At 63.8% G+C, this 230,686-nt stretch carries 177 protein-coding genes, 1 tRNA gene and 5 pseudogenes (1 of these 183 cut by a window edge); 79 read left to right on the top strand and 104 right to left on the bottom strand.

The window, feature by feature from the left end; all coding sequences use genetic code 11:
• Positions 1-829, bottom strand: the 5' portion of a protein-coding gene (locus ACQR2C_RS14725; protein WP_434881469.1) for an acyl-CoA dehydrogenase family protein. 311 nt of this gene lie to the left of the window's left edge; 829 of the gene's 1,140 nt are visible here — the first part of the coding sequence; its start codon is at positions 827-829; its stop codon lies off the left edge, out of view.
• A gap of 269 nt (positions 830-1,098) precedes the next feature.
• Here ACQR2C_RS14725 and ACQR2C_RS14720 point away from each other — a divergent pair, with 269 nt between their 5' ends.
• Complete coding sequence (locus ACQR2C_RS14720) at positions 1,099-2,331, top strand: ABC transporter substrate-binding protein (RefSeq protein ID WP_316179363.1); 1,233 nt, start codon at positions 1,099-1,101, stop codon at positions 2,329-2,331.
• Positions 2,332-3,322: 991 nt separating this feature from the next.
• On the opposite strand, the gene ACQR2C_RS14715 is transcribed toward ACQR2C_RS14720, so the two are convergent.
• On the bottom strand, positions 3,323-4,096 hold the full coding sequence (locus ACQR2C_RS14715) for a helix-turn-helix domain-containing protein (RefSeq protein WP_434881468.1): 774 nt from the start codon (positions 4,094-4,096) through the stop codon (positions 3,323-3,325).
• Between the two features lie 200 nt (positions 4,097-4,296).
• Between ACQR2C_RS14715 and ACQR2C_RS14710 the strand changes: the two genes are divergently transcribed.
• The 4 genes from ACQR2C_RS14710 (at position 4,297) to ACQR2C_RS14695 (ending at position 8,944) form a co-directional block, all read left to right on the top strand.
• Positions 4,297-6,564, top strand: a complete 2,268-nt coding sequence (locus tag ACQR2C_RS14710) for a marine proteobacterial sortase target protein (RefSeq protein ID WP_434881467.1) — start codon at positions 4,297-4,299, stop codon at positions 6,562-6,564.
• A gap of 100 nt (positions 6,565-6,664) precedes the next feature.
• Positions 6,665-7,234, top strand: coding sequence for a class GN sortase (locus ACQR2C_RS14705; RefSeq protein WP_434881466.1), 570 nt, complete (start codon positions 6,665-6,667; stop codon positions 7,232-7,234).
• 114 nt (positions 7,235-7,348) lie between these two features.
• Positions 7,349-8,065 (top strand): DUF1614 domain-containing protein, encoded by a 717-nt coding sequence (locus ACQR2C_RS14700; protein ID WP_434881465.1) that lies wholly within the window; start codon positions 7,349-7,351, stop codon positions 8,063-8,065.
• Between the two features lie 57 nt (positions 8,066-8,122).
• Positions 8,123-8,944: an MlaD family protein gene (locus tag ACQR2C_RS14695; RefSeq protein ID WP_434881464.1), complete on the top strand. Its 822-nt coding sequence runs from the start codon at positions 8,123-8,125 to the stop codon at positions 8,942-8,944.
• Positions 8,945-8,973: 29 nt separating this feature from the next.
• Here the strand turns inward: ACQR2C_RS14695 and ACQR2C_RS14690 are convergent, their stop codons facing one another.
• The 7 genes from ACQR2C_RS14690 to urtA all read right to left on the bottom strand — a co-directional run bounded on the left by ACQR2C_RS14690 (position 8,974) and on the right by urtA (position 15,953).
• A complete protein-coding gene (locus ACQR2C_RS14690) occupies positions 8,974-9,315 on the bottom strand; it encodes an FmdB family zinc ribbon protein (protein ID WP_434881463.1) in 342 nt (113 codons plus the stop codon).
• A 99-nt stretch (positions 9,316-9,414) separates the two neighbouring features.
• The gene (fmdA, locus tag ACQR2C_RS14685; RefSeq protein ID WP_035648524.1) at positions 9,415-10,644 is read right to left on the bottom strand and encodes a formamidase; all 1,230 of its coding nucleotides are present in this window, start codon (positions 10,642-10,644) and stop codon (positions 9,415-9,417) included.
• A 36-nt stretch (positions 10,645-10,680) separates the two neighbouring features.
• Positions 10,681-11,370 carry an urea ABC transporter ATP-binding subunit UrtE gene (gene urtE, locus ACQR2C_RS14680; protein WP_316179352.1) on the bottom strand — a complete coding sequence of 230 codons (690 nt, stop codon included), beginning with the start codon at positions 11,368-11,370 and terminating at the stop codon, positions 10,681-10,683.
• Between the two features lie 200 nt (positions 11,371-11,570).
• The gene (urtD, locus tag ACQR2C_RS14675; RefSeq protein ID WP_315801683.1) at positions 11,571-12,326 is read right to left on the bottom strand and encodes an urea ABC transporter ATP-binding protein UrtD; all 756 of its coding nucleotides are present in this window, start codon (positions 12,324-12,326) and stop codon (positions 11,571-11,573) included.
• 10 nt (positions 12,327-12,336) lie between these two features.
• Positions 12,337-13,476: an urea ABC transporter permease subunit UrtC gene (gene urtC, locus ACQR2C_RS14670; protein ID WP_315801684.1), complete on the bottom strand. Its 1,140-nt coding sequence runs from the start codon at positions 13,474-13,476 to the stop codon at positions 12,337-12,339.
• Between the two features lie 38 nt (positions 13,477-13,514).
• Complete coding sequence (urtB, locus tag ACQR2C_RS14665; protein ID WP_315801685.1) at positions 13,515-14,441, bottom strand: urea ABC transporter permease subunit UrtB; 927 nt, start codon at positions 14,439-14,441, stop codon at positions 13,515-13,517.
• Between the two features lie 249 nt (positions 14,442-14,690).
• Positions 14,691-15,953 (bottom strand): urea ABC transporter substrate-binding protein, encoded by a 1,263-nt coding sequence (urtA, locus tag ACQR2C_RS14660; RefSeq protein WP_315801686.1) that lies wholly within the window; start codon positions 15,951-15,953, stop codon positions 14,691-14,693.
• Positions 15,954-16,136: 183 nt separating this feature from the next.
• On the opposite strand from urtA, the gene ACQR2C_RS14655 reads away from it, so the two are divergent.
• A complete protein-coding gene (locus ACQR2C_RS14655; protein WP_434881462.1) occupies positions 16,137-19,511 on the top strand; it encodes a hybrid sensor histidine kinase/response regulator in 3,375 nt (1,124 codons plus the stop codon).
• Positions 19,501-20,412 carry a response regulator transcription factor gene (locus ACQR2C_RS14650; RefSeq protein ID WP_315801777.1) on the top strand — a complete coding sequence of 304 codons (912 nt, stop codon included), beginning with the start codon at positions 19,501-19,503 and terminating at the stop codon, positions 20,410-20,412. Before ACQR2C_RS14655 ends, ACQR2C_RS14650 begins: the two co-directional genes overlap by 11 nt.
• Before the next feature lie 230 nt (positions 20,413-20,642).
• On the opposite strand, the gene ACQR2C_RS14645 is transcribed toward ACQR2C_RS14650, so the two are convergent.
• Positions 20,643-22,145, bottom strand: a complete 1,503-nt coding sequence (locus ACQR2C_RS14645; RefSeq protein WP_315801688.1) for a flavin-containing monooxygenase — start codon at positions 22,143-22,145, stop codon at positions 20,643-20,645.
• A gap of 108 nt (positions 22,146-22,253) precedes the next feature.
• Positions 22,254-23,024 (bottom strand): S1 family peptidase, encoded by a 771-nt coding sequence (locus ACQR2C_RS14640; RefSeq protein ID WP_434881461.1) that lies wholly within the window; start codon positions 23,022-23,024, stop codon positions 22,254-22,256.
• Between the two features lie 109 nt (positions 23,025-23,133).
• Between ACQR2C_RS14640 and ACQR2C_RS14635 the strand changes: the two genes are divergently transcribed.
• On the top strand, positions 23,134-23,769 hold the full coding sequence (locus ACQR2C_RS14635) for an HAD-IA family hydrolase (RefSeq protein ID WP_434881460.1): 636 nt from the start codon (positions 23,134-23,136) through the stop codon (positions 23,767-23,769).
• A gap of 89 nt (positions 23,770-23,858) precedes the next feature.
• On the opposite strand, the gene mtnA is transcribed toward ACQR2C_RS14635, so the two are convergent.
• The 3 genes from mtnA to ACQR2C_RS14620 form a co-directional block, all read right to left on the bottom strand.
• Positions 23,859-24,965, bottom strand: a complete 1,107-nt coding sequence (gene mtnA / locus ACQR2C_RS14630; RefSeq protein ID WP_434881459.1) for an S-methyl-5-thioribose-1-phosphate isomerase — start codon at positions 24,963-24,965, stop codon at positions 23,859-23,861.
• A 13-nt stretch (positions 24,966-24,978) separates the two neighbouring features.
• Positions 24,979-25,854 carry an S-methyl-5'-thioadenosine phosphorylase gene (locus ACQR2C_RS14625; RefSeq protein WP_434874059.1) on the bottom strand — a complete coding sequence of 292 codons (876 nt, stop codon included), beginning with the start codon at positions 25,852-25,854 and terminating at the stop codon, positions 24,979-24,981.
• Positions 25,855-25,943: 89 nt separating this feature from the next.
• Positions 25,944-26,216 carry a phosphopantetheine-binding protein gene (locus ACQR2C_RS14620; protein WP_315801779.1) on the bottom strand — a complete coding sequence of 91 codons (273 nt, stop codon included), beginning with the start codon at positions 26,214-26,216 and terminating at the stop codon, positions 25,944-25,946.
• 346 nt (positions 26,217-26,562) lie between these two features.
• On the opposite strand from ACQR2C_RS14620, the gene ACQR2C_RS14615 reads away from it, so the two are divergent.
• The 3 genes from ACQR2C_RS14615 to ACQR2C_RS14605 are packed head-to-tail and all read left to right on the top strand — an operon-like array spanning position 26,563 to position 29,715.
• Positions 26,563-27,789 carry an acyl-CoA dehydrogenase family protein gene (locus ACQR2C_RS14615; RefSeq protein WP_315801692.1) on the top strand — a complete coding sequence of 409 codons (1,227 nt, stop codon included), beginning with the start codon at positions 26,563-26,565 and terminating at the stop codon, positions 27,787-27,789.
• A gap of 42 nt (positions 27,790-27,831) precedes the next feature.
• On the top strand, positions 27,832-28,794 hold the full coding sequence (locus ACQR2C_RS14610) for an amino acid--[acyl-carrier-protein] ligase (protein ID WP_316179339.1): 963 nt from the start codon (positions 27,832-27,834) through the stop codon (positions 28,792-28,794).
• Positions 28,795-28,833: 39 nt separating this feature from the next.
• Entirely contained in the window at positions 28,834-29,715 is an 882-nt protein-coding gene (locus ACQR2C_RS14605; protein ID WP_434874060.1) for an acyl-CoA acyltransferase, read from the top strand.
• 1 nt (position 29,716) lies between these two features.
• Here ACQR2C_RS14605 and ACQR2C_RS14600 read toward each other — a convergent pair whose 3' ends face one another.
• Positions 29,717-30,604, bottom strand: coding sequence for a branched-chain amino acid aminotransferase (locus ACQR2C_RS14600; RefSeq protein ID WP_316179334.1), 888 nt, complete (start codon positions 30,602-30,604; stop codon positions 29,717-29,719).
• A gap of 142 nt (positions 30,605-30,746) precedes the next feature.
• Between ACQR2C_RS14600 and ACQR2C_RS14595 the strand changes: the two genes are divergently transcribed.
• The 5 genes from ACQR2C_RS14595 to ACQR2C_RS14575 all read left to right on the top strand — a co-directional run bounded on the left by ACQR2C_RS14595 (position 30,747) and on the right by ACQR2C_RS14575 (position 35,946).
• Complete coding sequence (locus ACQR2C_RS14595) at positions 30,747-31,703, top strand: alpha/beta hydrolase (protein WP_315801696.1); 957 nt, start codon at positions 30,747-30,749, stop codon at positions 31,701-31,703.
• 150 nt (positions 31,704-31,853) lie between these two features.
• Positions 31,854-33,158 (top strand): O-acetylhomoserine aminocarboxypropyltransferase/cysteine synthase family protein, encoded by a 1,305-nt coding sequence (locus ACQR2C_RS14590; RefSeq protein ID WP_315801697.1) that lies wholly within the window; start codon positions 31,854-31,856, stop codon positions 33,156-33,158.
• 12 nt (positions 33,159-33,170) lie between these two features.
• Positions 33,171-34,151 carry a homoserine O-succinyltransferase MetA gene (gene metA, locus ACQR2C_RS14585; RefSeq protein ID WP_434881458.1) on the top strand — a complete coding sequence of 327 codons (981 nt, stop codon included), beginning with the start codon at positions 33,171-33,173 and terminating at the stop codon, positions 34,149-34,151.
• 87 nt (positions 34,152-34,238) lie between these two features.
• The gene (locus ACQR2C_RS14580; protein WP_434881457.1) at positions 34,239-35,480 is read left to right on the top strand and encodes a DUF763 domain-containing protein; all 1,242 of its coding nucleotides are present in this window, start codon (positions 34,239-34,241) and stop codon (positions 35,478-35,480) included.
• Positions 35,481-35,484: 4 nt separating this feature from the next.
• On the top strand, positions 35,485-35,946 hold the full coding sequence (locus ACQR2C_RS14575; RefSeq protein ID WP_316179326.1) for an NUDIX domain-containing protein: 462 nt from the start codon (positions 35,485-35,487) through the stop codon (positions 35,944-35,946).
• A gap of 23 nt (positions 35,947-35,969) precedes the next feature.
• On the opposite strand, the gene ACQR2C_RS14570 is transcribed toward ACQR2C_RS14575, so the two are convergent.
• Together ACQR2C_RS14570 and ACQR2C_RS14565 are read right to left on the bottom strand one after the other, a co-directional pair.
• On the bottom strand, positions 35,970-37,667 hold the full coding sequence (locus ACQR2C_RS14570) for a methyl-accepting chemotaxis protein (RefSeq protein ID WP_434881456.1): 1,698 nt from the start codon (positions 37,665-37,667) through the stop codon (positions 35,970-35,972).
• A gap of 842 nt (positions 37,668-38,509) precedes the next feature.
• On the bottom strand, positions 38,510-39,715 hold the full coding sequence (locus ACQR2C_RS14565) for an MFS transporter (RefSeq protein ID WP_434881455.1): 1,206 nt from the start codon (positions 39,713-39,715) through the stop codon (positions 38,510-38,512).
• Positions 39,716-39,953: 238 nt separating this feature from the next.
• Here ACQR2C_RS14565 and ACQR2C_RS14560 point away from each other — a divergent pair, with 238 nt between their 5' ends.
• The 3 genes from ACQR2C_RS14560 to ACQR2C_RS14550 all read left to right on the top strand — a co-directional run bounded on the left by ACQR2C_RS14560 (position 39,954) and on the right by ACQR2C_RS14550 (position 44,163).
• Positions 39,954-40,196 carry an HGGxSTG domain-containing protein gene (locus tag ACQR2C_RS14560; protein ID WP_434881454.1) on the top strand — a complete coding sequence of 81 codons (243 nt, stop codon included), beginning with the start codon at positions 39,954-39,956 and terminating at the stop codon, positions 40,194-40,196.
• Positions 40,197-40,649: 453 nt separating this feature from the next.
• Entirely contained in the window at positions 40,650-41,708 is a 1,059-nt protein-coding gene (locus tag ACQR2C_RS14555; protein WP_434881453.1) for an AAA family ATPase, read from the top strand.
• Positions 41,709-41,775: 67 nt separating this feature from the next.
• Entirely contained in the window at positions 41,776-44,163 is a 2,388-nt protein-coding gene (locus tag ACQR2C_RS14550) for a S8 family peptidase (RefSeq protein WP_434881452.1), read from the top strand.
• 447 nt (positions 44,164-44,610) lie between these two features.
• Here the strand turns inward: ACQR2C_RS14550 and ACQR2C_RS14545 are convergent, their stop codons facing one another.
• Genes ACQR2C_RS14545 through ACQR2C_RS14520 form a run of 6 tightly spaced genes read right to left on the bottom strand, consistent with a single transcriptional unit; the run spans position 44,611 to position 53,649 of the window.
• Positions 44,611-45,435 (bottom strand): phytanoyl-CoA dioxygenase family protein, encoded by an 825-nt coding sequence (locus ACQR2C_RS14545; protein ID WP_434881451.1) that lies wholly within the window; start codon positions 45,433-45,435, stop codon positions 44,611-44,613.
• Positions 45,428-47,260, bottom strand: a complete 1,833-nt coding sequence (locus ACQR2C_RS14540) for a RiPP maturation radical SAM C-methyltransferase (protein WP_434881450.1) — start codon at positions 47,258-47,260, stop codon at positions 45,428-45,430. Before ACQR2C_RS14540 ends, ACQR2C_RS14545 begins: the two co-directional genes overlap by 8 nt.
• 35 nt (positions 47,261-47,295) lie before the next feature.
• A complete protein-coding gene (locus ACQR2C_RS14535; RefSeq protein WP_434881449.1) occupies positions 47,296-49,170 on the bottom strand; it encodes a RiPP maturation radical SAM C-methyltransferase in 1,875 nt (624 codons plus the stop codon).
• Entirely contained in the window at positions 49,163-51,103 is a 1,941-nt protein-coding gene (locus ACQR2C_RS14530) for a RiPP maturation radical SAM C-methyltransferase (protein ID WP_434881448.1), read from the bottom strand. The genes ACQR2C_RS14535 and ACQR2C_RS14530 overlap by 8 nt, the downstream gene beginning before the upstream one ends.
• Positions 51,096-53,084, bottom strand: a complete 1,989-nt coding sequence (locus tag ACQR2C_RS14525) for a RiPP maturation radical SAM C-methyltransferase (RefSeq protein ID WP_434881447.1) — start codon at positions 53,082-53,084, stop codon at positions 51,096-51,098. Before ACQR2C_RS14525 ends, ACQR2C_RS14530 begins: the two co-directional genes overlap by 8 nt.
• Complete coding sequence (locus ACQR2C_RS14520; RefSeq protein WP_434881446.1) at positions 53,077-53,649, bottom strand: hypothetical protein; 573 nt, start codon at positions 53,647-53,649, stop codon at positions 53,077-53,079. The genes ACQR2C_RS14525 and ACQR2C_RS14520 overlap by 8 nt, the downstream gene beginning before the upstream one ends.
• 177 nt (positions 53,650-53,826) lie before the next feature.
• Here ACQR2C_RS14520 and ACQR2C_RS14515 point away from each other — a divergent pair, with 177 nt between their 5' ends.
• Complete coding sequence (locus ACQR2C_RS14515) at positions 53,827-54,711, top strand: GNAT family N-acetyltransferase (RefSeq protein WP_434881445.1); 885 nt, start codon at positions 53,827-53,829, stop codon at positions 54,709-54,711.
• Positions 54,712-54,776: 65 nt separating this feature from the next.
• On the opposite strand, the gene ACQR2C_RS14510 is transcribed toward ACQR2C_RS14515, so the two are convergent.
• Genes ACQR2C_RS14510 through ACQR2C_RS14495 form a run of 4 tightly spaced genes read right to left on the bottom strand, consistent with a single transcriptional unit; the run spans position 54,777 to position 68,397 of the window.
• Positions 54,777-60,569, bottom strand: coding sequence for a hypothetical protein (locus ACQR2C_RS14510; RefSeq protein WP_434881444.1), 5,793 nt, complete (start codon positions 60,567-60,569; stop codon positions 54,777-54,779).
• Positions 60,570-60,575: 6 nt separating this feature from the next.
• Positions 60,576-65,792, bottom strand: coding sequence for a hypothetical protein (locus tag ACQR2C_RS14505; RefSeq protein WP_434881443.1), 5,217 nt, complete (start codon positions 65,790-65,792; stop codon positions 60,576-60,578).
• 17 nt (positions 65,793-65,809) lie between these two features.
• Entirely contained in the window at positions 65,810-66,910 is a 1,101-nt protein-coding gene (locus ACQR2C_RS14500; protein ID WP_434881442.1) for a hypothetical protein, read from the bottom strand.
• Positions 66,907-68,397 carry a hypothetical protein gene (locus tag ACQR2C_RS14495; RefSeq protein ID WP_434881441.1) on the bottom strand — a complete coding sequence of 497 codons (1,491 nt, stop codon included), beginning with the start codon at positions 68,395-68,397 and terminating at the stop codon, positions 66,907-66,909. Before ACQR2C_RS14495 ends, ACQR2C_RS14500 begins: the two co-directional genes overlap by 4 nt.
• A gap of 440 nt (positions 68,398-68,837) precedes the next feature.
• Here ACQR2C_RS14495 and ACQR2C_RS14490 point away from each other — a divergent pair, with 440 nt between their 5' ends.
• From ACQR2C_RS14490 to ACQR2C_RS14460, 7 genes and pseudogenes are all read left to right on the top strand, one after another.
• Complete coding sequence (locus ACQR2C_RS14490) at positions 68,838-69,443, top strand: hypothetical protein (protein WP_434881440.1); 606 nt, start codon at positions 68,838-68,840, stop codon at positions 69,441-69,443.
• A gap of 428 nt (positions 69,444-69,871) precedes the next feature.
• Complete coding sequence (tnpA, locus tag ACQR2C_RS14485; RefSeq protein ID WP_434881439.1) at positions 69,872-70,267, top strand: IS66-like element accessory protein TnpA; 396 nt, start codon at positions 69,872-69,874, stop codon at positions 70,265-70,267.
• On the top strand, positions 70,264-70,611 hold the full coding sequence (tnpB, locus tag ACQR2C_RS14480) for an IS66 family insertion sequence element accessory protein TnpB (protein ID WP_434881438.1): 348 nt from the start codon (positions 70,264-70,266) through the stop codon (positions 70,609-70,611). Before tnpA (ACQR2C_RS14485) ends, tnpB (ACQR2C_RS14480) begins: the two co-directional genes overlap by 4 nt.
• Before the next feature lie 93 nt (positions 70,612-70,704).
• Positions 70,705-72,216: pseudogene (gene tnpC, locus ACQR2C_RS14475) on the top strand (IS66 family transposase); the annotation flags it as partial.
• A gap of 152 nt (positions 72,217-72,368) precedes the next feature.
• Entirely contained in the window at positions 72,369-73,610 is a 1,242-nt protein-coding gene (locus ACQR2C_RS14470; RefSeq protein ID WP_434881437.1) for a tyrosine-type recombinase/integrase, read from the top strand.
• Positions 73,607-74,533 (top strand): tyrosine-type recombinase/integrase, encoded by a 927-nt coding sequence (locus ACQR2C_RS14465; RefSeq protein ID WP_434881436.1) that lies wholly within the window; start codon positions 73,607-73,609, stop codon positions 74,531-74,533. The genes ACQR2C_RS14470 and ACQR2C_RS14465 overlap by 4 nt, the downstream gene beginning before the upstream one ends.
• Positions 74,530-75,531 carry a tyrosine-type recombinase/integrase gene (locus ACQR2C_RS14460; protein ID WP_434881435.1) on the top strand — a complete coding sequence of 334 codons (1,002 nt, stop codon included), beginning with the start codon at positions 74,530-74,532 and terminating at the stop codon, positions 75,529-75,531. Before ACQR2C_RS14465 ends, ACQR2C_RS14460 begins: the two co-directional genes overlap by 4 nt.
• Before the next feature lie 103 nt (positions 75,532-75,634).
• Here the strand turns inward: ACQR2C_RS14460 and tnpC (ACQR2C_RS14455) are convergent.
• The 5 genes and pseudogenes from tnpC (ACQR2C_RS14455) to ACQR2C_RS14435 form a co-directional block, all read right to left on the bottom strand.
• Positions 75,635-77,182 (bottom strand): annotated as a pseudogene (tnpC, locus tag ACQR2C_RS14455) (IS66 family transposase); the annotation flags it as partial.
• Positions 77,183-77,251: 69 nt separating this feature from the next.
• Complete coding sequence (gene tnpB, locus ACQR2C_RS14450; RefSeq protein ID WP_434881434.1) at positions 77,252-77,599, bottom strand: IS66 family insertion sequence element accessory protein TnpB; 348 nt, start codon at positions 77,597-77,599, stop codon at positions 77,252-77,254.
• Complete coding sequence (gene tnpA, locus ACQR2C_RS14445) at positions 77,596-77,988, bottom strand: IS66-like element accessory protein TnpA (RefSeq protein ID WP_434881500.1); 393 nt, start codon at positions 77,986-77,988, stop codon at positions 77,596-77,598. The genes tnpB (ACQR2C_RS14450) and tnpA (ACQR2C_RS14445) overlap by 4 nt, the downstream gene beginning before the upstream one ends.
• 332 nt (positions 77,989-78,320) lie before the next feature.
• Positions 78,321-79,067, bottom strand: a complete 747-nt coding sequence (locus tag ACQR2C_RS14440; RefSeq protein ID WP_434881433.1) for an alanine--tRNA ligase-related protein — start codon at positions 79,065-79,067, stop codon at positions 78,321-78,323.
• Positions 79,068-79,118: 51 nt separating this feature from the next.
• Positions 79,119-80,339 (bottom strand): hypothetical protein, encoded by a 1,221-nt coding sequence (locus ACQR2C_RS14435; RefSeq protein ID WP_434881432.1) that lies wholly within the window; start codon positions 80,337-80,339, stop codon positions 79,119-79,121.
• A gap of 488 nt (positions 80,340-80,827) precedes the next feature.
• Here ACQR2C_RS14435 and ACQR2C_RS14430 point away from each other — a divergent pair, with 488 nt between their 5' ends.
• Positions 80,828-81,781 (top strand): hypothetical protein, encoded by a 954-nt coding sequence (locus ACQR2C_RS14430; protein ID WP_434881431.1) that lies wholly within the window; start codon positions 80,828-80,830, stop codon positions 81,779-81,781.
• Between the two features lie 95 nt (positions 81,782-81,876).
• On the top strand, positions 81,877-82,785 hold the full coding sequence (locus ACQR2C_RS14425; protein ID WP_434881430.1) for a polyprenyl synthetase family protein: 909 nt from the start codon (positions 81,877-81,879) through the stop codon (positions 82,783-82,785).
• 320 nt (positions 82,786-83,105) lie between these two features.
• Here the strand turns inward: ACQR2C_RS14425 and ACQR2C_RS14420 are convergent, their stop codons facing one another.
• The 21 genes and pseudogenes from ACQR2C_RS14420 to ACQR2C_RS14320 all read right to left on the bottom strand — a co-directional run bounded on the left by ACQR2C_RS14420 (position 83,106) and on the right by ACQR2C_RS14320 (position 105,865).
• Positions 83,106-85,058 (bottom strand): MFS transporter, encoded by a 1,953-nt coding sequence (locus ACQR2C_RS14420; protein WP_434881429.1) that lies wholly within the window; start codon positions 85,056-85,058, stop codon positions 83,106-83,108.
• Positions 85,059-85,093: 35 nt separating this feature from the next.
• A complete protein-coding gene (locus ACQR2C_RS14415) occupies positions 85,094-86,140 on the bottom strand; it encodes an alpha/beta fold hydrolase (RefSeq protein ID WP_434881428.1) in 1,047 nt (348 codons plus the stop codon).
• A gap of 75 nt (positions 86,141-86,215) precedes the next feature.
• Positions 86,216-87,967 (bottom strand): relaxase/mobilization nuclease domain-containing protein, encoded by a 1,752-nt coding sequence (locus tag ACQR2C_RS14410; protein ID WP_434881427.1) that lies wholly within the window; start codon positions 87,965-87,967, stop codon positions 86,216-86,218.
• Positions 87,968-88,214: 247 nt separating this feature from the next.
• Complete coding sequence (locus tag ACQR2C_RS14405) at positions 88,215-89,114, bottom strand: lytic transglycosylase domain-containing protein (RefSeq protein WP_434881426.1); 900 nt, start codon at positions 89,112-89,114, stop codon at positions 88,215-88,217.
• On the bottom strand, positions 89,111-89,626 hold the full coding sequence (locus tag ACQR2C_RS14400) for a S26 family signal peptidase (protein ID WP_434881425.1): 516 nt from the start codon (positions 89,624-89,626) through the stop codon (positions 89,111-89,113). Before ACQR2C_RS14400 ends, ACQR2C_RS14405 begins: the two co-directional genes overlap by 4 nt.
• Positions 89,623-90,087, bottom strand: a complete 465-nt coding sequence (locus ACQR2C_RS14395; protein WP_434881424.1) for a DUF2840 domain-containing protein — start codon at positions 90,085-90,087, stop codon at positions 89,623-89,625. The genes ACQR2C_RS14400 and ACQR2C_RS14395 overlap by 4 nt, the downstream gene beginning before the upstream one ends.
• Positions 90,088-90,399: 312 nt before the next feature.
• Positions 90,400-91,281, bottom strand: a complete 882-nt coding sequence (locus tag ACQR2C_RS14390; protein ID WP_434881499.1) for a replication initiator protein A — start codon at positions 91,279-91,281, stop codon at positions 90,400-90,402.
• A gap of 23 nt (positions 91,282-91,304) precedes the next feature.
• A complete protein-coding gene (locus ACQR2C_RS14385; protein WP_316234514.1) occupies positions 91,305-91,586 on the bottom strand; it encodes a helix-turn-helix transcriptional regulator in 282 nt (93 codons plus the stop codon).
• 135 nt (positions 91,587-91,721) lie between these two features.
• Positions 91,722-92,273 (bottom strand): DUF2285 domain-containing protein, encoded by a 552-nt coding sequence (locus tag ACQR2C_RS14380; protein WP_434881423.1) that lies wholly within the window; start codon positions 92,271-92,273, stop codon positions 91,722-91,724.
• A 28-nt stretch (positions 92,274-92,301) separates the two neighbouring features.
• A complete protein-coding gene (locus tag ACQR2C_RS14375; protein WP_434881422.1) occupies positions 92,302-92,493 on the bottom strand; it encodes a transcriptional regulator domain-containing protein in 192 nt (63 codons plus the stop codon).
• A 153-nt stretch (positions 92,494-92,646) separates the two neighbouring features.
• Positions 92,647-92,925 carry a DNA -binding domain-containing protein gene (locus tag ACQR2C_RS14370; protein WP_434881421.1) on the bottom strand — a complete coding sequence of 93 codons (279 nt, stop codon included), beginning with the start codon at positions 92,923-92,925 and terminating at the stop codon, positions 92,647-92,649.
• Between the two features lie 71 nt (positions 92,926-92,996).
• Positions 92,997-93,287: an XRE family transcriptional regulator gene (locus tag ACQR2C_RS14365; protein WP_316227985.1), complete on the bottom strand. Its 291-nt coding sequence runs from the start codon at positions 93,285-93,287 to the stop codon at positions 92,997-92,999.
• Between the two features lie 329 nt (positions 93,288-93,616).
• The gene (locus tag ACQR2C_RS14360; RefSeq protein ID WP_316234518.1) at positions 93,617-93,940 is read right to left on the bottom strand and encodes a DUF736 domain-containing protein; all 324 of its coding nucleotides are present in this window, start codon (positions 93,938-93,940) and stop codon (positions 93,617-93,619) included.
• Between the two features lie 484 nt (positions 93,941-94,424).
• Complete coding sequence (locus tag ACQR2C_RS14355; RefSeq protein ID WP_434881420.1) at positions 94,425-94,946, bottom strand: hypothetical protein; 522 nt, start codon at positions 94,944-94,946, stop codon at positions 94,425-94,427.
• A gap of 103 nt (positions 94,947-95,049) precedes the next feature.
• Positions 95,050-95,184, bottom strand: coding sequence for a hypothetical protein (locus ACQR2C_RS14350; RefSeq protein WP_434881419.1), 135 nt, complete (start codon positions 95,182-95,184; stop codon positions 95,050-95,052).
• A 5-nt stretch (positions 95,185-95,189) separates the two neighbouring features.
• Complete coding sequence (locus ACQR2C_RS14345; RefSeq protein WP_434881418.1) at positions 95,190-95,642, bottom strand: ester cyclase; 453 nt, start codon at positions 95,640-95,642, stop codon at positions 95,190-95,192.
• A 213-nt stretch (positions 95,643-95,855) separates the two neighbouring features.
• Complete coding sequence (locus tag ACQR2C_RS14340; protein ID WP_434881417.1) at positions 95,856-96,794, bottom strand: DUF2493 domain-containing protein; 939 nt, start codon at positions 96,792-96,794, stop codon at positions 95,856-95,858.
• Positions 96,795-97,094: 300 nt separating this feature from the next.
• Positions 97,095-98,171: a DUF7146 domain-containing protein gene (locus ACQR2C_RS14335; protein WP_434881416.1), complete on the bottom strand. Its 1,077-nt coding sequence runs from the start codon at positions 98,169-98,171 to the stop codon at positions 97,095-97,097.
• 1 nt (position 98,172) lies between these two features.
• A complete protein-coding gene (locus ACQR2C_RS14330) occupies positions 98,173-102,498 on the bottom strand; it encodes a strawberry notch-like NTP hydrolase domain-containing protein (RefSeq protein WP_434881415.1) in 4,326 nt (1,441 codons plus the stop codon).
• A gap of 181 nt (positions 102,499-102,679) precedes the next feature.
• Positions 102,680-104,797, bottom strand: a pseudogene (locus tag ACQR2C_RS14325) (ParB/RepB/Spo0J family partition protein).
• Positions 104,798-104,902: 105 nt separating this feature from the next.
• Positions 104,903-105,865, bottom strand: a complete 963-nt coding sequence (locus ACQR2C_RS14320) for an ArdC family protein (protein ID WP_434881414.1) — start codon at positions 105,863-105,865, stop codon at positions 104,903-104,905.
• Between the two features lie 829 nt (positions 105,866-106,694).
• Here ACQR2C_RS14320 and ACQR2C_RS14315 point away from each other — a divergent pair.
• A complete protein-coding gene (locus ACQR2C_RS14315) occupies positions 106,695-106,952 on the top strand; it encodes a hypothetical protein (RefSeq protein ID WP_434881413.1) in 258 nt (85 codons plus the stop codon).
• A gap of 16 nt (positions 106,953-106,968) precedes the next feature.
• Here ACQR2C_RS14315 and ACQR2C_RS14310 read toward each other — a convergent pair whose 3' ends face one another.
• Positions 106,969-107,646, bottom strand: coding sequence for a hypothetical protein (locus tag ACQR2C_RS14310; protein ID WP_434881412.1), 678 nt, complete (start codon positions 107,644-107,646; stop codon positions 106,969-106,971).
• Positions 107,647-107,733: 87 nt separating this feature from the next.
• Positions 107,734-108,657: a Ku protein gene (locus ACQR2C_RS14305; protein ID WP_434881411.1), complete on the bottom strand. Its 924-nt coding sequence runs from the start codon at positions 108,655-108,657 to the stop codon at positions 107,734-107,736.
• 147 nt (positions 108,658-108,804) lie between these two features.
• Here ACQR2C_RS14305 and ACQR2C_RS14300 point away from each other — a divergent pair, with 147 nt between their 5' ends.
• The 7 genes and pseudogenes from ACQR2C_RS14300 to ACQR2C_RS14270 all read left to right on the top strand — a co-directional run.
• On the top strand, positions 108,805-109,200 hold the full coding sequence (locus tag ACQR2C_RS14300; protein WP_434881410.1) for a hypothetical protein: 396 nt from the start codon (positions 108,805-108,807) through the stop codon (positions 109,198-109,200).
• Between the two features lie 46 nt (positions 109,201-109,246).
• The gene (locus tag ACQR2C_RS14295; protein ID WP_434881498.1) at positions 109,247-109,696 is read left to right on the top strand and encodes a hypothetical protein; all 450 of its coding nucleotides are present in this window, start codon (positions 109,247-109,249) and stop codon (positions 109,694-109,696) included.
• A 3-nt stretch (positions 109,697-109,699) separates the two neighbouring features.
• Entirely contained in the window at positions 109,700-110,434 is a 735-nt protein-coding gene (locus ACQR2C_RS14290; protein ID WP_434881409.1) for an SOS response-associated peptidase, read from the top strand.
• Entirely contained in the window at positions 110,435-111,322 is an 888-nt protein-coding gene (locus ACQR2C_RS14285; protein ID WP_434881408.1) for a hypothetical protein, read from the top strand.
• Between the two features lie 60 nt (positions 111,323-111,382).
• Entirely contained in the window at positions 111,383-112,381 is a 999-nt protein-coding gene (locus ACQR2C_RS14280) for a hypothetical protein (protein ID WP_434881407.1), read from the top strand.
• Positions 112,382-112,442: 61 nt separating this feature from the next.
• Positions 112,443-113,069: pseudogene (locus tag ACQR2C_RS14275) on the top strand (DNA-directed RNA polymerase subunit alpha C-terminal domain-containing protein); the annotation flags it as partial.
• A gap of 93 nt (positions 113,070-113,162) precedes the next feature.
• A pseudogene (locus ACQR2C_RS14270) lies at positions 113,163-113,384 on the top strand (DNA-directed RNA polymerase subunit alpha C-terminal domain-containing protein); the annotation flags it as partial.
• Here the strand turns inward: ACQR2C_RS14270 and ACQR2C_RS14265 are convergent.
• Entirely contained in the window at positions 113,314-114,477 is a 1,164-nt protein-coding gene (locus ACQR2C_RS14265) for a metallophosphoesterase (protein ID WP_434881497.1), read from the bottom strand. The pseudogene ACQR2C_RS14270 and the gene ACQR2C_RS14265 overlap by 71 nt on opposite strands.
• An 88-nt stretch (positions 114,478-114,565) precedes the next feature.
• A complete protein-coding gene (locus tag ACQR2C_RS14260) occupies positions 114,566-116,725 on the bottom strand; it encodes an exonuclease domain-containing protein (protein ID WP_434881406.1) in 2,160 nt (719 codons plus the stop codon).
• Positions 116,726-116,879: 154 nt separating this feature from the next.
• Here ACQR2C_RS14260 and dinB point away from each other — a divergent pair, with 154 nt between their 5' ends.
• Positions 116,880-117,956: a DNA polymerase IV gene (dinB, locus tag ACQR2C_RS14255; protein WP_434881405.1), complete on the top strand. Its 1,077-nt coding sequence runs from the start codon at positions 116,880-116,882 to the stop codon at positions 117,954-117,956.
• 5 nt (positions 117,957-117,961) lie between these two features.
• Here the strand turns inward: dinB and ACQR2C_RS14250 are convergent, their stop codons facing one another.
• Together ACQR2C_RS14250 and ACQR2C_RS14245 are read right to left on the bottom strand one after the other, a co-directional pair.
• The gene (locus ACQR2C_RS14250) at positions 117,962-118,447 is read right to left on the bottom strand and encodes an NUDIX domain-containing protein (protein ID WP_434881404.1); all 486 of its coding nucleotides are present in this window, start codon (positions 118,445-118,447) and stop codon (positions 117,962-117,964) included.
• A 467-nt stretch (positions 118,448-118,914) separates the two neighbouring features.
• Positions 118,915-119,796 (bottom strand): hypothetical protein, encoded by an 882-nt coding sequence (locus ACQR2C_RS14245; protein WP_434881403.1) that lies wholly within the window; start codon positions 119,794-119,796, stop codon positions 118,915-118,917.
• Positions 119,797-121,187: 1,391 nt separating this feature from the next.
• On the opposite strand from ACQR2C_RS14245, the gene dbpB (ACQR2C_RS14240) reads away from it, so the two are divergent.
• From dbpB (ACQR2C_RS14240) to queD, 7 genes are all read left to right on the top strand, one after another.
• A complete protein-coding gene (gene dbpB, locus ACQR2C_RS14240; protein ID WP_434881402.1) occupies positions 121,188-122,327 on the top strand; it encodes a DGQHR domain-containing protein DpdB in 1,140 nt (379 codons plus the stop codon).
• Complete coding sequence (dpdA, locus tag ACQR2C_RS14235; protein WP_434881401.1) at positions 122,327-123,616, top strand: tRNA-guanine transglycosylase DpdA; 1,290 nt, start codon at positions 122,327-122,329, stop codon at positions 123,614-123,616. Before dbpB (ACQR2C_RS14240) ends, dpdA begins: the two co-directional genes overlap by 1 nt.
• The gene (gene dbpB / locus ACQR2C_RS14230) at positions 123,613-124,701 is read left to right on the top strand and encodes a DGQHR domain-containing protein DpdB (protein WP_434881400.1); all 1,089 of its coding nucleotides are present in this window, start codon (positions 123,613-123,615) and stop codon (positions 124,699-124,701) included. The genes dpdA and dbpB (ACQR2C_RS14230) overlap by 4 nt, the downstream gene beginning before the upstream one ends.
• 3 nt (positions 124,702-124,704) lie before the next feature.
• Positions 124,705-125,337 carry a 7-carboxy-7-deazaguanine synthase gene (queE, locus tag ACQR2C_RS14225; protein WP_434881399.1) on the top strand — a complete coding sequence of 211 codons (633 nt, stop codon included), beginning with the start codon at positions 124,705-124,707 and terminating at the stop codon, positions 125,335-125,337.
• Entirely contained in the window at positions 125,334-125,708 is a 375-nt protein-coding gene (locus ACQR2C_RS14220) for a 6-carboxytetrahydropterin synthase (RefSeq protein ID WP_434881398.1), read from the top strand. Before queE ends, ACQR2C_RS14220 begins: the two co-directional genes overlap by 4 nt.
• Positions 125,708-126,412 carry a 7-cyano-7-deazaguanine synthase QueC gene (gene queC / locus ACQR2C_RS14215; RefSeq protein ID WP_434881397.1) on the top strand — a complete coding sequence of 235 codons (705 nt, stop codon included), beginning with the start codon at positions 125,708-125,710 and terminating at the stop codon, positions 126,410-126,412. The genes ACQR2C_RS14220 and queC overlap by 1 nt, the downstream gene beginning before the upstream one ends.
• Positions 126,413-126,497: 85 nt before the next feature.
• The gene (gene queD / locus ACQR2C_RS14210; RefSeq protein WP_434881396.1) at positions 126,498-126,920 is read left to right on the top strand and encodes a 6-carboxytetrahydropterin synthase QueD; all 423 of its coding nucleotides are present in this window, start codon (positions 126,498-126,500) and stop codon (positions 126,918-126,920) included.
• A gap of 345 nt (positions 126,921-127,265) precedes the next feature.
• Here the strand turns inward: queD and dpdD are convergent, their stop codons facing one another.
• From dpdD to ACQR2C_RS14155, 11 genes are all read right to left on the bottom strand, one after another.
• Positions 127,266-129,407 carry a protein DpdD gene (gene dpdD, locus ACQR2C_RS14205; protein ID WP_434881395.1) on the bottom strand — a complete coding sequence of 714 codons (2,142 nt, stop codon included), beginning with the start codon at positions 129,405-129,407 and terminating at the stop codon, positions 127,266-127,268.
• Positions 129,404-129,931, bottom strand: a complete 528-nt coding sequence (gene dpdK / locus ACQR2C_RS14200; protein WP_434881394.1) for a phospholipase D-like domain-containing protein DpdK — start codon at positions 129,929-129,931, stop codon at positions 129,404-129,406. The genes dpdD and dpdK overlap by 4 nt, the downstream gene beginning before the upstream one ends.
• Complete coding sequence (gene dpdJ, locus ACQR2C_RS14195; protein WP_434881393.1) at positions 129,931-134,484, bottom strand: protein DpdJ; 4,554 nt, start codon at positions 134,482-134,484, stop codon at positions 129,931-129,933. The genes dpdK and dpdJ overlap by 1 nt, the downstream gene beginning before the upstream one ends.
• A 9-nt stretch (positions 134,485-134,493) precedes the next feature.
• Complete coding sequence (locus ACQR2C_RS14190) at positions 134,494-135,207, bottom strand: hypothetical protein (protein WP_434881392.1); 714 nt, start codon at positions 135,205-135,207, stop codon at positions 134,494-134,496.
• Positions 135,197-138,247: a protein DpdH gene (gene dpdH, locus ACQR2C_RS14185; protein WP_434881391.1), complete on the bottom strand. Its 3,051-nt coding sequence runs from the start codon at positions 138,245-138,247 to the stop codon at positions 135,197-135,199. The genes ACQR2C_RS14190 and dpdH overlap by 11 nt, the downstream gene beginning before the upstream one ends.
• A complete protein-coding gene (dpdG, locus tag ACQR2C_RS14180; RefSeq protein WP_434881390.1) occupies positions 138,244-139,143 on the bottom strand; it encodes a protein DpdG in 900 nt (299 codons plus the stop codon). Before dpdG ends, dpdH begins: the two co-directional genes overlap by 4 nt.
• Positions 139,140-141,638 carry a protein DpdF gene (gene dpdF, locus ACQR2C_RS14175; protein WP_434881389.1) on the bottom strand — a complete coding sequence of 833 codons (2,499 nt, stop codon included), beginning with the start codon at positions 141,636-141,638 and terminating at the stop codon, positions 139,140-139,142. Before dpdF ends, dpdG begins: the two co-directional genes overlap by 4 nt.
• Positions 141,625-144,768 (bottom strand): protein DpdE, encoded by a 3,144-nt coding sequence (dpdE, locus tag ACQR2C_RS14170; RefSeq protein WP_434881388.1) that lies wholly within the window; start codon positions 144,766-144,768, stop codon positions 141,625-141,627. Before dpdE ends, dpdF begins: the two co-directional genes overlap by 14 nt.
• A 14-nt stretch (positions 144,769-144,782) precedes the next feature.
• On the bottom strand, positions 144,783-145,409 hold the full coding sequence (locus tag ACQR2C_RS14165; protein WP_434881496.1) for a UvrD-helicase domain-containing protein: 627 nt from the start codon (positions 145,407-145,409) through the stop codon (positions 144,783-144,785).
• Positions 145,410-146,282: 873 nt separating this feature from the next.
• On the bottom strand, positions 146,283-147,125 hold the full coding sequence (locus tag ACQR2C_RS14160; protein WP_434881387.1) for a PD-(D/E)XK nuclease family protein: 843 nt from the start codon (positions 147,123-147,125) through the stop codon (positions 146,283-146,285).
• Positions 147,126-147,219: 94 nt separating this feature from the next.
• Positions 147,220-149,460 (bottom strand): UvrD-helicase domain-containing protein, encoded by a 2,241-nt coding sequence (locus ACQR2C_RS14155; protein WP_434881386.1) that lies wholly within the window; start codon positions 149,458-149,460, stop codon positions 147,220-147,222.
• A 309-nt stretch (positions 149,461-149,769) separates the two neighbouring features.
• On the opposite strand from ACQR2C_RS14155, the gene ACQR2C_RS14150 reads away from it, so the two are divergent.
• Positions 149,770-150,213 carry a hypothetical protein gene (locus ACQR2C_RS14150; RefSeq protein ID WP_434881385.1) on the top strand — a complete coding sequence of 148 codons (444 nt, stop codon included), beginning with the start codon at positions 149,770-149,772 and terminating at the stop codon, positions 150,211-150,213.
• 240 nt (positions 150,214-150,453) lie between these two features.
• Here ACQR2C_RS14150 and ACQR2C_RS14145 read toward each other — a convergent pair whose 3' ends face one another.
• Positions 150,454-150,837: a hypothetical protein gene (locus ACQR2C_RS14145; protein ID WP_434881384.1), complete on the bottom strand. Its 384-nt coding sequence runs from the start codon at positions 150,835-150,837 to the stop codon at positions 150,454-150,456.
• 536 nt (positions 150,838-151,373) lie between these two features.
• Between ACQR2C_RS14145 and ACQR2C_RS14140 the strand changes: the two genes are divergently transcribed.
• Positions 151,374-151,595 carry a helix-turn-helix transcriptional regulator gene (locus ACQR2C_RS14140; RefSeq protein ID WP_434881383.1) on the top strand — a complete coding sequence of 74 codons (222 nt, stop codon included), beginning with the start codon at positions 151,374-151,376 and terminating at the stop codon, positions 151,593-151,595.
• Here the strand turns inward: ACQR2C_RS14140 and ACQR2C_RS14135 are convergent.
• Together ACQR2C_RS14135 and ACQR2C_RS14130 are read right to left on the bottom strand one after the other, a co-directional pair.
• Positions 151,543-152,820, bottom strand: a complete 1,278-nt coding sequence (locus ACQR2C_RS14135) for a tyrosine-type recombinase/integrase (protein ID WP_434881382.1) — start codon at positions 152,818-152,820, stop codon at positions 151,543-151,545. The genes ACQR2C_RS14140 and ACQR2C_RS14135 overlap by 53 nt on opposite strands.
• A 166-nt stretch (positions 152,821-152,986) precedes the next feature.
• Positions 152,987-153,076, bottom strand: a tRNA-Ser gene (locus ACQR2C_RS14130).
• A 220-nt stretch (positions 153,077-153,296) separates the two neighbouring features.
• Between ACQR2C_RS14130 and ACQR2C_RS14125 the strand changes: the two genes are divergently transcribed.
• Complete coding sequence (locus ACQR2C_RS14125; RefSeq protein WP_316215259.1) at positions 153,297-153,641, top strand: hypothetical protein; 345 nt, start codon at positions 153,297-153,299, stop codon at positions 153,639-153,641.
• 42 nt (positions 153,642-153,683) lie between these two features.
• Here ACQR2C_RS14125 and ACQR2C_RS14120 read toward each other — a convergent pair whose 3' ends face one another.
• From ACQR2C_RS14120 to ACQR2C_RS14105, 4 genes are all read right to left on the bottom strand, one after another.
• A complete protein-coding gene (locus ACQR2C_RS14120; protein ID WP_434881381.1) occupies positions 153,684-155,144 on the bottom strand; it encodes a trehalose-6-phosphate synthase in 1,461 nt (486 codons plus the stop codon).
• Positions 155,145-155,360: 216 nt separating this feature from the next.
• On the bottom strand, positions 155,361-156,182 hold the full coding sequence (gene otsB / locus ACQR2C_RS14115; protein WP_434881380.1) for a trehalose-phosphatase: 822 nt from the start codon (positions 156,180-156,182) through the stop codon (positions 155,361-155,363).
• Positions 156,183-157,697, bottom strand: a complete 1,515-nt coding sequence (locus tag ACQR2C_RS14110) for an MFS transporter (protein ID WP_434881379.1) — start codon at positions 157,695-157,697, stop codon at positions 156,183-156,185. It abuts the gene before it with no gap.
• 417 nt (positions 157,698-158,114) lie between these two features.
• The gene (locus ACQR2C_RS14105; RefSeq protein WP_434881378.1) at positions 158,115-160,151 is read right to left on the bottom strand and encodes a methyl-accepting chemotaxis protein; all 2,037 of its coding nucleotides are present in this window, start codon (positions 160,149-160,151) and stop codon (positions 158,115-158,117) included.
• Between the two features lie 300 nt (positions 160,152-160,451).
• Here ACQR2C_RS14105 and ACQR2C_RS14100 point away from each other — a divergent pair, with 300 nt between their 5' ends.
• The 4 genes from ACQR2C_RS14100 (at position 160,452) to ACQR2C_RS14085 (ending at position 165,487) form a co-directional block, all read left to right on the top strand.
• The gene (locus ACQR2C_RS14100; protein ID WP_315717018.1) at positions 160,452-160,937 is read left to right on the top strand and encodes a (2Fe-2S)-binding protein; all 486 of its coding nucleotides are present in this window, start codon (positions 160,452-160,454) and stop codon (positions 160,935-160,937) included.
• Between the two features lie 99 nt (positions 160,938-161,036).
• Positions 161,037-163,382 carry a xanthine dehydrogenase family protein molybdopterin-binding subunit gene (locus ACQR2C_RS14095; RefSeq protein ID WP_316179263.1) on the top strand — a complete coding sequence of 782 codons (2,346 nt, stop codon included), beginning with the start codon at positions 161,037-161,039 and terminating at the stop codon, positions 163,380-163,382.
• Positions 163,383-163,400: 18 nt separating this feature from the next.
• Positions 163,401-164,201, top strand: a complete 801-nt coding sequence (locus tag ACQR2C_RS14090) for an FAD binding domain-containing protein (RefSeq protein WP_434881377.1) — start codon at positions 163,401-163,403, stop codon at positions 164,199-164,201.
• A gap of 173 nt (positions 164,202-164,374) precedes the next feature.
• On the top strand, positions 164,375-165,487 hold the full coding sequence (locus ACQR2C_RS14085; RefSeq protein ID WP_434838216.1) for a CaiB/BaiF CoA transferase family protein: 1,113 nt from the start codon (positions 164,375-164,377) through the stop codon (positions 165,485-165,487).
• Between the two features lie 359 nt (positions 165,488-165,846).
• Here the strand turns inward: ACQR2C_RS14085 and hppD are convergent, their stop codons facing one another.
• Entirely contained in the window at positions 165,847-166,965 is a 1,119-nt protein-coding gene (hppD, locus tag ACQR2C_RS14080) for a 4-hydroxyphenylpyruvate dioxygenase (RefSeq protein WP_434881376.1), read from the bottom strand.
• A gap of 118 nt (positions 166,966-167,083) precedes the next feature.
• On the opposite strand from hppD, the gene ACQR2C_RS14075 reads away from it, so the two are divergent.
• Together ACQR2C_RS14075 and ACQR2C_RS14070 are read left to right on the top strand one after the other, a co-directional pair.
• On the top strand, positions 167,084-167,563 hold the full coding sequence (locus ACQR2C_RS14075; protein WP_315801713.1) for an Lrp/AsnC family transcriptional regulator: 480 nt from the start codon (positions 167,084-167,086) through the stop codon (positions 167,561-167,563).
• A 90-nt stretch (positions 167,564-167,653) separates the two neighbouring features.
• Entirely contained in the window at positions 167,654-167,965 is a 312-nt protein-coding gene (locus ACQR2C_RS14070; protein WP_315801714.1) for a DUF1272 domain-containing protein, read from the top strand.
• Between the two features lie 75 nt (positions 167,966-168,040).
• Here ACQR2C_RS14070 and fahA read toward each other — a convergent pair whose 3' ends face one another.
• From fahA to ACQR2C_RS14045, 5 genes are all read right to left on the bottom strand, one after another.
• Positions 168,041-169,315, bottom strand: a complete 1,275-nt coding sequence (gene fahA / locus ACQR2C_RS14065; RefSeq protein WP_434881375.1) for a fumarylacetoacetase — start codon at positions 169,313-169,315, stop codon at positions 168,041-168,043.
• Between the two features lie 161 nt (positions 169,316-169,476).
• A complete protein-coding gene (gene hmgA / locus ACQR2C_RS14060) occupies positions 169,477-170,823 on the bottom strand; it encodes a homogentisate 1,2-dioxygenase (RefSeq protein ID WP_434881374.1) in 1,347 nt (448 codons plus the stop codon).
• The gene (locus ACQR2C_RS14055) at positions 170,823-171,779 is read right to left on the bottom strand and encodes an MBL fold metallo-hydrolase (RefSeq protein WP_316179254.1); all 957 of its coding nucleotides are present in this window, start codon (positions 171,777-171,779) and stop codon (positions 170,823-170,825) included. The genes hmgA and ACQR2C_RS14055 overlap by 1 nt, the downstream gene beginning before the upstream one ends.
• Before the next feature lie 27 nt (positions 171,780-171,806).
• A complete protein-coding gene (locus ACQR2C_RS14050) occupies positions 171,807-172,037 on the bottom strand; it encodes a DUF2783 domain-containing protein (RefSeq protein ID WP_434881373.1) in 231 nt (76 codons plus the stop codon).
• Between the two features lie 13 nt (positions 172,038-172,050).
• Positions 172,051-173,685 carry an FAD-dependent oxidoreductase gene (locus ACQR2C_RS14045; protein WP_434874074.1) on the bottom strand — a complete coding sequence of 545 codons (1,635 nt, stop codon included), beginning with the start codon at positions 173,683-173,685 and terminating at the stop codon, positions 172,051-172,053.
• A 167-nt stretch (positions 173,686-173,852) separates the two neighbouring features.
• Between ACQR2C_RS14045 and ACQR2C_RS14040 the strand changes: the two genes are divergently transcribed.
• The gene (locus tag ACQR2C_RS14040) at positions 173,853-174,410 is read left to right on the top strand and encodes a MarR family winged helix-turn-helix transcriptional regulator (RefSeq protein WP_434881372.1); all 558 of its coding nucleotides are present in this window, start codon (positions 173,853-173,855) and stop codon (positions 174,408-174,410) included.
• 135 nt (positions 174,411-174,545) lie between these two features.
• Here ACQR2C_RS14040 and ACQR2C_RS14035 read toward each other — a convergent pair whose 3' ends face one another.
• Both ACQR2C_RS14035 and ACQR2C_RS14030 read right to left on the bottom strand, forming a co-directional pair.
• On the bottom strand, positions 174,546-177,002 hold the full coding sequence (locus ACQR2C_RS14035) for an adenylate/guanylate cyclase domain-containing protein (RefSeq protein WP_316179249.1): 2,457 nt from the start codon (positions 177,000-177,002) through the stop codon (positions 174,546-174,548).
• A 261-nt stretch (positions 177,003-177,263) separates the two neighbouring features.
• Positions 177,264-179,345 carry an AsmA family protein gene (locus ACQR2C_RS14030; RefSeq protein ID WP_434881371.1) on the bottom strand — a complete coding sequence of 694 codons (2,082 nt, stop codon included), beginning with the start codon at positions 179,343-179,345 and terminating at the stop codon, positions 177,264-177,266.
• Positions 179,346-179,557: 212 nt separating this feature from the next.
• Here ACQR2C_RS14030 and ACQR2C_RS14025 point away from each other — a divergent pair, with 212 nt between their 5' ends.
• Both ACQR2C_RS14025 and ACQR2C_RS14020 read left to right on the top strand, forming a co-directional pair.
• Entirely contained in the window at positions 179,558-180,232 is a 675-nt protein-coding gene (locus tag ACQR2C_RS14025) for a Crp/Fnr family transcriptional regulator (protein WP_434881370.1), read from the top strand.
• Positions 180,233-180,508: 276 nt separating this feature from the next.
• Positions 180,509-182,143 carry a glycosyltransferase family 39 protein gene (locus ACQR2C_RS14020; protein ID WP_434881369.1) on the top strand — a complete coding sequence of 545 codons (1,635 nt, stop codon included), beginning with the start codon at positions 180,509-180,511 and terminating at the stop codon, positions 182,141-182,143.
• Positions 182,144-182,167: 24 nt separating this feature from the next.
• Here ACQR2C_RS14020 and ACQR2C_RS14015 read toward each other — a convergent pair whose 3' ends face one another.
• From ACQR2C_RS14015 to ACQR2C_RS14000, 4 genes are all read right to left on the bottom strand, one after another.
• The gene (locus ACQR2C_RS14015) at positions 182,168-185,320 is read right to left on the bottom strand and encodes an efflux RND transporter permease subunit (protein ID WP_315801725.1); all 3,153 of its coding nucleotides are present in this window, start codon (positions 185,318-185,320) and stop codon (positions 182,168-182,170) included.
• Positions 185,320-186,246, bottom strand: coding sequence for an efflux RND transporter periplasmic adaptor subunit (locus ACQR2C_RS14010; RefSeq protein ID WP_434881368.1), 927 nt, complete (start codon positions 186,244-186,246; stop codon positions 185,320-185,322). The genes ACQR2C_RS14015 and ACQR2C_RS14010 overlap by 1 nt, the downstream gene beginning before the upstream one ends.
• Before the next feature lie 160 nt (positions 186,247-186,406).
• Positions 186,407-187,084 carry an OmpA family protein gene (locus tag ACQR2C_RS14005; RefSeq protein ID WP_315801727.1) on the bottom strand — a complete coding sequence of 226 codons (678 nt, stop codon included), beginning with the start codon at positions 187,082-187,084 and terminating at the stop codon, positions 186,407-186,409.
• 131 nt (positions 187,085-187,215) lie between these two features.
• Positions 187,216-188,760, bottom strand: a complete 1,545-nt coding sequence (locus ACQR2C_RS14000) for a caspase family protein (protein ID WP_434881495.1) — start codon at positions 188,758-188,760, stop codon at positions 187,216-187,218.
• Positions 188,761-189,111: 351 nt separating this feature from the next.
• Between ACQR2C_RS14000 and ACQR2C_RS13995 the strand changes: the two genes are divergently transcribed.
• Positions 189,112-189,918 (top strand): N-acyl homoserine lactonase family protein, encoded by an 807-nt coding sequence (locus ACQR2C_RS13995; RefSeq protein WP_434881367.1) that lies wholly within the window; start codon positions 189,112-189,114, stop codon positions 189,916-189,918.
• Between the two features lie 945 nt (positions 189,919-190,863).
• Here ACQR2C_RS13995 and ACQR2C_RS13990 read toward each other — a convergent pair.
• The gene (locus ACQR2C_RS13990; RefSeq protein ID WP_434881366.1) at positions 190,864-191,841 is read right to left on the bottom strand and encodes a L,D-transpeptidase family protein; all 978 of its coding nucleotides are present in this window, start codon (positions 191,839-191,841) and stop codon (positions 190,864-190,866) included.
• Between the two features lie 202 nt (positions 191,842-192,043).
• On the opposite strand from ACQR2C_RS13990, the gene ACQR2C_RS13985 reads away from it, so the two are divergent.
• Positions 192,044-192,922, top strand: coding sequence for an efflux RND transporter periplasmic adaptor subunit (locus ACQR2C_RS13985; protein WP_434881365.1), 879 nt, complete (start codon positions 192,044-192,046; stop codon positions 192,920-192,922).
• A 375-nt stretch (positions 192,923-193,297) separates the two neighbouring features.
• Here ACQR2C_RS13985 and ACQR2C_RS13980 read toward each other — a convergent pair whose 3' ends face one another.
• Complete coding sequence (locus tag ACQR2C_RS13980; protein WP_316179233.1) at positions 193,298-194,158, bottom strand: caspase family protein; 861 nt, start codon at positions 194,156-194,158, stop codon at positions 193,298-193,300.
• Positions 194,159-194,588: 430 nt separating this feature from the next.
• On the opposite strand from ACQR2C_RS13980, the gene ACQR2C_RS13975 reads away from it, so the two are divergent.
• The 4 genes from ACQR2C_RS13975 to ACQR2C_RS13960 all read left to right on the top strand — a co-directional run bounded on the left by ACQR2C_RS13975 (position 194,589) and on the right by ACQR2C_RS13960 (position 200,699).
• Positions 194,589-196,313, top strand: a complete 1,725-nt coding sequence (locus ACQR2C_RS13975; RefSeq protein WP_434881364.1) for a hypothetical protein — start codon at positions 194,589-194,591, stop codon at positions 196,311-196,313.
• 210 nt (positions 196,314-196,523) lie between these two features.
• On the top strand, positions 196,524-197,249 hold the full coding sequence (locus ACQR2C_RS13970; protein WP_434874080.1) for a thermonuclease family protein: 726 nt from the start codon (positions 196,524-196,526) through the stop codon (positions 197,247-197,249).
• A 154-nt stretch (positions 197,250-197,403) separates the two neighbouring features.
• A complete protein-coding gene (locus ACQR2C_RS13965; protein ID WP_434847380.1) occupies positions 197,404-198,591 on the top strand; it encodes a pyridoxal-phosphate-dependent aminotransferase family protein in 1,188 nt (395 codons plus the stop codon).
• 8 nt (positions 198,592-198,599) lie between these two features.
• The gene (locus ACQR2C_RS13960; protein WP_434881363.1) at positions 198,600-200,699 is read left to right on the top strand and encodes a S9 family peptidase; all 2,100 of its coding nucleotides are present in this window, start codon (positions 198,600-198,602) and stop codon (positions 200,697-200,699) included.
• 91 nt (positions 200,700-200,790) lie between these two features.
• Here the strand turns inward: ACQR2C_RS13960 and ubiG are convergent, their stop codons facing one another.
• Both ubiG and ACQR2C_RS13950 read right to left on the bottom strand, forming a co-directional pair.
• Positions 200,791-201,555: a bifunctional 2-polyprenyl-6-hydroxyphenol methylase/3-demethylubiquinol 3-O-methyltransferase UbiG gene (gene ubiG / locus ACQR2C_RS13955; protein ID WP_434881494.1), complete on the bottom strand. Its 765-nt coding sequence runs from the start codon at positions 201,553-201,555 to the stop codon at positions 200,791-200,793.
• 47 nt (positions 201,556-201,602) lie between these two features.
• A complete protein-coding gene (locus ACQR2C_RS13950) occupies positions 201,603-202,070 on the bottom strand; it encodes a PH domain-containing protein (protein ID WP_315801735.1) in 468 nt (155 codons plus the stop codon).
• Between the two features lie 160 nt (positions 202,071-202,230).
• Here ACQR2C_RS13950 and ACQR2C_RS13945 point away from each other — a divergent pair, with 160 nt between their 5' ends.
• The 5 genes from ACQR2C_RS13945 to ACQR2C_RS13925 all read left to right on the top strand — a co-directional run bounded on the left by ACQR2C_RS13945 (position 202,231) and on the right by ACQR2C_RS13925 (position 209,675).
• On the top strand, positions 202,231-203,487 hold the full coding sequence (locus ACQR2C_RS13945; RefSeq protein WP_315801736.1) for an aspartate kinase: 1,257 nt from the start codon (positions 202,231-202,233) through the stop codon (positions 203,485-203,487).
• A 302-nt stretch (positions 203,488-203,789) separates the two neighbouring features.
• Entirely contained in the window at positions 203,790-206,057 is a 2,268-nt protein-coding gene (gene ptsP, locus ACQR2C_RS13940) for a phosphoenolpyruvate--protein phosphotransferase (protein WP_315715187.1), read from the top strand.
• Between the two features lie 60 nt (positions 206,058-206,117).
• Positions 206,118-207,203: a peptide chain release factor 1 gene (prfA, locus tag ACQR2C_RS13935; protein WP_316179225.1), complete on the top strand. Its 1,086-nt coding sequence runs from the start codon at positions 206,118-206,120 to the stop codon at positions 207,201-207,203.
• A 193-nt stretch (positions 207,204-207,396) separates the two neighbouring features.
• Complete coding sequence (prmC, locus tag ACQR2C_RS13930; protein ID WP_434881362.1) at positions 207,397-208,284, top strand: peptide chain release factor N(5)-glutamine methyltransferase; 888 nt, start codon at positions 207,397-207,399, stop codon at positions 208,282-208,284.
• 563 nt (positions 208,285-208,847) lie between these two features.
• A complete protein-coding gene (locus ACQR2C_RS13925; protein ID WP_315801739.1) occupies positions 208,848-209,675 on the top strand; it encodes a DUF4167 domain-containing protein in 828 nt (275 codons plus the stop codon).
• 86 nt (positions 209,676-209,761) lie between these two features.
• Here ACQR2C_RS13925 and ACQR2C_RS13920 read toward each other — a convergent pair whose 3' ends face one another.
• On the bottom strand, positions 209,762-210,538 hold the full coding sequence (locus tag ACQR2C_RS13920; RefSeq protein WP_315801740.1) for a class I SAM-dependent methyltransferase: 777 nt from the start codon (positions 210,536-210,538) through the stop codon (positions 209,762-209,764).
• Positions 210,539-210,730: 192 nt separating this feature from the next.
• Between ACQR2C_RS13920 and gloB the strand changes: the two genes are divergently transcribed.
• Positions 210,731-211,498: a hydroxyacylglutathione hydrolase gene (gloB, locus tag ACQR2C_RS13915; protein WP_315801741.1), complete on the top strand. Its 768-nt coding sequence runs from the start codon at positions 210,731-210,733 to the stop codon at positions 211,496-211,498.
• A gap of 11 nt (positions 211,499-211,509) precedes the next feature.
• The gene (locus ACQR2C_RS13910; protein WP_315801742.1) at positions 211,510-211,944 is read left to right on the top strand and encodes a cupin domain-containing protein; all 435 of its coding nucleotides are present in this window, start codon (positions 211,510-211,512) and stop codon (positions 211,942-211,944) included.
• A gap of 1 nt (position 211,945) precedes the next feature.
• Here the strand turns inward: ACQR2C_RS13910 and ACQR2C_RS13905 are convergent, their stop codons facing one another.
• The 4 genes from ACQR2C_RS13905 to ACQR2C_RS13890 all read right to left on the bottom strand — a co-directional run bounded on the left by ACQR2C_RS13905 (position 211,946) and on the right by ACQR2C_RS13890 (position 217,381).
• On the bottom strand, positions 211,946-213,955 hold the full coding sequence (locus ACQR2C_RS13905; RefSeq protein ID WP_315801743.1) for a putative bifunctional diguanylate cyclase/phosphodiesterase: 2,010 nt from the start codon (positions 213,953-213,955) through the stop codon (positions 211,946-211,948).
• A 224-nt stretch (positions 213,956-214,179) separates the two neighbouring features.
• Positions 214,180-215,052 (bottom strand): aromatic amino acid exporter YddG, encoded by an 873-nt coding sequence (gene yddG / locus ACQR2C_RS13900; protein WP_434881361.1) that lies wholly within the window; start codon positions 215,050-215,052, stop codon positions 214,180-214,182.
• A gap of 153 nt (positions 215,053-215,205) precedes the next feature.
• Positions 215,206-215,931 carry a beta-ketoacyl-ACP reductase gene (locus ACQR2C_RS13895; RefSeq protein ID WP_315801745.1) on the bottom strand — a complete coding sequence of 242 codons (726 nt, stop codon included), beginning with the start codon at positions 215,929-215,931 and terminating at the stop codon, positions 215,206-215,208.
• A 271-nt stretch (positions 215,932-216,202) separates the two neighbouring features.
• Positions 216,203-217,381 carry an acetyl-CoA C-acetyltransferase gene (locus ACQR2C_RS13890; protein ID WP_315801746.1) on the bottom strand — a complete coding sequence of 393 codons (1,179 nt, stop codon included), beginning with the start codon at positions 217,379-217,381 and terminating at the stop codon, positions 216,203-216,205.
• A gap of 383 nt (positions 217,382-217,764) precedes the next feature.
• Here ACQR2C_RS13890 and phaR point away from each other — a divergent pair, with 383 nt between their 5' ends.
• Positions 217,765-218,364, top strand: coding sequence for a polyhydroxyalkanoate synthesis repressor PhaR (gene phaR / locus ACQR2C_RS13885; RefSeq protein ID WP_257167926.1), 600 nt, complete (start codon positions 217,765-217,767; stop codon positions 218,362-218,364).
• Between the two features lie 39 nt (positions 218,365-218,403).
• Here phaR and ACQR2C_RS13880 read toward each other — a convergent pair whose 3' ends face one another.
• Positions 218,404-220,071 (bottom strand): EAL domain-containing protein, encoded by a 1,668-nt coding sequence (locus tag ACQR2C_RS13880; protein WP_434881493.1) that lies wholly within the window; start codon positions 220,069-220,071, stop codon positions 218,404-218,406.
• A 367-nt stretch (positions 220,072-220,438) separates the two neighbouring features.
• Here ACQR2C_RS13880 and ACQR2C_RS13875 point away from each other — a divergent pair, with 367 nt between their 5' ends.
• Positions 220,439-220,660 carry a hypothetical protein gene (locus ACQR2C_RS13875; RefSeq protein ID WP_315801747.1) on the top strand — a complete coding sequence of 74 codons (222 nt, stop codon included), beginning with the start codon at positions 220,439-220,441 and terminating at the stop codon, positions 220,658-220,660.
• 15 nt (positions 220,661-220,675) lie between these two features.
• On the opposite strand, the gene ACQR2C_RS13870 is transcribed toward ACQR2C_RS13875, so the two are convergent.
• The 3 genes from ACQR2C_RS13870 to mtgA form a co-directional block, all read right to left on the bottom strand.
• Entirely contained in the window at positions 220,676-221,404 is a 729-nt protein-coding gene (locus tag ACQR2C_RS13870; RefSeq protein WP_434881360.1) for a hypothetical protein, read from the bottom strand.
• A 188-nt stretch (positions 221,405-221,592) separates the two neighbouring features.
• On the bottom strand, positions 221,593-221,775 hold the full coding sequence (rpmF, locus tag ACQR2C_RS13865; protein WP_006610266.1) for a 50S ribosomal protein L32: 183 nt from the start codon (positions 221,773-221,775) through the stop codon (positions 221,593-221,595).
• Between the two features lie 167 nt (positions 221,776-221,942).
• Positions 221,943-222,614, bottom strand: coding sequence for a monofunctional biosynthetic peptidoglycan transglycosylase (mtgA, locus tag ACQR2C_RS13860; RefSeq protein ID WP_434881492.1), 672 nt, complete (start codon positions 222,612-222,614; stop codon positions 221,943-221,945).
• Between the two features lie 186 nt (positions 222,615-222,800).
• On the opposite strand from mtgA, the gene ACQR2C_RS13855 reads away from it, so the two are divergent.
• Together ACQR2C_RS13855 and ACQR2C_RS13850 are read left to right on the top strand one after the other, a co-directional pair.
• A complete protein-coding gene (locus tag ACQR2C_RS13855) occupies positions 222,801-223,721 on the top strand; it encodes a polyprenyl synthetase family protein (RefSeq protein ID WP_315801749.1) in 921 nt (306 codons plus the stop codon).
• A 9-nt stretch (positions 223,722-223,730) separates the two neighbouring features.
• Complete coding sequence (locus ACQR2C_RS13850) at positions 223,731-224,423, top strand: DUF1345 domain-containing protein (RefSeq protein ID WP_315801750.1); 693 nt, start codon at positions 223,731-223,733, stop codon at positions 224,421-224,423.
• Here ACQR2C_RS13850 and ACQR2C_RS13845 read toward each other — a convergent pair whose 3' ends face one another.
• Positions 224,424-226,328 (bottom strand): caspase family protein, encoded by a 1,905-nt coding sequence (locus tag ACQR2C_RS13845; RefSeq protein WP_434881359.1) that lies wholly within the window; start codon positions 226,326-226,328, stop codon positions 224,424-224,426.
• A 219-nt stretch (positions 226,329-226,547) separates the two neighbouring features.
• Between ACQR2C_RS13845 and ACQR2C_RS13840 the strand changes: the two genes are divergently transcribed.
• The 4 genes from ACQR2C_RS13840 to ACQR2C_RS13825 all read left to right on the top strand — a co-directional run bounded on the left by ACQR2C_RS13840 (position 226,548) and on the right by ACQR2C_RS13825 (position 229,749).
• Positions 226,548-226,922, top strand: coding sequence for a nuclear transport factor 2 family protein (locus ACQR2C_RS13840; RefSeq protein WP_315801752.1), 375 nt, complete (start codon positions 226,548-226,550; stop codon positions 226,920-226,922).
• A gap of 30 nt (positions 226,923-226,952) precedes the next feature.
• On the top strand, positions 226,953-228,560 hold the full coding sequence (locus tag ACQR2C_RS13835) for a Na+/H+ antiporter (protein WP_434881358.1): 1,608 nt from the start codon (positions 226,953-226,955) through the stop codon (positions 228,558-228,560).
• 617 nt (positions 228,561-229,177) lie between these two features.
• Positions 229,178-229,468 carry a hypothetical protein gene (locus ACQR2C_RS13830; protein WP_434874270.1) on the top strand — a complete coding sequence of 97 codons (291 nt, stop codon included), beginning with the start codon at positions 229,178-229,180 and terminating at the stop codon, positions 229,466-229,468.
• Entirely contained in the window at positions 229,465-229,749 is a 285-nt protein-coding gene (locus tag ACQR2C_RS13825; protein WP_434874269.1) for a type II toxin-antitoxin system RelE/ParE family toxin, read from the top strand. Before ACQR2C_RS13830 ends, ACQR2C_RS13825 begins: the two co-directional genes overlap by 4 nt.
• Positions 229,750-229,786: 37 nt before the next feature.
• Here the strand turns inward: ACQR2C_RS13825 and ACQR2C_RS13820 are convergent, their stop codons facing one another.
• On the bottom strand, positions 229,787-230,299 hold the full coding sequence (locus ACQR2C_RS13820; protein WP_434881357.1) for a GNAT family N-acetyltransferase: 513 nt from the start codon (positions 230,297-230,299) through the stop codon (positions 229,787-229,789).
• A 155-nt stretch (positions 230,300-230,454) separates the two neighbouring features.
• Here ACQR2C_RS13820 and ACQR2C_RS13815 point away from each other — a divergent pair.
• A partial coding sequence (locus ACQR2C_RS13815; protein WP_434881356.1) for a hypothetical protein occupies positions 230,455-230,686 on the top strand: 232 nt, incomplete at its 3' end.

Genomic DNA, 230,686 nt, shown 5'->3' with positions numbered 1-230,686 from the left:
GGGCGAGCGGCTTGCCGAAGGTGTGGCGCTCCCGGGCGTAGGCGATCGCATCGTCGAGGCAGACACGGGCGTAGGCCGTGCAGCTCGCCGCCATGCCCATCCGCTCGCTGTTGAAATTGTGCATGATCAGCTTGAAGCCCTGCCCTTCCTCTCCGATCAGGTTCTCGACCGGCACGCGGCAGCCGTCGAAATGCAGGGTCGCCGTGTCCGACGCCCACCAGCCCATCTTGTCGAGCCTGGTGCGCGTCAGCCCCGGCGTGTCGCCGGGCACGAGCAGCAGACTGACGCCCGCCGGCCCCGGTCCGCCGGTGCGCACCGCGACGGTGATGTAGTCGGCCCGCATCCCGGAGGTGATGAATGTCTTCTCGCCGCTGACGATATAGTGATCGCCGTCGCGGACGGCCCTGGTCCTGAGATTGGCAACGTCAGAGCCACCGCTCGGCTCGGTGATCGCCAGCGCCGAGATCTTGCGCCCCGCAAGAATCTCCGGCAGCACGCGCGCCCTCACCTGCGGCTGCGCGGCGCGCGCGATCGGCGGCGCGCCGATCGTATGGCTCATCAGGCTGGCACTGATGCCGCCGGCCCCCGCACGCGCCAATTCCTGCGACGATACGATCTTCATGAACTGGTCGGCCGGCACGCCGCCGAATTCCTCCGGGAAGCCGAGCCCAAGCAGGCCGATCTCCGCCGCCTTCAGATACAGCGCGCGCGGAAATTCGCCGGCCTCGTCCCACGCGCTCGCGAACGGCGCGATCTCCTTGTCGACGAAGCGCTTGATGACGTCGCGGAAGGCCTCGTGCTCGGCCGTATAGAACGGGCTTTTCGTCATGGCGGTGCCGGGAGGATCCTGCTTCGTGCGCCTCAGAAGATGCGCCGGAAACGCCCGTATCAACTTGCGTGGAGTGGCTGGCTGGCAAAATCACCTGCGGCGCGCCCGGTCGGCCCGGCCGGCTTCCCAGGGCCAGCGCCTGGACGCAAGACAGTGCATTGCACACATCTGCCCACTCGTTGTGGTGAGCGGCCTTGCACGGTCGCCATCGCCGCAGGCCAAGAGCAAGAACGACAATCACGAAAATTCAACCAGAGGAAGCCCAGGGAATGTTGCCGATGACGACCAGGACTCTGCTCTCATTCGCGGCCGCGGCCGCCTTTTCCGTACTGGCGAGCCAGAGCGCCCTTGCGCAAAAGAAATACGACACCGGCGCCACCGACACCGAGATCAAGATCGGCAATGTCGAGGCCTATAGCGGCCCGGCCTCGGCCTACGGCATCATCGGCAAGACCGAGGAAGCCTATTTCAAGATGATCAACGACCAGGGCGGCATCAACGGTCGCCGGATCAACTTCATCTCCTATGACGACGGCTACAGCCCGCCGAAGACGGTCGAGCAGGTGCGCAAGCTGATCGAGAGCGACGAGGTGTTCCTGGTGTTCAACGCGCTGGGCACGCCGACGCAGACCGCCGTGCAGAAATATCACAACGCCAAGAAGGTGCCGCAGCTGTTCCTCGCCACCGGCGCCAGCAAGTGGAACGACCCGAAGGAATTTCCGTGGACGATGGGTTTCCAGCCCAGCTACCGCGTCGAGGCGCGGATCTTCGCCAAGTATATCTTGAAGGAAAAGCCGAACGCGAAGATCGCGATCTTCTATGCCAATGACGATTTCGGCAAGGACTACGTCCTCGGCATCAAGGAGGTACTGGGCGACAAGGCCAAGACCATGATCGTGGCCGAGGAGAGCTACGAGACCTCCGAGCCGTCGATCGATGCTCATATCGTCAAGCTGAAGGGCACCGGCGCCGACGTGTTCGTCAACATCGCGACGCCGAAATTCGCAGCCCAGGCGATCAAGAAGATCGCCGAGCTCGAGTGGAAGCCGATGCACCTGATGACCGACGTCTCGATCTCGATCGGCGCCGTGATGAAGCCGGCCGGCCTCGAAGCCTCCGAGGGCGTGCTCTCCGCCGGCTATCTCAAGGACCCGTCGGATCCGCAGTGGAAGGACGACGAGGGCATGAAGAAGTTCATGGCCTTCATCGACAAGTACATGCCCGGCGCCAACATCTCCGACGCCAACCTCGCCTATGGCTATGCCGCGGCGCAGACCATGGTGCAGACCCTGAAGCAGTGCGGCGACACTCTGACCCGCGAGAACGTCATGAAGCAGGCCGCCAGCCTGAAGGATTTTGCGCCTGACACCCTGATCCCCGGCATCAAGGTCAACACCGGCCCGAATGATTTCGCCCCGATCGAGCAGCTCAAGATGATGCAGTTCAAGGGCGGCAAGTGGGATCTGTTCGGCGACATCATCAGCGCTGACGTCGGGGGGTAGGTTCACGCACGCGCCGGGTGGTAGACCCGCGCGCAATTGATGCCCACGTTCTAACCACGATACCGGTCGACTCCCCTCCCCCTTGCGGGGAGGGGAGTCGACCGCCATCGGGTCAAATTCTGCCAAGCAAAATCTTCTTGCTATTTTTCCGAATCCATGTTTCTCTCTCGCCATCCCGCCTCACTGCGGAGGGGCGTTACGCGCGATCGTCACGACACGCGAGGCGGGGATGCGGTGGCCGCGAGAGATCGCAGCGTCTTCTTACGAAGGCGCGGACGAACGATCGCTTGCGGACGTGAAGTCGCAGCGTCCTGACACCCCGAAGCTGGTGTCTCCCGCGCAACGCGCAAGCATTGTCGCGGCATGGTGGCCAACAAGCCGGTGCACCAGGGAGACTGCGTATAAGCGTTCAACCCATCGCGCAGGGAATGCCGGCGTGCTCGGCTTTGCCTGTGGTACCTGCCGCCTGCATTTTTTTCGCAGGCGGGCCATGGGTGAGGCCTTCACCCGGCATTCCCTGCGCCCTCTGCACGTGAAGAGGGACGGACTGATTGAAACCTCGGGCGAGTGTCGCCGCGAGACTGCGATGACACGTCCTTAGTCGATTGTCTGCTGAGCGATCCGATCTGTCGTTCAGACGTTCGGCTGCTTGAACGTCGCGCTGTTTGATCCCGTGAATCCGCCTCACCCCACCGCCGTCGTCCCGGACAAGCCGTGACGCGCGAAGCGCGGCACGGTGCCGATCCGGGACCCATACTCCGCGGCGGTGATGTGGCGCGAAAAAGCCAATGACCAGCCGGACTCAAACCGCTCCCTGGGGGTATGGGTCCCGGCGTTCGCCGGGACGACGCTGCATGGCTAGAAGCACGGCGGCAACTACAAACTCCGTCATTGCGAGCGAAGCGAAGCAATCCAGGGCCGAGTTCACGACTCTGGATTGCTTCGTCGCTTCGCTCCTCGCAATGACGGTGGTTAGTCGTGTGCCCAAATCTCACGGCACGCCCTGCACGAACAGCGCGAACGGCTCCTCGACGGTCTTGCGCAGGTGCTCGCGATAGAAGCCATAGTGCAGATCGTCAGCACCGAGTCTGCCGAAGCTCGGCTCCACCACATTGCGCAGCGGGAGCAGCGCGATCGGCGCGGCGATCGGGGTCAGCAGCGAGCCGCGGCCCGCCAGGAGCGTCGTGATGATGCCGTACATCTCGCCGGTGATGGTCGGCCTGGAGACCGTGATCAGGCGGTGCTGGCCGTGGCGGTTGGTGACGAGGTAGACGAAGCCGGACTGGTTTGGCACGGCAACCTCGCCGAACTGCGTGAACGCCGCATCGAGCCGCGCGCCTTCGCGAAACGTCAGCGACGACGCGGCATCGTCCCAGACGATGTCGGTGCGGTAGGCGTAGATCGCGTCCTTGTCGCCGAATGACGGGCGCAAGGTGACGTAGGTGCCCTCGATCCACTCCACAGCCCGCCGCGAATAGGAGCCGAGGCTGTCGGGTGCAATGCCGCCGCTCGCGGCAGGCGCGGCGAGAGGTGCGCTCGGCGCCTTGCGCAGGGACATGCCGAGCGCCTGCTCGAGCCTGACAATGGTGGCGAGCGTGAACGGGCGGCGGCCGCCGAGCGCCTTCTCGAGGGTCGAGAGGCTCAGCTTGGCCTGCTCCGCCAGCGCCTGCCGCGACATCCGGCGCCGCGCGATCTCCTCGCGGACGGTCTCGGCGACCTGCCGGCTCTGCTCGTCGGAAAGCTCGCTGTTGTCCGGTATCGACATCCTGTCCCCTGCCGCGTGATGCGCACCTCTTCTAGCAGACGGACAAATCAGCACAAACCCGGACAGATCAGCCGCGCTCTCGACCACGACAGGACATGCGCGGGCGGGCGGCGGCCGAACAAGACCGACCATTCCGCTCGCGGTGCCGGCGCGCTGCGCCCAGTCTCGGCCTGCCGAATTTGTTCGTTGCGGAGGCAATGATGAGCGAGACAATGGACCACGATATCAGAAGCAGCACCCATCCGGTCCGGTCATGGATCGTGACCATGCTGCTATTCCTGCTGCTCCAGGCCGCCGCCGTGCTGCTGGTCGGCTTCACGGCGCTGTTTCTCTGCGTCACCCCTGGCTGGTCCGCCGAAGGGCCATTGGCGCCGCTGACCAGGCCGGGCGACGCCCGCTCCGGCGCACTGCTGTTCAAGTCCGACGGCCGCTATGCCGAGGCGCCGCGGCTCGGCATCGATGTCGACATCGTCGTCTCCGGCCCGACCGCGCGGGCGCGCGTGACGCAGCTGTTCAAGAACACCAGCTCGCAATGGATGGAGGCGGTCTATGTCTATCCGCTGCCACCCGACAGCGCGGTCGACACGCTGAAGATGATCGTCGGCGACCGCGTCGTGGTCGGCGACATCAAGCCGCGCGAACAGGCCAAGGTGATCTATGAGCAGGCCAAGCGCGACGGCAAGACCGCGGCGCTCACCGAGCAGGAGCGACCGAACATCTTCACCAACTCGCTCGCCAATATCGGCCCCGGCGAGACCGTGCTGGTGCAGATCGAATATCAGCAGCCGGTGGCCGCGAGCGGCGGCGAGTTCTCGCTGCGGGTGCCGCTGGTCGTGGCGCCGCGCTACAATCCGGCGCCGATCGTGCAGAGCGTCGATCTGCGCCCGGGCGGCAACGGCTGGGGCGCAGCGAGCAACGATCCCGTGCCTGATCGCGACCGCATCTCGCCGGAGGTGCTCGACCCAGCCAAGACCGATCCGGTCAATCCGACGAGGATCACGGTGCGGCTGCAGGCAGGCTTCGCCATCGGCGAGGTCAAGAGCCACCATCACCAGGTGACGATCGACAGCCCCGATGCGAAGACGCGTGTCGTGACACTCGCCGAGGGCGTGGTGCCGGCCGATCGCGATTTCGAGCTGACCTGGAAGCCGGCGGCCGCCGCGACGCCGTCGGTCGGCCTGTTCCACGAGCAGGTCGGCGATGCCGACTATCTGCTCGCCTTCGTCACGCCTCCCGCAGTGACGGCGTCGGCACAGCGTCCGCAGCCGCGCGACGTGATCTTCGTGATCGACAATTCCGGCTCGATGGGCGGCACCTCGATCCGCCAGGCCAAGGCCAGCCTGCTCTATGCGCTGAACCGCCTGCAGCCGGGCGACCGCTTCAACGTGATCCGCTTCGACGACACCATGACCGTGCTGTTTCCCGCCTCGGTGCCGGCCGATGCCGAGCATGTCGGCAGCGCGACCAGCTTCGTCAGTGCGCTCGACGCGCGCGGCGGCACCGAGATGGTGCCGGCGATGCGCGCGGCGCTGACCGACGACGGCAGCGACTCCGACCGCGTGCGTCAGGTGGTGTTTCTGACCGATGGTGCCATCGGCAACGAGCAGCAGCTGTTCGAGACCATCACCGCGATGCGCGGCCGCTCGCGCATCTTCATGGTCGGCATCGGCTCGGCGCCGAACACCTATCTGATGACGCGCGCCGCCGAGCTCGGCCGCGGCGCCTTCACCCATATCGGTTCGGTCGAGCAGGTCGAGGACCGCATGCGCGATTTGTTCGCCAAGCTGGAGAACCCGGTGGTGACTGGGCTGAGCGCGACGTTCTCCGAAGCCTCTGCCGACCTCACGCCCGCGGTGCTGCCGGACGTCTATCGCAACGAGCCGCTGGTGCTGGCCGCCAAAATCGATCGCCTCGCCGGCTCGCTGCAGCTCAAGGGCCGCATCGGCGACCAGCCCTGGACCATCACCTTGCCGCTGTCCGGCGCCGCCGAGGGCAAGGGCCTGTCGAAACTGTGGGCGCGGCGCAAGATCGGCGATGCCGAGGTGGCGAAGACGATGCGGCAGATGACGCCGGAGGAAGCCGACGGCGCCATTCTGGAGCTCGCGTTGGAGCACCAGCTGGTGAGCCGCCTGACCAGCCTCGTCGCCGTCGACAAGACGCCGCGCCGTCCCGACGGCGAGCCGCTCAGGCTCGCCGAGCTGCCGATCAACCTGCCGGCCGGCTGGGATTTCGAGAAGGTGTTCGGCGACCGTGGCCGGATGCCGGCGGCACAGAAGGAGCGCCGCGCTGGAGCAGACCGCGACGTCCAGCTCGCCGCGCTGAAGCGGCCGGTGGTGCCGGCAGCGCCTGCGACGGTCACGCTGCCGAAGACGGCGACCGATGCGGAGCTCAGCATGCTGCTCGGGTTGGGCCTGCTGATGCTCGAACTGATCTGGCTCGTCGCGATCAGGCGGCGGGCTGCCAACTAAGCAATGTCGTCATTGCGAGGAGCGAAGCGACGAAGCAATCCAGGGGCTGCACAACGACTCTGGATTGCTTCGCTTCGCTCGCAATGACGGAGGAGAGAGAATGCCACGATTTGTCATCCCGCTCGCAGTCGCGCTTGTCGGCCTCATCCTGTTCGGCCACGGCGCCCTCATCCATGCCAAGGCGATCGTGGCGCAGGTGCTGCTCGATCGCGCCTTCACCCAGACCATTGCGACCGGCCATGCGGTCAAGCCGTGGTCCTGGGCCGACACCGTCCCGGTCGCGCGCATCGAGGTGAAGAGCCTCGGCGTCTCCACCATCGCGCTGGCCGGCTCGAGCGGCCAGGCATTGGCCTTCGGCGCCGGCCATGTCGAGGGCAGCGCCGAGCCGGGCGAGCCGGGTGTCGCCGTCTACTCGGGCCATCGCGACACGCATTTCCGCTTCCTGAAGGACGTCAGCATCGGCGACGAGATCGACATCGTCAGGCGCGACGGCAAGACCTTCCGCTATCGGGCCGACGGGGCCAGCGTCGTGCGTTTCGATGCGTCCGGCATCGATCCGGACACCGAACGCCCTGAGCTCGTGCTCTCCACCTGCTGGCCGTTCGACGCGCTGACACAGGGCCCGGAGCGCTACGTGCTGCACGCCACGCTGATCGCGTCTGAAGAATGAACGAGACCATGGCTGCCCTTGGGAACCAGGCGCCGAATGACCATTTGTCACCCTGTCGCCCGCGTGAGATGATCCTGCGCGGGCAGCACGGTCCATCATCGAAGCGCTTTCGACATGCATTCCCAGATCCAATATCTGCCGATCACGCCCGTATTCTTTGCGATCCTGGTGCTCGCCTTCGGCGTCCTGATCGTCCTGATCCAGTTCGGCATCCTGCGCTACGCCTACATGAAGCTCGGCGTCAGCTCGGGCACCGCGATGCTGCTGCTGTTCGGCTCGCTGGTCGGCAGCTATTTCAACATCCCGATCACCATGCTGCCTGGGCAGGTCGCGCGCTCTGGCGAGATCATCGACTTTTTCGGCATGCAATATGTCGTGCCGTTGGTGCATCAATGGCCGGGTACTCTGCTCGCCGTGAATGTCGGCGGCGCGGTGATCCCGACGATCATGTCGACCTATCTCATGCTGCGCTACCAGCTCTGGCTGCGCGCCGCGATCGCGGTGCTGGTGATCGCCGTGATCATCCACGCGATGGCGACGCCGGTGCAGGGCGTCGGCATCGCCGTGCCGGTGTTCGCGCCGGTGGTCGTGACCGCGATCCTGGCGTTCCTGCTGTCGCGCGAATATGCCGCGCCGCTGGCCTATATCGGCGGCTCGATGGGCACGCTGGTCGGCGCCGACCTGATGAACCTCGACAAGATCGGCAGCCTCGGCGCGCCCGTGGCCTCGATCGGGGGCGCCGGGACGTTCGATGGCGTCTTCCTCACCGGCATCCTCGCCGTGCTGCTGGCGGGCCTCGCCGCCCCGTCCCGTCCAGGCCTCGCGCGCTGAGCTTCCCACCCGGCGGGTTAGCGGCTAAAATCATTGTGAGGCAGTCACGGACCCGGAATGCGCGCGATCAATCTCATTGTCGGAACCCTGACGATCGCGGCCGTCGCCGCCGGGATCAGCGGTGTCCTGATCAAGCAGAAGCGCCGCATCGCCGAGCAGCGCAGCATGATGCGCGTCGTGTTCGACGGCGGCTCGGCGGCGGGCCTGCGCAAGGGCGGGCCGGTGAATTTCGACGGCGTGCAGGCCGGGCAGATCGTCTCGATCAAGCTCGAAAGCCCGCGCAAGATCGTTGCCATGATCACGCTCGACAAGTCGGCGCCGATCCGCAAGGACACCACCGCCGGCATCGAGTTCCAGGGCCTGACCGGTATCGCTGCGATCTCGCTGGTCGGCGGCGCGCCGACCGCTCCGCCGGTGCCGCTGGATCGCGACGGCGTGCCGGTGCTGACGGCCGACCTCAAGGACCAGGAGACGATGGTCGAGACGGTGCACAACATCGACAAATACGTCGTCAGCAACGCACCGGCGATCAGGCAAGCGCTGCAGACGTTCGAAACGGAGACCGCCTCGCTGCAGGCCAAGACCGCCGCCTTCGACTCTGCGATCGACAAGGCCGAGGATGTCTTCAAGGGCTTCGATACGCTGGTCACCAAGATCGACGGCGCCATTCCCGGGTTCGCGGACGGCAATCCGGGCCAGTTGTTCGACCAGATCAAGTCCATGCGCGAGCTCGTCGACAGCTTCAAGCGCAAGTCCGCCAAGGTGATCGACGAGAGCCGCAAGACGCTGCTCGACATCAGCGACGGCGCCAATGCGATGAGCGTCAAGTTCGGCGGCCAGCCCGCGCCGGGACCGCGGCGGGTGCCGGCGTCACGCTGAGGGGCGGCCGCGCCGCCCCTCGCATTCGCTCAGTGGCTGATCATCCACGGGCGCGCCGTCGGAAAGCCCTTGGCGCCGCTTCTGGTCTTGGTCATCAGCCGCGGCGATTTCTTCGGCGAGCAGCAGCCGCAGCCCGGCCCATGCTTCGCCTTGTATTCCGCCAGCGTCTGCGGCGCGTGGCGGCTGCGCTCGTTGGTCGCGTGCGCCGTACGCCGCTCCGCCGGCATGCAGGCGAAGGCGGGCGCGGTGAGGATTACCCGCGGCGCCATGTCCTGGCATTGCGGACAGACCTGCGGCTCATCACATTCCGACATCGGGCGCATGTCGGTGAAGGGGCCGCATTCGTCACAGAGATATTCATAGACCGGCATTGTCTCGTCTCCTGCGCAACATCGTCTCTCTCGTCCGCGCGGCGGATGCGGGGCGGCCAAATACGCGGCCGTCCCGCATCCCGTCGCACAGGGAGAGGGTTATTTGTCCGGCGAGATCGGCATCTGGATATCGCCGGTGATGTGCTTGATCGGGCCTGCTGCCGACGGCATCACGTCGAAGTCGAAGATCTCGGTCGGCAGCCACAAGGTCGCGCAGGCATTGGGCACGTCGACCACGCCGGAGATGTGACCCTGCACCGGCGCGGTGCCGAGGATCGAATAGGCCTGGGCGCCGGAGTAGCCGAACTTCTTCAGGTACTCGATCGCGTTGAGACAGGCCTGCCGATAGGCGATGTGGACGTCGAGATAGTGCTGCTTGCCGGCCTCGTCGACCGAGATGCCCTCGAAGATCAGGTAGTCACGATAGTTCGGCGTGATCGGCGACGGCTTGAAGATCGGGTTCTTGATGCCGTACTTCGCGACGCCGTCCTTGATGACGTCGACCTTGATGTGCAGCCAGCCCGCCATCTCGATGGCGCCGCAGAAGGTGATCTCGCCGTCGCCCTGGCTGAAGTGCAGATCGCCCATCGAGAGGCCGCCACCGGGCACGTAGACCGGGAAGTAGATCTTCGAGCCGCGCGACAAATCCTTGATGTCGCAATTGCCGCCATGCTCGCGCGGCGGCACGGTGCGGGCGCCCTCGGCGCCGATCTTGGCCTTGACGTCGCCCTTGGCTTGGCCGGCATGCGCGGTCGGTGCGAACGGCGGATTGGCGAGGCCCGGCACGCGGGTCGGGTTGGTCGCGATCAACGCCGTCTCACGCTCGTTCCAGGTCGCCAGCAGCTTCGGATCGGGCAGACAGCCGATCAGGCCGGGATGGATCAGGCCGGCGAAGTTCACGCCGGGCACGTGACGCGACGAGGTGTAGAGGCCCTTGATGTCCCAGATCGACTTCTGCGCCAGCGGGAAGTGGTCGGTCAGGAAACCGCCGCCGTTCTGCTTGGAGAAGAAACCGTTGAAGCCCCACAGGCTCTCCTTCAGCGGACCGACGTCGAGCAGGTCGACGACCAGGAGGTCGCCTGGCTCGGCGCCCTTGACGCCGATCGGGCCGGACAGGAAGTGCACGATCGACAGGTCGATGTCGCGGACGTCGTCGGCCGAGTCGTTGTTCTTGATGAAGCCGCCGGTCCAGTCATAGGTCTCGATGATGAAGTCGTCGCCGGGATTGACCCACTCCACCATCGGAATGTCCGGGTGCCAGCGGTTGTGCACCTTGTCGTTCTCGTAGGCCGACTTGGTCAGATCGACCTTGATCAGTGTGTCAGGCATCAAGAGCTCCCCTTTACCTTTGCTTGGACGGAGTGGTTAGACGGACAGATATTTCGAGACCTGCGCGGCATCGACGGAGTCGCGCGGATCGTCGCGGACGATCTCACCGTTCTCGATCACCAGCACGCGGTCGGCGATGTCGAGCGCGAAGCTCAGCACCTGCTCGGAGACGACGATCGACAATCCCTTCTCGTCACGGATGCGCTTCAAGGTGCGCGCCATCTCCTTGATGATCGACGGCTGGATGCCCTCGGTCGGCTCGTCGAGCAGCAGCACCTTCGGCTTGGTGGCGAGTGCGCGCGCGATCGCGAGCTGCTGCTGCTGGCCGCCGGAGAGATTGCCGCCGCGGCGGCCTTTCATCTCGAGAAGCACCGGAAACAGCTCATAGATGTCGCCGGGCACCTCGGACTCGCCGGAGACGACGAGGCCGGTCTCGATGTTCTCCTTGACCGTCATGGTCGAGAAGATCATGCGGCCCTGCGGCACGTAGGCGAGGCCCTTGGCGACGCGCTCGTAGCTCTTCAGGCCCGACAGCTCGGTGCCGTTCATGTCGATGGAGCCGCTCTTGGACGGCAGGATGCCCATCAGCGACTTCATCAGCGTGGTCTTGCCCATGCCGTTGCGCCCCATGATCGCAACGATCTCATTGGGCGCGACCTTGACGTTCAGGCCATGCAGCACCTCGCTCTGGCCATAGGCGACATGGAGATCGGAGATTGCGAGCATCAATGGCTCCTGCAAAGTGATGAATTGGGACGAGGCTGCAGCAACATCGGCAGCGCGCTCCCTCCCCCCTTGTGGGGGAGAGTTGGAGAGGGGGGTAGTCCCAAGCGATACTGCCGCCGTGGGCCCCCTCCCCTAGCCCCTCCCCACAAGGGGGAGGGGAACGCAGCGTCACTCGGAGCAAACAAGATCGCGATCATCGCTCAGTGCCCCAGATAGACTTCGACGACCTTGGGGTCGTTCTTGACCTTGTCCATCGTGCCTTCGGACAGGATCTGCCCCTGATGCAGCACGGTGACCTTGTGGGCGATGTCCTCGACGAACTTCATGTCGTGCTCGATCACGAGCACCGAGCGGTCCTTGATGATGCGGTTGAGCAGCTCGGCGGTCTTGGCGCGTTCGCTGACGCTCATGCCGGCCACAGGCTCGTCGAGCATCAGAAGGTCCGGGTTCTGGATCAGCAGCATGCCGATCTCGAGCCACTGCTTCTGGCCGTGGCTGAGCTCGGCCGCCGAGGTCTTGAGACGATCCTTCAGGAAGATCATCTCCGCGACCTCCTCGACGCGATCCTTGACGACCGCGTCGCGCTGGAAGGTCAGCGAGCCGAACACGGTGCGGCCGCGCGGAAAGGATATTTCGAGATTCTCGAACACGCTGAGATCCTCGAACACCGACGGCGTCTGGAACTTGCGGCCAACACCGGTCTTGACGATCTCGTTCTCGCGCAGCTTGGTCAGCTCCTTGCCGCGGAACTGGATCGAGCCCGAGGTCGCTTTGGTTTTGCCGCAGATCAGGTCGAGCACCGTGGTCTTGCCGGCGCCGTTCGGGCCGATGATGACGCGGATCTCGTTCTCTTCGACGTAGAAGGAGAGATCGTTGACCGCCTTGAAGCCGTCGAACGAGACGGTGAGGGCTTCGACCGCGAGCAGGAATTCCTTGGGCTGATGACCGATGAGCATCGCTGTCTCCTCACTCTGCGGGGGCGCCGTTGGCGACCAGGCCGCCATTGCCGGGCTTCTTGCTGCGGGACGCCAGCAGCCGGTCGATGCGCGGCTGCACGTAGTCACCCCAGATTCCGGCCAATCCGTTCGGGAAGGCGAGAACCACGGCGATGAACAAGGCACCCAAGCCGAACAGCCAGAGCTGCGGGAAGGTCTCCGACAGGCTGGTCTTGGCGAAGTTGACGAGGAGCGAGCCATAGACCGCGCCGAAGATCGAGAGCCGGCCGCCGACCGCCGTGTAGATCACCATCTCGATCGACGGCACGATGCCGACGAAGGACGGCGACATGAAGCCGACCTCGAGCGTGAACAGCGCGCCGCCGACCGCGGCGAACACCGCCGCGGCGCAGAAGGCGAAGATCTTGAAATTGGCGACGCTGTAGCCGGAGAAGCGGACCCGGTCCTCCTGCTCCCGCATCGCCACCAGGATGCGGCCGAGCTTGGTGAGACGGATGAACTGCGCGACCAGGATGGCGGCGAACAGGAAGAACACCTCGACGAAGTAGAGGATGTATTTGGCGTGATCGGTGCGGATGTCCCAGCCGTGCAGTGTGCGCAGGTCGGTGATGCCGTTGATGCCGCCGGTGTAGCCCTGCTGTCCCACGATCAGGATGGTCATGATGGCCGCGATCGCCTGGGTGATGATGGCGAAGTAGACGCCGCCGACACGCCGCTTGAACATCGCAGCGCCGATGATGAAGGCGAAGATCGCCGGCACCAGGATGATCGCGGCGAGCGCGAACGGGAAGCTCTGGAACGGCTTCCAGAAGAACGGCAGCTGCGTCAGCTGATTCCAGTCCATGAAGTCGGGAATGCCAGGGGTCGACTGGATCTTGGTGTTGGCGACGCTGGAGGCCTCAAGCTTGAGGAACATTGCCATGCAGTAGCCGCCGAGGCCGAAGAACACACCCTGCCCCAGGCTCAGAATGCCGCCATAGCCCCAGCACAGCACCAGGCCGATGGCGACGAAGGAGTACGTCAGGTACTTCGCGACCAGGTTGAGGCGGAAGATGTCGACCGCCAGCGGCAGGATGACCACGAGCAGAAGCAGCAGAGAGACGAAGCCGATGAGCTCGGAGCGATTGAAGAAGCGCGTATTGATGATCATGACGGTGCTTTCTGATTCCCGATTCCTGCGCGTTCCGGCTATTTGCGGACCTTGAGGGCGAACAGGCCCTGCGGCCGCAGCATCAGGATGGCGACGATCGCCAGCAGAGTGAGCACCTTGGCCATCGAGCCGGACATGAAGAACTCCATCGTCGACTGCGCCTGGGAGATGGTGAAGGCCGACGCAATGGTGCCGATCAGGCTGGCGGCGCCGCCGAACACGACGACCAGGAAAGTGTCGACGATGTAGAGCTGGCCGGCGGTCGGACCGGTCGAACCGATCATCGTGAAGGCGGAGCCGGCGACACCGGCGATGCCGCAGCCGAGACCGAAGGTGTAGCGGTCGACCTTCTCGGTGTTGATGCCGACGGCGCCGGCCATCACGCGGTTCTGTACGACGGCGCGGACCTGCTTGCCCCAGCGCGACAGGAAGAGGACATAGGCGACCACGATCGTGATCAGAATGGTCAGGCACATCACGAACATGCCGTTGATCGGAATCTGGATCGCGTCAGTCGCCTGCCAGGAGCCCATCATCCACTCAGGCAGTTCGACGCCGACCTCGCGCGCGCCAAACACCGAGCGATAAGCCTGCTGCAGGATCAGGCTGAGGCCCCAGGTCGCGAGCAGCGTATCGAGCGGCCGCTTGTAGAGCCGGCGAATCATCGCCCACTCGACCAGCATGCCGAGCGCTCCGGAGGCGATGAAGGCCAGCATCATCGCGACGAAGAAGTAGCCCGGAAACAACGACGGCAGGAAGTGCTGGAAGGCGTTCGAGGTCATCCAGGTGACGTAGGCGCCGAGGATCATGAACTCGCCATGCGCCATGTTGATGACGCCCATCTGGCCGAAGATGATGGCAAGCCCCAGCGCCATCAGCACGTAGACCGAAAACAGGATGAGGCCTGCGAACCCCTGCATCGCGAAGATAGCCCCGAGGTCGCCGATGGAATAGTCACCGAACATGATCCGTCCTCTTGTGATGCGTGGTGTCGGTGCGCACTGACTTGCGATGCGCGTTGGCGCCCGCAGCATTGCCGCCGGTAAGGTCGTTCCCTCCCCCCTTGTGGGGGAGGGCCAGGGAGGGGGGTCCACACGACGAACTGTGGGTGGGGTACCCCCCTCCCCAACCCTCCCCCACAAGGGGGGAGGGAGCGCACTGGTTGTGCGGCAACGGCGTCGCTTCATCGGCCGTCGCAATGCGCGACTCGCGACTTACTGATAGCCCTTCGGGAACGGATCGGGCTCGACCAGGTCGGCGGTCTCGTAGATCAGCTCGTACTGACCGTCCGCCTTGGCGCGGCCGACGCGGGTCTTGGACCAGAGATGGTGATTCTCGTGGATCCGGACATAGCCTTCCGGCGCGCCCTTGAACTCGATGCCGGGCGAGGCGGCGGCGACCTTGTCGATGTCGAAGCTGCCGGCCTTCTCGACGGTCAGCTTCCACAGCCACGGACCGAGATAGGCGGCTTGCGTCACGTCGCCGATCACGGTCTTCTCACCCCACATCTTCTTGAAATCGGCGACGAAGGCCTTGTTGTTGGGGTTGTCGAGCGACTGGAAGTACTTCATGCAGGCATAGGCGCCCGCGATGTTCTCACCGCCGATGCCGTCGATCTCGTCTTCGGTCACGGAGATGGTGAGCAAGGTCTGCTTCGACATGTCGATGCCGGCGGCTTTCAGCTGCTTGTAGAACGCGACGTTGGAGCCGCCGACGATGATCGCGTAGATCACGTCCGGCTTGGTCAGCTTGATCTTGTTGATGACCGAATTGAACTGGGTGTGGCCGAGCGGGAAGTACTCTTCGCCGACGACCTTGCAGCCCTGCAGATGGCCCTCGATGTGCTTGCGCGCGATCTTGTTCGAGGTGCGCGGCCAGATGTAGTCGGAGCCGAGCAGGTAGAAGGTCTTCGCACCCTTGGTCTTGTTGACCCAGTCGAGGCCGGCGATGATCTGCTGGGTGGCTTCCTGGCCGGTGTAGATGACGTTCTTGGACTGCTCGAGGCCTTCGTAGAAGGTCGGGTAGTACAGCATGCCGTTGTACTGCTCGAACACCGGCAGCACCGCCTTGCGCGAGGCCGAGGTCCAGCAGCCCATCACGGCGGCGCACTTGTCGTTGACCAGGAGCTTCTTGGCTTTCTCGGCGAAGGTCGGCCAATCCGAGGCGCCGTCCTCCTGGATGTACTTGATCTTGCGGCCGAGCACGCCGCCGGCGGCATTGATCTGCTCGATCGCGAGCTTCTCGGCCTGCACCGACCCTGTCTCGGAGATCGCCATGGTGCCGGTGACCGAATGCAGGATGCCGACCGTCACTTCGCTATCGGTGACTGCAAGTCCGGTGGTGTTGACAGCGGAGGTTGCGGGACCGGCACCAAAGGACGGCCGCGGCATCATGGCCAGCGCCGGGATTGCGGCCATTCCCATCAGCAATTGGCGCCGAAGCGGCGACTTCAGGCCCTTTTTGGTTTCGTCTGACATGAGCACCCCATTCATTGGTTCGAGGACACGCGTTGGGTCAGACGAAGGATGGCGCGGTTTGTGCAACGCACGGATACGCAAGATTGCGTATACTGCACCGCAAAAGCGCGACGTAGGCTCTGCGTAGGTCTTGCGAGGGGCAGGCGAGTTGCGGACAAGCGCCCGCGGGTGAGGAGTTCGAAAGTGGCAGGGCGGCAGCGGATCGACCGCGTCAGGCGCCAGTACAACCAGTGGGTCGCCAACCAGACGTTGGAGGACTATGCGCTCCGCTTCACGGCCAAGAGCGCGCGGCGCTGGTCGGCCGCCCGCGTCGCCAACACCGCGCTGGGCGCAATCTCGTTCCTGGCGCTGGAGGCCATCGGCGGCACAATCACCTTGAACTATGGCGTGACCAATGCGACCGCCGCCATCCTGGTCGCCAGCGTGATCATCTTCTGCTGCGGCCTGCCGATCGCCTATCATGCAGCTAAATGCGGCATCGACATCGACCTGCTGACGCGTGGCGCCGGCTTCGGCTACATCGGCTCCACCATCACCTCGCTGATCTACGCCTCCTTCACCTTCATCTTCTTCGCCATCGAGGCGGTGATCCTCGCCTCCGCCCTCGAGATGTGCTTCGGCATTCCGCGCCCGGTCGGCTATCTCATCAGCGCCGTCGTCATCATCCCGCTCGTGACCTACGGCATCACGCTGATCAGCCGCTTCCAACTGTGGACGCAGCCGCTGTGGGTCGTGCTGCACGTCCTGCCCTTTGCCGCAATCGCCTATGCGAGCCCGCACTCCTTCGCCGATTGGCTGCAGTTTCCCGGCGAGCATGGCGATCCCATGGGCCATCTCGATCTGGCGCTGTTCGGGACCGCGGCGGCGGTCGTGTTCTCGCTGGTCGCCCAGATCGGCGAGCAGGTCGACTTCCTGCGCTTTCTGCCGCGCGATCGCCGCACGTCGAGGCGGTCATGGTGGATTGCGCTGTTATCCGCAGGCCCCGGCTGGATCGTGCTCGGTGCGCTGAAGCTGCTGGCGGGCTCGTTCCTGGCCTACTTCGCACTCAGCCATGGAGTCTCGGCCGACCGCGCCGCCGAACCGGCACACATGTATCTCGAGGCGTTCCGCTACGTGCTGGCCCGGCCGGACCTGGCGCTTGCGCTGACAGGTACCTTCGTGATCGTGTCCCAGATCAAGATCAACGTCACCAATGCCTATGCCGGCTCGATCGCCTGGTCGAACTTCTTCTCCCGCCTGACCCACAGTCATCCGGGACGCGTCGTGTGGCTCGTCTTCAACGTCGTTGTCGCGCTGCTGCTGATGGAGATCGGCGTCTACAAGGCGCTGGAGCAGACGCTGGCGCTGTACTCCAACATCGCCATCTCCTGGGTCGGCGCGCTGGTCGCGGACCTCGTGATCAACAAGCCGCTGGGCCTGCGCCCACCGCAGATGGAGTTCAAGCGCGCCCATCTCTACGACATCAATCCGGTCGGCGTCGGCGCGATGACGATCGCCACGATCGTCTCGATCTGCGCCTTCTATGGCCTGTTCGGTCCGACCGGAAAGGCGCTGTCGACTTTCGTCGCGCTCGGCGTCGCGCTCGTCACCGCGCCCGCGATCGCCTATCTGACCGACGGAAAGTACTATCTGGCGCGCAAGCCGAAGCGGAGCTGGCAGAACATCGAGCAGATCCAATGCTGCATCTGTGAGCATCATTTCGAGCCGGAGGACACCGCCTCCTGCCCGGCCTATGCCGGCCCGATCTGCTCGCTGTGCTGCTCGCTCGACGCTCGCTGTCACGATCTGTGCAAACCGCACGCGCGGGCGCAAGCCCAGGTCGCCGCGGCGCTTGGCGGCATGCTGCCGGGGTCGGTGCTCGCCAAGATCAACTCGCAGCTCGGTCACTATGTCGGTGTCTTTCTGACATCGGCCGGACTCGTCGCGCTGACGCTCGGCATGATCTATCTGGAGACCTCGGCGGCGCTGCCAGGATTCAAGGGCATCATCTCCGACGTGCTGTGGAAGGTGTTCTTCGCTCTCTCCATCATCATCGGCGTCGTGACCTGGCTGTTCGTGCTGGCGCAGCAGAGCCGTCGCGCCGCCGAGGCCGAGACACGCCGGCAGACGCAGCTGTTGATTCAGGAGATCGAGGCGCACAAGCGCACCGACGCCGAGCTGCAGCGCGCCAAGGAGGTTGCGGAGTCCGCCAACCTCGCCAAGAGCCGCTATGTCGTCGGCCTCAGCCACGAGCTGCGCTCGCCGCTGAACGCGATCTCCGGCTATGCGCAACTGCTCGAGCAGGACACGAGCCTCGCACCGAAGCCGCGGGACCAGGTCCGCGTCGTCCGCCGCAGCGCCGATCATCTGTCCGGCCTGATCGACGGCATCCTCGATATTTCCAAGATCGAAGCCGGGCGGCTGTATCTGTCGCGCGACGAGGTCCGTCTCAGCGAATTCCTCGACCAGCTTGTGGGCATGTTCCGATTGCAAGCCGCCGCCAAGGGCGTCGACTTCGTGTTCAAGCGGCCGGCGGTGCTGCCGCTGGTCGTCTACGCCGACGAGAAACGGCTGCGCCAGATCCTGATCAACCTGCTGTCGAATGCGATCAAATTCACCGCGGAAGGCAGCGTCCAGTTCGTCGTGCATTATCGCAGTCCGGTCGCGGAGTTCGAGGTGATTGATACCGGGCCCGGCATCCAGCCCGACGACCTCGAGCGCATCTTTGCGCCGTTCGAGCGCGGCGCGCTCGGGGCCGCTCAACCGCAGACCGGCACGGGACTGGGCCTGACGATCAGCCGCCTGCTCGCCGGGGTGATGGGCGGCGACATCAAGGTCGAGAGCAGGGTCGGCACCGGCAGCACCTTCAAGGTCAAGATCCTCCTGTCCGAGGTCACCAACCCGACGCGGCATGCGCCGGTGAAGGCGCCGGTCGCCGGCTATCTCGGACCGCGCAGGACGATTCTGATCACCGACGACGATCCCGTTCATCGCGACCTCCTGCGCGAGGTGTTGACGCCGCTCGGCTTCATCCTGCTGAGCGCGCCCGACGGTCCCGCCTGCCTCGCGCTCGCACAGCACTGCCAGCCGGATCTGTTCATTCTGGACATCTCGATGCCCGGCATGGACGGCTGGACGGTGGCCGAGACCTTGCGCAACAGCGGTCATCATCAGGCCCGGATCCTGATGACATCTGCGAGTGCGCTCGAAGCTCATGGCCGGCCGCTGGCGCAACCATTCCACGACAGCTACCTGATGAAGCCGATCGACATTCCAAGGCTGCTGGAGGCGATACGTCAATTGCTGAAGCTCGAATGGAGCTACCAGACCGACATCCCAGTGGCGCCGCCACGCTGGCGGCCGGACACCGGGCCCCGGCCCCCGCTCAACTATGTCGAGGAGCTGATGAGCCTCGGCCAGATCGGCTATATCAGGGCCATTCAGCTCAAGCTCGACGACATCCGTAACGCGCATCCGGAGCATGCCGACTTCGTCGCCCAGATGCGCACGCTTATCGACCGCTTCGATCTCGATCAGTACATGGCCACTCTGAAGACCTTGCATGCCTATGAGCACTGACAGCAGGAAGCGCGATGTCGCGCTGGTGGTGGACGACTCGCCGGAGACGCTTCGGCTGCTCACCGACGCGCTGGATGGTGCCGGCATGACGGTCATGGTCGCACTCGATGGCGCCGCGGCCATGCGCATCATCGACCAGATCACGCCGGACATCATCCTGCTCGACGCGGTCATGCCCGGCATGGACGGCTTCGAGACCTGCCGCAAGCTCAAGCGCGAGACAGGTCTCTCCAACGTCCCCGTCATCTTCATGACCGGGCTCGCCGATACCGAGCATATCGTGAAGGGACTGGAGGCCGGCGGTGTCGACTACGTCACCAAGCCGATCGCCGTCTCGGAGATGCTGGCGCGCATCCGCGTGCATCTCGCCAACGCCCGGATGACGCAGAGCGCCCGCGCCGCGCTCGACGTCTCCGGCCGCTTCCTGCTGGCCGTCAACCGCGAGGGACGGCTGATGTGGGCAACGCCGCAGGCCCAGAAGCTGCTGTCGGACAGTTTCGGCACCGCCGACGAGCTCGTTCTGCCCGAAGCGCTGCGGCTCTGGCTGGATCAGGCGCAGAACGGCGGCGGGAAGGCCGCCGCTTCGATCCCCGATCATCCCGAATTGCGCCTCTATTACATGGGCGGAGCCGGGCCCAACGAGTTCCTGCTGCGGCTCGCCAAGGAGTCCTCCGGTGAGTTGCCCAAGGAATTCTCCAGCGAGTTCGGTCTCACCACGCGCGAGGGCGAAGTGCTGTCATGGCTGTCCAAGGGCAAGACCAACCGCGACATCGCGCAGATCCTGGGGCTGAGCCCGCGGACCGTCGACAAGCACCTCGAGCAGATCTACGCCAAGCTCGGCGTCGAGAACCGAACCGCCGCCGCGGCGATCGCGACGGGGGTGACGCGGCGGGAGGGATGAGACGGGCGGCGCACTCAGAAGCGCGCTCTGAAACTCGCTGTCGTCCCGGGCAAGCCCGCTGACGCACAGCGTCAACGGGCGCCGGCCCGGGACCCATACCGCGTGATCTCGCTTGGGGCAGGATGTAAGCTGGCGTCGTGCCTCACATATCCGGCTGTGGTTATGGATCCCTGCGTTCGCGGGGATGACACCGAGGTTAGAGCGACAGCGAGTACTCCCCCCCTCGGCGCTCACCCATATACGAACGCCGGATCATCCAGATCGATCGCCGGAATCTGGTCCTTCTCGCTCCAATAATCCTGGCTGTGCTGCCACTCCGGCTTGTCGCCGCGCTTGGGCAGCAGATGCATGTTGCGCATCATGTAGCCGGGATTGAAGTTTTCCGGGTCGATCCATGGCAGCAGCGGCATGTTGTGATCCTCCGGGCGCAGCGCCGGCACGACCTTGCTCACGCCCTTCTCCTTCATGTGCGCGAGCAGGCGGCACACGAAATCCGCGACCAGATCGGTGCGCAACGTCCAGCTGGCGCGGAAATAGCCGAACACCCAGGCGAGATTCGGCACGCCGGTGAACATCATGCCGCGATAGGTCACGGTGTCGGCGAAGTCGAGCGGCTTGCCGTCGATCGAGAATGCAATGTCGCCGAGCACGCAAAGATCAAAGCCGGTGGCAGTGATGATGATGTCGGCCTTGAGCTCGTCGCCGGACTTCAGCTTGATGCCGCCTTCGGTGAAGCGTTCGATCTCGTCGGTGACGACGGAGGCTTTGCCACTCTTGATGCCCTCGAACAGATCGGCATCCGGCACGAAGGCGATGCGCTGTCGCCACGGCCGATAGCTCGGGGTGAAATGCTTGGCCGCCTGTTCGGGGCCGATGATGGCGCTGATCTGGCCGATCAGCTCCTTCTTGACCTGCTCGGGCTCCGTCAAGCAGCGCTTGGTGAACCAATCCTGCTCGAACAGGATCTTGCGCCTGACGATCTCGTGGATCCACTCCTCCTTGACATCAAGCCGACGCAACTCCTCGGCCAGCTCGATCGCGTTGCGGCCGATGCGGAAGTAGGTCGGCGAGCGCTGCAGCATCGTCACATGCGCGCATTTTCCGGCGATCGACGGCAGGATGGTCGCGGCCGTCGCACCGGAGCCGATGACCACGACCTGCTTGCCGGTGAGATCGAGATCCTCAGGCCAGAGTTGCGGATGCACGATGCGGCCCTTGAATTTCGCCATGTCCGGCCACTCCGGCGTGTAGCCCTTGGAGTGGCGGTAGTAGCCCTGGCACATCCAGAGGAAATTCGTGGTGAAGGTGACGGGCTGCTGATCCCTGCCCTTCACGGCTTGGACCGTCCAGAGATTGGTCGCGCTCGACCAGCTGGCCGACACGATGCGATGGCCGTAGCGGATGTGGCGGCCGAGATCGTTCTCTTCAATCACCTCGCCCATGTAGCTGAGGATTTCTTCCGCGGTCGCGATCGGCGGCCCGACCCACGGCTTGAAGCTGTATCCAAATGTGTGCAGGTCGCTGTCGGAGCGGATGCCGGGATAGCGGTGCGTCCGCCAGGTGCCGCCGAAGCCGTCCTGGCTCTCCAGGATCACGAAGCGCTTGTCGGGCATCTGCCTGGTCAACTGATAGGCGCTGCCGACACCGGAGATGCCGGCGCCGACGATGAGCACGTCGAAATGTTCGGTCGCGTGAGAGGACGCGGCCTCCCGGATGGGCGCGATGACGTTCATGGGAGTCCCTGGGCTTTGGTCTTGATGTTGTTTCCTCGCGTGACAGGCTGAACCCGATCACAGCGACGGTCAACCCATCGCGAAGCGCGGCGTCGTGAACGCTGCGCCTCAATTTCCGCCGAGCGGCATGCCCCACTGCCGCGCGGTCTGCACGACCCAATCGCGATACAACGTGAGCGGCGTGACGCCGGTCATGCCGCCGCAGCCATCGCCGAGATTTGGCCCGGTCGACCATGAGATGACGCCGATCAGCACCTGTCCTTGCGCCTGCGTCTCGAATGCAGGCCCGCCGGAATCCCCGGTGCAGCCACCGAGCCCGGACCGCGCGCCTTGCGTCGCCGGATCGACCAGCCGGATCTGCAACGTGCCCGGCCTGCCTGTGGCCACCAGCGCCGCGCCGCGCACCACGCCCCCGCTCTTGCCGTCGCCGGGGACGGCGACACCGATGCCTGCGACCGTGAATGCGTTGCCGGCGGCAAGCGGCGGCTGCGGCACGCCGAGCGCCACCGGCACGCGCTCCTTCGCTGGCGTCTCCAATTCCAGCAGCGCGACATCGGCGGTGGCGCGATGCGCCAGGATGGCCTGCACGCTGAAGCTGGGATGCACCGCCACCCGCCGGACCGTCTTGAGAACCGGCCTGCGGTCGCGATCGTATTCCACGATGCGGTAATCGAGACCCGGCTGCACGCAATGCCCGGCGGTCAGCACCAGCTTCGGGGCAATCAGCGCGCCGCTGCAGAAATTGCCGCGCGAGCCGACGATCGTGACCACGGCGCGGCCGATGCCATCATTCAGCGCCGGCGCATTGCCGACGATGGCCAGGGCCTGCGACGGCGCCAGCAGAGCGGCGGCTGCAATGATTGCGTGATACGGCTTCATCGCGGCAGCAATAGCGGCTGACGCCGAGGTCGCCAAGTGCGACCGAGGTCGCCAAGTGCGGCATCCCATGCTAGCGATCATCCAGGGATCAAGGAAGGACAGGACTGACATGGTCGAGGCGGTGATCTTCGATTTCGGTGGCGTGCTGACGACATCGCCGTTCGAGGCATTCGCACGGTTCGAGGAGGAGCGCGGCTATCCTGTCGACATCATCCGCAACACCAATGCCGCCAACCATCTCGAGAACGCCTGGGCGAAATTCGAGCGGGCCGAGATCGACCTCGACACTTTCGACCGGCTGTTCGCGGAGGAGTCGCTGGCGCTGGGCGGCGCTGCGGTCAGCGGGCGGGAGGTGCTGCCACTGCTCACCGGCGACCTCCGTCCCGACATGGTCGAGGCGCTCCGCCGCATCAAGGCGGAGTGCAAGACCGGCTGCATCACCAACAATCTGCCGGCGAACGCAATCGGCAGCCAGGGCGGCCGCTCGTTGTACGTCGCGGAGGTGATGGCGCTGTTCGATCACGTGATCGAGTCGGCCAAGATCGGCCTGCGCAAGCCCGATCCCCGGATCTACCAGATGATGACCGAGACGCTCGGCGTCAGCCCCGCGGACTGCGTCTACCTCGACGATCTCGGCATCAACCTGAAGCCGGCGCGCGAGATGGGCATGACGACGATCAAGGTGGTCAGCGCAGCGCAGGCGATCGCCGAGCTGGAAGCCGCGACGGGTCTGAGCCTGCGCTGATCGTCAGCGCGAGGCATCCTTGCGCCGAAGCAATCCGAAGGCTTCGTGGGATTCTGGCTTGCGTCGCTGCCCTCGCAACGGCGCTGATCCTAATCGTTCGTCTGTTTGGCCCGATCCGGAAATGCCGCCGCCAGTGCCGCGCCGTCGGCCCGCAGCACGCCGCGCTCGGTGATCAGCCCGCTCACCAGCCGCGCCGGCGTGACGTCGAAGCCGTAGTTTGCGACCGGCGATCCCGGCGGCACGATGCGCACGGTCTCGATACGGCCGTCGGCGGTGCGGCCGGTCATCTCGGTCACTTCCTGCGCACTGCGCTGCTCGATCGGGATCTGTCGTCCCTCGGCGACCGCGAAATCGATCGTCGGCGACGGCAGCGCGACATAGAACGGCACGCCATTGTCGTGCGCCGCGAGCGCCTTGAGATAGGTGCCGATCTTGTTACAGACATCGCCGTTGGCGGCGACGCGGTCGGTGCCGACAATGGCGAGATCGACCATCCCATGCTGCATGAGATGGCCGCCGGTGTTGTCCGGGATGACGGTGTGCGCCACGCCATGGTGCCCGAGTTCCCAGGCGGTCAGCGACGCGCCCTGATTGCGCGGCCTGGTCTCGTCGACCCACACATGGATCGGAATGCCGCGATCATGCGCGAGATAGATCGGCGCGGTCGCCGTGCCCCAATCGACGGTCGCAAGCCAGCCGGCATTGCAGTGGGTCAGCACGTTCACGATTTCGCCCGGCTTCTTGCGCACCGCGGCCGCCTCGATCAGCGCGAGACCATGCGCGGCGATGCCCTGGTTGATCGTGACGTCCTCGCCGGCAATGTCGACGGCGCGGGAATACGCCGCATCTCGCCGCTCCGACGGCGCCAGCCGGCGCAGCATCGTGCCCATCGTGTCGAGCGCCCATTTCAGGTTGATCGCCGTCGGCCGCGTCGCGATCAACATCTCGTAGGCGCGGTCGATGCCGGGATCGGAGCGGTCGTCGCGCATCGCCAGCGCCATGCCGAAGGCGGCGGTGGCGCCGATTAGCGGCGCGCCGCGAACCAGCATGCCGCGGATCGCATCCGCCGCCTCCTCGCATGTCGTGATCTTCGCCACCACGAACTCGTGCGGCAACCGGCGCTGATCGATCGCGCAGACCGACCAGCCGTCGGAGTCGAGCCAGATGCTGCGATAGTGCCGGCCGTCCACCTTCATGTTCGATCCCCCTTCAACCGCGCAAGATACGGCCTGCGACCGCATCGAGCTTGTTCAGAAGCTCGGGATCGCGCGCCTCCGGCGCCGTGATCAAGGCGGTGTCGAGCGCACGGTCGGAGCCGATCGGGCACGGTTCGTGCTCGCGCGGAAACTCGCGGGCGAGCCGCGCCACCAGTGATTTCGCCTTGTCGGCGTTGGTGGTGAGCACGCGAATGATGTCCTGCACGGTAACGGCGTCGTGATCCGGATGCCAGCAGTCGAAGTCGGTCACCATCGCGACCGTCGCGTAGCAGATCTCGGCCTCGCGAGCGAGCTTCGCCTCCGGCATGTTGGTCATGCCGATCACCGAATAGCCCGACGCCTTGTAGGTTATGCTCTCGGCATAGGTCGAGAATTGCGGTCCCTCCATGCAGACATAGGTGCCGCCGCGCGCGATCGCGATGCCTTCGGCCTCGGCCGCCGCCGCCAGGTGAATGCGCAACCGCGGCGAAACCGGGTGCGCCATCGAGACGTGGGCGACGCATCCCCTGCCGAAAAACGAGCTTTCGCGCTTGTAGGTGCGATCGACGAACTGATCGACCAGCACGAAGGTGCCCGGCGGCAGCTCTTTCTTGAACGAGCCGCAGGCCGACAGCGACACCAGGTCGGTGACGCCAGCGCGCTTCAGCACGTCGATATTGGCGCGGTAATTGATGTCGGACGGGGACAACCGGTGTCCCTTGTCATGGCGCGGCAGGAACACGATCGGCAGCCCCGCGATCGTTCCCCGGCGCAATGGCGCCGACGGCTCGCCCCAGGGGCTCGCGATCACCTCTTCGCGGGCATCTTCCAGTCCCGGCAGATCATAAATGCCCGAGCCGCCGATAATGCCAAGCACAGCCTTCGTCATGACGTCCCCATCTCCAATGGAGACGAGAATGCCAGCTTTGCGACGGATTGAAAACAGCGACGCGGTGAACCGCGGGGCGTGGCAGCGGGTCAGGCGGCCTTGGCTGCCGCCAGCTGACCGCTCACCAGACGCTCCAGCGTGGCGACAGACTGGAAGTTCTCCGGCGTGATCAGCTCCTGCGGAATGGTGAAATCGAACTCCGATTCGAGCGCCAGCATCAGGTTGACCATGTCCATTGACGTCAGCCCGATGTCGACGAGCTTTGCATCCGCCGTCACGTCGGTAGAACTGGCGTTCTGCGCGAGGATATCGCGGACGAGCGCCACGATCCTGTGACTGACATCGACATCGAAACTCGGCATGGGGACCTCTTCACTCGCGGCTTGTTCCGGCACGTCGAATCTGATCGACGCTCGCGCAGGGAGATAACGCAATCCGGCGGCAAAAGAGTTACGCCGCATCCCCGTTCCAGGTCTGAACTCGTCTTAACGCTAACGGCTTGGCCCGAAATTCTCGGACCGAAACAACCAGGAATTAACCCCCACCCGTCGATTGCACAGCGTTTACCCTGAATTTCGTCGACGTATTTGAATCAAATCCATACCCTGCGTGCAGCCCAAAAAAGAAGGCGCAGTGCATCTGTCCTGATCTTGCGAGGACGCACGTGCCGATCTCTCAACGAGACAAAATCCGGAGTATCGATCGGTCATGACTCTCCAGGGAACCGCGCTTCGCAACCCGATCCCCGATGATGGCGAGAGCCTTCTGCTCGATCGCAGCTCCTTGTTCCTGCAGCGGACCGCCGCTGTTGCCGCGCAGGCCGCCGCGGAAGCCGACGAGGTCGACAGTGACGGCCGCTTCCCCAAGGCCGCAATCGATGCGGCACGCGAGCACAAGCTGCTCGGGATGCAGATCCCGGTCGAGTTCGGCGGCTTCGGAGCCTCGATCCACGACATCGCCGACGTCTGCTATGCGCTCGGCCGCGCCTGCGCCTCCAGCGCCATGATCTTCGCCATGCACCAGACCAAGGTCGCCTGCCTTGTGCGTCACGGCCGCGGCAGCGCCTACATGGAATCCCTGATGCGCCGTATCGCATCCGAGCAGCTGCTGATGGCCTCTTCCACCACCGAGGGACAGAACGGCGGCAACATCCGCGCCAGCGCCGCGGCCGTCGGCCACGACGGTAACCGCATCTCGCTGAAGCGCGACGCCACGGTGATCTCCTATGGTGCCGAAGCCGACGGCCTCGTCACCATTGCCCGTCGCGCCGACAGCGCAGCCGCCTCTGATCAGGTGTTGCTGGCGCTGACGACGGACGATTATACGATCTCGCGTACCCTTGGCTGGGAAACGCTGGGCATGCGCGGCACCTGCTCGACAGGATTCGCGCTGGAGGTGAGCTGTCCGTCCGACCGCATGTTCACCGAATCCTATGACCGCATCCACGGCCAGACGATGACGCCGTTCGCGCATCTCTGCTGGTCATCGGCCTGGGCCGGCATTGCTGCGGCCGCGGTGGAGCGCGCCCAGCGCTTCCTGCGCAAGGCCGCTCGCGGCGCCGGCGGACAGATGCCGCCGGCAGCTGCACATTACACCGCGGCTAAGATGGCGCTGGCCCGGCTGCGCGCAATGATCGTCACCAACATGGATGCCTTCGTCGCCCATGAATATGACGAGCGGGCGCTGAGCTCGCTCGACTTCCAATCCTCGATCACGCTGTTGAAGGTGCAGGCCTCGGAGCTTGCCGTTGAGACCGTGATGCATGCGATGCGCGCCTGCGGGCTCTCGGGTTATCGCAACGACGGCGAGTTCTCGATCGGCCGCCACCTGCGCGATGTTCTGTCGGCGCCGATCATGATCAACAACGACCGTATTCTCACGAACATTGCCACGGCCAATTTGATGAGCACGGTACCGGCCTCGCTCCATGAATGACCGCGCCGATCGCAGCCATTGCCTCCACCCAGGATTTGCACAATGACGATCCCCGTTCTCCCGCAGTCGCCCGAGATTGCGCCCCAGCCGGCCGACGCGCTCGATCATCTGACCGACGCCCTGTTCCATCGCATGGGCGCGGATGGCGTCTATGCACGGACCGCGCTGTATGAAGGTGTTGTGGAGCGGCTCACGACGCTCATCACGCGGCATCGTGAGCCCGGCACGGAGGTCATGCGCTTCCCGCCGGTCATGAGCCGGACGCAGCTTGAGAAGTCCGGCTATCTCAAGAGCTTTCCAAATCTGCTCGGCTGCGTCTGTGGCCTGCACGGCACCGAGCGGGACATCCACGAAGCCGTGGCACGTTTCGACAAGGGCGGCGACTGGACCACCTCGTTGTCGCCGGCCGACCTCGTGCTGTCGCCCGCAGCCTGCTATCCGGTGTATCCGATCGCGGCGAGCCGTGGTGCACTGCCGGTCGGCGGCCTACGCTTCGACGTCGCGGCCGATTGCTTCCGCCGCGAGCCGTCGCGGCATCTCGACCGCCTGCAGTCGTTCCGTATGCGCGAATATGTCTGCATCGGCACACCCGACGACGTCTCGGCATTCCGCGACCGTTGGATGGTGAAGGCGCAAACGATCGCCCACGATCTCGGGCTGTCGTTCCGCGTCGATCACGCCAGCGACCCGTTCTTCGGTCGCGTCGGCCAGATGAAGGCGGTCAGCCAGAAGCAGCAGGCGCTGAAATTCGAGCTCCTGGTGCCGTTGCGATCGGAAGAGCAGCCGACCGCCTGCATGAGCTTCAACTATCACCGCGAGCATTTCGGCACGACCTGGGGCATCGACGACGCCGACGGCGCGCCGGCGCACACCGGTTGCGTGGCCTTCGGCATGGACCGCCTCGCGGTCGCGCTGTTCCACACGCACGGCATCGATCCGACGCGCTGGCCGTCGCGCGTGCGCGACGCGCTGCTGGTGGAGCGTCAGCCCGACGTCGTCGGCTGACGTCCTACCGCCATCGTCGGGAGATCGGCAGGCAATCTCATGACCGCGCGCAAGCCGCTGATCCGCTGCCGGGAGATCGGGGAGCCCGATCTCGACGCGGTCGCCGATCTGCTCACGCGAGGATTTCCGCGGCGGTCCCGCGCGTATTGGGCCACGGGCCTGCACCGACAGACCGCGCGTCCGGCGCCCGGAGGCTATCCCCGCTATGGCTATCTGCTGGAGAACGACGGCGCGGCCGTCGGCGTGTTGTTGCTGATCTACAGCAACCGGGGCACACCCGCGCAGCCGCAGATCTGGTGCAACCTGTCGAGCTGGTATGTCGAGCCGTCGTTTCGCAACTATGCGACGATGCTGACCCGGATCGCACAGCGTTTGCCTGAGGTGACCTACATCAACATCAGCGCCGCGCGCCAGACATGGCCGATCATCGAGGCGCAGGGCTTTCGTCCCTATTGTCACGGCTTGTTCTTTTCAGTGCCCGCCATGTCATTTGCCGGCCGCGGCGCGCAAGTGGAGCAGGTCGCCGCTGACGCCCAGGCGCTCGATGGACTTCCGCCCAGCGAGGCCGACCTGCTGATCCGCCACGCACGCTATGGCTGCCTCAGCATCGTGGTCCGGTCGAAGCATGGCCCGATTCCGTTGGTGTTGCAGCAGCTCCGGGTCCGGCAAGGACGGTTCGCATTGCCGGCAATGCAGCTGATCTACTGCCGCGGCACCTCCGACTATGTTGCCTGCGCCGGCGCCGTGGGCCGTTTCCTGCTGCCGCGCGGACGCGTGTCCGTCGTCGTCGACGCCGACGGGCCGATTGCCGGGCTCTACGGCGTCTACACCGAACGCCGCGGCCGCAAATACATCAAGGGACCGGAGCCGGGGCGGCTCGGCGAGCTCAGCGATACCGAACTTCCCGTCTATGGGTCCTGACCTATGCCGCGGCCCTGACCCGGTGGGCATAGTCCCAGTACAGCCTGCGTGCGCGGCTGAAGACGGGACCGATTGGCAGCGTCCGGTCGTCGATGCGGATCACCGGCGCGACCTTGGCGAAGTTGCCCGACGAGAAGATCTCGTCGGCGTTCAGGAAATCGTCATATCGGAGCGTCGTCTCGACCACACTGACACCATCGCCTCGCAGCAATTCGATCACGCGCTGTCGCGTGATCCCGTTGAGGAAGGTTCCGTTCGGCACCGGCGTGAAGACAACGCCGTCCTTGACCATGAACACGTTGGCATTGCCGAACTCCGCGACGTTGCCGAGCAGATCCAGCATCAGGCAGTTGTTGAAGCCGCGCGAGGCCGCTTCGATCAGCGCGCGCGAATTGTTCGGATAGAGGCAGGCCGCCTTGGCGTCGACCGGCGCGCATTCGGCCGTCGGCCTTCGGAACGGCGACAGCGTGATGGCGTTGCCCGTCGGCTGCGGCATCGGCGCCTCATAGATGCACAGGCACCAATTGGTGGTGTCGGGATCGAACAGGACACCGCCGCCGGCGCCATGCTGCGCCCAGTACATCGGGCGGATGTAGAGCTCGGCTCCCGCTCCGAACCGCGCGATCCCTTCCCGCGCCAGCCCCATCCAGGTCTCGACGTCCACCACGGGTTTGAGCCGGAAATTGATCGCGGACTGATTCACACGCGCGCAGTGCCGATCGAGATCGGGCGTCACGCCTTCGAACGCGCGCGCCCCGTCGAACACGGTCGATGCGAGCCAGGTCGCGTGGGTCCGCACGCCCATGATCGGCGCATTGCCCTCGCGCCATTCGCCGTCGAAGAAGGTCCAGGTCTGCGAGTAGCTGACAGGCTTGACGATGTGGGTCATGGCGGCGCTCCCGTTCGGCATCGATCGTTGTCTGCACTTCTGGCTTGAAGATTTTAAGGATTTCCCCGCCGCGGTCTGCCGCTCATGATCGATTCACTGCTGATGGGCACAATGGTCGCTGCCTTGGTTAACTGGAGCTGTCATGCCGCTCGACCCTCGCGCCCAGCGCCTGCTTTCGATGGTAGCTGCCGCTATGCCGGAAAGCCGGCAGCATCCGAGTGTCGGGCAACGCCGGCAGTCGCTGGCCAAGCTGATGCAGTTCGCGCGGAACGACTGCGGCGCCGTCATCACGCGGGATGGCACGTTCGCCGGCCCCTCCGGGCCGCTTCGCTATCGTCTGTATTCGCCGGCAGCAGACCCGGACGATAGCGCGGCGCCTCCCGGTTTCGTATATCTTCACGGCGGCGGCCTCGTGGCGGGCAACATCGACACGCACGACAAGGTCGCCGCCGCGCTTGCCGCCGCCTCCGGCTGCCGGCTGCTCTCGATCGACTATCGCCTCGCGCCCGAGCACCCGTTTCCCGCAGCGGTCGAGGATGCAATCGCTGCCGTTCACTTCGCCATCGATCACGCGGCCGTACTCGGCATCGACGGCAATCGGATGGTGATCGGCGGCGATTCCGCGGGCGCGACGCTCGCCGCCGCGGTTTGTCAGCAGGCCCACGTCCGCGCCGACCTCAGAATCGCGGTGCAGTGCCTGATCTGCCCGGTGCTCGACTTTTTCAATCCCTGGCCGTCGCGCGAGCTGTTCGGGACTGGCTACCTGATCGACAGGGGAACGTGGCAGGCGGACCTCGCCGACTGTCTGGACGGCAAGACCGATGTCGCGCATCCACTGATATCGCCGCTGTGCCGCGAGACGCTGGCCGGGCTTCCGCCCGCCGTGATCCACACCGCAGAGTTCGATCCGATGCGTGACGAGGGCAATGCCTATGCGGCACGGCTTGCGGAGACCGGCGTCACGGTCGCGCATGTCTGTCACGACGGCATGGTCCACAATTTCCACGCGCTCGGTGCGATCCTGCCGCAGGCCAAGGTCGCGCTGGAGCTGGTCGGGCAGCAGATCCGGTCGCTGCTGCGGGTTTCTTCTATGCGCTAATTCGAAGTTCTTCGGCCACATCTCGTTAGGGTTATTTCGTCGTTGTTGTCGCGAATTATTGCCCGCTTTACGCCTGCGCTCCTACAACGGCACCACTCGCGGAATACGAGCAGCTCGCCGCATTGATCGAAGCGAGCGGGGAGATCGCCGATGCGCAACGAGACGATTGCAATCCACGCCGGCTATGAGCCGGAGGCGACCACCAAGGCCGTCGCGGTTCCGATCTATCAGACCGCCGCCTACGCCTTCGACAGCGCCGACCACGGCGCCGCGCTGTTCAATCTCGAAGCCGAGGGCTATCGCTACAGCCGGATCTCCAATCCGACCACGGCGGTGCTCGAGAAGCGCGTCAGCGAGCTCGAGGGCGGCGTCGGCGCGCTCGCCGTCGGCACCGGACAGGCGGCGCTCCACTTTGCATTCGTCAACCTCGCCGATGGCGGCGGCAACATCGTCTCGGTGCCGCAGCTCTACGGCACCACGCACACGCTGCTCGGTCACATCCTGCCGCGTCAGGGCATCACTGGACGCTTTGCCGACAGCGATGCGCCCGACGCCATCGAGCGTCTCATCGACGACAACACCAAGGCGGTGTTCGCGGAGACGATCGGCAACCCCGCCGGCAATGTCTGCGATATCGAGGCGCTGGCGAAGGTCGCGCACCGCAACGGCGTGCCACTGATCGTCGACAACACCGTCGCGACACCGATCCTGCTGCGGCCGTTCGACTACGGCGCCGACATCGCGGTGCATTCGCTGACCAAATTTCTCGGCGGCCATGGCACGACGCTGGGTGGCATGCTGGTCGACAGCGGCAACTTCCCCTGGAAGGATCACGCCGACCGCTTTCCCGCCTTTACCCAGCCCGATGCGTCCTATCACGGGATGGTCTACGCCGATCATTTCGGCCGCAGCGCCTACATCCAGCGCGCGCGCAGCGTCTATCAGCGCACCATGGGCGCGGTGCTGTCGCCGTTCAATGCCTTCCTGCTGCTGCAGGGTATCGAGACGGTCGCGCTGCGCATGGAGCGCCACGTCGAGAATGCGCGCAAGGTCGCCGAATTCCTCCGCAACGATCCGCGCGTGGCATGGGTCAACTACGCGGGCTTCGCCGACAGCCGCTATTACCCGCTGGTCCAGAAATATCTCGACGGTCGCGCGTCGTCGCTGTTCACGTTCGGGATCAACGGCGGCATGGAGGCCGGCAAGGCGTTCTACGACGCCCTGAAGCTGGTCACGCGGCTGGTCAATATCGGCGATGCGAAGTCGCTGGCCTGCCATCCCGCATCGACCACGCATCGGCAGATGCCGCCGGACGACCAGCGCAAGGCGGGCGTCCTTCCCGAGACGATCCGGCTGTCGATCGGCATCGAGCATGTCAGCGACATCATCGAGGATCTCGACCAGGCGCTCGCCCAGGCCTGCCCTCGCCCGCGTCAATTGGATGCGGCGGAGTAGAGCGATCAGCCGATGACCCTGCTGTTCGACCGACATCGCAGGATCGCGAGCCCTGCCCTCGCGCCCGCCGAGTTCGACGACCGGGGCCGGCGCCCGATCGAGCTTTCGATCGGCCTCGTCAACAACATGCCGGACAGCGCCTTGAAGGCGACCGATCTCCAGATCGCCCGCCTGCTGCAACAGTGCGCGCCGCGGCACGTCCGCATCCGCCTGCACTGCTTCTCGCTGCCCTCCATCATGCGCTCGCAGGCGGCGAGGCACCACGTCGCCCAGTCCTACGCCGACATCGGGTCGCTCGACCGGCTCGGCATCGACGGCCTGATCGTGACCGGCGCCGAGCCCGTCGCGGCGGCCTTGCGCGACGAGCCTTATTGGTCGGACCTCACCTCGGTCATCGACTGGGCCAGAACCAACACCCGCTCGACGATCTGGTCCTGTCTCGCGGCCCACGCGGCCGTGCTGCATCTCGACGACATCGAGCGGCAGCGGCTGGCGAGCAAATGCTCCGGCATCTTCGACTGCGTGAAGGTCCAGGACGACTGGCTCACGCACGGCATCCATTTGCCGCTCAAGGTGCCGCACTCCCGCCTCAACGCCGTCAACGAGCCGCTGCTGGCGGAGCGCGGCTACGACATCCTGACCCGCTCGGACGAGGTCGGCGTCGACATCTTCGCGCGCTCGATGCCGAGCCGGTTCGTGTTCTTCCAGGGCCATCCCGAATATGACGCGCTCTCCCTACAGCGCGAATACATGCGCGACATCGCGCGGTTTCTCGCCGGTCAGCGCGACGACTATCCGCGGCTGCCGAAATCCTACTTCAGCGCCGAGAGCGAGGCGGTGCTCATCGCGTTCGAGTGGCGGGCCAAGGAAAGGCGCGACCCGACGCTGGCGGCCGAGCTTCCGGGGTTGACGTTGCGGCCTGACCTCGCCGCCGAAAGCGCTGCACAGACGCTGTTCAGGAACTGGATCGCCCATCTCGGGCAGACCGGCTAACGCCAAAGTCCGCCCGACATCGGATCGATCGCGCATCGGCGCGCCTTCTGTTAGATTGGTGCGACACGCCTCCTCTGCAAGGTTCCGATGGCCCGACGTACCGGCAGCGCCGATCTTCCGCTCCATTCCGGACGCGTGCCGGCCTGGCTCGGCATGCGCATGGCCTCGCTTGGCGCCATCATCACCCAGGCCATCGTGCATCATTACGGCCGCGACGAATTCCTGGCGCGGATGTCGCATCCGTTCTGGTTCCAGTCGTTCGGCGCCGTGATGGGCATGGACTGGCATTCCTCCGGCATCACCACCAGCGTGATCGGCGCGCTGAAGCGCGGACTGAAGCCGCTGTCCGGCGAGCTCGGCATCTACGTCTGCGGCGGCCGCGGCGAACACTCGCGCAAGACGCCCGACGAGCTGCGCCTGCTCAGCGACCGGCTCGGCCTCGACGGCGAGGAGCTGGTGCGGACCAGCAAGCTGGTCGCCAAGGTTGACAGCGCCGCGGTGCAGGACGGCTTCGACCTCTATCTGCACGGCTTCTTCGTCACTGCGGACGGCAAATGGACCGTGGTGCAGCAGGGCATGAACGGCGGCACCCGCCAGGCCCGGCGCTACCATTGGCACTCGCGCGAGCTTGCGAGCTTCGTCGACGCGCCGCACAGCGCCATCGATGGTCCCGTCCAGGGCGAGATCGTCAACCTCACCGACAAGCGCGCCGCGCCGTCGCGCAACGCCCAGCTCGAACTGCTCGCCGAGCTTGGCCCCGACCGCGTCGTCACCGAGTTCGAACGGCTGAGCACGCCGGAGCCGGCGCAGGGCGTCCTGCCGCATCTGGTCATGCCTGCGCATCACGACGTCAGGCCGAAGGACGTGTTCGCCCGCCGACTGCACGGCACGCTCGCGGCCGCAGCCGAGCGCGGTCCGGTCGACTTTCCCGACCTGCTGCTGACGCCGGGCGTCGGCGCCCGCACCGTGCGCTCGCTCGCCATGGTCGCCGAGGTCGTGCACGGCGCGCCCTATCGATTCAGCGATCCGGCGCGGTTCTCGCTGGCGCATGGCGGCAAGGACCGGCATCCCTATCCGGTGCCGATCAAGGTCTATGACGAGACCATCCGCGTGCTCAAATCCGCCGTCGGCAACGCCAGGCTCGGCCGCGACGAGGCGCTGTCGGCGCTGAAGCGGCTCGACGACCAGGCGCGCCGGCTTGAGCGCAGCGCGACCGGCCCCTCGCTCGACGCCTTCATCGCGACCGAGCGCGCCGCCTCGCCCGAGCTCGACGGCCGCTCGGTGTTCGGCTGGGAGCGCGACCTCATCCAGCGCACCGGCGAGGCGTAGCGGCATGCCGGCGCGCAGCGCGGGCGTGCTCGCGTTTCGCAGGACCGCCGACGGATTGGAAGTACTGCTGGTGCATCCCGGCGGACCGTTCTGGCGCAACAAGGATGCGGGCGCCTGGTCGATCCCGAAGGGCGAGTTCGGCGCCGACGAGGCGGCCGAGGCGGTGGCGCGGCGCGAATTCGCCGAGGAGCTTGGCACCGCGCTGACGGTGCCGCTCGTCCCGCTCGGCGAGATCAAGCAGCGCGGCGGCAAGGTGGTCGAGGCATTCGCCGCCGAGACCGATCTCGATGCCGCCGGCATCACCAGCAACGCATTCGAGCTCGAATGGCCGCCGCGCAGCGGCCGTATCCAGCGTTTTCCCGAGGTCGACCGCGCCGCCTGGTTCGACCTCGCCGAGGCGAGGGTCCGGATCAATCCGGCCCAGGCTGCACTGCTCGACCGTCTCGTGGCGATCGGCGGAGGGTGAGCTGTCACCCTCCGCCGCCGGCGTCACGCCGCGCGGACGTTGCCGAGGAATCGTCCGGTCTGGGTCTTGAGCTGATCCGACTGACTGCCGAGCTGGGAGGCTGCGCTCAGCACCTGCGCCGCCGCGGCGCCGACCTGGCCGGATGCCTCGCGCACGCCGACGATGTGCTGCATGACCCCCTGGGTGCCCTGCGCCGCCTGCTGCACGCTGCGGGCGATTTCCTTCGTCGCCGCGCCCTGCTCCTCAACCGCGGCCGCGATCGCGTCGGTGATCTCGTTCATCTGGCCGATGGTCGCGCCGATCTCGCGGATGGCGTTGACGGTGGAGCCGGTGGCGTCGCGGATGGCTTCGATCTGGCTGGTGATCTCCTCGGTCGCCTTGGCGGTCTGCGCCGACAGCGCCTTGACCTCGTTGGCGACCACCGCGAAGCCCTTGCCGGCCTCGCCGGCACGCGCCGATTCGATGGTGGCGTTCAGCGCCAGCAGGTTGGTCTGGCCGGCGATGGTCTGGATCAGCGCCATGACCTCGCCGATCTTCTGCGACGCGTGGACCAGCCGGTCGACCATCGCCTCCGTCCGCGTCGCCTGCCCGACCGCGTTCTGGGCGATCGACGACGACTGCGTGACCTGCTTGGCGATCTCCTGGATCGATGACGACAGTTGCTCGGCGGAGGCCGACACCGTCTGCACGTTCCTGGCGGTCTGCTCGGCGGCCGCGGCCACCTTCGCGCTCTGGTCGGTGGTGCCGGAGACGATGCTCGACATCGACTGTGCCGAGGTCTGCAGCTCGCCGGCGGCGGTCGCGGTGGTCTGGATCACGCCGCCGATCGAGCGCTCGAACTCGTCGGCGATCCGCACCAGCACCGTACGGCGCTCCTCGGCGGCCTGCTGCTTGGACTGCTCCTGCTCGGCCCGGAGCCGCTCGCTCTCAGCGAGATGCTCCTTGAAGATCTGCAGGCTGCGCGCCATGCGGCCGATCTCGTTCCGGCGGTCGGTGAACGGCACCTCGAAGCTCAGATTGCCCTTGCTCAGCTCGTCCATCACGGCGCAGGTGCGGTCGAGCGGAACGACGACGCTGCGTCCGAGCCAGAAGGCGACGATCGCGGCGACCAGCAGACCAGCAAGCGCGCCGAAGCCGGCCCACATCGCGCGCTGATAGACGACCGCATCGACGTCGTCGACATACACGCCGGCCTGGATCGCCAGCATCTTGTCGCCGCTGCCATAGGCGCCGACATAGGACATCTTCGGCAGCTCGGTCGTGCCCCCGGCACGCGGCACCTTGTACTCGACGAATCCACCGCCGGCGCGGGCCATGCGGACGATGTCCTGGATCAGGAGCTTGCCGGTGGAATCCTTGAAGTCCCAGCGGTTGACGTTGATGTATTTCGGGTTGGCGTGGACGTAGGTCACGCCCGCATCCGACGATCCGGTTCCGTAGACGCCGAGATAGTCGTTGTATTGGCCCCAGCGCATGGCGCCGATCGCGGCGTAAGCCTGCTGCCGCGCCTGCTCCGGCGCCATCTTGCCGGCTGTCGCAGCGGCGTCATAATAGCTCAGCACCTTGACGGCGGACTCGACGAGGTTGCGGACCATGGTCTGCCGCTCCTCGAGAACGGTTCCGCGCAGCATCAGGATCTGCATGGCGGAGACGGCGAACAGTGCGATCGACATCACGGCGATGATCGCCGCGAGACGCTGATAGACAGTCAGGTGTCGCATTTTCTGGTTCTCGTTGCGTGGACTGTATGCACGATACCAACCGTACATTAATGGTTTGCTATCCGTGCCGCCCGAACCCCGGCGAACTAATTAGTTTTTGGACAAATCATCCACTCACGCGAACTCAGGCCAGAGAACAACCAATCCGACCTGGGGTGGCGATCGTTCGAATTAACATGCGATAATCAAAGGTATCGTCCAAGGGGACGGCCGGTTCCCTGCCAGTTCTGATGGATCAGGTGTCGAGTTCCCACGGAGTTTCGTCGTCGCGACGCGTCGGGCGCCCGAGCTTTGTGCAGCGAAGCCCTCACGTCATCGAGGGCGCAGGGAAGACCAGGCATCGGCTGATTCCTGCGGCCCCCGTGCGGAAAGGAATGCACGGGGCAGGAACCACAGGTTCAGCCGGGTTTGCCCGGCCTTCCCTGCGCAATGGTGTTACGGCTGCTTCGCACTCTCCCCGGGGACCGGCGTTCTTGCCCCCGTTTGCGACGACGCGCCAAAGGCGCCACGCAGGCATCAGCGTCGGGATGCCAGGACCATGCGACTTGACCGTCCGTGCCGGCGCCGCTCGTCAGTCGGCGCCCGCCCGTCCATCACATCCCACCCCAACGCTCCTGACGATGCGCAGCGCCCCTCGTCGATGAGGCAGGACAGCGATAGAGAAGCATGAATTCCGATAAAACGAAATATCAAAATTTGTGCAGGTCGGCGCGACCGAACCGATGTCATTGAAGCAATCGGCGAAATTCGTGTTTCGACGCAGGACGGATGCGGGCCGTCCCCGCGCCCTGGCGCTCCCGGCGACCCCATGTCCGGCCCGACGGGCGACTCAGTCGAACGCCTCAGGACGAGACCGTCGCGCGCATCGGACGGCGCTGCCGCAGCAGCAGCAGGATGACCACGGCCGCGCATGAGCAGGCCAAGCTCAACGCCAGCGGCGCGTTGCTGCCGTAGCGGGTCAAAAGCTCGACGAGGATGGGCGCCGACACCGCCGATAGCAGGTTGAGCGGCAGTCCGATCTGGGCGGACGCCTTGGCGAACGCCGCCTTGTCGTAGAACACCAGCGGCATGGTCGCCCGCGCCACGGCGAGCGCGCCACTGCCGAGGCCGTAGATCAGGATGAAGCCGCCGATCGCCGCGTGTGAGCCGTCGCTCAGCATCAGCAGCAGCATCGCCACCGGCAGCGCCAGGCCGGCGACGATCGCGGTGGTGATGCCGTCCCAGCGGCCGCCGCCGAGAAAATCGATGGCGCGGGCGCTGATCTGGATCACGCCCAGCATCGAGCCGAACCCGACCGCCTCGGCCGCCGAGAGGCCTTCGGCCTTCAGCAGTTCGATCAGAACCGCTCCCATCCCGAACGCGACGAAGGCGTTGAGGCCGGAGGCGCCGACCAGCAGATAGAACGTGCCGCGCGACGGTGGCGATGCGGGAGCCGGCGTCGCCGCATCCGATGCCGGCGGCAGATGATCGCGGACGCGCCGCGGCAGCAGGAACACGAACAGCGGCAGCGAGATCAAGAGCAGCAGGCCGGCATAGACGAGACAGGTGCTGCGCCAGCCGATATGTGCCGAGAGCGCCGAGGTGACCGGCCAGAAGATGCTGCTCGACAGGCCCGTGACCAGCATCAGCGCCCCGATGGCGCTGCGCGCACGCAGGCCGGCGATCTCGTTGAGCACGATGTAGGAGGCGGTCGAGAGCGTGGCGCTGCCGGCGATGCCGAGCAGCAGCCACGCCGCATAATAGGTCAGCGGCCCCTGCGCGGTCGACAGCAGCGCATAGCCGGGTGCGGCCAGCACCGTGCCAGCGATCATGACGCGTCGGCCGCCCTGCTTCACGAACGGCCGCGCCAGCAGCGGCGAGCACAGCCCCATCGACATGTACAGCACGGTCGTGCTGGCGAAGATCGCCGTGAGGTCCATCTCCAGATCCGCCGCCATGGCCCGGCCGATCACCGCCGGCAGGCTGAGCGTGCCCCAGGCGATGAGCTGCGTGACGGCGAGGACGATCAGGACGCGCAGGAGGGAGGGATCGGCAATGACGGGGGGCATGTCCGGGGATTAGGGCGTTGCAAGGAGAGGGCGCCGGGACGCGCCACGAGGATGGTTTTAGAGCATTCGCGTCCCACGAGCCCCGCTGTTTCGGAATTGCGCCCCACCATGGATGAGGGTTCTCAGTCTATGTGCCAGCCATGGCGTGCGCCGGTCGTCGCCCGCGGAGCAGCAACAGTATGAGCAGGGCAGCGGAGGGAGGGGGGCGGTACGTGCTTGAAATTGGAGGAACAACCCTATGCTCTTAGACATGCAGCGGGCGAAACGTTGCGGCACGAAGACGAGGAGCGGCAAGCCTTGTCGTTCGCCCGCAATGGCAAACGGCAAGTGTCGGATGCACGGCAGACCGTCGCCCGGAGCACCTAAGGGCATTCAATTCGTATTTAAGCACGGCCGGTTCGCGGCCGCGACGATCCAATTTCGTCGGGATATCTCTGCTATGGTCAAATCGGCGCGCGCCGCTTGCAAGGCGGTCAAATAGATACCGAAAAGTCCGAGGCATGACGGACGAGCAGCTTTACGCGATCGCGCCAGGCGGATTGCCCGACAGCATCTGCGAGCCGGCGCTGGCCGCTCCGGTCCGACTCCCGGCGTGAGCACGCGCATGGTTTCGCTTTCGGTGAGCAGCCCACGCGCGTCGCGTTCAATTCCAAGCACACTTTCCCCTTAGCTGCTCCCGGGGGGAGGAATTCAGATTGGTGCCGCCCCTTTTTGGCAGGCAAGCCGGCCGAAGCGCATGGTTCTGAGACCTCTTTACCGCCTCCTAAAACTGCCATCGCAAAAATCGACGTCCGTTCAAAGAATTACGCAGTCGACGCTCCGCCCTGCGCGGGCACTTTCAGCGGGCCGCGATTTCCACAGCCATGAGAACCTAACGTCCTAGCGGCCGTTCACCTTACGTGCTTTATCAACGTTTAATGTGTAAAGTCGTGACATGGCCAAAAGCGACATCCTAGTCTCTCTCGTTCGCGCTGGCGCGGCTGGCGACAAAAGCATGCTGCGCTCGACAGTTGAGGCGCTCATGGCCGATGAGCGCGCCAAGAGCCATCATTTGCTTGCTGATCGGCTTGAAAAAGCCTTGCAAGCGGTAGCCGTCACTCCGCCCAGCTTGGTGACTTCAAATCGCGCACAACAGACCCCTGGCCGCGATACAATATTGGAGCTTGCTCCGCGCGTTCGCTTAGAGGAGCTTGTGCTTCCGCTACCTGCCCGCGCCGAGGGTCTTCAGTTGGTGGAAGAACATGCGCGCGCCGACGTTCTTCGTGCTCATGGCTATGAGCCGCGCCATCGGGTGTTACTCTCCGGGCCGCCGGGAAACGGCAAAACGTCCTTCGCTGAGGCAATCGCGGAAGCGTTAGCTCTCCCATTTTTCGTGGTGCGCTATGATGCGTTGGTGGGCAGCTACCTAGGCGAGACCAACGCGAGGCTTCGAGCACTGTTTGACTATGCTCGCACCCAGTCATGCGTTCTCTTCTTTGATGAGTTTGATGCGATCGGAAAGGAGCGGGGCGACGATCACGAAACCGGCGAAATCAAGCGGGTTGTATCGTTTCTACTCATGCAGATTGATCAACTTCCAAGTTACGTACTAACCATCGCCGCCACTAATCACGCCGAGTTGCTTGACAGAGCGGTATGGCGTAGATTTCAACTCAAGATCGCATTTCCAGCGCCCAAGACGCAGGAAGTCGCCTCTTTTATGAATACAATCATGGAGCAATGGCCTCAACGCCCCACCAAGACAGCCCTCGACATTGCAACCGAATTGAATGCTAGTTCCTACGCCGAGGCGCGTGATTTTTGCCAGAACATTAGGCGGCGCCAAATCCTAGGCTTGGGTGACATCACAATTGACACTGCGGTTGCACACGAGCTGGAGCTGTGGGTTGCGCGCGTAAAGCCTGAGAACATCTATGGCGATCGATCCATCGAAGCCACTACTGCGCCTCGAACCAAGCGCCCCAGTCGATCGAAGCCCCGGAAGTCCACGTAATCCGGGTAGGCCGAAGCCATTTTCCGTAGCGTCGCAGAGAGCATCGTTCGACCCACAATTTCGTCGATTGGAAACGGCACTTAATCGTGATCCGACGGGATTGACTTTAAGAGCCGATCCGTCGGCCCTCGCACCTGAGCGGTTACTCGTCTTCGAGCTTCGCGGCGCCATCACCACTTTTGCAAACGCAATCCGGAAAGTTCCTGGACTTGAGCTAATCGACGAAGAAGAACTAGAAAGCGATGACCAAGACAAGTCTCCCGAGGCTTATCTTCTAGTTCCTGATGCCGAGGCGTTAAGCAATATCTTGTCCTTGTGGCGCCGCTGGATCGCGGGTCAGGGATTGGGTACGGGATTTACGCCCTGGCGTGATGTCTTCGCGACACTTCGAGATCTACGCGTCTGGGGTCCGCAGGATCGCGTTCAAGAAGGCGACCGGGAAATATTAGCCGACGAGATATATGACTTAACGGACACCGATGAAGTTGCATTGGAGATTGAGCTAGTATTTAGAGCCTCAGAGGCGATCGCCCTAACCGCAGAACAAGACGTCGCAGCTAGTATAAGTTCGGCAGGCGGCAGCATAGTCTCTAGATGTAGGATCGCAGATATCGCCTACCACGCACTTCTAGCCAAGCTGCCGGTGGTCGCCGTCCGGAGCATCATAGATCGTTTACCCGAAGGCATTAGCGGCCTTGATCCGGTAATGCATATTCGCCCGCAAAGCATTGCCACGAGCATCGACGTCAACGAAGCCTCGCTCGTAGCGGAAAGCGCGCCCAGCGCTCCGACAGAAAAACCCCCTATTGTTGCGCTTCTCGACGGTGTTCCCGTTTCCGCGCATCCGCTTCTCCGCGGCCGATTAGACGTAGATGATCTGTTTGGCCTTGAGCCTAACGCGTTAGTAGCGGAACGAACACACGGGACGGCCATGGCGTCGTTGATATTGCACGGCGACCGCAATCTGACGGAGCCGGTGATTGGGCGACGCATACACTGTCTTCCTGTCTTAGGATCAAGCGATCAATTTCCCCCGGATAGACTGATTGTTGACCTTATCTATCAAGCGGTATTCGCCATGCGCGAAGGCGAGGACGCGACTGCACCAAATGTCATAATAGTCAACTTATCCTTAGGAAATGCCCGAAAGCCCTTTCACGGCAAGCAATCACCTTGGGCTCGACTTCTCGATCGATTGTCATACCGCTATGGCATTCTGTTCGTAGTGAGCGCGGGCAACTACATTTCGCCGTTTGAAATTGCGTCGATCGCAACTTTACGAGATTTTGAGAATGCGTCACCAGCCGATCGCGCTGAACAGACCCTCGGCGCTCTATCGCGTTTGATTACTTCACGCCGATTGCTCTCTCCCTCTGAGACCGTAAACGGCGTAACGGTCGGCGCGGCGAACATCGACGCAGTCCAAGAAGCTGAGCGACGCGGGGCCAGGGGTAGAGTCGACCCCTTTTTCCCGCTTCAAATGGCAAACCCCTCTAGCGCGTTAGGCCCGGGATTTGCGAACAGCGTTAAGCCCGACATCCTGATGCCAGGATCGCGTGAGCACCTTTCGATGGTTAGCAGTGGTACGACGCTGACAGTAAAGCCCAGCGGCGCCGGTAGGCCGCATGGACTTAAAGTCGCCGCTCCCCCGCGGGAAGGCGGTACAAGTTGGGAGCACTACACGGGAGGAACAAGTGCGGCGGCAGCATTGACGTCGCGACTAGCTCACCGCATCCATGACGCGCTAGAGGATGTCTACGGCGAGGCGTTTTTGGTCCTGCCACATCATCAGCGAGCAGCGCTCATAAAAGCACTGCTCGTTCACACCGCCATCTGGCCCGCGGATAGCGCAAGTCTCATAAAGCAGGTTCTCGGTCCACCCGAAAATCGACAGAGTGTGAGACAGAAGGACAACATTCGGCGCTTTCTCGGTTACGGGTTGGTCGATGCGGATGCTGCGATTTACTGCGCCGAGGATCGAGCAACTTTTTGGGCCGTTGGAACGCTAGGGCAAGAGAAAAAGTGCACCATAGAAGTTCCCCTTCCCGGGTGCCTAAGCGGGCAAGCACGCCTGCATTCTCTGCACACAACGCTTGCGTGGTTTACGCCAGTCCTGCCCGGAAGGCAGTCGTACCGCTCCGTCAAGCTCTCCCTGATGGTCCCGGACGATCTAAGCGGTTTCCGGGCGGACGTATCGAAAACTCAACCTGATGCAAATCAGAGTAGCCGCGGGACCGTTTTTTCGCGCCGCTGGGAGGGTCAACGCGCCCCAACTGTTGGACCCAATGGCGCTCTCCAAGTTTCCATCCAACGCGAACCAGACCGGGGAGCGAAAGCCGATGAAAACGTACCCTTCGGCCTCGCCGTGTCGATCGCGATGCCCGGCGTTGTTCAACTTTACGATCAGGCCCGCGCTCGTGTCGGCCTCCAAGTCCGGCCTCCTGTACGCCTTTAAAATGGTCGGCGGTCCGATAGCCGGGGCGAACCGGGGCGATATTCTAGCCAATCCTAATGCATGATTTGGGGGCCGAATTGGGGATTGGCAGCGTTCATGGCCAGAAATTTGGTGGTTTGACAAAAACTTAGCAGGAGCAGCTGGCGGAGAGAGTGACCGCCACACCTGTTGATCTATGATATTGATTTTATTGACTTAATTATCAATATTCAAAGTCACGGTACCCGTCTTTATACCCGGAGGACGAGGCGTCGGCTGCATCGGTCCTGCAGCGACGCCCGGCTTGATGCAACTAGATTTGTCAATGAACTGTCAATCGCCGTGGGGTCCGGACGCCGATCGGCGAGCCAAGCTGTTCATTTACCAAGCGATGGAGGGGTCAATCTTGGACGCTTACTCACAACCTCATTTTCGTGCCGAGTTTGCCGCTGCATTTCACCGCGGCGCTTAACGTGCGTTGCTTCGCTCCGCCGTTCTGACGCTCGCGAAAGGCGTTCCGTTACGAGCTAGGGGTAGTTCCTTCAGCAACCAACTAGCGCCCCGAAGATCGCGCAGTTCGGCGGATTTGCCTTCTACCAACACCGCGCGGCGGTCATTAGATGTCGAATTTTGTCCGGCCCGGTGGATCGTCATTACATCTAGGAAGAGTACATCGCCGGGATCGGCGACGACGTACTGTACCGGTTCATGGATCCGCTGATTCCGTAAAGACAGCCTGTCGTCGCTCGGTAGTTCGCCTCGCCGATGCGAGCCGACTACGACCTCTGTCGCTGCGGCTCCCGGACCCGTAGTGTCGAGGTAAAGAATTGCCGTCACCAGTCCGGGCCGGTCGTGACGATCGTGCGGCCAATCTTGGTGCCAATCGAGATGCGCGGTCGTGCCGGGCGGCTTGATGCGAGCGAAACTATTGTAGAGATTCACGTCCGGTCCCAAAATATCTATCATCGGCGCAACAATCCTGGTGTCTGTAACCAATCGGAACCAGAGATCGTCCGCGACAACGATGTCGCTGATCATCCAAACTCGGTGCGGATTGGCGCGAGTACCGGGCCTGCGCGGTTCCTCTCGGCGAAGACGGGTGCCGCTTGACAGCTCCATTGGGCCGACCACCAACCGATCCAGGGCGCAGCGAAGCTGGGCAACCTCGGCCTCGGCGAACACGCCGGGGACGAGTACGAACCCCGCCCTGCGGAACGCGGCGACCTGCGTTGGATTGAGTCCCCCGGGCGCCGCAGAGGCGGCGGCTTGGGTTACACTTGGCGATTCAACCATGCTCCGCCTCTAGCCAGAACTTGGTAGTCGGCACGGGAAGCGCCAGTAGCCGATCATCGCGGTCGAGCAGCAGGGCGGCATCGACCAGACGCGCAATGATCCGCGAAACACCTCGCCTTCCCCCAGCGGCAAGATATGCCGAAGGGCAATCTCGGCGGAGGGTGTTGGCCAACTGCTCTGCGGTTATCGGGGCTTCCGCCGCGGCTAGTACTTTGACCTCTCCAAAATCAAGTACGACCTCGGTGGAACTTGGGCCGCGGCTATCAGTAACGCGCGCCCGACCATCAGGAAACGACGCAACCGTCAACGTCGCGGCCGAGTTGCGCCAAGCCTCGACGGCGGCGAAAAGCGCACGCTCGGTTCCGGCGATGGCAGAGTCCCCTGGCGCAGTGAAGGCGAGGTCGTAGGCTAGGTCGCAAAGTTCAGCGTCGGGCAAATCCCAAATATACCGCGTGGCCGGCATCGGGCCGACGATCTGGATCCCGAACGCCTCGGGCGCGTCGAAGTATGGGCTGAAGCGCTGGAGACTGAAGCGCACCAGCTCGGGTGGCGGAAGGTGATGAACCACGGGCAACCAGCTTAGCATTTCCGCGTACCAGTCGGGGTCTTCGCCTGGCATACCGTAGAGCAGATTCCAGTGGGCGACGACGCCGAACTCCTGCGCGCGGCGCAGGAAACAGACGTTCAGTGATGCGGTCGTACCCTTGTCGACGGCACGCAGCACCTGGCTAGAGAGGCTCTCGATCCCAGGCTGGACATCAGTGACGCCGGCCGTAACCAAGCCCTGCATCAGTCGGCGTGACATCGCGGGGCCAACCTCGAAGAAAAGCCGCATGGGCGGGACCGCCGCGCCTACTGCCTTGGGCAGATCGCGCAGGTGTCGCTGGGCGATGATGTTGTCGGTGGCAACAAACAGCGCCGGGCCGTGCGCCTCGCGCTGATGATGGAGTTCGGCCACGACGGAAGCCAGCGGGCGCTCGCGCTGTCGCAGCGTTGTGCCATTGAGGCCGCAGAACCGGCAGTGGTGCCGTGTCGCCCACCAGCATCCGCGCGACGCCTCGAAAGGAAGACGCAAATTATCGAGATCCGGATTGCACGCAACCGCCGACTGGGCAAAGAAATCATCGTACGCAGGGATCGGATAGTCGGAGAGGTCGGTCACCGGAATCGGGGGGCTCGAAGTAACCGCGCCCGCCGCGTCTCGCCAGATGAGGCCCGGGATGCCTGCGGGGCTCTCCCCCGCCAACAGTCGGCGAACGATGGGAACGATAGTCGCGTCAGCCTCGCCGTCGACGACGCCATCGACAAAGGGGAAGTTTCGATGAAGTGCCCGGCCCATCGCCCCTTGGCAACCGGAGCCCCCAAAAAGTATTGCCAAAAGCGGAAAACGGGCGGCGAGCCGTTTGGCGAGCGCCAGCGCCGGCAGCGGCTGAAGCATGGTGGTCGTGAAGCCGACGACCCGCACCGCCGTCCAATCGATACGCTCAAGACAGGCGTCAAGACCTCCGTCGATCTCCGCCTTCAGCGCCTGCAACCGGACCATTTCCTCAGAACAAATGCCGTTGGCCGCGGCGAACGCTTCAAAGGTGCCGGATTTACCGGTCCGCGGCAGAAACGCCCCAAACACCGGCTCCGAGAACAGCCAGTCAGCGCAATAGTTATGGAACGAACAGAATTCAGAATAGCGATCCCAACCAATGCGGTCAGCGAAATCGATGTTAGCGTAGTAGGTCTTGGCGTCGATCCCGGCGTCGATCAGTTTGGCGCAGAGGAGGCCTGCTTGAAGGGAGGGTTGGTTGGTCAGCGCCCACGGCATGACCACCATGATGAAGTCGGCTCCGGACAGCGGCTCGCGTGCACCTACTCCGCCGCGCGGCATGATGTCGGCTCGGCAACGGGTCGGCGTAATCCCAACCAGAATTCGGGCATGCGTGGCACCGCGACGGCCACGGCCATTCCTCCACTTGTCCAGATGAGGCGGTTGTTCCGCAAGGATTGGACAATGTTGTCGAGTCCGGCCCGGCCCCCGGCCGCTAGATAGAGATCCGGTCGGCGGCGACGTACCAATCCGGCGATGGCGGTCTGCGCCACCGGTGACTCGAGGTTGCGGTAGACAAAGCTCGATATCTGGCAGAGCTGGTGTCTCCGCTCGGTGCAGCGGCTGTCGAGGATTTCTACCTGGTCGCCCGTTAGGATGGCGTCGAGCCTGGCGCCGCCGTTTCGGTCAGCGGTCCAAGCCCCAATGGCGTCGGCCAGCGCCTCCTTTGGACATTCGTCCGAAGAAGCGATCGGGGCATATTCGAAGTTGAGCGCTAACCCGTTCAGGGTCTCCGCATCGACCGGATAGGCGAGATCGAGCCCGCGCTGCGGCCCGGTCTGACGTAGGCCGAAGGCCTCCGGCTTTGCGTGGTACGGGCTGTAGCGCGCCAGGGTCAGCGGAATCAAGTTCGGCGGTTGCAGATGATGCAGCGACGTCATCTGATCAAGCATCGTCAGGTAGTCCGCCCTCCGTTCGCCCGGAATGCCGAAGATTAGGTTCCATAGTAGACCAATTTCGAACTCCTCGGCCCGGCGCAGGAGAGCAACGTTGTGGGCGGCACTGATGCCCTTTCCGATTCGCTCAAGGACGGGATCAGATAGGTGCTCGATCCCCGGTTGGCTGAACAAGTGGCAGACGCTGGCCAGGCGTTCGAGCTGATGACGCGGTACCGAGGGTGACATTTCGTAGAAGATCGCGGCGCCGGGGAGACGCGCTGCAATCACGGCCGGCAATTCATGAAAGAAGCGCTTGGGGATGATCTCATCGACTGCGATGAAGGTATCGACGTCGTGCCGGGCGCGCTGGGTGACCAACTCTTCCACGACTGCTTCGGCGCTGCGGTGGCGATAGGTCATGGTGGTGCCGTTTAGCCCGCAGAACCGGCAGTGGCGCCTCTGGCCCCACCAACAGCCTCGCGAGCCCTCGAATGGGATCGAGCGCATAAACTTGCTTCGAAAAGGCGACGCGTCAAGCTGGGCGAAATAGTCGTCGAAGTTCGGCAACGGGTTGGTGTCGAGCGCAGCGAAAACCGCACCGCCTTCGGTGCGATGGATGATCTCGCCATCCCGAAAAGCAATGCCGCGCATTTCTCCGATTGTCTCTCCGTCGAGCAGGCGCCGAAACAGGTCCCCAACCCATGCATCGCATTGCTCGGTGACTGCGACGTCGACACATGGGAATGCTTGCATCAGTGCGTTGACGGTTGCGGCCTCGCAATGCGCGCCCCCGAAAACGATGAAAATATGTGGGGCGACTGCCTTGAGGCGCCTGGCGACGGCGGCGGCCGCGGTGGTCTGAAGCATCGCTGTAGTGAAACCGACGATACGCGGATCCCGGTCGAGCACAGCCGCGACGGTCTGCTCAACGAAGAGGGGAACTGACGCGCGCAGGCGGCGCAGGGTTTCACGGTCAGCGCGTGGCACGCCGTCGTCGGAAAGCCTGCTGTAGAACAGCGGCTCGCACCCCTCGGGCTGGCCGAAAGCCGCGGCGGTGAAAACCCATTCAGCAAAAGGCCGGTGCAGATCCTCGGCGCGTTTATAGTCAGACTCACCCACGGCCTCGGCAAACCGCAGCACGCTATGATCGGTGTGGCACGACAACCCGGCCTGCTGCAGGAGCGCTTGGATCAGTCCGAGTTGCATCGACGGCCGCGTGTACTCGCCCCAAGGTGTGTTTACGAGTACGACGTCAGCCATCGGCCAAGACCCGTGATTCCGTCCCAATCGAGGAAGTCAACTGCGCGACCTGCAGTTTTCCTTCATCGAGCCAGAAGCCCGGCGCCTCCGGCGCGGCGAGGGCTAACAGGCGGTCGCCTTCCTCATAGAACAGACTGCGCGTCCGCATCTCTTCCAGGGTATCGGACAGATCGGCGGACGCTCGCAGATAGTCGGCCGGAAACCGCCTTCGAAACGCTTGAACCAGCGATTGTGGCCGCTGTGGCGACTCGCAGAACCGATAGAGAGCCGCTGCGGCGCGGCCGAAGCGATAAACCTGCGCGCTGCGCCCGCGGGTATCGGTAACGGTCATCCCAGTGGGCTCCAGCCGAGCGGTCAGTCGCGCTCCCGCGGCGTGAGCTTGCTGCCAATCAGCGACGAAGCCGGTGACAAGATTACCGGTCGGTGTTGGGTCGTAGCCGTTGGCATAGTCGAATTGGAAGTAGTAGGCGAGTTGCTCAAGGTCCGTGTCCGACAGACCGTAGATGTAGCGATAATCCTCGACCGGGCCCCTCACGATTATGCCGTTTTCGGACGCTCGGTCGTAATACGGAGCGAATCGCTGCAACGACAAGGGAAATGCCACGTCGGGCGGCGGCAGATGGTGCAGCCAAGGTTCAATCTTGGCAGCGGCCTCCTGATAGTCGGCTAGGCGCTCTTCCGGGAAGCCGAACAGATAATTCCACAGCGGGCTGATTCCAAACTCGAGACACCGGCGCAGGAAGCGCACATTGTTGATTCCGGTCGCGCCCTTGCCCATGCGCTTGAGAACGCTGGTTGTCAGATTCTCTAGCCCCGCCTCCAGTTCGTCGATGCCGCCACGAGCCATCGCGGCAAGCTCTTCGCGGGTCAGCGTGGCTCGCACGTCATAGAAAACGCGCACATCCGGCAACTCAGTCTCCAACGCATTCGAGAGTTCAGTGACCGCGTGCTCGTCCAAGATGTTGTCGGTCGCGGCGAAGTGCGAGATGCCGTGCCGATCGCGCAATTCGCGCAACTCGGCCACAACACGGCCGACTGACTTGGACCGGAACTTCATACCCGTGCCGTTGAGCGCGCAGAACTTGCAGTGACTGCGCGCGCCCCACCAGCATCCGCGCGACGATTCGAACATCAATAACGTCTGGATATTGTTGGCTAAACCTCTAACTGACAACTGCTGGAAATAATCGCAGAAATCCGGAGTGGGATTCTTCTCGATGTTCAGCACCATTCTGCCTGGGAGCGCGACGTGCGGGCCAGCCTCGTCGCGGAAGCACAGCCCGGGAATACCTTCCAGAGATATCCCGTTCAACATGCGCCGGAAGAGGTCCACGACGATTTCGTCGACTTCACCACGGACCACAACGTCGACATGCGGGAACAATCGATGCAGGGCTTCTCCCATTACGCCTTCGCAGTTGGCGCCACCCAGCACTACCTTCAGATGGGGATGCCTAGCCTTCAGCAATCGAGCAAAATTGAGAGACGCGACGGTCTGCATCATTGACGTCGTGAACGCGGCGACATCGTACCTCTGCCAATCGACCACATCCAGGCAGCGCGCGAAGAACGCTCCGGATTTGGCGCGTATCTGGTCCCAAAGCGCGCGCTCTTCCGGCGGCGCGCGTCGGCCGGCCAAGTAGGCCAGGTAATCCTTCGGCGCCCCTTCGCCCGTCAAGCCTTCGGCCAATACCCATTCGGACGCCATGACGTTTCGGTTCTTGGTCGCGTCATAGGTCTCGAGCCCTATCAGGTCGGCAAGCTCGAGATTAAGATACACCACGTCCGCGCCGATGCCGCCTTCTGCCAATTGCGCCTTGATCAGACCCAACGCTAACGAGGGCTGCGCCACGGAAGCCCACGGCATACAGACCAACGCAATTCGGTTCGGCTGCTGTCCGACCGGGGAGCCGACATGCTGGGCCTCAGACATGGAGGTGGTCCACTTTCCAATGCAGGATTGAGGGCTTGGGCCGCAAGGTATTCTCTGTTCGTGTCGGTGCGCCGGCATCGACGATGCTCCAGAAGTCGTCCGGCCGTTCGGGCACCGCGATGGCAACGAAGAGCTGGCCTTCGCGGAAAGCGAGACGCGCTTCAACCCAGCGTTCGACCCGGTCCGCGATCCCGGCTTCGCCCCCAATTTGGAGGTAAGCTCCTGGCATCTCCGCTCGCAGGGATGCCGCCAATTGATCGACGCGCTGGGGGCACTCCATTAAACGATAGAGCCTAGCTTCGGCTCCGGTCAGTCGGTGCGCTATCCGCTCGCCAAACCGAGTGTCGGAAATTCGAACCTCCCGCCCGGTCAGCCGCGCCACCAATTCCGCCCGGCCCACATAGTAGGCCTGCTGCCACTGCGCCGTGAACCGACCGACCAAGCGTCCAACGACTTCCGGATCGTAACCATCGGCGTGCGCGAATCTAAAGTAGTATGCGATCCGCGATATTTGATCCGGTGCCAGGTTATAGATGTACTCGTAGTGCGGCAGCGGCCCTCTGATTGTGACACCATACTTCTCCGGATGATCGAAGTACTGGCTGAAACGCATCATGCTAAGCCCGAATCCGACGTAGGGCGCCGGAAGGTGGAAGAGCGCGGGCGCCGACCACGCGATGATGGCGTCGTAGTCGGCCAGAGTCTCGCCCGGGAAACCGTAAAGATAGTTCCACATCGGCCAAATGCCGATCTCAGCAAACATGCGCAGGACGTGAACGTTTCGAATCGCGGTCGTGCCCTTCTTCATCAACTTCAACAAGCGCGTCGAGAGCGACTCGATTCCAGGCTGCACCTCATCTATTCCGGCGCGCTTGAAACTTTTGATCTGCGCACGGGTCAGGTTGGCCTTGACGTCGAAAAAGATGCGCGCGTTGGGTATGCGCTCCGCGATGCGGGTGCAGAGTTCTTGCTGACTGCGGAAGTCGAGGATGTTGTCTGCGGCACCGAACCACGTCACCCCGTGGCGCTCGGCCAGATAACTCAGTTCATCTACGAGGCGCTCCGGCGACTTCGCTCTGTATTCCATGGAACTGCCGGTGACGGCACAGAACGTGCACGGCACCTTTTGTCCGTACCAGCAGCCGCGAGAACCCTCAAAGACGAGATTCACCCGGATTTGTTCGGCGAACGGGGTCATGGCAAGCTGTTCAAAATAGTCGTCGTAGTCGGGGATCGGATTCAAATCGAGGTTCTTGAAGACCGGCGGCATACTCGATACATGGACCGCGTCGCCGTTGCGGACGCAGACGGGCAGCCCGTCAAGCGGATGATCGTCGCACAGGCGCTGGAACAGCTCAGCAACAAAGGCGTCGCAGTCGCGTCGGACAACCACGTCGATAAATGGGAAATTCTCAATCATAGCGGCGCCCATCTCGCCTTCGCAATTGGCGCCGCCAAAGACTACCTTCAGCTTCGGATTGATCTCTTTCGCGCGTTTGGCGATGGCAAGAGCCGACACCGACTGGATCATTGAAGTGGTGAAGCCGGCGACCTTGTACCGGCGAAAGTCGATCTTGGCGACACACTCGTCGACGAATGGCGCTGCCGCTGCTTGGACCTCCGCCCACTCAGCGATTTCTTCCGCCGAATAACCCAAGCTCCTTATGTAGCTCAGGAAATCGGAGCGCGGACGAAATTTGCCGAAAGCCGCCTCCGCGAAGATCCACTCCGACACCATTACGTCGCGGTCCTTAAGCGAACGGTAAAGGTCGACGCCGAGTCGCTCGGCGAACCGCAGATTAAGATACTCAACATCAGCGCCGAGACCGGTACGCGCCAAAATCGCCTTTATGAGCCCGAAGGCGAGGCTCGGCTGCTCAAGAGAGCCCCAAGGCGAAAATACAAGGACGACCTCATTCGCGTTGACCGAACCGGCGCGTTCAGCGCCCTCCGGCATCGCGAGGCGCGCACCGTCAGCCACCGGCGATCCAACGGCCATAAAACACCGCGAACGGAAGGGCCTGCTCGACCCTCGGCGCCATAGCCGATCCGGCAGCGTACTTCGACATGGTCGAACCTGCGGCGAACTTTGACATGGTCGATCCCGCAGCGAATTTCGACATGCTCGATCCTGCAGCGTACTTCGACATGGTAGAGCCGGCGGCATACTTCGACATCGTCGATCCCGCGGCATACTTCGACATGGCGGCGCCGGCCGCGTACCGCTGCGAGGCATCGTCCCCTGGTGGGCCCTGGGCCACAACTACGGGCTGATCTAACTTACCGTCACCCACAAAGATGTTTATGACCGTCCTTGGCGCCGGCCCCGTCGGTTCCTCAGAAGGGGCTTCGGTCGGTGCGGCCCTGTGCGCCGACTCGACTAGGCCGGCATTTTCGGCAGTCAGAATGATGCCCTCAATCTCATTATCAGGCACCCGGAATTGATCCAACGCCGCTCGGGGTATGTTAAAAATCGTTCCGTCCGGCGCCGTAATTAGGACGCCGGACACCGCTGCCTCGCCGCCCTCGTGATCGCTGTTGGCCAAGTGATCCCCCCAATTTGATTTGGGTCGATATAAGCGAACTACTCAAGGTGGGAATCTACGAAAACACGCTCGGGTTGAAATCATGCGTCGGGGAAGCTATTTCGTCAATGAGATTCATGAGCCGGAAACTTGGATTTGTCGGGGCTGATCCGGCCCGGGTGAGGAAATACGCGAAGCATGACCACCATGGTGCTGATACCTGCAAAGGATGACGAGCGTTGGGCCTCCGTGCGGACATTCATTGTCGCGCATGGTCGGAACAATTTGGGCGTCGGGGCTGTCTGGATCGCCGACAATCTGATTCCCGAGGGTGGTTTCTTGTTGGCGCTATCGGACCGCGGCCGATGGGTCGCAGTAGGCACCATCATCGAAGTCTGCGATACGGCGCTGAATTCTGCCGAACTTTTGGTTTTGGCCGTTGGGCCAGGTGAGAATGCGGCAGCCGCACTACTCGAAATGGTGAGCGAAGGCGAGCGACTTGCCAATGATGGTCCACGCGCAGCGCTTGAGATAGCGTTAACGTCCGATCTGGCATCCGCAGAAGCGGACCTTCGCGACCGCGGCTACCGCGGCGGTTACAGTGTTTTTGAATTGCGACGACCGTCGACTGATATGACCAGCGCCGATATCTCAGGCTATGAGGTCCGCGACCTGAGCACCGGGGACGTTCCCTCGTTCTATCGAGTTGTACGGGAAGCCTTTGCCGGCATTCCAGGCGTCAGCATCCCGAACTTCGCAACCTTCGGAAATACCAACCTCGCTCACGACCCGCCCGCGCGTCTGTTCTTCGATGGGAACCACCTAGCCGGCTTTGTCCGCGTTTCCCGTGGAACCGCCGGCGTTGGCCGGATCGAGTTGCTGGGACGAAATCCTGCTTATCGCGGCACCGGACTTGGCCTACAATTGCTGCGTGAGGGCGTGGCATGCCTGCGCGCGGTCGGATCGCGCGAAGTCTCCTTGCAAGTGTCAGGAGCCAGCGAACGTGCGCTCTCTCTCTATCGACAACAGGGGTTCCGATTGGTTCGCGAGACCCCCGTGCTGCTGCGAATGTTGGACTGTTAAGTCCGCAACGGCGGACTGGCTGAATGCGCGATCTCGGTGCAAACCACCACGTTGGGCGGCGATGGTCACATCAAAAAACGCACAGGCCAGGTGCAACTCACCAGAAACTCGCCGGCTGCGTTGGTCCAGTTGACTCGTACAGCATGATGAGGAGAGGGGACATCGGCCCGGGTGAAGCCTTTCAGCAGGGGACCGAAATTCCGGCTGGACACGCCCGGATCGGCCGGGAAGGACGCGAGGTGCACGCGCGGTATCTCTTCCGTACGGGCCTCGAGTTGGTCCGTCAACTCCGCGCGGGCATAACGCGGTTGGAGGTCCGGACGCTGCTGGACGATCATCCCAGTGATTCCGTACTTGCCCAGCCGCACGCGATCCTGATTCCACAGCGGCAGAGGCCCGACACGGGGATCGACGAATTTGGCGTCGATGGCCGCTCCAATCAGATCTCCGTAGTCGAGCGGATCGCCGGGCCCTTTTGCCAGAAACTGGTCGAGATTCAAACCAGGCGTAAGGTTGACGACCTGTGTCGGCAGGCCCGACGCTTGTCGTTGCCTCAAGTCGATGACAGCCGGCTCGCGCCCATGGCTGCTCCAGGTCGAGAAGTCTCCCACCATCTGGAATAGCGGGTTGATGTCGGGCAGCCCGTCGTCGTTGACGTCGGCTTTGTTACGTTCGATGCGCACCCGAACGCGGGTGTAAACCCAAGGCTCGTCCAACACGATCACCCGCAGGACGAAGCGACCTTTGGGCTTCGGGTCCGAGTCGAGATCCATGATCTCTGCCGCAAGCACCGAGCCGATGCCTTGGGGAGCGGCGTTCGCGAGTCGATGGGCGACGGGCTTTCCCGGCGTAAAGATCGCCACCGAGACCTTGGCCGCCTTATCGCGCGTGGCCAACATCACCGGGGCCACCACGGGCGGCGCCGCAACCAGCAGACCTTCGTCGGCGCTGGGCGGAGTCAACCAGGCTCGCAATTCCGCTTCCAGCTTATCGCGTGCGATTTTTCCGGGCTTGGGGACACCACCGCTGGGATCGGCCACCCGCAATCGCTGATAGCCGAACCATGCCCCGAGCTCGCCCTTGACGGAGTAGGCCTCCGGCGGAGCAGGGTCCTCGTCGACGAACGGATTCTCACCGACCTCGACTTCGATACGCAGGCGGTCGTTGTCGAATGGACCGTCAGGACCGGAGGAGTCTTCGTCGCCCTCGAGCACAAAATAGTGTTCCGAGGCATAGCTTTCGACGTGCCACCAGCCGGGCCCGGCCAAGCCATCGGCTCCGGGCTGGATGGTGCCCACGAGCACCGGATTTCGGCGCTTCGCTTGCAGACCGGCGTCCGCCGAACCAAAGGCGATGACCGCATTCTGCTGCAGCCTATCGTTCAGCAATTTGGCAATTTGGTCGTTGAGCGCCCGCAACGGAGTGCGCAGATCAAGCGGCAGTCGGACGTTGGGTGCGCCGGCACGGGGCTTCAGTTTGATCGGCGTCGCGGGGCACCGTCGCGACGGCAGCAGATAGAACCGCCGGGTATTCGCTTGGTCGACTTCCGTCCAGTTGGGATTCCAGTGGACTACGTCAGCTTCGATTTGACGAGCGACGGTCGAGCCGTCGTCGAAACGGTTGCGCTGTTCGAGCACGTCCTCGCCGGACCGGGCCTGGACGTCGCCCCGCTGTCGCAGACGCGCACCATGGGCGCCCAAAACCACGCCGGGACCGCCGGCTGCCCAAGCGGGTCGCGGCGGGTCGAAAACGCTCTCGTCGATCTCGAATTCGTTGTCGTAGCGGGCGTCGTCCAGAACGTCGATGACATAGTGGTCGGCCGCCTTCGACTTGCGGAATTGCGGAAAAGGGAATTGGTGAACGTCGAACCGCGACGGGTCTTCTCTCGGCGCTCCTGGATCGGCCGCGGGATGGATCTGCTTGCGCAGTTGCAGCGAATGCACGCGCTGACTCCAGGCGTCCGGCTCGAAGATCGCGACTCCGAACCCTTTGGTCGTCGCGAAAAGCCCGGGGGTGGCCGCGAGGAGACCTTTGAGGGCCTTCGAAAGGTCCGCCGCCAAGCCGGCGGCGAGCTTGTCCACGTGATCGAACAAGGGACTGGTGACGATCCCCGTCGCGTTACTGTGCACGTGCGCCACCAACGCGGACATGCGGTCGGCGACGTCCGGAAGCAGCGAGCGCACGGCGTTGCGCAGGCCGAAGGCGTCGCCGGGTGTGAGGTTCGCCACCTCGATATTGCGTAGCGTAGCGCCCGAAGCGATATCGTTGACGACCTCGGCGAGGAATTCGGCGAATTCAAGCGTCGTCTCGCCGTCTCCGATCGACGGATGCGGGCGCAGCGGCCGAAAAGCAAAGGGCACGTAGTAGAGATCAACCACTCGAGCGACGGCGGGGCGCGCCGTCGCGGGCTCAAACAGGAACGGAAGACTCGCGCCGAACAGCCGTTCGAGCCGACGTGGATCCTTGATCTGCTCTGGGTCGGCCGGGGTCGGCGGAGGTGGCGACGCGAGCCTCGGCGTCGACGGGGGCGGAGGCTGTATCGCACGCAGCCAGTCGAACCGCTCACGAAGTGCCGTCTTCACACTGAGCGAAAGGTACCTGGCTAATTCGAGCGCGGCGGCGTCATGCAGGTCGGCGAAGGCGTCACCTCTCAATTCGGGGTAGGTCGCAGCGACCGCGTCCTTGTCGACCTCCATCCCGAAGCCCGGCGTGGCCTCCGGCCGAGCCGGATCCACAATGTCGCCGGGTACGATCGCGTCGACCGGCCGCGTCAATCGCAGCCCCAAACGCAAGACGTCGCTCTCGTCGGTCACGATCGCGGCCGAGGGCAGATCGCTCCAGCCGTCCGGGCACGGGATCGAAAGCGTCAGCCAAGCATCTCCGGTGCCGTTGGCGTACCCATGGATCGCCGTCTGGAAGTCGCTCAGAGGTTGACGAAGAAGATCTCGCAGGACTTGAAAGCCGGCGATCGCGTCGGCCGCCACGAGTGCTCGCTTGTGTACTCCCACCTTGGCCATGCTGCCGGTGATCGCCCCACTGTCTCTCGGGGAGGACGCGCCGCCGCCCCGCGGACCGTCGGCCTCGAAGGCCCACCGCTGCAGCACGAGCTCCGCGGCGCCGCGATCTATGGCCGCCATGAGGTCCGCCAGCGGTTCGTAGATCGCGCGTAGCGCCGTCGGTCGCACCTCGCCATTCTCGGCGGGGGCCAGCGCATTCTTCAGGTATTTGCGCGAGAAGGTGAGTTCAAAGGCGGCCAGCGAGGAATTGAAGCGCCACCCCATGAGCGCGACGTTTTGCCCGTCGGCCCGGAGCGCCGCCGTCGCGGGACTCTGGATGTCCGTGGCCAGCGGTAGCATCAACTTCGGGCCCTTTATCGGAATCCGCTGGGTGTATTGATGCTCGACGTAGCCTTCGAGGTCCCACGGCAGGTGCGGCGTAAGATAGTTGATGTAGCGCAGCGACTCCGTCGCCAAGCGCTCGGCCTCGCCGGCTCGCTCCTCACCCCGCGCGTCCTGGGTAAAGAGGTGCGACAGGAAATAACCGAAGCAACGGCTGTCCTGAGGCGGCGCAGCGCTTTTCCAGGGCGGCGTCATCGTCTGATAGCCGGTGCTGGGCATCGGCACGGCGGCATCGGGATAGGTCAAGAAGGTCACTACTCGTCCGCTGACCGTCAGGCGCGATGCGCGGGTCGCGACGTCGCGTGCATCGCTCGAAAGAGCGAGCCTCAGCTTGTTGAAGTCGCCGAGATGGGCGATGACGTCCGAAGCGGTGTGAAGGGGCGAAGGGTCGTAGGCGAGTTCGAATCGATCGATAAGACGATCGGTCGAAGCACTGAGCCGGCTCGTGAAGGCGCCCTTCAAGATGCAGAACGGCGGCCGCTCGGCGCCGCCGGCTTGCAATGCGGCAAGGCCTCCGAGAATGCGATTGAACAACGGGTTCGGTACCGAACCGACGGGCAGCATCAAATCCACCGCCGCGCCCTGGTCGATCAAGTTCTTTCCGCCCGGCGCAGGCGCGGATAGCCGGTTCACCAAATCGGCGAGCCTCACCGCGGGCAGTACGCGGTCGACGATCACGGCGCGAAGATTTCGATCGGCGACGGCAACGTCGAGGACTTGACCGCCCAAGTCCCAAGCCTCCAGCCCATCCGGTCCGGTGACCGTGAGCCATAGCTGACCGCCCGCGGCGTCGCGACCGGACCCAAGCGCCTTGAAGCGCGTCTCGATCTCGCCCTTCTCGTCAGGATGAAGCTGTGTGCCGACGACAAGCTCGAAGAGACCACGAGCGCCGCCAAGCGTAGCCGGCGTCTGGATGAGCAGTGCCGGCACGACCATGCGTTGGTCAACGGTCGAACCGGCGAGGGCCGGGCGCGCGAGCTCGTCAATCCGCAAACCGAGCCGAGGCCCCGTTATCGCCTCGAGCGTTTCCCCGGTCTCGGGAGCGCTCCAGCGCGGCGACAGGTCGACGGCGTCGAGCAAGCCGGACGGGACGGCATAGGCAACCGGAAGACCGCTGGGCGGCCGCCCTGGGGTCGTCTCCGACATCTTGGGCGCATAGACGAAGAAGCCCTTGGGACGATCCGCATCGCGCGCAATCGTCGCCGCCTGCGGCGCGGCGGTGGCGGCGTCGGCCGCAAGCCCGCGCACGGCGCGGATCGCCTCCAGCGATTCACCCTGTACCCGGAACACCGCCGAAGCGTCGCTCAAATCTGCGGTCATGGCGAAGGGCAGTTCCAAGACTTGGCCCATAAGCGATTGGACGTTGGTGCCGAAACAAGGCCAATTCCGAACGGCGCCTCGGGTGCCGTCCGGATCAAGCACCATGAAATTTCCGCTACCCGCGACCGCTTTCGGCCACCTCAGACGCTCGCCGAACCCGTAGAGCCGACCCAGCGCCTTCCGAAATTGGTCGTCGTCGGTGCCGGTGATCTGAGCGCAGAGTTCCTTCCAGATCTTCAGGTGATACGAGACGGCCCACGGCGGTCGGGCCGCACTACCCAAACCCAGCAGCCTGACCGGATCGACGTCGAGAGAATTCAAGTCGTGAAGAAATCGCGGCGGCAAGATCGGCCGAGGGTCGTTTGGCGGCGATGGATTCTGGATCGCACGTTCCCATAGCGCGCCATAGATCGGCGGACCCCCGCGGGTTTGCGGCGTGGAGAGGTAGTCGGCGATCTGTCCGTCGGTCAGCGGTGTGGGAAAGGTCGGGGTGCCGAGCATGGCGTCAAGGCCGCTTAGCAGTCGGTACGCGGCGGCCTCCGACGCGGTCAAGCTGTTAGCGTCGTTTCTGTGTAGATTGATGACTCGCGTGGCAAGGGCGACGGCCCAAGATTTCAAATCGCGCTGAACACCAGGCAAACGGCCGGCATCGATGTTGAGCAGATCCGCATATGCGCGGACCGGCGGCACGGCGAAGTTGACGACGGCGAAGCTGGGCCAATCCGACACGGGAAGAAGCAGCGGCGAGTTGAGGCCGCCGGCGGGATCCTGCTGTTCGGTCGGGATTTCCCAGGCGATGTCCCGAGCGCCGCTGGCGCTATTCGGTTTCCAAGAAAGCCCCAACGTCGTACCGGGCGGAAACGGAACCGGCATGGCCGTATCCGAGATCTTCTTGACGAGCGTCGGATCGAGGGCGTCCGTGACGAAGACAATCCGATGGCTGGTCAGGTCGCGCCCTTCAAGACGGAAGTATTCTTGGGGCGGTAGCGGGTCCGTATCCGGATGCGTCGTTAGCGCCGGTTGCAGGACGCCGAAGAGCTTCCCGGCCAAGTGCGGATAGGTCTCCGCGTCGCGGACAGGAGCCGTCGGGCGATAGGCCGCCGGGCAAAAGATGTTCAAACCGACGTAAAGCGTGCCCATGGCTATTTAGCTCAGCAGGAGTTGGCCGGAGACGCCCATCGAGACCTCGCCGGAGACGGAGAAGGTCCAACTGCAAAATCCGCAGCCGACCCGGACAGAAGCGGAGTAGGCGGCGCCGAGCGTCGCATCGTAGCTCAGCGCGCAGGAGCCCCCTGTGACATAGCGAATGGTGCAGGCGACCGAGGCCTGCACCGAAACGCGGAAACTGGCGGACAAAATCCAGACATCGATGCCGCCTTCACCGTAGGCCATGATGCCGATCACGCCCGTGATTTCGATGCTGTAGATCGAGGATCGCAGGAGGGCGAATGGATCGGTAGTCGAGGAGCCGGCGGGGATTTGCAGCGTTATCCGCCCTTCGACGATGGCGAAGACTCCGATGCCGGCTCGGACCCAGGCGACGGAATTTCCAGCTCCGAAGTAATAGCCGAAGTAGAATCCCATACCGATGCCGATCGTCAGCATCTTATCGCCGCGAGCGACCGAGGTCTTCTTCTCGATGTAGAAGCCGAATTTGGCTTCGTAGCATCCGACGGGGACGCTGAACGAGCGGAACCAATCGTAACCGACGCTCGTCCGCCAAGGGAAGCCGACGTCGATCAGAAAATCCCAATTGACGCCCCACTCAAGGGCGAATTCGCCCGACTTGAGCGCCCCCAACATATTGAATGCGGGGATGCGCAGGTTCGTCCGAAAGCGGTCCTCGGCGCGGCTGGGCCCAGGAATGTAGGCGAGTTCGATGCTCTCCTGTCCGAATACGCTCTGCACCCAAGGGGCGTAGAGCCGAACCCCATAGTAGTGCTGGTCGTGAAGGACCAACGAGCAGCGGGTGAAGAGCTCGCCCAAGCGGAAACTCATTCCGAAGAGCCAACTCTCCCTATCGAGAAGTTCTACGTCGCGGAAGACGAGCGGATCCGAAGCGTTGGGATGCGGATCCATCAGGTGTGAGAGCATTCCGTCGGGATCGCTGGCGCCCGGGTTCTGCTCGAGCAGATGGTTCAAGGCGGCCGCCGGCAGCGACACATTGTGGGCAAGGAGCAGCCAATAGAGTTGGAAAAATCCGCCCGAGCCTCCGTGCGTGTGACTGTCGTAATAGGCCACAAGGCCTTTGCGAAGGTTCTGTTGATCCGACGCGCCTGGGTCGCGCGTCGGATGCAGCAACAGGAGGTCAAGCCGGCTGCCGGGTGGGGTCGGCGACCAGTTGAAGATCCGGAGCTTGAGATCCTCCGCGAGGATCGAGCCGGCGTTTGGGTTGGCCGGAAGACGGGCGCCGGTCTTCACGAGATAAGCCGGCGAAATACGCAACTTCGCGATGTCGATCCGCAGGAAGCCGAAAATATTCAGCGAGATGTCGCGACCGTCGAGACCGGAGATTCCCAGGTAGGCGTCATCGGCGGTGCCGCCGGCCACCCGGACGGCCAAGGACAAGTTGAAGCTTAGGCCACGTGCGTCGATCAAACCGAAACTGGGAGACTTTCCGAAATCGACGTGCAAATCCATGTAGGCGAGAAAGACATTCGCTTGCGGGGTAACGTCGAGGCCGGTAAGCCAGACATATCGGCTCTTGAACGAAGCGAGCGCATCCGCCTCGTTTCCGCGTATGTAACCGAGGCCTGTGGGCACAAGCTCCACACCGAAAAGGTTCATCGCGCGAGGCTTGGGAAGCGCGAAGCTCAGCGCCGGTAGGTCGAACGCCAAGTTGCGCTTCGTCCCCACTTCGATCTTGTATCCCTTCAAGGTCGGAAGCTGGATGCGGAAATCTTGAAGCGTCAGGCGCAGGTCCGCATCGGAAAGGTCGACAAGGAGATTCAAGCCCGAGGGCTTCTGCAGTCGCAGCCCGCCGTCGATGTCGATGCTGGTCGACCCCTTGCGGCGCGTCACGCGGAGGCGGCTTAGTTCGAACTCCTTCACGAATGCAAGATCGACGTCCATCACGAACGGCTGCGGGAAGAATGCGGAGAACACCAGGTCCTTGGGGCCGTCCGGTTTGCCGGCGGGCGCCTGAAGGCCGCCGTGAATGACAAGCTTGGGGAAATCCTTTTGTCTTCCCCAGACATCCTTCGGGTAGATCTCCACCTCTATGTCCGCAGCCGCCAGTTGAGTTTGGCGGATTCGGACGTCGAACTTGGTCAGCGCAAGCTGAACATCCCGGACCTGCCCCGGGTCGTTCGACAGGTCCTTGCCGTTCGAGTTCTTGCGCAATACATGCGCCCAGACGTCGAGGTGAGGTGGCTGGTCAACCGAGACGTTGGGCCGACGTCCCCCGACCGCGATATAGTTGGCGGCGATGTGGTCGAAGCCGACCAGGTCTCTGAGCAGAAGGTCGCGGCTGATGTCCGCCACCGGTCGGACGAGTAGGACTCCGACCCATGTCGGATCCTTGAGATCGGGGTCGAGATCATCAATGAACGCCTCGATGATTCCGTCGGCGTCGAGCGGCGGGTCGCCGATACCGCGGAAGGGCTGCACGCCCAGCGGGTCGGGGCGTTCCGGGCCGCCATAGCTATGAACGACCTCCCGCAAGATCTCGGGAAGTCCCCGCTTTCGGGAGACCTTGACCAGGATCGTAGTCTCGTCGTCCAGGAAACACGTCCAGACCTTGTCCGTAAAGGCACAGAGGTCGAAACATTGCTGCCAGAGAGCGTCGACCAGCTTCTCGTTGACGACCCGCACGATCGGAAAGCGCTTCGTGCGGAGGATGTATTCCGGCGGGTCCGAGGAGATGTCGCTAAGCCGTCGCAGTGGAGGATTCAAGAAGGCATTGAGGGCCGCGAGCAACCGTTCTGCATCGGCCTGGGCGGCGGGCTCGAGCAACCGGGCGTAGACGTCGTGAGTCAGATGCGGCCCGTAAATCGAGCGAATCGTTGCGATCGCCGCGTCGGTCGCGTTTTCATAAAGATCGGCGATCGTAGTCCAGTTTTCGTCGACCCCCTGGATGATCCCCTGCAGCATTCCTCCGGCGGGAATATCGAGAACTTTGAGGATGTCAGCGACGTCGTTGATGCCAAAGAGTGCCTGCAGCAGCGAACCGTCGCAGCCGAAACGAAGAATGCGACGCATAAGATCGTAGTTGGCGGGTGCCCAGACATGCTCGAAGAGAAGGCCCATCTCGGGCGACGGCGTGGTCCAGTCGTCGTCCAGTTCTTCGGGCGGCAGTCCGGCAAGATAGTCGGCCATCGCGTCGGCCGCTTCGGAAGTCGGCGCGATGTCGTCCAGATTGTCGCTGGTTCGAAGATAGTCGATCGCTGCTTCGAGCATCTTGAGCGCGATATCGTCTTCGAGCGTAGCGGCGCGCCGCGGAATTCCCAATTGGTCTCGCAACCGACTTACCGCCGGGTCATTGACCAAGGCGCGCCACTTCTGCTCGAATCTGCGAAAGACGTCGTAGCCGGCCCCGTAGGCCCGATTGGACTGGTCGCTGAGTGCCTTCACAGCATCCGAGACCGGGCCCTCTTCGCCCCCGAAAACGAGATGCGACTGATCAGGTGAATCCATCAGGAACGTACGGGCTATCCGCACGGCCCGCGCGCCCTGCAGATCGGGCCCGATGCGTCCGGTTGCCTCCACGTCGGCGATGGTCGGGACGCGCTCAAGCAGTCGCTGAAAGGCTTGACTCTGCGAAGGTGCCAGGCGCAGCCCATCGACGTGCCGCAGCTCGCCGATCTTCGACGTGAATAGTTTCCTCAAGTTCGCGTCGAGCAGACGAACGCGTTCGCTGGTTCGACTGAATATCTCGCCTAGGCCCAGCATCTGCCCGACGCTATTGATCCGGTCCGGGCCGGCAAGATTTGCGACGGCGAACGCGGTATCGATGGCCGGCAGGGCAAACGAACCGGCGCCGGGACGGCCGAGCAATCTGTAGCTGCCGATCGGCGACGGGGCAGGTGTGAGCGGGCTGCGCCGAGCGGGCGGTTCCGGACGGACATCGCGCTCTTCGCGCAGAGCCACGATGTCCCAATGGCCCGCATCCGCGAATTCAAGGTGTGTGTGCTGGAAACGCGCTTGCCCATTGATGTTTATCGGCTCCGACGTCAGAAAGACATCGTCCTGTCCGGCAAGAACGGTCGTGAGCTTGCGCTGCAGGCGGACGCCTCGCGAGAGGCCGTGGACTTCGCGCGGCGCCTCGCCCGACAGTGGGACGCCCCCCTTATCGATGAAGCAGGGCCGCGACAGGCTGTTTTTCGGCGCCGCGTCGTCGGCGAACGCGGCGTAGAGTTTGCGTGGATCGAGGCCGCGGATCTTGGCCGGCTGTCGCAGCATCGTCCCGTCCGGGTTGCCGATGACGCCCGCCTGATTCGTCGAGTTCCAGAGATCGATGTCGGAAGTGGGTTGGACGGTCTGGGTGGTCCCAGGTCGCAAGGTGAGCGGCAATGGCCCATTGAGGACGAGCGCGATGGGATAACCGTTCTCGTCCTGGTATCGCAGGGCGAGAACCACCGGGTCCGCGGAAAAGGCCTCGGATCGCTCCCAAGTCAGCGCGCCGTCGCCGACTCCCGAACCTGCGACCTTGAGCCGACCGTTGGCCAGCGCATGCTGGAAGAGAAACTGGTTTTCGCCGTCGCCCACGGCCGACGTGTCGAGGATGTCGGCATGCAGAAACACCGCGCCGCTGTCCGGCGCCGCGTTCAACTCGTAATTCGTGGCATCGACGGCAAGTCGATCGATGGAGAATAGTTGCTGCGGCTGAAACGCGCGAGGCGGGCGCGGTTGATATCTGAAGCTATCGAACCAGATGAGCTTGAACCCCGCACCGACCGCCGGCCGGTGCAGCGGCCGCGACTGACGGATGTCTATCTGAATGACGGTGGCGCTGCTGGACGACAAGTCGACTTGAAGCCACCGCGCCAAACGCCGATTCAACCAAGCGAATGCCGCGCCGTTGCGATCCACGATCTCCAAACCGAGCGACCGATCTGCGGAGATTTGTAGGACCGGGCCGGACAGCGTCGGTGCCGTGCCGTCAGGCAACGCAAGTGAAGCCGTGAGATTGGAAGCGGCGGTAGTTGCGAGGGTCGCGCAGGATCCCGAGATCGCGATGGTCCCACGCCAGGTCAGATTCATGGTGACGTCGCGCAAGACGCCCTGTACAGCGAGTTGCAACGTCTTCCGAGACGAATTCAATGTGTAAGAACCGCGGACGGCCGTTCCTCCGATCGTCGGCAGAGGCTGATTCGACCCGTCTTGTAGATGGAGTTCCGCGCCGAACAGGTTGAGGATCAGCATCGGTGGATCTTTCAAGTTTAAGGTGTGCAGGCCAGCTGTGCCCTTGGGCTAAGCTCCGTTACAAGATCGGGAAACGTGCCCCATTGGACCGTCGCGACATCCGACGGCGAAAGGAACACGAGGCTGTCAGCCGCCATGGTCTCGAATGGTGCGTCGGGGTCGTCGTCGATCAGGTGTCGCCGCCCGGGTCCCGTCGACTGCACCCGGTATCGCGCGCGTCTCCCGGCGGGCACGACTCGCAACAGACGCATGGGTTCGGTTCGTAGCGCGATGTTCACGATCTTGTCCGGGCAAATGCCGGAGGCTTGCCAGTCGGCAAGACTCCAGAGCCGCTCGGTAGATTGCGGATTTCGCATACTGGCTCCGCCGCGCTCCACGTCGGCGACGGACACCACAACTGCCGCTCCCAACATGTAGTAGCCGGCCGCGTCCAGCGTGGATTGGTGAGCTACGACCGCATCGAGGGGACGGGCCAGCGCTGAAATCTGGCGCAGATCTCGTGTCGGACGAGCTTCGGTGGACGCCGCAGCGGCGTTCTTCGGCGTCCTTCCTGCGATCGGCCTCGCGGCGACGGCGGCGTTTCGCCGAGGATCGCTTCGGCAAACGTCGGCGAAGAAAGATCGCGCAAGGCTCCCCCCCGCGATAGCCAAGAACCGCGGACAGAAGGTATCCATAGCGACGTTGAGCCGCGCAGGAGAACCTTCTTCCGACTTCGTGAGAATCAGGGACCTGACGAGCGCGTTCCAAAGAGCGACGCGGTTGGCCTCGAGGTCGCTGCCGACGTCGGTACTGATGTTCTTCTCGGATCCGGTTGCCAAGAAGCCCATAAGGAGATTCGCTTCGTCGGGAGTGAGGGCGGTTCGCGCGTATCGGAGCGGCAAGCGGACATGCTCCGAAAACGGGGGGTAGTTGTTTTGCGCGCCCCCGGTTTCGGGCACGACATCGCCCTTAATAAAGGTCACGAGGTGAACGACGTCGCCATCCTCGGGACTGAGCGCGAATTCACCTTTCCAGCGCTCGTCAGGTACGACATAGGACTCGGGTAATGTCGGCGTCGCGCATCCTAGCAGCGACAACGCGAGGCCAGCAGCCCCTGGCAAGAGACGAAGGCGCCTCATTCCTTCGCCCTCGGCTTACGTCTCCGACCCTTGGCGCCCGCTCTTATGGTACGCGCCGCGGCTTCCAAGGTTGGCGGCCCCGGATCCGGGAACGGAATTCCGTCAGCGAAGAGAGCGAATGTGCGGTCGAGCCGTAGAAGCGGCAAGTTTTTGCCCTTTGGAGCAGTGGGATCCCGCAACCCGTTCACGACCGCGAGCGACTGGGACAAAGTCTCGGCGTACTTGCCTGCAAGTTTTGTGGTCCTGCTGTTCAAGAAGGAGGCGGCCAGAAGCGCCTCCTCCTTCTTCGTCCAAGCGCTGACCTTCGTTGCGCTGAGGCCCGCATTCTCTACGAGCACGGCCGGGGCTTCGCCGGCGACGCCTCCATCGGTGATGTGGGTCGGCCGGAAGACGTGCCAACGCAGGAGCATCGCCACGGTTCGTTCGCTCTTGAACACGTCCTTCAACGTCGTTGCGCCAGGGGGCGCGCCGTCGACGAACGGCGTCGATAGCACGTCGCGGATCCGTTGCCGTGCAAACGGCCAGACCGTCCCCTGCAGGCCAGGCGAGTTTCTGAAGGCGTGTTGGACTCGATAGAAAGAATGCCAGGTGCGCAGCCAGTCGCGTCCGACGAGCGACGGCGTAGTTAGCGCGCCGGCAGTGTCCACAAAGCCAACCTCGGCGCGATAGGTCCGGTCGCTCTTATTGAAGAGTTTTGCAGACCATGGCTTTTGCGAGCCCACTCCGAAGTCCAGAAAAAATTGGTTGAATTCATTGGACAAACGGGTAGCGGCGTAGGCAAGAAAGGCCCCGAACTCGGAGGGGCCGAGGTCTGCAGCCGGGAAGGCCGTGTAATGATACGGGCCGGCCGACAGTACCGAAGTATCCCAAGCGTTGATCCCATCAAATATGCCGCCCGCCTCGACCTGCGCCAGCGCCTTGACCACCCGGAAAGTCGACTGCTTTTCGGGTGACAAATCGGACCACTTTTGGCCAACGACGTGGTCGGCATCGAAAAGCGTTAGCGAATGTGCGAGCGCGCTGAGCGAGCCGTACTGGTAGATCGGTGGAGTCTTAGCCTTTTTCTTGGGCTTGATTACCCGCAGGATGGCCGTCCCCACGGGCACTTTCGGCGGCCTGCCGTTCACAAAGACTTGGCGATCCGTGAAATCGATGGCGAAGACACGCGGCCTGGTGTCCCTCAGTTCATCGTGAAAGCAGAACCCCTGATCCACCACCGTTTGCCATGGGTTTTTCGGATCGCCAGGCGAAATGGCTTGGAAAATGACCGGCGCACGCAGTTGCTTGGAAATCCAGACGTCGATAGCTCTTTTAGTGGAGTCGTCTGCCTCGCCACTCGGATATACCGCCGGCGGCAGACCGGCCTTTGGATCGATTTGGCGGATCTCTACTTGCCGAAGGCGCGACGCGTCGATCCCGCCACCCGTCGGGGAGTCCTGAGCGCCGTATCGACCGCGCGCCGCGATCTGAAACTCGCGCACCAGCATCTTCTGACGCTCTTCCCGCTCAGCCGGCTTCGTACTGCTCGGCAGGCGGAACCAAATTGCGTCAAGCTTGTCTTGTAGTCCTTGATCAAACGCCAAGGCGCAGCCCCCTCGCCAACTGGCCAGCCTTGTTCCCAGCGGACGTGCGTACGCCGAAACTGCTGGCGCAGCGCCCCCAAGTTTAGCGCCGCAAAGCTAGTCTGCACACTTCTACCGAAAATTTCAACTTGCAATTGAGTTTCGGATTTTTCTAATGTGGGGAGCCCTTCTTTGAGCCAGTCGAGGTGGCGTCCGCAGCGATCTCAATCACACCGCGCGAATGCTGTTGCCCGTGAGGTGGCGCGACAAGGCGCAGCATTCGCTCGCATTCGAAGCGGCATGGGCCATCGAATGTTTCGAAGGAATAGCGTGGACCTTCATCTCGTTGATAATTGGAGGAATGAATGAAATCCTGGTCCGGTTTGGCGATTGGAAGCTTGGCGGCTCCCGTTATCGGCATCGTGCTCTTGGCTGTGTTCATCAACAAGAGCGCTATCGCACTCGATTATAGATCTCCCGCATTTACCGCGGGAGTAAACGTTGCCAGTGGCCTCTTCGTGATTGCCTTGTTCATGGAGCGGTCACTCGCCGTACTGAACAACCTGCTGTTTTCGGAGGAGCAGCGTATCGCTGACGCCGCAGTCATGGGTGCGGAAACCGAAGCGGCGTTCGTCGACGCTGCCAAATTGTTGACCGTTGTGACCACGGCAAAGGAAAGGGTGCGATTAGCTGTCGGCTTCGTATTCGGCCTACTGATTAGCGCCGCTGGTCCGAGGACATTGGAGGGCTTGCTAACGCTTGATCTCACTAAGATGAGCGCCAACGATGCGAGCAAACTTACCGAACCACATTTGATGCTTTTCTACGGAGTCGACATAATCCTCACGGCGGGGCTACTCGCAGGAGGCAGTAACGCCATCAATGAAGTCATCGAGATCCTTAGAAACAAAGCAAAAGCCTTGTATTGGCAGGTAGTCCGTGATTTGCGCGAAAACTCACCTAAAGGTTAGCGGTGCCCCCGCGCGAGACCTCCTGCTTCTGGGTCTTCTGGTTCTGGCTCGCGCCCCGACGGAGAAACGATTGAAACACCTCGCGGTGCGGTGCAGATTAGCTCACGGTTTGAACAACCAACCTCTGCGACTTGCGACACTGGTGGTGACCTGACGACTGAGGCGCAAACCTTTCGATCCACACTGGCGTGAGCGTAGACCGACGGCGGCATCGTGATTCGATCCAGAGCGGGCATCGAGAGAGGTCGCCTCCTCGCTCCCCCGATTGAAAATCTTCCCCCGTCATAGCAGTTTGGGCCTCCCTAGCGCCGATCAGACTTACCAACACGACATATGGCGGCACGGTAATCCTTCGGTGAGGACCGCCTTCCGGGCGGCAACCTTGGCTGCGATAGTTTGCTGATTGATTTGCCAGCAAATGAGCGAACGTGAGCAAGGTTGCGGTTCTATCTGGTCCGGAGCGGCGGCGGCGTTGGACGACGGCCGAGAAGCGTCGGATGGTGGAGGAGAGCCTGGCGCCGGGGGCGAGCGTCGTCGAGGTCGCGCGGCGGCATGATGTGCACCCCAATTTGCTGACCGTTTGGCGGCGGCAGGCGCGAACAGGTGCCTTGGGGCGCGCACCGGCATTGCGGCAGGAGGACGAGGTGCAATTTGCGGCCGTCTCGGTTGCGCCGGAACGGCCGGCATGGACGACTCGTGCTGGAACTGGCGGGACGATCGAGATCGCGTTTGCAAACGGAGTGCAGCTTCGGATCACAGGCGCGGTCGACCCCGCGACGTTGGCAGCGGCGGTGGCCGCGCTGTCGGGTGGTCAGGCACGATGATCCCGTTGCCGACCGGGGTACGGGTATGGCTCGCGACCGGCCATACCGACATGAGGAAAGGTTTCGCCAGCCTGGCGCTTCTGGTGCAGGAAGTGCTGAAGCGTGATCCGCTAAGCGGCCATCTGTTCTGCTTCCGGGGCCGGCGCGGCGATCTGTTGAAGGTGATCTGGCATGACGGCCAGGGCGCCTGCCTGTTCACCAAGCGGCTGGAACGGGGCCGGTTCCTGTGGCCGAGCGTGGCCGACGGCGTGGTGACGATCTCTCAGGCGCAACTCGGCTATTTGTTGTCCGGGATCGACTGGCGCAATCCGCAAGAGAGTTGGCGTCCGACGTCGATGGGGTAGGATTTTGCTTGCGGCTGTCGATGGATGTGATTCCATCGTCACGTGATGGATGCCCCTGAATCGCTTCCTGCCGATCTTGCTGCTGCGCATGCGATGATCCTCGCCGAGCGCGCCGCGCGCCTTGAGGCGGAGAGGCTGGCGGCAAGGGCGCAAGCCGCAGCGACGCGTGCCGAAGCCAAAGCCATCGTCGCCCAAGCCGACGCCGCCAATGCAAGAGCGGACCTGTCGAGCACGGAAGCGCTGATCAGCAACTACAAGCTCGAGATCGAGAAGCTGCGGCGCCAGCTTTATGGCACCCGCTCGGAACGCACGGCGCGCCTGCTGGAGCAGATGGAGCTTCAGCTCGAAGAGCTGGAAGCATCGGCCACCGAGGATGAACTGGCGGCCGAGCGGACGGCGGCGCGATCGCAGACCGTCCCCTCGTTCCATCGCAAGCGGCCATCGCGCAAACCGTTCCCCGACCACCTGCCGCGCGAGCGCGTAGTGATCCCGGCGCCGACGTGCTGCCCCTGCTGTGGCGCGGACCGGCTGTCGAAGCTTGGCGAGGACATCACGGAGACGCTGGAGGTGATTCCGCGGCAGTGGAAGGTGATCCAGACCGTGCGCGAGAAGTTCTCCTGCCGGGCCTGCGAGACGATCGCCCAGCCGCCGGCGCCGTTCCATGCGATACCACGCGGCTTCGCCGGTCCGAACCTGCTGGCGATGATCCTGTTCGAGAAGTTCGGCCAGCATCAGCCCCTGAACCGGCAGAGCGAGCGCTATGCGCGGGAAGGCGTCGATCTCAGCCTGTCGACGCTGGCCGACCTGGTCGGAGCCTGCACGACCGTGCTGCAGCCGCTGCATGCGCTGATCGAGGCGCATGTGCTCGGTGCTGAGCGCCTGCACGGCGACGACACAAATGTGCCGATCCTGGCGAAGGGCAAGACGATCAAGGGACACATCTGGACCTATGTCCGCGACGACCGTCCCTTTGGTGGCCGGGCGCCACCGGCGGCGCTCTATTACGCCTCCCGCGACCGGCGGGGCGAACATCCGGTGCGGCATCTGAAAGCCTTCAGCGGTATCCTGCAGGCAGATGCCTATGGCGGCTACAACGCGTTGTACGATCCCTCGCGCGCGGGGGGCCCGATCAAATCGGCGCTGTGTTGGGCGCATGCCAGGCGGCAGTTCTTCGAGCTGGCGGACATCGCCGCCAATGCAAGACGAGGCAAGAATGCAGGAGCGATCTCGCCGATCGCGCTGGAGGCAGTCAAACGCATCGATGCCTTGTTCGAGATCGAGCGTGGCATCAACGGCGTTGCCGCGGCGGAGCGGCTGCGCATCCGCAAGGAGCAAGGCGCGCCGCTCCTTAAGGCGCTGGAAGCCTGGCTGCGCGAGCAACGTGGCCGGCTGTCGCGCTCGGCCTCGGTTGCCGAGCCGATCGACTATATGCTCAAGCGATGGGATCGGTTCGCGCGCTTCATCGACGACGGCAGGATCTGCCTGACCAACAACGCCGCCGAACGAGCCCTGCGCGGCTTTGCCCTTGGCCGCAAGTCCTGGCTGTTCGCCGGCTCCGATCGCGGGGCCGATCGTGCCGCGGTCATGGCGACCTTGGTCATGACCTGCCTATGCCGAGCGCGGCATAGGGCTGTTTATGCCGCCCGCCGAACTATGCCGAGTCGCGTCGTTTTCCCCAGATTTCTGGCTGACCGGCGTTTGGTCGGTTCGGCATAGTTCGTTCTGTGCCTCCGCTTTCAACAGCGGAGAACAGGAAGATGGAAGCTGAAGAGTACTTGGGCAGAAGCCGGCTGTACCGGCGTCTTAGAAGCGGGCCGCACGGACGGCTCGTCGAGTGCTACGCCGTTCGTCTTGTCGAAGAGAGGCTCGTTCGGCACGGTGCGTGGCGTTGCCTCAACGTAGTTAGCGGGCTCCTGGGTTGGATCGCAGGCCGTCGCTACAAGCTGGCCGATCTCGATGAGCAGGTCGTTGAGCGGTACCTCCGACATCGAGGCGGGAGGCAGTCCATCCAACCCGGTGACCGGGCCGCGCTCAAGCGATGGCTGTCGGTGCTGCGCGAGGACGGCGCGATCGCGCCGTTGGTGCTGCCGCCTCTCACTCCACACGAACGGATCTTCAAGCAGTTCGATGCCTACCTGCGATCAGAGCGCGGCTTGGCCCCGAGGTCCATCGTCCGCCATCTCCCGGTCATCCGCAGGTTCCTGCACGAGGTGTGCTCCGGCGGCGCCGCTGCCCTGCGCAAGATCAGCCAACAGGACGTGATCCGCTACATTGAACGCCACGCCCAGGATTGGAGTCCGGGAACAGGCAAGGCGATGTGCTGGTCGTTACGCGCCTTTCTTCGTTACCTCCACCATCGGGGGCTGAACGTGCGCCCGTTGGCGGATTGCGTTCCATCGATGCGACGATGGAAGCTCGCAACTCTGCCGACCTATCTGCCTGCCGCTCAGGTGCGGAAGGCTCTCGACGGTTGCGACCGAGAGACGGTGATGGGACGGCGCGACTACGCTATTCTGTTGTTGCTGGCCAAGCTCGGCCTGCGGGCTGACGAGGTCGCGACGCTCACCCTTGATGATATCGACTGGCGCGCCAGCGAGATACTCGTTCGCGCCAAGGGCCGACAGCGTGCACGGATGCCGATACCGCCAGACGTTGGCGCGGCCATCGTTGCATATCTGCGCAATGGCCGCCCAAAGTCGTCATGCCGACGGTTGTTCGTCCGCACACTCGCGCCCCACGTCGGCTTTGCTTCCGGATGTGCCATCACCATGATCGCCAAGGCCACTCTCGATCGCGTTGGGATCGAAGGTTGCGCACACCGCGGCGCCCATATCTTCCGACACAGTCTCGCTACCGAGCTTCTCCGATCTGGCGCGACCTTGTCGGAGATCGGACAGTTGCTGCGGCACGAGAACCACGACACCACCCGGATTTACGCGAAGGTCGACATCGACGCGCTGAGAACATTGAGCCTGCCCTGGCCGGGAGGCGCGCAATGACCAATCTGCGCTCCGCACTCGATAACTACCTGAGCATGCGCAAGGGGTTGGGATACAAGTACGAGCACCAGACCCGTCGGCTCGCCGACTTCGTCGCCTTCATGGAGAAGCGCAAAGCCAGGATCATCACGACGAAGCTGGCCATGGAATGGGCAACGCTGCCGCCCGATCGTCATGCATCCTGGGCGCTGCGATTGAGCGACGTGCGCGGGTTGGCGCGCCATGTCGCCAACTTCGATCCGAGAACGGAGGTGCCGCCTGTCGGCATGCTGCCGGGATGGAAGCGTGCCAAGCCCTATGTCTACAGCGACGCGGAGATCGATGCGTTGCTGAAGGCAGCGCTGGCTCTGCCGCCAGTTGGCGGGCTGCGCCGATGGACCTACCATACCCTGTTCGGGCTGATCGCGGTGACGGGCATGCGTATATCCGAGGCGATGGGCCTGGAGCGTGATGACGTCGACCTCGACGCCGGCGTGCTGACGGTCCGGTTGACCAAGTTCGGCAAGTCGCGGTTCGTGCCATTGCATCCGACGACAAGAACCGCGTTGCGCGATTACGCCCACCGGCGCGACGCGATGCTCGGATCACGCTGCGGCTCGACCTTCTTCGTTGCCGAACAGGGGGGCCGCTTGCTGCACCAGTACGTTCATCGCGTCTTCTGGCGATTGTCCCGAGAGATCGGGCTGCGGCGCCCAGGTGATCGTACCGGGCCACGCGTGCACGACTTCCGTCATCGCTTCGCCATCCGGACGCTGCTCGACTGGTATCGCGAAGGCAAGGACATCGAGCAACAACTCCCAGTGCTCTCTACTTACCTCGGCCACGCCTGCGTGCGCGATACCTACTGGTATCTCTCTGCCTGCCCTGAGTTGATGGAAGAAGCGGCGCGGCGTCTCGATCGGCGATGGGAGGTGACGTCATGAAGCCCGCCTGCAACGTCGCCACGTTGATCGAGCGCTTCTTCACCGAGCGCCTCATGCGCCAGCGCAATGTTAGCGGCAACACGATCGCCTCCTACAGAGATACGTTCCGGCTGCTGTTCATGTTCGCACAGGTGCGGCTGCGGAAGTCCCCATCGGCCCTGACGCTCGCCGATCTGGATGCAACGTTCATCGGCGCGTTCCTCACCGATCTCGAGGTAAAGCGCGGCGCCAGCGCAAAGACGCGTAACCTGCGTCTGACGGCCATCAGATCCTTCTTCAGGTTCGTGTCCTTCGAGGAACCGGCACACAGTGCGCTGATCCAGCGCGTGCTCGCCATACCGAGCAAGCGCCATGACAAGCGACAGGTGCACTTCCTGACGCGCTCCGAGATCGAGGCCGTTCTCGCCGCACCCGATCGAACGACGTGGCTTGGCCGCCGCGATCACACCTTGCTGCTGGTCGCGGTCCAGACGGGCTTGCGCCTCTCAGAGCTGACTGGCCTTGACCGGGATGCCGTCCACCTCGGGTCTGGTGCACACGTACGATGCGTCGGTAAAGGGCGGAAGGAGCGGACCACTCCGCTGACCACACTCGCTCGGTGTGCGCTCCAGGCATGGCTCAAGGAACCGCTGCGGAAAGGAGCAACAGCGTTGTTCCCGAACGTGCACGGGGGCCGGCTCAGTGCCGACAGCGTCCAATCGCTGCTGGGAAAGCATGTTCGTGTCGCTCACAAGAGCTGCCCGTCCTTGAGGGCCAAGAGCGTGTCGCCGCACGTGCTGAGGCACAGCGCTGCGATGGAACTGCTGCAAGCCGGCGTCGACTGTTCCGTGATCGCGCTGTGGCTCGGTCATGAATCGGTCGAGACGACGCAAACCTACCTGCACGCCCACCTCGCCCTCAAGGAAGCTGCTCTGGCGAAGCTCAAGCCGTACGAGCGTGGCAAGCGTACCCGCTTCCAGCCGAACGACCGCCTACTCGCCTTCCTCGAGACGCTCTGAACGACCAGACTATGCCGAATGGAATGGGGCTGCCTTGCACGCGATCGACGGTGCCAGCGTGACAACGGCTTGCCAAACCAAATCCGTTCGGCATAGTTCGGCGGGCGGCATAAACCTGCCTATGCCGAGCGCGGCATAGGGCGGAGACGATCAGGCTGTACATCGCAGCTGCACGCCGGCCGCCGCGATCGGAACCGCAGAAGAGCCAGGATTTTCGGCCGAGGGCGATGCCTCTCAACCCTCGTTCGGCAGCATTGTTGGAGAGGCACACGCGTCCATCATCGAGAAACAGCGTGAAGCTCGGCCATCGCTTCAGCATGTAGTTGAACGCCTTGGCCAAATCGTGCCCGCGGGCAAGCTTGGCGAGTTGCTCCTGCATGTAGAGCCGAAGCGCCTCGGTCAAAGGCCGGCTGAGCGTCCGCCGAACGTCGAGACGCTCCTGTGCGCTTTTGCCATTGATGGAGCGTTCGATCTCGAACAACGCATCAATCCGGCGCACGACCTCGATTGCGATCGGAGACAGCGGGATCTCCTTGTTGCCCGCAGCCTTGCGCCGCGCATTCTCCTCAACATCGGCCATGGCAAAGAACGGACGCCGCGCATGTGCCCAGCAGGCAGCCTCCCGGATCGGTCCGGGGCTGCGTCCCGCCAGATAGAGCTGGTTGTAACCGTCATAGGCGTCGGCCTGCAGAATGCCGGCATACCGCGCCAGATGCGCCTGCGGATGTTCGCCCTTGCGGTCGGGCGAGTAGTAGAACATCGCGGCTGGCGGGCCGGCGCCGCCAAACGGCCGGTCGTCCCGGACATAGATCCAGCACCGCCCCGTGTCGGTCTTTCCCTTGGCCAGCACCGGCACGGTCGTGTCATCGGCATGAAGCCGTTCGGCCGCCATGACATGAGCTTCGACCAGACGCAGCAGCGGTTCCAGCGACGCACAGACCGATCCCACGGCATCCGCCATGGTCGAGAGCGCGATCGGCACGCCCTCCAGGGCGTAACGTTCGGCCTGACGGTTCAACGGCTGATGCTGGCCGAACTTCTCGAACATGATCATCGACAGCAGGCTCGGACCAGCCCATCCGCGGGCCACGGCGTGGAACGGCGCCGGCGCCTGGCTGATCTTCTCGCAGTCACGGCAGGAGAACTTCTCCCGCACCGTCTCGACCACCTTCCATTGGCGCGGCACCACGTCCAGCGTCCGCGTCACGTCCTCGCCGAGCTTGCGCAGGCGATTGCTGCCACAGCATTCGCAAGCCGTCGGCGGCTCGATCACCACCCGCTCGCGGGGCAGATGCTCGGGGAAGGTCTGTCGCTCGGCGCGTTTGCGGACGAACCCGCGGACCGTCGTGGTTCTCACCACGGCACGTTCCGCCGCGAGCTCGTCCTCAGTGGCGTTCGCTTCCAGTTCTTCGAACGTCAGCGCCAGCTGCTCGAGCAGTCGTGACGAACGCTCCGAGCGCTGTCCATAAATCTGATGCTTCAGCTTGGCGATCTGCAGCTTCTGGGAGGCGATCAGTGCCTCGTCTTCCGACGCCTTGGCCCGGGCGACCGCGAGCTCGGCGGCGACCGCCAGTCCCTTCGCGCGTTCGGCCGCCAGCGCCTCTTTCAGGGCGTCAACGTCATCCGATCCGGCGCCGCGATCAGCATTCATGCGGCGCAGTGAATCACAGATCGGCCGCGTTGGAACTCCCAAAATACCGGAAGCCGCAACTTTCTCGGCTCAGCCGGCGCTCCGCGGCCGCCAGGTCAGTTGTGGATTCCTCCAGTCGATTGCTTCGAGCATATAGGCCATCTGCGCCGCCGAGATCGACACCGCTCCATCGGACACCGAGGGCCAGATGAACTTTCCACGGTCGAGGCGCTTGGCGTAGAGCGACAGACCGATGCCGTCATGCCACAGGATCTTGACCAGATCCCCGCGCCGGCCGCGGAAGATGTAGAGATCGCCGGCGTGAGGATCGCGCTTCAAGCTCTCCTGCACCGTCAACGCAAGGCTCTGCATGCCACGGCGCATGTCCGTGTGTCCGGTCGCGATCCAGACCTTGACCCCGCTCGGGATCGGAATCATCGCCGCCTCAACAGGTCGAGAATCCGCTGCAGCGCCTCGGTGTCGACGTCACGATCCACGCGCACGCAGCAGCCGCCGAGTTCGATCTCGATCGTTCCGGCCCTGATACGCGGTGACGCAGACAACGATGGCAGTGGTGGCGCTCCCGTCGATGCCGCAGCACGCGAAGACGTGATCTCGACAGGAACGAGCGCCGGCCCGGCATCACCGCCGAGACGGCCCTGGCGTGCCTGCCGACGCCACGTGAACAACAGGCTCTGCGCGACTCCATGCCGCCGGGCAACGCCGCAGACCGTTTCCCCGGACTGCATCGTCTCCTCGATGAGACGAACCTTCTCCTCATAGCTCCACCGGCGCCGACGTTCGGTGCCCAGTACTTCCATCTGCATCGCCACATGACCTCAAGGCTAGACTTAAGGTCAGATCCTTAGACCGCTGGCCAAGCCGGACAAGGCGGCCTCCGCCGGAGCGATACACTCTTTGCGAGCATTTCGCACTTTGAGCATCGACGCCGTGAGGTGGTGCGAATAACTAGCTCTAAGCGAACGATACGGATCGGCGCCCAAGTGCTCTCAGGACGAAAGGACCGCGACCATTGCGTCATTCGGAGGACCTCAAGACGGGTACCGACCCTGGACGGATAACTCATGACTGGAAAAGGTGCAGCCGCATCGAATGGTGCGGCCGCCATGTCCCCGAAACCCGCTCTTCACGAACCGTGCTACAAGTCGATATCGTAGCTGATGCTCGTCTGGTTTTTCTTGGAGCGGATCTTACGGATCACGATGCGGCCAATCTCGCGGGTCTCCGCGACGTGGGTCCCACAGCATGGGCGGCCCGGGCCGTCGTTGACGAAGACGATGCGGACCGGCTCGCCGGCTGGCACGTAGTCCGGTACGAAGCCGATCAGACGCATCGCTTCCGCACGATCGATGACCTCCGCAATGCGGACCTGATCGTTTCGGCGCAGAAGACGGTCGACCTCCACATTCAGTCCGTCGTGCAGTCTCTGCCGCTGGTCCTCCGTCAACGCCACGTCGTACACGATGCGCGACTGCTGAGGATAGTGGCTTGCGCCGGACACCTGCCAATCGTGTCCGAGCTTGCGGACGGCGCTGCAAAGCAGTTCGCCGGCCGAATGCAAACGGCTGTGCAGCATACGGCGGTCGCGGTCTACTAACATCACGATATCGCCTCCTTGGGTAAACGACCCGCGGATTGAAGAGGCGAGATGTTCAACTGCATCGCTGGTGATTGTGACTCGCTCGACTACCGCTTCCGCCGAGCCGTCTTTGGATCGGACGGTACCGATATCGGACGGCTGGCCGCCCGATGCCGGGTAGAAGACAGTCTTGTCTGCAATGAAAGCGAAATGGCCTTCGCCGAGATCGCGTAGCGAGATGATCTTCGCGCGCTGCTCAACCGGTGCGGGATGGAGCAGGTAGAGAGGTATCGTTCTTGCAGGCATGGTTCACTCCTTGTGGGCGGAAAGCAGCACCGCGGTTCGGTGCTCCGGGCGTTAGAAGGCGGCAAACAGGACGCTGACGACCGGATGGGTCTTCCGCATGTTGACGATCTCGCGCGTGTGCGCGATGTCGTTGCCGCCGACGCCGCCGGTCGGCTTGACCGGCATGGCGTCGGCCTGCGCCGGAGTGAGCGCGGCGGACGGCTTCGTCAGATGCGTCGAGATGCGGCCGAAATGCACATTGCTGAGCTGGATCTGCGCGGCCAAGAGCCGTTTCAATTCGGTCATCGTCTCCACGAAGATCGCGCCGCGCTCGCGCGCCCGGCCGAAGATCTCCGCCGGCTCCATCGTCGGCCAGTCCAAGGGCAGATCGAGGATCGCCTTGACGGCATCGGCTATTGACGGCATGGCCATTTCGGTCGCCATCAGCTCGCGGTGGGCCGGCGTCATCTTCGTCAGCCGGGTCGTGAGCGTGTCCAGGTAATCCCGCGTGGTGAGACCGAACGCGACGTCGATGCGGGCTTGGTTCGGTGAGAACGTCGCATTCGGGCCATCGCGCACAACTCCGGCGATCGGGAACGAGAGGAGGTACTGCCGCATACGCATGAAGAACGCCGGTGAGAAGATCATCGTGCCGGCGTCGTTCTTGCGGCCGAGATCCCGATAGGCCTCGTAAAGTGCTAAGAGCCTGAGCGCCTGGATGTTGAGCTCCGTCCCGGTCGCGGGGTCGTCGAATGCGACGACGCCCGTTCGCAGGTCGTTCAGTGGACGCATGATGCCGGCGACAACATCGACGGTGCGGTTGACGAGCTCGTTGAACACGAGTTCCTCGCGCTCGCCGGTGAAGGTCAGCGGTGCATGGCGGTTCCTGAGCCAGCAGCCATCGTAATCTAGCATGGGCGAGATGCCGGCGGCTCCAGCCCAGGCGCAGAGCGCTTCGGTGAATCCGGAGACGGACAAAAGGCCATCGCCCGGCGGCGCCTTGACGGCCTGGGCGTGACGCTCGATCGAGGCGGCGATGAAGCCGAGTCGGCGGGTGATTTCGGCGGCCAACTCGCGATCGGCATTGGCGTGCGGGATCGCGTGCTGCTGAGCGCGGACCAGAATGCGGGCCGCCATCACGAGTTCGGCGACGGCGGCGGTGCTGGCTTCGATCGCGCCGTTGATCCGCGGCAGCTCGTCGCGGACGAACCAGTCGAGAATGAGCGCGAAGTCTTGGACGTTCGCAGCCGGACCGGTCCAGTGTTGTTCGGCCAGGTAGAGAGAGTGGGGCATACCAGCCGCCACCGGAACGAAGGTCGGCTGGCCGAGACCGCATGAAGTCAGGTGCGCTGTTGTCGCCGCGCTGAGCGCGGGCGTCGGAACGTTCGTCGGTGTCGGCGTCACGATGGAACTCCTCCGGGATGCGTCGATGCTTGCGGTCATGACGGGCATTCGCGCCGTCGAACATCGCGCCACCTTCGAAGAGTCCGAATCTAAAGTAATACGGAGATAGCGCCCCGTATTAAGGGCACTTCAATCTCTCGAATTCAAAGATAAACACCTCAGTTCTTAGGATAATTCCTGACGTCTATTGCATATCTTACAGAAGTAGCACGTTCTACACTTCGGTTTCTCAAATGGTGCTTCTTTTTACGTTGATTCATCAAACGTCGGTATTTTTGAAAATTTTTATAATCAAGTTGGATTTTGAAAGGAATTTTCTGGCGCAACCACCACTTGCAGGGCACGATGTCAGCAATGTTTTCGGGCGGAGCTGAGCTGTGAGCTTTGAAAAGGCCAAAACAATAACGTTTGCCCTGATGTATTTGACGGAAGCGCTCAAAAAGAAGGGGAAGAAGAAGCTATCCGCGAAAGAATTGGCGGTGGAAATCAACAAGTACTGGAGCGGAGACATTGATGGCGGCAAGATCAGCGCAATTTTGCGCGGCTGGCACCTGCCTCCGGAAGAGATAGAGGGCCTATATGAAGCGCTTCAGAAGCTAATCGAGGGACGTAAACTTAGGCTGGATCTATCCGACATCCCTCCGAGCTTGGCACTACGGCACGAACTACCGACGGTCTTTCAGAGTAACGACCCGCATGGGCTTCAAGGAGAACTCATCGGGGGCCTATCGTCGAAAATGGCCGGTCCATGGATATTCTATTATGTCTCGCCAATCGACCGAACAGGCAAGGCTGCATCGGAAATTCGGAGCACCGCTGCGTACATCTACCCCGCCACGCCTAACGCGAGATCGATGGACATCCGGATGATATCGAAGCATGGCCTCTGGAAAGGAACTCTGTTTGCGACCGAGCCACACCTATACGTCGTTATGCATGATATAGCGAAGAATGATCCCAAAAAGACCGAAACGACATTTTTCGTTGTCAACAGCCCGACCGCGAAACGTCCCTTTATTGCAGGCATAGGCACTGCCTTGATTCGCAGCAAACATCATGCCGTTCAACCCGTATTTGGCTTCTTGTTTTTCGGCGAGAAGGACATTTCCAAAAGCGATAAGGGTGCCGATCCTTTGGTCAAGAACTTCTTCGAAAGTTATCCCCCGCCCGAGACCGACCTAGAAAAGATTCGCTCGGAAATTTGCGTCAGCTATTCGTGGGTAGAATTTGGACAGAAGCGACAGGACCTCGCTGCGTATATCAAGACCCTTGAGGTTAACGGAGCTTCGTTGGACAACGCACCCCCTGTGCTGCACGTTCGGTGGCCTTAAGACTCCGCCGTTCGTGAGCTCCATCGGCACTGAACGATATTGCAGCGGCAATTTTTGGTTGATTCTAAACGAGATTGATCAGTCGCGGGGAACGTATGAAGCTCGACCTAAATGGCCTTCGCCAAGCCAAGACACCGTTTGAGTTTTTAGACAACGCGAAGCCAATAATTGATTCAGCGCTAACGAAGGTAATTGAGCGACTTCCGACGTGGGAAGCGGCTGAGCAGATGTCATCCATTGTTCAGCATGCGACGTTCGCTGGAGGCGGCGGCAAGAGACTCCGACCAGCATTGACGCTTCTTACCGCGCGCTGTTGTGGCACGCCACTTGAAGAAGTAATCGACTGTGCCGCAGCTGTTGAACTCATCCATGCCTACACCCTCATCATTGATGATATCCAAGATGGAGATGACATCAGGCGCGGCGAGCCAGCAACACATAGTAAGTTTGGCATTAACCTGAGTCTTCTCGCCGCCAGCGTCCTACTTATCGAAGGGACCAGTCTTCTTCAGGAAAAACTTCGAATACCGCCGCTGGTGCTTCGAGAGCTGTTGCATAAGCTACATGCCGGGCAAGAGGCAGATATCGAGTCGGCCAATTGGCCTGTTCCTAAGAGGACTCAAGAGTCCATGCAGTTTATTTTTTCTGGCAAGACTGGTGCGTTATTTGGGTTGTCATGTGTAGCCGGCCTTGGAGCTCAGGGTGCTGACGAAGAAATGGTCAGAGGTCTCGTCGATATTGGGAGCGAAATGGGAATTGTGTTTCAAGCGGTAGATGACTTATTAGAGGCAACCGGCGATTCTACCCAAACCGGGAAGCCGGTTCGTAAGGATCGCGCTCAGAAACTTACATTCATGAGTCTCTTTGCCGACCCGACCAGCGCTCGCGAGGAAATACAAAGAAGAAGGGTCGCATTAGAGGCGAAAATTCGCGAGAGTCTTCCGGGTGAGGGTGCCGGCTTCTTGATCGAGTTCTTGGAGGCCCTCGTTCACCGGTCTAGATAGTGATCGCAAGCGAATAGTCACGGCCATTCGAGACATGGACAACATGCGTCGCCTCGTTGAGGCGAACCGACAGGAGAGTACACGCCAACGTGGACATGTCGCACCGCATTTCGGTCTTGAGCATTCCTTCTTCCACTCCTCCGGATCAATCCGAGTGCTGTAGCTGCCCAATCAGTACGGCGGAGCATTGAGGTGCTGCCATAAACGGCTTCTTCCTCCGTGAGATGGCCGCTATAGTTTTGTTGTACAATCCTGTAAATGTACCAGCGTTTGGGAATTCCTGTCCTCCGGTCTAATCGACATCGTCGCGCACGATCTGATCAGGGACTGACCGCAACGCCTTCCGGGTCCGAAATTCGACCACGGCTCGCGCGCGACGCTTTCTCGCCAATGGATTGGGCTCGCGGAAGCATGAACCAGATCCAAGCCACGACCTGGAGCGCAAGATTGAGAGCAAAGGCTGTCCGATAGGCGATTTCGGGATAGTGTCCAGCTTGAGGCGTCCAATACTGAAGCACAACGCCGGTCGCGTATTGCACAACGAAGGCCGCGGCAATGTGGAACAGATTCAGCGCGCCGTTCGCTCGTCCGGCGATCTGTTTCGGAAAATACTCGGCCAAAATCGCAAAGCTCAGCACCGTAGCCGCGCCGACCGCCGCTACAACGGCCCACTGCAAATATGACGGCAACGGCAAGCGCAGGATCAACGCGAACTGAGTTGCAATAAACACAGCCGCAACCAGCCCAAGGAGCAGCTCCGGTCCAACACCGCGCCTTCGCAGCCGATCGGCAGCGACCCCAAGAAGAATGGCACCCAGGCTGAGCGCGACCGCCATCGCAAACAAATGAAATACCACGCCGGCGCGATCGAGGCCCTCAACGTCCTTGAGCCACTGCGCCGCCCAGAGCCCTTGGAGAGCCCAGGCCGTTCCAATGCAGGATGCCGAGAGCGGCGCAACGCGCCAGAATCGCGGATCGGCATAGACCTCTTTCAAACCGGCTGCGACCGCGCCGCCCGGAACTGCGGTCCTCTCGGGCACGATCAGATAAATCGTGACCGCACTGGCGACAGTCAGCCCGGCGAGCAGACCAAATAGTTGACGCCAACCAATCCAGTCGAGCAACAGGTCGGCCGGCAAGGTCGCCGTGACCGCACCCAGCGCGCCCAGCATCACCATCAAGCCGTTCAGGAGCGGGACGCGATCCCCGGGAAACCAGAGAACGAGCGCTTTCAATCCCGCCGTCATGGCAGAGGCAACACCCAGACCGATCAATGCCCGACCGAGCAGAAGCATCCAAAAATGGTCCGACACGGCGAACAGCGCAGAGCCGACCGCGGCGATCAACAACAACGCGCTCTGGACCCGCCGTGGCCCATATCGGTCCAATAGGATACCGATGGGTATCTGCGCGGCAGCGAAGGTCACGAAGTAAACCGACGTGAGCAAGCCAAGATCGTCGGCACCGAGCCCCAATTCCGTCGCCAGCGGAGCCGCCATCACCGCATTGATGGTCCGGAACAGATAGGCGATGTAGTAGCCAAAGACGAATGGTAGGAAGATGCGCAGGATCAGCGACCGCTTTTCCCCCGGATCCTTCGCCACCTGTCTCGGTGCCGTTAGCCAGGCTGGTAGAGACCGTCGTCGTGGGACCGCCCCCTCACCTTCATCGATCGCACGGCAGGTGGCGGAATCAGGGAACAGCGCCGCCTCGACGGCCCGCAAGCCCAACGTTGCCGCGTCCTCTCTGACAGCAGCAATGGGAACAGACACGCCGTCAGCCAAGCTCGGCGCCTGAACAACCGGCTCGCAAAGCCTGTCTTCCGTTCCTGATGGGTCTCCCTCATCAGCCGTCAAAGGAGCCGTCCTTGTCGCGCTCATCCTATCGATCGTCTCCCGAATGAGGGGAGTTCCGAGATCGACGCGCCTTCCAACCTGCGCGGCAAATTCTTCAAACCGCTCGGCCCCAAGCGCGCAGGCAGCCCTCTGCTCGCTCGCCGGCATCAGCGGGGTCACAGCAAGATGAAACCGGGCGTGAAGAGCAGCCGTCTCGTTCGCGATTCTGAGATTGCGATCGAGCTCCTCGAGTTGGCGGCTCAATCCAGCGAGGTGGCGCACTACAGTTGCCGTATCGTCAACTTCGCCTTCAGAGCCGAAGTAACGATCGAGGGCCGCTTCGACGACCGCCGATTTCGTGGCACGGGGATTTTTGGCCGCTTCTGCCAACCGCGCAGCCATGCCCTCGGAGAGGTAAACGCCAACTCTGGGTTTCATGAGAGAGACTTGGTCTGAGAGCGACTAGAGGGTCGTTAGTCGTGCAAACAAATTTCGCTGGCATCAGCGGTCTCGGCGTGAACTTCGGCGGACGAATTGTCCCAACATGCCTGTCGACAAGAGGCCAGCTCAATTCCTGGAAATCCGCGACGCCAGCTGCAACGCTCGACGGCGCCCAGGAAATTTTCGATTTGGGCATTGAAGGCGAGCGGCTCTTCCAGATTGATGGCGTGGCCGGTATTGGGGCAGATCCACAGACCTGCGTTGGGAAGAGCCGATTTGAGCATCAGGTTGGTTTCGAGGCAGCGGACGTCCTCGTCGCCGACGGCGAGCAATACCGGAACCTTCATATCCAAGAACTGATCGCGCAGATCATGCAATGATGGCCGCAAGGCTTGGCAAAGCGCCATCGTGTTCGACATTCCGAGCGCGGAGTGTTGACGCAGACGAACCACGAATTCGCGCCAGCTCTTCTGGTCCTTGTACTTGAGCTGAATGCGAGCCGGACCGCGTGCCATCCGCTCGGACATCGAGACCATTCCGTGCTCGATAAAGATCCGCGCGAGAACCGACGTTTCCCTCAACCAGGCCTCTCGCTGAGAGAGATGAGAGCCAGATCCAACGCTTGCTGCGACAATCGCGCTGGCTTTTTCCGGATAGCGTAGACCAAACTGCAAGGCCGCATATCCGCCCATGCTCAAGCCGACCAAATGGGCGCATTCGATCTTGAGATCCCGCATCACGGCGGCGATGTCGTCGACGGCGAACTGCCAGCGATACAAAGATGCATCTTCGGGGACATCACTAGGTGGGTAGCCTCGGGCATTGTAGGCAATGCAACGGTAACCGCGGGAAAAATGGCGAAGCTGGTTCTCCCACCCACGAAGGTCCGATGCGAATTCATGGATGAAGATGATCGGATAACCGTGACCACTCTCCTCGAAATAGAGCTTCGCCCCGTAAGCTTCGACATATGGCATCGCTTCTCGTCCCCATCCGCAACCGCGCATCCGGATGCAGAAACGGAAAAGCAGATCGCATTGCAATCGATCGGCCCTTGGGATCGTGTCTTTGCGTAGCATGGCGTGGAATCACCGATGCGCAGGGAGCAATCGCAGTCGGCAGGGCCCAATGTCTTGTCGTCCTCACTGGGCGCGTCAGAGTCCAAGCCCACGCTTTCGACCAAAACTCCAATCGACTCCGCCACTCGGCAGCATGACACCTGAGACTTGCCGACCAAGTTGCTGTTCCAGCGCCGGGCGCCAGGGCACGAGCTGGAAGCCGAGGCCATCGTCGATCATCGCGAACCGGCCTGAGCTCAAGGTGACCCGCTGCCGGTAGATCCCGGCCACGTGGTCGCCCTCCGCTGATGGGCGGTAGACGAGTCCGGTTTCAGCAACAATCTTCCCGGTCGCGTCGTTCAGCTCTCTGCCTCGCAATGTATTGAGCAGATCCCGTGCGAACACGACGCGCTGTCCCTGCCGTCGGGCGAGCCCTTCACCGGTGAGATGCTCGGCGCGATGGTCCATCGCCTCTCGGACCTCGTTCCCGAAACCACCTCCCATCACGGCCGGCTCGCGCGCGAGAATCTGGCGATCCAACCACGTCGCGCCCGGCGCCCTGATCTGCTGCGCAAGAGTGAGGTCCGACCGGGTCGCCAGCGAAAGCCTCTTCCGGCCCTGGGCGTCCTCATAGGCGCGCGCCTCGACGATCGCTCCAGGCGCGGCATCACCGGCGAATTCAAGGTCCGCGAATTGAAGATGGTGCGTCCTGCCATCGATCCCCTCAACGATGGCATAGGCGGAACCTTTCAACTCGTCGTGCAAACCACGCTCCACCAGGCGGCCGAGCACGGGGTCGCTGGGGTCGTCGCCATGGAGGGCAAAGGCTGCAACATCGGGCTCGCGGCCGGCCCCGGTCATGACCCGGTGCATGGTCTTGATGATATCGCCGCGAATCCCGAGATCGCGCAGGGTCGGCTCGAGGCCCGGCTTCAACGTCCAGCAAGCCGGGGCGACCCGTTCGGCCAAGCCCAGGCGTTCAAGCTTGTCGGCTCGGCCAAGCAGGAGCCGGCGTAGCCCGGGATCCAAGTCAGGCGCACCAGGACGGAGGTCGGCAATCCCGGCACCCTCGTCCGCGATATTGCGCAAGGCGCGGTCGAGGCTGGTCCAGCGTTCGGCTTCGACTTCGCGCTCCAGCGCGGACTGGATCTCCCGCTCGCTGCGCGGCCCGAGCTCCATGGTGACGCGTTCAGCGGCGCGGTCGCGGAAGCCACGGCTGATATAGGCACGGCTGATGACGAGATCCTCGCCATCATCCGCACGTCCTCGGATCAGAACGTGGACATGCGGATTGTCGGTATTCCAATGATCGACCGCCACCCAATCGAGCTTCGTTCCGAGGTCGCGCTCGACATCATCAAGCAGTTCACGCGTGAACGTGCGCAAGTTCTCCAGCTCGGCGGCGTCTTCCGGCGAAATTATGAAACGAAAGTGATGCCGGTCATCCTTGCAGCGCTCAGTGAAGGCGCGCTCGTCGGCCACTTCCGAATTCGCGTCGAACATCCGGGCATCTTCGCCGTCTCGGGCAACTCCCTCCCGTTTCAGATACTTGATGTGCTTCGGGAGCGGCGCCGAGCGGAAGCGGCTGCCCTGGTGACGCACGACACGCGCCTTCATCACCACGCGACGGGAGTTCGACCGCAGCTGGATGGAGATCGCAGCACGCCGGCCGCGGCCGAACCGGGAGCGGCTCCTGCCCTGGCTTGATCGGAAGCTATCGCCAACATGCCCCGCCCTCTTTGCGGCCCGCATGACCTCGCCGACGAATGTCTGCGGACGCCGGGCACCACGGTTGCCGTGGTTGATCCGTCCAGGCCGGACGCGCAAATCATCATCGCGCGTTGTCATGGCGCAAAACCGCCTTGTATAACGGGGCGATGGCGCTCGCAGCCTTGATTTCCTTTGAGAAAATATCGACAGCGCCAGCAATGGCCATTGCTGCCGTGACCAAAATCTCCCGCACGACCAACCACATAGGCCGGACCGACGGCCGGCCTTTTCCCTTGCCATCCACGGTCGGTCTTCCCCTGCTCCCCCGTTGCTACCCTCGGACTCGCGACAACTTTCGAAAACCTGCGACGGAATGCGATTTCGATCATCGTGACCTCATCTCGCCGGTCCCGTGCACGAACAGGCTGCCAGAGTGGGGTACGAGCGCCGACAGGTCGACGATGCCGTGGGCGCGTGGCGAGCGGTTTGGACGCTTGTCAGCCCACGAGCTACCTTTCGGTGAGATGCCGGCGGCGCGCGCCGCGAACAGTGAAGAGTTGGCCGAGGCAAACGACTTTGCAACAGCACCAGTCGGCATGTTGTCCTGCGCACGGTTGATCATCGGTGCGAGCGTTGCGACGTACGCTTGCGTCTCATCCGGCAGCGGTCGACCTGTCGCCAGATGACGCTCGTAACGTCCAGGTCCCGCATTGTAGGCAGCCAGAAACCCGGGCGCGCTGTAGCGATCGTAGAGTTCGCGGATGTATGCAGCGCCGGCCAAGATGTTGTCCCTGACATCATACGGATCGGCTCCGAGACCGTAGCGAGCGCGCAATTCGGTCCAGGTCTTTGGCATGATCTGCATCAGGCCCATGGCGCCTTTGGATGACCGTGCGCGCTGTCTTGCGCTGCTTTCGACGTGCATCACCGCACGTATCCAATGTTCCGGCACACCGAAACGTTTGGACGCTTCGGTAACGAGTGCCGCGAAGGGACGGACGGATAAATCGTTCGGCCGCCGTTTAGCCGACGACTCCTGCGAGGCGTGTGCCGCGCCGCCCGACAGCATCGATGCTGCCAAGATCACTACGATGCACAGCATCGTCCCGAGAGATCGCAAGGCTGCCATCGTGCTCGCGGCCGCCAAGGGTGAAGCGCTGGCGCGCCGCCCTAGACCGACGCTGCGCGCGGCGGCCGTGCAAGTCTTGGCCGGAAAGGAGGAATGGTCCGTGGTTTGACCGAACGAAGGAATGACGGAAGATTTACAGTCTTGCGGCAAGGTCATTCCTCCTCGCCGGTCCAAAGAGGCTCCGCCGTTCCGAGGATCGCGCTCGTCGGCAGCACACCGAAATATCGCCCGTCGAAAGAGTCCGCGGACTGCCAGTTCATGAGGAAGATTTCGCCGTCGGCGATGACGTGACAGCCCTGCCAGACGGGCAGCAGTCGACCGCTACTGTCATGCTCGCGCGCCGTACCGATCTCGATCTTGTCGACCGTAATCGCGAGTTGATCTCGGCAAACTGTCTGCCCAGGAAGCGCCAGCACGCGCTTCAGCAGGGGAATGCCCCGCGGCAGATAGCTGCGATCTGCCAGGAATGTCGCCAGAGGTTCAGGCGACTGCACCACGACAAGCGTGGTGACGGCTAGTCTGCCGGTGGGGCGCAATCGGTAAAGACCGATTGGCACGCTTCCGGACGCGTTCCATATGTAACGAGGCGAGGGTTTAGCCGCGATCGTGGACACCACGACCACGGCGGCGCCCAGCATCGTCAAAAGCGTCGCCAGGCGGCCGGTCACGGCGCAACCCTCCGCCGACGCAGCCAGGCCCGATGACGCCCAAGCGTGTAAAGCCGCGGCACTTCGTTGACGGACAGACGATTGTGGACGTGGTGCCAGTAGTCGGGCGCGGCGTCGGCCGGATCGATGCCGAGCGCCTCGACGGCATCGACAATCTGCAGCACGCGTTCGACCTTGGGCCAACCGGACAGCCGCAAAAGGACGTCGCCGCCGGGACGCACATAGGGCACGGTTGCGCAGCGCTGGCCGGGGGCAACCGCGCGCAGAATGTCGATGCGCGAGATAACGGTGCCGAAGTCGTTTGAAGCCCAGCGCACAAACGCAAAGATGTTGCCCGGCGCAAACGACAGGATCCGCCGCCGCTTGTCGAGAATCTGTTCCCCGGCGGCGTGGCCGAAGCGTATCCAGTTCTCGATGCGCTTCTCGAGCCAAAGGAGTTCGACAAGGGTGAGATCACTCATGACGGCTCGCCTTCTGCAGAGAAGGATTGGCGAGCCTCAACGCCATTAGTTGCGGCGTGTGTCGTCTTACCGCTGGTATTCGTGTCGAACAGCGCAGCGGTGATACGCTGGACGCGAATGACTTCCGGTTATCCTCGGCGGTGAAAAACAGGTGGTCCGTTAGAAAGAATCCGAAGGATTCTAGGTTAGTAAAGTTACGGGCGCGGAAAGATGTTGATCGCCAGGACCTTACGACCGATTTTGGTCCCCGATAGCACGAGGATCGGGTCCCCGATAGCACGCGAGTCGCGGTCCCTGATAGCACGAGATGATTCACAGCTTGTCCCCAGATCCGGTTGCGAGGCCGCGACGGCGCAGAGCAGCCGCCAGCGGATCGACAGGAATGGGCGTGAAGTTGAGGCGCTCGACGCCGCGCAGGTCGCGCTCGATGACGAGCCGATAACCGGGCAGCGTCTGACGGCGGACGATCTCTCGGAGGTCGTAGGCGAAGTGTTTGAGCGGCGAGAGGCTGCCGGACTTGCCGTGAAGATGGATGAGGTCAAAACTCCAGCCGCCTTCCTGGCGACCGCCGTGCTTGCGTACGAGCCGATACAGCCAACGCTCCAAGCCGCCGGTCAGATCGAAATACGCCCGGTCGATGGTGAGCACGAGCGCTTCGTTCAGCACGCCGGCGTAGAACCAGTCCGGCAGAATTAGCTCGAGCCCGCGGGCCTGGCCGTGCATGTCGGCCGTCTCCTTCCATTCGTTGATCCAGGAGAAGCGGTGCCTCCGGCGCTCGGTCGGCTGGCGGATCGAGGTCATGACGGTCGTCGATTGCAGCCGGTCGAGCGCGGCTTTGAGCCGGTCGTAGTCGCGCGCGCTGGTGCCGCGGCCGACGAAGGTCAGGATTTCGTACGGCGTTGCCGCCATCAGGCGGGACGTCTTCAGTCCGCCATCGCGAGCTTCGACGATTTGGGAAGCAGCCCAGATCAGGACGTCGGCGTCCCAAATAGTCGCCATGCCATGCTCTGGAACGGCTTCGACACGAATGGTGATCTCGCCGGCGCGGAAGTCGATCGGAACGGTGCGCTTGGACTTGGCGAGCGAAAAGAAGGGATAGGCCATAAGGTCCTGCGCATCGCGGGCTGCGAGATCGCCGGGAAGCGCGCGAAACAGATCAAGCTGCTCGCGCTCCGAGGTCCGCGCGCGTCGCATCGGCATCGGTCGCTCCCGTGCCATCAGCGACGTGCTCGACCGGCATACGGGAGCGGAGCGGCATGCCGCTTGGCGGGCAAGACGGTGCCGGCCCCAGGATCGGAAGTGGAGGTCTTGGACCCGCGGTCTGCCCAAGCCTTCAGATCTTCCAGAGCGTAGACAACACGTCCGCCGAGTTTTCGATAAGCGGGGCCGGTACCGTAGGTCCGGTGCTTCTCCAGCGTCCGGCCTGAGAGGCTGAGGAATCGCGCAGCCTCGGGCGTGCGCAGGTAACGAGGCGGCAAGCCGGCGTTCGGATCGGGCATTTGAGAGGCTCCGTGATGTCGTGGAGCGCCGGCAAGGTCGGCGGCGCGTCAGGGGTCACGATGGCGGAGCGGACACGCGAAGGGGGATGCCGAAGATCAGGGGGTGGATTTTCGATACCCCTTGGGAACGATGAGCTACTTCTTGCGACGCGATTGCCGCAGCAGCTCGCGATAGCCACCGCGCATCAGGGCAAAACCGCTTTGCACGAGCCGAATGGTCCGATTGCGCAGATCGTGGGTTTTCCAGTCGTGCTCGGGAATGCGTTTGGTGCCGAACAAGACTTCCGCGATCACGCGGTAAGTATTCCCGCCCATTCGCGCATCGAGTGCGCGGAGAGCCAGCGCCAATCGTTGACGCCGCTGGGACGACAAAGTGTGGAATGGCGGGCCGGGCGGCTTGCCATTGAGCGCGCGCCATAGCCGGCGGGCTGCATGTGCCCGCATCTCGAAATTATCGTCCAGCGGCAGCTCGACAACATAGGCCGATGTCGTCAGCGGCGGCTCTTTCAGCCAAAACCGATGTTCGACACCACGCATCCGCAGCACCGCATGCCAGCCGTCCGGCGCCTGCCGGATCTCGCGGTCGGAGAGAGCGTTCAGATCAAGCGTCACCGACGTGCCGAGCGAAGGCGGCAGCGTCTGGGTCAAAGGAACGACGGTCGGCAAAGCCTCCGGCGCCCAGAACACGGTTTGTTCGTGAAAGGACCCTTCGGGGTCAGCCGCGAAAGCAGACGCCCCATCTCCTTCTGAAGCCGGCGGTTACACCGTCATCATGCCCGGTGATCTCGCCGTACTCGCGCTGATAGTGCGGATTGCGGCGCAGACATTCCCAGGCAAAGCCGGTGATTCCGGCCTCCTCTTGCGCACGTTTGTAGGTTTCCGGCGACTCCCAATCGAAAACGGGCATTGCTTCTCATCCCCAAGAGCAGGATTGCAATGCAATAATTCCGACGATCAACCGTTGCGGGAAGTCCCCCAGTGCGCATCATGCGATGCGAAGGGGGATCACAACCTCAGGGAGGTTTTGTGCTGGGAACAGGGCGTCCCGAAGCTGATTTTTCTAACTAAGCGCACCGCCGCGCAGTAGATGTCGGTAGCCATGCTCAGTCATCCATTTCGCGCGCGCCAGGTGGCTATCGAAAGCCTGTCGTGCACGACCAGGTTCACGATCAGGGTCAATGTGCAGCACGATCCGGGCGACCTTTCGCCAGTCGGCTTTGGCCGCATCGGCGTCGAGCAGACGAAGGTACGTGATGATGTGCTGCTCATCGTACACCGTCAGCGCGGCGTCGGTCGGCGCCGAATCTTCGACATGGGGATCGAGAGGCGGCTTCTGCATTGGGCATCCTGCGCGGCTTCAAACGGGTCTTCGAACGAAGAGCGGCACGTCAGACAATCACCAAAATGCTTTCAAGAGGCTGCCACATTCCGTCCGAACTTGCCACGGCGCGATGCACCACGAGCACCGCCGGGGTTGCGCACCAGCATCACCCCTTCGCCCTGTTCGGAGGCCAAAAATACGATTCCCGCGTTCTCGAGTGCGCGATGCACCTGACCACGCGTGTCCTCTCGCACCTTGAGCCCACTTTCGGACTCCAGGCGTTTGAGGGCCGTTAGTGCGACCAGGGCCTTGTCAGCGAGCATCTCTTGCGTCCAACCGAGAAGCGCGCGTGCGGCCCGCACCTGGCGGGAAGTGATCATGCATGGATCACCTCCGCCCGTAGCGAGCTAAACGCCACTAATACGACCATAATAGTCGTCTTGTGCCGCTAGACCAGCGATTTTTCAGCGTTGTCGTTGCTCGGAACGGTCGCTTGAGAGGTGCTGATTCGCACCCTGTCCGGTCGACACATGACGTCTGGATGGGTGTCAGGCCGGCTCGCGAACACGCGGTTGGTTAAGCCTAATGAGTTCACGTCCTGGCAAAAGCCGGGAAGCCGAAATCGCGATTGCTCCTCTCGATCGGGCGGGACCATCCCGCGCGCGAAAACGCCCCGCTCCGGAGAGCGAGGCGTCTTTCTTCGGCCGGCTCAATCGCCGTTGGGCTTGCGGCTGCGGGACCAGATCAGGGTGTAGGTCTCGGCGCCTTCGTCGTCGAAGAGGTTCGCGTAGATCGGCGCATTGAAGCTCGGATCGTCGAGCTTGACCGACAGATAATCGCGGCCCTCGTTGGAGCGCTTGGGCCACGCGGCTCCGATCTCAGCACGACCCACGTAGACCCGGTGGCTCGGCGCATTGTCGTTGGTCCGGTCTGTCTCGGGGACGATGCGGACGCCCTTGGTCTGGAGGCTCAGGGTGACGATCTCGCCCTGGAATTCCTGGCCGGATTTCTTGAAAGAGCCGATGTTTGCCATGTCACTTTTCCTTGGTGTTTTCGAGCTCCGCGACCACCGCGGCCTCGATGGCGATCTGAAAGCCGAAGGCGATCGACGCCGCACCCACTCGGGCCGCAGCGCAGCGGAGGATGGCGGCGGCGAGACTTTCTTGCCTCGCGAGGAATGGGCAAAGCCCAGGGGAAGAAAGTCTCACCGCCGCCATTGTGGTTCAGGCGATCGAGGCGTAGCCGGCCTTCGGCCAGATCGAGCCAATGAGAGGCCAGGTGCTCGCGCGCGCTGAACAGCATTTAGGAAACGTGCCAGCTGGCGATCGGCCTAAACAAGAGGCCCGACATTTCGGGCGAAGGAAGAGATAACCTGGCGTGAAGAAAGGCGACCCGTGTCGTCGAAATAGACCAAGCCGCACGCACAGGGTCGGGTCACCGCTGAGTCAAAGGCTCCCGTAGAGATCCAGCGAAGCGCGCGAGGGACCACAAGGTCCCCATCATGCCGAAGAGAGCGCTTACCCAGCCGATCCCAAACGAACGGACGATGGAGCCTCTGAGTCACCTGCTCGTGGCCGCTGGCCCCATCGGTGGCTGAGGTGGGGCCGGCTTAGCACCACGTCTCGAAAAGCGGGTTTCCCTGCGATCGACATGCGCGCCCAGGTGGTACAACTGACGGAGATGGCACCAAAGACGGCGAATGCCTCGCGCCACCATTCAGAGGGCACGCCGAGATGGGCAAACGCGAGGGTCACATCGTAGCCGGCGCGGGCCGCGGGAACTGCAAACAACAGCCCAATGACAAGGCGGACAAAGGGTGAGCGCGCGACCGAGAAAGCGTATTGACCGGCGGCAAGTGTGAGCCCAGCAGCGGCAAAACCAATGACGATGGCGCCGAACGGTCCTGCTCCAACTTGAATTGAATAGATCCCCACTGTGACACCAGCGAAAAACGGTACCGCATAGACGGCAAGCGTGAACAGTGCCCAACAGAATAGGCCGAGCCCAGCAATATTGAGAAGAACGCCGATGACGATCATGGTGATGGCTCCCGTGACAAAGGTTGCAGGGTCGCGCCTTCCACCACCACCATGGCGCGGTCCTAGGGATAGCCGATCTCGCCCCTTTTTGGAATCCCTTGCATCAAGTTTCGCGCACGAACAAGCGCAGACGCGCAGCCCGGTCGCTGTCGCGGTAGAGGCCGACGTTGAACGGCGGCGCTGACATGGCGCCGGCGCCGACCTTCGAGATGGCAATCAAGAAGGCCGGCTTTTCCATTATCGCTAAGCCGCAAGCTTGATCAGCCCGAGCTGCTGCAGCGCGGTGACACCGTCATCGAGCCCGATTTCCTCGATGATCTTGCCGTCCATCAGCTTTAGAACGGTCGTACCGGTGAATCGCATTTTCCGGCCGGTGTTTGCGGGCAGGGAGCCGGCCAGGAAATCGCCGAACGCGGGACCGGTGTGCGTCCCACCACCTTCCCAGCGTCCGACCACGTAGTCGCCCTCCGCGATGAGATCGGCGGCACCCCAGAAATTGAGATCGGGAAAGGCCTTACGGAAATCCGTCATGAAAGCCCTGATGTCTTCTCGTCCGCGACGTGGCGCGTGCAGCGAGTATTGAAGGAGCATATCGGGCGCGGCGAGTTCGTCGACGATTCCGAGATCGCACGTCTCACCCCAGAACTTGGTGAACCAGCGGCCGACGATGGCCTTGTTTTCATCTTCTCTCGACATGCTCTATGTCCTTCTTGCTTCGTCGTCTCAACCGACGATCGGGTCGATCGATGCGATGGACTTTGGAGCAGAGACATGCCGTCTGCCACCCGATTTCCGCCGTCTTGGCAAGGCGGCAAGGGCGGTCGCCGTTCGTGACCGGAGATAGAAACCGTTACAGCAGTGCAAGCGAGCTCAATGCGCATATTGTATGCGACGCAGGAGCGGTGGCGCTTACGCGCCACCCTTGCCGAATTTCCAGACGGGGATGCCGAGCTTCCGCGCCTTGTCGGCCAGGTTCTCCTGAATGCCCGTGCCGGGGAAGACCATGACGCCGATCGGCAGCACGTCGAGCATCTGATCGTTGCGCTTGAACGGTGCTGCCTTGGCATGTTTGGTCCAATCCGGTTTGAAAGCGATTTGCGGAACCTTGCGGTGGTCGGCCCAGCGGGCGGCGATGCGCTCGGCCCCCTTCGGCGAGCCGCCATGCAGCAGCACCATGTCCGGATGCTTGGCGTGGACCTGATCGAGCCTGTCCCAGATCAGGCTGACATCGTTGACGTCGAGGCCGCCGGTGAAGGCGATCTTCGGCCCGGCGGGCAATAGCACCTCGGTCTCGGCCCGGCGTTTGGCGGCAAGGAAGTCGCGACTGTCGATGACAGCTGAGGTCAAGGCGCGATGGTTCACCATCGAGCCGCCGCGCGGATGCCAGTGCGATCCGGTGTGGCGGGCGAAATGGTCGGCGGCCTGGTCGCGGAAGTATTCCATGCTGTTGCGTCGCTCGATCAGCGTCATGCCCTCGGCGGTAAGACGTTCCAGTTCGACCGAGCGGATCTCGGAGCCATCCTGGTCCCGCTGGCTGCGCTTCTGAGCCTGTTCGTTGTCGTCGAGTTCGCGTTCGATGCGTTCGGTGGCGCGGTGGAAGAGATTGACTGTCGACCACAAGAGATCCTCGAGGTCGGGTTCGAGGCGGGTTTCGCTCAAGCTTGCAATAAGGGCATCGAAGATGTCGGCAACTGCGGCAGCAACGATACGGGCGTCGGGCATCGGTCTCGGGTCGGGTTCGTCCTGGAAGGGACGATAGCCGTGAAGTTGGAGTTCGGTGAGGACGTGATCGGTCGGGGATGTGGCGTGCGGCGGCTCGTGGTCCTGCTCGTTGTGCTCGATCGTCATGGCGGCTTTCCTTGGTCGGATCGGTCGCGCTCATCGCGGCCTTCATGGCGACGAAAGGCGGCGGGCGGTCCGGACCTGCACCGCCGAGCGCAAGCGACAGCGGCCGCAGCAAAGCGGAGGATGGCGGGAGCCGGCTATTTTGTCTGGCGATGTAAAGCGCCGCCTTCGCGGCGCGACGGAAAATAGCCGGCTCCCGCCATTGCGTGGCCGGACAGCTTGCCGCAGGGTCGCCCTCTCAAGAAGGCCGTGAGCGCGGCCCTCTCCGACAAGAGGAGAAGCGTGGGGATCAGCGGCGCACCGTCAGGGCGGAGTACCGGCCTCATCCCCTATGCCGGTCCGGACGCTCATGCCCAAGAACCGGACCGCGTCTTCGGGGGCGAGCTGGATTCGCAACGCTGCACGCAGCGCGTTGATGCCGAAGTTCCGCAGGTCCTCGTTGAGATCTCCACACTGCGGCGATAGGACCATCGCCTCAATCGCGGCCATCCGCGCTCGGTCGATCAAGCGGTTCATCGCGCCATCCCCAGCCCGATCGTCGTCACGGACGATATAGAGTCGACGCAGCGCCTCCGGAAACAGGATGGCTGCGAGATGCGCGGCCGAGAGTGCTGCGACCATCGCCATGCTGGGCATCAAGCAGCGGAGCGACAGCATGGTCTCGATGCCCTCACCCGCTGCCATCACGTCGCTTGCCGGATCGAAACGGACGGCGTGCCCGAGAAGGTGGCCCATCGCCCGGCGTGGCGTATCGACTGGTGCCTTGTCGCGACCAGACGGATCGAGCCATGTGCGATGCACGCCAGTGATGTGGCCCTCGAGGTCGGTAACAGCCGCAATCATAGCGGGCCAGGTTTCAGTCGGCGCGTCAGCCTCAGGACGATAGTAGCAGCGTGGATGGAACCGGAGGCTGCCAATGCCATGCAGGTCGGTGATGCCACGTCGGCGCAGATAGGTTTCCGCGATCGTTCCCGCAATCGGCCTCGACATGGCAAACAGACGCCGCGCCGATTCCGGCGAGCCGGTCGGCGCCGGGGACCGGCCCGGTGGATTGTCCGGCTCCGGCTCGGACCGCGGCAGACTGAGGAAGCGTCGCGCCTCCTCGGTGACATCGTGAAAATCGACGAGGCCGCAACTTTCTCTGATGACGTCGAGCAGGTCGCCATGCTCACCGGTTGCCGCGTCGGTCCACTTACCCGCCGGCCGCTTGCCGGCGTCACCGTCCTTAAGTCGGACGAACATCGAGCGGCCGATGGTGTTCCTGACGTCGCCGACCTGCCAGTAGTTGCCGACCCGACGTCCGTTGGAGAGATAGTGACGGCACACCGCCTCGGCCTCACGCGCGAGGCGATGCGCCAGTTCTGCCGCGTCGCGCGACATGTCACGCCGCCCGATCGGCGATGCGCACAATCGGATAGCGCTCCAGAACCTTGGCGAGGATCCCCGAACCGGTCGCATCCACTGGGACAAAGAAGCGCAGCTTCCACGAAATGATCTCGCTGAACAGACCGTAGGCGCGCAGCCGGTCGCGCATCGTCTCGGTGAAGCCGGTCAATTCGATGCGGTCGGCACCCATCACGCGGACACGGCGAAGCTGGAGCGTCTCCGTGAGATCGACGATTATCTTGCCATCCAGCAATGCCGTGAAGGCGGCGTCGGGCGTGAGGTTTGGGGTACCGGCTTCAGTTGCGGCCACGACCCACGCGGGCGAAACCTTGCGGCCGATGATGCGCTCACCGGTGTCGGTCTGCAGCCGATAGACCCGGGTCGACTCGTTCGGCAGCCGCTTCCAGATCGGAAGCAGCAGTCCCGTGACCAGATAGATCGTGCTCGATTTGAATTCCGGAACTGTGACGAGCTCGGCTAGCCATGCAGCAGTAAAGCGCGCTCGATCCGCTTCCACCCAATAGCTCTCCGCCATCATCGTCAAGGCCAGGGTCGGACGCTCCAAAGGCCGGATCAGGCGGACGCGCTGCTCGATCTCGCCATCATCGCGTATCAGGCTCGGCGCCGGGACCTGCACAGCGCCATGTCCCGACCGCACGTTATGGAGCAGAACAGCGCGACCGTCGGACAGATGATCGAGGGCTTCCTTTAGTGCCATGGGATGATTGCGCTCGCGCTGCGCAATTGTGAGCAGCCTGGTCTCTGCGCCGGTCGAGGGATGTGTGTAGATCGTGCGCCTGTCGGCTACGACAAAGCTCTCGGCCCGGAGTGTCTCCAGACCTACATCATAGGTCCCGGACGCAACGGCGCCCTCGATGCGCGCTGCGAGCAACTGCTCGAAAGCGGTGAACAGGATATTCTGCAGCTCGATGGTGAGCGCCAACAACCTGTTCAGGAAGGTCGTAATAGGCGGCAACTCGTCCTTCAGGCCGTTGGCGTCCATCAGCTTCAGGCCGGTTGCGTCCTCGAACCTCTCGAGCGAACAGCCTTCGACCTTGCCTCGCGCCAGCAGCATGTAGAGCTGGCGCAGGGCATCACGGCCGTACTGGCTTTCAAGATTGTCCTCGGGACGAAACAGGCCCTGGCCCCCGGTCTGGCGCTGCCCGCGCGTGATGGCACCGAGGGTGTCGAGCCTGCGGGCAATGGTAGAGAGAAAGCGCTTCTCGGCTTTGACGTCGGTCGCAATGGGCCGAAACAGCGGTGGCTGCGCCTGATTGGTGCGGTTGGTGCGGCCGAGCCCCTGGATCGCAGCATCCGCCTTCCAGCCGGGCTCGAGCAGGTAATGGAACCGGAGCCGCCGATTCCGCGCCGACAAATCGGCATGGTAACTCCGCCCCGTGCCGCCCGCGTCCGAGAACACAAGGATGCGCTTGACGTCATCCATGAAAGCGGAGGTCTCGGCGAGATTGGCCGCGCCGGCGCGGTTCTCGACCGCGAGCCGATCCTGGATGCGGACGATGCGGCGCGAACGACCGGTAACTTCGGCCACCATGTCCGTGCCAAAGCGCTGTACGATCTGATCGAGGGCACCAGGTACCGGCGACAGTGAAGCGAGCTTCTCGATCAAACAATCGCGACGGGCGACAGCTTCGCGGCTCTCAACCGGCTGACCGTCGCGATAGAGGGGCCGGGAAGAAAGGTTGCCCTCCGAGTCTGTGAAGGGCTCGTAGAGCTGGACCGGGAAGGAATGAGCAAGGTAGTCGAGAACGTATTCCCTCGGGGTGATGTCGACCTGGACGTCGCCCCACTCTTCGGTCGGGATTTCAGCCAACCGGCGCTCCATCAGCGCCTCGCCGGTCGAGACGATCTGGATGACGGCGGCATGACCCGCGTCGATATCGCGCTCGATCGAGCGGATCAGCGACGGCGTCTTCATCGACGTCAGCAGATGGCCGAAGAAACGCTGCTTGGCGCTTTCGAAGGCGGATCGGGCCGCCGACTTCGCTTGTCCGTTCAGCGTGCCGGATTCGCCCGTGATGTTGGTGGCCCGCATCGCGGCGTCGAGGTTATTGTGAATGATGCTGAATGCACCGGCATAGGAGTCATATATCCGGACCTGCTCAGGCGTGAGCTGGTGCTCGATAAGTTCGTATTCGACACCTTCGTAGGACAGGGAGCGCGCCGCATAGAGTCCTAGCGCCTTCAGGTCTCGCGCCAGCACTTCCATCGCTGCGACGCCGCCCTCCTCAATCGCCTCGACGAACTCCGCGCGGGTGGCGAACGGAAAGTCGTCGCCACCCCACAGCCCGAGCCGTTGGGCGTAGGCGAGATTGTGCACGGTCGTGGCGCCGGTCGCGGAGACATAGACGATCCGAGCATTCGGGAGCGCATGCTGGAGCCGAAGGCCGGCACGCCCCTGCTGCGAGGCGGCCTGGTCACCGCGCTCGCCCTTGCAGCCAACCGCGTTCTGCATCGCATGGCTCTCGTCAAAGATGATGACGCCGTCGAAACTCGATCCCAACCATTCGACGATCTGCCGGACGCGCGAAAGCTTGTCGCCGCGCTCGTCGGTGCGCAGCGTGGCGTAGGTCGTAAAAAGGATGCCTTCCGCGACCCGGATCGGCGCACCCTGGCGGAAGCGCGAGAGCGGCGTGACCAGCAGGCGCTCCATGCCAAGCGCCGCCCAGTCGCGCTGTGCATCCTCGATCAGCTTGTCCGATTTGCTGATCCATACCGCGCGACGGCGCCCTTTGAGCCAGTTGTCGAGCAGAATGCCCGCGACCTGCCGGCCCTTGCCTGCGCCTGTGCCGTCGCCCAAAAACCAGCCGCGGCGGAACCGAACGGCATCCTGGGCATCATCGCGTGCGGCAGTGACGAGGTCGAAAGTCTCGTCGACCTTCCAGACGCCGGCGAGGAAGCCCGCATGCGCCTCGCCGGCATAGATGATGCTCTCGATCTGGGCGTCGGAAAGAACGCCATCGGCCACAAGTCGCGGCGGCAAATGCGGCCGATAGGATGGCTTTGGCGGTGCGACGGAGGCCATCGCGGCCGACTGCACGAGCCTGGTCGGATGTGCGCGGGATCCGGGAATACCGATCGACTGCAATCCGTATTCCTCATAAAGCGCGTCGGTGAGCCGGACGCCTTCCGGCTGAGCCCACTCGACCATCTCGTATTCGAGCTCCGCCGCCTCAGGAGCCGGTATCGCCTGAAAGCACCGTATTGGCGCCACGGCAGGACGTGGCCGCGAAGGGATGTGGGGCCAGCCAGCACCGGCCGACAGTGAGACGGTGGTTGGCAGTCTTATGGGTGATCTCACGGGGACCTGGGCGGCCCAATCAAGCAACGTGGCGACATCTGGAGCCATGCCCGGCGATACGGGAAACACGGTCGGGTCGACGGCGGGCTGTTTGTCGATCACATGCAGCCTGGTGTCGACGTGAGTCCCGTGCTTCGCATAGACGGCGCCGTCGATGGCGGCAGAAAACACGACACGTCCACGTTCCTGAAGGCGTACGAAGGCTTCAACCCACGCTGGATTATCCGGCGCCACGCTTGCGCCGGTGATGGCGACTAAACGCCCACCGTCGCAAAGACGTGCCAGGGCTGACCTAACGTGCCGGAGCGCTGCGTCCGCCATGCGGCGATCGACGTTCGCCATCACCGAGAATGGCGGGTTCATCAGAACCACGCTCGGGGCAACGCCGGCATCCAGATGGTCGTCGATCTGCGCGGCGTCGAAGCGCGTCACCTTGACACCAGGAAACAGATGATCGAGCAAGGCCGCACGGGTCTGAGCCAACTCGTTCAACACCAGCGCTCCGCCCGCGAGTTCCGCGAAGATGGCGAGCAAGCCCGTACCTGCAGAGGGTTCGAGCACGCGGTCAGCCGGCGTGATGCCGGCTGCCGTGCAGGCCGCCAGGCCAAGCGGGATCGGCGTCGAGAACTGTTGCCGCGCCTGACCTTCCTCCGAACGGCGCGTATGGGTCGGCAGGCAGCTCGCGATCTTCGCAAGCATCGGCAGCATGGCAGCCGGTGAATCAGCCTTGGCACGGATTGCCGAGCCGAACTTGCGGAGGAACAGAACGGTCGCAACCTCGCAAGCGTCATAGGCGAGTTTCCAATTCCAGGCACCTGTCGCATCGGAGGCGCCAAAGGCAGCCTCCATAGCGCCGCGCAGGACAGCTGCATCGATGCGACGGCCGCGTTCGAGATCGGCCAAAAGCTGTCGCGCAACCCTGACAACAGCGGAGGCAACAGCGGCAGCGGCACGCATCGAGAGCGACGCGGCGGAAGGGCCGCCGGTGAAAGATTCGGTCATGGCAGGATGTCTCGGGAGAGCGGGACCAGGTCGAGTCACCCGGCGCTCTCCTCAACCGCGGCGGCTCAAACCCTTCCCGGCCCGGCTCTCCCTCTCAATCTCCGCCAAACAAGGGGACCGGCGCTCATACCTCGGCCCCAAAAGGAAAACGGGACGGCTGAAGCCGTCCCGCAATATGATTTCATTCCGCGGCGGCGAGTTGCGGCCGCTCGTCGTCGCTGGCGCTCTCCTGGTCGTCATCCTCAGTGAGGAATTCGGGCAGCGGTCCGGCTTCACCCTCCGGCTCCGCGGCCGACGCCGCGGGATCGATGAGACGCAGCGGCTCCGGCAACCAGCCGGAACCATCGAGAAGGCGCTCGGCCTCCTTGGCCATGTCAGCCTTCTTCAGATGATCGATCAGTTGCGCAGACGACTCGCCGTTTGCCTCCCGAACCGCATCGAGGATGCGGAGCTTTGTGACACGGCCGAGATAGTTGTCGACCGTCGGTTTCCATCCGGCCTGGACCATGTCGAGTCCTGTGGCCCGCGCCAAGACGTCAGCTTGATCAAGGCGCGTGCGGACGCCATGGGCAGAGACACGGCCTTGACCATAGCGGTTGGCCGGCTCGTAGAGAGCGTTCACCGTAAACGATGCACAATGAGCGAACAGCGACGCTTGAGCAGTGCCGTCAAACGCGCTGAGTGCGTCCCAGAGGTCCGCCTCGTTCTTCGGCAGCTGGTCCTTCCAGCCCAGATGCCGCGCGTCGATGGCTTTGGCAGAGGCGCTGTCCTTCAAACCCGGAGCCTGGGCGGGGAAGGTCGGTGTGTGAAGTCCGATCTCCAGGCAGGTCCTCGCAGATGCGAACCGGTAAAAGGTCGCCAGCACGAAGTTATGCAGCACCGCCTGGAACGTGATGGCAGGATTTTCCGCCAGCGAATTCCGCAGCGCCAGCGTACGATGTGCGGTCAGCTCGATGATAAGCCGCTCCGGCAAAGGCCGTGCTACGTCATCATCATCCTCTTCCGTTTCAGCCGCGCCACCTGCGACTGAAACCACCGTGCGCTGCACTGGGACTCCAGTCTCTTGGCCCTCGATCGAGGACGTGTCGGTTCCCTGCTCAATCTCAGGATCGGCTATGGGCGCCTCATCCTCCGGCCGGACATAACCCCGATCTACCGAAAGCCGTCCTTCCGAATCGATGCTGACGAAGACGCCGGCTCGCGCAATGTCGGCCGGATCATAGACCTCCGACCGATCTTCGAACGCCAGCAATGCCGCCTCGATCTCGCCGAGACGCTGATCGACGGTGTCCGGCAATTCGTCCGCATGCTGATATTCCGATTCGAGCTTGGCCTGCTCGGCATTGAGCGCATCGATAGCGGCCTGTTCGTCGGCGGACAAATCGGCCGGATTACCCTCGAGTTTGCGCAAGCCATTGGCATGGCCATAGGGAAAATCCACGGCCACCGAAAGCCACTTCCAGCCTTCGGCAGCGATAGTCGCTGCCTCGGCCTACAACTTCTCGGTCACAAGACGATCAAGCAACGCGACGTCTTGCAACCAACCACCGTCATCGTGCTCGAACAGGTCCCGCAGAATGCCGCCGCCAGCCTGTTCGTAGGCATCGAGCCCCACGAAGCGCGCACGGCGATCGGAGGCGCGGACGGTGTTTTCCGTGAGCAGGCGCCGGATCTGATATGGCTCATCGTAGCCGGAGCGGCTGACGTTCTCCCAGACTTGCTCCTGTCGCGCGTGATCGGCCGTGACCGAGAACGCCATGAGCTGCTCCAGCGTCATGCCATCTTCGGCATAGACCTCGTGCAGCTTTGGCGACACCGACGCCAGTCGCAACCGCTGCTTCACGACTGCCGGGTTGACGAAGTGCCGGGCAGCGATGTCTTCCTCGCTCATTCCGCTGTCGCGCAGGCTCTGGAAGGCTCGGAACTGATCGAGCGGATGCAGCCCCACCCGCTCGTCATTCTCGGCGAGCGAGTCATCCTCGGCAATACCCTGGTCGCGAACGACGCAGGGAACAGGTTGCGTTTTTGCCATGCGCTTCTGCTTCACCAGAAGCTCCAAGGCGCGATAGCGCCTGCCACCTGCCGGCACCTCGAACATGCCGGTCTCATTGCCCTCCGAATCCACGACAGCCCGAACACTCAGGCTCTGCAGCAGGGTACGGCGCGCGATGCTTTCGGCCAGTTGCTCGATTGAGATGCCAGCCTTCACACGGCGGACGTTCGACTGGCTGAGCACCAGCTTGTTGAAGGGAATGTCGCGAGAGGGCGACAGAGTGATCTTTTGAACGGCTTTCGTCATCTTTACTCTCCGCGACGGGTAGCCGAGAAACTCTCTCTTGGCTTCCAACCCGTCGCGAAAACCGTTCCCTCCTCTCACTCTCGCGCGATCGCGGGTGGCCAAGGATCATGCCGCCTCGTGATCGCCGACAGCCAAATCCGTCGGCGCGTTGGCAACGGATTCGGAGACAAAACCGAGCAGATAGTCCGCGGCCTTGCTCGCCTGCGACGCTGCGCGAAGGATGGCGCGATGGTCCTCGTGCAGGACTTCTAGCCAGGAACCGATGTAGTCGGCGTGGCGCACGGTCGGCACGATACCCAGCGATGCGCATACGAACGCGCCCGCCATCTCGGCCACCAGTTCCTCGCGCGCGTAGGATTTGGAGCCGAACGAGCCCGAGTGGTCACGGTTAAGGCGGGATGCATGACCGGCCCAATGACCGAGCTCATGGAATGCGGTCCTGTGCCAATTGATCGGTTCGAAATAAGCCGCCGGCGGTGGCACCTGCACGAAATCGCCCGTCACATTGTAGTAGGCGCGCGCGCCGCCGATGCGGAAATCCGCGCCGGTCGCAGCGATCAACGCCTCGGCTCGGGGCTCAATCTGGCCTGGTGGCGGCGGGACCACCAAAGCAGCGACCTCCGCGGACAAGCCAACGCATTGGTCCGTGTTGAAGACGGTAAATCGCTTGAGAAACGGGATGGCGCCCGGCTCCTCGCCAGCTTCCGCAGCGCGCCGACGCTCATCGTCCGGAGTGAAGCGATCGGCATAGACGACGGTCGTTCCCCGTTCGCCCTTCTTGACATGGCCGCCGAGCCCGAGTGCCTGGCGGAAGGTAAGCCAGCTCTGTCCGGAAAAGCCGTGCTCGATGACGGCGCCCCATAGGATCAGCACGTTAATCCCGGAATATCCGCGCTGCGTCGACGGGTTGCGCGGCATCGCGAGCGGCGCTTTGATCGCCGCGGTCCCCCAGGGCTGCACCCATGGAATACGGCCGGCCTCCAGCTCAGCGATGATCTTGTCGGTGATTTCGGTGTAAAGGCTCGCGCGGTCATTGCCGGCACGAACTCGGGCGGTATGTCCAGACATCGAGGTTCTCCGCGACGGGCGCCGGAGGCCTCTCCCCCGATCTTCCAACCCGTCGCGGTCAACCCGGTCAGCACTCTCACTCTCAACGGAGGTGACGGGGAAACGGACGGCTCATTCGCACGGCTGTCCTTTCGACAAGGATGGACGCGCCCGAAGGGCTAACGACCCGCGAGGCGGTCCTTCAACGCAACCGACAGATCGGCCTCGCAGGGAGACGCCGAAAAGCGCCGGAGCGAAGCGCAGGCAGACAGAAAGATGCAGCCGCAGGAGCGTCAGCATAGCGCCGACGCGGGAAACCGCGGCGGGACGCGGGACCGACTGCAGTCGCGAGACCGGTTAACAAGGCACCCGACCGCGGGACAGTGATAGCGACGCCGGCATGCAATGACGGCGGGGCCCGCGAGCGAGTGCCTCCGGCGAGCAACCCGTTATTTTTCTGCGCGAAGGATCGAAGCCGGATGGCCGAGACGCCCTGCGGCTCGGTTCACGAGAGCCCGGTGCGGCTGTTGCCGCACGCGCCTAAGCAGAAAAGCAACGATGATTAAGCGCGGGGAGTCTGGACCTCGTCGCGAGCTTTTGTCTGCGCGTCATAGATTCGAATCCGGAGCAAGGGAAACGCTTCTTCGGTTCTTCTCACCCGGAGCCGTCCCGGGTCGCAAATTCGGCTTTCAGTCGGCTATCCACTCCAGGCGCGTAACCTGAACCTGGCAGTTCGCGGCCACGCATAAGACTCCGAACCTTGAGCTCGTGCGGTTGCGAATCCCAGTCTTGTGTTAACAGCGGGAACGAATGAGGGGACATAAGGATTCGTCGTTCAGGAGCTATTTCAATGCTGATGACGAGTGAACGAAGGTCGGCGATACGGACGCTGCGCGGATGGGCCATCTACGTGCTCCTGGAAGCGGGCGCCATCCGGGAGTGCGAGGAACACGGTTGGATGCAGGATCGCGCCGATCCGCATGCTCGGGAGCGGGCCTTCGATATCGCCCACCGAGACCCGCCAGCAGGCGTCTCCCCTGATGAAGCGGCGGCCGAGGTTCGCGACGTGCTTGATTCGATCGGCGATACCTGCCCCGAATGCCCCTGACTGGGTAAATAGTGGACTATTTGAGCGCACGAGACCTCTGTCTCATCGCCGCAATTTCGAGATACACAACTCCGTTTGGGGCCGAGCTGCTGATGAATTCAGCGACAAAGGCGCGGGCGATATCGTTCTGCTCGATTGTGCCAAAACGTCCCGGAATCAGCCGCCCCAGCCAAGCTACAGACCGCGGCGTGTGGGCATTGCCTGCGATAATTCCCGGACGAAAGATCGCGAGGCGCTCGAAGCCTATCCCTTGAACCGCCTCTTCTTTCAACCCCATGACCCGCACATAGCGAACCCTGCTTTTCGAGGTGCTTCCCACTGCCGAGAGCAGAGAAAACCGTGTGATACCGCCGGCCTGACAACCGCGGGCAAAGCCACCCACCACGCCAATTTCGAGGGCCTTTAATTCCTCCTCGCTCCACTTCATGCTGCCTTTACCGACGCCAACACAGGATGCCCCATAGACAGGATCGCCTTGCGCAACCATGCTCTGCGCAAGCTTGGTCACTTCTGCCGGAAACTGGGCAGCTGCCGTATCCAGGATCACCTGCCGCACACGGGGATCAGCGGTCAGAGAAACCGCCCTGCGATTGACCATCACGACTTCAGCGCAGCACGGCTCTGCAGCCAGCGCGCGCACCACTGCAGCTCCCACCTGCCCCGTGCCACCGATGATCAAGACACGAAAAACCATTTTTGCTCCATCCTCAGCGTATTTGCCGATGGCTTGCGGTCAGTTTTAACGCATCCGTGGCATCGGGATGGAGCTTGTCAACAGTCCCTAGGCTGACTTCCGCTGCGATTTGGCTACCGGCTTCTTTGCGGCAGCTTCCTTCGCCGGTTTCTTGCCGGCGATCGGCATGAGCATTTCCTTCTGACCGCTCGCGACCTTGCGTGGCTTCTTGGCCGGCCTGGAGACTCTTGCTGCCTTTTCGTCTCCAATGCTCTTGCGCAGCGCGTCCATCAAATCGACCACGTTCTCGCCACGCGGTCGCGCTTTCGCGGTGACGGGTTTGCCGGCGCGCTTCTTGTTGATGAGGTCGATGAGGGCGGTCTCGTACTGGTCCTCGAACTTGTCCGGCTCGAAGTGGCCCGACTTTTGATTGACGATGTGTTTGGCGAGATCGAGCATGTCCTTGGTGACTTTGACGTCCTGAATATCGTCGAAATACTCGTCCGCAGAACGCACCTCGTAAGGGTAGCGCAGCAGCGTTCCCATCAGGCCCTTATCCATGGGCTCGAGGGCGACGATGTGCTCGCGATTGGTCAGCACCACGCGTCCGATCGCGACCTTGTTCATCTCACGGATGGTTTCGCGGATGACTGCGAAGGCGTCGTGGCCAACTTTCCCGTCCGGCACCAAGTAGTAGGGACGGATCAGATACCTCGGGTCGATCTCGCTACGGTCGACGAACTCGTCGATCTCGATGGTTCGTGTCGATTCCAGCGCGACGTTCTCCAGTTCCTCCTTCGTCACCTCGATAAAGGTGTCGGTATCGACCTTGTAGCCCTTGACGATATCTTCGTTGGCGACCTCCTCGCCGGTATCGGCGTCTACCTTGGCGTATTTGATGCGGTGGCCGGTCTTCCGATTGAGTTGGTTGAACGAGACCTTTTCGGATTCCGAGGTGGCCGGATACAGCGCGACCGGGCAGGTGACGAGGGAAAGACGCAGGAAGCCTTTCCAGTTAGCGCGGGGGGCCATCGTGAGGGAACTCCATACTGATCACCGGATTCAAGACGTGCCCCACGGCTTGGTTCCGACATCGCGGTCCCCCAAACAGAACGATTTTTCTCAGCGCCCGGGTTTAAGCGGACTCGACATTTGTTCTTGTTATGTTCTAATCCGCAAATGACCAACCGACCCGCGAGCTGGCGCATGCCGACCCCAAAGCAGATGGAAAAACTGGCTGCTGAAGCCGCCCGTAGGCCGGCTCCCCCCGCTGCGGCTCCGGATGCGCCCCTCCCCGCCGAATACTGGGAATCGGTACTGGAAGACCCTCGCGCCGGCGTGACCGGGGCCCGGATTCGACAGCGACGTCTTTCGGAAATTCAGCGCCATGTCCTGCGCGTCTCCTGCCGCCGCTGCGAGCGGACCGTGGAAATCCAGACCGCCGATGCAGTCCGATTGTATGGCGGCAACGCGGTCTGGAAGGACGTCGCACAGCGGCTGCTCGACAACACCTGCCAGCAGCGCACCGGCAGGCATGAAGAAGACGGGTGCTGGCCGACGTTCGAGACGCCGTAGCCCGCTCCGGATCGCCGCTCCGATCTCGTTGCGCCTGGATGTCCGGATGGCCCCGAAGTATCACCCTACGCCCCTGTCGGGTGGCGACCGCAAGGCTCTGACCAAAGAGCTTGGCAAGGCACGCGCGATGGCCAAGATCCTGGCCGATCAATCGGCGGAGATGCGGGCCAAGGGCGAGGCGACGATTCAGCAAGCTGACAGGCTGCTTTGCGAAAGCTGGAACGAGCGGACGTGGAGCGACGGCGAGCCGATCGATCCGTCGCCCACCATCGACCAGGCCGTGAATGGAGGCTTTCCCTGGCTTGAGATCAGATGCGCGCGCTGCAAGACGCCGAGCGACGTCGATCTCGCGGCGATGAAGCACCCGCCGACCACCTTCGTGCATGACCTCGCCAGCCGGCTGCGCTGCCGCAAATGCGCCAAGGCGGGCCGGCGACCATCCGCGACTCTGCTACAATTGGCCTGGCAGCCTCGCCACCCTCGAACCGAAGCCTGACCGATGTGCAATCTCTACTCGATCACGACCAACCAGGCCGCCATCATCGCACTGTTTCGCGTCGTGAACCGATACGTGGGCAATCTGGCGCCGATGCCGGGGGTTTTTCCCGATTACAACGCACCGATCGTGCGCAACGGGGCCGAGGGCCGCGAACTCGCTACGGCGCGGTGGGGAATGCCGTCGTCGTCAAAGGCATTGATGGACGCCACCAAGAAACGAGCCGAAAAGCTGCAGGCCAAGGGCAAGCCGGTCGACTTCAAGGAACTGCTGCGGATGGAGCCGGACGGCGGCACGACAAACATCCGAAACGTGAAGAGCCTGCACTGGACCCGCTGGCTCGGCGTCGAGAACCGCTGTGTGGTGCCGTTCAACTCCTTTAGCGAGTTCAACAAGGCCGAGGGCGGTGATATCTGGTTCGCGCTCGACGAGACCCGTCCACTGGCCTGCTTCGCCGGCATCTGGACCAACTGGACGTCCGTCCGGAAGGTCAAGGAAGGCGAGACGACCAACGACCTCTACGCGTTCCTCACGACCGAGCCGAATGCCGAGGTCGGCGCGATCCACCCGAAAGCGATGCCAGTGATCCTGACGACGCCGGAAGAAGTCGAGACGTGGATGACGGCTCCGCTGGACGAGGCCCTGAAACTACAGCGGCCACTGCCAGACGGTGGGCTGCGGATCGTCGCCCGCGGCGTCAAAGAAGATCCGGGCGCACCGGCGCCTGGGGAGCGTTGAATGTCGGGCCGGCCGATTGATAACGAACGGAAGGCCTGCGACGCGGTCGCGCGCGCCCTCGAACAACTGGCCGGCGCGATCCGAACGAATGCCTACTCCCCCGAGGATCGAGGGGCCGCGGCTCCTGTCGAGTACGTTTTCGACCTCGGCGAGACGCGGTACGCGTTCGAACACACGATCGTCGAGGCCTTCGCCGGACAGATCCACACCGGCGTGGATTTCGGGTCATTCATCGAACCGATCGCCGCGGCCCTCGACCATCACATGCCGCCGCCCGGGAGATTCCTTCTCGCGTTCGCAATTAACCCCAGCCAGGGCATGAAGCCGCGGGAGATCTCGGCCGCACAGCAAGCCATCGTCACTTGGGTGAATGCAAAGGCCACCGAACTACACGACGAATGCCCCGAACAGCCGACGAGAAGCCGGAAGCCTGGCGGAGTCCGCAACGAGCGCAAAGCCACGATCGCCGGCATCGACTTGACGCTACAGCGGGAGACCCACTGGGCCGAACCGGAAACCGTACACGGACGCATTTTCATTCAGAGGTTCGCGCCGAAGGACTACGAAACGCTCCGGATCGAACGGATCGCGAAGGCTATGGCGAAGAAGCTGCCCAAGCTGAAGGTCTGGAAGGACGGCGGCTCGCGGTCGGTCCTGGTGCTCGAGAACGGAGACATCTCGCTCTCCAATCATGTCGCCATTCTCGAGGCCGCAGAGGCAGCTTTGGCCGGAAGGACCGACGGGCCCGACGAACTCTGGTTGGTGGACACGACCATCGAAGCGGAGTGGACGGCCTGGTGCTTGATCCGGGACGGCATCAGCTTTCCCGACGAAGACACCCAGCATCGATACTGGGATTTCAAACCGGGCGATCTCGATGCGGTGTGACCCGCCCCGGACCTCCACCCGACGGAAACGTAACTAAATTCCGGCCCGAAGGGGATGGCAGTGGAAGCCAACGACACGCGCAACCAGCATTTTTTGACGAGGGTGGAGCAGAAGCTCAATGCCCTCAATCCGAACGCGGACGCGCGCAATCTGCGGATCTACTCGTTCGAGATCGTCAATCGCGAAAACTACCGTCTTGCGCTGGAAAGCCCGAAGGGCAGGCCGATCGGCAGCAATCTGTCGCTCTTCGATCTGTTCAGCTTCGACGTGCCAGGCACAAGCCCACTGCGGCTGAACTTCGAAAAGCTGTTCCAGAAGTACGAAACCTCGATCGAGGTGCATACGAAGAACCTTCTCGCGAAGCTCAACCGCAACGACCACGACATCAAGGCCGAGATCATCGATCTGTTCGCAGCCAAGCTGCTCAATTTCGTACGCAACCCGTTCTCCGTCGCGAAGGTCCTCAACAGCTTTCCCGGCCTCACCCGCTACGATCCGGCGGATCCCGCGCTGCTCGCGGACTACGGCCGCATCGTCAGCGGGAGAAAGCCGCAGCAGACCCGCCTTTGCACCGAACTCGGCATCACCGACACACAGTACGTCGAATGGCTCCGGCTTCTCTTCATGCTGCTGGCTCCGATGATGAAGGACCGTCCGAACCTCTTCGAGGAAGTAATCAAGACGCTAGTGGAGGACCCGAAGACCCACGTCGCCGCCTTCGTCAGCGAATACGACACCGAGCGCTGCCTGCTCTCCGACCGGGGCTTCAGCCAGCCCATCGAGGACGGCCCGCACATGGCCTTCTCGTTCAACCTATGCTCCACCGCCTTCATCGACTACATCTTCGCCGATCCGGCGACCCTGGTAGAGGGCAAGGGATCGCCGGAGTTCATAGCGCGGGCGCTCGCCGACCGGGAGCGGTTGGGACAGAAGCAGATCCACGTCACTTTCCGTCGCAACGACCTCGGCATGCTCGCGCGCTTCAACCGCCGGGCGGTCGAGCAGTGCTATAGACGCGTCTACTGCTCGGCCAAGGAGGGCCTGGTGCTCCAGGCCTGATTCGGGCGGACTCAACACGATCACCGCGTCCGTGGTAAGTTCCGGAACCCCATTTCCGAGAATGCCGATGGATTGGTCGGATACCTTCCGCGACAGATTCTACGGTCCCGGCTACGTCTACATTGCCGGGTCGCTGTCCCACCGCGTCCTCAAGATCGGCACGACGGTGAACATCCGACAGCAGGAACGGCGGCTCCGACGAACTGCATACGGCAGCATCGATGACTGGGTCCTTCTATACTACGTGTGGGTCTCCGAAGGAGGACGGATCGAGCACGATGCCCGTCGCCTTCTTAAGCGCTACAGACAATTGCGGATGTACGACAAGGAAGGCCATCGGCAGAAGGGGCGAGAGATCGTCAACTGCAGGTTCGGCATTGCGCTGGAGGCGCTGACCGGACTTCTCGACGACGCGCAGCGGGCAGATGCCACCAAATCCTGGCGGACGAGGGATTACGAATTCGGGTGGGCACCTCCTCCGCCCGATCCTCCGCCGTACGTATCGCCGGTCGGCATGCCGCCGGCCGTTCATCTCTATCGCGACATCGAGCAGTTGGAGCTCTCGGTACGCACGTACAACTGCCTGAAGAATGAAGGCATCCGCTTCGTCGGCGAGTTCGCTCAGAAAGGCGAAGCCGAACTGCTCCGCCTCCCGAATTTCGGACGGAAGTCGCTCAATGAACTGAAGGAAATCTTGGCACAGATCGGCCTCCATCTGGGCGTGGCCATTTTCGAGTGGCCACAACCTGACCCCGAGCTTCTGTCCCGCCAGGCCAACAAACTGCTTGAACGGATCGAGGAACTCGAATTGTCGGTCCGATCGGCGAATTGCCTAAAAAACGACGGGATCAATTACGTGGGCGAACTGGTGCAGAAGTCCGAGGCAGAAATGCTGAGGACGCCCAACTTCGGACGGAAGTCGCTGAACGAGATCAAGGAACTCCTTGCCCAGTCCGGCCTGCATCTCGGCATGGACCTTTCCCGGTGGCCTGGCGTAGCGTGATCCGCGTCAATTCGGAGGGGCGACCGAGCCGCAGCGCGAAGCCGGGCCACAGCGCGGTGCCATTGTTCACGTAAAGCGTCATCCCGTCGACGTCGTAACGACCCGACACGTAGCCGGCGTTGGCGCGCGCGGCCAGCCGGTCGATGCCCAGGATAAGTCCGCCATGCGTGTGCCCGGACAGCTGCAGGGCCACGCCGAGCCCTGCTGCGTGCCGCGCGTCGCTCGGCTGGTGATCGAGCAGGATGACCGCGACGCCGTCGGGGGCGCCTGCGAGGACGGCGGCAAGGTCTCTGACATGCCCGGTGCGGCGCGACGCCCGGTCGGTGATCCCGGCGAGAACCAGCTGGCTTCCGTCGCGATCGAGAACGATGTGCCTGTTCTCCAGGGAGCGCAGACCCAGCGCGGCGAAGTGCGCCATCCACGTGCCGTAGCCGAAGATGTATTCGTGATTGCCTGAGATCACGTGGACGCCGTCGGTGGCTGTCAGGTCCCGCAGCGGCGCGATGTCGGCGCGCCGCGCATCGAGCGTGCCGTCGATCAGGTCACCCGTGATCGCGATCAGGTCGACGCCGAGCTTGTTCGATCGCGCGACGACGGCGCGCGCCCATGACGCGGGAAACAGACGGCTGATGTGGAGATCGGTCAGTTGCAGAATGGTGTAGCCGTCGAACTGGCGCGGCAGTCCGCGGATGGCGACTTCGATATCCCTCAACGGCGGAATCCGCATCGCCTGCTGGACGCCGATCGCGGCCGCGACGGCAGCCAGCGCGGCCAGGCCGTAGCGGACGCCGTCGGGTGCGCTCACGAGGCCGCCGTGGATCGGTATTGCGACCAGCAGTCCGACATCGAGCGCCAGTTGCAGCAGCGCCAGCAGGACGATCGCGCCGAACGCCCAGTTGAAGAGGGCGACCACCGGGCGTGGAAACTCCGGCGAGAATATGGAGCCCGACGAGAGCTCGCTCCAGCGGTGAAACTGCAATGCGACCAGCGCGAGCGCCGCCACCACGATCTTGATCGGGAGCAGCAGCTGCAGCGGCCAGAGGAAGCGGGTCAGGAACAAGAGATAGATCAGGCCGAATATGAGCTGGGGGATCTGTTCGCTCCGGACTTGACACGGTGCGCGTTTCGTACACGAACTCCAGCACCATCTCCAAAGGAATTAGCTTCGGCCAAGACGCCGGTCAGGCCGCTTTCTCGGCGCGATCGGGCGCGCAACCTTCCCGCTTGAGGTTCATGAGGTTCAGCAGGTGGCCTGTCGCCCTCGCATCGCACAGTGCACGGTGGTGCGTCTCGAGTTCGATCCCGTAAAGGTCGCACAGCTTCCCGAGACCGTACGATTTGTGTCCGGGGTAGCGCCGACGCATTCCGGCGACGGTGCATAGCTTCGGAAACCGGAAGCGACGATCAAGCCGTTCGAATTCATGGCTGATGAAGCCATAATCGAAGTTGACGTTGTGAGCGACAAATATCCCGTCGTCCATGAAACGCATGAAGCTGTCCGCGACCTCGGCGAATATCGGCGCGCCGCGGACCATCTCGTTCGTGATGCCCGTGATCTGGGTTATCTTGGTCGGGATGGCTCGCTGCGGATTCACCAGGGAATGCCACTCGTCGACGACCTGATGGTTGCGGATCTTCACCGCGCCGATTTCGGTTATCCGATCGCCGGACGCCCAACTGCCCGTCGTCTCGACGTCGACCACGACGTAGTCCTGCTCAGGATCGAACCTATAATCGACCCGGCCGATCTCCGCGCGGATGCCGGCGCTCCCGAGCTGCCGCAACCGAGTGAGCTGGTTGCGGCGGATCACGTCGCCCTCGGCCTTTATCTCCATGAAGGAGACGGCGCCGTCTTTCTCCAGCATGAGATCCGGGAACCCGTCGCGCGTGTCGCGGAAGTTCTGGCACAACAAGCCCATGATGGTTGCGATCCCTTGACCGCTGGTTCCCGACAGCAGCAGCCGCAACGCGTCGACATCGACATGGTCCCAGGCGAAGATGCCGTTCGGACGGCCCCAGTTCGCGGCGATCGGGCGCAGCAGCAGATTGAACGCGCTTCCTGATCGAACGGCCTCCAGCTTGGAGTCGATCTGGGCAGCAAACCGATGCGCGAAGCTGCGGTCATTGAGGCAGTGCGGCACCCAATCGAAACTGCTGTGAAGAAGATCGGACTCGAATAGTTCGTCCCAGAACAGCAACCCAAACAACGAATGCCAGAGCGTGTTCTCCGCGAAGAAGACGCGATATCCCCTTCGACGCATCACGCCGGCGACGCCCGCCTCCGGATTGCCGCGATAGGTGTCGTCGACAGTCAGCGTGACGCCGGCGCGCAGAAGTTCGGTGCATGATCCGGTCCGTCGACCGCCGAATTTCCGCGCGTAGAAATCCGTTGCGAAAACCAACTCGCCGTCGCTGCCCGGATCGTCGATCATCCGCCGCAGCAGATCCTCGGCATCGGTCTTGTCCCCTGCCCCGTAGAGCAGACGGACCAATCGCTCATTGCATTCCGGCGACGAACCGGCGCGATAGAGTTGCCTGGCGAGATCCTTCTCTCCGAGCTTCTCGAAGAACTGACCGACGTGACAGGCGGCGCGGCTCCGCAGATCGGCGGCGTAGTCGCTCGGGCAACTCGGACCTCCGAAGATGTCGCCGACTGCGCCTTGGTAGATGCCGATCGACTTGACCTCGATCCGATCAAGCAGCCGGCTGTAGTGGAAGCATGCCCTCGCCTCTTCCCCGTCCGTGAAGCGGGCCCTGAACGAAGTTGCCTTGTTGGTCCGCATGATGCCCAGATCTCGCAGGGCGAAGTTCTTCAGATCCTCCTCCGTCTTGCCGAAGTACAGGTAGAGCAGGAATTCGAGCGGACGGACGTCATCCAGCGCGATGAACTTCGCCGCCCCACAATGCTCGGCGGCGACCTCGAACGGAACGTGGGTCAGGAAGTAGTCGGCCAGCTTCGCTTTCGGCCAGGAGACGCGGATGTCCGTCTGCCCCGCCGCCTTGGCGCCCGCGACCAGGATGTTCTTGGGCAGGCATGCGACGAAGGCGGCGTAGTCCTCCGCCTTGAGGGTTCTGGCTTGGCCGCATGCCAAGAGGTCGTCGGCCGCGCGCTCCACGTCGGAAATCTCGGCATACCGGAAGAACGTCCTGTTGAAGATCGCGCCACGCCGATTGACCATCCGAATCAGCAGGCATTGCGCGTCCTTGGAAAGGGTTTGAAACCGCAAGACGAAGGCGTCGTGCTCGTCCGTCAGGATCGGGCCGTAGGTGGTCCTGACGAACGACAGCATTTCGAGGAAATGATCGTGGTAGTAATAGACAGGTAGATCCGGCCGTTTCATTCGCAGCGCCCTTCGGGCCTTTCTGGATCGCACAAGGACATGAGGGAATGCCCCGCTTGGTGGCTTGCCGCCGCGCGGAAAACGTTCTATCTTTGTTCTAGGACGGTCCGATTTGTCAAGGCGCCGGGCCGGCCGCAAAAATCACCAGAGCGCGATGGACGAAGACCGCCAGCGGAAGATCATCCACGTCGACATGGACGCCTTCTACGCGTCCGTCGAGCAGCGGGATAATCCGGAGCTCCGCGGCAGGCCGGTCGCCGTCGGCAGTTCCCGCGAGCGTGGTGTCGTCGCGGCCGCCAGCTATGAAGCCAGGAAGTTCGGTGTCCGATCGGCGATGCCGTCAGTGACGGCCAAGCGGCAATGCCCGGACCTGATCTTCGTGAAGCCGCGCTTCGAGGTCTACAAGGCGGTCTCCCAGCAGATCCGCGAGATCTTCGCGGAGCACACGGCGATCATCGAGCCGCTGTCGCTCGACGAAGCCTATCTCGACGTGACCGAAAACCTGCAGGGGATTTCGCTGGCACGGGACGTCGCGTTGGCGATCCGTTCGAAGATCAAGGAAGTGACCGGTCTCAACGCATCGGCCGGCGTCTCCTACAACAAGTTTCTAGCCAAGCTCGCCTCCGATCACCGCAAGCCGAACGGCCAGTACGTCATCACGCCGGAGATGGGGCCGGCTTTTGTCGAGACGCTTCCGGTCGGCAAGTTTTACGGTATCGGGCCGGCAACCAGCGCCAAGATGAATGCGCTCGGCCTCTACACCGGCCTCGACATGCGCAACCAGTCGCTCGAATTCATGCAGGCAAGCTTCGGGAAGGCCGGAAGCTACTACTACTGGATCTCGCGGGGCGTTGATAACCGCGAGGTCCGCGCCGACCGGACCCGCAAATCCGTCGGCGCCGAAAACACGTTCGCCACCGACCTCACCGACTTCGACGCCATGGTCGTCGAACTCGAGCCGCTCATCGACAAGGTCTGGCGATACTGCGAAGGCGCCGGTAACCGGGGTCGCACGGTGACGCTGAAGGTGAAGTTCAACGACTTCGAGATCATTACGCGGAGCAGATCCGCCCCCGTCGCGGTTTCGAGCCGCTGCGACCTCGAACGCCTATCGGTCGCTCTGCTGCAGAACGAGATGCCGGTCCCCAAGCCGGTCCGGCTCCTCGGCGTCTCGCTGTCGGCGCTGCAGCATGTCGGCGACGATGAAGCGCAGCTGGCGCTGCCGATGTAATCGCGTCACGTCACTTTCTTTTCAAGTCGATCGATGAGCTCGATCTGTCCTGCTAGGATCTTCGTTCGGGCGGCTTCCAGTTCGAACCACTCAGCGCGATCGACTTCCGGAAGGGGTCGGAGACGGCCACTCTTAGGCGGCCACTCGATCTCGAAGATATTGCTGGACAGCGACGACGTGTCGAAATCAGTTTCTCCGCAGAAGGCGCTCACACGCTTGCCGCCGCGTTGGCGGATCTCTCCCAGGGCTTGCAAGTGACCAATCGATGCTGCCGGTCCGAGCTCTTCGGCAAACTCGCGACGGGCAGTCTGCTCGGGATCCTCCGATATGCCGATCTCGCCTTTCGGAATCGACCACGCGCCGTCGTCCTTGTTGCGCCAATAGGGCCCGCGGGGATGGACGAGCAGCACTTCGAGCCCGTGTCTTACTCGGCGATAGGCCAGTATGCCTGCACTCGACGGTCTTGCGGAAGTTCGCTTGGGGGAACTCACACCAATTCCTTGTCGGGCTGCGATGCATGGAGGATTTATGCCGCCACGTCGAGCAAGTATGTTGATCTCCGATCCGTCCGTTGTCGACCGAATGTCGAGTTGCGGATTGATCGTGCACGAGTGCCGCGAATATTGGTGTTTTCGGGCCGAGCTCGTCTTGCTCCAACGTCTTTGCTCCTCCGCTGCGGAGCCAGCATGCCAATTGTCCGATTTGCTCCAGCAAATTTGCACACTTTTCCAGCCCTTTACTTGACGGCAGTGGCGATCCAGGGTCAGGGCAAGTCGTGCTCCATTTGGTGCAATCGAATAGCGGGTTCGAAGAACGGCGTATTGGGGGCGGAGCTTCGTCGGATACCGAACGGTTCGATTTGAGCCCAGGTTTGGACGTTGCAACGAAGGGAATTCCAGAAAAGGTGGGTCGAACTCTTCGGATTCAGTGACGGAATACGTTCCACTGCAACCGGATGTCATTTTTCGTAGAGCGCGAGAACATTCACATCAGGACCGTCGCGTAAGGACCCTACGACTCGCATGCCGTGGCCGACACCCCTTCTGATAAGTCGGTAAGCGAACGTGCCGGTGTTGTATTTGCCGGCGACATCGATGTGCAGGTGCATCGTCTCGACGACGTCATTTAAGGGGACGCGAAAGTCCACCCATTCGATCCTGCCATTTTCAGTGGCTGCAGCTTCGAGGACGGCCAGAGACCGCTCAGCATTGAAATTCGCTTCAAACCACTTCCAATATTCCGCCTTGGCCTCACGCTTGTACGGCGGAGGCCGTTCGCCGGAATCGGCTTCCAGTCTCTGAAAGAGGGGCACGACTTTCCCATTTATGAATTCCGCGGCCATTGGAATGAATTTGGCGTTCTTGGGAAGATCGATGAATACAAGCGGCCTAGGTACCATGAGGCTCGCTCCTTCTTTTTGCCAGGAGAGAACATCTTTGGATTCGCCGAACAGCAACTGCTCGCGACGTTCAATGAGATAAAAGATCGTCAACTGTTCAAGTTGGCGGTGCGGATTCTGTATTGGCTGAAGGATGATCTCGCTCTCAGAGCCTTTCGTGTCTGATTTTGCGCCTTTCCCCTCTCCTGTGACTTCGGCGGATCCAGACGCGATGGCGGACAGCCAATTTGAAAGCCCAGCACTCAACTTCGCGCCGAATTTGCCTTCGAGATCCTTCTTCGTCGATTCCGTGATCTTCAGCTTTAGCGGTGATGTTTCGTCGAAAGGAGGTCTTAAGGCAGCATCGTAAAATCTGCTTAGATTGATTTCATCGATGAATAGCGGAGCATCCTTTACCCAAAGCAATTGCGAGGGAATACCGGGGGCTTCACTGCTCTTCATTGTTCTTGTCCCGTCGAAATTCTTACTCCCTTCGATACTAGAGGAGTTGCGGATTCGAGCAACGAAGGTTCGTACCATTCTTGATCAATGCGGACGGGAAATGCCTGCCCAGGCCTTGGTCCTTGCCCGGCGCGTCCGGAGGATCTGACCCCGACCTAGTTCGGTGCATGCAACGCTAGTCCCCGGCAGTCCTCAGTTAGGCTGCCACCAATTTTGCAATTCTGCGAATAACTGTGTCCTGGGAGGACGCCAATATGTCTGCTGTGATCTTTCAACATCCCGTTTGCATTATTTTCGTCTTTCCAGTAGCTAAGGCAGTGACAAGCATGTTAATGCGATTCTACAGGGGATTTTAGAACAAATGCGGTCGTGGAATGCGTTTTTTGAGCGCCTTCACACGACCGAGGGGTGGGTTCAGGGGCGCAGTTATCGATGTCAAAAGGCTCGGAAATCGCAACAAAATCAAAGGGTAATATAGCACCTATTGGCTTGGTAGTGACGACATGCTCTCACCGAAAAACGACGCGACCGACTTCCGATGCGACTCCAGCCACACTGCCTACCGGCCAGCAGAAACACGTCGAAACCGCTTGGCTGCGCAAGGTCCGCGGACTCCCGGCTGACGTGCCGGCCAAGGAATTCTACGCAGGACGCGGCTTCGGTCTAGCGGCCGAAGCCGCGAGATTGGCAGACGCCAAATTCTATGTACTCTCGGCAGGCCTCGGCCTAGTTCCCGCTCGCCGGCACATACCCGTATACGGCTTGACGATTGCCGAAGGGCACGAGGATTCTGTCTCTGAAAGAGTGTCTGGCGAGTTTGATGCGGCCGGTTGGTTCTCGCGCATGCTGTCAAGCCCGCATTCGGATCAATGGGCGAATGCAGCCAAGAAGGGCTCTGGGCGCATCTTGATTGCGCTTTCTCGGCCATACGCGGCAATGGTCGGAGATAGCTTGAGCGTGTTGCCCGCGAGGACGCTCGCGAGGCTGAGGATTTTCGGAGCCTCACTCGATTCCGTTCTACCGGCGTCGTTGCATCCGGCCCTTGCTCCATACGACGAGCGGCTTAACTCAATATTTCCGGGCACGCGATCAGACTTTTCCCAGCGGGCCATGTTTCATTTCGTCCGTTCAATTGCGGTCAAGTCCGCCCCCGATCGTGACGCGGACTTTGCCGCTGTTACCGCCGCGCTTGGGGAACTACGCTTTCCGCATCGTCCGCGCCGCCCTCGTCGGACGGATGACGAGATCCTCAAGCTGATCTCAAGACGCCTGCGATCGGAGTCAGGGGCGGCAAAAATGCTGGCCGCACTGCGAAACGATGAAGGCATCGCTTGCGAGCAATCGCGCTTCGGACGCCTCTATCGGATCGCCGTCGCGAAGAGGGCTACGCGATGACCCGTCCGAAGAAGACGGGTGTCGCAACGCTCGCAGTTCGTGCCGTTCGAACTCAACAGGCGGACAAGCCCGTCTACGCCTTCTTCGTCGCCGGCGCAGACCTCCTCAAGATTGCCGAGATCAGCCGCGTCCATCGCGACAGCGACGGTTCCCTCCACGGCTTCCAACGCAAGGGAATCAAGAGCCACGTCCAGGCGATCACGGACTTCCTCGATCAGGGACCGGTCCTCTTCCCTAACGCGATCATTCTTGCGATCGCACCCTCCGCGCGGTTCACGCAGTCCCGGGGCGAAAAGCCGGAAGGCGACGCCAGGGTCTGCGAAGCTGGCACGCTGCGGATTCCCCTGCCCAGAGATGGATCGAAGTGCGCATGGATTGTCGATGGCCAGCAGCGCTCAATCGCGCTGTCGCAGGCGCGAAACAAGAGCTTCCCGGTTCCCGTCGTAGCCTTCGTTTCGGAAGAGCTTTCCGTGCATAGGGAGCAATTCATTTTAGTCAACAAAGCCAGGCCGTTAGATCCGAGATTGATCAACGAACTGCTGCCCGAACTGGACACGGTTTTTCCCCGAGAGCTTTCGTCCCGAAAGATCCCGAGCGAACTGGTGAATCTTCTGCATACTTCGCGGGATTCGCCATTCTACGGGCTGATCAAAAGGATATCGGAAGATTCCTCCTCGGCCGTCGTTATTGACTCCGCGCTGATCAAGTCCATTCGCAGCAGCATAAACGGCGCCTTGGGATGTCTCGCGCCGCATAAGGCAACGGCCGGATCGCCGGCCGACGTCGATACGATGTATCGCATTCTGAAGGCCTATTGGAGTGCCGTACGCACAGTCTTTCCGGAAGCTTGGGGGCGGCCGGCCACCGAAAGCCGGCTCATGCATTCGGCAGGCATCGAAGCTATGAGCATACTAATGGACCGGGTGATGTCCCGCGCCTCTCTCGAAGCTGACCTCTTTGGCCACGCTACCGAAGCACTTTCACGTCTTGCGCCACATTGCCGTTGGACCAGCGGACGGTGGCAGGAATTGCAGCGCGACTGGAACGAAATCCAGAACGTCGGCAAGGATATAAAACTGCTGTCTGGCCACCTGGTCCGACTCGATCATATGCATGCTTTCGCGAAGGTGGCGTGATGCGCTTTGTCTTCGCCGACAGCATCGACACGATCGATCCGGCATACGACTTTCTTGCCGACCGCAACGGGATCGGACGATCCATCCATCGGGACGACGAGTATCCCCATGAATTCCTGGAGAAGGCTCCTTACGATGGCATCCTGGTCTCGCGGGCGATCGTGGGCGATGCGTTGTACCCCGGAAAATATTCGGAAGCGCAGATGATGCGCTTCCGCAGGGAAGGCGCACGAACATTCTTGCGCTATCCGCTCAAGAAATTCCCTAACAGCATCCTGATCGGCGACTGTGGCGCGTTCAACTACAAGAATTTGCCTGAGCCACCATATCACGCCGACGATACGGCCGAATTCTACGCAGACGGCAGCTTCACACACGGCTGCTCTCCTGATCACCTCATCTTCGATTTCGATGACGCCGACCAGAGACGATCTTTCAAAGACGTGTCCGAGGATGTGCGCAGGCGCTATGAGATCACGCTGCAGAACGCCAGCGAGTTTCTTAAGGCCTCTCGAGCGATCGGCAAGGACTTCACTCCGTTGGGCGTTGTCCAGGGATGGTCCACGGAAAGCATGGCACAAGCCGCTCTCAAGCTCGTCGCGATGGGATACGACTACTTGGCCATCGGCGGTACCGTGCCCCTCAAGATCGAACAGATACGTCGCATTTTGTCGGCGTTGCGGACCGCGCTGCCGGATCGGATCAGGCTGCATCTTCTTGGCTTCGGCAAGATCGAGGAACTGTCCGCGCTCGAAGAACACCATGTGACAAGCTTCGACACGACGTCGCCGCTTCTGCGCGCTTTCAAGGACGCACGGAAGAATTATTGGGTCCGTACGGCGGCGGGCGAACTGTCCTATTACACGGCGATCCGCATTCCTCAGGCGACAGAGAACAACAAGCTGAAGCACAAGGCGCGCGAGGGCAGCCTCAATCAGGAGCTGGCGCGCCGTCTTGAAGATGCCGCCCTCAGCGGTGTGCGGCAATATGCGACCAGGAAGGCAAAGCTGGAAGAATGCTTGGACGCCGTAATGGACTACTGGGCGGCTTTGAATTGGGATGCTGATCCGTCGCTCACAAGCCGCTCGGAGGCAGCTTTGCGTCAGCGCGCAATCTACGCGCGCACACTTGCCGACCGTCCGTGGGAGCAATGTAGCTGCCGGGTATGTCGCGAAGCCGGCGTCGAGGCGGTGATCTTCCGGACTTCGAACCGCAACAAGCGGCGCGGAATCCATAACCTTTACGTCTTCCACACCCATCTGAACCAATTCCGCGAGGAGCTCGCATGAGCAAGAAGACCGTCCTTCATTTTGACGCACTTGCGCCGGTCCAGAGTCCGAAGCTCACGGTCTTCACTTTTGTCGCCAAGGCCGCTGACGTCGCGCGGATAGCGAGGATCGAACGCGCAGGCCGCGATGATGGAGGCATCCTTCAAGGCTTTCAGCGCCCCCAGATTGCGGGCCACATTCGCGAGATACGGGACTACCTGGAAAAACCGAATTCCATACTGCCCAATGCCATCGTCATCGCCTTCATGGGCGGAGCCCGACTCAAGCGCGCTACAAGTGCCGGCGACCGGCGCCGCGAACTTATCGTAGACATCTCCGACGGCCCGCCCGGATGGATCGTGGATGGTCAGCAGCGCTTTACCGCTCTTTCCGAACTCCGAGGCCGGAATTTCGAGGTGCTCGTCTCGGGCTTCTTGTGCGAGACGGAGGAAGAACTTCAAAAGCAATTCATTCTCGTGAACAACACTCGACCGCTCCCAAAGGCGCTCGTTTACGAACTGCTTCCTAAAGTGGGCGACCTTCCTCCTCGAATGTCGAATCGCTCCCAGGCCGCGCTTGTGACGGAGGCCCTTAACTACCGGAAGGGGTCTTCGCTGAAGGGGCTGATCAAACAGCAGACCAATCCAAAGGGATCAATACGGGATACTGTCCTTCAACGTGTCATCATGAACTCCCTGAGTGACGGCGCACTGCGACTCTACGCCGGCGAAGATCAAATGCTCTTGCAGCACGGCGTTACAATGATGAGCGAATTCTATCACGCGGTCCAGCATGTCTTTGCTGACGACTGGACCGGAAAGACGCCGAAGACATCGCGACTGGTGCATGGCACCGGCATCATCGCGCTTGGCTACGTCATGGACTTTCTCAACGGCACGACCGGAGCAGTGTCGCGCGACGAGTTTGCGCGCGGCCTGCAACTTCTTAAGGGTAAGACAGCCTGGAGCGACGGAGAATGGCAGTTCGGCAGTGAGCGCCGCAGGTGGAACGGACTTCAGAACGTTCCCGCTGATGTGCGGCAACTGACTCTCTATCTCGTGCAGGTCCTGAAGCGCGGTTTGGCGAAAACCTCCAAGGCAGCCTGAGCCATGAACTTCGCGGTCAAGGAGATATTCTACTCACTGCAGGGCGAAGGCCGCCATGCCGGCCGCCCTGCCGTCTTCTGTCGGTTCGCGGGTTGCAACCTATGGAGTGGAAGAGAAAGCGACCGCGCGACCGCGGCATGCAATTTTTGCGATACCGACTTCGTCGGGGTGGACGGCGAAGGCGGTGGTCGTTTTGACGGACCACAGGCTCTGGCAGATGCCGTAGAACGCATGTGGAGCGGCGTAGGCGGCCGGCGTTTCGTTGTCCTGACAGGGGGAGAGCCTCTCCTGCAAGTCGATGATGGATTAATCGCGGCACTGCATGAGCGAGGATTCGAGGTCGCAATTGAAACGAATGGAACTCTTCCGGTGTCTTCGCCGATCGATTGGATCACGGTCAGCCCGAAGGGAGCGACCAAGCTGGTCCAAACGTCCGGAGACGAACTGAAATTCGTCTTCCCCCAGGCGAACGTAGATCCAGCCTCCTTCGAAGGCCTCGCGTTTAGCCATTTTCTCCTCCAGCCGAAAGACGGTCCCGACCGCGACGTCAATATGGCGGATGCGATCGCCTACTGCCTGCAGCATCCGCAATGGAAGCTCTCTCTGCAGACCCACAAATATATGAGCATCCGATGATCTACGAACTCAGCAAGGAATTTCACTTCGACGCGGCGCACACACTCAACCGTTCGGTGGAGGTCGAATCCAGCCGCCGGATCCATGGGCATTCCTACCGCGCCGAGGTCGTCGTGCGCGGCCTCCCCGATCCGACGACTGGCATGCTGATTGATCTTTCGCTGTTAGACCAAAGTCTAGAAGAGGCAAGAGAAGGCCTCGATCATCGCTATCTGGATGCGATCAACGATCTGGGGCCTGCGACAATGGAAAACCTGGCAGCCTGGATCTGGCGAAAGGTCGAAACCGTCTGCCCAAGCCTGTGGCGGGTGACTGTAAGACGCGACAGCGATGCTGGCGCCTGTAGCTTTTTCGGTAAGGAGAACGCGTGATGCCGGACAATTCCGCGCTTGTCTTGTTTTCGGGTGGTCAGGATTCTGCGACCTGTCTCGCATGGGCGCTAGATCGGTTCGACCACGTGGAGACCATCGGCTTCGATTATCGGCAGAGGCATCGCGCAGAACTCGACGCGCGTGGCCAATTCTGCGCCGGACTAACAACACGCTTCCCTGATTGGGCAGCCAAGCTCGGAGAGGACCGCGTGCTTGATCTGTCGGTGCTTGGAGAAATCAGCGAAACGGCGTTGACGCGTGACGTGGAGATCAAGACAGCGCCCTCGGGTCTGCCGAACACCTTCGTACCGGGGCGCAACATCATCTTCCTCACGTTCGCCGCGGCAGTAGCCTATCGACGCGGCCTGAAGCATGTCGTGACCGGCGTGTGCGAAACCGATTTCTCCGGTTATCCCGATTGTCGCGACGATACGATCAAGGCTCTCCAAGTCGCCCTCAACCTAGGCATGGAAAGCCGTTTCGTCCTTGAGACTCCGTTAATGTGGATAACCAAGGCGCAGACTTGGATGCTTGCGCAGCGGCTAGGCGGAACGCCGCTTGTTGATCTCATCCGCGACCGCACGGTGACCTGCTATCAGGGAGACATCGAAACGACGCATGAGTGGGGGCGCGGTTGCGGCGAATGCCCAGCGTGCAAACTACGTGAACATGGATTTAACGAGTTTTCGGAAGCGCCGGCTTGATCTGCCGTCTTCGCAATTAATGCCTGTCGTCCTGAAAACCCGCGTTTACGCGTGAGTCTGCAACACACAAACTTATGAGAACGCCATGACAACACATGTCAAACCTCACCACCTTGAAGCAAGCGCACCCGCCGTGGGACCATCAGATCCGGTGTCTTCTAGATTGGTAACTCGGATTGGCCGAACCTATCGCTTCGAGTCTGCTCACCACCTCCCGCTTTTGCCAGATGGCCATAAGTGCAAGAACGTACACGGCCACAACTACCGCATGGAAGTTGTGGTATCCGGAGCGCTGGACACACGCGGGTTCGTGATGGACTTCGCTGAGATCGACACTGAGATCATGCCTCTTATAAAGAAGGTTGATCACCGACTTCTGAACGAAGTGGAAGGGCTTGAGAATCCGACCGCTGAAATTATCGCAGCCTGGTTCTTTCGACGCATCAAAGGCTGCGAGAGTGTGCGAGTTTACGAGAACGACGAATGCTGGGCTGAGGTTAAGGTCTAGCGGTCGGGCCGCAAAGCCTTATGAGCGCTTGAGCGGGAGCACGACCATCCCAACGCTGCGTTGCCAGGTATGCACGCACTTGATTAGCTACGTTTCTATCGTCCTCAGTGTGCTCGCAAAGAAACTCGCGAGACAGCCCGCGACCCTTTCGCTCGCACGTGATCCACCAGCCGGCGGTCAATTGCCGATCAGAGCACGAACAATGTCAGCCCGGAGGGCTCGCAGGGCTTCGAAATATCGGCGGGTCAGGCGATGGACGCGGGCCCCTGCAACCTCAAGCACCGCGATGATGAGTCTCAACTGAGCCGGCGGCGATCGGCTTTCTCGCGCTTTTCACCGTTAGACTTACGTTTTCGATAGGTAGTCGTCGATGCAGCGCAAGATGCTCGTGAAGCCATGCCCCTGGGCGTATAGCAGAGGGCGGTCCCGCCGGTGCTCTCGGATGAAGTTCGTGGCGGCGTGCTTCGCCGAGAGCGCGACGATGACGAAGATGTCGGCGTTTTCCGCGAGCGCCTTCAACTCTCTGCTGCCACCATGCTCGGCCGAGCAGTCGACCACGGCCGATGGCAATGTCTTCTCCAAAACCAGCTTCGCCTGTCTGCTCACGGCTTCGGTCAGCGTATAGATGGCTATCCTCAGACCGGATGGGACGACGCCGCGCGCGTTGTCCGAGGAGGTCGCCGAGACGATTGCGTCGACGGTTTCGGTCGACCAACCGAGGGTGCCGGCCAATTCCGCCAAGGAGGCGCGCTGCAGTGCGTTCAACCTGCTTCGCAGCGGTTCGATCCTCGCGAGCGCTGAATGCCAGAAGGACAGGCGCGCTTCGGCGTCCGGAGTCGGGAAGCGCAGCGTCTCCTCGACGATGTCGAGCAGCCAATAGACCGAGTCGGCACCAAGGCCGGATCCCATGAGTTCGGACACGTCGCCGAGGAGGTCCTTGTAGGCGTCTGTGGCGAGACCGACGGACAGCAGCGCCTTGGCGAGCAGTCCGGTAGACTCGTAGATGGGCCTGCCGCGGCGGCTGCCGATCGCGAACATCGTCAAAAGCATCGAGTAGATCGGTAAGAAGGACGCGCGGGGGAAGTCCGCGTCGCCTTGGAGCCATGCCACCATCAGCGGCAGCGCGTCCATTGCGCGGTCACCCGCGATCGTGCCTTCGTCCACTTTGGCGAGGGCTGTTCGCAATCTGGCGACGTTCGCCGGATCGGCTTCGACGTCGCCGATGCTCCATTCGTCCTTTCCGCGGCGCGCGATCGACAGAGATTCTCCGAAGCCGGGTTCGTGCACGCGCTCGAGCCATTCGATCCAGTTGACCGGCAGCGCGGACGGCACGCCTTCGGGTGCCAATTCCCGGAGGACCGACTTGAACGGCTCCGCGCTCCGGAGCGCGTCCAACTGGTCCTGTGGAAGATCTCTCAGCGTTGTCCACAGCGCATTGATCTGCTCCAGTGGAGAAAGACCGTCGGTCTTTGCCAGCGCCATCCGAGCATCGTCCAGCGCGTTCGGCGGCCGGACCGACGAGGGGACTTCGGCTTCCGCGGCTCCCAGATGGGCCGCGAGCCAACCGATCGCGTCGGAGCGCGATCGCAGATGGTTCGCGATGTCGTCGCGGTCGCCATCTACGATCGCTTCGATCGCGTAGATGCGCAGAGCCGATTCGCCGATCGCTGCCCGCGGCGGCAACACAATCAGGGATTGAGCCAAAGGTCGGCATTCCCGTTCGTAGGCGCTCAGGAGCGTGCCGAGATCCTCCGCATCGAACGCGGGCACGAGCCTCACCCGGTAAAGCGCCTCAAGGATGGCGTTCGTGACGGACGCAGGCCGGCGCGCGTTACAGAGGTCCTTCAAGCCACGCATGGTGACGATCGCCTGCCAATCCTCGAAGGCGGCGAACAGTTGGACTTCGAGGAAGCGAATGTTGAGCGCATCCAGCCGCAACTCGTCTTCGAGCCGCCTGATGACGGACCATGCGGCTTCCCGTCGTCCGACGTTGATCTGGTCCTGAAAATCCGCGAGCAGCCAACTGGTCGGCTCGGAGGGCTTGCCGTCCATCGCGGGTACACGCGACCAGACCGTGACCAGCCGGGCCAGAGCCCTCAAACCTTGAGCGCGGACCGTGTCGTCGGACGGTAGATCCAGGATGCCGACCGTGCTCGGATCGGCTTCCGCGAGGATCCTTTCGATCGCATCGGCTCCGGAAAGCGAGCCGGGCAGACCGTTGAACGACGTGAGCGTGGGACCGGCGAAGGAAAGCAGAAGTGGCCGAAGTTGCCGCCATTGCCGATCGTCGCTCGCCAAAGCATACACGCGGACTCCGCCGGCCGGTGTTGCGATCGGGACCAGACCGCCCGGAAAGCCCGCGTCGGTAGCGGAGGCGGCGAGCCTCTCGAAAAGCTGCCGCCAATCCTCCCGGACCGCGCCGGTGCTGCCGAGGTCCGCGATCTTCGACAATATCGCGGCGGACCGCTGGGTGGTGTCGCAGATCATCGCACCAGACTTTCCCATTGGCTCGCGAGTTGTAGCGATTGCTCGGCCACGGTGGCGGGATCGCACCGGAGCACCAGGTGCTCGCCGTTCACAGTGATGCCGCTCACGGTGAGATTCATCGATCCGCTCAGGAAATAATCGGACCCCAGCAGTCCCTTGGCGTGATAGTCCTTCTGCACGACCCACTTGATCTTGGCGCCGTGCCGGTTCTTCAGATCCTTCAGCTTGGCGATGAAGAAGTTGTTGTGCCCGTGCTCGCGGATGATCAGTCTCAGTTCGACGTTCCTGACGAGTAGCGCTTCGAGCACTTTCGAAAGTCTTATCTGTGCGGCAGGCCAGTCGGGTTCGAGCGCCGAGAATTGTCGCGCCGAATTGTCCAACAGTTCGATATCGGTGATCCAAGCGAAGAACAGCCAGAGCTTAGCGCTGGGGTGGACAAGTTCGGCGGCAAACAAGCCCTGAAGAAGATCGCGTACCGCGCGCGATTGCGCCGGCCCATGCAAGTCGCGCGACGGTGAAGCCATCATACCTGCTCCCGAAGCAGGAGGCTCGCCGATACCTTGCCCTCGAGACGTTCGATGCGTTCCACGGCGGGGAAGAACTGCAGGAAGCCTACGTCCACGGGCGTCGCCAGAAGCACGACCAGCGCCGCCCTGAAGTCCGCACTCCGCGAGCTATCGGCCAAGAGCTTGACCGTGCCAAATCTCTCGAGCGCATCCTCCAGCCTTGCTTTCCAGTCTTCGTCCGCGAGATTGACTTCCGTCACCGCGACCGACATCAGCAGCGACCGCACGAGCGCGGGGTCGGTCGTCTTCGTGACTCTATACGGATTGTACGACCGGAGCGAGCGCAGACGGACCTCTCCGGCTCGGGGCCATAGCAGGTTCGTAACCGCGGCGATGACTGACACGCGCGCGGCTCCTTGACCAGGCAGGCGCCCAAGGAATGCCTTCACTTCAGCGGCGATCGCCGGGTCCTTCGCACAAACATAGCTGAATTCGCGAAGCCCCAGGGCGATGCCCGTTCTAGCCTCTGTCCTGTCCCAGTGCTCGAGCAGCCGCGCCAGGAGTACATCGAGCGCCGGACCTCCGCCCGCCCTCAATAGACGACTCGTCAACGACACAGTCAGCGCATGACCGAGATCGGTCATGCCGCGACGGACCAGGATTCCGGAAAATTCACGCCAACGCCTTTCGAATTCCCGATGCCCCTCGGCTGCGCGCAATTGCGCGAGCCTCTCGATTACCTCCGCATCTCGACCGGCAAGAGTGATCACCCTTCTCAACCCGTCGTCCACGAGTTCGAGATCCGTGGCCGCAAGGGACGCTTCGAGCGCGTCGAAGAATATCCGCGGTTCGGCGGAGAAGCGATCGGCGAAGGCCTGGACGACGCCCGCGCCACCGAGCGTGGACTCGGTAACCCAGATCCTCCAAGCTCCCGTCTCTTCGTCGTGCTGGACGTCGACGAGCAGGTCGTCGACCGCTGCTTGTCGAGGAGCCGAGGCCATGCAGGCCTGCAGCAGCGCCTCCGCGAGCGTGTGCGCGATCGTTTCCCTCAGCCACCTGCCGTAGCCGTCGTCCGACCTATCGTCGAACCGCGCCGCCAACGCGCGCAGACGGTCTCGGACCTCGCGGCGAGCAAGTTGATCCGAAAGGCCGCGTTGCAGCCGGCTGGTTCCGTGTCCCGCAACGTGCCCTAAGCCATCGTTTCCTGCCGCATCGTCGTCGTCGAGGTCCTCTTCGCCGATCGCGTCGTCGGCGCGATCGGGCTGAGGCGGGGCAGCGCCAAACAACTCCGACATCGCGTCGTGCATGACCGCTTGCAGCCGATCCTCGGCCAGAAGGTCGACGGCGGTCTCGGAGAGGCTCCGACCGGTCACCGCGGACTCCGCGCAAAGCGCGGAAAGGAGGACCTGGAAGAGCCAGTCGCGTTGGAACTCGTTGAGATCGTGCGGGAGCAGTCCGTCGGCTCGGAACGAATCCTCGAGAAACGCCAGCCACGTGTTCGCGGCAAGAAGTCCCGGCAACGTCGTCCGCAGAAGTTCGTCGATGCTCGGCAGCGACAACTCCATGAAAAATCCGTCGACTTCGAGTTCGTATCCTAGCGCCGCCGGACCTTGTTCGTCGCGGAAGCGCACGGCGATCTGGAATTCGTCATCGCGGGTGCGGATGTTGGCGTGGGACAGGGACGCGAAGCGACGTACCGTGATGCTCGATCGGAAACGATGGAGGTGGAACGAGACCGTCCTGACGTAGCTCAACCACGCGGATCGCGAGGGAACGGGGACGACGAGCGGATCTCCGTTCGTCGACAGTTCGCTCTGCCAGACGAGTTGAGCGTTGCTCGTCGGCATGATGTTCTTCGGCGTCGCCTGCATCCGCACGGACCATGGCCGGTAGACACGCACTTCCCGTTCTGCCGAAAGGTCGTTGCAGTTGGCTTTGAAGGAGCCGATGTACTCGTGTTCTTCGGCGAAATCCGCAACGAGGATCTCCTGATCCGGGATCGCGGGATCGACCGGTACCCAATGGGACAGGCCGGCCCGTTCGAACGCGAACCTGCGGGTGACCCTGCCGGGCGCGAGCTGCTTCAGAGCCTGCAGGATCGGCATGGTCTCCGTTCTCTCGTCCAATCGTACTGACGCCGCGGGAAGCGAGATGTGGACTTCCGGCAGGCTGAGGTCGCTGAAGAGATTCCGGGGAATGAAGTCCGGCAGCGGGTGGTAGTCGGTCTGGAAGTCGCGCCGCTCGGTGCCTTCGGGAAAAGCGAGCTTCCAATCTCTGAAAAGCCTGCGCACGAGTGTGGGTATCGCTTCGAGAAGCAACGATCGAGGAGCGCGCCAGAGAACGTCGTCCAGCTCCGTTTCGTCGAGCTTCAATGCTCCGCCGATGAAGGATCGTAGATCCGCGACCGTGGCGGGCTTCACCTGGGACAAATCGATCAGAAGATCGCGCACGTCGTTCAGAACCTGCGCGGTCGCTGCATTTGCCGTTTGCAAGGGCCGGCTGAGAAGATCCCAGATCCAGGCCTTTTGCGGTCCGGAGGTCTTGGAAGCCAACCAGTCCATGAGGCAATACACGGCCTGCATCTTGAGGACGTAGTGGTTACCGACCGGAAGATGCTGGACTTCGAGCGAGGGATCGAAGAGATGCTCGTACGCCTGATAAAGTGCTCGGTCGCGACCGTAGTCCGACAGCACCGTTATCGTGATCGGCCGCATCGAGACGCGACGACCCGCGCGACCTTTCCGCTGGAGGAACGAGGCCATCGCCCGCGGCGCCTTGTGCTGGATGACGGCGCCGACGTCGGGATCGTTGTAGCCTACCTCGAGGGTCGACGTCGCGACGATGACGCTGGAGCGGGTGTCCACTCCCGCGTCCTGCGAAGTCGTTCGACCGACGACGAGACGTCGATCCAACTGATGTCCGATTTCTTCGCACATCCGCCAGCGTTGGCCCTCGATGTCGCGCAGCGCCGCGTCGGCGCCGCCGGCGCGCAGGTTGGCCAAAGGCAACCTATTGGGTCTTGGTCGTCCCCAGATGTCGTAAGCTTCCGAATCGCGGATGTCGTCGAACAACCTGTTGGTCACGTCCAGATCGTCCGTGAAGAGGAACGTGCGCGCTCCGAAAAGCCCCTGCGAGACGGGACGCTGGGGCGGATCGAGCGTACGGCCGACCAGCATGGAGGTCTGGATAGTGGTAGACAGAAGCGATGCGCGCGAGGCTGGATCCCCGCGAAGCATCAATTGATATTCCGCTCCCTGCTCCTCCATCTCGTCGGACGACGGCGTTATTTCGACGACATCGTCGGCGTTCGCGCCGGTCAGATCGGCAAAGAAACGCGGCGCTTCCGACAGCGTCGCCGAGAGGCCTGCCCACATGACGGGGGCGCCGAGCAGGTGACGCCATCGACGCAGCGTCAATGCGACCTGTGCTCCACTCGTGCCTTCGTAGGTGTGGACTTCGTCGAGCAAAGCCAGGAAAGGCTTCTTTGCAGGCGGGACGCCGATGCCGAAGACCGACCTGGTCCAATGATCGGACATACGTTGATTCAGGATCTCGGTGGTGGTGAACAATATGTCCGGCGGGCGTCTCTGGATACTCTCGCGTGTCAGGGCGATCCGGGTCGACGGGACTTGACCCGAACATCCGGCGTTCGCGCAATGCAACTCCTCCCGGGATGCTTCGATGTCCCTCGATGTCCAAAGGAGTTCGCCTTCGCATACCGGGCATCGAAGCCAAGGACACACGAAGTCTGAACCTCTGCGCGTCCACTCCCTCTCCTCGACGTTGCGAATGTTCGGGCGCTGCGGCGTCGCCCCGAAGAAGGCGCCCAGTCGGACCGGCCGTACGTTCTTCGCTTCGAGCGGGCCGTCGAGGGCGCGGGCGATCCGGTAGGCCTCCCCGAACTGATCCTTCAGGAGTTCGATGCGGGGATAGACGGCGAGGACTTTGACCCAGAAATCGGATCCCATGGCCTCGCCGACGCGCACGAGCGCGGGAAGATAGAACGCGAGGGTCTTGCCGCTACCGGTGCCGGCCGTGACGATGGTCCCTCCGTCGGAGGGGTCGGAGACCAGTCGTGCTGCCGACCGCTCCTGGAACGGCGCGAGCAAAAGGTCGGGCCTTGCAGAGGTGAGTGCCCGCCAAAGTTCGCGCCTCGACTGCGAGCGCCCGAGGGTCGAAGCATGTTCGGCGAGGATGTCATCGGGATTCCGGTCGCGGATGGGAAAGCGCCTCGGCCGACGGTCGATCCTGAAGTCCGCCACCAGTCTGGGCGCGCTTTGCCACGGTTTCCGATCGAACAGTTGTCTCAAGGAAGCTAACAGTCGCGTCATCTCGGCGAATCTCGAACGATATCGCTCGCTCGCGCCGGCCGGCCTGAACTCGAAGATCAGCTTCGCGTCGAGCAGTTCTTCCAGGACGTCTTCGGCGTCCGAGTCTCCGCGGGATCGCTCGGCGAGGTCGAGGACCTCGTCCTCCGATAGAGATCCGTCCGCAAAACCCCATTCGAGCGACATCATTTCGATCTTTTCGATCTCATCGAGAAGGCGTCGGGCGGCATCGGAAACCGGCATGGAATCGACCTATCGCAACTTGACGCGGAAAAGATGGACAAGACCTCGCTCGCTGAGCCAAGCCGCGACGCTCGGGGTGAACGATCCAAGAGTGGCGCCTTCGAGTCCACAAGCGCGCAAGAAAGCGGCCACGTCCTCGGGAATGCCTCCCGCAGTCATCGTCTCCCAGATCTCCCGGTGTTCCGCTGCGATCCGCTTGATCTCTTCGGTCGCGCTTGCGGGATCCGCAGGTATGTTCTCCGCCAATTGCGAAACGCGCTTCTGCAACGAACGGATTTTGGCCACTGTCGACTGGTAGTCGGGAATCGCCGCGAGAGCGGACAGGATCTCTTCCGGCGCACGCTCGCTGTTCTCGGCGACATGACGTCGCCACGCGGCGAGAGAAACGCTTTGTGCCGCCGTCGCGACGCTCAAGAGGCGATCGATGAACTGGTACTTGAGATCGATGGCGGGATTCACGAGATTGTTCGGGTCCGAGCGCAGCGCAGTCAGAAGATCGGTCGCGCGCTTCCCGAGTTCGTCGCCCTCCTTTGGGACAAACGAAACGACGATTCCGGCTTTGCGGATCTTCGCCAGAGTCTCGGCCGACTCGCGAAGCTTGTCCGCGACAGGCGAGAGTTGATCGGCGCGCGTCTGCAAAGCTTTGGCTTCGCCGGCGGAGCGCTTCATTTTAGCGAACTGACCTATGTCCGCGACGAGTTTGGTGGTTCGCTCAAGCAGCACGGACAGGCTCCTCATCAGGCGGACTGAGATCGGAAAGACTGGTCTCAATGGCAATCAGCGAGCCTTCGGCGGACGCGATGCTGTCCTCGATCTTGTCGTTTTCCGTACGAAACTGCGCGACGAAAGATTGGAGATTCGTCTCTACGCTTTGTAGGAACGCTTCCGCCGTCTTTTTGAGCTCCCGACCTGCGGCCACGGCCGCGCGCCTTCCGCGTCCGAGATGAGGAAGGCATTCGGTACCGTCGACTTCGGCCAGCGCGCGGGCAGCCGCGATCGCGTCGTCGAACTGTACGCCGGCGAACGTTTCTATGGCGGAGGCGAATGCGCTCGAATTTCCGCCACCCGCTAAGCCGTTGTCGCTCGCGATTTCCTTCAGGTTGCGAACCGTCGTCAAGATGCTCGCTTTCGGCCGCGAGTCGCCGAATGCCTCGTCCATGTCCTTGAGCCAGGATAGACGGAGCGTGCATTCCGCAAGCACGGCCGCCTCCAGCGAGGATCTGGCGTCCAAGTAGAGCTTGCTCAGCACCGCGTAGTCGCCCTTCTCGTCGGCCGGAGCATCGAGCATCGGCATCCATTTCTGAGTGCGCAGCGTGCGGATCGTCGACGCGGCGATGCGCGGATCGATCATCGCGCCGACCCGACCTCCCTTCATGAGGGATATCTGGGCGCGGACGATATCGAAGAGCTTTTCGCGTTTGCTCCACAGACGATCATGCAACGATCGCAGTTCCGGCGCCTCGCAGGGGCTATCGGGCCATTGCCCGAGCGCAGCGTCGACTATCTCGCTCGTGGAGGAGTCGGGTTTGATCTTTCCGCCGATGGCGGCGCCCAGGCAAAGGAGTTCGAGCGCCGCGCGCGGAGCTTCCCAGTTGCCCCGGGGGCCGGTGATCTCCCGCAGTTGCCTCTCGACGTCGCCCGACCAATCTTCCAGGCAGTCGAGGAAGGCCGCGAGCATTTCGGGCCCTTGGTCGAAGTCCCAGTTGAACTGCTGCCTGCCCGCCCGCAGAAGTCCGATGAGAGCGAGGCCCGCCTTGTCCGGATCGACGTCGCCCGGCACCGAAAGCTTCACGCGGACGGCACCGGACTTGATCGAGGTGGTCCCCGTGGTCGCGCGGTCGAAATTGACGCTTATGCGTTGAAAGTGCTTCGACGGCCCGAGAAAAGTGCTTCGCTCCAGCCCGAGCATATCCCAATCGATCGTCTCGGAGACCGCGGGGAAGATCGCTTCGCGGAGCGTCTGAGCGACCCTTTGATCCAGACTTCCGCCGCGCAGCCATTCGTTGATGGCCGCTTCCTCGAGATCGACCTTCGGCGACGTCGACTCGCCGGGCGACGGAACGACGGCGGGCTGTTCCTTGATCACGAGGTCGCCGGGTATCTCGGGAATGTCGAATACCTTTCGCAGACCGGCGGGAAGATCCACGAGTTTGCCCGTTCCGTCGTAGAACTCGAGGAACGGGATCACTCTGTCGGCGAACTCGGCTCCGACGTTCTTGAGCCGACCGCGATCGTTGACCTTAAGCGCCTCCATGCCGAGCTTTTCGACGAACTGAATCGACGGAAAATGGCCCGTCTTGATTGCCGTCTCGTTTACGTCTAGCACCTCCGCCAGAACCTCGTTTTGCAGAATGCGGGGATTCATGGTTTCGGGCTTGGATCGGTGGACTCGACCCGAGGCGTTCTGCAAGGCCGTCCGCGTGAAGGGGTAAAGCCCATATCCCTCGACCTCGCCGAAAACGGGATGGCATTCGGGACGGTAGCCGCATGTCGAACACCTGCTCGGTGGATTCTCTCCAGGCTCGGCGGCATCGCTCCAGTCAGCGATCTTCTCCGTGCCGAGCCGCACTGCATTGAGGTACCGCGCCGCGAATTCGCTCAAGGCATCTTCTTGAGCCCCTTCGCCGTCCCGCTTCCTTGCCGCCGAACGATCCATGTCGATGACGTGCGTCGTCCGCATATAGGCGGTCTCCGCCACGCTCTCGAAGAAACCCGTGGTCACCGCGATCGCGGACCGCATCCTGCAGTAGCTCCCGTCTCCCTGGTTCGTGATTGCCTGCAAAAGAGCGCGATCGATTCCCTGCAGCCGCGCGAACTCCTCGACCAAGAGCACGAGTTCGCGGCCCTGCTTCTTCAGATGCGTGCGGAGGCGGCCCATGAGTTCCTCGACGCGGTCTCCCGAGAAGCTCAGGGTCCGGGACGTGGCTTTTCCCAGATTGCGGTTGATAATGCGAAGAGCCATCGGATACGTGACGCCCGGCTCGAGGTCGATGACCTTGAGCGCGTCCTTTGCGTTCTTCGATGCATTGACGAAGTCCATGCCTCCGAGAGGCATGTCCTCGATCTTGAAAGAGTGCCGCTTGTCGGGGCGGTTGCTGGCACTGGACGGAGCGAAGATGTGGTCGACGATCTCCGCCACGATACCGTCGTTCTTGAGGAAGTGAGCCTGCCGCATGTAGGGATCTTGGAAGATGTCCGGCAGATGCCTGATGAGGGCATCCTCGAGTTCTGCGTTGCCGTCCTTCTCCGCAACGACGTCTTCCCGGATGGTATGGGCGATGTCGTTCAGCAGTTGTTGCTTCTGTCCGTCCGGTGTCGCCGTCCCGTCGCCGGCGCGGTTCAAGGTGTCGCGAAATCCCTGCTGCTCGTCCCCCGGAAGACGATCTATAATCATCTCGACGATCGCCCTGAGACTCGTGCCCGACTTGCGGACGACTAAGACCATGCGTCTCTCGTCGTCCTTCATGTTGAGGCGCATCCAGTGGATCAGATGTGACTTGCCCGAACCGGTTTCTCCCAGCACGACGGCGAGGATGTGCGGTCGGTCGTCTCGGAGGAATTCATCGAGAAACGCAGGCGGCGTCATGTCCGCGTAGGATGCGGGCGACGCGACAAGTTCTTGGAAGGAAGTCCCAACTGGCGGACTTACCTTGAGAGTCCAGTCCGTATGCACCGCTCGGAAAAGCGAATCCGGCATGTGCTCGGCGAACGGATTGATGATCCGGCGGACCTCGGAAGGATTCCAACAGACGACGTTCTTCATTTGGCCACTCCCAGGCGAACGTGGCTGACCCTCCGCTCGGAAGTTCCCAACGGCATGATGGCCGCGGGGGCGTCGGCGCGAACGATGAGCGCTATCCGACCGCTCGTGTGCAGCCTCTGCAGCGCCAGGCTTGTAGCGACCGAAAGACGCTTTTCGCTCGACTGATTGGGGACCGCGCTCGACCAATCCTCGACCTCGCGGCGCACGTCGCCCCCTTCGAAGACCGGATAGATGCGCGCCAATCCGGCCAGCATCGCGTCGATAGGCAGTTCTTCGTCCTCGCCAAACACGTTCGGCAGGACGTCCCGCATTGCGTGCATCGGGTCCGGAACGACCCACTTCGATTCCTTGCTGCCGGTCGTCGTGGCGAAGCCCAGGAAGCGCGCCCAATAGACGAAGTTTTGCCAGGTGTTGATGTTCGTCAACTCGGTCCGATGCGCATGCTCGCCCAGATCCTTCGTGATCTCCGATTGAGGGGGAGCACCGAAGGCCATCGGCACGAGCGGATTTTGTCTCAAGAACCAAGCGAGCGCCGTCATAAATCCGCGTTGTCTCGCCTCCTCGGCCCGCTTCGGGTCGAACAGGATCCTGACCAGATGCGACTTGAGACGAGCTTCCGGATCGCGCTTCGTCCCCTTGCTGCGCGCCTCTTCGCTTACCTTTATCCGCTCTTCGTCCTCTTCGAAGATGCCCAGCAGCTTCGCCTCGCGGAGAGTCGAACTGAAGAGCGTCGTCGTTCCCTCGCCGTCTTCGCCCGCTCCGCGGCCATGGAGGGAAGGCGGCGTAGCCAGGCTCTCGAAACGCTCCTTCCGTTCGCCCGTCGGATTGGCGAGCAGAGAAGCGTAGAGTGCGAGAACTCTGCTCGGGACGGCAGGTGCGGTCGTGATGATGCTCATTCGGTCACCTTTGCGCTGAAATGATCCAGCCCCAGGACCCGTCCGCCAAAGACGTCGGCTAGACGGCGACCGTCGAACGACATCTGCCGTTCCGGGGCGACGAAGACACGCGGGAAATCCCGGTTCGCGATCAAGTTCACCTCGTGGAGGTGCGATCCGGGCGCGACGAGGACTATTTCGGGCCCCCGGGGGAGCCTCGAATACACCAGACTGTCGAGGCGACTTACGAAGAACGGCGTCCTTTCCGCGAACTGGAGAACGCGATCGAGATCGAAGGGCGAGGATCCCAGGACGAGAAGTTTGACGAGACCGATCGCGGAAAGCTTTTCGACCGAATCGGCCAGATGCCGGTTGGTCTTTCTTCCTACTGCGTCCGGATCGTAGGTCACGAGCAATCTGCCGTCCCCACCCAGAAGGCGAACGAGATCAGGATGCATTGGAAGCGAGGGCCATGGCGACCGCGGTTCGCCGACGTGAACGGTACGTTGACGGAGATCCGGATCGCGCCGACAAACATGGCATCGGCTGCACTCGATCCCTATCCTGTCCTTTCCGTAGAGCTTCGCGAGGACGGTTGCGGGACAGTCCTCGCCGGAGAGGAAGACCTCCATCAACCGCAGGTTTCTGTCCCTGGCTTCCGCGCTGGCCGCCCGGACTGGCTGCACCAACTCGTCCCAGATATCCCTCTCCAGGTGTCCTTCCTCAAGGATTTCGATCTCGAGCCAGTCCCCTTCATCCGCCAACCGATGGCCGGGACTTCCTCTCATGTTCAGGATCCGGGCGCGGGACATGAGTGCGAGCGTCCTCAAATTCCAGTCGGTGTTTCGATCGCCGAACATGTCGATGTCTTCCGGGCTGGTGCCAGGCCGCCCGTCGGCCCGGACCGCGTATCGTCCGCCCGGCAGCGCCACCTTGTTCTCGAACATCGAAGTCCAGCGCTCAAGACCACGGGAAATTCCTATGATGCTCTCCCGATTGATCCGCTGCGCGCTGGGCAGATCGCTGTGAGCCGGAACGATCAATGAAAGCGAGGCACAGCCGTCCCGACCACCTCTTCCCACCTCCTGGTAGAAGCGGTCTAGAGTCTCCGGGATGCAGGCGTGAACGACGCTTCGCGCGTGGGCATAATCGATGCCGAGACCGAAAGCCGACGTTCCGACAACGACATCCAAGGCGCCATTGCGCCACTGATCCACGATCTTTTCGCGGTCGTCCCGCCGCGTCTGTCCGTGCAGCTTAGCAACCCGTCCGAAGCCCGCTTCCCGCAAGCGGACGTACCAAGCGTCCGCATCCTTCACTTCGGTGACGTAGAGGACGGCCGGACGCGGCACGTGGTGCATGGCTTCAAACACGCGCTCCACGCGCTCCTCCACGTGCGTCCTTCGGGCGATCCAATAGTCCGGCTCCGGACGAAGTTGGACAGCGGCGAAGCTGACGAAATTCTCGTCGCCACCGAAGAAGAGCTTGAGCGTCTCGAGCGAACTTTCGGTCAACGTCGCGGACAGCAGTATCGTCCGCATCCTGTGTTCGGGAGCCATCACCGACATCAGTTCGCGACGGACGCCGCTCAACTCCTGGAATTCGGTGCGGAACCCGGTACCCCACTGGTCGACGAGGTGTGCTTCGTCGATCACCATCGCGCGAAGGTAACCGCTTTCGGCCGCCTTTTTGAGCGACGATCTGAGCGCTCCGCACGCCGCTTCGGGCGACGCGAAACAGAGACCTTGCGTTCCGTCAGCGATCCGCTGCGCGATCTGTGCGTTACGCGCGTCGTCGCCACCCTGATACGCCAGAGGCGGCGTCAGATTGCAGATCGCGACGGCCTCGATCTCATGATTCACGCCGAGAGCGACCGTCGGCACGATCACCAGCGTAACACCCTTTCCCTCGACCGGCCTGGAGCCGACGAAGCCAACCGTGTGCGCAAGTTGGAAGACAAGGCTCTTTCCTTCGCCGGTGGGAAGCGCCACGACGATAGTGCCGCCGGCCGGAGTAGACAGCGCACTGCGGACGGCAGCCCGTTGACCGGGGCTCCGGTAGGCTTCTCGGCCAACGGAGTTAAGCAACGGATCGCCGTCGACCGGTTCGCTATCGAAGAACCGACAGCGGCTCTCCGAGGAGGCGCGGCCGTCCACTCCTTCCGGTCCGCGCGTTTCCAACCATGCGGGCGACCAAGGAACGGCGCGAACGGAGAACCTGTCGGCGTCGGCCCGCGCATCGATTCCGATCCGCCGCCATTGCTCGAATCCGACGAGTCGTGGATGCCTGAGAACGACTGTCGGCGAGATCGCATGCTCCCGACGGCCGAATTCGTGAATGAGCGCCTGCCGCAACAGGAGCGCGATATCCAGCGGACTTGCGGCCTGCGGCTCCTCCGTCAGCGCGATGCGCAGCCTCTCGATCGTCTGCGATTTCGCCGACCAATCCGTGCGCATCTCGCCCGCAAGCAGAGCTTCGAGCGCCGCGAACGCGGCGTGCCCTTCAAGCCCGGCCATTTCGCGCCTCCCTCGGTCGATCGCGAGCAATGACGAAGCAACCGATGGCGTCGACGCGCATCGCGGGCGCCTTGACGCTCGCGACGACGCGTTCGGCCGCGTCGAGATCCGCGACCGCCGAATTATCTCCATCGGCGGATCGTCGATCGTACACGGCTCTTCGCCGCCGGAGATCGGCGGTCGCGGCTTCGCCCGCCGCGTCGATCTTGCGAATGAAATCCGGGCTGCAGCTCACTGTGGAATAGGCGGCATCCCGGACGGCGCGACAGCAATGCTCGAACGAAGCAGCGTCGATAACGGCGGCGAGGAGTGCGGGCCTGCTCCCGAGATTGATATCGGCCGCATCGGAATCGTATGGCCGGGATAGAACCTCGATGACTCTGCGGTCGGTCACCGGCGACGCGCTGCTGTCGAGGAAAAGCGTAATGGTGAAGGGCGTGAGGTAGCGCTGCGCCTTTCGGAAGAGTGCGCGCTCCGAAGCGGTCGGATTGGAAAGGTCGCCGATCTCGATAGCTGGCTCGACGATGAGAGTGACCTTGAAGGCGAGCCATGGATCGTCCTCCCAATTGGGGTCAGTCCGCCACGTCGCGAACGCGGTACCTCGGTCGTCCCATTTGGTATAGCGCTCTATGGCGTCCATGATCGGCGTACCCGGACGGAGGAGCGTGACGTCCGGACGCGACGACGCGATACGCCGCCGCCAGGTCAGGGCCTTCGGCGTTTCCAGCCCGAATGCCGCAAGCCAAGGAACCAGAGGAACGAGAGTCTGGGAGTCGGCCGCCAAGTCGAACGGGTCGCGGTCCGGACGGGCATGCGGGTGTCTCGACATCTGCAAAACGCCGAGCAGCCAGGCTTGCATGCCGTTTTCGAGAACGTCCTCCTTCTCTTCGGCCTCTTCCAGGGTTTCGACAAATTCCTCTATCGGTTGCTCCGCGATCGCCAGCCGATCCAGAGCGAACTGCTCGTCTTGTAACCGCCGTTCGTCCTCGATCCGAGCGCGGATCGTCTTGGCCGAATCCGGGACTGCGGCGGGACCGTCCGAGAACAGCGCGACGAGGACGTCGCGCTCGACTTCTTCAAGTAGAAATTGGACGTCGCTGATGGATCGATGGAAGATTCCGAATCCATCGGCCAGAACGCGCTGCCACTCGGACCAAGGGCCGCCGTCGTCGTCGGACGGAACCAGGATGCGGTGCCTGATCAAGGACTGGCGGCGGCCGAAGCGGTCCAATCGGCCGATGCGCTGCTCCATACGCGCGGCGGAGAACGGCAGATCGAGATGAACAATCGCATCCGCGATATTAAGGTTCAGCCCCTCCTCGCCGCCTCGATCTAGAACGAGCACTGCGGCTCGTCGCGAAGCCAGAAATCGCGAAACCCGATCGTCGCCGCTAGCGGCCGGCGCCGAGCCGACCGACAGCAGGCAATCCACTTCGTCGGACCGTTCGGCCAGCATCTTATGGAAATGGACGGCCGCCTCGGTCGAGGATGAAAATGCGACGACCTTGGGATGGGAGGTCGCCGACGAGAGCGTCTTGATGAGTCGCTCGGTGCTCTCCACCGAGACCGACATTCGCGCCGTCTCGTCCGCGTCGCGCTCGGCGATGGACAGGAGGGCGTCCAGGATTTCCCGCTCTCCTTCGAACACCGGCACGAGCGCAGCGATCGCCTTCCGGAACGAGGCGAGATCCACGCCAATGGCTTCGATTATGTCCCTATAGCGCCGGGCGAGCGCGACGATGCGGCCGCGATCGGACGGGTCGGCGGCATCGAGCGCCGTGAGCCGCCATTCCTCGATCGTGGCCTGGAGTTCCGAGATTCGATCGTCGGTATCCGCTTCGAGGCGGACGTGCGACAGATCCGGCGAACCTTCCGAGTGCGGGCCGCGAGGCATGAACTCCCAGCCTTTCGCGTCGGCCCGCCGCGATCTGATCAACCGCTGGTGGATTCGATAGCTTTCCGCTATGTGTCCCCTCAGTTGCGTGCACAACTCGGCCCAAAGCCGCTCGTCCGTACGGGTGGCTTCGATCAGTCGCGGCGCTAGATCGTCCACGATGGAATCATCGGGGAACAAACGTTGCGCCTCCAAAGCCCGCTGCCTGATCACCATGGCCGGGCTCGTCGGATCCAGTCCGAGCAGGAGCCGACCGAACTCGCGGCGTTTCGCGAGCTTGGTCTCGAATCCGGCCAGATCGTCGATGGGATGACTGACGGGATCCAGCAGGTTCAGCAGAGCCAGGAAGCGTTCCGGATCGCCGAGCGCCGGCGTCGCCGACAAGAGAAGTAGTACCTCGCATTCGCGCGAAAGCGCCTCGAGGCGCGCCGCGCTCGCAGCGAGCGGGCCCTCCTTCAGGCCCACCAGGTGATGGGCTTCGTCCACGACCAGAACTTCGGGTGACCGTTCGACGGAAAGCAAGTCCTCGTGGGCGAGCAATTCGATCGCCCCTTCGAATTGGTCGAGCCTTATCTTGTTCAACAGTTCCGACCGCCATTGTTCCAATAGTCGGGACGGCACCGCGATTGCCACCTTGGTCGAAGGTTCGTCGATGAGATGTTGCCTTACGACCAGACCAGCCTCGATGGTCTTGCCGAGTCCGACCTCATCGGCGAGCAGATAGCGCTGGATCGGATCGGTCAGGATGCGGAGCACCGCCGCGATCTGGTGCGGTACGAATTCCACGCTGGCGGACGACAGCGCGGAGAGACCTTGCGAGGCTCCGCGCAGGTTCGTCAGCACCTCGACGGCGGCATGACGCCTGTCGTGCAGGAATTGGCTTTCCGCGCCGCCGGCGGCGAGCACTTCGGCGGGATCGTCCGGCGCGTTCCAAGGGCGAACATGGAGGTCGACTTCCGAAAGGTCCGCGATGCTTCCGTTAGGAAACCGAACTTCATAGTCGATCAGCCCGTCGTCGCGTCGGAAGTACCGCGTGACTCTACCCAAGCGAAAAGTTTCGCTTGTGCGAACGTAGACACGGGTCTGACGGCTCAGGAATCCACGTTTGAGTTGATCGAGCGGGATGGTCAGCCGCACAGAGCGCGTTATCGATCGGAAGACGGAGACGACGCAGTATCCGTCTGATTCAGATACAAGCTTACCTATCCCGCTACGCCCTGGCAGTTCGACAAGCATTCCCCGACTAAGCATCATCTCGCCCTCAAGGTATCTGGGCGCGACCGCTGCCTATCGCATCTGGACATTGGTACTTGGTACTTGAGATCACACCGGGCGCAGGTCCGCACTTCCGGGCGCGCAGGCCATGGACGCGCCGAACCCAGGAGACTCTCATCTTGGACCGCCAACTCGATGTCGCCGACTACGGAATCGAATAGGGCCGCGGACCGCTCCAGCGAAGCGTTCGTGAACGCCGGCCCTAGTAGTTGCAAGACGACTGCTTCGCGGAGGTCGTTCAGAAGGTCTTGCGCAATACTGTGGATAGTTCCGACGCGCAATTCATTGAAGTCGAGCCGCTCGAAGCGTTGATTGAACGGGACGTGGCCATTCAGGATCCGCGTCGGGCTACCTTCGCCCCACTCTTTGATGATTCTGTTTCGCAGAACGGCTGCGGCGCGGCGAGTGAACGTAGTCGCAATGATCTCGTGCGGCTCAAGGCCATCGACAAAACGGAGCTTCAATATCCGCAAAGCCGTCGTCTTGCCACTACTAGGGCCGGCGTTCACGAAAAGCGACTCGTCCACCGGAGCCGAGACGATTCCGATCTGATCGTTGTTGAGGCGGTCGGGATTTTCCGCGGTCCGAGCGCTCAAAGGCACCCTCGCGACGGAAAACGCGTGGTCGCAAAACCGCTCCCAGGAAACCGTTCGCACCCTTCTTGCCCGCCCCGCCCATCGAGCTGCGCCTGGCGGCGAGGCCCGCAACTTTAATTAGAAACATCAGCCAGATATACCAGATACGTGACGGTCCCGTCGATCAATCAGCGGCGGGACGCCTTAGAAATCCAGTGATACTTAAGTGGGCGCGATGGCCCTTTTGCATTGCAAAATCGCCCCGTCCGGAATCCGCAGTCTAGTAGCGGTGCGTACGCGTCGATCTCGGCGACCATCAGAACATAACAAGAACACAAAATCGGTCAGAATGCGGTCCGTCGACCGCAAATAAGAGAAGCGGCCTTGAGCGAAGGAAACGGCTGCTATGGGATTAGTGAAAGTCGCGGCCATGACAGCAAGAGCCTGCCGTCGGCATTCAGAAATCCCGTTCTCTTTTTCTGTCGGTGCCCGCTTTCCGTTGGAGACGGCGCGGAATCCAGTCTTTCACCCTCGCGGCCCAACCTTTTGGTCAGGCTCTCCAACCTGGTCAGTTCGATGTTTCTTCCAAGTCCCGATCCAACTTCGAATGGTGCTCTCTTTTAATCCAAGTGAGAGGCCGTAGGTGACAGCATCTTCCTTCGTTGTCTCATGAAAAAGGTCGTAGACTTTCGCTTTGCGCGAACCGTCGCGCGGTCTCTTAGCCTCGGCTGCTCGCATGGCCTTTCCCTTTTGGAACACCGCCCATCTAAACCTCATTTTCTAGCAGATCGGCCGCCTTTCGTCAGCAATAGAGCGCTTCGGATCTAATGCAAGGAATACGCTCACTTTTCATAGCTAGCCACGCGGGGATGTTCTTGAAATTCTCATCTGCTGCCAATGCTAGACGATCGGCAGACGCACTTGATAAGGCGTGGCGGGACTAGGACAATTCCAGCGGATGTCGCATATATCGCAAGTTTCCTTGCCGGGGTTGAGCGCCGGAAGAGGCCACGTGCTATTGGCTCGGCAGCCAATGATCGCCTGAGCGGTGACGTCGAATGCGCTTAGCGCCTGCTGAACCCCCGAAGCCGTAAAGGTCACTTCCTGCACGGCTCGAAGTGGCCGAGACGTCGGTTCCGGGTCCATGTCCAACTCATTAAGGAAGTAGAGGATCGCGCGAGCGGGATAAGCGCCTACCCGAGCGCGGTAAAGCTCAGCATATACACACATCTGCCAGATGTAATCTCGCATGTCCGTGGACGAAAGATTTGGGAGCCGCGTGCCCTTATAGTCCCATATCTCCATTTGCGCGGGATCATTCGGTGTAGTTGGGTTTCGCGCAAGAACATCGACAACGCCGCGGAGGACATATTGAGGCCGTTCGCTCTCTAGGCGAAATTCAGTATCGCGGATCAGTGGATAGAGCGTTGGGCCCTCGACGCGGTTGAATATCCGCAGCACCCGGCTCGCCTTGGCGGTTACTGCTGGTGACGCCGGCCGGACGCCATGCGACTTCAGAGCATTTTGGACGTCATTGAAGTACTGATCAACATCCGCATCGGATGGCATCGTGCCTTGCGGATGACCAGCAAAGCCCCAATAGTGACGGTGACAACGATCTAGTACCTGATGAATAATGGTGCCGTAGAATATCTGCGTCGCCTGCGCTGGAACAAAACCGTCGTTGCCAAAATAGCCGTACTGGCGACTGCATCGCCGAAACGAAAGGATGTCCGACGTCAAGCTGAATCGTGGGCGAACAGCGTTCGGCTGGGGCGGGGGTACCGCGACGCCATTGTAGTTCGTCCATGCGCTCATTGTTCGAACTCACTATCGTTCAAAGTGGCAGTACCCTGTTAGACAGCCAGTTCCGATTCGGCCCACAGGGAATTCTCCCCTTCGCGAACTGCTGATTTGTACCGACGAGAATCAACGCCCATTGCGCCCGTGAGAAGGCAACGTAGTATTGGCGAATCAAGTCAAGTTCAGCACGGACCAACTCGGGGAGCTGTGCGAATGAGCGCGCTGGATTACTGGGAAACTGCGATAGTTGCGTTTCGATCTGATGAGCGACTGAGACACGCGAATCTTCTCCCATATGCCCAACAAAGACAAACGGGAACTGCAACCCCTTGGCTTGGTGCATTGTCATCACCGGAACCATTCCCAAAGGAGCGATGATATCTTCGTCCTCTTCTTCGTCGATGCCCACCCGCGCGAGGTAACCGAAGAAGAGGTGATAGAAGCCATAACTCCATTGCTCAAGGACGTCGCCTGGAAAATTATTGGAGCTCCGCAAGCGCCCGCGTGCTGCATTGGGATGGCCCGGTACCGGCATCGAGGCAAAACTCTCGACAAGGGCAGTAATGCGCGCAAGCCGCACACGGCGTACGGGGTCGCGCGACCAACCGTCGAACGGGGGCATAGACAGCAGGTAGTAAACAAGCTCCTGGAGGTTAGCCGTGAGAAATGCTCCAGGTTTCGCAGCAAGATTAGCACGGGCGTCGGATACATATCGAGACAGCCTCGGATTTCCCGCAGCTTGGCTAACATACTCTGTTCGACAATTAGCGATCAGAGTGGCCAATTCCTGGGGACGCTGCGGCACATGGCGCCCTTGGCCATCAGTAATAGCGAGCAGCGCGCCGAGGAGTCCAAGAACCTCCTCTTGCTCAAGAAAGGCCTTATTACGAGGGTTGTAGACTGGGATGCCTTGGGCTTGGAGAGCCGCAACATATTTCAGCGCGTTGTTTGGTGTCTCCTTGGTACTCTTTAACAACAGACAACACTGGCTATAATCCTGCACAATTCCGTTCGCGACTAGTCCTTGAACTGTGTCGGCAAAGCGAGCGGCAACGGCGTCCATTGATGCAGCGCGCAATTGACCAACTGCGGGATACGTTCCGCCGATTGAACTGCGCGGCACGAGATCGGGCTTGTTCGGCACCCGGGCGCCCCGAATCGCCATAGACGGAAAGGCACTGATGTAGTTATTGCAAAATGTAACAATGCTCGCGTGTGACCGGAAGTTAGCTACGAGTGGAAAGCGTGAAATTCCCGTTTGCTGCACCCCGAGGAAGGTCGCGCACGCCTGATCAAAGGTGACCATACACTCCACGGATCCTCCGCGAAATCGATAGAGCGCTTGATCGTCGTCACCAACAACGACAATGTTGTGTGGCGCGCGATTTGCCAGCGTGAGGTAAATCTCCTCCTGAACGAGATTGGTGTCTTGATACTCGTCCACTAAGATCCAGCTTATTCCAATCGCACCTTCACCCACGTTACCATCGCGAAACCTGCGGCCAAGCGGCGTCTGCAAAAACTCAAGAAAGTGGCCTTGCAGGTGTGAAAAGTCACACCGATGTTCGTCCTCAAGCTTCGTCCGATACTCTTCGTACAGGTCTGCCAGACGAAGCCATTGCCCACCGGCCGCCCGCATTGCCGCAACGGAAATTCTATCTTCAACGATTCTGTTGAACAATTTGACGAGGGCTGCCGTCATATTCCATTTGCTTGGAAGCCAAGCCCATGTCGTTTGCCATTCCCTCGGTGAAAAAAGATATGAAAAATGAGTCCAGAAGGGACGATCGTTTGTCGGATTCGGCGTATCGACGATGCTGATGTGTTCATATACGAACATGCTGCTTTCAAGCTCGTCCATGAGCCGAACATTCTGATAATTTGGCGCACGGTGCTCTTGCAAGAGGTCGTTGCACAATCCGTGCAGGGTCCCGAGATGGAGTTTGGAGATATCGATAGCGGCAAGTGCCGGACGCTGCACAACGAGCTGGTTCCGGTAATGACTGATACGATCCTCGAGGTTACGCGCTGCCTTTTCGGTGAATGTCGTCACAAAGATAGCTTCGGGTGGCGTGCACACGGACTGTACCGGGTCCTGCTCAACGTATAGTAGCCTTAGAACAAACAAGGTCAGGACTTCGGTCTTACCAGACCCCGGCCCGGCCAATACCCAAGCGGGCCCCTGAGGATGTCGAAGAATAGCCTCCTGCGCCGGTGTGGGCCGCTTCGGGTGCCCCGGCGGGAACAATGCGTCGATCAGGTCGGTGAGCGTCATGAGGCCTGCCCGTGAAGCGATACTCGAAGGAGCGTCTTAACGACAACAGAGTCGGTGTCGCGGGGTCAAGCTATCGATTTCATCGAGATGCTGTATCCGGCTACCGCAACCTACACGTGCACCGGCCGTGTTACGGCTTACATCTGGGAAAATCGGAGAGACGCAGAAGCTCGCCGGCTGATTATGCCGAAAAGAACCCTGCCCTTAAGGCATTGGCCACCGACATCGCGCCGCGTTCCGTGGCCGAGGTCGAATGGCCCGCGGCTCCATTCGACCTCCTCCTTCCCCGAAGAGCCGCAAGGTCGAAAAATGAGTGATTCAAGCATTAGCCGTGTGTTCGCGACCGATCCTCGGATCGCCAATCCCAAACCTGTCGAAATGCATACCAACGCCCTCTTGTTCGTGCAGGATGCGGAGGCGCTAGGCCGCCGCGCAACGGCAGGACAGTTCTTTCTGTTCGCGCACGGGATCGAATTGGCGCTCAAAGGTTTCTTGCACGAGAAGGGACGCACCCTCGAAGAACTCGAAGGCATCGGACATAAACTCGGCAAGTTGCTGGATTTGTGCACGACGCACGGATTGGTTCTGTCGGAAGGGGATACGGCAAGTATCGTCGCACGTTTTGACAAAGCTTTGCTGAAGGCGAAGCTGCGCTATGATTTCGACTTCGATATGCCGTTCGTTGAAGACGCGCGCCGCGTGGCGCGCGGGCTCCTTAACAACACGATGCCGGCACTACCTTCCCTCGCGTAAGGTGGGTTAGCCTTCTACTTCTTCGACTTCGGTGAAAGCAACCAACTGAAGCCGCGAGAGGGGCGTCGCCGGCAGCGGGTCCGCCTGCAGACCGTCGTTAATGCTCGCTCGATCGGGATCGAGCATAGCCGGCGCAGCAAAATCGCGGCGTTACCAGTGGGGCATTCAAGATTGGACGTTGGAATCGCGCGATATGACGAGATATTTCCGGGAGTCTCGCCGCCTGCAACTAGCGCACATTCAGTGGCCGTTCGTCCAGTTCCAGGCTAAACGTACGGCGCGCTGTATCCATTGCCGTAGCGTCTGCTCGGCGTTCGCGTCGCCGTCGATGAACTTACGGATATCGAAGCTCATATCGCCCACAGCCGTCTGCGAATGGTGCGGGCACGCGTCGCCTGACCAGCGCCGAAAGCGTTCGGCCTCGGTGACCAACCCGGAATTGCCGTCGTACGTGAGATAGGCGCCCAACCTGGACCGTCGACTCCATGGCGCGACCATCTGCAAGACCAACCCGAGCGCCAGAGAGGCGAGCACTCCGTCCGACCCCACCGCCTGCGGACGTCTGCCGGCCGCACCATACTTGCGAGATTCTTCTGCCAGCGCCGCGTCGGTAACGATCCCCATACAGCGCAGTCACGGGCTACCCTGCTGAACCCGGTAAGGCCTCTTCCGCCGTGGGTGTGGACATGTAGGAGGGCCGAGGCGGGCCTTTACCGATCTCATCGCTTCCTCGTTCGGCCCAATAGAGCGGCGTGACTATCGAGGCCGCAAATTCGAGCGCGGTTTTCCAACCCTCCGCCCGATCGCCTTCGCCTCTTCCTCTGTGACCACGTCGCCAATCCTTTAGTCGGACCCGGTGTGCGTGCGGATGGATGCATCCGGCTCGACAGGCGTTCGGCCATTCGTCCTATTTGTTCGCTGGAATACGACAAAGCTTCCGCGCTTAAGCGAAGACTTCGCTTCTCCTGGCCGGGTTGTGCATAGTGATCGCGGTGAGTGAAGGAAGCAGTAAGGACCGCAGAGGATTGTCGCCATTCGCGCGACGTGGCAGCCATGGCAGATTTGCCACGTAGTCAGCGAGCCCATCGGTTTAACTCTTGCTGCCCCGGTCAGAGGCAAAGCGGCGGCGCGAAATTCGCGGCCCTGAGAGGTGGTTAGCAATGACAAGCGACACCGATGAGCGCCTGTTACGGCTTCGGGACGTCAAACAAAAGACTGGTCTTGGTAGCTCGACCATTTATCGGCGTATTGCAGATGGCACCTTTCCCGCACCGCGCAGCTTGGGTCCAAATACGGTTCGCTGGCTGCAGTCCGAAATTGATGCTTGGATCAAATCTTTGCCGTCGTCTCGATCCGGGGAGCAACTGAGCGCCGCAGGTTGAGAAGGTCGTCGATTGGCGTCTGGTCAATCATGATCAGGTCGGCCCAAGCTTGTGCCAACTCGATCCGCCGCTCAAGGTGCTCTGCCCGATTGTAGGCGCCCTCCACGACATTCTTCGGCACGTGGGCTAACATCAAATCGATGATATGCCGATCGTGCTTATACCGCTCATTCATCACAGTCGAGAATGTGGCCCGCCATCCATGCGGCACATGACGGTGATGGTACCCCGCCCGATTTAACAAGTACCCGATCGCATTTTCGCTGGCTGGCCGGTGGGCGTGTCTCTGGTTGGGAAAGAGATATGGTGTGCGGCCGGAGAGCTTGCGCAGGGCCTTGATGATATCAATCGCTTGCGTTGGAAGCGGGACCAGATGGTCCCTCTCGTCGTCATCCTTGTATTGGAGCCGGAGCTTCATTCGCGCCGCCGGCACTTGCCAAATTGGCCTTTGCGGATCCAGATCGGCTAGCTCGGTCCAGGGTGTCGTGATCAACGTCCCGGGTCGCAAGGCGGTGAGCACCAGCAGCCGCAAGGCCAGCTTGGTGACGGGTGACGCCGGGGTCGCGTCCGCATGGCGCAGGACTTGTCTGGCTTGCTCGAGATCCGTGATGGCAGGCTGTCGCCCCTTCTTGACCGGCCGCATTGCCTTCTGCACGAGCGCCGCCGGGTCGTTCTCGGCTCGACCTGATGCAATCGCGTAAACGAACACGGCAGACATCCGCTGCCGGATGCGCCGCGCGGTCTCAGCTGCCGGCCGGTTCTCGATCTTGCGCAGCACGGATATGACGTTGGCTGCGGTGATATTCTTAATTGGGGCGGAGCCGAGGTCGGGAAACACATCTCGTTCCAATGAATTGAGCACGTCGTAGGCGTGTTGTTCGACCCAATGCCCTTTGTTCATGTCGTGCCATTCGCGTGCGACGACCTCGAACGTAGTCCCTCCGTCGGTGACGATTTGCAGGCGCCTGAGCCGCTTCTCGACAGCGGGGTCCTTACCCTCCCGGAGGAGGCGTTTCGCGTTGGTGGCGACTTCTCGCGCTTCGGCGAGTCCGACCGACGGGTATGGACCGATCGAGAGCAACTTCTCCTTGCGCTCGAGCTCGTATCTGAGACGCCATAGTTTGCCGCCGGCGGGCGTGACGTAGATGTGCAGCCCGCCACCGTCGGTGAGCTTGTACGGCTTGTCTGCGGCCTTGGCTTTACGGATCTGGACATCGGTCAGCATCAGCGCCCCACAATACCCGGCTTGGCCGGTACGATACCCGGTTTCATACCCGGATTTTACCGGGTTTTAGCGGGCAACGTCGGGAATGGATGGGAACGATTCTGACCCGTAAACTATTGTACTGCAAGCGCTTTGGTGCGTTCTGGGAACGGCTGGGATCGTTAGCTGGCGGAGAGAGTGGGATTCGAACCCACGGTACGGTTTCCCGCACACACGCTTTCCAAGCGTGCGCCTTAAGCCACTCGGCCATCTCTCCGGCGGCCCTCTCTTGGCGGGGTCGGCGGCGTTTTGCAAGCCGGGCGGGGGCCTCGGCGGCAAATTTCCCCCAAATCGCTGATAAAAATCATCAATCCGCCCTGGTTGCGGGCTCGATCTGGCCTCGCCGCCGCCTGGCCGGACCCACCGTGAACCGGCCGGGAGGACGGCACGACCACTGATTTGCGGCCTCGATCCGGCTGCCCATGAGGGACCTCGCCATGCCGCCATCCTCCCCTGCCTGTCTCGCCATCCTGCTGGCCGCGGCGTTCAGCCTCGCCGCCGCCGGGGCGGCGCGCGCCGATCAATGCACCAAACAGGGGGTCGACGTGACCTGCGACGACGGGCGCAAGGGGATCTGGCAGGGCGACGCGATCCTGTGGCCGGACGGGACCAGGTCCAGCCTGAATCCACACCCGTCCGTCATCATCGGCAACAAGGCCTCGGTGGTCGTCGGGCCGGGCGTGTTCGTCGGACAGGGCAAGGGCATGGTGCCGATGGACAATCCGAGCTCGCCGAACAAGCTGCGCTGCGCCGTGCTCGACGGCGTGTCCTACTGCCATTGAGCCTGTGAGCCTCGCCGCCACCGGCGGCGAGGCGCGAGCCATTCAGTGATAGCGCGCACCGGGCGAGAGCATGCGGCCGGCCAGGAAGCCCGCGGGCGCCGCAGGCAGGGGTTCGATCTCGACCTCGGCGGCGTCGCCGTCCTGCAGGGTTTCGACGAAGTCGGCAAACCATTGCTGGATCGAATGGCGGCGCAGCTTCGTCATCATGATCTCGTAGCGCATGCGGCGCTCGTTGAGCGGCATCGACAACGCCGTCGCGATCGTCCGGGCCATGCCATCGATGTCATGCGGATTGACCAGGAGTGCCGCGTCGAGCTCGTTGGCGGCGCCGGCGAATTTCGACAGCACCAGCACGCCCGGATCGACCGGGCTCTGCGCGGCGACATACTCCTTCGCCACCAGGTTCATGCCGTCGTGCAGCGGCGAGACGACGCCGACCTGGGCGCTGCGATAGAGTCCGGCCAGCACACCCTGGCCATAGCCCTTGTTGAGGTAGCGGATCGGCGTCCAGTCGACCTCACCGTGGCGGCCGTTGACCTCGCTGACGAGGCGCGCGACCTCGCTCTGCAGATTGCCATAGGCCTCGATCGATTCGCGCGAAGGCGTCGCGATCTGCAGCAGCGACGCGGCACGCAGCAGGCTCGGGTGCATCGTCCACATGCGATCGAAGGCATTGACGCGGTTGACGAGGCCCTTGGAGTAGTCGAGCCGGTCGACGCCGATGGCGAGCTTCTCGCCATTCAGGCTGCGGCGCAGCCGCGACACGTCCGGATGCGCCACCGCCTTCGCCGCCTGCTGCGCGAACTTGTCGGCGTCGATGCCGATCGGGAACACGGCCAGACGCGTGCGGCCGTGCAGCGACCTGACCACGCCGTCGCGCACCTGAAGGCCGAGATCGGTGCGGATGCAGGCGGTGAAATTCTCCCGATCATCCTCGGTCTGGAAGCCGATCAGATCATAGGCGAGCATCGCGGTGACGAGATCGCGGTGATTCGGCACGCTGTCGATGACGCAGCGCGCGGGCCACGGCGTGTGCAGGAAGAAACCGATCGGGCTCTTCACACCGAGCGTGCGCAACTCCGCGCCGAGCGACAGGAAGTGATAGTCCTGGATCCAGAACAAGGTGTCCGGCTTCTGGAATCGAAGCAGCGCGCGCGCCACGAAGGCGTTGACCTCGCGATAGGACCGATAATCATCATGCGAGACGCTGATCAAATCGCTGCGCGAATGCAGCGCCGGCCACAGTGCCGAATTGGCGAAGCCTTCGTAGTAGCCGGCGTAATGCGCGGCTGGCAGATCGAGCAGCGCCAGCGCGCCTTCACCGATCTGCTCGATCTCCGCAATCGGTTCCGTCTGCGCGCCGTCACGCACACGTCCCGAAGACCCGACCCATACTGCCCCCGATTTCTCCACAACGGGCAGCAATGCTGCCGCAAGTCCGCCGGTCATTGGCTCGTTGGCTTTGCCACGCGCCACCCGATTCGAAACCACGACGAGGTTCACAGCTCCCTCCTGTTGGTCATGTCGGTTAACAGCTGTTCATCAATATGGTTCCAGGCCACCCTTTCAACCAAATGAAACCAAATTCGGGCATTCGCGCGGTGTAATCACAGCGTCAATCAAGTCAGAACGTTTCTAATCAAGAACGACGCATGCAACATGCGAATGCATGGCGAATGGAACTAATAACGCGGCGATGCGGAACCCCTGCGCGGACTGCTAGGTCGACGAATTAGTTCCGCCGTCGGCGAGGCGCGCCAGGAACGCGCGCACGTCGTCCGGTGCGTCGAAATGTCCGTCGACACCGAGCGCGCGGCGGCCGACCGAGAACGACAGGCCAGCGAAATCCGGCATGATCGCGAACACCGTCTCGTCGGTGACGTCGTCGCCGATGAAGAACGGCTTGCGTCCCTTGAACGGCGCGTGCCGCATCAGCTCGCGTACGCCGCTCGCCTTGGTGAAGCCGGCGTGCTTGATCTCGCACACACACTTGCCGGGCAGCACCTCGATCGGCGCCCCCGGCAACTCGGCGCGGATGCGCGACACCTCCTCGTAGATCGCTTTCTCCGCCTGCGGCGCGAGGCGATAATGCAGCGCCAGCGAGTACCCCTTGTCCTCGAGCAGAATGCCGGGGCTGAGCTTGGCGATCGCGGCGAGCCTGCGCTTCAGCTCCTTGTCCAGCGGCGGCGCCTTGATCGCATCCGCCTCGCCGCCGCCGCCGAGCCGCATCTCCGCGCCATGGCCGCCGACGGCGGGGTAGACCTCCGGCGCGAAGATGAGATCGATGTCGTTGAGTGAGCGGCCCGAGACCAGCGCCAGCGCGCCGGAGGTTCGTTGCAGCAACGCGTTCAGTGCCTCGGCGAGACCCGGCGGCACCCACACCTCGCGCGGCGTCGGCGCAAGATCGAGCAGGGTCCCGTCGATATCGAGCAGGATCGCCACCTCGCGAAGGTGCGGCACGAGACTCACCGGCGTCGGAACGATCTCGGCGGGCTCCGACGCAGGAGAACCGATCAGATCGGAGTTGTCGGACTTCATCATCTACTCCATGACAGCGAGCGGTCGCGCCACCTGCTCGAGCGATTTGCGCTCGGCCGCGATGGCATAGCGCCAAGCGACGAGCGCCGCCACCAGCATCAACGCGGCACCGAACAGATAGCCGCCGAACACCGCGCCGCGCGCGCCACTGTCGAGCAGCACGCCGAACAGCGCGGGTCCCGCGACGCCGCCGATCCCGGTACCGATGGCGTAGAACAGCGCGATCGCGAGCGCCCGCACCTCCAGCGGAAAATTCTCCGACACGGTGAGATAGGCGGCGCTTGCGGCCGGCGACGCGAAGAAGAAGATCACCATCCAGGCCGCGGTCTGGGTCGCGGCGCTCAGCACGCCGATCGAGAACAGATAGCCGGTGAGCGCGAGCAGCACGCCGGAGACGCCGTAGGTGAAGGTGATCATGGCGCGGCGGCCGAGCGTGTCGAACAGGCGGCCGAGCAGCAGCGGCCCGAGCACGTTGCCGGCCGCGAAGGGCAGGATGTACCAGCCGACGTGATCGGACTTGATGCCGTAGAAATCGGTCAGCACCAGCGCGAAGGTGAAGAAGATCGCGTTGTAGAAGAACGCCTGCGCGATCATCAGCGTCAAGCCGACCAGCGAGCGCTGGCGATAGACCGAGAACAGCGTATGCGCGACCTCGGCGAGCGGCGTGTGATCGCGCATGCGAAGGCGAATCTTGGGCAGGGATTTGGCGCGCTCCTCGCGGTCGTGGCCGGTGACGTCGCGCTCGATGGCGGCGACGATGTCGTGCGCCTGGTCCGGATGGCCATGGATCATCAGCCAGCGCGGACTTTCCGGAATCCACATCCGCATGATCAGCACGACCAGGCCGAGACAGGCGCCGATGCCGTAGGCCAGCCGCCAGCCGACATCCGGGCCGGTGACATCAGGATCGAGCAGCACGATGGCGCCGACGGCGCCGAGCGCGGCGCCCAGCCAGAAGCTGCCGTTGATCATGAGATCGGTCCAGCCGCGATAGCGCGCCGGCACCAGCTCCTGGATCGTCGAGTTGATCGCGGTATACTCGCCGCCGATGCCGGCGCCGGTCAGGAAGCGAAACAGCGCGTAGGTCGCGACATTCCACGACAAGGCGGTGGCGGCGGTCGCGGACAGATAGAGCGCGAGCGTGATGAAGAACAGCTTGCGGCGGCCGATGCGGTCGGTCAGCCAGCCGAAGCCGAGCGCGCCGAGCACGGCGCCGGCGAGATAGGCGCTGTTGGCAAGCCCGATGTCGAGATTGGAGAAGTGCAGCGCCGGGCTCTGCTTCAGCGCGCCCGACAAGGCGCCGGCGAGCGTCACCTCGAGCCCGTCGAGCACCCAGGTGATGCCGAGCGCGAGCACGACGCGGGTGTGGAAGGCGCTCCAGCGGAGGTCGTCGAGCCGGGCGGGGATGTTGGTTTCGATGACGCGATCCTGGCCTGCCGTGTCGTCCGGCGGCGCGCTGGATGGCGGCGCTGACGTGATGACGCGGAGGTGCGGAAAGGATGCCTGTCGGGGTGCCATGGAATCCCAATGCGACGGCGCGGGTCGCACCGCATGCTCGACCGAGAGGATGAAGCAAATGCGGCAGCGAAACCCTGCCGCTGCGACCCAACGTCTCGGCCAGCGCTGGGTTCCCGGAATGAGGGCTGGGAACTCGGCGAAGGTACGGAACGGCACAGGCCGTGCCCACGGGAATGGCCTGTGCCGCGCCTCACGGCATGCTGTCGTCCCGGGCAAGTCCGCTGACGCGAAGCGTCGGCGGGCGCAGACCTGGGACCCATACCGCGGGATTGCACGATTGGGACAGGCGACCGATACCGCCCGTCCCACGACTGCTGCGGCGTATGGGTCCCCGCGTTCGCGGGGACGACAGCGGAATGTGACCGGAGCAGGTCCGCTCTCACTGCCGATGCAGTGTGGACAAGCCGTGGTGAGACCTTACGCCGCGCGGATGTTGGTCATGAAGCGGTTGAGCTCCGCGCGCAGGCGGGCGCTCTCCGAGGACAGCGACTGGGCCGAGCGCAGCACCTCCTCCGAGGCTTCGCCGGTCTGGGTCGCGCCGCGATTGACCTGGGTGATGTCGGTGGCGGCGGCCTGCGTGCCCGCGGCGACGCTCTGCACGTTCCTCGCGATCTCCTGGGTCGCGCCGCCCTGCTGCTCGACCGCCGTCGCGATCGACGAGGCGATGGTCGAGATCTGGCGGATGGTGCCGCCGATCTGCTTGATCGCGGTCACCGACTCCTGGGTCGCCGCCTGCATGCCTGAGATGTGGTTGGAGATGTCGTCGGTCGCCTTGGCGGTCTGCTCCGCCAGCGACTTGACCTCGGAAGCCACCACCGCAAAGCCGCGGCCGGCATCGCCGGCGCGGGCGGCCTCGATGGTCGCGTTCAGCGCCAGCAGGTTGGTCTGCTCGGCGATCGCGGTGATCAGCTTGACGACGTCGCCGATCTCCTGCGCCGCGCGCGACAGCTTGCCGATGCGCCCGTCGGTCTCCTCGGCCTGGGCCACGGCGGATTCCGCGATGCGGCTGGACTCGCGGACCTGGCGGCCGATCTCGTCGACCGAGGCCGACAGCTCGTCGGTCGCGCTCGCCACCGAGTGGATGCGGCCGGTGGCCTGGTCGGAGGTGCCGCTGACGCGGCTCGCCAGCGACTGCGTGGTCTCGGCGGTGCGCGTCAGCGTCGAGGCCGCCTGCTCGAGGTGCTCGGCCGAGGTCGAGACGTTGGACACGATCGAGCCGACGGCGGTCTCGAACTCGTCGGCGAAGCGGATGAGCTCGGCCCGCCGCGCGGCGCCCGCCGCCTTGTTCTGGGCGTCCTGCGTCGCGGCGTCGCGCTCGGCCTTGGCCACCGCCTGCACTTTGAACTCCTCGACCGCCGCCGCCATCTCGCCGATCTCGTCGCTGCGCCCGAGGCCGGGCAGCCGGACGTCGAAATTGCCCGAGGCGAGCTCGCGCATCGCCTTGCACATCGTGATCATCGGCTTGGAAACGCCGTTGCCGAGCATCAGCGCCAGCACGGCGCCGAGCGTCAGCCCGCCGATCGCCAGCATCGCGATCAGCCGCTCGATGTCCGCGATGGTGGTGTTGGCGGCGGCCTCGATGCGCTGCTGGTCGGAGGCGACCTCGGATTTCAGCCCGTTCGACAGCGCGATGATCTCGGTCCCGACGAGGCCCATTTCCTGTTCGAGCTTGCCGAGCGCCTTCATGTTCTCCGACAGCTTGATGAAGGCGGCGCGATACTGCTTGATCAGGTCGCCGAGCTCGGCGACACGCTGGGTGATCTTCTCGTCATTGGCATAGATCGTCACCAGCGAGGTTTCCAGGAAGCGCGTCCGCGCGATGGCGCCGTCGGCGGTCTTGGCATCCGGCTTGGCGATATAGGTCCCGACCAGCGCGGACACGGTCAGGTACTGGCCGGTGAGGTCCTTGGCCGTCGTCTGCACCGACGGCAGGCCGGCGAGCGCGGCGGTGTCCGCCAGATCATCGAACTTGAAGCGGATCTTGTTGCCGATGATGCCGATCTGGTCGGTCGCCAGCTTGGCGTTCTCGCGGGTCAGGGCAACGATGCTCGAGAACGTCTTGGCGAAGGCCTGAAACTGCGCCTGCAGCTTGCCGACCTGCGCACGCCGCTCGGCGCCGGTCGCGGCCATCGATTTGTCGATCGCGGCCTGGAGCGCCTGCTGGGCAGCGGTGGCCGCCGCCTCGTCCTCGGCTTTGCCGGTCAGGGCATAATAACGGGCGAGCGCCTGGTACGAGACCAGCTCGCGATCGACGGTGCGGGCGGTGTCGGCTTCCGCAACGCTGCCGCGATAGGCCGCCACCGCCGCGGCGACCCGCTCGAACCCCAGATAGGAGAAGCCGATGCTGGCGGCGGAGATGGCCAGCACCACGGCAAAGCCGAGGACGATCTTGCCGCGAAATCGCAGGGTCAGAAAATTGGCACGCCGCGACTGCGGCGCAAGCTGCGCAGACATTCCCACCCCCGACACGCCATTCTTTAATATTGGCCACAAACCAACCCGCCCGGCGGCAACGCACCAGAGCGTGATCAAAACTACGTCACAATGGCTAAGGGGCGGTAAATGGGCGGCATCGGCCTACGGCCTGCGCTCTCACCTGTGCCGGTGCCGCCTCGCATGGCGGGCCACATGCGACCGAATCGCCGAGGCCGCGCGCAAGACGTCGCAATGACATCAGAGACGAAAATTCGAGTTGCAAAGTCCTGAGGGCGCTGTTTCTAATCAGAATAAGAAAAATTCATCGGGAGGTTACTCGTGTCGACAGTCAAACTGACGGTGAACGGCAAGGCGGTCTCGGTCGAGGCCGAGGATCGCACCCTGCTCGTTCACCTCCTGCGGGATCATCTCAATCTCACCGGCACCCATGTCGGCTGTGACACCAGCCAATGCGGCGCCTGCGTCGTCCATATCGACGGCCGTGCCGTGAAATCCTGCACCGTGCTGGCCGGCCAGGCCGCCGGCGCCAACGTCACCACCATCGAAGGCATCGCCAAGGGCGACGAGCTGCATCCGATGCAGGCCGCCTTCCGCGACAATCACGGCCTGCAATGCGGCTATTGCACGCCGGGCATGATCATGTCGGCGATCGATATTGTGCACCGCCACGGAGGCGAGCTCGACGAGAGCACCGTGCGTGAGGAGCTGGAAGGCAACATCTGCCGCTGTACCGGCTATCACAACATCGTCAAGGCCGTGCTCGATGCTGCCGGACGGATGAAGGTCGCGCAAGCTGCCGAATGAGGCGGGCGAGAGCCGCCGTTTACCGCAATACCGAGACCACGACCGCTGCGCGCGATGGCCGCGGCGGGACAATAGAACTCCGGTAGGGGAGAGATTCGCATGGGTATGGAAGGCATTGGCGCCAGCGTCGTCCGCAAGGAGGACAAGCGTTTCATCACCGGCAAGGGCCGTTACGTCGACGACGTCAAACTGGTGGGCATGACCTTTGCCCATTTCATCCGCAGCCCGCACGCGCATGCCAAGGTCAAGAGCATCGACTCCTCGGCCGCCGAGGCGATGCCGGGCGTGGTCGCGGTGCTGACCGGCAGGCAGATCGTCGACGACAAGGTCGGCAACCTGATCTGCGGCTGGGCCATCACCTCGAAAGACGGCTCGCCGATGAAGATGGGAGCATGGCCGGCGATGGCGCCGGAGACCGTGCGGTTCGTCGGCCAGGCCGTCGCTGTGGTGATCGCCGAGAGCAAGAACCTCGCCCGTGACGCGGCCGAAGCCGTCGTGGTGGAATATGAAGAGCTGCCGGCAGTGGCCGACATGCCCTCCGCGCTGAAGCCCGGCGCGCCGCAGCTTCACCCGGAGGCCCCCGGCAACGTCGTCTATGACTGGCATATTGGCGACGAGGGAGCGGTCAACGCCGCCTTCGCCAAGGCCGCCAACGTCGTCACGCTGGAATTGACCAACAACCGGCTCGCACCCAACGCGATGGAGCCGCGCGCGGCGATCGCCGACTACGACGCCGCCGAGGAGCATTTCACGCTCTACACGACGTCGCAGAACCCGCACGTCGCCCGCCTGGTGCTGTCGGCGTTCTACAACATCGCGCCGGAGCACAAGCTGCGCGTCATCGCGCCCGACGTCGGCGGCGGCTTCGGCTCCAAGATCTTCATCTATCCCGAGGAGATGGTGGCGCTGTGGGCCTCCAAGAAGGTCGGCCGCCCGGTGAAGTGGACCGGCGACCGCACCGAGGCGTTCCTGACCGACGCGCACGGCCGCGACCACATCTCCAAGGCGGAGATGGCGCTCGATGCCGACAACAAGATCCTGGGGCTGCGGGTCAAGACCCACGCCAATTTCGGCGCCTACATGTCGCTGTTCTCGTCCTCGGTGCCGACCTATCTGTACGCGACCCTGCTGTCGGGCCAGTACAACATCCCGGCGATCTATGCCGAGGTGATGGGCGTCTACACCAACACCACGCCGGTCGACGCCTATCGCGGCGCCGGACGCCCTGAGGCGAGCTATCTGCTGGAGCGGCTGATGGAGACCGCGGCGCGCCAGCTCAAGGTCGATCCGGCCGAGCTGCGGCGCAAGAACTTCATCACCCAGTTCCCGCACCAGACCCCGGTGATCATGGCCTACGACACCGGCGACTTCAACGCCTCGCTCGACGCGGCGCTGAAGGCCATCGACTATGCCGGCTTCGCAGGCCGCAAGGCAGCCGCCAAGGCGCAAGGCAAGCTGCGCGGCATCGGCTTCTCCTGCTACATCGAGGCCTGCGGCATCGCGCCGTCGAAGGCAGTCGGCAGCCTTGGCGCCGGCGTCGGTCTGTGGGAATCGGCCGAGATCCGCGTCAACCCGGTCGGCACCATCGAGGTGCTCACAGGCTCGCACAGCCACGGCCAGGGCCACGAGACCACCTTCTGCCAGCTCATCGCCGAGCGCCTGGGCGTGCCGATCAGCCAGGTCTCGATCGTTCATGGCGACACCGACAAGGTGCAGTTCGGCATGGGCACCTACGGCTCGCGCTCGGCCGCAGTCGGCCTCACCGCGATCCTCAAGGCGATGGAGAAGGTCGAGGCCAAGGCCAAGAAGATCGCAGCGCATGCGCTGGAGGCTTCGGAAGGCGACATCGTCATCGAGAACGGCGAGTTCAAGGTGACCGGCACCGACAAGTCGATCGCGCTGCCGATGGTCGCCCTCGCCGCCTACACCGCGCACAACCTGCCGGACGGCATGGAGCCCGGATTGAAGGAGAGTGCCTTCTACGATCCGACCAACTTCACCTTCCCGGCCGGCACCTATATCTGCGAGCTCGAGGTCGACGAGGCCACCGGCAAGACGTCGTTCGTCAACTTCGTGGCGGCGGACGATTTCGGCCGGCTCATCAACCCGATGATCGTCGAAGGTCAGGTCCACGGCGGTCTCGTCCAGGGCATCGGCCAGGCGCTGCTCGAGCACGCGATCTACGACAGCAACGGCCAGCCGGTCACGGCGTCCTTCATGGACTACGCGATGCCGCGCGCCGACGACGTGCCGTCCTTCAAGCTTAGCCACACCACGACCCTGTGCCCGGGCAATCCGCTCGGCGTGAAGGGCTGCGGCGAGGCCGGCGCGATCGGCGCATCCGCCGCCGTGATCAACGCGATCACGGATGCGATCGGCAACAACAAGCTGGAAATGCCGGCGACGCCGGACCGCGTGTGGCACGCGATCCATGGCAACGCCTGATCGAACGGAGGAGCAACCATGTACCAGACCACTTATCACCGTGCCTCCTCGGTCGACGAGGCCGCGGCGCTGTTCTCCAAGGGCAGCGAAGCCAAGTTCCTGGCCGGCGGTCATACCCTGATCCCGGTGATGAAGCAGCGGCTTGCTGCTCCGTCCGATGTCATCGACATCGGCAAGATCAAGGACCTGATCGGCATCCAGTTGACCGGCGACACGCTCACCATCAAGGCCGCGACCACCTACTACGACATCATGACCAATGCCGATGTGAAGAAGGCGATCCCTGCCATCGCCCATCTCACCTCGGTGCTCGGCGATCCCGCGGTACGCTCCCGCGGCACGATCGGCGGCTCGATCGCCAACAACGATCCGGCAGCGGACTTCCCCGCGGCGCTGGTCTCGCTCGGTGCAACCGTGAAGACCAACAAGCGGTCGATCGCGGCCGGTGATTTCTTCAAGGGCCTGTTCACGACGGCGCTCGAGGACGGCGAGATCATCACCGAGGTGTCGTTCCCGGTGCCGGAGAAGGCCGGCTACGCCAAGATGCGCCACCCCGCGTCGCGCTTTGCGCTCACGGGTGTGTTCGTCACCAAGACCAAGGGCGGCGACGTCCGCGTCGCGGCCACCGGCGCCTCGCAGAGCGGCGTGATGCGCGTGCCCGCGATCGAGGCGACTTTGAAGTCGAACTGGTCGGCGTCGGCGATCGACGGGGTCAGCATCCCGGCGAGCGGCCTGCTCAGCGACATCCACGGCTCGGCCGATTATCGCGCCAATCTGGTGAAGGTGATGGCGCAGCGCGCGGTTCAGGCCGCGGGCTGACCTCGCAACGCGGATCATTCCGCGCAACGGCACGACAAATTCCATGCGGCGCGCAGCAATGCGCGCCGTTTTGCTTTGCGGCATACGGCGCGCTTGCGTTGGCCTGATGCACGCGGGACAATTGCGGATCAGAACGCGATCCGACAAGACGCGTGAATCAAGGACACAACGACGTGCTCGACAAGACCGCTCCTCACAACCAGACCCGCGCCACCGGACCGCTCGCAGGCTTCCGCATCGTCGAGTTCGCCGGCATCGGACCGGGTCCGTTCGCCTGCATGCTGCTGGCGGACATGGGCGCGGAGGTGGTGACGCTGGATCGTGTCGGCGCGCGCAAGACGATGAAGTCGGTCGCCGGCCGCGGCCGCAAGGTGATCGAGCTCGATCTCAAGGACAAGTCGGTCATCGCCGAGGTGCTCGATCTGCTCGCCGGTGCCGACGCGCTGATCGAAGGCTTCCGGCCCGGCGTGATGGAGCGGCTCGGCCTCGGCCCCGACGTGGTGCTCGCGCGCAATCCGAAGCTGGTCTACGGCCGCATGACCGGCTGGGGCCAGGAGGGACCGCTGGCGCATGCGGCCGGTCACGACATCAACTATATCTCGATCACCGGCGCGCTGGCCGCGATCGGACCCCGGGAGCGCCCGGTGCCGCCGCTCAACCTGGTCGGCGACTTCGGCGGCGGCGCGCTCTACCTCGTCGTCGGTGTGCTTGCCGCGCTGCTGGAAGCGTCAAAGTCCGGCAAGGGACAAGTGGTGGACACCGCGATGTGCGACGGCGCGGCCTCGCTGCTCGCGATGTTCTTCGACCTCACCGCGATGGGCCGCTGGACCGAGGGGCGCGAGCGCAACTTCCTCGATGGCGGCGCGCACTTCTACGGCGTCTACGAATGCGCCTGCGGCAACTTCATCTCGATCGGCTCGATCGAGCCGCAGTTCTACGCGCTGCTGCGGCAGCACGCCGATCTCTCCGATCCCGCCTTCGATGCACAGATGGATCCGCGCGCATGGCCGGCGCTGAAGGAGAAGCTGGTCAGCGTGTTCAAGAGCAAGACGCGGGAGGAATGGTGCGCGATCATGGAAGGCACCGACATCTGCTTCGCGCCGGTGCTGACGATGTCGGAGGCGCCCAAGCACGCCCACATGGCCGCGCGCGGCGTGTTCGTCCAGCGGCACGGCGTGACGCAGCCCGCGCCAGCGCCAAGGTTCTCACGGACGCCGTCGACCATCCGTGAGCCGGAGGTGACGGAGATCGGGACGCTAGTGAATGCTTGGAAGGCTGGGCGTTAAGCGGACGGCTGCGGTCGCGCCGACGGTGCGCTACGCGACTATTCCGATCTGAGTGAGTTGGCCACGCCCCTGCCTCAAACGCGGTGTCGTCCCGGCGAACGCCGGGACCCATAGCCACCGGCCGTCGTGTGGCGAAAATTATCGATGACTGTGCCCGACCGATACATCACGCGGTATGGGTCCCGGCGTTCGCCGGGACGACACTGTCTGTGGAGCGAAGGCGTGCGTCCCACACACACCGTCATTGCGTGCGCAACGACTTGTCCGCCAAAGCTCGAAGAGCGAAGGCGGAAGCAATCCAGGGCTACAGCGGAAGTCTGGGCTGCATCAGCGAGAACAACACACACCGATGAACGGCCCTACTCCGCCGCCTCGACCTTGAGCACGCCGCGGCGGATCTGGTCCTCCTCGATCGACTCGAACAGCGCCTTGAAGTTGCCTTCGCCAAAACCGTCGTCGCCCTTGCGCTGGATGAACTCGAAGAAGATCGGGCCGATGGCATTGGCCGAGAAGATCTGCAGCAGCACCTTGGTGTGACCGCCGGCAACGACGCCCTCGCCGTCGATCAGGATGCCGTTTCTCTTGAGGCGGGCGAGGTCCTCGCCATGCTTGGGCAAACGCGCGTCGATGCGCTCGAAATAGGTGTCGGGCGGCGACGGCATGAACGGCAGGCCGGCGGCGCGCAGGCCCTCGACGGTTGAGTAGATATCGCGGGCGCCGCAGGCGATGTGCTGGATGCCTTCGCCGCGATAGATCTTCAGATACTCCTCGATCTGCCCGGAATCGCCGGCGTCCTCGTTGATCGGAATCCGGATCTTGCCGTCGGGGCTGGTCAGCGCGCGCGAGAACAGGCCCGAGGCGCGGCCCTCGATGTCGAAGAAGCGGATCTGGCGGAAGTTGAACAGCTTTTCGTAGAAGCCGGCCCACACGTTCATGCGGCCGCGATGCACATTGTGGGTCAGGTGATCGATATAGTAGAGGCCCGAGCCCGCGGGCCGCGGGTCGCGCGCGCCGGTCCAGTCGAATTCGAGATCATAGGCCGAGCCCTTGGCGCCATAGCGATCGACCAGATACAGCAGGCTGCCGCCGATGCCCTTGATCACAGGAACGTCCAGCGTCTTCTGCGATGCGGGCAGGTCGGCCGGCTCGGCGCCGAGCGCGATCGCGCGCGCGTAAGCCTTGTTGGCATCGACCACGCGGAACGCCATCGACGGCGCGCAGGGGCCGTGCGCGGCGACGAAGTCGTGACCGTGGCTGCCGGGCTCCTCGTTGACGAGATAGTTGATGTCGCCCTGGCGATACAGCGTGATCGCCTTGGTCTTGTGGCGCGCGACCGCTACGAAGCCCATCAGCTTGAACAGGGCATGCAGCTCGCCGGCGTCGGGATGGGCATATTCGACGAACTCGAAGCCATCCGTGCCCATCGGGTTGTCGGCGGAGATGGTGGCAGGCGGCGCATCGTGCGGAAACGGACCCATGGCAAGCTCCTAGGCTGATTGGGTTCATGATCTCCCCAATTCGGTGCATGGAGCATGCAAACCATTGTCATTTTCGCCTAGATATGCACGATCCGTGCATAATTATGGGAGATAGCGCATGAACTCCGTCGATAGCTTCGATCTCCGCATCTTGGCCGCGCTCCAGGATGACGGTCGCCTGACCAACCAGGAGCTGGCCGAGATCGCCGGGCTCTCGGCCTCGCAATGCTCGCGGCGGCGGATGCGGCTAGAGGAGGACGGCGTCATCGCCGGCTACCGCGCCCAGCTCGCCAGCCAAGCGCTCGGCTTCGAGCTGATCGCCTTCATCCAGATCACGCTGGCGACGCACTCGCCCGACAACGCCGAGAAGTTTCGCGCGCTGGTGAACCGCATCGACGACATCCAGGAGGCCTACGCGCTGACGGGCGATTCCGATTACCTGCTGAAGGTGGTGCTGCGCGACCTCAAGAGCCTGTCAGACATCGTCAACAACGTGCTGATGCCACACCAGAGCGTGGCGCATGTGCGCTCTTCGATCGTGCTCGATCGTCTCAAGGAAAGCGCCAAGCTGCCGCTGGCGTCGTTGTCGACTGGCTGAGCTTTCGCGGCGCGAATCGAGGGAAATGCGCCCTTCAACATCATCATTGCTTTTGCGACAGTGATCACGTCCCTGACCTGCGAGACGCCCATGGCCCTGCAGCTTCGGCCCAATTGCGAATATTGCGACAAGGACCTGCCGCCGGCCGCGCAGGACGCGCGCATCTGCTCCTATGAATGCACCTTCTGCGCCGACTGCGTCGAGACCAGGCTGTTCAACGTCTGCCCGAACTGCGGCGGCGGCTTCGCGCCGCGGCCGATCCGGCCCGCGCGGCAGTGGCGGCCGGGGGTCTGCACCGTGAAACAAGTGCCGTCGGACAAACGCGTTCACCTGAAATATGCGGCCGAGGATGTTGCCGCCTTCGTCGCCGGCGTGAAGCACGTGCCGCCAGTGGAGCGTTGAGCTCTCTTCCCGTCAATATGGATTCCGGGCTCGGCCCTGCGGGCCGCCCCGGAATGACGGCAGTGGATGGGGCGGCTACTCCGCTGCGACGATCGTGCCTTCGACCTCGCCGAAGCCGACGCGATAGCCGTTGCCCTGGCACCAGCCGCGCATCACCAGCGAATCGCCGTCCTCCAGGAACGTGCGCTTCACGCCGCCGGCGAGTTCGATGGGCTCGGTGCCGTTCCAGCTGATCTCGAGCAGGCTCCCGCGCTGGTGCTTCTCCGGGCCGGAGATGGTGCCACTCCCCAGGAGATCGCCGACGCTCATGACACACCCTGACGAGGCATGGTGCATCAGCTGCTGCACGCTCGACCAGTACATGTACTTGAAATTGGTCTGCGCGATGGTCTGCGCGGCGTTGCTGCCCGACGCACGCAAGGCGACGTCGAGCGCGAGATCGTAGTTCTGCGCGGCCTTCTGCTGCAGGTAGGGCAGCGGCACCGGGTCCTGCGTTGGCCCGGCCACCCGGAACGGCTCCAGCGCCTCTGATGTCACCACCCATGGACTGATCGAGGTCGCGAACGCCTTGGCCTGGAACGGCCCGAGCGGGACGTACTCCCATTGCTGGATGTCGCGCGCGCTCCAGTCGTTGAGCAACACGAAGCCGAAGATCATCGCCTCCGCCTGCGCCTCGGTCAGCATCTCGCCGAGCGGAGATGATTGGCCGATGACGACGCCTATCTCCAGCTCGAAATCGAGCCGCTTGCACGGGCCGAAGCTCGGCACGTCGGCGCTCGGCGGCTTCAGCTGCCCGCGCGGCCGGCGCACCTTGGTGCCGGAGACGACCACGGTCGACGCGCGGCCGTTATAGCCGATCGGCATGTGCAGCCAGTTCGGCTGCAGCGCGTTGTCCTTGTCGCGGAACATGACGCCGACATTGGTGGCGTGCTCCTTCGACGAATAGAAATCGGTGTAGCCGGCGACGTGAAACGGCAAGTGCAGGTTGACGTCGTTGCGCGGCAGCAGCGCGCGGCTGCGCAGCGGCTTGTCGTCACGCAGGCGCGGATTGTCATGGCGCAGCAGTGCGCTGATCGCCGCGCGGGTCTTCGACCACACGGCGGGGCCGAGCGCCATGAAGGCATTCAGCGAGGATTGCGCGAACACCTCATAGGCCGGCGACAGGTCGAGCAGGCCCTCATCTTCGAGCACGGCGAGATCGAGCACGAAATCGCCAATGGCGACACCGACGCGCGGCTTCGGCGAATCGGCGGCGGAGAACACGCCATAGGGCAGGTTCTGGATCGGAAAGTCCGAGGCCGGATCGGCCGGAATGAAGGAGCGGAGTGAGGGGTCGTTGGGGTGGGTCAAAATGCTTCTCCAAACCGGGTCGTCATGCCCGGGCTTGACCCGCCTGCGCGGCCGAAGCCGCTTCGGCGCGGCGAAGGCCCGGGCATCCATCTAGCCGGCGGGACGATAGACGTGGATGGCCGGGGTCAAGCCCGGCCATGACGGCGTTGACACAGCTCGCGCTAAGGCCTGTTCGGGTCGAAGCGCTTCTCCAGACCATTCCAGCAATCGGCGTAGTCGGGCTGCAAGGTGCCGGACTCCGCAGCATGCTTCGTGATCCGCTGCGGGAAGCGGGTCTCGAACATGAAGGCCATGGTGCCCGTCAGCTTGACCGGCTTCAGCTCGCCATTGCTGGCGTGATCGAACGCCTCGCGGTCCGGCCCGTGCGGCAGCATGCAATTGTGCAGGGACATGCCGCCCGGCACGAAGCCCTGCGGCTTGGCGTCATAGACGCCGTAGATCAGACCCATGAACTCCGACATGATGTTCATGTGATACCACGGCGGACGGAAGGTGTTGTCGGCCACCATCCAGCGCTCCGGGAAGATCACGAAGTCGATGTTCGCGGTGCCCGCGGTCTCCGACGGCGAGGTCAGCACGGTGAAGATCGACGGATCGGGATGATCGAAGCCGATGGCGCCGACCGGCGAGAAGGTGCGCAGATCGTATTTGTAGGGCGCGTAGTTGCCGTGCCAGGCGACGACGTCGATCGGCGAGTGCTTCAGCCCGGTCTTGAACAGCGCACCGCCCCATTTCACGTAGAGCTCGGTCGGGCTGTCCTTGTCCTCGTAGGAGGCGACCGGCGTCAGGAAGTCGCGGGCATTGGCGAGGCAATTCGCGCCGATCGGGCCGCGCTCCGGCAGGGTGAAGGCGCCACCGTAGTTTTCGCACAGATAGCCGCGCGCCGGTCCCGCCGGGATCTCGACCCGGAATTTCACGCCGCGCGGGATCACGACGATCTCGCCGGGCTCGGCATCGATACGGCCGAACTCGGTGACGAACAGCAGCCGGCCCTGCTGCAGCACGAACATCATTTCGCCGTCGGCATTGTAGAAGTGCTGGTCGACCATCGACTTGGTGATGACATAGACATGCGCGCCCATGCCGGCCTGCGTCGCGGCATCGCCCGCCGTCGTCATCGTCTGTACGCCCTGCAGGAACGTGACCTCGCCCGCGGGCAGCGGCGTCGGATCCCAGCGCAACTGCTGCACGGTGATTTCCTGCTCGTGGCAGGGCGCGGTGCGCCACAGCCCGGCATCGACGCGTGTGAAGCGGCCGGAATGCTTCACCGACGGACGGATGCGATACAGCCATGAGCGCTCGTTGGACCCGCGCGGCGCCGTAAACGGCGAGCCCGAGAGCTGCTCGGCATAGAGACCATAGGCGCAGCGCTGCGGCGAGTTGCGCCCGATTGGCAGCGCACCAGGCAGCGCTTCGGTCTCGAACGAATTGCCGAAGCCGGACATGTAGCCCGGCGTAACCTGCCCCGTGGCGCGGTTGAGCTGGTCAGGCGATGTGTTGACGTTCATCATCCTTCTCCTTGCAGGCGGGCCCACATCTCGCGGTCGCGCTCGGCGGTCCAGATCACGGGATCGTCGATGCCGCTGGCCTCGTCATAGGCGCGCGACACGTTGAACGGCAGGCAGTGCTCGTAGATCGCGAAGCTCGAGAACTTCGGGTCCATCACGTCGCGCGTGGCGGCCATGGATTCCTTCAGGCTGCGTCCCTTCGCGACCGACATCTCGGCCGCGCCGTACAGCGAGCTGACGAAGTCGCGCGTCATCGCGATCGCCTCGCGCACGGTGGCCTCGCCTTTCAGCGCCTCGCCGCGACCGGGCGCGATCGCCTTGGGATTGAAGTCGCGGATCTCGTTCAAGGTCGACGGCCATTCGCGCAAATAGGCGTCGCCGCAATAGCAGGCCGAATGATATTCGATGAGGTCGCCGGAGAACATCACCTCGGCGTCCGGCACCCAGGCGACGATGTCGCCGGAGGTGTGGCCGGCGCCGAGCTGGATCAGCTGCACCTCGCGCTTGCCGAGATGGATCGTCATCTCGCCTTCGAAAGTCAGCGTCGGCCAGGTCAGGCCGGGGATGCTCTCGGCGTCCTGGAACAGGCGCGGGAAGCGGCCGTATTCGGAATCCCAGTCCTGCTGGCCGCGCTCGACGATCAGCCGGCGCGTCTCCTGCGACGCGACGATGCCCTGGGCGTGATAGGCCGAAGCGCCAAGCACGCGCACCGCGTGGTAATGCGACAGCACGACATATTTGATCGGCTTGTCGGTGACGGTCTTGACGCGCTCGATCACCTTGTTGGCCATCGCCGGCGTCGCCTGCGCATCGAACACGATGCAGCCGTCATCGCCGACGATCACCGCCGAGTTCGGATCGCCCTCCGCGGTGAACGCATAGAGATCCGGGCCGATCTCGGAGAAGGTCACCTTCTTCTCGGTGAGATCCGTCGTGGATGCGAAACCTTTCGCCATCAGTTCATTCCTTGTGTGCGCGGCAGCCTATTGCTGCTGTTGTTGTTGTTGCTGTTGACCGGCATCAGCCATGCTGCGTTTCGCCAGCGTGATCGCGTCGCGCAGGACGCCGATGTCGCCGATGTGATTGGCGAGGATCAGGACCAATGCCGCATCGAGGTCGGCGCTTTCGAGGTCCGAGAGGCCGCGATGGGCTTCGACAATGGCGCGGAAGGCATCGTCGGGCTTGGGGAAATTGGAGGCGGTCGAGAGCGTCATCGTTGCGGCTTCCTCAGTTCAGGCCGCAGGCGCGTGCGACCGCCGCCGCGATCGCGGCGCGGCTCGGGTGCCGGAAGCGCGCCGCGACATAGCCATCCGGACGCAGCAGATAGGATGTGCCGGGTTTGGCACCGTAACGCTTGACCGCGAAGCCCTCGCCATCGGCGAGTCCATCGGGATCGCCGATGCGGATGACACCGACATCGTCGGGCACGTCGATCGCCTCACCATTGGCGAACGACAGCAGCGTGAAGCGCCGGCCCTGAGCGTTGAACGCATCGGTAAGATGGAGGTGCCGTCCGTCGGCTGCCTTCAGCGGCGCATCCGGCATCGATGTCCCCGGGCGCGGTCCGGTCTCCCAGGCCTCGTCATCTTCGGTCGACAGCGGCGTCTCGTAGACCGAGGGAACCGACAGCCGGCCGCCATTGACCATGCGCTTGCCGAATTCGGTATCCCGGGCGAGCGCGAGCACCACTTTGCGCAGCCGCGCCTCCTGGTGCGAGTTCGGCGCCATGAAATCCGTCGCGCGCGTCGACTCGCGAATGTTCTCGTCGGCCGCCGCGCTTCGCTCCAGATGGTAGGTGTCGAGCAGCGCCGCGGGCGAGCTTCCGCGCAGCACGCGATCGAGCTTCCAGGCCAGATTCTCGGCATCCTCCAGCCCCGAATTGGCCCCGCGTGCGCCGAACGGCGAAACCTGATGGGCAGAGTCGCCGGCGAAGACGACGCGACCATGAATGAAGCGCTCCATGCGCCGGCACTGGAATTTATAGAGCGAGATCCACTCGAATTCGAACTGGTCATGGCCGAGCATGCGCGCGATCCGTGGCCGCACATTCTCCGGCTGCTTCTCGACGTTGGGATCGGCATAGCGGCTGAGCTGCAGGTCGATGCGCCAGACATTGTCCGGCTGCCGGTGCAACAGCGCCGAGCGTCCGGCGTGGAACGGCGGATCGAACCAGAACCAGCGCTCGGTGGGGAATTCGGCCGTCATCCTGACGTCGGCGATCAGGAACTGATCCTCGAACACCTTGCCGGAGAAGCCCGCGCCGACCATCTGGCGCAGCGAGGAGCGCGCGCCATCACAGGCGATCACATATTGCGCCGACAGCCGATACGGGCCGTCCGGCGTCTCGATCGTCAGCACCACGTGATCATTGCGCTGTTCGAGCGCGGTGACCTTGTTGCGCCAGCGCAGCGAGATCGCCGGCAGCGCGTTGACGCGATCGACCAGATAGGCCTCGGCGTAGAACTGCTGCAGGTTGATGAAGGCCGGCCGCTTGTGCCCGGGCTCCGGCAACAGGTTGAACTGATAGAGCTCGGACGGGCCGTGGAAGATGCGGCCGACGTTCCACACCACGCCCTTGTCGACCATCCGGTCGCCGACGCCGAGCCGATCCCAATATTCCAGCGAGCGCTTCGAAAAGCAGATCGCACGCGAGCCCTCGCCGATACGATCGGCATCATCGAGCACGACGACCGCATGGCCGCGCTGCGCGAGATCGATCGCGAACGACAGCCCGACGGGACCCGCACCCACGACGACGACCGGATGCGCGGCCGGCGTGGCCTGATCCTGGTCTTCGTGCCGATGATAGCCGAACTGAACCTTCGCCTGGCCCGCGCCCTGCCCCGGATTGGCCTGCACCATGGCTTGCTCGCCTTGTGGTTTTCTTGGACTTTTCGACGCGACGATTTTCGAAGCGACCGACATTTCCTCGGGCGAGGCCATCTGGCCGTCTTGCCAGATAGTCTCACCTGCAACTATTCTAAAGCCGACGGCTTCGGCCGCGTCAACTCAAAAATCGGAGCGCGATCTTGGCGAAGCCATCTCCCGCGGCGTCCAGGCAGCAGGCGAAGCCGGTCGAGGATGACCGAAATGCCGCGGTGCCGCGGGACGACGAGCGGCTCGACCTGTTCAAGTTCGCGCCATTCCGGCTCAACCGTCTGGCCGCGGAGGTCAGCGCGGCGCTCGCCGTCGAGTATCGCGAGCGCTATGGGCTCGACATTCCGGAATGGCGCGTGCTGGCGACGCTCGGCTTCCGCCGCGAGGCCTGCAGCGCGCAATATGTCGCAGCGTGCACCCGCACGCACAAATCGACCATCAGCCGGGCCGTGACGTCGCTGCTGGAGCGGCGGCTGATCGAGCGGGTCGAGAACACCGAGGATCGCCGCGAGTTCCGCCTGCGCCTGACACGGAAGGGCAAGACGCTGTACGAGGAGTTGATCCCGCGTTTGCAGCAGCGCGAGCGCGAAATCATGGCATGCCTGTCCGCCGACGAGCGCAGGACGTTCGACCGCCTGATCGGCAAGATCGAGGCGAGCCTCGACCTGATCCAGACGAGCGAGGAGGCCGACGCGAAGCAGGCCTATTAGTTGCCAAGGTGTAGAGTGGGCAAAGCGCCGCCGGAGGCGGCGCGTGCCCGCCGTTCTTCGTCGGATTGAGACGGTGGGCGCGGCGCGTGAGACTGCTGCCAAGCAACAAGCACCGCCCAGGCGCCTTTGCCCACCCTACTTGTTGGTCGCCGACGAACGCCGCGGCTCCGCTGGGACGTCCAACACGTCGATACCCTCTCCCCGCCAGCGCAAAATCTCCATCGCCAGCACCGGGTGGTTGAATCCCTTCAGATGCAGGTCGTCGATCGGCCTGGCGTCGACCGACTGTTCGACCACTCCGTAGACACGACGCGACACGATCACCTGTCCCGCCTTGGCCTCGTCGCACAGCCGCGAGGCGAGATTGGTGACGCTGCCGATCGCGGCATATTCCAGCCGGTGCTCGAAGCCGACCTGGCCGAGCGTCGCATATCCCAGCGCAATGCCGACGCCGAACCCCAGGCTGTGGCCGCGGTTTTTCCAGCGCTCGGTCAATTGTCCGATCTCTTCGCGCATTTCGAGCGCCATCCTCACCGCGCGCGTGGTGTGGTCCTCGAACGGGATCGGCGCGTTGAACAGGATCATCACGCCGTCGCCGGCATAGCGATCGAGCGTGCCCTCATATTTGAAGATGAGCTTGCCGAGCGCGGCGTGATATTCGCGCAGCACGTTCATCGCCTCCTCGGGCTCGGTGGTCTCGGTGAACGCGGTGAAGCCGCGCAGATCGCAGAACACGACCGTGACCTCGCGGCGGTGGCTTTCCAGCAGCGCATCGTGACCATCCGACGACGCGATGATCTGGGCCACCTGCGGCGCCAGGAAGCGCTCCAGCCGTCTGATCCGCTCGATCTCCGCGAGCTGCTTCTCGACGCGCTCCTCGAGCGACTTGTTCCACTCGCGCAACTGCTCGGTCTGCTCGGTGAGCTTGGCGGCCTGCTGCTGCACGGTGGCGTGGGTCAGCGCCAGCTCGCGGCCCTTCTGGTCGACCTCGGTGAACAATCGCGCATTGCGCATCGCCAGCACGGCCTGGTTGGCAAATGTCCGCATCAGTCCGATCAGGTTCGGCGGGAACGTGCCGGCCGCCCGCCGAAGCACCACCAGCGCGCCGAGCACGCCCTGCTGATCGACCAGCGGCGTGAACAGCACGGCGCGGAAGCCGGCGGCGACGGCGACATCGCGCAGCGGGTGATCGGGTGCGCTTTCAAGCTCGGCGATCGCGATCGGCTCGCCGCTGCGCACGGAATCGGAGAGCAGGCTCGTGCGCTCGTCGAGCACATTGTGCGCGCCGTCCCGGTCGACGCCCTTGGCCTCCACCAGCCTGAAGCGGCGTTCCGCGGCATCGTAGGAATAGATCAGCACGGCATCGGCATGCGTGATCTCCAGCGCGCGCGCCGCCACCGTCGGCAGCACGGCATTGAGATCGAGCGAGGAGGCCACCGCGCGTCCGACCTCCTCGAGCACCTTCAGCTCATTGATCGACTGAGCGAGATCGCGCGTCCGCTCCTCGACCTTGGCTTCCAGCACGGCATAGGACTGCGCGAGCTGGCCGGCCATGCTGTTGAACTGATCGGCGAGCTCCTCCAGCTCGTCATGCGTCTTCACCTCGATGCGCTGGGCGAAGTCACCCGCGCCGAGCTTGCGCGCGCCGGCGCGCAATGCGGTGATCGGAACGAGCATGCGGCGCGCCAGCAGCGAGCCCGCGAGGATCGCCACGGCAAGACCGAGCGCGATCAACAGCGCCCCACGCAACAGCTGGTCCCGGATCGGCGCCAGCGCGTGCGCAGTGGACTGCTCGAAGAACACGGACCAGCCGAGCTTGGGGAGCGTCGCGACCGCCGAGAGCACGGCGTGCCCGGCGCTGTCCGCGCCGGAGGCCAGCGGCTGGCCATCCGGCGCGAGCACCGCCGCGACCTGCGGCAGCTTGGCGAGGTCCTGGCCGACGGCCGGCCCTTTCGCGGAGCTCGCCAGCACCTGGCCGCGCGGATCGACCACGTAGGCGGTGCCGACCTTGCCGACCTGTGCCTCGGTCATGAAGTCTTCGAGAAAGTCGAGATCGATGTCAGCCACGGTCACACCGGCATTGAAGCCGGAATGCGCGACCGAGATCGACATCATCGGCTGCGCGCCCTTGAAGGTCACGGCCGAGAAGCTGCTTCCATGCGTGACGGTGTCGGTGAAGCGCAGATCGCGCGACAGGTCGTTGCCCGAGGAGAACGAGATCGAGGTGCGCGATACCCTGAGCTGCTCGCGGCCCTGTCCGTCGAGCTGATACAACTGCCGCACGGCCGGTGCCTGACTCAGCAGCTGCACATAGTCGGCGCGGCGCAGCTCCAGCGTGTTGGCGCTCGCCCGCGTCACCCAGCTGATCTGCCGCTGCAGATCCGAGAGCGCCTGATCGATCCGCCGGGCGCTGGCGTCGGCCTTTTCGGCCATGGCGGCGGTCAGGCTCGCCTTAGTGGACTGATAGCTGATCCAGGTTTCGGTCGCGCCGTTCACGGCCAGGACGAACACGACGAGCCCGACCAGCGACACGACGTATTTGGCGAACAGGCCCTGCCGCAACGACCAGCCTCTGTTCTCGACCTCGCTCATCCGGACCCCTCACGCGCATCATCGCCGAGGTCAGCCTCGGACAAGCGCGTCCGCTGCCGTCCTCGCGGCAGCAACACCTCGGAGACGGGACCGCTCGGGTGCGAGACGATCCGTCGCCGGCATCCGTTTAGCACAGAATGGCATGCACAGCGGCGCCCACGCCGCGCGCGCTCGCGCGCCTCGTTATCGTGCGGCTGGCCCTGAATTGCATCCACCGCTCGGGGGACATCCTTCGCGGACTCGGCCGGTCGCGGTCATATATTACCTATTGAAGATGCGCTTCAGAACGTCGTTCATCGGCTGGCTGTCCTGGGCACCGTCCTGCAAGGGCTCGGCGGGAGCGGCCTCTGCCGCGCCCTGGCCGGCGTCGCCCGGAGGCCGCGAAACAGCGCCGTCCTGGGGCGCAACCAGCGTACGGCCGCGGCTCTTGGCGGGCGGCGACGCGCCCTGCAGTCCTTGCTGAATCAGATTGCCGATCGCCGATCCGAGATCGCCGCCAAGCAGGTCGGATTGGCCGGGGGCCGGGGCCTGCCCATTCGGGGCTGCCGCTGACGGCGCGCCGTTCGGACCAGCAGCACCGGTGGGCGCAGAATTTCCGATCAGGCCGCCGATGCCGTTGATCAAATTGTTCAGCCCGGCTCCGTCCTTGCCGAACAGGCCCTGGCCCATCTGCTTGAGCCTGGCGTAGGCCGCGTCCGGATTGTCCAGGATGCCGGCCATGTCGGGGTAGAAGCGCGGCTGACTCCAGGGGCCGTCGATGACGACGGGAATCCCAAGGCCGATCGGCTCCGAGGTGCGGCCCTGGCCCTCGGTCGTCATCACGAGCTTCGGCTCGACCCGCATCGCCAGCGCCCGATTGCCCAGATCGATCGTCCCCGTACCGGCGACCTTGACCAGCGGTCCGACCAAATTGAGGTCACTGGTGGCGGCCTGTCCGCGCTCGACCTGAAACGAGGCCGAGAGCTGCGTGAGATCGGTCGTCAGTTCCTTCGAATCCTGCCATCCCGACAGCGGATTGGATGTCAATGAGCGGATCATCTGCGCAACGTTGATGCCGCGGATCGCGCCGTCCTGGAACAACAGGAACGCCGAGCCGCTCAGGTTGCTCATGATCGCCTGCTGGCTGGCGCCATTGGAGCGCAAGGCGAGCTTGCCTTGCATCCGCGCATCGAGCTTGTCGAATCCGGCGACGTTAGAGAGCAGCGGCAGCGCCCGGATGCCGACGAGATCACAGTGCATCGCATAGGCCGGATTGCCCGTGGAGGCGTCGATCACGACCTCGCCACTGGCCTGCCCCTCATAGGCGCCGAGATTGGCGATGGTCGCCTTCAGCAGGCCGCCGGCCAGCGAGGCTTCGAGATCGAGCGGACCGAGACGGGCCCCGGAGAGAACGACGTCCGTCGCCGACAGCTTCACACGGGCATCGACGTAGTTGAGACCGCGCAAATCGATTGCCGCCGTGCTCCATCCCGACGCGCCGGCAGAGCCCTGCGCGGCAGGCGCTCCCAAGTCGAGCCGGCGAACGTCGAGATCGACCTTCACCAGCGGCTTGCTCGCCAGATCGACCGAGGCCCAGCCGTTGAAATCGCCATCGCCGAGCGTTCCGCTGAGACCGTTGATCATCACCACCGGGCCATTCAGGCGAACGTCGGCGCGGCCGGCAAGACCGCCGCGGAATGCATTGGCCACGTCGATCTTGAACTCGACCGGCAGGGTCTGGCGGTCAATCGGCAGCGCCGGCGCCGGCGCTGTGACGTCGAACGTGACCGGGCGGTCGCCGGCCCGGGCCGTACCCGTGATCTTGACCTTGCCATCGGACAGAGACGCCGTCGCGCCGATGCCCTCGAGACGATTCTCGACGCGGTCGCGCGGGTTGGAGAGGATGACGGCGCCGTCCCTGACGGTGACCCGTTCGATCCGGGCCGCAGGCGCCGCTTCTGGCTTCGCCGAGGCACGGCTGCGCGGCGCATTATCCCGCAGCCGCTCGCGCAGCAGCGGCAGATAGAGTGTGGGCTTGTCGATGATGATCTCGCCGATGTCGGGCCGGCCGGACCACAGGCTCGACAGCGCCACGTCAGCCTGCAGCTTGCCGATCGTCAGCCGATTGTTGCCGTCCCGCTCCTTCGGATCCTGCACGGTGATGTCCGTCAGGGTTGCATGCAGCGACGGCCACAGGCTGACGCTTGCCGAGCCGGCGATGCTCAGGCGATAGCCGGTGTCACGTTCGACGCGGTCCTGGATGGCCACCGTAAGGAAGCTCGCCGGAAGTCCAAAAGCCAGCGCCAGAGCCAGCACGACGATGACGGCGCCAATCAAACCGCCTGCGATCTTCAATGCCTTCATGTCGATGTCCCAAGCGCGAGGCGCGAGCGGTCTCCACCGGTTAGCGTGCGGCAATGCCGACCCGGTTCAATCCGAAATTTTCTCGGAACGAAGACCGCTCCCAGCGCGACCAAAATAGTCGGAAGCCCGTGCGTCATTATGTGACTTATGACACACTTCCGACCGGGGGGTTTCTGTAACTGAGGCTTTGAACCATTGCCGAAGGTATAGTGATGAGCAAGCAGGCCGAATTTGCGGTCATTCTGAAGATGAACCCGATGTTCGCCGACCTCGGTTCGGACGAGTTGCAGCGAATCTCGAGCCTCTGCCACACTCAGCATCTGTCGTCGGGCGAGGTACTGTTCCAGAAGGGCGACCCCGGCAATGCCCTGTTCGGGGTGCGGCGCGGCCAGATTCGCATCGAGACCGGTGCCACTGACGGCAGCCGGCTGACGCTCAACTTCATGGGGCCCGGCGATCTGTTCGGCGAGGTCGCCGTGCTCGACGGGCAGGAGCGCACGGCGGACGCCACCGCCGGTGAAGCAACCGAGCTGTTCGTGCTCCGCCGCGAGGATTTCCTCAGTTTCCTGGAACGCGAGCCCAAGGTGGCGATCAGGATCATTCAGCTGCTGTGCCAGCGCATCCGCTGGCAGAGCGAGCGCATGGAGGAATCCGTGCTGCAGCCGCTGCCGGTGCGGCTGGCACGCCGGCTGTGCGCGCTGGCGGAGGATTTCGGCTCCGAGGTTCACATCTCGCAGGAACAGCTCGGCGTCTTCGTCGGCGCGGCGCGCGAAAGCGTGAACCGCCAGTTGCAGGCCTGGCGCAAGGACAAGATCCTGGATCTGCAACGCGGCCGCATCCTGCTGCATGACCTGACCAGGCTGAACACGATCGCACGCAACGATTAGTTGGCCGAGCGCGGCAAGCGCGCAGCGTCGTTCACCGCGAATTTGTCGATTGCGGGTCCAGTCCATGGCGGGAACTGCCCGTCGTGCATCGTTTCGTATCAGCATCGGCCAAAGATGATCGCAATTGGGCCACCACGCCTCACAATTTGCGACATGAACTCTTTTTAACAGTTCTAACAGGGTTCAATCCGGCAGCGATGAACTCCACGGGCTCGCGCACGGACGGTGCGCGGGGTGGGGCTTTGCGCGCCAGACAAGCGTGGTGGAAGCGAAGTCATGAGTCTTGCGTTGCCGGCGATCGCGATCGAGGCCAGTGGTTCGGTAGGCCGGTGGCGCAGAGCTCTCACGATCTGGATCGACGCCGTGGAGGACGGTTGGGCCGTTCCGGCCCTGATCGTCGGGTTCGTCGCGGTCTGGATGGTGTATTTCTCGGTCGCCTATCTGGGGGGCGATCTCCATCAGGATGTGATCGAGACCTGGTCGCTCGGACGCAGCTTCGACTGGGGCTCGACCAAGCATCCGCCGCTGATGGGCTGGGCCGCGCGGGCCTGGACCACCGTGTTTCCGCTGACCAACTGGTCGTTCAACCTGCTGGCGCTGACCAACGCGGCGGTCGGCCTCTGGGCCGTCGACCTCATCACCCGGCGTTTCGCGCGCGGTGACAAGCGCCTGGTCGTCCTGCTGCTGCTCATGCTGCTGCCGGTCTATCAACTGCACGCGCAACGCTTCAACGCCAACGCCGTGCTGCTGTCGAGCTGGCCGCTGGCGACGTGGTGTTTCCTGCGCTCGTTCGAGACACGTCACGTCGGCTGGGCCGTCGCGGCCGGCCTGACCGCGGCACTCGCCATGCTCGGCAAGTACTACTCGGTCTTCCTGATCGCGGGCTTTGCGGTCGCAGCGTTGTGCCACGGCGAGCGTCGGGCCTATTTCACCTCGTCCGCGCCTTGGATCGCGGCGCTGTCCGGCCTGGTCGCGCTCGCCCCCCATATCTATTGGCTCGCCACGACCGGCGCCCAGCCGTTCTCGCATGCGATCGAGCATCACGTCGGCAAGACCGCCTCGGCCGCCCTGGTCGAGGGCAGCGGCTTCCTGTTGGCGATGGCCGGCATCGCCGGTATCCCCGGCCTCATATGGCTCGCCATGACCCGGCCCCGCGCCACCCGCGTGCTGAACGATGCGCTCAGCCTCGCCCCCGGACTCCGGCTGCTGGCGATGATCAGCATCGGGACCGTGGTGTTCCCCGCGCTGGTCTCGATCGTGTTCGGCACCGACATGCCGCCGCTCTGGGGCCTGCAGGGCGTCTTCCTGTTCGTCATCGTGATCGTGTGTGGCGCGAGCTATCACGCCCCCCGCGACGTCACGATCAATCTCGCCGCTGCGACGATCGCGATCGCGGCATTCGCGGCCACAGTCGTAGCGCCCTTCCATGCCTTGTACCGGAACTACGTTCCGTTGAACGAGGGCCGCGATTTCTACGAGCCGGCCGTGACTGAGCTCGACCGCCTGTGGCATACGGCGTCGAACGGAGCCCTTATCGCCGTCGGCGGCGATGACGGCCTCGCCTTTGCCGCCGCGTTCTACAGTCCCGACCACCCGCACTATGAAATGGCGCTTGTGCACCCGCACGAGCTGCACCCTCCGTCAGAAGAGCTGACTGCGCAGGGCTGGGCGGCGCTGTGCTACGACACCGACATCTCCTGCATCTCCGGCATGCAAGCCGCGGCAGCGCAGGCGCGACGTTCGGTACGGGCCGATTTCACGCTCCGGACCAAGCTGTTCGGCCTGGAGGGCGCGAGCCAGGGCTTCGTTGCCCTGATCGTTCCGCCTGAGACCACCGCGCCAGTCGACAGCGCGCCGAACGTGGCCCACGATCTCAGCGCGCGCCGCCGTACGCCCTCGACCGCGAACTGAAACAGCACGTTTCCAGCACTCATCTCATTCCGCAGCCGGCGACATCGCCGACGGCGGCGGCTTTGGCTGATGCCCCGCCTCCGGCCCATGGCCGGACTGCGCCTCGTCGGCAGTCTCGCCGGAGGAGACGATCAGCTTGCGGCCGAGGCGGGCGAACAACGCGCCGACATCGTCCATCACCAGGAACATCGCCGGCACGAACAAGAGCGACAGCACGGTCGAGAACACCAGGCCGCCGATCACCGCGAGCGCCATCGGCGAGCGGAACTCGCCGCCGGCACCGACCGCGAGCGCGCTCGGCATCATGCCGGCGACCATCGCGATCGTGGTCATCACGATCGGACGGGCCCGCTTCATGCCGGCGTCGATGATCGCCTCGTCGCGCCTGACACCGGCATGAATCGCTTCGACCGCGAACTCGACCAGCATGATCGCGTTCTTGGTCACGATGCCCATCAGCATCATCATGCCGATATAGACCGGGATCGTGAGCTGCTTGCCCGTCAGCATCAGCGCGCCGATCGCCCCGCCGATCGACAGCGGCAGCGAGAACAGAATCGTGATCGGCTGCAGGAAGGTGCCGAACAGCAGCACCAGCACGGCGTAGACGATCATCAGCCCTGCCGTGATCGCCGTGATGAAGCCGGACGCCAGCTCGTTCAGGCTCTCGGCATCATCCGAAGGGATCAGCTTGACGCTGGCCGGCATGCTCTTTCTGACCGGCAGCTCGTCGATCTGCCTGGTCGCATCGCCGAGCGCCGCAAGCCCGACGAGGTCGGCCGCGACGGTGGCCTGCCGCCCGCGATCGTAGCGGCTGATGCTGGTCGGGCCCTGATCGAGCTTGATATCGGCGACCACCGCCAGCGGCACACCGCCCTTTTCGCCGTACTGCCCGAGCGGCACCCGCAACTGTTCGAGGATCTTCACGTCGCTGCGCGCCGCATCCTCGAGCTGCACCCGGATCGGGACGAGGCGGCCGCCGGCATCGTATTTCGCCAGCGCGGGACCGACATCTCCGATCGTGGCGACGCGGATGGTCTGCGACAGGCTTTCTGTCGACACGCCCAGACGCGCGGCCAGGTCGGCGCGCGGCTGCACCCGCAACTCCGGCCGGTCGAGCGAGGTGTCCGACACGACGTTGGAGATGATCGGAATCCGCTTCATCTGCGACGCGAGCTCGCTGGCAACGTTGTCGACCAGCTTGGGATCCGAGCCCGTCAGCACCAGCTTGATCGGGCGCAGACCATTTTCGTCGGTGAACCAGAAGCGGATGTCCGGAATGCTCTCGAGATCCTTGGTGATCTCGAGCTCGAGCTCCTTCTGGGTGATCTTGCGCTCGGTCTTCGGCGTGTAGTTGACGATCATCCCGGCGCGGCGAACCTCCATCGCGCCCTGAAGCCGGCCGCCGTCAACGAACACGCTGCGGACCTCGGGCCGCTTGCGCAGGCGCGCGACGATGTCCTCGGTCACCTTCTCGGTGTAGGCGAGCTGCGCCCCGGGCGGCAGCTCGATCGCGAGCAGCGATCGCGCGGCGTCCTGGGCAGGCAGGAACCCTTGCGACAGCAGGGTCGTGCTCCAGATCGAGCCCGCGAAGATCCCGATGCCCAGGAGAACCGTGATGAAGTAGTGCTTCACCGACCATGTGACGATGCGCTGATACGCACGCAGGATGAAACCGGGCGGCGGATCGTCATGGTCGTGATGCTTGAGGAAGTAGGCCGCCAGCATCGGCGTGACGAAGCGCGCCGCCAGCAGCGAGAAGAACACCTGCACCGAGACGGTGATGCCGAACTGCTTGAAGAACTGTCCGGCGATGCCGGACATGAAACTGGCCGGTGCAAAGATCGCGATGATGGTGAGGCTGATCGCGATGACCGCGAGCCCGATCTCGTCCGCGGCATCGAGCGCCGCGCGATAGGGCGACTTCCCCATCCGCATGTGGCGCACGATGTTCTCGATCTCGACGATGGCATCGTCGACCAGAATGCCGGTCGACAGCGTGATCGCCAGGAACGACACCATGTTCAGCGAGAAGCCGAGAATATCCATCGCCCAGAAGGCCGGAAAGATCGACAGCGGCAGCGAGATCGCCGCGATCACCGTGGCGCGGAAGTCACGCAGGAACAGCAGCACGATGATGACGGCGAGGATCGCGCCCTCGAACAGGGTCGAGATCGCCGCTTCGTAATTGCCCTTGGTGAAATCGACCGACGTATCGATCAGCTTCAGCTCGACATCGGGATGGGCGGCTCTGACCTGGTCGATGCGCTTCTGTACCGCGGCGGCGACGACCACGTCGCTGGCACCCTTGGCGCGCTTGATGCCGAGCGCGACCACCGGCTCGCCGTTGAAGCGCGCAAAGGTGCGCCGATCGGCGATCGTGTCGGTGACCGTCCCGAGATCGGCGAGCCGGACCTCGCCGCCGCCGAACAAGGGAATCATCGTGTTGGACAGCTCGTTCAGCGTCTTGGCGCCGGCAAGCGTGCGGATCGCCTGGTCGTTCTTGCCGATCTCGGCGCGGCCGCCGGCGACGTCGACATTGGTGCCGCGCAGGCTCTGGCTGACATTGACGGCAGTAAGGCCCATGGCCTGCAGACGGTCGGGATCGAGCGAGACCAGAATCTCGCGCTCGACGCCGCCGATGCGCTCGACCTGGCTGACGCCGCGCACGCCCTGCAGCTCGCGCTTGACCACGTCGTCGACGAAGAACGACAGCTGCTCCGGGGTCTTGCCCGGCGAGATCGCCGCATAGGTGACGATCGGCAGGCCGATCTTGTCGACGCGCGAGATCAGCGGCTCGGTGACGTTCTGCGGCAGGTCGGAACGGACCCGCGTGACGGCGTCCTTGACGTCGTTGATGGCGCGATCGGTGTTGGTCTCCAGCGCGAACGTAATCGTCGTCACCGACAGGCCGTCGGTGATCAGCGACTGGATGTGGCGCGCGCCCTCGACGCCGGAGACGCCGTCCTCGATGATCTTGGTGACCTGGGATTCAAGCTCCGACGGCGCCGCGCCGAATTGCGCCACCGCGACCGAGATCACCGGAATGTCGGCGTTCGGCAGCCGGGTCACCGCGAGCTTGGTGAAGCTCATCCAGCCCAGGATCAGCAGGATGATGGAGAAGAGGATCGACGGCAGCGGGTTCCGGATCGACCATGCCGAAATATTCAGTGCCATCAGCGTACCCGCGTGCGATCGATGTCTTCGGCAAACATGGTCTTGATCTGGTCGCCATCGTGCAGCGAGCTGCCGGCGTCGGCCACCACGATTTCTCCCTCTGTCAGCCCGTCGAGGATCTCGCTCGACGTATCCGACACCAGGCCGACCCGCACCCGGCGGGTCTCGATCGTGTTGCCCTTCACGACCTGGATGGTGAGATGATCGATCGCCGTATTGGGCACGGCGACGCCGCAGCTCCGCCGGGCATCGATATTGGCGCGCGCGAACATGCCGGGCTTGAGCGACGGATTGCTGGTCAGCGCGATGCGCACATGGCCCAGCTGGGTGGTCCGGTCGACCTGCGGCGCCACCACGCGCAGGCGGCCGACAATGTCGGGAAGGTTGTCACGAGTGATGCGCACCGGCGCGCCCGTGCCGAGCTTCAGGAGATGAACGCTCGGAACCTCGGCGTCGAGCTCCAGCTCGTTGTTGACGGCGATGCGGAACATCGGACCGGCCTGCGGCGAGGCCGGCGCACCGGCGATCGTGCGGACCTCGGTGACGAGTCCTGCGGCCGGCGCACGCAGCGACACCGGCCGGCTCGCGGCCGCTGCCGGCGCTCCCGGCTGCTGCTGCGGCGGCGTCAGGCGCGCCAGCTCCTGGTTCTCGGTGACGGTGTCGCCCTCCTTGACCAGAACGTCGATGACCCGCGATCCCTCCTGATCGGCGCCGACCACCGCCTCGCGGCGGGCCACGACGAAGCCGGTGACGCGCACGAGATCCGAGAAGCAGGCCTTCACCGCCTTGGTCACCAGCACCTGGGCCTGCATCGGCGGCTCCTCGGCAGTGTGATGGGGACGATGCTCGTACCAGTAATAGCCGGCGAACAGGGCCACGAAGACCACCGCGCTGGCCGCGGTTTTAAGGGATTTTGGCAGCTTCATCGGCAGGGGGATCCGGTCGGCGCGAGATGCGGGTTATGGATGCTGCGAATTTGGCGCGGGACGCTCCGACAAGGCGATGCGCCCCGCAATCCTGCGGGACGCATCCGGCCACCTCGATCTCCGGCCACGCGACCTCCGACGGCGCTTGATGGACGCGGCGCTACTTGGCCGCCGCCGTCTTGCTCTGCATGTTGACGACCTGGACGCGGCGGTTCACCTCGGCGAGCGGCTGGCTCGGATCCTTCAGCTTGCTCTTGCCGTAGCCCACCGTCACCAGGTCGGCGCCGGCGATGCCGAACTTCTCGACCAGATAGCGCTTGATCGAATCGGCGCGGCGCTCGGACAGGTCCTGATTGTAGGCCTCGCCACCGGCGGCATCGGTATGACCGGCGACGACGAAGGTCGACCCCTTCAGCTCGGCGTTGGTCAGCGCCCGGCCGAGCGCCTGCACCGACGGCAGCGACTTCTGGCTGATGTTGGCGGAGTTGTAGTCGAAGGTGATCTCGAGATCGATGTTCGGCTTGGTCTTGGCGACCGCCGCGATCTCCTCGCGCTCGGCTGATGACAGCGACCGCGTCGAGCGGCCGCGAATGCTCTGCAGGAACTTGTCCTGCTCCGGCGAAACCGCGGGCGCAGCCTCCGACGGCGGCGACATCGACAGTCCCCGGGTCAGCGGCTTCTTCTGCCCGGCCAGGGCGCGGACGATCTGATCCTCGCTGACGTCATCGGCGGCGAAGGCCGGCATCGCGACGAGCGACGCGGCCGCGCTCAGGACCGTCGCGGCCAGGAGAGCCGTCAGGCCGGCGGTCATGGTCGAATTCGTTTTCGGTGCGGTCATTGCCAATCCCTCCTCACGCGAACTGATCGTCCCGGTCTCCGCCGCGCCCACACGCGACACCCGGCTGTTCGCTGTTATGTCGGTCCGGCCTGCCGCATGGTTCGAGCCGGCCGGCCGACGCGCGCAACAAATCAGCGCACGCCGTAAGCTTCGAACTCGCGGACGATGTTGGGGTCCATCGCCTTGGCGTTGGCGATGTCGAGCGCGCCCTCCTGCGCGGCGCCGTTACGCTGCTTGGCGAGACCTCGGCCATACAATGATGACGTCAGGCGCGGATTGATCTTCAGCGCCGCATCGAAATCGGCGATGGCGTTCTTGACCGCGCCGCTCTTGAGGTTGACCAGCCCGCGGCTGTCGAGCGCGTCCACGAAATTCGGCCGCAGCCGCAGCGCCTCGTTGCAGTCGCGCAGCGCAGGCTGCAGCTCGCCGACGACCGTGCGGGCCCAGCAGCGGTTGTTGAGCGCCTCGACGTCCTTTGGATTGATCCGGATGGTGTCGTCGAAATCGCGGATCGCCTGCGCGTAGGCGCCCTTGCTCGCATACACCTGGCCGCGCCGGTACAGCGCGCCGGCATCCTCCGGATTGGCCGCGATCTTGGCGGTCAGGCTCTTGATCGTGGGATCGTCGGCAAACGCATCCTCCGCCGGAGCGGCGGGGGCCGCGGGCGCAGCAGGCGCGGCGGGCGCCACGTTCGCGATCACGGGAGATGGCGCGGGCGCCGGCGGCGCCGGAGCAACCGGCGGTGCCGGCGGAGTATCCACCTTCTGCACCGGCGTCGGCTGCGGCGCGGCCGGAGCCGGCGGCAGCGGCACCGGCGGTGCCACCACGACCTGCGTCGGGGTCGGCGCAGGGACAGGTGGTGCCGGAATCGGCGCGGCATTGCTCTCGGCCTGCGGCGGCCTGACGCCGCCATTGCCCGGCACGAAGGAGAAGTCCTCCGCCAGCGACGACGAGATCCACGGCACCTGCTCGCTGCGCGACGCGCGGGTTACGCCGACGCGGGTGCGGTTCAGTGTCTCCTCGGCGGTGAGGTCGGGAACGCGGATCTCCTTCAGCAGCTCCTGCACGAACAGGCTGTGATCCCGGCCGCTATCCGACACGACGGCGGACAGCGCGGCCGAGTACATCACCAAAGTACCGCTCGGTGCGATGACCGGCGCGAGCCCAGCCGAGGCGGTGCGGAACCTGCGCTCATAGGGATTGCGCCGGGAGGCATCGAGCAGCGCGATCTTCACGCCGGCGCCGCGGCTGTTGACCTCCTGCAGCACCTGCTCGAGGCCGATGCCGTCGCGCCGCACGTCGGCCTCCTGCCAGATCTGCGCGTCGACCGGGATCATGTAGCTCTGCCGGCTCGACTGGATGCCGTAGCCGGAGAAGAACAGCAGCGCCACCGAGCCCGGCTTGAGCTTGCCATAGAGCCGGTCGAGGCCGCGGCGCATCGCGTCGCCGCCGGCGTTTTCCAGCGTCTCGACGCTGAACCCGTCGCGCTTCAACTCGTCGGTGAGATCGCGGGCATCGTTGACCGGTTCCTTGAGCGGCGCCTCGGCATCCGGATATTTCGCATTGCCGATGACCAGCGCGAAGCGGTCGCCGGCCGCGCGCGCGGGCCAGGAGACCACGGCCGAGAACGCGACGGAGAACATCAGGCCGAGCGGCAGCAGCAGGCGGAAAGTCATCACGATGGCGGTCCAGCGGTCAGCAATCAGGCGCCGTCCAGCTTGCGCCGCGGCGACCATATCCCACGCGTCAGGCATTATCAAATCGCCGTGACGGTCCGTCAACCGCTTGCGGCGGTTGAAGAATCATCTGAGGCGGCGACCGCCCGCAGGAGCCTGTTGCGAGCTGCGGGCGATGACACGAGCGGACCATGCAACGATCCCAATGTCTTGCAATGTGAGATGCCTCACGCTGTGTCGCGGCAGCGCACCGTCCGGTTCGACGCGCGCCGCGATTGACCTCGATGCGATTGACCTCGATGCCTGCCGATGGCTCGATGGTTGCCGTGCCCAACCAACGAGAAGGTCATCATGGGGAACGCCACCGAGATCTACGCGCTGCGCTATGCGACGATGTCGCCGCGCACGCCGCACATGAACTTCCTGCAGCCCGATCCGCACGACAGCACGGCGCAGGACCTCGACTATTTCGTGTGGCTGATCCGGACTGACGGGCGCGACATCCTGGTCGACACCGGCTTCAACGCCGCGGAGGCCGAGATCCGCCACCGCACCCTGACGCGCGATCCGATCGATGCGCTCGCTTCGTTCGGCGTCGACGCCGCCGGCATCCGCGACATCATCGTCACCCATCTGCACTACGACCACGCCGGCAATCTCGACCGCTTCCCGAACGCGCGCTTTCATCTGCAGGAGCGCGAGATGGCCTATGCCACCGGCCGCTGCATGTGCAACGGCATGCTGCGCTACCCGTTCACGGTCGAGCACGTCACCACCATGGTGCGCCACGTCTATGGCGAGCGCGTCACCTTCCACGCCGGCGACGGCGAGGTCGCGCCCGGCGTCACCGTGCACCGGGTCGGCGGCCATTCCGACGGGCTGCAGGTGGTGCGCGTCGAGACCGCGCGCGGCCCCGTCGTGCTCGCCTCCGACGCCGCGCACTACTACGCCAATCTGCAGCGCCGCAGCCCGTTTCCGATCGTCTACAACATCGGCGACATGGCGCAGGGCTGGGAGATCATCGAGCGCCTCGCCGGCCATCCCGACCGCTTCATCCCGGGCCATGATCCGCTGGTGACCGAGTTGTATCCTCGCGTGAGCGACAAGCTCGACGTCTATGCGCTGCATGTCGCACCGTCGCGGTCGTTTGCGACGTAGCGGCGGAGACCTGTTCTTCTGATGTAATTGTCAAACAGCCCACGCGGTTGCAGGTCCGCGTTCTCGCGGCGCGTTTTGCGTCCGAGCTGTGATCATCGGGACACCCTCTTTTGTGAGAGGGCGCAGGGAGAGCCAGGCCTCGGCTGAGGCCTGCGGCCCGCCTGCGAGAAAAAATGCAGGCGGCAGAACCACAGGTACAGCCGGAACGACCCGGCCCTCCCTGCGCGATGGCTTTACGATTTATACGCAGTCTCCCCGGTGACCGGCTTGTTTGCCACCGTGGCGACAACGCGCGCATCACGCACGTTGCGCGGACCTCAGCGTCGGGAGGTCAGGACCCTGCGACTTCATCGTCCGCGGCATGGCGTACGTCGGCATGCTTTGAGCACGCTGCGCCATCTCGCGGCCATCGCATCCCACCCCAACGCGTCGTGACGTTCGCGAGCGCCCCTCTTCAATAGGGCGGGACGGGCGGAAGTCTCCACCTGATTTGCCCGACGGCGCAAGGGAATTCTTTTTATCGGAATATCTGGACAGGCCCGATCGGCTTGGCATTGCTCGTTAAATTCGCCGCGGCGCGCAGGAAAGACGATGCGGCCGGTAGGGTGGGCAAAGGCGCTGGCACGTCCTCGCGACACGCACGATGGCTGCGCGCTTTGCCCACCATACGCGGTGAATTGGTCGTTGCAGCGATGCTGCTGTACTCCGCCACTCGCCGTCCCGAGCAAGTAGCGACGCGCGATCGCGTGGTTGCGATGCCGACCCGAGACTCATACGCGGCGGCGGTCGCGATGGGCGAACTGTCAATGACCGGCCTGCCTCAAACCGCTCCCTGGGGTTATGGGTCCCGGCGTTCGCCGGAATGACGGCGGTGGGTGTGGATCGAGCCGGGTCACGTCGTTCGGCCGGGATGATGGCGTAGCTTCGCCAGGCAACGGTGCCCGCTCAATGCAGCTCCACCTTCGCCTTCTTCGACAGGTGGTCGCCGAGGAAGCGCACGTCCCAATTGGTCAGACGGACGCAGCCGTGCGATTCCGATTTGCCGACCTTGGACGGCTCGGCGGTGCCGTGGATGCCGTAGCCGTTGCCGACCGACAGGCCGATCCAATAGGCGCCGACCGGATTGTTCGGGCCGGGCTTGATGGTGAACGGCTTGCGCGACTTGACGCCCTTGAACTCGTAGTCCGGATTGTAGCGGTAGTTGGGATCGGCATCGCGCGAGGTGACCTTGAAGGTGCCGTCGGGCGTCGGTTTCTCCTCGCTGCCGACGGTGGCCGGAAACACCGCCACCAGCCTGCCGTCCTTGTCGAATGCCTGCACCGTGCCGGCGTCCTTGCTGATGTCGAGCCGCATGATCTCCGGCGCCTTCTCGTCCGGCCGGATCACGTTGGCGACGGCGATCTGCTCGCCCTCCTTGTCGAAGCTGGCCTTCGGATTGAGCGCCGACAGCAGCTGTTCGCTCATGTGGAATTTCTCGGCCAGCGCCTCGCGCGGCGAGGTGTAGCCGAGCGCCGGCAGGTCCTTCATGTCCTCCATGTGCTGCGGCAGCTTCTTCAGGAACGGCCCTTTCACGTCATCGCGGGTGATCGTATAGGGAACGACCGCCGGCGCCTGGTCGCCGCGCAGCAGCGCGTCCCACAGCTCGGGCGTCAGCTTCGCATCCCCGGCAAGCCCCTTGGCCCGCGCGAACGCGGCGAGCGCCGTGCGCGCATTGTCGCCGAAGCGGCCGTCGATCTCGCCGGGCGAGATACGCGCGCGATCGAGCAGCACCTGGGCGCGGATCGCCACCGGGTCCATCTTCTCTTCGGCCGGCGGCCGCTTGCGCAGCTCGGCGCCGTTGACGGCGTCGGCGGTGAGCTCGGCGGAGACCGCCGGCGTGACGAGGGCGGCGCAGAGCAGAAGTGGTATCCAGAGCCGAAGCATGATCGTGAGTCCCAAATAGAGATGGCCGACATTCGGCAGCGTCAACGTGGACCCTGCCGAGAAAGTTCGGGGGTCCTCCGCTGAACGTCGCAGCATGCTGGCGCGACTACCAGGGACGCGGGTCGGCTGGCCCGGCGGCTGCACGTCTGCTATCCCGACTTCAGCCGTTCAATTGACGTGAGTTCGCGAGGATCGGTTTCGCATGCGACATGCCGCAATTGCCACGATGCGCCGGATGCCGAGGCTCGCCGCAGTCGGCGTGCTGGCCTTGATCCAGCCTGCGCTGGCAGCCGACGACAGCGCGCCGAAGGGCGCCGCGGTCAGCGTGCTCAAGGCGACCAAGGCCTGCTTCGACAACACGGTCGAGGTGTCCGGCATGGTGCTGGCGCGCAACGAGACCGCCGTCAGGCCCGACCGTCCCGGACTGAAGGTCGCGGAGGTGCTGGTCGATGCCGGCGACAGCGTCACGGCCGGACAGAACCTGGCGCGGCTGACGCCGCCGGAGGGCGGCACGATCATGATCCAGGCGCCGGTCGCGGGCACCATCCTGTCGTCGAGCGCCACCATCGGCGCCTTCGCCTCCGGTCGCGGCGAGGCGCTGTTCTCCATTCTCGCCCGCAACGAATATGATCTCGTCGGCCTGGTGCCATCAGCCCAGCTCGGCAAGCTCGCGGTCAACCAGACCGCGCGGATCCGCATCGTCGGGGCCGGCGAGGTCGAGGGCAAGATCCGCCGGGTGGCGCCGACCGTCGAGCCGAACAGCCAGCTCGGCCAGGCCTTCATCGGCATCAACGGCACGGCGCGGCTGCTGGTGAATTCGTTCGGCCGCGCCGTGATCAAGATCGGCCAGAGCTGTGGCGTCGCGGTGCCGCTGACCGCGGTGCTGTACGATCCGGACGGCACCGTGGTGCAGGTGGTCCGCTCCCAACGCATCGAGACCAAGCGGGTCGAGATCGGCCTGATGGCCGGCGGCCAGGTCGAGATCCGCGACGGCCTCGCCGAGGGCGACGTCGTCGTCACCCGCGCCGGCGCGCTGCTGCGCGAGGGCGACCCGGTGCGGCCGGTGATGGCGAGCAATTGAGGGCGGCGGCCGAGTCCTGCGGGACGGATGAAATGGGCAGGTCGCGCCAGTGGCGGTCGGCTCCCCTCCCCCTTGCGGGGAGGGGTCGGGGGTGGGGGTTCTCCGAGTCGCGCTCGACGTGATTTGCGAGCCCGCTCCTGGGAGGGTTTCAGCGATCCAAGGCAGCGCCATGCGGGAGGATCGCTCCCGCATCCGCCAAAGCAGGATGTTTGCAGCGAAGGCTCAAGCCAACGACGCGCAGCGCCCGTGGACCTCCACCCCCGACCCCTCCCCGCAAGGGGGAGGGGAGCTGACCGTCAGCTTGGTGAGAGGGGGGCAAACGCTCAGGCGCTCTGAGCGTCAGACGCGTTGAACGAGAGATGGAAACCCCAGGCCTCAGCTGCCGGCGTTGGCGACGTCGGCGCTGAAGCGGATGTCCTCGACCAGGGAGGACGACACCATCGGCACCTGCTCGCCGTCGGAGCTGCGCGCGATGGCGTTGCGGGTCTTGTTGAACACGGTCTCGGCGCTCGGGCTCTTGCCGAGCTGGTTGAGCAGCTCGCCGACCAGCACGCTGTTCTGGCCCTTCGGATCGTCCAGCACCTTGCCCGGCGTCGCCGACGACAGGATCAGCGCATTGGCCGGTGCGTTGATCGGCGCGAGGCCGTGCGAATAGGCGCGGAAGCGGCGTTCATAGGGATTGCGGCGGGAGGCGTCGATCACCACCAGCTTGGCGCGCGCGCCCTGCTCGCGGACCGTATCGAGCAGACGCTCGATGCTGGTCCCCTCGCGGCGCACGTCGGATTCCCGCCAGATCTTGGCGTCGACCGGGATCATGTAGCTCTCGCGTCCCGCCTGGATGGCGTAGCCGCCGAAGAACAGCATCACGACCGAGTCGGGCTTGATCCTGGCCTTGAGGCGCTCGACCGCGCGGGTCATGTCGTCCTTATTGGCATCCTCGACGACATCGACATCGAAGCCGTCGCGGCGCAGCGCGCCGGTCAGCGCGCGGGCATCGTTGATCGGCTGGACGAGCGGCGCATTCGCATCGGGATAGTGACCATTGCCGATGACGAGCGCGAGGCGCGCGCCGTTGCCGGTCGCCACGCTGCTCTGCTCGGAGGCGGCCGCCTTGGGCGCCTCGAGCGAACGCTTGTTGAGGGCAGCATGCGCGCCGATCGCGAGCGACACCGTGCAGAGAAGCGCGGCGGCGATCACGGCCGATCGGCGGGAAAGAGAAGGCTGCCTTGCGGTCATCACGTCAATCCTGGTCCGAGCCTGCCCGTCGATGCCAAAGGGGTGCACCCTTTGGTCGCGCTGGCGCCTCTGAGGTTTGAGGGGTTGCGAGACGATGTGTCGTCCCAATGCGCGCAAATTGCGGCGCCGCAACGAAGAAAGGATTAACCCGAACGAGCACCCAGGGCAACATCGGAACACCATTGACTTTTCAAGCACTTGAAGAGAAACGCAAATTTAACCATGGCGGCGATCTCCAAACGGCCCTGGGCGGACCGCCGGGAGGCCACATTGCCGCCAAATCCGCCTCCCGCGCCGTGACCGCCGTCACGTTGTCTTTGGCGGTCGAGCGTGTCAGTTTGCCCCATGCATGCGCACGGCGCGCCGTTTGTGGGGCGTTTCGAGCAGCGCATGCCGTTCGTCCCGCCTCCGACAACCCGCGAGTCCTCGCTTGAGTTTCCAGTATTTCGCCGGCGCGGCCTGTCGCGCACTGACGGCCCGGAAGGATGGGCCCTCGCTGTACGAGGTCTGCGACCCCATCCTGCGCCGGCCCGGCAGCGGCGACCCGCATCTGTCGAAATTCTACCGGACCGCGCTGGGGAACCCGGCGCTGCGCGCATTGCTGCGCCGTGCCGGCCTGCCCGAGCTGAACGATCCCGCTCGCCTCAATGCGCTGCGCGACGCGCTGGTTCTCGCCCGCGACAATCCGACGCCGGACTGGGAGCAGGTCGGCCGCCCGGTCGCCGATCTGGTCGACAGCATCGCCTTGCACCACCCTGCCCCGCCGCGCCGGACTGCGGCGGCGGCCATGCCGCCGGCCGGCGAGATCGACCGGGTGATCCGGGCCTGCGGTGCCGACCTGCTCGGCTCGTTCAGCCGCAATGGCTTCATCCCGACCTATGCCGCCTTCAACCTGATCGGCGATCCCGACATGAAGGGCTCCGAGGTCCAGATGGCGCTGCAGGGGCTCGACGCGCGCGGCTACAAGAACTCGACCCTGCTGTTCAACCTCGCCCGCGTCTTCATCGCGCGCTCGCCGGCGGCCGCGGTGATCAATCCGCCGTGGCGCGGCATCGCCGAGCCGATGTGGGAGCCGGTGCAGATCCGCCACCGCTCGGCGTATTACGACGCGTTCTTCACCGAGGCGCTGCTGAGCTATCTGGAGACCGGCCTCGCCTCATCGGAGCAGACGAGCGCGGCGCGCGGCGCCATCGCGGCGATGGTCGAGTTCTGCCTGACCATCAGCCGCGAGCAGGTGCGCGGCGCCGACGGCAAGAGCTACGACGTCGTCACCGCGCTGGCGCCGCATCCGCATCCGCGGTTCTCGCGCTTCTTCACCCAGATCAAGCAGGACCTCGGCTTCGGCGTCTACGTGCCGGATTGCGACACCACGGCATGCACGTTCTCGGCGGCGACGCAGGCCGGATCGGACGATCCGATGCTGAGCCAGCCGCTGCTGGACTTCTATGCCGGCTACCAGGTGCGCGCCGGCGGCAACGAGCCGCGCGTGACGGTGCCGATCAACGACAACGTCGACTACGAAGGCGGCGTCGCGACCTGGATCGACAGCCTGGCCGGCGAGCGGCCCTACGGCAACGATCTCGATCCGACGCTGAATCTCGACGTGCTCGAGGTCTCGTTCCGCAATCTCAAGCGCTGGCAGGTCCTGGAGACGCAAGCGAGGCTCGACGTCGTCAGGCGGATCGTCGGCTTCCAGCAGCGGCTGGTGCTGAGCGGCGCCTTCGCCGATCCGCGCTCGCACATCTATTATTTGCCGGAGCTGTACTGCGCCTATTTCGGCCGCTGCTACCACGCCTTCATGGCGCTGCCACCGGCGGCGCGGCAGGCGATCGACCCCGACGGCGCGTTCGAGCTCATCCGCCTGCGCGTGCTCGCTTATGTCGAGGACGAGCTGATCGGCCGCGAGATGAACCCGTTCGACGCGGCGCTGGCGCTGATCGCGCTCGGCCATCTCGGCGGCGCTGCAGCGAGCTTCGCGCCCGCGGTGCATTGCATCGTGACGTCGTTCGGCGAGGGCGGCCGGCGGCATCCGTACCGCGCCTATGAGTGGAACAAGATGAAGACCCCGACCCGCATCCTGGTCGGCGGCCCCGAGGTGACATCCGCGTTTGTGCTGATGGGCCTGGCGCTGGCCCGGCGGGTGGCGGTGAACTGATCGAGCGCGATCTCGGCGGCAAGGGCAGTGTGCTCCCCTCCCCCTTGCGGGAGGGGAGCAGAGCGACGCCTTGGCCATAGCTCGGCTCCTACTTTCGGCCGCCATCGCGCGAAGTTGAGCGGCTCAGGCAATCGCGGCGCTGGAACTGGCGGGCGATCCGCCGCACTATCGCTGCCATTGCCCATCCCCAAGGACGACCCGCGCCCGTTGATGTCGATGAAACCAGCCCTGCTCGCGCTCCTCCTGCTGCTGCCCTCCGTCGCGTCCGCGGCCGACATCACCGGGATTCCCAAGATCCGTGAGGCCGACGGGATCACGATCGGGGCCACCCGCATCCGGCTCGGCGGCATCGACGCGCCCTCCGTGGATCAGCTCTGCCTCAACAAGAACGGCGAGCGCTGGACCTGCGGCGTGGCCGCGCGCGACGAGCTGATCAAGCACGCGGACGGCAAGAGCTGGACCTGTCATCCGCGTTCGATCGATCGCCGCGGGCGCCAGGTGGCGCGCTGCGACGTCGACGGCGAGGACATCCAGAAATGGCTGGTGCGCAGCGGCTGGGCGCTGGCCTATCGCACCCTCTCGCATGACTACGAGCCGGACGAGGCGGAGGCGCGAGCCGCCAAGGCCGGCATGTGGCAGGGCGCGTTCATCGCGCCATGGGACTGGCGCGTACGCAACAAGAAGACTGCGATCCTCGGCGCCACCAAGCCGCCGGAGGGCGCGCGCAAGGTCCTGCTCGCCTCGGCTTCGGGCCCGGTCGCGCCCTCGCCGGACTGCACCATCAAGGGCAATGTCAACGGCGCCGGCGAATGCATCTATCACACGCAGAAGAGCCGCTGGTACGCGCAGATCAAGATGCACGTGTCGAAGGGCACGCGCTGGTTCTGCTCGGTCGAGGAGGCCGAGGCCGCCGGCTGCCGCGAGACCCGGCGCTGAGCCCCACCGCGCCGACCCGCCGGGGCATGCCAGCCCCCCGGGTTCTCCGGCTTTTCTTATGCGGCGCCGCCACGTAAAACGGCGCTGGGCCGGCCGTGTGCGAGAGCCCATCACCACCCTCAACCGCCAAACCACATCGCCGAGGACACTGACAATGACCGTTCGCGCGGGCCGGGAGTTTCTGGCCATCCCGGGACCCACCACGATGCCCGACGAGGTGCTGCAGGCGATGCACCGCCCCGCGCTCGACATCTACTCCAAGCAGATGGTCGAGCTGACCGACGGCATCATGTCCGACCTCGGCCGGCTGTTCGCGACCAAGGGCAAGACCTACATCTACATCGCCAACGGTCACGGCGCCTGGGAGGCCGTGCTCTCCAACGTGCTGGCGCGCGGCGACAAGGTGCTGGTGCTGGAGAGCGGCCGCTTCGCGATCGGCTGGGGCAATGCGGCACGCGCGATGGGCGCCGAGGTCGAAGTGCTCCGTGGCGACTGGCGCCGCGCGGTGCGGCCGGCCGAGGTCGAGGCGCGGCTGCGCGCCGACAAGGAGCACTCCATCAAGGCGATCGTGGTGGCGCAGATCGATACGGCGTCGGGCGTCGTCAATGACGTCGAGGCGATCGGCCGCGCCATCAAGGCCGCAGGCCATCCGGCGCTCTACATGGTCGACACCGTCGCTTCGCTCGGCTGCATGCCGTTCGAGATGGATGAATGGGGCATCGACGTCGCGATGTCCGGCTCGCAGAAGGGCCTGATGACGCCGCCCGGTCTCGGCTTCGTCGCCGCGAACGCCCGCGCGCTCGAGGCGCACAAGCGCGCCAACATGCGCACGCCCTATTGGGACTGGAGCGAGCGCGAGGGCACCGAGCACTATCGCAAATATGGCGGCACCGCGCCGGTGCATCTCTTGTTCGCGCTGCGCCAGGCCATGGACATGCTGTTCGACGAAGGGCTGCCGCACGCCTTCCGCCGGCATGAGCTGCTGGCCGAGGCCGTGCGACGCGCGGTGGCGAAGTGGAGCGAGGGCCAGGTGATCGGCTTCAATATCGCAGACGCCGCCGAGCGCTCCAACACCGTGACCACGGTGCTGGTCGGCGGCGGCCATGATCCGGCGGTGCTGCAGACCTACTGCAAGGAGCAGTGCGGCGTCGTGCTCGGCACCGGGATCGGCGACCTGCAGGGCCAGGCGTTCCGCATCGCCCATATGGGCCATGTCAACGCGCCGATGGTGCTGGGCACGCTCGGCGTGATCGAAATGGCGCTGGTGGCGTTGAAGATCCCGCACGGCCGCGGCGGCCTCGACGCCGCGATCCAATGGCTCGGCGAGAGCGTGACCCCGTAAAGGACGAGATGACAGACAGCAGCAAAACAGCGCCGGTGGCGCCGCGCCATCAGCACAGCTTCACCCGCCACGGCATCACCGTGCAGGACGACTATGCGTGGCTGAAAGACGCGCGCTGGCAGGAGGTGCTGCACGATCCGTCGCTGCTGGATGCTGATATCCGCGCCTATCTCGAAGCCGAGAACGCCTATGCGGAATCCGTGCTCGGCCACACCTCACCGCTGCAGAAGAAGCTCGTCGCGGAGATGCGCGGCCGCATCAAGGAGGACGATTCCTCGGTGCCGTCGCCGGACGGGCCCTACGCTTATTTCCGCAAGTACCGCGAGGGCGGCCAGCACGAATTGTTCTGCCGGACGCCGCGCAACGGCGGGGCGGAGACGATCGGGCTCGACGGCGACGCGCTGGCGCGCGGGCATGAGTATTTCAAGTTCGGCGGCAGCCGGCATTCGCACGACCACAAGCGCGTGGCGTGGAGCGCCGACACCAAGGGCTCGGAATATTTCACCATCCGCGTGCGCGACTGGGATGGCGGCGATGACCTCGCCGACATCGTCGAGGAGACCGACGGCGGCGCGGTGTGGTCGCGCGACTGCAAAAGCTTCTTCTACGTCAAGCTCGACGACAACCACCGCCCGATGCAGGTGTGGCGGCACAGGCTCGGCACCAGGCAGGCCGACGATGTGCTGGTGTACGAGGAGAAGGACACTGGCTGGTTCACCCATGTGCACGAGTCGACCTCGGGCCGGTTCTGCGTCATCGCCGGCGGCGATCACGAGACCTCCGAGCAGCGGCTGATCGATCTCGACCATCCCGAGGCGCCGCCGCGGCTCATCGCCGCCCGCGAGAACGGCGTGCAATATTCGATCGCCGACCGCGGCGACGAGCTGTTCATCCTGACCAATGCCGATGGCGCGATCGACTTCAAGATCGTCACCGCGCCGCTGTCTGCGCCCGAGCGCGCCAACTGGCGCGACCTCATTCCGCATCGCGCCGGCATCTACGTGCTCGATCACGATCTCTACACCGGGCACCTGGTGCGACTGGAGCGCGCCAACGCGCTGCCGTCGATCGTGATCCGCGACCTCAAATCCGGCGAGGAGCACGCGATCGCCTTCGACGAGGGCGCCTATTCGCTCGACGCGATGGGCTCCTACGAGTTCGATACGACCAACCTGCGCTTTGCCTATTCGTCGATGACGACGCCGTCGGAGGTGTGGGACTACGACATGGTGACGCGCGCGAAAACCTTGCGCAAGCGCCAGGAGATTCCGTCCGGGCACGATCCGGCCGACTACGTCACCACGCGCATCATGGCGAAGGCCGATGATGGCGCCGAGGTGCCGGTGTCGCTGCTGCACCGGCGCGACTTCAAGGCCGATGGCTCGGCGCCGCTGCTGCTCTATGGCTACGGCTCCTATGGGCATGCGATGCCGGCGTCTTTCAGCACCAACCGGCTGTCGCTGGTCGACCGCGGCTTCGTCTACGCCATCGCCCATATCCGCGGCGGCACCGACAAGGGCTGGGGCTGGTACCTCGACGGCAAGCGCGAGAAGAAGACCAACAGTTTCGACGATTTCTCAGCCTGCGCGCGGGCGCTGATCGCGGCCAACTACACCAGCGCGAAGCGCATCGTCGGCCATGGCGGCAGCGCCGGCGGCATGCTGATGGGCGCGGTCGCCAACCGCGCAGGTGAGCTGTTCGCCGGCATCGTCGCCGAGGTGCCGTTCGTCGACGTGCTGAATACGATGCTCGACGACACCCTGCCGCTGACGCCGCCGGAATGGCCCGAATGGGGCAACCCGATCGAGAGCGAGACGGATTTCCGCACCATCCTGTCCTTCTCGCCGTATGAGAACGTCGCGGCCAAGGACTATCCGGCGATCCTGGCCATGGCCGGCCTGACGGACCCGCGCGTCACCTATTGGGAGCCGGCAAAGTGGATCGCGCGGCTGCGCGCGACGATGACCGGTGGCGGGCCGGTCCTCCTGCGCACCAACATGGGCGCCGGCCACGGCGGCGCCTCCGGGCGCTTCAACCGGCTGGATGAGGTCGCGATCGTCTATGCGTTCGCGCTATGGGCGGTGGGGCTGGCGAATCGGACGGCGTGAGCGCGGCCGACGCCGACAATCGCCGGACGTGGCGCGGGATCGCACCCCATCGACACCGGTTGTGGAGCGGCAGCCGGGCACACCGCGCCGGCTAGACCATCTGCTCGGTGACCACCATGTAGTTCACGTCCATATCGGTCGACAGGCTCCAGCGGTCGGCGAAGGGGCTGTAGACGACACCGCTCTGCTCGGTGATGACCAGGCGGTTGTCGAGCAGGTATTTGGTCAGTTCGTCCGGCGTGACGAACTTGCTCCACTCGTGCGTGCCGCGCGGCAGCCAGCGCAGCACGTATTCGGCGCCGACGATGGCGAGCGCAAAGCTCTTCCAGTTGCGGTTCAGGGTCGAGACCACCATCATGCCGCCCGGCTTCAGCACCGCGGCACAGCGGCCGAGGAAGGCACTGACGTCGGTGACGTGCTCGACGACCTCCATCGCCAGCACGATGTCGAAGCGCTCGCGCGGGTCCATCTCCTCGATCGTGGTGCAGCGGTAGTCGATCGACAGATGCCCCTTCTCGGCATGCAGCCTGGCAGCGGCAATGTTGCTGGCCGAAGGGTCGACGCCGACGACCTGCGCGCCCAGCCGTGTGAACGGCTCGCACAGCAATCCCGCGCCGCAGCCGATGTCGAGCATGCGCAGCCCCGACAGGCAGTTGAGGCTCTTGGCGTTGCGCTCGAATTTCCGGCAGGCGGCATCGCGGATATAGGTCAGGCGCAGCGGGTTGATCTTGTGCAGGGGCGCCATCTTACCCTTCGGGTCCCACCAGGTCTCGGACAGTTTCGAGAACTTCGCGATCTCGGCCGGATCGACGGTCGAGCCGGAGGGAACAGAAGAGCTGCGGGAATCCTGAGGCATTGTCATCGCTGAATACTCAATGATCGAAGCTGCGGCGCCGTACCGGGCTAACGCGCCGTGATGGCGTTCCGGAACGCCAGCGGCTCCGCGATGGTCGAAATGGTTTCCTTGCCCTCGCCCACACCCAAGATGGTGACATCACCGTAATTGAGAACCCGTCCCATGATGGTCTGGTTGACGTCGACGCTCTCGACCTTGTCGAGGGCCATCTCGAAGGTACGGCGCTTGATGAAACCGGTTTTGTGCACGACGCGGCGATTGGTGACGTCCGTCTCGGTGGTGAGACGATGGAACCAGGCCCGGACCGTCCAATACAGCGCAACAATGGCGATGACGGCGGCGGTGGCCAGGCACAGCATGACCAGATTGTCGTTCACGGTCATGCGGGTGAGGACGAGCAATCCGAACACGACGATCCAGGCCCCGATCGCCGGAAGGTAGAACATCCAGTGCGCATTGGTCGAATACAGCACCTTCTCGCCGGGTTGCAGGATTTCGTCGATGTAACGCGCCATTCCAAGCCTCTAACCTGACCCTGTAACCTGACCCTGTCACCACAAGGAACCGTCTTGCCCCCAGCCGCGGCGCTATGTATACGCGCGTTTCGGCTGGCGCGCCTCCGGTTTCGCGCTCAGCCGGTCAACTTATCCTCCTGATGGGAATGAGCGCGTCGTCATGGGTCGCCTCGTGCTGAAATTCGGCGGCACCTCCGTCGCCAACATCGACCGCATCCGCAACGTCGCGCGCCACGTCAAGCGCGAGGTCGATGCCGGTCATGAGGTCGCCGTTGTCGTCTCGGCGATGTCGGGCAAGACCAACGAACTGGTCGCCTGGTGCACCGAGGCGTCGCCGATGCACGATGCGCGCGAATACGACGCCGTCGTGGCCTCGGGCGAGCAGGTCACGTCCGGCCTGCTGGCGATCGTGCTGCAGGGCATGGGCATCCAGGCCCGCTCGTGGCAGGGCTGGCAGATCCCGATCAAGACCAGCGATGCCCATGCCTCGGCGCGAATCGTCGATATCGACGGCTCCGAGCTGATCCAGCGCTTTCGCGACCGCAAGGAGGTCGCGGTCATCGCCGGCTTCCAGGGCATCAACGCCGAAACCGGGCGAATCACCACGCTCGGCCGCGGCGGCTCGGACACCTCGGCGGTGGCGATCGCGGCCGCCATCAAGGCCGACCGCTGCGACATCTATACCGACGTCGACGGCGTCTATACCACCGATCCCCGGGTGGTGCCGAAGGCCAAGCGGCTCGACAAGATCGCCTTCGAGGACATGCTGGAGCTGGCGTCCCAGGGCGCCAAGGTGCTGCAGGTCCGCTCGGTGGAACTGGGCATGGTCCACAACATGCCGATCTTTGTCCGCTCCTCATTCGACAAGCCCGAGGATATCGACCCGCACGCCAACCAGCCGCCGGGGACGCTGATCTGCAGCGAGGAACAAATCATGGAAAATCACGTCGTGACCGGCATCGCCTTCTCCAAGGACGAGGCCCAGATCTCGGTGCGCCAGATCGAGGACAAGCCGGGTGTTGCCGCCTCGATCTTCGGACCACTGGCGGATGCCAACATCAACGTCGACATGATCGTCCAGAACGTCTCGGAAGACGGCAAGACCACCGATCTCACCTTCACGGTGCCGGCCACCGATTACAATCGCGCGCGCGAGACCATCACGGCGGCCAAGGACAAGATCGGCTATCAGCGCCTGGATACCGCGACCGACGTTGCCAAGGTCTCGGTGATCGGCTCGGGCATGCGCAGCCATGCCGGCGTCGCCGCCAAGGGATTTGCCGCCCTCGCCGCCCGCAACATCAACATCCGCGCGATCACGACCTCCGAGATCAAGTTCTCGGTGCTGATCGACGCCGCCTACACCGAGCTCGCCGTCCGCACGCTGCATACGCTCTACGGACTGGACCAGGCCTAGAAAATCCTCCTCCGCGACCACACCTGTCCCGTTATGTGACAGCGGGACGGGCCGAAGATCGTTCGAAAGCCGTTGACGCCGCCCGCGGTGGCAGGCGTTTTGCTTGGCAAAACAAGCCCTAATTCGCTATACGCCATCGCAGGATGGCAGCCGCAAACTGTGCTCCAGTGATGGTTGTTCTGGTTCGGGCCGGCACTCTGAGCGTGCGATAGTGCCGAATCGAGAAAGCTGTTCGATGCCGCGAGTTTAGCGCCAGATCCGGCCGCGTGCCGGGCTGGCCCCAGGAAGGGGGATTGTGCCACATGCGAAGCGCGTCGGGAGGCCCCCGCGTCCTGCTCAGACGGCTTCGCGAGACCATGGCGGAGCAGGTCTCGGCACAGGAGCGGCTCGACAAGATCGTGGTGCTGATCGCGGCCAACATGGTCGCTGAGGTCTGCTCGGTCTATGTGCTGCGCGTCGACAACACGCTCGAGCTCTACGCTACCGAAGGTCTGAACCGCGACGCCGTGCACATGACCGTGCTGAGCGCGCATGAGGGCCTTGTCGGCCTCGTCGCCAGCGAGGCCACGCCGCTCAACCTGAACGACGCGCAGAGCCATCCCGCCTTCTCGTATCGTCCGGAGACCGGCGAGGAGATCTACCACTCCTTCCTCGGCGTGCCGATCCTGCGCGCCGGCAACACGCTCGGCGTGCTGGTGGTGCAGAACCGCGCCAAGCGCACCTATGTCGAGGAAGAGGTCGAGGCGCTGCAGACCACCGCGATGGTGCTCGCCGAGATGATCGCCTCCGGCGAGCTCGCAGCGCTCGCCCAGCCCGGCGCCGAGCCGGCGGCGCGGCACTCGATCCACAAGACCGGCACGGTGCTCTCCGATGGCATCGCGCTCGGCCATGTCGTGCTGCACGAGCCGCGCGTCGTCATCAACAACTACATCGCCGAGGACCTGCCCAAGGAGATCAAGCGGCTCGACGCCGCGCTGCTCAAGCTGCGCGCCGACCTCGACCGCATGCTGGAGCGCGGTGACGTCGCCGATGGCGGCGAGCACCGCGAGGTGCTCGAAGCCTATCGCATGTTCGCCAACGATCAGGGCTGGTCGCACAAGCTGCACGAGGCGGTGGCGACCGGCCTCACGGCCGAAGCCGCCGTCGAGCGCGTGCAGTCCGACACCCGCGCCCGCATGCTGCGCTCGACCGATCCGTATCTGCGCGAGCGCCTGCACGATCTCGAGGATCTCGGCTACCGGCTGCTGCGCCAGCTCGTCGGCCAGGATCACGCGCCGCGGCGCGAGCACCTGCCCGACAACGCCATCCTGATCGCGCGCGCGATGGGTCCGGCGGCGCTGCTCGACTACGACCGCAAACGGCTGCGCGGCCTCGTGCTCGAGGAAGGCACCGCCAACTCGCATGTCGCGATCGTGGCGCGTGCGCTCGGCATTCCCGCCGTCGGCGAGGTGCCGAACGCGCCGGGCATCGCCGATCCCGGCGACGCCATCATCGTCGATGGCACGTCGGGCTCGATCTACGTTCGGCCGTCCTCCGAGATCGAATCCGCCTATGCCGAACGGGTGCGCTTCCGCGCCCGCCGCCAGGCGCAATATGGCGAGCTGCGCAACAAGCCCTGCGTGACCAAGGACGGCCAGCCGGTCGAGCTGATGATCAATGCCGGCCTGGTCATCGACCTGCCGCATATCGAGGACACCGGCAGCGCCGGCATCGGCCTGTTCCGCACCGAGTTGCAGTTCATGGTGTCCGCCAGCCTGCCGCGCTCCAGCGACCAGCTGGCGCTGTATCGCACGGTGCTCGACGCCGCCGGCCACAAGCCGGTCACGTTCCGCACGCTCGACATCGGCGGCGACAAGGCTCTGCCCTACATGGAGACCGTGATCGAGGAGAATCCGGCGCTCGGATGGCGCGCGATCCGCCTCGGCCTCGACCGTCCGGGCCTGCTGCGCGGCCAGATCCGGGCGCTGCTGCGCGCCGGCGGCGGCCGCTCGCTGCGCATCATGTTCCCGATGATCTCGGAAGTCGCCGAGTTCGACACGGCCAAGGCGATCGTCGAGCGCGAGCTGACCTATCTGCGCCAGCACGGCCATACGCTGCCGGAGCGCGTCGACGTCGGCACCATGCTCGAGGTCCCGGCGCTGCTGTATCAGCTCGACGAGCTGCTTTCGAAGGTCGATTTCATCTCGGTCGGCTCGAACGACCTGTTCCAGTTCCTGTTCGCGGTCGATCGCGGCAACGCCAAGGTCTCCGAGCGCTTCGACACGCTGTCGACGCCGATCCTGCGGGCGTTGCAGCAGATCGTGCACAAGGCCAAGGCGGCGAAACGGTCGGTGTCACTGTGCGGCGAGATGGCCTCCAAGCCGATCGGCGCATTGGCGCTGATCGCGCTCGGCTACCGTTCGCTGTCGTTGTCGGCCACCGCGCACGGCCCTGTGAAGGCGATGATCCTCGAACTCGACGCCGGCAAGGCGGCGACGAAGATGGCCGAATGGCTGGCCGCGCCGGCCGGCAGCTTCTCGATGCGGCAGAAGCTGACCGAGTTCGCCGAGAGCGAAGGCCTCGCGCTGTAGCCGGCCCGTCGCGCCGGCCGCCTTCCGTCCGTATCGTTTGCTCCTAGATCAGATTGCAACATGTCGTCGCTTCCCGAAGCCAAACTCGATGTCCTGCTCGCGCATCACGCCTCGCTCGAGGCGGAGCTGCTCGGCCAGGTCAATTCCGACCGCTACGTGCAGATCACCCGCGAGCTCGCCGAGCTCAATCCGCTGATCGACGCGGTGAAGGCTTATCGTGCAGGAGTCAAAGAACTCGCCGACACCGAGGCGCTGATCGCCGATCCCGCCACCGATGCCGAGATGCGGGCGATGGCCGAGGCCGAGCGCGACGAGCTGATCGCGCGCCGCGGCGAGCTCGAGCAGAAGATCCGTGTCGCGCTGCTGCCCAAGGATGCGATGGACGACCGCAACGTCGTGCTCGAAATCCGCGCCGGCACCGGCGGCGACGAGGCCTCGTTGTTTGCCGGCGATCTGTTCCGCATGTACGAACGGTTCGCCGCCCTGCAGGGCTGGAAGGTCGAGGTGATCTCGGCGTCCGAAGGCACCGTCGGCGGCTACAAGGAGATCATCGCCGAGGTGCAGGGCCGCGGCGCCTTCGCCAAGCTGAAGTTCGAATCCGGCGTGCACCGGGTGCAGCGCGTGCCGGATACCGAGACGCAGGGCCGCATCCACACCTCGGCGGCGACGGTCGCCGTGCTGCCCGAGGTCGAGGATGTCGACGTCGACATCAAGCAGGACGATTTGCGCATCGAGACCATGCGCGCGCAGGGCGCCGGCGGCCAGCACGTCAACAAGACCGAATCGGCGATCCGCATCACCCACCTTCCGACCGGCATCGTGGTGATGATGCAGGACAGCCGCTCGCAGCATAAGAACCGCGCCTCGGCGATGAACATCCTGCGCTCGCGCATCTACGACGCCGAGCGGCAGAAGGTCGACGCCGCGCGCTCCGCCGACCGCAAGGAGAAGGTCGGCTCCGGCGACCGCTCGGAGCGCATCCGCACCTACAATTTCCCGCAGGGGCGCGTCACCGACCACCGCATCAATCTGACGCTCTACAAGCTGCCGCAGGTGATCGCGGGCGAAGCGCTGGGCGAACTGATCGACGCGCTGACGACGGAGCATCAGGCGGCACAGCTTGCCGCGCAGGGCGCCGCGGCGTGAGCGGCGCCTGCGCGCTGCCAACCGAAGCGCGACCGTGTTGCGGCACATCAGCTGTCGTCCCGGCGAACGCCGGGACCCATCACCACAGGCATTCGTGGCTGGCAAAGGCTGCAACTCCGACCTTCCGCCTCGCAACGGCACGGCGTATGGATCCCCGCGTTCGCGGGGATGACCCGTGGAGAGAGCGCTGGCGATGACCGAGATCATCGCCGGCGCAAACATCGACTCGGCGCGGCGCGCGGTTGCGGCCCGCTTTGCGGCCGCCGGTCTCGATTCGCCGGAGCTCGATGCGCGGCTGCTTCTGGGCCATGCGCTTCAGCTCGACCTCACCGGTCTCGTAATGCATGGCCAACGGCAGCTATCCCACGCGGATGCGCAGCGTCTGGAAGCGCTGGTGCAACGCCGGCTGGTCGGCGAGCCGGTGGCGCGCCTCCTCGGAGCCAAGGAGTTCTGGGGCCTGCCGCTGCAGCTCTCGGCGGATACGCTGGTGCCGCGGCCGGACACCGAGACCGTGGTCGAACTGGCACTCGAGCATCTCGCCGCCGGCGGCGCCCTGACGCGCCCCTTGCGCATCGCCGATCTCGGCACCGGCTCCGGCGCGATCCTGCTGGCATTGCTGTCCGAGCTGCCACGGGCCCATGGCGTCGGCACCGACATCAGCGTCGGTGCGCTGGCCACTGCGCGGGACAATGCGCGCGCGCTCGGATTGGCCGACCGCGCCGGCTTCGTCGCCTGCTCCTATGCAGCAGCGCTGTCCGCTGGCTTCGACCTGATCGTGTCGAACCCGCCCTACATTCCGTCGTCCGAGATCAGCGAGCTCGACGTCGAGGTGCGCAGTCATGATCCGCTGCGCGCACTGGACGGAGGCAAGGACGGGCTCGACGCCTACCGCGCGCTGATCCCGCAGGCAGCGGCCCTGCTTCGGCCGGGCGGCGCTGTCATCGTGGAGGTCGGGCTTGGCCAGAGTGACGGCGTCGCTGCATTGATGGTGAGGGCTGGCCTGGCGGCCGATTCCTCCACGATCCGGGCCGATCTGGCCGGTATTCCCCGAACCGTCATGGGCCTAAAAAAGCTCCGGTAAAGGTCCGGGGATACGGAAAAAGCTCTTGGAATATCCCCCGGGAGCGACTACGTTCCATCCACAGCACCGGTGCAGGCCACGACGAGCGGTATTCACGGAACACCGCCGCGGTCAGATGCCAGAGAGCCACGCCGGGCGATAGGTTCCAGAACGCAGATCTGCTGAGCGCGAGAGCCGGATGGCTGCGCAGCCCGCGACTGCAAAGCGAACGAAAGCCTGACTTTGCACTTGAGGTCTTACGCTAAGCAAACTGGGTGGTCGTGGCGCATGTCGCCTTGGCTGGCTGAATGACGTGGTTCGCCGGTCCCAGGGGCTGGCGGGTGGGGAACGCGTTTTGAACGCGCTTTTGTCGAGAGAATCGGCTGTCGATCACATCGGCATGGATCAAACCGGCATGTCGGAACCGACATGGGTCGGATGGGACCATTTGGACCGCGCGCGAGGCGCCCGAGCCCGGCGAAGGTATTTCAATACGCTCTCGGTATTCCGATAACAATCAGTGCATAACAATCAGTGCTCAGACAATCGGTGCTCCTAACGCAGGGTTGGAATAAAGGCAGGACATGAGAAACGGTCAGAACAACAAGCGGATGCGCAACCGGAACAGCGGTAACAACAATAATAACCGGCGCGGCCAGAATCCGCTGACCAGGGTGTTCGAGTCCAACGGGCCGGACATCAAGATCCGCGGCACAGCCTCTCATGTCGCCGAGAAATATGTCCAGCTTGCCCGCGACGCCCGCTCCTCGGGTGACCCCGTTGCCGCCGAAAATTACTACCAGCACGCCGAGCACTATTTCCGCCTGATTGCCGCCGCGCAGGAGCAGTTCCGCCAGAACCAGCCGCAGCAGCCGCGCAACACCGAGGACCTGACCGTCGACGACCTCGATGATGACGGCGAGAGCTTCTCGCATTTCGGCCAGGAGCCCGGCTTCGTTCCGGCCCAGCCGCAGCCTCAACCCCAGCCCTTCATGCGCGACCGCGAAGGCGGCCAGCGCGAGCGCGGCGACAACCAGCCCTATCAGCGCGAGCAGCAGCCGCGTGAGCATCGCGAAGCGCGTGAGCATCGCGAGCCGCGCGAACACCGCGAGCCGCGGGAGCACCGTGAACCGCGGGAGCATCGCGAGCGGGAGCCGCGCGAGCACCGCGAGCGTCCGCAGCCCGTCCAGTATCAGCCGCAGCCGCAACCCCAGCCCGTCATCGCCGACAGCGGCGTCGATCGGCTGCCGTCCTTCATCACCGGTCCGCAGCCGCAGATCGCCAATCCCCCGGCCGCCTTCGAGGGCGCTGCCGAGCGCTATCCGCGCCGCCGCCGGCGTCCGCATGGTCCGCGCACTGAAGCGGCCGCTGCTGCACCGGCGCCGAGTGAGGATCTCAATCCGGGCGAATAGCGATTACGCTCCATCATGACGAAACGGGTGGGCTCAGAGCCCACCCGTTTTTTTGTGCGGGAGGCGCGCAGGAGAACGGCCCGGGATCATCCCTCGCGCGACGGCGGACCGGCCTCGCGGCGACCGGAGCCACTGGATCCGGGGGCCGACGGCGACGGCGCCAGCACCGGTTCGAGCCGCGGGATCAGCCGGATGCGCTCGCGGCGCGCCGGGATCACCCGGTAGACCTGCTTGGTCGCCTCGACGATGTGGACACCGGCGAACGGCAGCGACAGCGCCGCGCCGACGCGCTCCCAGGCCATCGCCGATTTCAGGAACCAGCCGCCAACCGGGGGCATGAACAGCGCCTCGCCCCAGCCGGTCGGCGTGAACCAGGTCTGCCGCAGCAGCTGCGTGATCTGCGAGCGCGAATAAGGCCGGCCATGGCCGAACGGCGTGTTGTCGGTCCGCGTCCAGACGCCGCGCCGGTTCGGGATCACGATGATCATGCGTCCCGCCGGCGCCAGCACCCGCCACATCTCGCGCAGCAGCCCGGCCGGGTCGTCCGACATCTCCAGCGCATGCACGATCAGGATGCGGTCGACCGCCGCATCAGGCAGCGGCAGCGAGAATTCGTCCACCAGCGAGGCCAGCGTCGGCCGTGCCGTCGGCCATTTTAGTACCCCCTGGGCCGCCGGCATGAAGGCGATGCAGCGTTCGGAATCCTCGCGGAACAAGCCGAGATAGGGCGTGGGATAGCCGATGCCCAGCACCCGCTGCCCGGCCGCGCTCGGCCAGCGCGCGCGGATACCGCGGTTGATCAGGAGCCGCGCGACGATCCCGAGGCGACCCGAATAGAAATTTCGCAGATCGATCACGTCCATGACGTCAATGTATCATGCGGGCGCGCGCCGCCGCGCGCCCAATATTGCGTTGCGCCTCCAGCGTTAACGCCATATCTCTGCCCGGCACATCGGAGGCCGCCCGCAACGCCGCGCCCGGGCTCCGCCTCCACCACCTTCTGGCATCGCGAGCGCGACCATCGTGCCTCGCCCGGTCCCGCCGACGGAGACATCATGGCCGCCGACATCCGCGCCTTCACCTGCCTGTCCGACAATTTCGGCTATCTGATCCATGACCCTGCGACCGGTGCGACTGCCTCGATCGACGCCCCCGAGGCCGGACCGATCGTCCGGCAGTTGGACGCCGAAGGCTGGACGCTCACCGACATCCTGATCACGCATCATCATCACGACCACGTCGGCGGCGTCGCCGAGCTCAAGCAGAAATATGGCTGCCGGGTCGTCGCGCCGCACGACAAGACGACGGCGATCGCCAACGTCGATCTGCGAGTCGCCCATGGCGATGTCGTGAAGATCGGCGAGTTGCTCGCGCGCGTGCTGGAAACGCCAGGCCATACGCTCGACCACGTCTCCTACGTGTTCGATGCCGACAAGGCGTTGTTTGCGGCCGACACGCTGTTCTCGGTCGGCTGCGGCCGCGTGTTCGAGGGCACCTATTCGATGATGTGGGACTCGCTGCTCAAGCTGCGCGCCCTGCCGGACGATTTCAGGCTGTATTGCGGCCACGAATACACCGCATCGAACGTCAAATTCGCCCTCACCGTCGACGGCGACAACGAGGCACTGAAAGCCCGCGCCGACGAGGTGGGACGGCTCCGTGCCGCCAACCGGCCGACCATCCCGTCGCTGCTCGGCGACGAAAAGAACACCAACGTGTTCCTGCGCGCCGACGATCCGGCCGTCGCGCTGCGGCTGCGCATGAAGGGCGCGAGCGCCGAGCAGGTGTTCGGCGAGTTGCGCGAGCGCAAGAACAAGTCGTAGGGCTGAGGACGATGGCTACGCTCTCGGCTGCCGACATCATCGCGCGTCTCGGTCTGCAGCCGCATCCGGAGGGCGGACATTTTCGCGAGACGTTTCGCGATCCGGCCGTCGACGCCTCCGGCCGCGCCGCATCGACGCTGATCTATTTCCTGCTTGCGCGCGGCGAGCGTTCGCATTGGCACAGGGTCGATGCAGTCGAGACCTGGCACTTCTATGCCGGGGCACCGCTGACCTTGCGGATCGCCGCCGAAGGCCAGGCGCCGCAAACGACGACGCTGGGCATCGACCTCGCAGCCGGCCAGCAACCGCAGGCGGTGGTGCCCGCCCATGCCTGGCAGGCCGCCGAGAGCAGCGGCGATTGGACGCTCGTCGGCTGCACGGTGGCGCCGGGCTTCATGTTCGAAGGATTCGAACTCGCGCCGCCCGGCTGGGAGCCGGAGGTCTGAGTCAGGCGCTCGCGCCGACGACCTTCGCGGCCGGCTCGGCGAAGCGCTCGCGCTCCTGGGCGAGGAAGCCGGAAACCGCATCGGCCGGCATCGGCTTGGCGAAGTAGTAGCCCTGGATGTAGTCCGCGCCCAGACGCCGCAGGCTGTCGAGCTGCTCCTTGGTCTCGACACCTTCGACTACGCACGAAATTTCCATGTCGGCGCAGAGGCCGGTCAGCGACTTGATGATCTTGTGGCTGATCGGATTGGCATTGACGTCGCTCACGAAACTGCGGTCGACCTTGAGCTTGTCGAGCGGCAGCCGGTGAACGTGGCTGAGCGACGAGTAGCCGGTGCCGAAATCGTCCAGCGAGATGCCGCAACCGATCGCCTTCAATGCCGCGATCGACTGCTCGGCACGAGCGAAATCGAAGGTGACGGCGGTTTCGGTGATCTCGAACTCGATGCGGCGCGGCGGCACACCGCTGGCATGGATGACCGCCAGCAGCGGCAGAACGCCGTCCGGAGAACAGATGTCGTGTGCGGAGAGATTGAACGACACGCGAATGTCGTCCGGCCAGGTCCGCGCCGCGGCGAGCGCCTTGACCAGGAGACAACGCGTCAGGCTGCGGATGACGCCGATCCGCTCGGCGGCCGGGATGAAGCTCGCGGGCGACACCGTGCCCAGCTTGGGACTGTGCCAGCGCGCCAGGACCTCGAAGCCGGTGGTGCGTGCGTTCGTGGCGTCCATGATTGGCTGAAACGCCAGATCCATCTCGGCGTCGAAATCGGCCGTGCGCAACAGATGCTCGATCACGCTGCGGCTGCGGATCTCCGCCTCGAGCTCGGTCGAGAAGATGATGGCCTGGCCGCGGGCGCGACGCTTGGCGTGGTAGAGCGCATAATCGGCGCATTCGTACAGCGCATCCGCAACCATGGCCGAGCGCGGATACAGCGCAAAGCCGGTCGAGCACGACAGGCCCGTATGAGTCGTGTCGAACTGATAAGGCAGCTTGATGAGGTCGGTGATCTGCCGTCCGAGGTTGAGCAGATCGTCGTCCGTTGGATTGCCGGCGACCACCAGTCCGAACTCGTCGCCGCCGAGCCGGGCGAGATGGACCTGGCCGCCATGGCCGGCACAGGCGTCGCGGATGCGGCGCGCGGCCTCCATCAGCACGCGGTCGCCGACCGTATGCCCATAGGTGTCGTTGATCGGCTTGAAGCCGTCGAGATCGATGATGCCGACGGCAAGCCGCGTGCCGTCCCGCTCGGCCTCGGCGAAGGCTTGCGTGAGCTCCGAGAAGAAGCGACGGCGATTGGGCAGATCGGTCAGCGAATCCAGATTGGCGAGCCGGAAGTTTTCATCCGACAGCGCTTGCGTCGCGGCCTGCTCCGCGAGCAGCGATTTGCGGCTGGCAACCAGCGCAGCGAAATCGCGGTAGTAGATGAACAGCACCGTGACCATGGCGCCGGACACGAGCAGCTGATTGACAGCGATCGCCCGCAGCGCGTGAACGCCCGTGGACATGAAGAAGACGACATAGGGGACGATGACCACGAGGGTCACGATCAGCGCCGCGGAGCGCAGATGCATGAGGCAGAAGATGATGCCGATGACCGTGACCGCCATGTAGAACGCGACCTGCCCCTTGGCGAACGGATCGCCATAGGGAAACAACGCGAACGACCAGACGACGAACAGCGCTCCGATCGGACCGGCAATCCGGTTGGTGACACGGAGGTTGCGCAGCACCTCGGCGTCGCTGCTGGCGGACTCGCCCTGCCGCAGCCACCACAGCATGCGAACGCCGGTAATCGTCGACAGCAGCGCCGGCACTGAAATCGTCAGCCACGCCGGCGCCACCGGCAGGAACGTGTAGGCGAGCGCCAGACTATTGGTGATGAGAATGAAATAGAGCAGCGGCACCTGCTTGGAGAACGCCTGGAACTGCGCACGCGTCAGCTCGGGATTGTCGGCGGGAACGCGAAACAACTCCGCCGCGCGGGCCATGTAACGTCTCACGTCCGGCATTGCCGCCCCGTTGTCAGCACCATTTCGCAGGGACTATCGCTCAGGACGGGTAAAGGGCGGGTTAGGTGCAGAACGCGTCAAACTGTAATCGACGGTTGTGAGCTACCGGCCGGCGCGCTGGTTTTGCGCACGGTTAAGTGCGCATCAAGGATAACCGTCGGATTGGGCCGCCGAAGTTCGCATGCGAGGCCTGACTCCGCTCACCTCGCCCTTCACCCGAGCGCTCAGCGCTTGCGCAGAAGGAACATGTCCTTGGCCGCGACCAGACCGCCACCGGCGATCAGCAGCGCCGCCACGGCGATCGTCGCGCTCGGCCGCGCGTAGCCGGCAACGATCAGGAACGCCGTCGACAACAGCGGCGTCGCATAGGACGCCGCACCCAGCACCCGAATGTCGCCGCGCTTCATGCCGATGTCCCAGGCATAGAACGCAGCACCGACCGGACCGATGCCGAGACCGGCAACAGCGAGCCACTGCATCGGACCGTCAGGCCAGACCGTTCGCTCGACCGCAACATGGACCAGGGCCGCGAGAGCGGACGTCGCCAGGCAGAAGCCGGCGACGGCATCGGTCGGCACCGCCTTCAGACGGCGCGAGAGCACCGAATAGATCGCCCACACGAACGCCGCGACGAAGGCGGCCGCAAGCCCCGGCAACTGGCTCGCAGCGAAGCTCGCACCATTGCCGAGCAACAGCAGCGCGGTGCCGACGAGACCGATCCCGGCACCGATCACGTGATGAACCGCGAGCCGCTCGCCCGGCAGAAAGGCCGAGAACAGCACGATCAGCAGCGGCCAGAGATAGTTCAGCAGCCCGGCCTCGGCCGGTGGCGCGAAGCGCAGCGCCAGAAAATAAAGCGCGTGGTAGCCAAACAGCCCGCCCACGCCCACGACCCACGCCGCCACCGGCTGCCGCAGCACCTGGAGCCCGTCCGTTCGACGGATCAAACTGGCCAGGCCGACCGCACCGCCGATCGCGAAGGTCATTGCCGCCAGTTGGAAGGCGGGAATCGTGCCGGTCGCGACCGTCAACAAGGCGAGCAGCGACCACATCAGGATCGCGGTCAGACCGATCAGGGTCGCAGTGCGCTGGGACATCAGGCGGCAGGCTCCGTCACGGCCGGCTCATGCCGGCCACCCACGCCTGCGTCCGTGCGGGGAGCGTCCAAGACGTGAATGCCCGCGGCGAGCGCGGGCATCACGTTTTCCTTAGCCGCAGACGGCGGCCGGAGGCAACGCCGCCGGCGCAGATCACACCATGTACTGGCCACCATTGACCGACAGCGTCGAGCCGGTGATGGCCCCTGCCTCGTCGGCCGCGAGGAACACCACGGCGCGCGCGATCTCCTCGGGCTCGCCGAGGCGCCCCACCGGAATCAGTGGCAGGATGGCTTTCTCGAGCACGTCCTTCGGCACCGCCTGCACCATCTCGGTGTTGATGTAGCCTGGGCAGATCACGTTGACGGTGATGCCGGCCTTGGCCGTCTCCAGCGCGAGCGCCTTGGTGAAGCCGATGTCGCCGGCCTTCGCCGCGGAGTAGTTGACCTGGCCGAACTGGCCCTTCTGGCCGTTGATCGAGGAGATGTTGATGATGCGGCCGAACTTGCGCGCGCGCATGCCCTCGATGACCGGGCGGGTCATGTTGAACAGCGAGCCGAGATTGGTGTTGATCACCGCGCTCCATTGCTCGAGCGTCATCTTGTGGAAGGCGGTGTCACGGGTGATGCCGGCATTGTTGATCAGGACATCGACGGGACCGAGATCGGCTTCGACCTTCTTGATGCCCTCACCGCAGGCCTCGAACGAGCTGACGTCCCATTTGTAGACGGGGATATCGGTCTCGCTCTTGAACTTCTCCGCAGCGGCATCGTTGCCGCCGTAATTCGCCGCGACCTTGTACCCAGCCGCCTTCAGCGCCTTGCTGATCGCCGCTCCGATACCGCGCGTTCCCCCCGTCACCAACGCCACACGTGCCATGTCGAATCCTTCCCTCGATGACTGATCGCACAGGACAACCTCTGGCTGCCACCGCGCCTACCGTTGTTATTGGATCATGAACCTCCGCGCGACCATCACCTTGCCGCACGACCATCCATGCTCGCTCAACTCCATTTTTTTAGTGGTCGATTATGCGACGTGTTTGACGGACATCAAGAACAAAACGCCCGGCGAGATCGCCGGGCGTTGATCTTTAGTTGAGCTGGACGCGATTGCGAAGGCTGAACGGTTCGCAGTCACTGCCGGCTTTTTAGTCGCGTGCGACGCACAGCGCGATGCCCATGCCGCCGCCGATGCACAGCGTCGCGAGGCCCTTCTTAGCGTCGCGCTTCTGCATCTCATGCAGCAGGGTCACGAGCACGCGCGCGCCGGATGCGCCGATCGGATGGCCGATCGCGATCGCGCCGCCGTTGACGTTGACCTTGGCCGGATCCCAGCCGAGGTCCTTGTTCACGGCACAGGCCTGCGCGGCGAACGCCTCGTTGGCTTCGATCAGGTCGAGGTCGGCGATGTTCCAACCGGCCTTCTTCAGCGCCGTGCGCGACGCCGGGATCGGGCCGGTGCCCATGACCTTCGGATCGACGCCGGCCTGGCCCCAGGACACGATCCGCGCGAGCGGGGTCTTGCCTTCCTTGGCCGCCTGCTTGGCGGTCATCAGCACCACGGCCGCTGCGCCGTCATTGATGCCCGACGCGTTGCCGGCTGTGACCGTGCCGTCCTTCTCGAAGGCCGCGCGCAACTTGGCCATGGCCTCGATCGTCGCGCCATGACGCGGATATTCGTCGGTGTCGACCACAGTGTCGCCCTTGCGGCTCTTCACCGTCACGGGCGCGATCTCGTCCTTGAACCTGCCGGCCTTCTGAGCCGCCTCGGCCTTGTTCTGCGATGCAACGGCGAACTCGTCCTGCTGCGCACGCGTGATCTGATATTGCTTCGCAACGTTCTCGGCGGTGTTGCCCATGTGATAGCCATTGAAGGCGTCCCACAGGCCGTCCTTGATCATCGTGTCGACCAGATCGAGCGAGCCCATCTTCACGCCGGCGCGCAGATATTGCGCATGCGCCGCCATGCTCATCGACTCCTGGCCGCCGGCGACCACGATGTCGGAGTCGCCATTGACGAGCGCCTGATAGCCGAGCGCAACGGAGCGCAGGCCGGAGCCGCACAGCTGGTTGATGCCCCAGGCCGGGCTCTCGACTGGAATGCCGGCGGCGATCGAGGCCTGGCGCGCCGGGTTCTGGCCCTGCGCCGCAGTCAGGATCTGGCCCATGATGACCTCCGAGACGCGGCCGGGCTCGACACCGGCGCGCTCCAGCGCGGCCTTGATGGCCACCGCACCCAGCTCATGGGCCGGGACACTGGCGAAGGCACCGTTGAAACTTCCAACCGCGGTGCGGGCGGCGCTGACGATGACGACATCGTCTGACATGAGCATCTCCTGGGGTTCTTGATCTTGGACGTGGAAACGAGGGCTTGAGAGATCGGGCGTATTTGAAATCAAACCGAATTTCTTCGTTCACGGTCGCGCCGGCCGTCCGCAAGCCTCGGATTGGCAGATGCGCAACCTTCGCACTTCATCCTGTTAACGTCGTTGCGACATGTCAATTGGCGGCATCAGCGATTCCTGTTGCAGCGCATTCAAATTGGCACGCTTGGCGGTTTCGTGAGCAGGAATTCTGCTGCGGGATTAACCGTTCCGCACAAAACCGTAGCCGAACTCGCCCGAAAGTGATTACGTTATTGCATTGCGTAGCTCTTCGCCCTGCGGCGACGCCGCCGGGTTCCCTGTTCTCGGTTTGCATGTGTGAGCTCATGGCGAAATCTGACCAACCCACCACGATCAAGAAATACGCGAACCGGCGGCTCTACAATACCGGGACGAGTACCTACGTGACCCTCGAAGATCTGGCCTCGATGGTTAAGAACGGGGAGGATTTCCTGGTCTACGACGCCAAGACCGGCGACGACATCACCCGGTCCGTGCTCGCCCAGATCATCTTCGAGCAGGAGAACAAGGCGGGACAGAACCTGCTGCCCACCACATTCCTGCGCCAGTTGATCCGCTTCTACGGCGACAGCATGCAGATGGTGGTACCCAAATACCTGGAGCAGTCGATCGACACACTGACCAAGGAGCAGGAGAAGTTCCGCAAGCAGATCGCCGACACCTTCAGCGGGACGCCTTTCGCGCCGCTCGAGGAGCAGGTGCGCCGCAACATGGAGCTGTTCCAGCAGACCTTCTCGATGTTCAAGCCGTTCGCGCCTGGTGCGGTCCGCGCCGAGGAGAAGGCCGCCGAGCCCGCTGCTGCCGCCGCCGACGACAACATCGACGAGCTGCGCCGCCAGATGAAGGAAATGCAGGACCGGCTCGACCGCATGTCGGAGCCGAAGAAGGACGAGCAGCAAGGCTGACGCTTGCCGCTTGATCCGCGATTGGAGGCCGGCGGCTGATCAGCTCGCCGCCGGCAATTCTGCCCTGCCGTGCTCGATCCACGGCCGATCGACCGAGGCGAGGCCGATCACCCGGCCCTGGATGTAATCGCAGCCCCAGTCGCGCAGCAGCGCGACCGACGCCTCGTCCTGCACCCATTCCGCGACCGTCTTGATCTGCAGCCGTCGCGCCAGCTCGACCAGCGTCTGGACGAAGGCGCGGTCGTCAGCCGAGCGCACGAGATTCTGCACGAAGGCGCCGTCGATCTTGACGATGTCGACGCCGAGCTTGCGCAGATTGCGGAACGAGGTGTGCCCGGCGCCGAAATCATCGATGGCGATTCGGCTGCCGAGATCCTTCAGCCGCGTCACGAAGCCGCGGAGATCGTCGACGTCCTGGATCTCGACCGTCTCGGTGATCTCGACGATCAGCCGTTCGGCGACCCCAGGATGGGCGCGCATCATGGATTCGATCGAGGCCCACCAGTCCGGATCCATGGTGGTCTCAGGCGAGATGTTGAGGCTCAGGGTGACGTCGGGCGTGCTCGCGAGCTCAGCCACCACCAGCTCCAGAATGCGGTGATCGACCAGACGGATCAATCCGAGCCGTTCGGCGACCGGGACGACGTCCGGCGCCAGCAAGGCCCGGCCGTCATCCTGGCGCATCCGCACCAGGCATTCATAGAAGGCGGGCGCAAGCGTGTTGGCATTCACCACCGGCTCGAACGCCGTGACGATGCGCCGCTCATTGAGCGCCGTCACGATCTCGTCAGTGACGCGGATGTTGACCTTGCGCTGCGCGTCGCGCTCCACGTTCGGCCGCCAGGTCGAGAACGATCCGATGCGGCGGCGCTTGGCGGCGTCGAGCGTCTCATGGGCGCGGTTGACCGCTTCCTCGACCGAGCGGGCGTGACGGGGAACGCTCACTGCGCCGATCGTCGCGGTGACGGCGACCGGACCTGACTTGGTCGGCACCACCTCGTCGCGCACGGTCGCGAGAAAGCGCTCGGCGGCGGTGGTCATGTCGTCCATCGTACAGTTCTTCAGGATCAACCCGAACTTGTTGCCCGAGAACCGCCCGAGCGTGTCGCCACCACGGAGCCGGCCCCGGATGCGCTGCGCGATCTCCAGCACGACGCCGTCGGCGACGTCGAAGCCGAAGGCGTCGTTGATGCGCGCGAGATGATCGATGCCGACCAGCATGAAGGCGCAGGAGAAGCGGAACCGCTGCGCCTCCTCGATCACCTCGGCAAGCGTCGCCAGCAGATGCGTCCGGTTCAGCTCGCCGGTCAGCGGATCGTGCCGTGACAGCTTGAGCAGTTGCTCCTCGCGGGCGTGGCGCTCGTTGTTGATCCGGACGATGCCCTGGGCGCGGGCCGGCCGCCCGTCGGAGCCTGCGAACCAGCAGCCGGTTTCCTCGACCCAGATCAGCGGCGCCCCGGCGTGGGTGCGCACGCCATATTCGATCCGGTACGGCGTGCCGCTGGCGCCGTATAGCGGTGCCGTCTGGAGCATGATCTCAGTGCGGATGCCGCGGTTCGGCTCGATCAGCTTGCTGAACTCGGCCCCATTGCAGAGCTGCGGCAACGGAACATCGGCAAACACCGCCCCGACGTGATCGCTCCAGACGATCACGTCGCTTGCCAGGTCCCAGACGAAGGCGGCTTGGCCCAGGGACGCCAGGATCATCGCGGTCTGTGGCAATTCGGATGTCAAGGTCGCCTCGTTTCGGCACAGGCCGGCAGGACCGGCGCTGATTTGGGAACGGCCGACGCGTACCCGCGCGAGCGGCGGCGGCCGACTTCGCGAATCAGACTACGCATCTCTGGTTAACGGAGAGCATGCCGAGGCGACGAGCGCGTGTCCGAGACGCGTCAACCATGTTTGGAACATGCAGCGCCCAGCGACGCTTGGGACGGCATTGCTTTTGCGAGATCGAGGGGCGAAAGGTACCGGCGTCCCAGAACGTGACAATCGCGCCGGCGATGGTTGGACAATGTTAACGATTGATCAGGACGGCGGTCGCCTGGACGGGTTGGAGGAGACCTCCCGCTCGGTGACGCTGCTGCCGAGCGATGCGAGCCATGACCGTCGCGCGCGGATCATTCGCGCAGCCCGCCCCGATGCCGGCTTCGTGACCCATCTGATCGCGACCGCCGAGCAGCTGCCGCAGACCCGCACGCTCAGGCGCGCGGCCGCTGCCGACGTCCACAGTGCCTATGCGGCGAGGCTTCAGCCGGTCACGCGTGCCGGCGGCCGGACCCGAGAAATGATCTAAGCGCGCTCCTGCGCCTCAGGGCTTCGGCGTGTCGGGTTTGGCCGGCTCTGGAGCGTCAGGTGCAGCGGTCTCGGTCTCCTTTGCCTCCGCGACCCAGCCAGTCGTCGGCGCGGGAGCCGGCCGGGGGACCGAGCGATCGAGCAGCACGGACTCGGCGACCGAAGCAGCCGCCGGCACGGCATCGCTCCGCTCTTCAACGGCGGGCGCGGCAGCATCCGCCTTCTGAACCTCCGCCTGCTCAACCTCCACCTTGGTCGGTTCCTTGACCGTTTCTCTGGCCGGCTCTTCGATCGGCTCAGGCTCCGGATCAGGCACGGTCGCTTCGGCCGGCGCTGGTGGCATGGGCGCGGGGGCTGCGACGACGGCGCGGGCGGCGCGCTTGGTGCGCAGCGAGACTCCGCCGAAGAAGTCGACCATCGCCAGCAGGGTCAGCAGCAGGAAGGTCGAGTTCCCGAACTTCTGCCACATCGCGAATTCGGCGGCGGCGCCGCCGAAGACCAGCAACGACAGCAGGTGGTCGGTGAGATATTTGCCGTTCGGCTTCGCCGCCTTGATGATCTCAAGCAGCAGCAGCAGCACGCCCAGGGCCAGCAGCATGTCGCCGAGCGAGATCGTCCAGAGCTCGCCGGACGGAAGCTGAAGGCGCAGCAGCGTCTCGCTGAAGGCGACCCCCGGCATCAGGAAGACGATCATGTTGTAGATCGCCAGCGGGATCAGCAGCAGCGGGAAACCGACCATGGACATCGGTTGAAGCCTTGGATGGCGCGGGCGGCGGCCCGGCGCAAAATCAATCGGTGCGAAGAAGATGACAGCGAGACGGGATCACGCGGCACAGATACGCAACGGTCCCGGCGAATCACGTCGCACGGGACCGCTTTCAACCCCATCGATGGCCGAATTCGGGCGGCTTGGAAAGCGGCCCGCGCGGACAATCAGGCGTCTTTCTTCTTCAGGACCTGGCGGCCCTTGTACATGCCGGTCTTCAGGTCCAGGTGGTGCGGACGACGCAGCTCGCCGGAATCCTTGTCCTCGACATAGGTCGGCTTCTTGATCGCGTCAGCCGAGCGGCGCATGCCGCGGCGCGACGGCGAAGTTTTTCTTCTGGGGACGGCCATATCGGTATCCTCTAGGGTATTTTTGCAAGGCATCGTCCGCAAAGGACGGCTGCAGCCATGAAGCTGGCGAGCCCGGATGCCGATCAAGGCCGCGCTTATAGAGGAAGGGGTGCGGCATGGCTAGGGCTCTCCGAGGCATTTTTGGCCAAATTTGCGCCGCTCGGACCTTACCGCCGCTCCCCCCAGCAGGTCTGCAGGCCGGAGGACTGCGCCCGCATCATATAGGTTGCGGACAGCCGTCTCACGCCGGGGCCGGGCGTGCGGGCACTGCGCCGGACCGGGTTCGGCAGGATCGAGGCCATCAGCGCCGCCTCGCGCGGGCCGAGCCCCGCGGCCGAGCGGTTGAAGGCGTAATTCGCGCCGGCTTCGGCGCCGAACTGGCCGGACGGGCCGAGCTCGGCGATGTTGAGGTAGATTTCGAGGATGCGCCGCTTGCCGAGGACGAGGTCGATCCACAGCGCCAGCGGCAGTTCCAGCGCCTTGCGGACATAGCTGCGGCCCTGCCACAGGAACAGGTTCTTGGCGACCTGCTGGGTGATGGTCGAGCCGCCGCGGCTGACCTCGCCGTCCTCGGCATCGTCCATGACCTCGCGCAGCGCGCCCCAGTCGATGCCGTGATGGCTGCAGAATTTGGCATCCTCCGCCGCCACCACCGAGCGCGGCAGATACGGCGACATCGCCGAGAGGTCGATCCAGTGCCGCGTCACGGGCTGCCCCGTCACCGTCCGCCACAGCATCAGGGTCGAGACCGGGTGACCCACGGCATAGAACGGCGTCAGCGCGTAGGGCACGAGCAGCACCAGCACGGCGATCACGAGGAGGGTTCTGACGGTACGCAAGGGCAGGCGCCGCTCGGTTGGGACCGCCGTGGGGGCGGCCAGTTGGCCGGGATTATCCGACATCTCGATGTGGTTTCCTGCTTTTTTCCGCCGTTGCGGCTGAAAGCCGCCACCGCCCCGGCAATTGACGAAGTCGCCGCCATCAACGATTGTCGGCGAATTTCGCCTCCCTGGAGCTCTTCTTAAATGACTGCGACGGCCACCGACTTCACCCAACGCCTGGACAAGACCGCGGAGGAGACCGAAGCGCTGCTCGGGGAGCTCCTGTCCGATGCGCCGATGGCCGACGAGATCATCAGGCCGAAGCGGCTGATCGAATCGATGCGCTATTCCAGCCTGAACGGCGGCAAGCGGCTGCGCCCGTTCCTGGTGGTCGAGAGCGCCGCCGTGTTCGGCGTCCCGCGCCGGGGCGCGCTGATGGCCGGCGCCGCACTCGAATGCATCCACTGCTACTCCCTCATCCATGACGACCTGCCGGCGATGGACAATTCCGATCTGCGCCGCGGCCGCCCCACGCTGCACAAGGCCTATGACGACGCCACCGCGATCCTGGCCGGTGACGCCCTGCTGACCATCGCCTTCGACATCATCACCCGCGACGAGATCCATCCCGATGCCGGCGTCCGCCTCGCTTTGACCCGGGCGCTGGCCCGCTGCGCCGGTGTCGGCGGCATGGCCGGCGGCCAGATCCTCGACCTCGCCGGCGAGGGCCGGTTCGGCGACAGCGGCCCGGTCGACGTCGCCCGCGTTCAGCAGATGAAGACCGGCGCCCTGCTCCGCTTCGGCTGCATCGCCGGCGCCCTGCTCGGTCAGGCCTCGGCGGCCGAGTACCAGGCGCTCGACGATTACGGCCGCGCGCTCGGAGAGGCCTTCCAGATCGCCGACGACCTGCTCGACGTCGAGGGCGATGCGGCGACCCTCGGCAAGCCGGCCGGCGCCGACGCCGAGCTCGGCAAGACCACCTTCGTCACCCAGCTCGGCATCGAGGGCGCCAGGCAGCGCGTCCGCGACCTGCTCGCCCGCGGCGATGCCGCGCTGTCGATCTTCGGCGCCAAGGGCGACGTGCTGCGGGCGGCCGCCCACTTCGTCGCCGAACGCAAGAGCTGAGGCGAGGCGTTGGCCGGAGTCCATCCTGACGATCCGGACCTCGCCCGCTTTGCAAGGCTGCCGGCTGCGCTGCGCGTCATCTATGCGCGGCCGCGGACCTTCATATCGCTGGGGCTCGCGATCGTCGCGTTCTTCCTGCTGCCGCCGGCGCTCCGCCTGATCACGCGGCTGCTGATCGGCTGGGACATCTTCACCGCGATCTACCTCGTGCTGGTCGCGGTGATGATGCTGCGCAGCGAGCATCATCACATCCGCCGCAAGGCGGTCATGCAGGACGACGGCCGCTTCGTGATCCTGATGGTGACGGCGCTGGGCGCCTTCGCCAGCATCGCCGCGATCGTGCTCGAGCTCGGCGCTTCCAAGCGCGATGCTCCGGCGCTGACGCTGGCGCTGCTCACCGTCTCGCTGTCCTGGGCCGCGGTGCATGCGACCTTCGCCCTGCACTACGCCCATGATTATTACCGCGGCGCCAAGCCTGGGGGCCTGCAATTCCCCAGCGGCGACAAAGACGAGCACGCCGACTACTGGGACTTCGTCTACTTCTCCTTCATCATCGGCATGACCGCCCAGGTCTCCGACGTCGGCATCACCGACAAGATCATTCGCCGCACCGCGACCGTCCACGGCATCATCTCGTTCGTCTACAACACCGCGCTGGTCGCCCTGATGGTCAACATCGCCGCCAGCGCGATCTCCTCCTGATCAGTTGCATACCTCGACACTGGCATTGTTGGCCGGCCCGCCGCCGCCGCGATATTCGAGCCGGCAGCCGGGCCGGACGGTGCGGCACAGATAGGCGTCGCAATAGATCTGCCCGCCCGACTTCGCGGGCCGGGCCGCCTGCGTCTGCGGCCTGGTGTAGCCCGGGGCCGCCCCGATGCCGAGACCGCCACCACCTCCGATCCCCACCCCGACGCCCGTACCGGGAGCCGGCATCGGCAGGCCGGCGTCCGGTGCCGCACGGCCGCGGCGGCGCGACGGCACATCCTCGTCGCCGCTGCTGTCGCGCTTGGCGACCGGCTTCCGGTCGCGCCGCTTCTCGCATTCATTGTCGTCGTTGACGAACGAGCCTTCGGCACAGACGATGCGGGTGCAGTGGTCGCCGTCCGGCTTGGTGCCATGCTGGCAGACCAGGGGGCACACCCGCGCCTGCTTGAGCTTGATCGCCTGGAGCGCATCGGCCGATGCCGCCTGGGTGTCGAGCTTGGTGCCGGCATAGCGGTTGAACTGCGACAGCGAGCGGCGCGAGGCTGAGCCCCAGTCACCATCGGCATCCTCCGTGAGGCAGCCGACCCGGCGCAGCTCGAGCTGCACCGACTTGGTGAGATCGGCGGGCTGCGCGGCCGGGGTGAGCGCGGCCACCTGCGGCCCCTGCTGCGGCGCTGCGGCCGTCGGCGTGCCGGGCGATGTCGCCGCGCGCGGATTGTCGACCGCCGCGAGTTGCTGCTCCCCGCGCTTCTTCTCGGCCTCGGCCGCCTGCTGCTGCGCGACCTGAGTTGCCTTTTCTGCGGCCAGACGGGCCTGCTCGGCCGCCTTGGCCTCGGCCTCCGCCTTGGCGAGCGTCTCCTTGCGGGCCCCCTCGGCGGCGAGCCGCGCCCGCTCGGCCTCGGTCGCGCGGGCTCTCTCGGCGGCGACCACGCGGTTCTCCTCGGCGGTAAGCTTTTCGAGCTGCAGCTTGGCGAGGCTCGCATAGAAGCCATCGGGGTACTGCGCCAGGAAGGCGTTCAGCGCGCCCTTGTTGCCGACCTGCATCGCGAGCTCGTAGTCACGCCGGATGTCGGCCTGAGGGTTCGGCGGCGGCGTCACCGGCATCTGCGTCACGACGCGCGGCACGCCGGGGACCAGCGGCACGTCCTCGCCGCCGAGCGAGCCGTACACGAACGGTTCCTGGCGGTTGGCGGTCGCCTTCAACACCTCGTCGCGGACGAAGCCGAACGCCTTGCGGACGTCGAGGCCGGGCGTCGCGATGTGCCGCGACAGCGCCAGCGTGAATGGCGAGTTCTTGCCGTCGCCGTCCTGCGCCGTCGAACCGGCCTTGGCGGAATAGGCGATCAGCGTGTTCGGGCTGGTCGGCTCGACCTTGGCGAGGCCGCGGCCGAGGCTGCGGGTCGCCACCGTCCGCTGCATGTTGCGGGTGAACGGGTTGTCACGGCAGGCATCGAGAATGACGAGGCGCAGCTTCTTCGCCGGCTCGACGGCAACCAGAATGCGGTCGAGCGACAGCGTCTCGTCGTAGACATCGGTGTCGCGCTCGAGCCGGGCGTCGATCGGGATCAGATAGTTCGACCCTTCGACCTCCATGCCGTGGCCGGCGTAGTAGACCACCGCGATATCGGCATCGCGGGCGGCATCGGCGAAATCGCGCAGTGCCCGGCGCGTCTCCCGCGCGGTGAGATCGCGCCGATAATCGACGACATCGAAGCCCGCGCTCTTGAAGGTCGCCGTCATGACCGCGCCGTCATTGACCGGGTTCGTCAGTTGCGGCACGTTCTGATAGGCGGAGTTGCCGATGACGAGCGCCACCCGCTTCTCCGCGAGCGCCGGGTGGCCGGCCAGCAGCAGCGCTGCCGCCACGAGAAAACCGCCCAATCGAACTGACCACGACATCGTACCTACCCCATAGCCTGGGAAACATGCTCGGACTGCTAGCAGATTGCGGCCGTTCGGCTTGTGACCGGGATCACGCAAGGTTCGGTCCGGGGACATCCCGCCTGGGCCACGATATTTCTGTCGACGGAGCATCATCCGCAGTTCATGGCTTGCCAAGCCCCGTTTTGCATCGAAAATGCGATCCTTGTTTGTCCGCGGTTCCCCAGGGAGTTGGCCATGAGCGCAGACCGTTCCACCGTCGAGGCCGTCGTGCAGGGCTATTTCGACGCGCTCTACGAGGGCGACGCCGACAAGCTCGGCGCCGTGTTCCACCCCACCGCGGACCTGCGCTGGGTCGACAACGGCGAGCTCAAGATCCTCACGGTGCCGGACTGGCTGGCCTGGGTGCGCAAGCGCCCCTCCGCCAAGGGCGAAGGCAAGCCGCGCGAGGACTTCATCGTCACCATCGACCGTTCGGACGACAAGACCGCCTTCATCAAGGTGCGCTGCCAGCTGCCGCCGCGCTATTTCACCGATTACCTGGTGGCGATGAAGCTGAAGGACGGCTGGCAGATCGTGTCGAAGTCCTACCGCTACGACCTCCGGGATTGAGGCCGGCGCAAGGACGCCAGGCCCCCCGCCATGGAAGCTCACTTTCAGATATTCCTGATCCTGCTGGCCGTGCTGGCGGGAACCGCCCTTCTTGCACGGCGGGCCAACCTGGCGCCGGCGATCCTGCTGATGCTCGCCGGCATCGCGCTGGCCTTCGTGCCGGGCATGCCCGCCTTCGCGCTGCCGCCGGAGCTGGTGCTGCTGGTGGTGCTGCCGCCGTTGATCTATTCGTCGAGCGTCGCGATGAGCTGGCGCGAGTTCAAGCGCAATCTGCGGCCGATCGTGCTGCTCGCCGTCGGCTGCGTGATCTTCACCGCCTCCATGGTGGCGATCGCGACCCACTATCTTCTCGGCCTGTCCTGGAGCCTCGGCTTCCTGCTCGGCGCCATCGTGGCGCCGCCCGACGTCGTCGCGCCGCTCGCCATCGCCCGGCGGCTGCACCTGCCGCGCCGGGTGATGGTCATCCTCGAAGGCGAGGGCCTCGCCAATGACGCGACGGCGCTCATCCTCTATCGCTTCGCGGTAGCCGCCATCACCACCGGCGCCTTCTCCTTTCCGGTCGCGGCCGGCGAGTTCGCCCTGATCGTGGTGGGCGAGATCGCGTTCGGCATCGGCGTCGGCTGGCTGATGCTGCGCGCCCGCCATTACGCCCGGGATCCGCAGGTCGAGATCACGCTGTCGCTGCTGACACCCTATCTCGCCTACTGGATCCCCGAGCATGTCGGCGGCTCCGGCGTGATCGCCACGGTCGCCTGCGGCCTCTATATGAGCTGGAACGGACCGCTCTGGATCTCCTCCGCAACCCGCCTCCAGGGCGTGTTCTTCTGGGACCTCGTCGTCTACCTGATCGAGGGCATGCTGTTCCTCTTGACCGGCTTCCAGATGCGGCTGATCTACGAGAAGTCGAAGGCCTTCCCGCTCGACGAGATCATGATCGCCACCGCGCTGGTGGTCGCGATCGTCGTGATCGCGCGCTTCACCTGGACCTTTCCGGCCACCATCCTGCCGCGCGTGCTGAGCCCCTCCCTGCGCGCCAGGGATCCGCTGCCGCCGTGGCAGCAGACCTTCATCATCGGCTTCACCGGCGTGCGCGGCACGGTCTCGCTCGCGACCGCGCTGGCGCTGCCGCTCACATTGGCGAGCGGCGATGCGTTTCCCTATCGCGACGAGATCCTGTTCATCGCCTTCGGCGTGATCTTCTTCACCCTGATCGGGCTCGGCCTGACCTTGCCGCTGGTGGTGCGCTGGCTCGGCGTCGGCCGCGAGGGCCGCGCCGAGCATGTCCGCGAGCACGAGCAGGAGATCGCCGCCCGCCGCGAAGCGCTCGACCGGGCGCTGAAGTCGCTGGAGATGATGACCAGCGATCGCGAGATTTCCGAGGAGGTCATGCGGCTGCTGCGCGCGAGGCACGAGGTGCGCGTCAACCAGCTGCCGGAGGCGCTCAACCCCGACGACTACGACGCCTCCGCGCTCGGCATCGAGCTGACCCGCGAGCTGATCGGCGTCGAGCGCAAGAGCATTCACGCCATGCTCCGCGACGGCCAGATCACCGACGAAACCCGCCGCCGCATCGAGCGCGACCTCGATCTGGAGGAGGCGAGCCTCGCCAACCGGGAGTACGGGGAGTTGCCGTTGTAGAAGTGGATTGTTGAGCGCAATCGCTCATCAACACGCACGCCGTCATTTCGAGCTGCGCTCGCAATGACGTGGATTGAGCGGGGGTACAGATACGGCGACTGAATTTGTAGACACAGCATCTCATCCTCGCACCCGCGTTTCGCGTCCGAGCATTGATGTCTCTCTCGCCCTCTCTCAACAGAGGGCGCAGGGAAGGCCGGGCCCCGACTGAGGCCCGTGGCCCGCCTGCGAAAAGAATGCAGGCGGCAGGAACCACAGGTTCAGCCGGACAGACCCGGCCCTCCCTGCGCGATGGTTTTAACGGCTGCTTCGCACTCTCCCCGGGGACCGGGCTTTCTTGCCCCCGTCGCCAGCGGATCATCACCGCCAGCTTGGCATCAGCATCGGGATGTCAGGACCATGCGACTTGACCGTCCGCGCCATGACGTTCGTCCGCAAGCACCGAGCTCACTGCGCCACGTCGCGTCCACCGCATCCCGCCTCCACGTTCGTGACGACCGCGAAGCGCCCCTCGTGAGCGAGGCGGGACGGGCGGAAACATCGATCTGATTTGCCCGACGGCACAAGGCCTGACAGCTGCGACATGGTAACGCGACGGGCAAAACCGATATTCGCGATTGCTGGCGGCCGCCTACGACTGTGATGCGAGACGCGGCGCATTCTGCTATAATGACCTCATGACCCGAGAAGCTCTCGAAATGCTCCTGGAGCGCGTTGCGGCTTGGCCGGATCAGGCCCAGGCCGAGTTCGTGCGATCTTTGGAAGATATCGAAACACGGCACCTCGGTCCGTATCGCCTGAGCGATAATGAGCGCAAGGCCGTCCAACGCGGATTGCAGGAGATGCGGGAGCGGAAGCTCGCCGATGACGCAGCAGTCGCGGCCATGTTCAACCGCTATCGGGCATGAGAGTTCGATGGTCTCATTCGTCGCTTGCCGAGATCGAGGACATCTTTTCCTATATTCACGAGCGCAATCCGGCTGCCGCCTCTTCGGTCGTTGCACGTATCGAACGGCTGACGTCCATTCTCGCGGACTTTCCCTTGGCCGGACATATCACCGATGAGCCGGAGGTTCGCGTCTTGTCCGTGGTGCGTTACCCTTTCCGGATCTTCTATGCTGTCGACGCCGCGTTGGACGAAGTGATCATCTTGCACGTCCGGCATACCGCTCAGGACGAGCCGTTCTAATCCTCGTCACGCTCCATGCTGCAGAGCGGCACCCGCCTCACCGCTCGATCATCCAGCGTGTTACCGCCTGGTGGTAGTTCATCGGGCCAGGCACGGTCTTGTAGGTCTTCAAGTAGCGGAAACCCGCCTTCTGCAGCGCGCGGTTGGAGGCGGTGTTGTAGGCGTGCGGCTCGCAGAACAGCTGCTTGAGCTGCAGCTTCTCGAAATACAGGTCGACGCTGCGGCTGACGCATGCGGCGCCGAGGCCGCGGCCGCGCAGCTCCGGCTCGGTGACGTGCAGATGCATGTGGGCGCGATTGCCGAAGACGATGCGGTCGCAGCTGGAGAAGCCGATCGGCCGGCCGTCGAGCCGCCAGATCACCAGCAGCGCCGCGCGCTCGGCGAGCGGCGTCGCGTAGAGCGTCTTGAACAGGCTGCTCCAGACCGCCCTGGTCGGCATCCGCGTCGGATCGATGCCCATCAGGTCGAGCTGCTCGATGCTCGACGCATAGAAGTAGTCGATGACCAGCGAGGTCTCGGCGAGCTCCATTTCACGGATATCGAGAGTCATCGAGGCGTCCCTTTTTCAGCAGGCCTCAAGGTGCTGATCATGCGGGCAGCAGTGGGGCGTGGCCGGCGGATCGTGCCGGTCACGGCAGCGGCGCGTAGCGGCTGATCCACGGATGAAAATTCCAGACTGAGGCGCGCGGCACAAGCAGCTGACGGTTGCAGGGCTGGCCGCTCTCAAGGTTGCACTTTGAAGAGGAGGTCGCTTTGCCGGCTCTTCCTCGTGCTTTCGGCGCCCTGCGCCACGGCGAACGCGTATGCCGCGACCTGAATGACGCGCACGCTTGCTTCCCCATCGTCATGGCCGGGCTTGTCCCACGGCTGTCCGGTTCAGACAGACTGGACATGGTGCATGGCGTGGATTCTTCTGCGGTCTTGAGCATCGCCAAAT

It is taken from the genome of Bradyrhizobium sp. HKCCYLRH3061, from assembly GCF_051168015.1.
Taxonomy (GTDB): Bacteria; Pseudomonadota; Alphaproteobacteria; order Rhizobiales; family Xanthobacteraceae; genus Bradyrhizobium.
The sequence above is the reverse complement of the archived record's forward strand: the minus strand, read 5'-3'. Positions and strand labels throughout refer to the sequence as shown.

What these genes read in the sequence shown, in the direction of transcription:
- tnpB (WP_434881438.1), top strand. Translation starts at nt 70,264, where the DNA reads ATGATCCCGTTGCCGACCGGGGTACGGGTATGGCTCGCGACCGGCCAT.
- ACQR2C_RS13905 (WP_315801743.1), bottom strand. Translation starts at nt 213,955, where the DNA reads ATGCCGGACGTGAGACGTTACATGGCCCGCGCGGCGGAGTTGTTTCGC.
- ACQR2C_RS14490 (WP_434881440.1), top strand. Translation starts at nt 68,838, where the DNA reads ATGAAATCCTGGTCCGGTTTGGCGATTGGAAGCTTGGCGGCTCCCGTT.
- ACQR2C_RS14565 (WP_434881455.1), bottom strand. Translation starts at nt 39,715, where the DNA reads ATGCCCCCCGTCATTGCCGATCCCTCCCTCCTGCGCGTCCTGATCGTC.
- ACQR2C_RS14575 (WP_316179326.1), top strand. Translation starts at nt 35,485, where the DNA reads ATGCCGGCGCGCAGCGCGGGCGTGCTCGCGTTTCGCAGGACCGCCGAC.
- metA (WP_434881458.1), top strand. Translation starts at nt 33,171, where the DNA reads ATGACCCTGCTGTTCGACCGACATCGCAGGATCGCGAGCCCTGCCCTC.
- ACQR2C_RS14010 (WP_434881368.1), bottom strand. Translation starts at nt 186,246, where the DNA reads ATGAAGCTGCCAAAATCCCTTAAAACCGCGGCCAGCGCGGTGGTCTTC.
- ACQR2C_RS14105 (WP_434881378.1), bottom strand. Translation starts at nt 160,151, where the DNA reads ATGTCTGCGCAGCTTGCGCCGCAGTCGCGGCGTGCCAATTTTCTGACC.
- ACQR2C_RS13890 (WP_315801746.1), bottom strand. Translation starts at nt 217,381, where the DNA reads ATGTCAGACGATGTCGTCATCGTCAGCGCCGCCCGCACCGCGGTTGGA.
- ACQR2C_RS13835 (WP_434881358.1), top strand. Translation starts at nt 226,953, where the DNA reads ATGGAAGCTCACTTTCAGATATTCCTGATCCTGCTGGCCGTGCTGGCG.
- dpdH (WP_434881391.1), bottom strand. Translation starts at nt 138,247, where the DNA reads ATGAAGAACGTCGTCTGTTGGAATCCTTCCGAGGTCCGCCGGATCATC.
- ACQR2C_RS14315 (WP_434881413.1), top strand. Translation starts at nt 106,695, where the DNA reads ATGCTGATGACGAGTGAACGAAGGTCGGCGATACGGACGCTGCGCGGA.
- ACQR2C_RS13870 (WP_434881360.1), bottom strand. Translation starts at nt 221,404, where the DNA reads ATGTCCATGGTCGGTTTCCCGCTGCTGCTGATCCCGCTGGCGATCTAC.
- ACQR2C_RS14645 (WP_315801688.1), bottom strand. Translation starts at nt 22,145, where the DNA reads ATGAACGTCATCGCGCCCATCCGGGAGGCCGCGTCCTCTCACGCGACC.
- ACQR2C_RS14220 (WP_434881398.1), top strand. Translation starts at nt 125,334, where the DNA reads ATGATCTACGAACTCAGCAAGGAATTTCACTTCGACGCGGCGCACACA.
- hmgA (WP_434881374.1), bottom strand. Translation starts at nt 170,823, where the DNA reads ATGAACGTCAACACATCGCCTGACCAGCTCAACCGCGCCACGGGGCAG.
- ACQR2C_RS14555 (WP_434881453.1), top strand. Translation starts at nt 40,650, where the DNA reads ATGGCCAAAAGCGACATCCTAGTCTCTCTCGTTCGCGCTGGCGCGGCT.
- ACQR2C_RS14410 (WP_434881427.1), bottom strand. Translation starts at nt 87,967, where the DNA reads ATGACAACGCGCGATGATGATTTGCGCGTCCGGCCTGGACGGATCAAC.
- ACQR2C_RS14370 (WP_434881421.1), bottom strand. Translation starts at nt 92,925, where the DNA reads ATGCAGAAGCCGCCTCTCGATCCCCATGTCGAAGATTCGGCGCCGACC.
- ACQR2C_RS14000 (WP_434881495.1), bottom strand. Translation starts at nt 188,760, where the DNA reads ATGACTTTCCGCCTGCTGCTGCCGCTCGGCCTGATGTTCTCCGTCGCG.
- ACQR2C_RS14580 (WP_434881457.1), top strand. Translation starts at nt 34,239, where the DNA reads ATGGCCCGACGTACCGGCAGCGCCGATCTTCCGCTCCATTCCGGACGC.
- dpdD (WP_434881395.1), bottom strand. Translation starts at nt 129,407, where the DNA reads ATGATCTGCGACACCACCCAGCGGTCCGCCGCGATATTGTCGAAGATC.
- ACQR2C_RS13925 (WP_315801739.1), top strand. Translation starts at nt 208,848, where the DNA reads ATGAGAAACGGTCAGAACAACAAGCGGATGCGCAACCGGAACAGCGGT.
- dpdF (WP_434881389.1), bottom strand. Translation starts at nt 141,638, where the DNA reads ATGGCCGGGCTTGAAGGGCACGCCGCGTTCGCGGCGCTCGAAGCTCTG.
- ACQR2C_RS14340 (WP_434881417.1), bottom strand. Translation starts at nt 96,794, where the DNA reads ATGACGATCGAGCACAACGAGCAGGACCACGAGCCGCCGCACGCCACA.
- ACQR2C_RS13840 (WP_315801752.1), top strand. Translation starts at nt 226,548, where the DNA reads ATGAGCGCAGACCGTTCCACCGTCGAGGCCGTCGTGCAGGGCTATTTC.
- ACQR2C_RS13960 (WP_434881363.1), top strand. Translation starts at nt 198,600, where the DNA reads ATGACAGACAGCAGCAAAACAGCGCCGGTGGCGCCGCGCCATCAGCAC.
- ACQR2C_RS14435 (WP_434881432.1), bottom strand. Translation starts at nt 80,339, where the DNA reads ATGCCCCACTCTCTCTACCTGGCCGAACAACACTGGACCGGTCCGGCT.
- ACQR2C_RS14695 (WP_434881464.1), top strand. Translation starts at nt 8,123, where the DNA reads ATGCGCGCGATCAATCTCATTGTCGGAACCCTGACGATCGCGGCCGTC.
- ACQR2C_RS14300 (WP_434881410.1), top strand. Translation starts at nt 108,805, where the DNA reads ATGACCAACCGACCCGCGAGCTGGCGCATGCCGACCCCAAAGCAGATG.
- dbpB (WP_434881400.1), top strand. Translation starts at nt 123,613, where the DNA reads ATGAGCAAGAAGACCGTCCTTCATTTTGACGCACTTGCGCCGGTCCAG.
- ACQR2C_RS13950 (WP_315801735.1), bottom strand. Translation starts at nt 202,070, where the DNA reads ATGGCGCGTTACATCGACGAAATCCTGCAACCCGGCGAGAAGGTGCTG.
- ACQR2C_RS13920 (WP_315801740.1), bottom strand. Translation starts at nt 210,538, where the DNA reads ATGGACGTGATCGATCTGCGAAATTTCTATTCGGGTCGCCTCGGGATC.
- tnpB (WP_434881434.1), bottom strand. Translation starts at nt 77,599, where the DNA reads ATGATTCCGATCCCGAGCGGGGTCAAGGTCTGGATCGCGACCGGACAC.
- ACQR2C_RS14690 (WP_434881463.1), bottom strand. Translation starts at nt 9,315, where the DNA reads ATGCCGGTCTATGAATATCTCTGTGACGAATGCGGCCCCTTCACCGAC.
- ACQR2C_RS14710 (WP_434881467.1), top strand. Translation starts at nt 4,297, where the DNA reads ATGAGCGAGACAATGGACCACGATATCAGAAGCAGCACCCATCCGGTC.
- hppD (WP_434881376.1), bottom strand. Translation starts at nt 166,965, where the DNA reads ATGGGTCCGTTTCCGCACGATGCGCCGCCTGCCACCATCTCCGCCGAC.
- urtD (WP_315801683.1), bottom strand. Translation starts at nt 12,326, where the DNA reads ATGCTCATCGGTCATCAGCCCAAGGAATTCCTGCTCGCGGTCGAAGCC.
- ACQR2C_RS14075 (WP_315801713.1), top strand. Translation starts at nt 167,084, where the DNA reads ATGAACTCCGTCGATAGCTTCGATCTCCGCATCTTGGCCGCGCTCCAG.
- ACQR2C_RS14610 (WP_316179339.1), top strand. Translation starts at nt 27,832, where the DNA reads ATGACGATCCCCGTTCTCCCGCAGTCGCCCGAGATTGCGCCCCAGCCG.
- ACQR2C_RS14510 (WP_434881444.1), bottom strand. Translation starts at nt 60,569, where the DNA reads ATGGGCACGCTTTACGTCGGTTTGAACATCTTTTGCCCGGCGGCCTAT.
- ACQR2C_RS13820 (WP_434881357.1), bottom strand. Translation starts at nt 230,299, where the DNA reads ATGACTCTCGATATCCGTGAAATGGAGCTCGCCGAGACCTCGCTGGTC.
- queC (WP_434881397.1), top strand. Translation starts at nt 125,708, where the DNA reads ATGCCGGACAATTCCGCGCTTGTCTTGTTTTCGGGTGGTCAGGATTCT.
- ACQR2C_RS14355 (WP_434881420.1), bottom strand. Translation starts at nt 94,946, where the DNA reads ATGATCGTCATCGGCGTTCTTCTCAATATTGCTGGGCTCGGCCTATTC.
- ACQR2C_RS14330 (WP_434881415.1), bottom strand. Translation starts at nt 102,498, where the DNA reads ATGACCGAATCTTTCACCGGCGGCCCTTCCGCCGCGTCGCTCTCGATG.
- ACQR2C_RS14640 (WP_434881461.1), bottom strand. Translation starts at nt 23,024, where the DNA reads ATGAAGCCGTATCACGCAATCATTGCAGCCGCCGCTCTGCTGGCGCCG.
- mtnA (WP_434881459.1), bottom strand. Translation starts at nt 24,965, where the DNA reads ATGAAGGTGGACGGCCGGCACTATCGCAGCATCTGGCTCGACTCCGAC.
- ACQR2C_RS14465 (WP_434881436.1), top strand. Translation starts at nt 73,607, where the DNA reads ATGACCAATCTGCGCTCCGCACTCGATAACTACCTGAGCATGCGCAAG.
- ACQR2C_RS14515 (WP_434881445.1), top strand. Translation starts at nt 53,827, where the DNA reads ATGACCACCATGGTGCTGATACCTGCAAAGGATGACGAGCGTTGGGCC.
- ACQR2C_RS14605 (WP_434874060.1), top strand. Translation starts at nt 28,834, where the DNA reads ATGACCGCGCGCAAGCCGCTGATCCGCTGCCGGGAGATCGGGGAGCCC.
- dinB (WP_434881405.1), top strand. Translation starts at nt 116,880, where the DNA reads ATGGACGAAGACCGCCAGCGGAAGATCATCCACGTCGACATGGACGCC.
- ACQR2C_RS14245 (WP_434881403.1), bottom strand. Translation starts at nt 119,796, where the DNA reads ATGAAGAGCAGTGAAGCCCCCGGTATTCCCTCGCAATTGCTTTGGGTA.
- ACQR2C_RS13880 (WP_434881493.1), bottom strand. Translation starts at nt 220,071, where the DNA reads ATGATCCTGGCGTCCCTGGGCCAAGCCGCCTTCGTCTGGGACCTGGCA.
- prmC (WP_434881362.1), top strand. Translation starts at nt 207,397, where the DNA reads ATGACCGAGATCATCGCCGGCGCAAACATCGACTCGGCGCGGCGCGCG.
- ACQR2C_RS13945 (WP_315801736.1), top strand. Translation starts at nt 202,231, where the DNA reads ATGGGTCGCCTCGTGCTGAAATTCGGCGGCACCTCCGTCGCCAACATC.
- ACQR2C_RS13985 (WP_434881365.1), top strand. Translation starts at nt 192,044, where the DNA reads ATGCGACATGCCGCAATTGCCACGATGCGCCGGATGCCGAGGCTCGCC.
- ACQR2C_RS14025 (WP_434881370.1), top strand. Translation starts at nt 179,558, where the DNA reads ATGAGCAAGCAGGCCGAATTTGCGGTCATTCTGAAGATGAACCCGATG.
- rpmF (WP_006610266.1), bottom strand. Translation starts at nt 221,775, where the DNA reads ATGGCCGTCCCCAGAAGAAAAACTTCGCCGTCGCGCCGCGGCATGCGC.
- queD (WP_434881396.1), top strand. Translation starts at nt 126,498, where the DNA reads ATGACAACACATGTCAAACCTCACCACCTTGAAGCAAGCGCACCCGCC.
- ACQR2C_RS14390 (WP_434881499.1), bottom strand. Translation starts at nt 91,281, where the DNA reads ATGCGACGCGCGCGGACCTCGGAGCGCGAGCAGCTTGATCTGTTTCGC.
- ACQR2C_RS14700 (WP_434881465.1), top strand. Translation starts at nt 7,349, where the DNA reads ATGCATTCCCAGATCCAATATCTGCCGATCACGCCCGTATTCTTTGCG.
- ACQR2C_RS14650 (WP_315801777.1), top strand. Translation starts at nt 19,501, where the DNA reads ATGAGCACTGACAGCAGGAAGCGCGATGTCGCGCTGGTGGTGGACGAC.
- ACQR2C_RS14470 (WP_434881437.1), top strand. Translation starts at nt 72,369, where the DNA reads ATGGAAGCTGAAGAGTACTTGGGCAGAAGCCGGCTGTACCGGCGTCTT.
- ubiG (WP_434881494.1), bottom strand. Translation starts at nt 201,555, where the DNA reads ATGCCTCAGGATTCCCGCAGCTCTTCTGTTCCCTCCGGCTCGACCGTC.
- ACQR2C_RS14150 (WP_434881385.1), top strand. Translation starts at nt 149,770, where the DNA reads ATGAGTGATTCAAGCATTAGCCGTGTGTTCGCGACCGATCCTCGGATC.
- fmdA (WP_035648524.1), bottom strand. Translation starts at nt 10,644, where the DNA reads ATGCCTGACACACTGATCAAGGTCGATCTGACCAAGTCGGCCTACGAG.
- ACQR2C_RS14050 (WP_434881373.1), bottom strand. Translation starts at nt 172,037, where the DNA reads ATGACGCTCTCGACCGCCTCCAATTTCCCCAAGCCCGACGATGCCTTC.
- dpdE (WP_434881388.1), bottom strand. Translation starts at nt 144,768, where the DNA reads ATGCTTGTCGAACTGCCAGGGCGTAGCGGGATAGGTAAGCTTGTATCT.
- ACQR2C_RS14145 (WP_434881384.1), bottom strand. Translation starts at nt 150,837, where the DNA reads ATGGGGATCGTTACCGACGCGGCGCTGGCAGAAGAATCTCGCAAGTAT.
- ptsP (WP_315715187.1), top strand. Translation starts at nt 203,790, where the DNA reads ATGCGAAGCGCGTCGGGAGGCCCCCGCGTCCTGCTCAGACGGCTTCGC.
- ACQR2C_RS14030 (WP_434881371.1), bottom strand. Translation starts at nt 179,345, where the DNA reads ATGAAGGCATTGAAGATCGCAGGCGGTTTGATTGGCGCCGTCATCGTC.
- ACQR2C_RS14375 (WP_434881422.1), bottom strand. Translation starts at nt 92,493, where the DNA reads ATGCCCGTTTTCGATTGGGAGTCGCCGGAAACCTACAAACGTGCGCAA.
- ACQR2C_RS14500 (WP_434881442.1), bottom strand. Translation starts at nt 66,910, where the DNA reads ATGAGGCGCCTTCGTCTCTTGCCAGGGGCTGCTGGCCTCGCGTTGTCG.
- phaR (WP_257167926.1), top strand. Translation starts at nt 217,765, where the DNA reads ATGGCGAAATCTGACCAACCCACCACGATCAAGAAATACGCGAACCGG.
- ACQR2C_RS14020 (WP_434881369.1), top strand. Translation starts at nt 180,509, where the DNA reads ATGAGTCTTGCGTTGCCGGCGATCGCGATCGAGGCCAGTGGTTCGGTA.
- ACQR2C_RS14495 (WP_434881441.1), bottom strand. Translation starts at nt 68,397, where the DNA reads ATGCTGGTGCGCGAGTTTCAGATCGCGGCGCGCGGTCGATACGGCGCT.
- ACQR2C_RS14005 (WP_315801727.1), bottom strand. Translation starts at nt 187,084, where the DNA reads ATGACCGCACCGAAAACGAATTCGACCATGACCGCCGGCCTGACGGCT.
- ACQR2C_RS14090 (WP_434881377.1), top strand. Translation starts at nt 163,401, where the DNA reads ATGTACCAGACCACTTATCACCGTGCCTCCTCGGTCGACGAGGCCGCG.
- dpdJ (WP_434881393.1), bottom strand. Translation starts at nt 134,484, where the DNA reads ATGCCGGTTTCCGATGCCGCCCGACGCCTTCTCGATGAGATCGAAAAG.
- ACQR2C_RS14335 (WP_434881416.1), bottom strand. Translation starts at nt 98,171, where the DNA reads ATGTCGCGCGACGCGGCAGAACTGGCGCATCGCCTCGCGCGTGAGGCC.
- ACQR2C_RS14140 (WP_434881383.1), top strand. Translation starts at nt 151,374, where the DNA reads ATGACAAGCGACACCGATGAGCGCCTGTTACGGCTTCGGGACGTCAAA.
- ACQR2C_RS14570 (WP_434881456.1), bottom strand. Translation starts at nt 37,667, where the DNA reads ATGCGACACCTGACTGTCTATCAGCGTCTCGCGGCGATCATCGCCGTG.
- ACQR2C_RS13855 (WP_315801749.1), top strand. Translation starts at nt 222,801, where the DNA reads ATGACTGCGACGGCCACCGACTTCACCCAACGCCTGGACAAGACCGCG.
- ACQR2C_RS14360 (WP_316234518.1), bottom strand. Translation starts at nt 93,940, where the DNA reads ATGGCAAACATCGGCTCTTTCAAGAAATCCGGCCAGGAATTCCAGGGC.
- ACQR2C_RS14420 (WP_434881429.1), bottom strand. Translation starts at nt 85,058, where the DNA reads ATGAAACCCAGAGTTGGCGTTTACCTCTCCGAGGGCATGGCTGCGCGG.
- ACQR2C_RS14540 (WP_434881450.1), bottom strand. Translation starts at nt 47,260, where the DNA reads ATGGTGGTCATGCCGTGGGCGCTGACCAACCAACCCTCCCTTCAAGCA.
- ACQR2C_RS14015 (WP_315801725.1), bottom strand. Translation starts at nt 185,320, where the DNA reads ATGGCACTGAATATTTCGGCATGGTCGATCCGGAACCCGCTGCCGTCG.
- ACQR2C_RS13995 (WP_434881367.1), top strand. Translation starts at nt 189,112, where the DNA reads ATGGGGAACGCCACCGAGATCTACGCGCTGCGCTATGCGACGATGTCG.
- ACQR2C_RS14415 (WP_434881428.1), bottom strand. Translation starts at nt 86,140, where the DNA reads ATGCTACGCAAAGACACGATCCCAAGGGCCGATCGATTGCAATGCGAT.
- ACQR2C_RS13825 (WP_434874269.1), top strand. Translation starts at nt 229,465, where the DNA reads ATGAGAGTTCGATGGTCTCATTCGTCGCTTGCCGAGATCGAGGACATC.
- ACQR2C_RS14615 (WP_315801692.1), top strand. Translation starts at nt 26,563, where the DNA reads ATGACTCTCCAGGGAACCGCGCTTCGCAACCCGATCCCCGATGATGGC.
- ACQR2C_RS14055 (WP_316179254.1), bottom strand. Translation starts at nt 171,779, where the DNA reads ATGGCGAAAGGTTTCGCATCCACGACGGATCTCACCGAGAAGAAGGTG.
- urtA (WP_315801686.1), bottom strand. Translation starts at nt 15,953, where the DNA reads ATGTCAGACGAAACCAAAAAGGGCCTGAAGTCGCCGCTTCGGCGCCAA.
- ACQR2C_RS14395 (WP_434881424.1), bottom strand. Translation starts at nt 90,087, where the DNA reads ATGAGTGATCTCACCCTTGTCGAACTCCTTTGGCTCGAGAAGCGCATC.
- dpdG (WP_434881390.1), bottom strand. Translation starts at nt 139,143, where the DNA reads ATGAGCATCATCACGACCGCACCTGCCGTCCCGAGCAGAGTTCTCGCA.
- gloB (WP_315801741.1), top strand. Translation starts at nt 210,731, where the DNA reads ATGGCCGCCGACATCCGCGCCTTCACCTGCCTGTCCGACAATTTCGGC.
- ACQR2C_RS14295 (WP_434881498.1), top strand. Translation starts at nt 109,247, where the DNA reads ATGGCCCCGAAGTATCACCCTACGCCCCTGTCGGGTGGCGACCGCAAG.
- ACQR2C_RS14045 (WP_434874074.1), bottom strand. Translation starts at nt 173,685, where the DNA reads ATGGTGCAGGCCAATCCGGGGCAGGGCGCGGGCCAGGCGAAGGTTCAG.
- ACQR2C_RS14110 (WP_434881379.1), bottom strand. Translation starts at nt 157,697, where the DNA reads ATGGCACCCCGACAGGCATCCTTTCCGCACCTCCGCGTCATCACGTCA.
- ACQR2C_RS14535 (WP_434881449.1), bottom strand. Translation starts at nt 49,170, where the DNA reads ATGGCTGACGTCGTACTCGTAAACACACCTTGGGGCGAGTACACGCGG.
- ACQR2C_RS14505 (WP_434881443.1), bottom strand. Translation starts at nt 65,792, where the DNA reads ATGCTGATCCTCAACCTGTTCGGCGCGGAACTCCATCTACAAGACGGG.
- ACQR2C_RS14460 (WP_434881435.1), top strand. Translation starts at nt 74,530, where the DNA reads ATGAAGCCCGCCTGCAACGTCGCCACGTTGATCGAGCGCTTCTTCACC.
- ACQR2C_RS14285 (WP_434881408.1), top strand. Translation starts at nt 110,435, where the DNA reads ATGTCGGGCCGGCCGATTGATAACGAACGGAAGGCCTGCGACGCGGTC.
- ACQR2C_RS13990 (WP_434881366.1), bottom strand. Translation starts at nt 191,841, where the DNA reads ATGCTTCGGCTCTGGATACCACTTCTGCTCTGCGCCGCCCTCGTCACG.
- ACQR2C_RS14425 (WP_434881430.1), top strand. Translation starts at nt 81,877, where the DNA reads ATGAAGCTCGACCTAAATGGCCTTCGCCAAGCCAAGACACCGTTTGAG.
- ACQR2C_RS14635 (WP_434881460.1), top strand. Translation starts at nt 23,134, where the DNA reads ATGGTCGAGGCGGTGATCTTCGATTTCGGTGGCGTGCTGACGACATCG.
- ACQR2C_RS14155 (WP_434881386.1), bottom strand. Translation starts at nt 149,460, where the DNA reads ATGACGCTCACCGACCTGATCGACGCATTGTTCCCGCCGGGGCACCCG.
- ACQR2C_RS14035 (WP_316179249.1), bottom strand. Translation starts at nt 177,002, where the DNA reads ATGAGCGAGGTCGAGAACAGAGGCTGGTCGTTGCGGCAGGGCCTGTTC.
- ACQR2C_RS14705 (WP_434881466.1), top strand. Translation starts at nt 6,665, where the DNA reads ATGCCACGATTTGTCATCCCGCTCGCAGTCGCGCTTGTCGGCCTCATC.
- ACQR2C_RS13910 (WP_315801742.1), top strand. Translation starts at nt 211,510, where the DNA reads ATGGCTACGCTCTCGGCTGCCGACATCATCGCGCGTCTCGGTCTGCAG.
- ACQR2C_RS13965 (WP_434847380.1), top strand. Translation starts at nt 197,404, where the DNA reads ATGACCGTTCGCGCGGGCCGGGAGTTTCTGGCCATCCCGGGACCCACC.
- ACQR2C_RS14350 (WP_434881419.1), bottom strand. Translation starts at nt 95,184, where the DNA reads ATGGAAAAGCCGGCCTTCTTGATTGCCATCTCGAAGGTCGGCGCCGGC.
- ACQR2C_RS14070 (WP_315801714.1), top strand. Translation starts at nt 167,654, where the DNA reads ATGGCCCTGCAGCTTCGGCCCAATTGCGAATATTGCGACAAGGACCTG.
- ACQR2C_RS14720 (WP_316179363.1), top strand. Translation starts at nt 1,099, where the DNA reads ATGTTGCCGATGACGACCAGGACTCTGCTCTCATTCGCGGCCGCGGCC.
- ACQR2C_RS14545 (WP_434881451.1), bottom strand. Translation starts at nt 45,435, where the DNA reads ATGGTTGAATCGCCAAGTGTAACCCAAGCCGCCGCCTCTGCGGCGCCC.
- ACQR2C_RS14095 (WP_316179263.1), top strand. Translation starts at nt 161,037, where the DNA reads ATGGGTATGGAAGGCATTGGCGCCAGCGTCGTCCGCAAGGAGGACAAG.
- dbpB (WP_434881402.1), top strand. Translation starts at nt 121,188, where the DNA reads ATGACCCGTCCGAAGAAGACGGGTGTCGCAACGCTCGCAGTTCGTGCC.
- ACQR2C_RS14290 (WP_434881409.1), top strand. Translation starts at nt 109,700, where the DNA reads ATGTGCAATCTCTACTCGATCACGACCAACCAGGCCGCCATCATCGCA.
- ACQR2C_RS14305 (WP_434881411.1), bottom strand. Translation starts at nt 108,657, where the DNA reads ATGGCCCCCCGCGCTAACTGGAAAGGCTTCCTGCGTCTTTCCCTCGTC.
- ACQR2C_RS14135 (WP_434881382.1), bottom strand. Translation starts at nt 152,820, where the DNA reads ATGCTGACCGATGTCCAGATCCGTAAAGCCAAGGCCGCAGACAAGCCG.
- ACQR2C_RS14345 (WP_434881418.1), bottom strand. Translation starts at nt 95,642, where the DNA reads ATGTCGAGAGAAGATGAAAACAAGGCCATCGTCGGCCGCTGGTTCACC.
- ACQR2C_RS14310 (WP_434881412.1), bottom strand. Translation starts at nt 107,646, where the DNA reads ATGGTTTTTCGTGTCTTGATCATCGGTGGCACGGGGCAGGTGGGAGCT.
- ACQR2C_RS14620 (WP_315801779.1), bottom strand. Translation starts at nt 26,216, where the DNA reads ATGCCGAGTTTCGATGTCGATGTCAGTCACAGGATCGTGGCGCTCGTC.
- ACQR2C_RS13970 (WP_434874080.1), top strand. Translation starts at nt 196,524, where the DNA reads ATGTCGATGAAACCAGCCCTGCTCGCGCTCCTCCTGCTGCTGCCCTCC.
- urtC (WP_315801684.1), bottom strand. Translation starts at nt 13,476, where the DNA reads ATGATCATCAATACGCGCTTCTTCAATCGCTCCGAGCTCATCGGCTTC.
- urtE (WP_316179352.1), bottom strand. Translation starts at nt 11,370, where the DNA reads ATGCTCGCAATCTCCGATCTCCATGTCGCCTATGGCCAGAGCGAGGTG.
- dpdA (WP_434881401.1), top strand. Translation starts at nt 122,327, where the DNA reads ATGCGCTTTGTCTTCGCCGACAGCATCGACACGATCGATCCGGCATAC.
- ACQR2C_RS14365 (WP_316227985.1), bottom strand. Translation starts at nt 93,287, where the DNA reads ATGATCACTTCCCGCCAGGTGCGGGCCGCACGCGCGCTTCTCGGTTGG.
- ACQR2C_RS14320 (WP_434881414.1), bottom strand. Translation starts at nt 105,865, where the DNA reads ATGTCTGGACATACCGCCCGAGTTCGTGCCGGCAATGACCGCGCGAGC.
- otsB (WP_434881380.1), bottom strand. Translation starts at nt 156,182, where the DNA reads ATGATGAAGTCCGACAACTCCGATCTGATCGGTTCTCCTGCGTCGGAG.
- ACQR2C_RS14440 (WP_434881433.1), bottom strand. Translation starts at nt 79,067, where the DNA reads ATGCCTGCAAGAACGATACCTCTCTACCTGCTCCATCCCGCACCGGTT.
- ACQR2C_RS13845 (WP_434881359.1), bottom strand. Translation starts at nt 226,328, where the DNA reads ATGTCGTGGTCAGTTCGATTGGGCGGTTTTCTCGTGGCGGCAGCGCTG.
- ACQR2C_RS14715 (WP_434881468.1), bottom strand. Translation starts at nt 4,096, where the DNA reads ATGTCGATACCGGACAACAGCGAGCTTTCCGACGAGCAGAGCCGGCAG.
- urtB (WP_315801685.1), bottom strand. Translation starts at nt 14,441, where the DNA reads ATGTTCGGTGACTATTCCATCGGCGACCTCGGGGCTATCTTCGCGATG.
- dpdK (WP_434881394.1), bottom strand. Translation starts at nt 129,931, where the DNA reads ATGGCTTCACCGTCGCGCGACTTGCATGGGCCGGCGCAATCGCGCGCG.
- ACQR2C_RS13980 (WP_316179233.1), bottom strand. Translation starts at nt 194,158, where the DNA reads ATGACCGCAAGGCAGCCTTCTCTTTCCCGCCGATCGGCCGTGATCGCC.
- ACQR2C_RS14530 (WP_434881448.1), bottom strand. Translation starts at nt 51,103, where the DNA reads ATGTCTGAGGCCCAGCATGTCGGCTCCCCGGTCGGACAGCAGCCGAAC.
- prfA (WP_316179225.1), top strand. Translation starts at nt 206,118, where the DNA reads ATGTCGTCGCTTCCCGAAGCCAAACTCGATGTCCTGCTCGCGCATCAC.
- yddG (WP_434881361.1), bottom strand. Translation starts at nt 215,052, where the DNA reads ATGTCCCAGCGCACTGCGACCCTGATCGGTCTGACCGCGATCCTGATG.
- ACQR2C_RS14125 (WP_316215259.1), top strand. Translation starts at nt 153,297, where the DNA reads ATGCCGCCATCCTCCCCTGCCTGTCTCGCCATCCTGCTGGCCGCGGCG.
- ACQR2C_RS14625 (WP_434874059.1), bottom strand. Translation starts at nt 25,854, where the DNA reads ATGACGAAGGCTGTGCTTGGCATTATCGGCGGCTCGGGCATTTATGAT.
- ACQR2C_RS14600 (WP_316179334.1), bottom strand. Translation starts at nt 30,604, where the DNA reads ATGACCCACATCGTCAAGCCTGTCAGCTACTCGCAGACCTGGACCTTC.
- ACQR2C_RS14405 (WP_434881426.1), bottom strand. Translation starts at nt 89,114, where the DNA reads ATGACCTTGCCGCAAGACTGTAAATCTTCCGTCATTCCTTCGTTCGGT.
- ACQR2C_RS13895 (WP_315801745.1), bottom strand. Translation starts at nt 215,931, where the DNA reads ATGGCACGTGTGGCGTTGGTGACGGGGGGAACGCGCGGTATCGGAGCG.
- ACQR2C_RS14260 (WP_434881406.1), bottom strand. Translation starts at nt 116,725, where the DNA reads ATGAAACGGCCGGATCTACCTGTCTATTACTACCACGATCATTTCCTC.
- queE (WP_434881399.1), top strand. Translation starts at nt 124,705, where the DNA reads ATGAACTTCGCGGTCAAGGAGATATTCTACTCACTGCAGGGCGAAGGC.
- ACQR2C_RS14590 (WP_315801697.1), top strand. Translation starts at nt 31,854, where the DNA reads ATGCGCAACGAGACGATTGCAATCCACGCCGGCTATGAGCCGGAGGCG.
- ACQR2C_RS14595 (WP_315801696.1), top strand. Translation starts at nt 30,747, where the DNA reads ATGCCGCTCGACCCTCGCGCCCAGCGCCTGCTTTCGATGGTAGCTGCC.
- ACQR2C_RS14560 (WP_434881454.1), top strand. Translation starts at nt 39,954, where the DNA reads ATGCTCTTAGACATGCAGCGGGCGAAACGTTGCGGCACGAAGACGAGG.
- tnpA (WP_434881500.1), bottom strand. Translation starts at nt 77,988, where the DNA reads ATGCAGATGGAAGTACTGGGCACCGAACGTCGGCGCCGGTGGAGCTAT.
- ACQR2C_RS14385 (WP_316234514.1), bottom strand. Translation starts at nt 91,586, where the DNA reads ATGCCCGATCCGAACGCCGGCTTGCCGCCTCGTTACCTGCGCACGCCC.